The sequence below is a fragment of the Psychrobacter sp. AT9 genome, from assembly GCF_047272965.1.
Lineage (GTDB): Bacteria > Pseudomonadota > Gammaproteobacteria > Pseudomonadales > Moraxellaceae > Psychrobacter > Psychrobacter glaciei.
Window position 1 is genome coordinate 3,056,046 of sequence record NZ_JBKOTW010000001.1, and the last position, 230,686, is coordinate 3,286,731.

Genomic DNA, 230,686 nt, shown 5'->3' on the forward strand with positions numbered 1-230,686 from the left:
GCGTCTATACAAAGATGCCGGTCGAAAAACGCTTTTTTGAGCCGAAAGATTTTGGATTAAGCAGTATCGGTCATATGCGTTATTTTAGTGGTCGAACCAATGCCAAGGCACCTGAGTTATGGCAAATGGCGGTAGATTGGTTAAATCAGCAACAATAACTTCCAAAACTACAGCTTCAAGCATGAATAAAAATAGAACGGCTGATAATGCGCTTTACTCTTTTGCATTTTCTACGTCTGCTGCCTTAATACGCTTCGTCAACGCTGAATAAAGCGACGGTTGCATGTTATGGATGTTACCGAGCATCCATTTCACATAGTTGATGGGCACGTCTTTAATCAGCGCCCCTTTATACTTACCAAAGGGCATCTTGCTCACGGGATTGGCTTTGTTAGAGATAGCATGTGCCGCCGCAAAATCCGTCGGCGCAATCTCTAGACGCTCACAGCAAGCTTGATAAAGTAAGTAGCACATACGCGCGTCACCTAGCGCGTCATGAGCGGCTATCGTCATTCTGCTCGCCTCAGACTTGCCCAATAATTGCTCGATACACTTAGATTGACTGTAGCCGCTCCACTCTGGGAAGGCCACGCGCGCCAGCCTCACGGTACAAATCAGCTTGGCAGAGGGACTGCCAATCACCCGCCAATCAAAACGTACGTTGTGACCAATTAAATATTTGGGCAATTCAAATTGCTCCAAATCAAAACGCTCAAGCCCAGCCACATCTTCATCCGTAATACCATGCACCCTGATGACGATTGGAGATATCGAGCGACCACTGTTGAAATATTTCATCCACTCAAATTCGCTGGCTACATTGATAGTCGCCACCTGAATCGGTCGTGGGTCACGGCCTTGATCGGTTTCGGTATCGATAACCAGCGCCGTATCAGCCATGGTAGAAATGTCCGCAGAATTAAAAGCATCAGTCATAAAAATTTAACCATCAATAGCACCATCGTGGCTGAATAGGAACAATAAATAGATAAAACTCTATCTATTGTACTTGTATTTATGGGGGTAAAAACCATAGATAACAATGCTATACACACCTTGGAAGATAGGGGTTTTATAATACTAACTCAAACTACATCAGATATATAAGAGACATCAATGCTAGCAGATGGCAATAATCGACCACCAAAGCCAACACTATTCAGCCGTTTGCTAAGCCTAATAATAAGGGCTACGGTGTTACTAGCACTGTTATTTATCTTTGATAAATTACTACCTAGCATTAGCCAACAGACACAGTCGTTTGTCGTGGCAAAATGGCAGCAACTGAGTTTATTGCAACAAGCGTTGCCAGTAGAAAACAGCCTACCCAGTCCACTACCAGAGCAGCATCTAACCGATACTTGGGGCGCAGCACGTAGCCAAGGGCGCTCCCATGAGGGCATCGATATTTTTGCAGCGCGGGGCACACCGATACAAGCTACGACGCAAGGCATTGTCAGCAAAGTTGGCGAAAATACATTAGGGGGACGCGTGGTAGTGGTGGTCGGACCGGGCGGCGCAGGACATTATTACGCCCATCTAGAGGATTATGCCGACATCGTACCCAATGACTGGGTCAATGCTGGTGATATCATTGGCTATGTTGGCAACAGCGGTAATGCTAAAGGAACGCCAACCCATGTGCATTATGGTATTTATATCAATGGCAGCGCAGTGAACCCCTACCCACTTTTACAAAAAGATTAAGGCGCATCGGCAGAACGTACATAAGCGCTAGGAAATACTGCACTAAAGGTCGAGCCTTTGCCTTCTACCGACTCTATGGTTAGTTGCGCCTCATGTTGATATAAGACATGTTTTACAATTGCCAACCCTAAGCCTGTACCACCCGTAGCACGACTGCGTCCGCTATCGATGCGATAGAAGCGTTCCGTCAAGCGCTCGATATGTTGGGGCGCAATACCGAGACCATCATCTTCGACGGCAAAGCGGCAGCCTTCCGATGTTTTTGTCCAGCTGATAGCGATGTTGCCACCCTTTGGCGTGTATTTTATAGCATTAATCACCAAATTGGATAAGGCGCTTGTTAAGTACATCTCTGAGCCATACAATCCATCATAAGTGTCTATCTGCAAATGAATAGTATGACCATATTCTTGGTTATACGCCTGCGCATCATCATAGATATGCGTCAGTAACTTGGTCATATCGATATCATTTAGCTCATGCGTCTCTTCTATTTCGATGCGAGACAATAGCAATAAGTCATTTACAATCCTATTCATACGAGCAGTCTGCTGGGTCATTAGCTCAAAGCCACGCCGCCACTGCGGGGGCATATCCTCTTGATCAGAGAAATTTTCTAGATAGCCCATCAGTACGGTCAATGGCGTACGCAGCTCATGCGAGACATTGGCCACAAAGTCACGGCGCATTTGCTCCAAATGCTGCAAGCGGGTCACATCATAAATTATCAGTAGTTTTTCATCGCCGAAAGGCGTCAGTTCACACTTTAGATAACGTTTAGGGTCTCGCCATGACACCATGTGCACACCATCGCTCGGTGGCGTGATAGCCTGATAATACTGGCGAAATTCAGGCACGGTGATAAAGTCAAAAATGCTTTGACCTTTGTTGCTTGACTGCAATAACAATAAATCTTCCGCTGCCTGATTCCACCATTCCAAACCATCATCATCATTGAGCAAAATGACCGCATCCCGTAGTGCTAGTAAGGCACTGCGGATTTTTTTGAGTTGATTTGTTGTATTGTGCTGGGCAACTTGCGCTTGCTCACCCTGTTGCTCATTTTTTATCGGCATTATCGTCATCGTTATCCTTACTACTGTCTTCTGCGTTGTTTTACGCTTGCCACGACTTGTTCTGTCTTGGTCTAATTGGATTCAATCAAGCTGGAAAACCGATACCCAGTACCGCGCACCGTTTGTATCAGCGTAGCACAGTCATAAGGCTGTAGTAATTTACGTAAACGCCGAATATGGACATCAATCGTTCGATCTTCAATATAGACATTGCCGCCCCAAACCTGATCTAGCAGCTGTGTCCGTGTATACGCACGCTCTGGATGACTCATAAAAAATGCTAACAACCGATACTCTGTCGGGCCGATATCAATGAGCTGACCTGCCGCCGTTACGCGCTGGCTTTTGGGATCTAAGCTAAGCTTGCCGATTTCGATAGGCTTGTCGGCGCTCAATGTACTACTACGACGTAGCACTGCCTTGATTCTTGAGATTAATTCCCGTGTCGAAAAAGGCTTGGTCATATAGTCATCAGCACCCGCATCAAGACCATGAACCTTACTGTCTTCCTCACTTTTGGCCGTTAGCATAATAACCGGTATCTCAGCGAGCAAATCGTCGTTCTTGAGCATACGACAAAAATCAATACCACTTTTTTCGCCGGTCAGCATCCAATCCAATAATATGAGCGCCGGACGGTGATCGACCACTTGCTGATGCGCCTCTGATGCGTCGGCAGCCTGTAAACTATCAAATCCAGCCATCTCTAACGTCATCACAATCATTTCACGAATCGCAGGCTCATCCTCGACGATCAAAATTTGCTCATTGTACATACGGCAACCTTATTATTATAGTCAAAATATCAGCGTTCAAAAAGTTAGCATTCAAAAAATCAAGATACAGAAAGAGGCGATAAACACTCGCCCGTTTCTACTTATTAAACGGACTAATTATGACAGCTTGATGACAGATAATTTTTATACTTCTAATAAAAAGTTTAAGGGCCCATCATTGACGCTGGCAACTTGCATATCAGCGCCAAACTGACCAGTGGCAACATTGTGATGCTGAGTGTTGGCATAATCAACCAGTTGTGCAAACAGCACTTGAGCAGCATCAGGTGCCATCGCGCCACCAAAGTCAGGGCGACGACCCTTGTCTGTTTTTGCCATCAAGGTAAACTGCGACACCAACAGTAGTCCGCCACAGACCTGTTGCACATTTTTATCCAGTTTACCGACCTTGGCAGGATCTTCATCGTTTTCAAAAATACGATAGGCCAAGATTTTGTCGATCATGCGTTGGGCAGTTTGCAGGCTATCTTCATGCCCCAAGCCAATATATGCCAATATCCCATGATCGATTTTGCCAATACAATGCTGATCGACGACGACGCTGGCATGGCTCACTCGTTGTATAAGTGCTTTCATTTACTGATTCCTTAACAGATTATGCTCAGACAATAATATGCTGTCCATGATAAAATACAGCCATTAACTTGCCTAATTTTTATTCTTATTTCCAATCCTATTTTGGTAGCCTTATTATGAATGTATTTACCACCTTACAACAGCTTGTCCCGCAGCAGCAGCTGAGTAAAGTCGCTGGGCGTCTAGCCGCCAGCCGTCATCCGTACGTCAAACGTGCCTTTATTCGTGGCTTTGCCAAAGCTTACGGCGTCAGCTTAGGTGAGTATGAACGTCAGAGCTTTAATGCTTATGAGAGCTTTAATGACTTTTTTACCCGTGAGCTCAAAGAAAATGCACGTACTATCGACAGCAGCGCCAACGGTATTGTCAGTCCTGCTGATGGTATCATCTCGCAGCTAGGTCAAATTGAAGACCATAAATTACTGCAGGCAAAAGGTCGTCATTATGATGTTGGCCAATTACTTGCTGACAGCGAAGATGGTAGCTACTTCGCTGATGGTAGCTTTGCGACTGTTTATCTCGCACCCAGTAATTACCACCGTGTGCATATGCCATTTGCGGGTACATTAACTAAGACCCGATATGTGCCAGGTACACTATTCTCTGTCAATAATACCACGGCCGCTAACGTGCCGGATTTATTTGCTCGTAATGAGCGTTTGGTTTGTTTATTTGATACAGAATACGGCAAAGCTGCCGTGGTAATGGTCGGCGCTATGATTGTCGCTGGTATCGAAACCGTCGCCACTGGCAAAATCAGCCGCACTGAGGACATCCAAGAATCAGAGCACAATATGAGCTTTGAAAAAGGCGCTGAGCTTGGACGCTTTTATTTGGGTTCAACGGCGATTGTCGTTTTACCAAAAGCCGCAAAAGCGGATTGGCAGGACAGCATGAAAGCCAATAGCGTGGTAAAAATGGGACAGTTATTGGGTCAAGCAAAAACTCAGCAAGCTTAATTTGTAAGAAGCTCATAATACTGAAAAGCCCAGTTAAACGTAGATAATGACGTTTGACTGGGCTTTTTAATGGCTGTTAGTTTGTACTACTTCCATTTTGTATTGCTTGTTTTTACTACTTTAGGCTCCCTTTTCCAAAAGCCTTTATCAATATCGAAAGTGCTTATGGATAGGATAAGCAAATAGGATGTTTTCCTCCTGCGTACCACTTCCGATATTATGAATAATCAGCGGCGTACCATCAGCAGCTACTTTATCTGAGACGATACCGATGTGCGGCAAGTTACCCTTTGGCAGCCGCCATGACACAACGTCTCCCGCTTGAAAACTGCCTTTATCGGTCGTAGATAACGTCTGTCCATGACGCGCAAAAAACGTTTCAAGGTTGGGCACGCGTCGATGATCGATATTTTTGTCCGTTGACTTTAAGCCCCAAATCTTTGGGTAGTCCGACCAACTTGATTTCATGTCATGGTTGACCAACTGCTGCAAATCCACATTTTGCAAACGATAAGCACGGACAATCACATCGGTACAGACGCCAGTCTCTATTGGTACATCGCCACGCGGAAAGTCCAGCTTACGGTAAGTAGGATCATAACTCACCGTGACACCAATCTGTTTTTTAGCATCGTGCGCCAATTTATCGCCATCACTGATAGGAGCAAGCGCTTGCGCCATTTGCGCTAGTCCCAGCATGCTGACAAAGGCTAGCGATTTGCACCATGTTTTATAGTTCTTAAATAAGTGCATGGAACCTCTCTATTATTATTGACACTATTCAATATAAAGGTTTTAAACAGCGTCAAACGTTGCGAGTCAGTAACAAGGTGATGTTATCAATTTATTTATCAACCAACCACCCTTGCTGGGTCGCGTATTCAATGTGTTGTGATAACCAATCATGGATAATCGGAAAGCTGTCTTTGATAAATTCATGCGCGCCAGCCACTTGCGAGCGTGCAACACCAAGCTCAATCCACGTTTTGCCCTCAGTATTTAAATTAAGCAAAAATGGCAATAAACGATCGACCACTCTAAGTAGATCAGCCTCTTTACTATTACCTGTCTCCTGCTCTTCCCAGATCTCACTTAAATCAGTAATACCGTTACCACGCTCGCGTTGTAATCGAGCAATACCCTCGCGCTCTTCGAGGTGCGCATCACGACGGGTATCAGCATATAAAAAAGTATCGCCCGCATCAATCTCACCCAAATCATGCACCAGTGCCATCTTAAGCAATTTTTCATGATTGACGTCCAACTCAAACAATTCAGCGATTGACCAGCATGCCATTGCTAGATGCCACGAGTGCTCAGCAGAGTTTTCCAAGCGAGTCGTCCCCGTCACATAGCTGCGTCGATTGACACGTTTTAGGGCATCAAGCTCTAATAAGAAATGCGTGACGTCATCTATCTTAATATTTGCGTCGCGCGTTGGATCGGTCAATGTTATAGGTATGTTTGAGGACATATTTCTCTCTGGTTAAATGCAATACAGCGCCTGTCTTATCAAGCGCTGTTTTCACGAAAATAATTTATATTAATTGAAACAATAACGCTAAGAGTTTGTCATTCATTCTCAACCCTTTATCGCATCCGCTACTTAATCAAATTACTAATAGTCTTAAAAGCATGGTCTTGGCTACTGCGGCATAATTCAAACAGAATGGATTCTACTGTCGTAATCACGCCGCCAGCGCGTCGAATACGGCGAATGGCTTGTTTTTTGTCATAAGGAAAGCGCGACCCAACGGCATCACCAATAATAACTGGCTGCATCCCATTATCCAATAAATCCAGCGCCGTTTGCATGACGCACACATGGGCTTCGACACCAAATAATAGGACAATGCTTCGATTTTGCTGCGCTAGATAATGCCATGAATCATTATTATCACAAGCACTAAAGGTAACCTTTTCAAAGCTTTTGGTATTGTCGCCTTCTAATACTTCACGTATCTCAGGTAGCGTATCGCCCAAACCTTTTTTGTACTGCTCGTTGAGCATAATTGGGATGTTCAGGGCTTGTAGACCTTTGATCAAAGTGACTGTCTTTTTGACGATATTTTCATGGTCATAAATATGCGGCGTTAAGCGTTCTTGAACATCGATTATCATCGCTTGGGTATTTTCGCGAGCGATTCGATAGGTACGATCGGTAATCATAGTAGACATGGCACACTCCTTGTACGGCTGACTTTATTGTTAAAGGCTATGTTAGTTTTATCATTGATATTGTCTTTATTAGCCTTATGCTCATTTAGTCATAGTTTGCTGAGTGCGTCAATGGAGATAGTCTCTAATAATGATTAATAACAATTCATCACGTTTGATTCATATTGCTTAGCGTAGGTTTTCGATTATGAATAGCCAATAACTATATATTATGACGCCTAGCATTGCGTAATAAAGACTGTTTTTGAGTCATAACTATGACCACACCGAAAATCATACCAACACATAAGGTCAGAAGATAATACACCATATAGCTGAGCGTGTTTATGAAAGCAACAAACATACTGGATAAGAGGATGGTCAATATGACAGCCACAGTAGCACCATATATTTCTCTATATTTTTTGTTAAAAATCTTATAAATAACTAATGTTATCGCAATACCAAACATGCCTAATATAGCGCCCCAAGCACCCGCCATGTCCATATCATAATAGAGAGCCCCTAAAATATTGGAAAAAATGCCACATATAAAAAAGGTAATCATAAAACGTGCAGGACCTAATACTTTTTCTAAAATATAACCGACTGAAAAAAGCATCGCCAAACTCATTACTAAATGTATAATCCCTGCGTGTACAAAAAGCGATATCACTACTTGCCAATATTGACCAGCTTGCAGCGCGTCCATCGTCAACCCACCTACACTATTTACCTGTCTGGATAAAGGGTTAATAATATCCATACCCATGAATACGGTAAGTATAAATGCACCTATACAGGTCAGTATTAACACCAACGTTGCAGGTCGTTTTTTATTACTTCTAAATAAAGTTACTAGGCTTTTTGATACATCACTCACTGGTGCTCGTTTTTTTACGGGCTTTTGTTTTTTGATAGGTGTACGTTTTCGCGTGCCCTTTTTTTCTTGATTATCAATATCTGCTGCAAGAATAAGCAAAAAGCATAGCCCCATGCCGATAAAAAATGAACCAAATCCCCAGACAAAGTCACGATCTAAACTGTCAACGAATATCTCTGATTCAGGTACTAACACCAAGGGTGGTAAATTAGACTGCTTATTAGTTTTAGAGATAGTATACAAATAGGCGCTTCTGTCATTTGATGACTTCAGCTTTCTAAAATATCTGATATTAGAGAGGTCAGCAGCGGCGTATCTATAGCTCGAGTCATTAATAAACGCTGAGTATTGTCTGTCTTTAATGTTTTGATCTGCACGATTATCGTATTTCGTGTGGTAGCTAGAACCTAGCCAGATATTATCAGCAGCGGTAAACGGTGTAACAATGTAATAATCAATATGCAATGTCGATTCGAAGTATCGTCCATTGACTACTACTTGTGTCTCTATATAAGAAACTCTCTCTGATTTTACTGGCTCAACATTACCAACTTTGAAGTATTTTTGTTTTGGATAGTGACGGATATCGTTCAAGCTGTCTACTTCAATGATCTCGTAAGCCGCTTTGGATAAATAGTTTTGGCTGATCAAAAGCGGTATCGCTAATGCTAAAACCATCGCAACAAAGAAACAGCTCGAACTACTGCGCTTATCCGACGTTAAAGTCAAAAGCTCGTATCTCGGCCACATCCAAATAGTAATGACCAAGACGGATAATAAACAAGGAATGATAAAATCCCAGTAGCCTTCTTTTAAAGGTAGAACATCTAAATAAATATCTAGCAACCAACGCAAAGCACCAAAGAGTAAAATGGTCAGAATACTCAAACCCAAATAAGGTAAAAATACCTGCTTTAATTTTAGTTTAATCGATCCTTTGGGACGTTTGGCTTTCTGTTCTTTGCGCTTAGCAAGTTTACGTCTTTCCTGTTTACCTACTCTGCTTCTGTTTTTATTCTTATATCTATATTGGCTTTGCTTATTGTTATCATCCATGCCCTATCACCATTCATTTACAATGAACCACGTCCTAATTTTGTTAGCCTTTTTCACTCCACCAATAACGATATGATTGAATTCAACATACTTATTTACATTGTTTTATTTTATGCGGGCACAAAAAAGCGCCTCCAACATTAAGTGAGAGGCGCTCATTTTACAAGACATTAATATAAAATTGATCAACAAATATCAGTTTTATTAATATTTACTACTATTTGGAAGTCAGACTAAAATTAAACACGCTCAATAATAGTCGCAATACCTTGGCCAAGACCGATACACATGGTCGCTAGACCGATTTCAGTATCTGATTGCTCCATCGCGTTTAGCAAGGTAACCGTGATACGAGCACCAGAACACCCTAGTGGATGACCTAGCGCAATCGCGCCACCGTTGATGTTGACGATGTCTTGCTTGTCCGTCAAGTTCAAGGCTTTTAATACTGATAAGCCTTGCGCTGCGAACGCTTCGTTTAGCTCGATGGTTTGCATATCATCGATGCTCATACCAGCACGCTTAAGTGCTTTTTGCGTAGCAGGTACAGGACCGTAACCCATGATAGCGGCATCACAACCAGCCACAGCCATGCTGCGAATACGAGCGCGTGGCTTAAGACCTAGCTCTTTGGCTTTTTGGGCGCTCATCACTAGCATTGCAGACGCACCGTCAGATAATGCAGATGATGTTGCAGCAGTTACTGTACCACCTTTAGGATCAAAGGCTGGACGTAGATTTTGCATTTGCTCCATCGTAGCATCAGGGCGAATCACTTCATCAACGGTACATAGTTGCAAGCGACCAGCAGCATCATGACCTTCGATACCGATGATTTCATTGTCAAAACGACCTTCAGTGGTCGCAGCCCATGCACGGCGATGAGACTCAAGACCAAAGGCATCTTGCTCTTCACGGGTGATGCCATTCATACGACCTAGCATTTCAGCAGTTAAGCCCATCATGTTTGAAGCTTTTGCATAATGCTTTGATGCTTCAGGGTTGAGATCAACGCCATGCATCATGCCGACGTGACCCATGTGCTCTACACCACCGATGATGAACACATCACCTTGATTGGTCATGATTTGGGCAGCGGCAGTGTGTAGCGCCTGCATAGAAGAACCACATAGACGGTTAACGGTTTGACCGCCAGCAGTCTTTGGAATACCAGCCAGCAGACCGATGTTACGACCGATGTTTAGACCTTGCTCTAGCGTTTGGTTGACACAACCCCAGATGATGTCTTCAACGTCGCGTGGATCGAAATCGTTACGTTCAACCAATGCACGTACCAATTCAGCAGACATGCTATCAGCGCGAACGTGACGGAACATGCCGTTTTTGGTTTTACCCATTGCTGAGCGTACGCCATCTACGATGACCACGTCTTTTGGACTTAAAATTGTCATACTATCTTCCTTTTCAATTTTTATTGTCAGTGTAGTCAGTCCACTTTAGTGCTATTACCTCGTCAATCTCGCTTAAAGTACAATACGTACATTAGCGCTTGAGTTCCTTGTACTAGCATTAAATGAAACTCACTATAATCGTACGTTCACTATTGGAGACGATTCATGTCTCAATTGCTCTTAGCCTAAATAGCAAACGTACGGCACTTCATCCTAGTAGTGACTGCCTATTACGCTGTGGCGTAAAAGGTCTCGCCTGCTGCTGCCATATCGCGAATTTTTTGCGGCGCTTCATAGGCTTTGCCAAGATGGGCGTATTTTTCACACAATGCCAAGTAGTTATCTAGACCCATTTGGTCGACATAACGGCAAGGACCACCGCGGAATGGCGGGAAACCAACGCCCATAATCATCGCCATATCAGCTTCAGATGGCGTGCTAACGATATTGTCTTCTAGGCAGCGCACGGTCTCATTACAGAAAGCCAGCATGGTACGGTCGATAATCGCTTGATCATCAAAGGTTTGCTTGTCGCTATCTGTCGTGGTTTTGAGTAGCTCATAAGTGGCTTCGTCAGCAACTTTCTTTGGCTTGCCGCGCTTGTCCATTTCGTACTTATAGAAACCAACACCGTTTTTCTGACCTAAGCGTTTGTTTTCATATAAAAGCTCAATCGCGCCTTTATAATCAGGCTTCATACGGTCAGGGAAACCTTCTGCCATGACTTCTGCGCCATGTACACCCGTATCTAGACCAACGACGTCGATTAGGTAAGCAGGACCCATCGGCCAGCCGAATTTTTCCATGACTTTATCAACATGGACGAAATCAGCACCTTGCTTAAGCAGCAAATCAAAGGCGCCAAAGTATGGAAACAATACGCGGTTCACAAGGAAACCTGGGCAGTCATTCACGACGACAGGCACTTTGCCCATTTTTGTGGCCAAAGCAACGGTCGTTGAAATAGCTTCTTCAGAAGATTTTTCACCGCGAATAACTTCTACTAGCGGCATACGGTTTACTGGGTTGAAAAAATGCATACCAACGAAGTTTTCTGGACGCTCTAACGCTTCAGCTAAGAAAGTAATAGAGATAGTCGAAGTGTTTGACGCTAGGATACAATCGTCTTTTACTAGACCTTCTACTTCTTTAAGAACCGCACGTTTGACGTTTGGATTTTCTACCACTGCTTCGATAACGATGTCAGTCTCAGCAAAATCACCATAGTTAAGCGTTGGACGGATACGGCTTAAGGTTTCGCCCATTTTTGCTGGGGTCATTTTGCCGCGATCGACCATTTTGCCAAGTAGCTTGCTGGCTTCGCCCATACCAAGGTCTAATTGCTCAGACTTGATGTCTTTCATGATGATTGGCAAGCCTTTGCTGGCTGCCTGATAAGCGATACCGCCACCCATGATACCAGCGCCTAGTACAGCCGCTTCATTGATTTCGTGTGCTTGCTTGCTGTGCTGCTTCGCTAATTTCTTAACCAATTGATCGTTTAAGAATAGACCAACCAAGCTTTCTGCTTGTGGAGTTTTCGCCGCTTTTGCAAAATAGGTCGCTTCAACGTCGATCGCTTTGTCACGTGATAAATTCACATGCTTTTCGATTGCTTCGATCGCGAGCGCTGGTGCTGGATATTGCTTAGGATTTGCTTTGGCAAAGATCATACCTTTGGCACTGTTGAATGCCATGGCTTGCTCAAGCTGATTTAGCTTAACAGGAACCAGTTTTTCTTCACGTTTTGCTTTCCAATCAAGCTCACCTGAGATACATTTTTTGACCAAGTCAATTGCTGCATCTTGCAAGTCATCAGCAGGAACCGTCGCATCAACCAAGCCTAGCTTTAGTGCTGCTAGTGCTTTTTTAGGAGCGCCAGTCGCGATAAGCTCAAGCGCATTGTCGATACCAATGATACGCGTACTACGAACCGTACCACCAAAACCTGGGAAGATGCCTAGCTGAGTTTCTGGCAAACCAATAATCGCTTTGTCACTCATGACACGGTATTCACAAACCAATGTCATCTCACAACCACCGCCCATTGCAGCGCCATTGATGGCAGCTACTTTTGGAAACGGCAAGTCTTCAAAACGATTGAAAGCGTCATTAACATGAACGACCCAATCTTTGATCTCGCTTTCTGACTTTTTGAAAGAACCGACGAATTCTGTGATGTCAGCACCAGCGATAAACACGCCTTTCGCCGAAGTTACGATAAGACCTTTTACGTCATCAGCTTTTTCTAAAGCGGTGACGGCTTCACCAAACTGTTTGTTGGTTTCGGCATCAAACTTGTTCACGCTCTCATTTTCGGCGTTGTACTGCATATTGGCGATGCCATCCTCTAGCATTGTCACCGTGATGCGATTTCCTTGGTATACCATCTGAAACTCCTTTCTATATAACGAAAGCTACGTTTTAAATTAAAATAAATAGCCAGTTACTGTTAGTAAAATGGGTAATAGCACTGTGCGCCTGTTGTGTCATAAAAACCAACACAGAGTCTACGCACGAGTGAAGATGTCTTTATTATCTAGCGCTCATGATGATGCACTTATTTTGCGTTTCTTACATGACATCATATGACACTTCATTTATATAATTTCTTTCAAGGTGCTGCTGTTGCAAGTGTTGATGTTATAAATATTGACTGAGATATGGTGCGATATGAGGCATCGACGACCAAATAACCTGAGTAAAAACCTATTGCCATCGTCACCAGATCATTTTCACGTCAATTAGTGTAGGGGATTATGCCCCTCACTGTCACAAGCTAATGCCATACTCGCAAGTCACTCTTAAATCGCTTGCAGGCATTTACCTTACGCTAAAAGTTATTTAGTGAACAACTGTATACTGAGTTATCGAATTGAATCACTAACTTAGATAAACAATGAACCTAATATTGAATGAGTACCATCTCAAAGATGGTAGACCGTTGGTGCTATCCAATTAATTGTACCTCGCTTAGCTTGCTCTTTTATCAGAACATATTCAACCAATGAGTGAAATCATCTGTGCGTAACGAAATCTTGTTGTTATCTTTCGGCTGAAGTAAGCCTTGTCCCAAAAAGACCGCAACAGAAAAGTGTCAAAAACAATCGATTGATACTCTGTCTCACACAAGCAATATAATCGTTCATGCTACACTAACGATATTTTTATTACTCCTCTGATAAATGGTTGGATTATGACTGTTTCTTCTACGCCAAGCGTTATGCCTACTAGCTTTAAGTCTTTTAATCGCTCTGACAGCAGAACCGATAGCAATGCCAATAATAGCACCCAGCAATTCCATAGTGCTGTGCGCGAGCAATTGGCGCAAGACATCGACGTGCTGTTTGCTTATGCCCAGTTACCAAGCCCACTGTTGGATGCTTGCCGTTATGTGATGACGGGTCAAGGTAAATTGGTGCGTCCACTACTGGTCGCCAGCGCCTTTGCCAATGTGAATGATCACAGTGATAAGAGTATTGATAATAAGTTTGATACAGATACGGCAGTCAGCGATGAATTAGCCTCGTTATTAGAAAACGACTCAGATTATGATATGGCGCGCCGTGCAGCATTGGCGGTAGAGCTATTGCATACCTATTCGTTGGTGCATGATGACTTGCCCTGTATGGACGATGATGACCTGCGCCGTGGTCAGCCAACGGCTCATATCGTCTTTGAAGAATCGACCGCCCTACTCGCCGGTGACGTATTACAAACGCTAGCTTTTGAAGTATTGACCGCAGAGCTACCTACCTTTGCACCTTATGACTCAAATATTGCAAGCCAGCTACTCGCTATATTTGCGCCACGTGCCAGACGTATGGTCTCGGGTCAAATGCTGGATCTAAATGCAGAAGCCAGTGACAGCATCTCACAAACAGACTTGGAATCCATCCACCGTGACAAAACAGGCGCGTTAATTGAAGCTGCCATGCTTATGGGCGGCATCTGTGCTGGCGCGACGGCTCCTCAGCGCATGGCACTGCAAGAGTGTGCACAGCATATTGGGCTGGCCTTTCAAGTTCAAGACGATATTTTAGATGTGACCACCAGCACCGATACGCTTGGCAAACCTGCTGGTAGCGATGAAAAACTAGACAAGTCTACTTACGTGAAACTAATGGGTGTGGATCAGGCGACCAGCTATGCGCAATCGCTGTTTAATGATGGGCGCGCTGCTATCATTCGTGAAATGAGTAGTGGTGAGTTGAGTAGTAGCACCGACAACATTGACAACGATGCGCTATTGGCACTGATTGAGTGGCTCTGGTCGCGTAAAAAATAGCCCTATAAAGATGGCACTATAAAAGATAAGTTAAATAATTTACCCATCAAAATAGCAATGAGTGGTCAACATGGACAGTATTCCTACTCCGCGTATTTACCTTGGCACTGGCGGCTATAGCGATACCGACTTGCTCGGTACACTGTATCCAACGGGCACAAAGAAAACGGACTTTTTACGTGAGTATGCCAAGCAATATGGGGCGGTGGAGATTAATAGCAGCTTTTACGCACCTATTGGACAAAAAGCCTTTGCTGGGATGGTTAATAAAGCTTATGTACAAGCCGACAGCGAGTTAAAGTTCGCCGTTAAGCTGCATCAAAACTTTACTCATGTACGCAAAGGCACTGCCGAACACGCACAAGCATTTTTAAACGCCCTATCTCCGCTTATCGAAGCAAATGCTTTAGCACCTTTGCTACTCCAGTTCCCTCACGGCTTTGACCGTACTCGCGAGCATCGTCTCTATCTAGCAGAACTTGTCAGTTGGTTTCAAGACTACCCACTCACCATTGAGTTTCGTCATAACGCTTGGCACACACCGCAAGTAGTCGATAGCTTTCGGCAGCAAAGTCTCATTTGGTGCAGCGTTGATTATCCTAAGGTGAATGGCCTACCACCATCACGATTGATATTTACCGAACGCACTGGCTATCTGCGCATGCATGGCAATAATCTGAATTGGTGGGATGCGATGAGCGCGGCTGATCGTCATGATTATCGTTATAGCGAAGCGGAGATGCAGGACTGGGCACAAGCGATTGCTAATCAGCGCCAGCACTTTGATACGTTATATATCTTCTTTCAAAATACTACTAAAGCACATGCGTATTATAATATTGCGATGCTGCGTGAGGCATTATCTGCTCACCATTTTGAGGTTCTCTAAAAAATATACTGATATAAAGCTCAATCCTTACTCGATAATGAACAAGTAGACAACCATGGATTCACTCAGTCAGATTGTTTTAGGCGCTAGTGTACAAGGTGCGGTACTGGGTAAATACCAAGGACGCAAAGCCTATCTATATGGGGCCATGCTAGGTACTTTGCCTGATTTGGATGTCTTAATACATTATCCTGATCCCATCAGCAATATGACGTATCACCGTGGTTTTAGTCATTCGCTAATTGTCTTGACGGCAGTCGGCATCGTAGGCGCATTGGCAATCAGCCGCTATCATCAATGGCGCGATATGCCTTTGCCCTACTCTACTAAACGTTTAGCCCTAGCGATGACTTTGGCGCTGACAACGCATCCACTTTTAGACAGCTTCACGGTCTATGGCACGCAATTACTGTGGCCGCTGCAAGAGTCTCTGTCGCTGACGCCTTTTAGTATTGCGTCGATGTTTATCATCGATCCGCTATATACGTTGCCACTGCTCATCGCCATGATCGTAGGACTGACAAAAGGAAGCAAGCTTGGTATTTTTAAAACTGGCGTATTAGCTCATTGCCAACGGCTTGCCATTTGGATGTTGGTTATCAGTAGTGGTTATTTGATGCTGTCGTTAGGTCTAAAATATTACGCGCAAGACAAAGCTGAGCAAACCTTAGCAGTTGCCAAAATAGACAATATAGTCCGTATCAAAACCATGCCTGTCCTACCTACTATCCTGATGTGGCGTACAGTCGCTAAAGACGATCAAAACAGATTGATTGAAATACGCGGTAGCGTTTTAGACAGTCGCTTGCCTGAGTATCGCTATCTGACGCAGTATGACAACTCGCAGATGCTACGTGCAAACCTGCCAACCGCGAGCCAGCCCTATGCGCACAGGCTGGATTGGTTCTCTGGTGATTGGACAGGCTACCGAACTCAAACAATGCTTGATGACGCTGCCGAGCCAAACAAGCAAGACATCCAGTTGGTCGTTGATGACCTACGTATGATGGCGGGCGACACGGCATTCTTTAGTTTTGTATTGGCTAATAAAACAGGACAAGCGTTGCCGTGGCAATCTGTTACGCCTATAGACGCACCCATTGTCAAAACGGATGGTGAACCTGAAGTATCGCGCATTGAGTTGGTGAAACAAGGGTTTGTGAGAGTGTTCGATGAGTCGGTTGTGGATGGAGATGATGGATGGAAGTTTGTAACTAAGTATTAAGAATATTTTTGATAGAATAAGTTAACATAGGTTTTATCCGAACTTTGGTCTGACCCTAGTTACAGTAGCATTAGTAAAAGAATAATAACGTTTTCAGACACCCACATTATTTTTACAAAAGGATTCAATCATGGATATTCCAATTAATAGAGAATTAATAAAAAGAGAACAGATAAATACTGATGACATAATTGCGAAAATTGCAACAGGTCAGTCTATACTATTTACAGGTGCCGGATTTTCTAGTCTTACCGAGAATGTCAATTCAGAAGAACCTTCAGCAGCGAAAGACTTGGCTCATGAAATATGTATTTTAGGTGGTTTTCCTGAAGATGATGATTTACGCTTTGCAACTGATTATTTTATTGAAAATAACAGCAAATCCAAATTGGTACAACTATTAAAAAATAAATACACTATTAGAAACACTAATAGCGTACATGACACCATATGTACTGCTAATTGGAAACGTTTTTACACAACAAATTATGATAAAAGTATTGAGATAGCATCTGCAAATGTTGGGAAATTAGTTGAATGTATAGACGTAAGCTTCCCTACGAGTACGTATTATAAAAAAGATAGCCTGTGCATACATTTGAATGGATCTATAGATAGTTTGAATGAAGATAGTATTGAAAGCACCTTTAAATTATCGACTTCGTCTTATATATCACCTGAATCATTTATCGATTCTGATTGGAACTATTATTTTAGGAAAGATTTAGAGCGCTGTAGCGCAATTATTTTTGTTGGTTATTCTATGTATGATATTGAAATTCAAAAAATTCTATACGAAAATAGTTTACTGCGAGAAAAGACATACTTTATTACACGCGAAAACCCAGCTCCGAAAACCTTATTCACTTTAGCGAAATTTGGAAATATAGTTCCAATTGGTGTAGATGGTTTTGCAAAATTAATTGAAGATAATAAAGATATTTTAGATGGGTATGATTCAGATTATAATCTTAAATCTTTAGCTTTATACGAGTTATCGCGTGATAGAGTTGAAATTCGAGATGCCGATGTAGAAGCAATGATAATGTATGGTCACACTAATATTACTTCAATTGATGACGCAGTATTAGGTGAGCAAAGAGTTCCTTACATTGTTGTCCGAAAACGTTTGGAATTAGTCAAAGATTTTATTCATTCTGGTAAGAATATAGTTCTATATAGTGATATGGGCAATGGAAAGAGTATTTTTATTGCCCAGATACATGCTTATTTAACAGCTCTATCTATAGAATGCTATTATGTGCATGATGTAGAAGGTGATTTTATGTCAGATATTGATTATCTATCAAAGAAAGGTAATAAAATAGTTGTTACTTTAGATGGTTATGAACGTTATCAAGATTTGATTAAACACTACGCATATTCTCTTCCTGATAATATAAGTATAATAGCAACCTCGCGTACTGGAGATCACGAAAACCTTCGCCCTTATTTAAGAAGTATAAAATTTGATTATAATGAACTGAGTTTAGATACTTTGTATAAAGAAGAAGTTTCTGAACTTGTTGAAATTATTGATAACTTAGGTATGTGGGATGATAAAGCTGGCTTCTCTACAGATAGAAAAATTAAGTTTATACAGAATAAACATAATTCTCAGTTATCATTAACTCTACTGCACCTATTTAATGCACCTCAAATTAAAGAACGTATTTCCAAAGAAATATCTCCTCTTCTCATTACCAACGATATAAAAGATACAATATTTGCTATAGCTTTAGCTGAGATTATTGACACGCCATGCACATTTAGTATGATCTCTGAAATATCTGGTAATGATAAAATATATGACTCTAAACTCAAAACTGATAAAAACTTTAACAATTTATTTCATATAGATGAATATGGAGTAAAAACAAAATCCAGCCTCTTTTGTTTGTCAATAATTAGAAACTACTTTTCTCCTACTTATGTAACTTCTACTCTACAGAAAATTGCAAAACGTTTTAACCACTACAACTCTAAAGATTATGAGCAAAGTAAAGTATTTTACTCAACCTTGAGATTTTCATTTGTAGAAAGGCTTTTATCGGATACGAATAAAAAAGCAAGTCTAAAAACATACTATGAAAATTTAAAGGTCTCAGTGAGTTGGTTAAAAAGCGATCCACATTTTTGGCTACAATATGGAATGGCTCAAATTACATTTAAAGAATATGGTAAAGCTCAACAATTTTTGAATCAATCTTATGCTTTGGCCTTAAAAAAGGATTCTAATTACTATACAAACTATATAGATAAGCAACAATCAAGATTATTTATCTTGGTAGCTATGGAAGAGAATGAGTCACACAAAATATATGATAATTTTTCAAAGGCGCACTTGATACTTGATAAACTAGAAAACGATGTCTATAAATTCAGACAAGTTTCAATGTACAGAGATTTTTACGTAGCATGTTTTTCTAAATTATCTAAAGGTAATCAAGTAGCATTCCAAAGAGCTTGTCAAAAAATGATAAGATCAATTATTCTTTCAGTTGATAAACATGAAATAGACTTATCTCAGCAAATACCTATAAGAAAATCAAAAGAAAACTTAGAATTTATTTTAGAATCAATTTCTAATTTAACTAGCGCCTAGCATTCAGCTTAGTACCTCAAACCGAAAAAGGACACCTCACTGTGTCCTTTTCTCTCATCCAAACCCTCAGCAACTCAAAATTTTTATCTTTCAAATCTACAGAAACCCAGCTCATACATTTATCTAAAAATAAGCCTACAGAACCGCTCTACTCATTGTCTTTGCACACTGGTAATGTCTGTATCGTTAATTAAACATCATCAGTCAAAATGCAATATAAGCACTCTGATATTTATCCACCATAATAGAGAGAATAATAATGACTACACTAAAAAATAAAGTCGCGATTGTAACCGGTTCATCAAAAGGCATCGGTGCACAGATAGCTATATTACTTGCGGCAGCAGGTGCCAAAACAATTATTAACTATGCAAATGATGACGCAGCAGCCAATGATATCGTAGACCAGATTAAAACGGCAGGCGGTGAAGCCATCGCTGTGCAAGCAGATGTCAGTAATGCCAAGCAAGTCGAAGCAATGTTTGATGCAACCATCGATGCGTTTGGCAAGCCAGATATCTTGGTAAATAGCGCAGGCGTGATTATTTGCAAGCCTATCGCAGAGACGACCGATGAAGACTTTGACCGTATATTTGCTATCAATGTAAAAGGCACCTTTAATACATTGCGTGAGGCAGCGACTAAACTTAATGACGGCGGCCGTATCGTCAATCTCTCAAGTACAACTACTCGCATGATGCTGCCCACTTATGGCACCTATTGCGCGACCAAAGGTGCGGTAGATCAGCTGACCAGAATCTTCTCTAAAGAAGTTGGCACGCGAGGAATTACGGTCAATGCAGTGTCACCCGGCCCTACTGATACCGAGCTGTTCCACGAAGGTAAAGCAGATGACACGGTAGAAAGCCTCGCTAGCATGTCACCGTTTAACCGTATCGGTGAACCAGTCGATATCGCCCGTGTGGTGGCATTTTTGGTGAGCGAAGAAGCCGCTTGGGTCACTGGGCAAAATATCGGTGCTAACGGCGGTATTGCGTAATATCGTTGTTCTATTAAGAATTACCAAGCCAAAAAAAGGACACCTCGCGGTGTCCTTTTTTCAATCAAATACTTAGCTGTTGAATATTACTCTTCAACGCCAGCGTCTTGACCTTTATATTTTGCATTTGCGTAGTCCCAGTTCACTAGCTTGTCTAGGAACGTATCTACGTAGTCAGGACGACGGTTACGATAGTCGATATAGTACGCATGTTCCCATACATCACAAGTCAATACAGCGATTTGGTCATGTGCAAGTGGGGTATCAGCGTTAGCAGTTTTAGCGATAGACAGTTTGCCACCGACTTTATCAGCAACTAGCCATGCCCAACCTGAACCGAACTGAGTCAATGCTGCATTTTTGAACTCTTCACGGAACTTGTCATAGCTACCGAAATCTTCTTCGATTTTAGCTTTTAGATCGCCAGTAGGTTCGCCGCCGCCGTTTGTAGGCGTCATGCAGTTCCAATAGAACGTGTGGTTCCATACTTGGGCTGCTTGGTTGAACATACCTTGTTTGCTGTCATCTTTAGCAGTCGCTACAATAATTTCTGGCAATGTTTTGTCTTCTAGACCAGAACCTGGTAACAAGTCTTTTAGCTTGTTTACATAAGCGGCGTGATGCTTGTCATGATGATACTCTAGCGTTTCTGCACTGATATGTGGCTCTAGCGCGTCTTTTGCATATGGTAGGTCTGGCAATGTAATGTTTGACATAATTATTTTATCCTTGCTGTTTAGCCGTTAGTTTATAAAAACGTATTATAGAGACTGAATTTTACGCTATTTTTACACCGCAAAAAACACTATAAAATAACGGACTAAATTGGCTGAGTTTATTGTTAGAAATGAATGTTATCGCTTGATACATGTTACTGCTCAATACAATATCACGTATCATTATGAATCCAAAATTAACCTAGCGGTTACTGCTTGCTATTATTCTTTGCTTAAAAGCCAAGTGTTTGGCTCTATAAACTTTTATTAGCTTAATATTCACAAGCTATAAGATATAACTCACTGTAGCTTGGTGAGGATTATAGCAACAATGACCAATAATATCAGTTACCAAATGTTATGGACCGTACAATAAGTATAGCGATTGGCTATGTATCAGCAGAGAGCCTAACCTATCTTAAAGAGATAAATGATAGGTCAAATATGACTATTGAACAGGTTCATAGCAATGCTAAAAAAATGCCAAAAGGCAAAATTCAGAGTAGCCAAACTTTATATCGACACTTAACGGAAAGACACTATGACCAACACGAGCACCATCGATACTCCCCTACAGACGACACAACCAGCGCCAAGTACCCAATGGGTGCTCGCCAGTAATAACAAAGGCAAGTTGGCTGAGTTTAAACGGTTATTCGCTGAGGCAAATCTAGAGGTGACCATCATCCCGCAAGGACAGCTTGATATCGAAGATGCGATAGAAGATGGGCTAAGCTTCGTCGAAAACGCCATTATTAAAGCCCGTCATGCTAGCCGTATCAGTGGATTGCCTGCTATCGCTGACGACTCAGGACTGTGTGTACCCGCACTCGGTAATGCACCGGGTATCTACTCTGCTCGCTATGCTGGTGAGCATGGTAACGATAGTAAAAATAATGCAAAGCTCATTGCTGACTTGCAGCCTATTCGTACTGAGCACGCTAACGAGCCTATTAAAGGATTATTTGTTTGTGTACTAGCTATGGTGCGCCATACTGATGATCCATTGCCGATTATCGCTCAAGGATTATGGCATGGCGAAATCTTGGATACGCTATATGGTGAAGGCGGTTTTGGGTATGACCCATTGTTTTGGTTACCTGACTTGCAAGCCAGTGCGGCCAGCTTGAGCGCTGCTGATAAAAACAGTATCAGTCATCGTGGTCAGGCTATTCAGCAGCTATTGGCACAACTGCCTTTATAATTGCTCCTATAAAGGTAAGCAACATAAGGAAACATGACACCAAACAGATAATTTTTACTTTAATAATCAGATAGATTATACTGTTCTACTTTTAAAAATTTTGTCGAAAACCGTTATTTGTCTGTATAATTCACCAACAAGCGTTATTATGCGGTGCATTAACGGTTTATTATTGATATTTGATAGCATTTACAACCTCAGCAGTTTTATATTTTGTGCTGGCAGCGATTGCTACTGATACTGATATGGACGTTGCGGGCTATCATTATCCCCTATTTATTCCAACGGCAATCCGTTGTACACGCCCGTATTTTGAGGCTCGGTTTGTCTATTACCATTTAATCCTAAGTACTGCTTAATTTTAAGTACTATCTAATCCTAAAGGTGTAATTAACATGGCTACAGATTTACAAGTCACAACCAACAAGCTATCTAACAAAGAAACCCAATTGACAGTTAAAGTACCTGTCGAAAAAATTCAAAACAAAGTCGAAGGCCGTATTCGCCAAGTTGCGAAAACTGCCAAGATTGACGGTTTCCGTAAAGGTAACGTCCCTATGTCACACATCCGCTCTCAGTACGGTGCTGGCATTCAACAAGAAGTTATCAACGATGTGATCCGTGATACTGTGTTTGAAGCGATCAAATCTGAAGACATCCGCGCTGTTGGCATGCCTAACATCGACGACGTAAAACTTGAAGACGATTTCTTGGTTTATCAAGCGACTGTTGAAATCTTCCCAGAAGTAGACGTACAAGGTATCGATGAAATCGAAGTTGAGCGTCATACTGCCAAGGTTGATGAAGCTGACGTTGACACCATGATCGAAAACCTACAAAAGCAACGTGAAGAATTCGTTGAGAAAAAAGGCATGGCTGCGAAAGACAACCAAGTGACTTTTGACTTTGAAGGTTCTATCGACGGCGAAAAATTCGAAGGCGGCTCTGCTGAAGACTTCAAATTGGTTATCGGTAGCAACCAAATGATTCCTGGCTTTGAAGCGGGTATCAAAGGCATGAAAGCTGGCGAAGAAAAAATCATCGAAGTGACTTTCCCAGAAGATTACCAAGCTGAAAACTTAGCGGGTAAAGAAGCTCAGTTCAAAATCAACGTAAAACTGGTTGAAAAATCTAAGTTACCTGAAATCGACGATGCGTTCCTTGAGCTATTCGGCGTAAAAGAAGGCGGCGTTGAAAAACTAAAAGACGACGTACGCAAAAACATGGAACGCGAAATCAAAAACGCTGCGCGTAGCCAAGTTAAGCAAGCGACTTTTGATGCATTGCTAGAAAAGAACGAGTTTGACGTACCAAACGCGATGCTAGAGCAAGAAATCGAGCGTCAACGCAACATGATGATGCAACGTTTTTCTCAGCAGTTCGGCTCTAACGCTGAAAGCTTCGATAAAGACATGCTACCAAATGAGCTATTTGAAGAGCAAGCGCTACGTGCTGCCCGTCTTGGCATCATCGTTGCTCGTGTTATCGATACCAAAGGCTTAGAAGTAGATCAAGCACGCGTTGAGACGTTCATCAAAGAAGCGGCAGAAAACTACGAAGATCCAAGCGAGGTAATCGAGTACTACACCACTGATAAGCAACAGCGCGCTAACATTGAGTCTGTGGTACTAGAAGACCAAGTGGTTGATTATCTAATCGAGCAAGGTAAAGTAACTGACAAAGAAGTGAGCTACCAAGACTTGCTAGCTGCTCAGCAACAACAGCAGCAAGCGATGTAAGATGGCGCTCTGATTATTCATCAGTGTCGTCACTATCAGCGCTAATCGATAACCATGCTTGAGCGATGCCCTAACACTTTGTTGGGGCATTTTTATTGGTGGCTTATATGCTATCTTTATCCATACTTTATAGCAGCTCCCCTTGATAAATCCATATAGACGCCTTATTAATAGGGAGTCATTTATCGTTTGTCACATTAAAACGTTACTATTGCCCCCATAAAAAAGTTACCATTGGCTCAATTATTTTTAGCGACATCTGGCGCTTATTATTTTAGCCAGTTAGTATTATTAAAAGATGGCAACATTTACAATGATAAGCATTAATAAAAGCTTGGCTGTTCGCTAATCCATATTTCTTTATTCTCTTTATTTTATGTACTTATAAACAGGACATCTCTATGACAGATTATGATCGTATTACTGCTAACCCGCATTTTGATATGCTGATGAGTGCGCACAATACTGCCCAAAGCGCGCAACACACTCAAAGCGCCCCTCAGGCTGCATTAGTGCCTATGGTTGTAGAACAATCAGCGCGCGGTGAACGCTCGTTCGATATTTTCTCACGCCTATTACGTGAGCGCGTTATCTTTTTGACCGGTCAAGTCGAAGACCATATGGCCAACTTGATCGTCGCACAGCTATTGTTTTTAGAAGCTGAAAATCCTGATAAAGATATTCACTTGTATATCAACTCACCAGGCGGCTCAGTAAGTGCTGGTTTGGCTATTTTTGATACCATGAACTTTATCAAGCCTGAAGTATCGACCATTTGCATGGGCGGCGCGTATAGCATGGGTTCATTCCTATTGGCAGCTGGAGAGAAAGGCAAGCGTTATGCCCTAGCCAATGCTCGAGTGATGATTCACCAGCCATCAGGTGGCGCACAAGGTCAAGCAACTGATATCGAAATTAATGCGCGCGAAATTCTAAAAACTCGTGCACGTTTGAATAAGATATTAGCTGAGCGTACGGGTCAGACAGTAGAAAAAATTGAAAAAGACGTCGAGCGTGATTATTGGTTGGATGCCGAAGAAGCCAAAGAATACGGTTTGGTCGATGCAGTATTAGAGCGTCGCCCTGCTTCTTTATAATTACTGCATAAGAGCACAAGCTTTGATGAGCATCAAAAGCCTGAACGTTATGCGTTTTGGCTTTGATGTCAAAAATCAAAATATTTGTAAGTTTTAAATTTTAGGAGCGCCTTTATATGGCAAAAGATAAAACACCGCATTGCTCTTTTTGTGGCAAAGAAAAAAGCGAAGTAAAACAGCTAATCGCCGCTGACGATGCCAATATCTGTAACGAATGCATCGAATTGTGTACCGACCTCATTGCAGATACCGACAATGACGATGCTGATAGCGAGATTGATACCTCTTGGGTCAATAAAAAGCTACCAACGCCAAAAGAATTGCGTGCCAAGCTCGATGAATATGTCATCGGACAAGACGCTGCTAAGAAAGCACTGGCGGTCGCTGTTTATAACCATTATAAGCGTCTAAAAGTCAGCCAGACTTTAGCCAATGACAGCAAAAAATCTAAGATTGGCGCTGATGATGCTATGGTTGAATTGGCTAAGAGTAACATCTTGCTAATTGGCCCGACAGGTTCTGGTAAAACACTACTGGCACAAACCTTGGCTCGTCTACTCGATGTACCTTTTGCGATGGCGGATGCGACTACCTTGACTGAAGCAGGTTATGTGGGTGAAGACGTTGAAAACATCGTACAAAAGCTGCTACAAGCGTCAGATTATGATGTAGCTAAAGCTGAGCAAGGCATCATCTATATTGATGAGATTGATAAAATCAGTAAGAAAGGCGACAACCCTTCTATCACGCGTGATGTATCAGGTGAAGGCGTACAGCAAGCCTTGCTAAAGCTTATCGAAGGTACAGTTGCTGCTATCCCGCCGCACGGTGGTCGTAAGCATCCACAGCAAGAGCTGATTCAAGTCGATACCAGTAACATCCTTATCATCGTTGGTGGTGCTTTTGCCGGTCTTGATGCGGTGATTCAGCAGCGTACAGAAAAAACCGGTATTGGCTTCAATGCTGATGTCAGCTCAAAAGACAATAGTAAACGTAGCTCAGATTTGCTACAGCAAGTCGAGCCAGAAGATTTAATCAAGTTCGGTTTGATTCCTGAGCTGATTGGTCGTTTGCCAGTGCTCGCTGCCCTAAAAGAGCTTGATGAAGAAGCGTTGGTGCAGATATTGACGGAGCCAAAGAACGCCTTGGTTAAGCAATATAAGTACTTGTTCGATATGGAAGGCGCTGATATTAGCTTTACCAAAGAAGCGCTTGATGCGATTGCCAAAAAAGCAATGGCGCGCAAAACGGGTGCTCGCGGTTTACGCTCTATCGTAGAAAATGCTTTGCTTGATACTATGTATGAGCTGCCGTCTATGAAAGATGCGAAGACCGTGCTCGTCGATGAGGAAGTGATTAATGACGGCAAAACCCCTGAAATTGCTTAATTTGAAATGGCTTAATTTATAGTTCAATGATGACAGCTAATTACTTAATTGGCTGTCATCAAAAAAAGCGTCTGGCATCCTGCTAAGACGCTTTTTTTATGTCTGGTCATTTTTAATGATAGAGTCAAAATATCTTAGAAACGTGACGGTATTGCTGATATCAATTTTACTTTTCACTGACTATAAGTGGCTCAAAAAATGACAGCTGCGTTTATCAATCGCAGGCAGCTAACCTTATAAACCATGCTAAGGTAGATGTTCTATTTATGCTTTACTCTCAGAGTTTATGCCCAGTAGAGCTAAGGCCAAATGCACTATCCAGACTCCATCACAGATGATACAAAGGACTGTTTATCATGCTTAACAACGTTACTTCTATAGCAACCTCCCTGCGTCAGCACCTACCTTTTTCTGCCAATAAAAACCATGATATTGCCCCTTATTATCGCAATCATGTTGCCGCCATTACCGGTGCAGGATCTGGTATGGGTCGTGAGCTTGCCGTGCATTTAGCACAAATGGGCTGTCATGTCGCGCTATCCGATATCAATCCCGAGCAGTTAGCCCAAACCAAAGAACTGCTCGTCGGTTATGATGTCAAAGTCACCATGACCGTACTCGATGTCTCAGACAATAAAGCGGTGCAAGCATGGGCAGACAACGTCATGAGCGATCGCGGCAAAGTAAACTTTATCTTTAACAATGCAGGCGTAGCGCTTTATTCAACCGTAGAAGGCAGCAGTATCGATGAGCTGGAATGGGTCATGGATATCAATTTTTGGGGCGTGGTCTATGGCACCAAAGCCTTTTTACCCTTAATCAAAAATAGCGTCAAAGAAAGCGAATCGACTAAAAATGATAAAGACAGCAAAGCACGCCAATTTACTGAGCACGGTCACATTATTAATATCTCAAGTCTCTTTGGTTTGACCGCTCAGCCTTCGCAATCTGCCTATAACTCTAGCAAATTTGCGGTACGTGGCTTTACCGAAAGCCTGCGTCAAGAGCTGAATATTCAGCGCTGCGGCGTCTCAGCCACTTGCATCCATCCAGGTGGCATCAAAACCAATATCGCCAATAGTGCGCGTGGTAATGACAGCATCAGTGACCTCGGCATGCGGGGTGGCAGCAAAGCGATCAGTAGTTTTAATAAATTTTTAAAGTTTGATGCCAGTGAAGCGGCTTGGATTATTCTGCAAGCCGCCGCGACCAATCAACCACGCTGCTTGATCGGTAACGATGCCAAAATAATCGACGCCGTACAGCGCGTGTTTCCATCAAGCTATAGTAAGATACTGAATGACGTCCATAAGCTGTCACGCAAATTTAAAGGCAAGAAACCTGCCAGAACTGGTGCTCGTAAATCGGCCTAGTCGCTATAAGATTCAGATAAAGATAAAGACGGTCAAAAAAGCCCCGCTACACTAGCAGGGCTTTTTTGATTTTTAGCCTTATCGAAATATCAAAAAGGTCAAATAGTCCTTGAGGATTAAGGCAGTTTCATATCACCATCGACTAACCAGCCCAGACGACGCATCATATAAGCGACGACCCCAGAAATGACTGCAGGCAATACGAACATCAATAAAATAATCGCTGTCCACAGTTGAGCGCTACTCATAATCTCTTGTGACGCTTCAATGACCCCAAACACCCCGACCAGTCCAGCAGTGCCCATACCCGCGCCTGTCGCCGTACACGCCAAGCCAAAGCCTACCGTGGCGATAGGACCGACGATGGCACTAGCGACAACAGCAGGCAATAAGACCACAGGTTTTTTTAACACATTGGGAATCTGTAGCATACTCGTGCCTAGACCCTGAGATATCACACCGCTAACCCCATTATCTTTAAAACTGGCAACGGCAAAGCCAATCATATGGGCCGCACAGCCAACCACAGCAGCGCCACCTGCTACACCACCAAGTCCAATCGCGATACAAATGGCAGCGCTTGAAGTGGGCATTGTCAGCAAAATACCGACCACGACTGCGATAACAATGCCCATTAGTAGTGGCTGTAACTCAGTGGCTGCTTGAATACCTTGACCAATAGCAGCGACAGCCGCAACGATAGGCGGATTAAGCAGGGCGCAAACTGCCAATGCAACGGCACAGACCAATAAAGGAATTAACAAAATATCAAGTTTGGTCTTGCCAGCGACCCAAGTGCCAGCGCGATAGGCAAATACTGAGGTCAAATATGCGCCAATAGGATTACCGGGTAAAGCCACGAATGTCGCTGGTCCACCCACTTGCGGGGTAAAAAGCGTGCCCGCCATCAGCGCTTCAGAGTGCGCACCAAGCATCCCTGCGACCAAGCAGCTGAGCATAACCAAAGTCGGTGCTTTGAGATAATACGCAATGCCCACACCGATACCAGCCCCCATTAATATAGAGGCCAATTTCCCGACCGCGATGAGTGCTGGCATGTCTAACCAACCACCGATTTGTGAAATAATCAAACCAGCAATCAATGTGACAAATAGCCCTAAAGCCATACCAGTAAATGCATCGATGAAATACTTTTGGAAAAATGCTTTTATCAAGCCGTTAGGCGGTGTTGCTGAATCAGAGACAGTCATAGCCACGCTCTTTATGAAATTTTTGATGAGAGATGATAAACCAACAGAAAAAATAACTTTGCTAAAAAACAGAGATAAAAAAAACGCCATTGAGACGCTTTTTTTATTAGTAATAAATGAGTATGGCAGCTATTAGGCGCAACTTAGCGGCGCTGCTCAACAATAATAGAATCAATGCCATTATTTTGTAAGCGCTGCTGAGCGGTAGTGACCGCTTGACGGTTATTCATTGGGCGCGAAATAACCTGATAGATAGGCAAGCCATTGCCCGTGGTGTTTTTGACCACTCTCGCATCTACACCTGCCATCAGCACTTGGGCACGGCGACGATCGGCTTCATCAGCATCACCGAAGCTATTAATCTGCAAGATATAAGTCGCTGCAGGTTTCGCAGGTTGAATACTAGCCGTACTCGCCCCTGTGTTATTGGTACGGTTTGCTGTATTGCCGTTAGCCGGCGCACTGTCATAGGTAGCGTCTTCTTCAACGATAACAATATCATCGCTATTATTGCTCGTGCCAGCATTGCTGCCACGGCTCGGCTCGATAGAGGTGCTTTCAGAAATACCGAAGTTACCCGTATCATCGTTGCGACTGGCTGAGTTGCTCTCTGGTTGAGTGACGACGACATCCGGTTCAAAAGCACCGATACTACCCAAGCCATCATTACCTGTCTCACTGATATTTTCATCAGGAATAGTGGCCATCTCTTGATTGGGCAAGATATCGTAGAACTCGTAATCGCTATTATCAGTGTCAGTATCGATGCGAGGCTCTACCTGACGATCAGGATCATTGCCGGCAGTGCTATCAGCGGGGCTGAAATCGAATAATGGCGAAAGGTACAAAAATACCCCAATCATTAAGGTCAATACTGCCCCGACAAACATCCATAATAAACCTGATACGCTACTTGATTTGCGCTTTTCAGTCGCACCTTTAGGTTTTTTGGCTAGCATGGATCTCTTTCTCCCTACTGAATCTATCATTATCGAATTATTGCTATCGGTCGCCTATACTCATTCTACATGTTAGAAAATTACTACATGTTAGAAAGACACTACATGTTAGAAAGTTATTACATGCTAGACGGTGCGGATAGCCCTAATAAACTAAGCCCATTGGCCAATACTTGGCGTACTGCTTTAGACAAACGCAGACGTGCTTGCATCAATTCAATCTCTTCCTGACTTGTTGTTTCGCCTGAAGTTAAGCTCACTGGTAAAATACGATTGGTATCGTACCAGCCATGGAATAGCGCTGCCAACTCTTTTAGATAGTTGGTCAGTACATGCGGCTCATAGCCTGTCGCTGCACGTAACAGTGTCGCTGGGTATCCTGCTAGCAGTTTAATCAGCTCATCTTCATTGGGTGCACTAAGCAGATTTTGATGCGCCAAACCAACGGCATCATCTACTGTCAAATCATAGGTTGCCAGTTTTTCTAATACGCGGCAAACCCGTGCATGTGCATATTGAATGTAGTAAACCAAGTTGTCTTTGCTTTGTGATTTGGCAAGCTCTAAATCAAAGTCAATATGCACTTCAGGCTTACGTGCCACATAATAGAATCTCGCAGCGTCATTACCGACTTCTGCACGCAGCTCACGCAGAGTCACAAACTGACCAGAACGCGATGACATTTGTACTTTTTCACTACCGCGCCATAGCGCCACGAACTGTACCAGTACCACATCAAGACGTTCCGCATCAATCCCCAAAGCCAATAAAGCCGCTTTTACTCGTGGCACATAACCATGGTGATCCGCGCCCCAAACGTTGACGACTTTATCAAAACCACGATCAAACTTATTTTTATGATAAGCAATGTCAGAAGCAAAATAGGTAGATTGACCATTAGCACGGCGTACCACACGGTCTTTTTCATCGCCAAAGTCGGTCGATTTGAACCAAATATTGCCGTCTTTTTCGTACAGATAACCTTTGTCATCTAAAACTTGCAGTACTGGCTCAATCTCGCTATCGATCGATCTTTCGCTAAACCAACACTCGTAACGCACACCAAAGTCATTTAAGTCGGCTTTAATATCAGCCAAAATACTGCTTAATGCGGCATTTAAAAACAGCTCATAGCCATCGCCAAGCAATGCTTTACTATTGGCAATCAAACCATCGATATGGGCTTCTTTATCACCTGATAACAGAACTTTTTCGCCATCGGCATTGATCTCAAACTGAGCATCCTCTGCGACATCTTTGGCAACGTCTGCAAAACTATGCACGTAGCTCGTGCCATGTTGTGCTTTTAGCGTTTCTGCGATATCACTGACATAGTCGCCTTGATAACCATTAACGGGAAACAGTATTTCCTCGCCGTTGGCTTCTAGATAACGTAGATACGTACTGGTCGCCAAGATGTCCATTTGACGGCCAGCGTCATTGACATAATATTCGCGGGTGACGTCATAGCCAATCGCTTCTAGCAGGTTTGACACGCTCATGCCAAATGCAGCACCACGCCCGTGACCGACATGCAAACTAGACGTTGGATTGGCAGAGACAAACTCAACTTGAATTTTTTGCCCTTCAAACTGATCACTTAAGCCAAAACGATCTTGCAAGTTAAAGATATCGTCTAACACTGCAAATTTGGCTTCAGCGTTTAAAAAGACATTGATAAACCCTGGCCCTGCGATTTCTATTTGGCGAATGTCTTGATTTTCAGGCAAGGCATTGACGATTTTTTCGGCAAGCTGGCGTGGATTGGCCTTGGCAGCTTTGGCAGCAGTAAGCGCGATATTACTGGCAAAATCACCATGGCTTAAGTCTTTCGTACGGGTGATTTGGCTGTTGTTTTGCCAGTCAGCAGGTAGTGTGCCATCGGCTTGTAAGGTATGAATAGCATCGTTGAATAGTGATGCAAGTGTATCAATTTGGGCTTGTGACATAAGGATTTGAACTCAGTTAAATAAACAACAAAAACGGTGTAAAAATGTGGCGAATGCGAGCAGTCGATAACTGCCCATTATAATAGCGACCGACATTGCAAGGGATAAAATAGTACAAAAGGATAAGTAACCTGTAAATATAACAATCTTTGCGCTTTATTGCACCATTTGCACCAAAATTAGCACTAAAATCTTACGGTTATAATAGTTAACGCGAGTAATTTATGCAGTTAAAAGGCCTACCTATGCTATCGTTCATTATAAATCCCAAAGAGACGGTATAAATAGGCTGAAATTTAAGATGGGCCATGAACAGTTAGCCCTGCTAATTGTAGCGTTACTGTTGTCGACTCATTAGCATCAGTTTATACCCACTTGCTTCCGCGTTATAATGATGCTTTGTATTTTTCCCTTCTATTTAATTTTCATTTATTGTTTTATTTATTACTGCTCATTATTTGAGGGTGATACGCTTTTCTTAGGGCGATTTCTATCAAAGAAACCATAGAATGATAGCGTTAAATAGACGGTATGTTGCCACTTTATAGGATTATGCCATGTTTGCCATTGCCGCCAGTACCGTCACCAGTTGGGGACTATACGTATTATTACCTATATTCATTGCGTTTTTATTCTTTATTGTTTGGGATATCTCTAAAAAATCTGAAGCTGGGCGAGCAGGTACTTTTTGGATTTTCTTGGCGCTGGGTGCGGGCTTTGTAGGATTTTTACTCAAGATATTATTAGAAGTCGCTTTTAAGAAGTGGCTCATTTAATTCGGGCATATCTTCACCTTCTAATGATGGGTCATAAACACCTAGCTTGTTACTAGGGTTAGCAATGACTTGTGCAAGAGGTCTATTTATTCATGGCAGATACTAATAGCGCTCTACCTCTTGGCAATCAAGGTCGCGCGCATTGGTGCTGGATACCCTTCCATGGTCTTAGTCGAATCATTGGGATCTAAGAAGTCTGCTAGCGAGTGATAGGTCATCCACTCCGTTTTACGCTGCTCTTCCGTCGAAGTCACTGCCACATCCACGCAGCGCACGTCTGAGAATCCTGCTTTTTCTAGCCAACCAATCAATGCTGCAACTGATGGTAAGAAATACACATTATTCATTTGCGCATACCTATCGTGCGGTACGAGTACGGTATTGGCATCGCCTTCGATGACCAACGTCTCAAGCACTAACTCACCGCCTTTGACGAGCTGACCACGTAGCTGCTGCAAATGCTCAAAAGGTGACTGACGATGATAAAGCACGCCCATGCTAAATACGGTATCAAACAATTGGCTGTGCGCAGGCAACGCTTCTAGCGGTACGGGAATATAGTGCGTCCTATAATTATCGGCATTACCCACAAAGTGCCGAATCGCCATAAACTGATGATAAAACAAGCATGACGGATCAACGATAATCACTGTTTCAGCGCCAGCCCCTGCCATACGCCAACCATGATAACCAGAACCGCCACCTACATCTAATACACGACGACCTTCTAACCTACCCAAATGCGGCGCCACTCGTTGCCACTTCCAGTCACTATGCCATTCGGTATCAATTTTTATAGCTGATTCATCATTACCGATCTGACTGCCAATTTGACTGCCAATCTGAAAAGGCCCTTTACGCCACGGCATCAATTGCTTTAGTAGTGCCATTGCTTGTTTACGCTCAGACTCATTGAGACTAGCGTCAATCGTCAATGTATCACTGTTTAGATCGACATTATTGACGGTCAAGTTTGGCAAACGAGCGACTGATGCTTGGTAGGCAGGCGCATGCGCATAGTTAGCTTTGTCTTTGATAGCATTTAGCCAAGTTGGTAATTGCTTGAGCCACTCATAAGCGATCGGCTGCTGTTGCGCCAGCTCTAGTAGGGTTAGATATAATTCACGTTCGGCGTTGATGATAGTGTCGTTGAGCATAAAAGCAGGTTACCGTGTTAATTGAAAAATAACTGTATTAAAGATAAGGATTATTTAAACGCCACAATAGACACAAAGTTCAAAAACTGAAACCATGTCAAATGACGTTTGAAACCAACTTGCGCCAAACGTGCATGATGCTCATCCAAAGTATCAGTAATAAGGACATTTTCTAACGCATTACGCTTGCCGCTGATTTCCATTTCGGTGTAGCCATTGGCACGTTTAAAATCATAATAACGCTCAACCAACCACGCATCATATTGCTCATCAAACGCGTGAGTTTTTTCAGTTAGCACCAATATGCCGCCTTCACTTAATGCCGCATAAATCTTTTCTAATACCGCAACTCTATCTGCTGCTGGTAAAAACTGTAGCGTTAGGTTCAAAATCACCATATCGCATGGCTCAAGCTTGACGTCGCGAATGTCAGCAGTGATGACTTCAATGTCATGCTCAGGATAATTTTCGCTCAGTAGAGTGCTTGCTTCCGTCGTCATCGCCGGTGAGATATCAATCGCCTTAATCTGCAAGTCTTGCGGCTCAAACTCGCCTGCCAAGGTCATGCTCGCCGCGCCAAGGGAGCAACCCAAATCATAGATGCGACTGACACGTTGACCATTATCATCCTGCTGGCGATATTTACAATGACGACGGGCAAAGATAGGAAGCATCGCGAGCACTTGACCATAACCGGGCACACTTCGACGTATCATATCTGGGAAACAAGCCACCACTTGCTCATCGAAAGAAAAGCGCGCTGCTTTATCGAGTGGCGTGGTGAACGGTTTGTCAAATAGGGTGTCATGTTTGATAGCAGACTTGGATTGGCTCATGGTGCGACTCGTTTTTGGATAATAGAACTTAAAATAGAAAATAATTGATAGTCTTGCTTGTCATTATTTAGTTGAAAGCTGCTCAACGTAGCAAAAGCCCATTATAACATTACTGTTTGTTACTTATCGCGGTCAGATGCCCTGCTAAGCTGATTAGGTAGCGCTAAGGGTAATAAATTCTTCAAAGTAATAGGTCATTGAAAAATGACAATATTGCATCCAAATAAAGACCCTAGCCCATCTCTATAACAACATCTATAATAATAGGAAAAATTATGCAAACCATTATATTAGGCGGTGGCTGTTTTTGGTGCACCGAATCAGTATTTTTATCTGTAAAAGGCGTGCAATCTGTCGTGTCAGGCTACATGGGCGGTGACGCGGTATCTGCCAACTATGAGGCAGTCTGTAGTGGTACGACAGGACACGTTGAAGTCATCAAGGTTGAGTTTGATGACTCTATCGTCCCACTAGAGGTCATCCTAGATGTTTTCTTTGCCACTCATGATCCCACCACCATGGATCGTCAAGGTAATGATGTCGGTAGCCAATATCGCAGCGTCGTGTTTTACACCGAAGAAGATCAAAAACCAACCGTCGACCGCACAATCAATAAATTGCGTGATATGGGTGTCAATGTGGTCACAGAAATACATCCTGCTGTTGAGTTTTATCAAGCAGAAGAAACCCATCAAGACTTCTTTAATAGAAATCCGGGACAGGCTTATTGCAACTTCGCCATACCGCCAAAGCTTGCCAAATTGCGTAAAGAGTTCAGTAAATACATGGTGAGCTAAGCAAAACGTTAAATAAGAAACTGCTGAAAAAGCATAGTTCTTAGAGCGATTTTTAATCATAGCCAAACGCTTATTATATAAGTGTTTGGCTTTTTAATACCTTTAGCATCATCACCCAAAAGATTATTATAAAAATAACTAATAATATAAACCTTAACCAATAAAGGCTAACGTATGAACCCTGAATTTTGGCAAACGCGCTGGCAAGAGAAACGCATTGGTTTTAATCAGTCTCAAGTGAATCCGTTATTAATGAAGTGCTTTAGCCATTTAAACGTGCCCGCTGGTGGTCGAGTATTTGTGCCTTTATGTGGTAAGTCGATTGATATGGCATGGCTAGCAGCACAGGGCTATAATGTCGTTGGCGTTGAATTGGTTGAGACAGCCGTACAAGAATTCTTTACTGAGCAAAATATCGTGCCTACTGTATATCAGCATACGGATAATCCAGCTATCAAATATTATCAAGGTCAGTTAACAGGACGAACCATCACGTTATGGGTCGCTGATATTTTTGCGCTATCGGCTGAAGATATTGGCAATGTGGATGCGGTATATGATAAAGCGGCATTGATTGCCTTACCAGCCAATATGCGTGTGAAATATAGCGAGCAAATGCGACAGCTTAGCGATACTGCTGATAAAAAATTTGCACCGCAATTATTAATCACGCTCAATTATGATCAAAGTAAAAAGAATGGACCGCCCTTCTCCATCAGTAGTGAGCAAATACAGCAATACTATGGCGAGCACTATCAAATTAACGAACTGATAAATGAACCTGCTACTATTGGCTCCGCAGCTGAGCTAAAAGTCACTGAGCATGTTTGGCTGTTGAATTAAACATAGGCTTAATTATCGCAGTGATTCAATAGTGATTAAGCGACGATTAAATCATAACGGAGAAACCTAATGAAAGTTCTAGTTAGTCTCGTAAGCTTAATCGCTTTTTTATTGGTGGCCTTACCCGGTCCGCTTTATAAATATGGCATCGTCGATTTGGGTACCGCCTTTACAGGATTTAAATTCGGTGTGTTTGCTGGCATCGCCGCCCTTATCTTGCTCGTTTTACAAATGATATTTAAACGCAAAACAGTGACGCTTGGTAGCACGGTAATAGCGCTGCTACTGTCGGCTATTGCCATAGCTATGCCGCTTAGCATGATGAATAAAGGCAAAAGTGTACCGCCTATTCACGATATATCGACCGACTTGATCAATCCACCTAAGTTTGATGCCATTGCCCCACTACGCGCTGATGCGCCAAATCCCGTTGAGTACGCAGGTGAAGCAACTGCAAAACAACAGCGTGACGCCTATCCGGATCTGAAAACCTTGAGCTATGCGCAATCACAATCTGAATTGGTCAAGGCGACCGAACAAGCCGTCAATAATTTAGGCTGGGATTTGGTAAATAGTGATGTGGATAAAGGCATTGTCGAAGCGACAGATAGTACGATGTGGTTCGGCTTTAAAGACGACGTTGTCGTACGTGTGACGGATAACGGCAATGAGCGTTTGCTTGATATTCGCAGTAAATCACGGGTTGGCGGTAGTGATTTGGGCAAAAATTCTGAGCGCATTCATAACTTTATTAATGAGTTGGATGGGGTTTTGGGGGAGTAGTTGGGTTTGGTTAACTATAAGAATCAGCGATGCTTGCTACATAAAAGGCAGCAAGCATCGGTTTCAAATGGCAGTATTATGCCAATTTATTCACGATATACTCAAGTTCCCTATACTGTGGGAAATCTTTAACCAATGCTAGAAAACTATCTTTGAAAGTGCTATTTTCTTGCAATTGATAGATATCATCACACACATTAAATAATGGTAGATATGTTTGAACCAACTTAATTAAATCAGCTCGGTGATTAATCAACTCATTATGGTTTAATTTTAATATATCTATTGATTCATCGGCATCTTTTTTATGTTTATCACCGAACAACTGAGCGGATAAGGGATTCATTTTAACGCTATCGTCACAGTCAGTATGCAGCGGATGAACTTTTATCTCCTTACTTTGCTTTGCTATGTTGCAATGCTTGTTCGAAACACAGCTTAACAGTAAGTTATCATAACTAAACTGGAGTTTTCGATGTTGATGCTTATCTTGCAAATGTTCTACGCTCGCGCTTTTGGTAGATATTTTTTTGCAACAGTAACAGCACAGTCCATGCTGCTCAGTATGTAAATGCTCTCTTAAAATCTCTTTTTCATTGAAAGGTAAATCGTTCCAATTGAGCGTATTATGTTTCTTAATCCACTTAGCAGTTATATCGGGCATAGAGCCTGTTTTATTAATCTTCTGCATAACTTTCTAGCCCTCTTTTTTTGCTGCAAGTTGGGCTTGAGTGAGATGCAATCGACAGCGCAGTAATTCTAAATTCTCTGGCATCTGTTTTTCTAATTTTATAATGTAATTCTCTGCACTCTCAAAATTTTTCTGATAAATAAGTTCTGCAACATTATCGAAGTCTGCTTGTGCTTCTGGATCTCTAATTGGCACATCAAATACTTTAGTTAGAACCGTATTGACATCTTCACCATAAATATTTGGTACTTGAGTTAGCTCACCATCATCAAGAGAATAAACCAAAATATCAGGCCGATCACTGATAACATGTGGCGAATGTGTAGTTAAAATAAATTGCACATTGGGGAAAGTTTTGACGAATTTATCAATTAAGTCATGCTGCCACTTTGGATGAAGATGCAAATCCACTTCATCAATCATAACCACGCCTTCACCTTCTAGCGGATTATCAAGGCCAGGATTCAGCAAAGCCAGACGGCGTGCAATATCACCGACTAAGGCAAATAAGGATTTTTCACCTTGTGAAAGTTGGTTGACGTCTAACTCTTCACCGTCTTTTTCTACTATCATAGTAGGTGTGCCTTGACGGCGAATTCGAATGTTTTTAAAGTCAGTGAAATACTTTATTGCATCTTTAGCAGATATAAAGGATAAGTTTTGGGTATGTAAATTAAGAGCTAGAGTTATATTTTGAGACTCCAGATTGATTGTATTAATGATTTCTTCATACTTGTGAACTACACTCTCTGATAATTTAACTCTTTCATTTATATCTATTTCTAGCTCGATAGATTTTTTAATTTGAGAGATTTCACTCTCAAGCTGACTTCTTCTTTCTTCACTAGAAGCGTTTAGGTGCTGAATTGTATTTAGATTTCTACTAACATTAACTTCATTTTCAATATCTTCAGCATTCCTAAACCAGCTAATAAAATTAGAAAAATCTATACTAGCACCATCTAAAGATTCATAATATCCTTTAAGTTGGTCATAACCATGAGACACAATATCAGCTTCAACATGTTGTAATATAGTTCTTTCGACTGGGTAAAAGACTACTAAAGGCAGTGATAATTTTTCTACATGAGTTAATTTATTTCTATATCTCTTTGCTAAAGCATTTAGTTGAGAGAAGTTGTTACCAAGTTGTCGAACCCTACCATCTCTTACTTCAGACAATTGCCATTGGACGCAAGATAACTGAGATTTAGAATTATCATGTTCGTTATCTTTTGCACAATCCATTATCACTTTTATTGAAGCTTCGTTTTTTTCGTTTTTTATTGAGTGCAGATCTATTTTAGACCCGATGGTTTCACCCGTTTTTAAAGAACCTACAAACCAACTCAAACTCGTCGCTAGTGACTGCAAAATTTGCGACTTACCCGCGCCATTATTACCCACGATAACAGTGACATTACCCGCCTTTTCAGAAGTTGGCGCAAAGTCTATTTTTAAGTCTTCAAAGCGACCATAGTTTTGTAGGTGTAAGTGTTTGACTTTCATTGTTTACCTTATTTTTATAGGTAGTAAATATTTAGGTATTTTATCAATTTCTGTGGTAATTCTTACCTATCAGTATAACAACTTAAAAGACAAGTAAGGAATGCTATTGTTTTGGGAAAAAAGCCTCAACTTACCCAAAACCCTATCCCAACCTCACGCCAACGTCCATTTATAGTAACTGAGTGCTTCGATACCTTTTCTTTACTATTTAGATTGGTTACTCTAAGTCCATACTGCCTTAACCAGTTCTGCATCCTTTCTTAATGACCACTTTGACGTTTATAGGATATTTTCATGCGTTTGACTCCAGTTTCTACTTTATCGCTACTTAGCCTTGCTGTTGGTCTGAGTTTTGCTAGCACTGCCCAAGCCGCCCGACCAGAAGCACCAAACTTGTCTAATGCCGAGCTACAACAATGTCTAGATGGATTAAAAAACTCTAGCAAGTTTAGCGGAGTTGATGGTTATACCTTTAACAACTATCGCCCGAGCCAGCCTGATCCTAGCGTCATTCAATCGTTGAACTATCAACCAGAGTTTCAAAAAGACGTTTGGGATTACCTCTCATCGCTGGTCGATAGCGAGCGCGTAGAAGACGGTATTCGTGCTAAGCGCCAGTGGGCAGATACTTTGCGTAAAATCGAATCACGCTACGGGGTCAAAGCCGAGCATGTGCTAGGCGTCTGGGGTGTTGAGTCAAACTTCGGTCAGACATTGGGCAAAAAGCCGTTGTTTGAATCGTTAGCGACGCTGTCTTGTTTTGACCGTCGTCAGAGCTACTTCCAAGGTGAATATGCCAATGCGCTAAAAATCGTCCAAAATGGTGATATCGCGCCAAGTGATATGACTGGCTCATGGGCAGGTGCTTTTGGGCAAACGCAGTTTATGCCGAGCACTTTTTTAGAATTGGCCGTTGATTTTGATGGCGATGGTCGTCGCGACTTAGTTAATAGTGTCCCTGATGCGCTAGCCTCTACCGCTAACTTCTTGGACAATCGTGGTTATCGTACTGGCGAGCCGTGGGGTTATGAAGTCAAATTGCCCAGTGGTTATTGGGCCGCGTCTGACCGAAAGAACAAAAAGTCTATCAGCCACTGGCGCGATCAAGGTCTAACGCTCGCCAATGGCAGTCCACTGCCCTACGATTTGAATAGTGCAGGATTACTATTACCTGCAGGCGCTGAAGGTCCTGCTTTCTTAGTGGGTAAAAACTTCGATACGTTTTATTCGTACAATGCGTCAGAGAATTACGCCTTAGCCATTGCGCATTTATCAGACCTAATCACTAAAGAAGACAGCAGCAAAACTGACTTTGTCACTGCTTGGCCTACCGACGATCCGGGTATCAGTCGCCAGCAAGCAAAAGACATTCAGCAAGCGCTGTTAAATGCTGGTTATGATATTGGTGAAGTCGACGGCATTATTGGAGACAATACTCGCACTGCGATTCAGCAGTACCAAACCAGTAAGGGCATCTTCCCCGCTGATGGACGCGCAGGACAGAAATTTTACCGTTCAATCATTGGAAACGCAGGAAACATAGCTCCAAGAAGTACACAATATGGCAATCAATATGGTCAACCAGCGAACAGTCAGCCTTTACAGCCTGCCTCTGCTGATCGCATGGGACAGTTGATTCAACGACAGACGAGCAGTCCCAACACTTATTCACCTCAGTCATCGGCTCGACCATCGAGTTCTGGCAATACGCGTTATCGCCGCGTGACGAGTGCTGATGGTAGCGTGAAGCTCGTACGTGTTGACGAAGGTTCATAGCACGACGGCATGTCCTCATTTTTATTACTATTTTTAAAATGAGGACATTCGCTAAGTTTGTGATAAACCTAATTGTTATGGATTAAAAAAAGCCACGCTAATATGATTAGCGTGGCTTTTTATTGATCAATCGACTATCTATAGATATCGATTAACTATAGTCGGTTCAATTTAAAAGTGCTACAAGGCAACCGAGTGTAGATGTATATTTAATACCTCAAGCGAGGTTAACGCTGTAACGCTTTTATAGTGGATTGACTATATTGAGATCATTTATACGATCGGTGGTGGATTGGGTTTACCATTATCACCATCCCAATTTTCACGGGCTTTATCATCCAGATCCGCAGGCGTCTTCGGCTCCCATTTACCATTTTCTTTCCAAGTATCGTCGCCCCAATCTTCGTCTTCCTGTTTTTTGTCCCAATCTTTATAGGCTTTACTAGGGTCGATGCCACGGCGCTTCATATCTGCCACTTGCTCTTCTAGCGTGTGATACTGTTCAGCATCGTGCATGGTTTTCTCTAGACCATCAATCTCTTTTCTTAACTCGTCATGTTTATCATTACTCATGATAGTGCTCCTTAATCAGTCAATATTATTATACGCTTTTATGTTTGTCGTTTTTACGGTAGATAAGTTTATATAGGCTAGTACACCATTTGAACCGTTTTTATCTCAATAACTATTGTTCCAATAACCAATATCATAAAATATTTTTTACGTTAATGAGCTTTATTATCAAGAGTCTTGGCTAAATTCACAACCGTTACCGCGTATGCTTTGTATTACAAAACGTAGTAGGAAGCACAGGAAATCCGTTGACAATCCTTACCATGCCATTGATTAAAGCTTCTGATGACCATCACTGAGTCCGAATGGCCGGTTGTTTATTTTTTAATAAGTTTTGAGCATAGAAAGTCAATTTCCACAATTCTTGCGAGACCCGAGTACCATAAGTCGTTAACTGTATCCAGTTGGCTGCGACTAGCTGGCGTTGCAAATGGTTCAGGTCCTTTTGGGAGATTTGACAGCGTGCTACGGCGTGGACATTGGGCATCTCTTGTTTGATGTCATGCTCAGCTTTAGAGGCGATGAGACGATTCATGGCACTTTGTAAACCGTAACTTGAGAAAGTCGCAGGTATCTTCATCAGCGTGCACAATACCTCCTGCCAACTTAATGTCATCGATCTAGTGACATCTGTCAAGTTGCCACCGGCATAGGCTTGCGCGCTATACTGAATAGAAAAAGTATCTGTTAAGACGATCGGCTTACTGACACTATCCGCAACACCTCCGTCGACAACACCGCTACTTTGTTTCAGTGGCGTATTCATGGGAGGCCGAGAGATTATCGAATCAGGTGAAGCTTGTTTGATTAATCTTATCGATTCTTCGCTGACCTTTAACCACACGTCTTTTACATTATAGTGAATCACCATATTATGGTAGGCCTGGATAAGCAGTTGCTCGATATCTGTATCCGCATCATAATAATGAACATGCTTGGCTTGCTGGGTGACTGTGTTGATAAACTCTTGCAACTGCCGACTGATATCTGCACCCTGGTGATGCTTTTTGACTAATATTAGTAAGGGCTTGAGTTTGGCTTTGGCATTCAAATAGCTTAAATGCATTTGACTAACACCAGTATTTTGTACTGTGCCGTAGCTATCCCCGACCACCATTAGTGCATAATCGCACGCATCGATACATTGGCGGCCATATAACGAGGCTTTTGGCAATTTGCTGGAGACATCGTAGGTTAGAAATGCGCGCGCCTGAAAAAAAACCGCCAAACTGTCCAGCACTAGCAACTGATCGTTGTCAGCGCATATGACATGAATGTGATAACGACGGTTTGGCAAAATAACCTCTGCGCTTGGGGGATGACAGGAATAAATATGAACGTAAAAATAGCACAAATATCATGTCTTGCACAGCCCAGCATAATCCTATGGAGGTACGCTCAGCTTATTTTATAATCAGGTCTATGCTGTCTAATACAGATATAGCAAGATGGTTACAAACAGTTTTTTCTTCGCCTATCAATGTCAACGCTTACTGAGTATAGTACTGTAAGCACGTCTCTTTACCCAGTAAGCGCTGTATCAGCATAACCAACTTATCATCATATTTGGTCGCATAAAAAGTCAACGGAGGTCGATTTTTTTTACCCGTCTCCCTACCTTCTATACCATCATTTTTCGCACGACTATCAAGTAAGGCAGACAACTGGTTTGCAACCAAGAGTTGCTTGACCCGCTCAGCGATCGCTTGCCCTGAATCCACCACTTGTATCGATAGTTGCTGCTGCGCCATCTCATCCAACAAAAATGCTTTAAAAAATGGATAATGGGTACAGCCTAGTACCAACTGATCCACTCCATCTTGTGCAAATATCTGTAGCTGCTGCCGTAACCGCTTCGCAGTCTCACAATTCTCTGGCATACCTGCCTCTACCCAAGGCACCAGCTGTGGGTCAAAATATTTGGTCACTAGTGTGCGATTAGGACTGGCAATAGCAGTAATGACTTCATTCAGTAACATGCCATTCAAAGTTGCTTTGGTAGCCAATACAGCAACGTGTTTGCTCTTACTGGCCAACACTGCTGGCTTGAGCGCTGGTACCAAACCGACGATAGGCAACTGCGGATAACATCGTCTAGCTGTCTTTAAAGCATAGGCCGAAGCACTGTTGCAGGCAATCACAATGAGCTTGCAGCCCTGCTGATACAACCACTCTACGGCTGTCAGGGTCAATGCTTCGATATCTTCACTATCACGATTGCCATACGGCACATGCAAGGTATCTGCATAATAAATATAACGCTCGGCAGGCAGTTGCTGAGCTAAATGCAGATAGACAGACAGACCGCCTATACCAGAATCAAATAAGCCAATCGGGGCATTGCGCTCTTTATTAGTCATAGCTTGGCTAACCGAAGTGGCATTTTTAGCGGTATCAATAACAGATTTTTTAGGATCTCGCTTTTCAACGGCAATTGATGGCCTCTCAACCACGTTTAACAGATTGGTTGCAGCAATATTCATCGGTACGCTACCGCTGTCTTCATGTCGATACCTTCATTTTGATAGCAATTTTCAAATGTTACTCTTAATATAGAGCTTTACTCTTAATATAAAACTTTACTCTTAATATAGAATATTACTCTTAATATAAGTAGAAAGGCAGCTTATCGCAATAATAAGTAAGACTTAGTAATAATTAGCCAGTTGGCATAGAAAGCTCGTAAGATCGACCACCACTTTGCAAGGTTAGTATCGTCTCACCTTTTTGCTCTGTCAGTTCACCGATTTCGGTCAAATGATAAAAAACATTACGACCAATTAATGCAGTCAAGCCGTTTCTGACTGGCATATAAGGTCTTACTTGCACGTCAGATTGGTCGTCAGTAGTGCCATCAAGGCTATAAGCCCGTAAAGTAATTGGATGCTCGTCATCTAAACGTACCACATCACCAGTCGTTGTGGTAAATTCTAGCCAGCTATTATTAGCTTCATCGACGATACCGACATCATTAATTAATAATGGTGCATCTTCTACCTGAATGCGAAGTTTTTGTACGGGTGTCTTTAAAAAATACTCTGCTACGCCATTATTTTTTTCTTTCCATAAGATAGTGGCAAATAAGCTCACCAATGACTCTCTGGTCATTTGTCCGCCTTCATGCCACCACTCACCGTTGGCTTTAATCACCAAATCCATATCATCCACTTGTTCAGGGTGCCATTTTTCCAGTGGTGGTATCGCTCTTCCCTCGCGTGTGCCTGCGGCGGACTTTAGATATTGGTTAAGTGCTTTCATCGGATTTTGGTTGGATGCCACGTTCTGTGGGCTATTAGCGCTGCTTTTTATATTATTATCTATCTTACTATTCTCATTACTCATCAGTTAATCCTTTACCTAGTAATTAAAGTTTGGCAAATCTGTTATTACTATAAATTTTAGTTTCGGGTATGATGAGACCATATCAACATTATACCTTTACTACATGAATTTCACCTTAACACTGATACTCGTAAATGCGTATCGTGTTTATAGGACTTTTCTTTTATAATGAGTAACGATTTTTTATTGAAACAGTCAAGTGAGCGTTGTATTAACAACACATTTTAGCTGATGTGTTAATAGTTTTTAATTAACTGGGTTTAGTAGTTTAATAGCAACGTTGTCAATTGATGCCGCAAAGACAGTTTCTGTCGAGCAGCCATATGTCTGAGTGAAATTAGCGCCGCAAGCCTTATTATGCAATTGTTAAGCTAATGATGCCCTGAGATAAGCCACTAAAAGTTTAGGAGTAGGTATGCAAGAGCAAGACAATCAAAAGCCAGTAGTCGACGGTGATAGCGTTCACACTGATGCACCAGTCGCGACAGATACGGCAAAGCCAGACACCACAACACCAGAGTCAACGACGCTGACCAAAGAAGCGCCAGCTGAAGAAGTTGCTGTCGAAACCGCCGACCTTGATAAAGCAGAGACTAATGAAACTGCGACAGAAGAAGCAGTCGAAACGGTCGCCGTGGATAAAGAGCCTGCTGAGAAAGTAGCGGTCGAAAAAACGTCTGAGCCAGTAGTAGAACCTGTCGCGGCAGAGCCTGAGATTGAGCGCGAATCCATGGAATTTGACGTTATTATCGTTGGCGGTGGACCTGCTGGTCTATCTGCTGCGATTCGTCTGCGTCAGCTCGCTATTAAAGCTGGCAACGATGAATTTATGGTTTGTGTGGTCGAAAAAGGCTCTGAATTCGGTGCTCATACCTTATCTGGCGCTGTTATCGAGCCGCGTGCTTTAAATGAGCTGATACCAGACTGGAAAGAAAAAGGCGCACCGCTAAACGTGCCAGCCACCGAAGATCGCTTCTACTACTTAAATTCAGCCACACGCTCTACTAAAGTGCCAGATCCGTTGATTCCAGCACCGATGCACAATGACGGTAACTATATTGTCTCGCTAGGTAATGTGGTTCGTTGGTTGGCAGTACAAGCTGAAGAGCTAGAAGTTATGATGTTCCCAGGCTTCCCAGCTGATGATATTTTGTATAACGACGATGGTTCGGTACGCGGTATCTTAACTGGTGATATGGGTGTCGCCGCCAATGGCGAAGCCAAGCCAAGCTTTGAACCCGGTTACGAGCTGCTTGCCAAATACACTATTTTTGCCGAAGGCAGCCGTGGTCATCTAGGCAAACGCTTAATCAGCCGTTTTGATCTTGATAAAGACTCAGATCCTCAGCATTACGGTATTGGTCTAAAAGAATTATGGGAAGTTGTCCCAGAGAAACACGAGCAAGGCGTGATCATGCACGGACTTGGCTGGCCATTGACCGAAACAGGCTCTACTGGCGGTTGGTGGTTATACTTCGATGAAAACAACCAAGTCAGTTTTGGTCTCGTCGCAGATCTGTCCTATCACAACCCGTACATGTCACCATTTGATGAAATGCAGCGCCTAAAGACGCATCCTGTCATTAAGAATGTATTAGAAGGCGGCAAGCGCATCTCTTACGGTGCTCGTGCTTTGACTAAAGGTGGCTTAAACTCACTACCAAAATTTACCTTCCCAGGTGGTGTATTGGTCGGTGATGATGCTGGATTCTTGAACCCAGCAAAAATCAAAGGCACGCATACGTCGATGAAGTCAGGCATGCTGGCAGCCGAAGCTATTTTTGAAGCATTACAAGCAGATCGTCAGCATGATGAAGTGATTGCTTATACCACCATGTATAAAGAGTCATGGTTGTATAAAGATAACTACGAGTCGCGCAACTTCTCACCTGCGATACATCGTATGGGTCTGTTCATGGGTGGAGCGTTTACCTTTATCGAGCACAATTTATTGAAAGGTAAAATGCCATTTACCTTGCACGATAACCTGCCAGATTACGATCAATTAGAGCGTGCCAACCACGCTTATCAGCCAACCTACCTCAAGCCTGATGGCAAGCTGATATTTGACAAGTTGTCGTCGGTATTTATCTCTAACACCAACCATGCCGAAGATCAACCAACGCATTTGAAACTCACCGATCAAACGGTGCCTATTTCAATCAACTTACCCCTATATGCTGAGCCAGCACGTTTGTACTGCCCAGCGGGTGTATACGAAGTGGTCAAAGATGCGGAAGGTGCTAAGTTTGTTATCAATGCGCAAAACTGCGTGCATTGTAAAACCTGTGACATCAAAGATCCCTCGCAGAACATTACTTGGGTAACGCCCGAAGGTGGCGGCGGTCCTAACTATCCAAACATGTAAGTCATGATTGAGATAAATAGAAATCAATAAAAAACCGCTCTTAATAATAAGGGCGGTTTTTTTTGTACTCATACACTTTATTTAACAATCACAACTAATCTGTCAACTTAATCCGTCCAGGCATCACGATTGGCTTCGTCTTTTAACTTCACAAAATCATCAGGATTGAACTTAATTTGATCTCCTGTTTTGCCTTCTTTCACTTGGCGCTCGTAATCACGCAAAATTCTAAGTGCTACTGGAGACAAAAGCAAAATCGCCACTAAGTTGACCAAGGCCATCAGACCCATCGACAAGTCAGCGAAGTTCCAGATGGCAGGCAAACTAGCAATCGCACCGACAAAGACCATACCCAACACCATAAAACGGAAAATCATAATCATCACTTTGGCGTTTTTGGCACCAGAGATAAACTCAAGATTTGATTCACCGTAGCTGTAATTGGCAATAATGGACGTAAATGAGAAAAAGAAAATAGCAATTGCGACGAAGACCACACCCAAATCACCAACATACTGGGACAAGGCCAACTGCGTAAGCTGAATACCTTCTTGCTCAACGTTCGGATCAACCACACCCGATAAGATAATAATCGATGCGGTGGCAGTACAAATAATCAGCGTGTCCATAAAGACACCGAGCATTTGCATAAATCCTTGCACTGCTGGATGGTCAGGATGACTTTTTGCTGTTGCCGCCGCATTCGGGGCTGACCCCATACCTGCTTCGTTAGAAAACAAACCACGCTTGATACCGTTAATCATCGCCTGAGCAATACCATAACCGATGACCCCGCCCGCTGCCTGCTCAAAACCAAAGGCGGATTTTACAATTAACGCAATCGCTGCGGGGAATTGGCTAAAGTTCGTGACGATAATGAATAGCGCCAATAAGATATATAAAATCGCCATCACCGGCACAATTTTACCCGCGATACGAGCCACTGAGCGTAAACCACCAAACACCACTGGCGCCACCAGTACTACTAATATCAAGCCTGTCATCCATGTTGGGATACCAAAGGCTTCATTGGTTGCTTGAGCAATGGTATTTGACTGCACGCCATTGAACGCCAAACCAAAAGCCACCAGCAAACATAACGAGAAAAATATTGCTAGCCAGCGTTTCCCCAGACCTTTTTCAATATAGTAAGCTGGTCCGCCGCGGTAAACGTTATCGTTATGCGGCACCTTGTATGCTTGCGCTAAAGTAGACTCAATAAAGCTGGTCGACATGCCGACTATCGCTGTCATCCACATCCAAAAAACAGCACCCGGACCACCGAGATAAATAGCAATTGCGACCCCTGCCAAGTTACCCGTACCAACGCGCGCCGCGAGTGAGGTCATCAAGGCTTCAAACGAGCTGATACCGCCATCTTTGCGCCCTTGGTTTGAGACACGTAACAGCTGCCACATATGACCAAAGTGGCGAAACTGTATAAAACGTGTGGCCACGGTAAAATAAAGACCTGCGCCAATCAGCACGAACATCAGTAATCCATACCAAGGATTGCTCGCAATTAACCAGTCATTGTTACCCCAGATAATACTGACACCATAATTTACGATGTTATTAAACCAACTTACTATCCCTTCGTTCATATGGGCTCCCTACTCACTCTTTATATACGTTACTTAAATTTTATATTAATATCATATTTCAGCGATTCAAAACCTCACAAGGTTATGGACAAAATGTCTGATACTAAAACATCCTGTGCATGATATAGATATTAAATGACTTGCGAGTATCACGTTTGGTTATCCGTTTTATATATTTATTTCTAAAATAAATAATGCTTGTGTCTCATGTTATATAGAATATATATAAACAATAATTTAGCGGCATACACTGAACATTTTTCGTGCAATTTCAGTAATGTCGCTTTTATAATAGTAACCAAACTAATTATCAGTATATTTCCCATAATCCATGCTCAGTTGTTTGCAATGATATTTATTGAATCGTGCTAAGATGAATTTCATATCTATTTGTGCTGCTTTTATAACTACCAGTCAGTACAAAGAGTTAGAGTGCTCAAAACATTAAAACTCTTGTCAGGAAGACGAGATTGCAAAAAAGACACTGGATAGTCCACCCTTTCTGCCTTCCTCAAGAAATGCTGTTTTTACCATTCGATGGTTTAGATCAATGGTTTCAATCAATGTGATGCCTACAAGAGTAGTTGCTTTTATTTTAAGTAAAAAACCACCAATAAATAAACATACTATTGCGCGTCATCGTTTTCATTATATAAAGCAGTACGTGTCTATTTTTTATATTGATTTTTTTGATAAGAAATAACCACTGTCTTTTTTATATTGTTGGTATTTTTTAGGTAAGACAAAAGGAGTTGTCCTATGGAAAATCATAACGATCCATCCGGATATTGGCGTGCCAATATCCGTCTCATCGTAGGTAGCCTAGTTATTTGGGCACTATGCTCATACGGCTTTGCTATCTTATTACGTCCCCTCTTAGCTGGTATCAAGATCGGTGGTACTGACTTGGGTTTTTGGTTTGCCCAACAAGGATCCATCGGGGTGTTTATTATTCTGATTTTCTTTTACGCATGGCGTATGAATAAGTTAGATAAACAATATGGCGTAGACGAGGAATAGCCCCATGAGTCAATTTGTAGTTAATCTTATATTTGTGGGTCTATCCTTCGCTCTGTATTTCGGTATCGCGATTTGGGCCCGTGCTGGTTCGACCAGTGAATTTTACGTAGCGGGTGGCGGTGTCCATCCAGTCGTCAACGGTATGGCAACCGCTGCTGACTGGATGAGTGCGGCGTCATTTATCTCAATGGCAGGTCTTATTGCTGCTGGTGGTTATGGCGCTTCCACCTATTTAATGGGTTGGACAGGCGGTTATGTTCTACTCGCGATGCTCTTAGCCCCTTACTTACGTAAATTTGGTAAGTTCACCGTTCCTGATTTCATTGGTGATCGCTTTTATTCCAAGACGGCAGCTATGATTGCTGTGGTGTGTTTGATTACCGCATCGACCACTTACGTTATTGGTCAGATGACTGGTGCTGGTGTTGCATTCTCGCGCTTCTTAGAAGTTGAAAGTACCACTGGTCTGATTATCGCGGCAGTCGTTGTATTCTTTTACGCGGTATTGGGCGGTATGAAAGGGATTACTTATACGCAGGTTGCACAGTACGTCGTTCTAATGATTGCTTATACCATTCCTGCTGTTTTTATCTCACTTGAATTAACGGGCAACCCTATTCCAGGTCTTGGTTTGTTCTCAAATCATGTTGAATCAGGTGTTCCTATCTTGACCAAACTGAATCAAGTGGTTACTGACTTAGGTTTTGCATCCTATACGGCTGATGTACCTAACAAGCTAAACATGGTGCTATTTACCTTGACGCTCATGATCGGTACTGCAGGTTTACCACACGTTATCATTCGCTTTTTTACGGTTCCTAAAGTGGCAGATGCGCGTTGGACCGCAGGCTGGACATTGGTATTCATCTCGCTACTGTACTTCACCGCTCCTGCCGTTGGTGCGATGGCACGCTTAAACTTAGTAGATACTATCTATCCACAAGGTGTTGAAAATCAACCTATTCTTAACAATGAGCGTCCTGACTGGATGAAAACATGGGAAGAGACCGGTCTCATTAAGTATAACGATCTAAATAATGATGGTCGTATCCAGCTATATAGCGACAGTGGACTTGGTGCCGCTCAAATAGCTCTCAATACGGCTCAAGCTGACGGTGGCGATGTTGCTACTGCAACTGCAGCGGTAGAAAAAGCTCGCATTGCACATGATGCAGAACTTGATGGTCGTTTTGCTGATGCCGGATGGGCAGGTAACGAGCTTGATGTAAACGCTGATATCTTAGTACTTGCTAACCCAGAAATCGCGAATCTGCCATCATGGGTGATTGGTCTTATCGCGGCAGGTGGTTTGGCAGCAGCCCTATCAACAGCAGCTGGACTACTCCTTGCGATTTCATCAGCGATTAGTCATGACTTAATTAAACGTAACCTAAACCCAAATATCACGGATAAACAAGAGCTTAAATATGCTCGTATTACGATGGGTGTGGCAATCGTAGTAGCTACTTATCTGGGTATCAACCCACCAGGGTTTGCTGCGCAGGTTGTTGCCTTAGCCTTTGGTATTGCGGCATCCTCATTGTTCCCTGTGTTGATGATGGGTATTTTCTCTAAACGCATCAACAATCTTGGTGCTATTGCAGGTATGTTGACTGGTTTAATAGTCGTTCTTGTCTATATCTTTATGTTCAAAGGTTGGTTCTTCATCAGTGGTACTGCTAACTTCCCTGATACTGAAGAGTACTGGTTATTTGGTATCTCACCATTATCATTTGGTGCAGTTGGTGCGCTGCTTAACTTCATCGTAGCATTCGCCGTATCTTATGCTACTGCCCCACCACCAGCACATATCCAAGAGTTGGTCGAGAGCGTACGTTCTCCACGTGGCGCTGGCGGTGCAGTCGACCACTAAGCTTGCAACTGAGGATATATCTTCTGTTAATATATCACTCACAGGCAGTCACTGCTTGTGAGTGATTTTTTTATCTTGGCGCTATAATAATGATATTTTAACTTCTTCCTTTATCCAATAAGTTCAATTAAACATATCTCACGCATTAAGGAATATTTTATGCTTTTTGAGTTTATCGCTACCATCGCTGCCGCATTTGGCATGGCTGGACTAGCACTTATCATAACTCACCTCAGCAAACTGGCAGGCAAACGTGCCCCTAAATGGCTGATTCCCTTATTTGCTGCTATTGGTATGTTTGCATTTCAGATAAATCAGGAGTACAGCTGGTATGGTCAACAAGTGGAGAAGCTACCAAAAGGTGTAGAAGTCGTCAAAACAGCTAAAAGCACTGAGTGGTTCCGCCCATGGTCTTATGCTAAGCCGCAAATATTACGGTTTATCGCTGCCGATATTGGAAATGCGAGTGTGCAAGTAGATAACCCAGATATACATTTATTCAATTTATATCTATTTGAAAGACGAAGAGCCGTAGAGACAGTCCCTCAAGTTATCGATTGTAGTATTCCTGCACGTGCAGACTACGTTATACCTGAAAAAGGCAATACGCTATCAATTGATGAACATGTAAAGCAAACGACTGCATGGCGAGACCTAGCAACAGATGATCCGCTATTCATCAGTATTTGCACTGATAAACAAAGCTAACGAATTAAGAGAGATTTAGAATAGTAAAGTATTAAAAGAGACATATGATGATAAGGCGGTATTTTAAACGAGTAAAAAATCTGAAAATACTGCCTTATTTACTTTGCTTTTCAATGATGAGACGTTGTCGTATAAGTATGCTTAGAATTGGCACCTAGCAGCAGCCCCGCACATAAACCACCAAAATGGGCGGCGAATGAGATGCCCTGCTGCGGCATCAGCCCTTGTTTAATAGTCAACCAGTAGCCCGTGCCCATGACAACACAAGCCAATAGATAGCCCCAACGCCGAGCGAACACGGCTCCCCCTATCATATAACCAAGCATCGCGAAGCATAACCCCGATGCCCCAATATGAATTGATAGCGGCGAGCCAATGACCCAAGTGACCAAACCGGAAGCAATAATGAGCTTAACAATCGTACGGTAAGCATTATTCTCAAAAAGCCCAAATAGAAATAGAATTTGTAATAAAGTTACACTATTGCCAAGCAAATGTGAAAAATTGCCATGCATCGTCCATGAAGCAAACACGCCAATCATGCTACCTATATCAAGAGCACGCGGCACGATGCCAAAAATATTCCACAGTCCAAACAGCGCAAACTTATTAAGAAAAAACATACCCCACATCGGCACTAAGACAAAAGCATATAAGCCGATAACTTGCTTGATTCGTACCAATATCAACGTGAGTAATTGCCGCCACTTCATATAATCTTTTATCCTGTTGATTTCATTTTATTCAATAGACCCTAATGGTTCACTGAAAACAGTGGTTGCTGTATCGGCTTGAATGATAATAATGAAGCATCTTTGTCCACTGTTAAATAACTATTGGCATGCAGTAACGACGTCGAATGATAAGGCACTAAGGCGGTAGGAACAAAACTGCGCGCGGCATCGATATGCTTAATAGAGTCATCAAAAAAGATATGTGGCGCAAACGTTCTAAGTACAGCCGTTTTTTCCAGACCTCCTAAGAAAAACGCCATATCAACATTGACGCCCCACTCTCGCAATGTCTTAATCGCACGCAGGTCAGCGGGTGCATTGCGAGCCGTCACCAACGCAATCTTTATAGGAGAATATTGAAGGCCTGCTGGTAGACGCTCTTGCAAGTTCGATAGCTTAATTAATAATTCAGCATAAGGCCCTTTCTCAATTGGCAAGTCACGCATTTGTGCTTCACGATCATGAAAGGCACGCAATCCTTTTTGCTTATAGAGCAGCTCACCTGAATCATCAAACAGCACGGCATCACCATCAAAAGCAATACGCAGCTGATTGGTATCCAATTTATAAGTATTAACAGGTGTCGCATCGAGTATCGCACAAGCACAGATATTGGCATCAGCAACTTGCTGCGCATCCTCACGATTGGTGGTCAAAAACAGATCGATATTAAAATCTCTGATATAAGGCGAAACAGGACTACCCGATATAAATGCTGATCGAGAAATATTGAGTCCATGTTCACGAATGGCATTGAGTACTTGAATGCCCGTATCTGGACTGCTTTTCGAGACAATCACTACTTCGACCAAAGGCGCTTCAATATCAGGGAGCTGTACAGTATCGTCTTCACAATAATGATTTAAATTTAGCAGTGCTTTGATAAGCGGATAGCCCGCGCCAATATTTAACGGCTCGTTTTCACGCGCTGCCATATAGTCACGAAACTCTTTTATAGCGCTTTCAGGCCGGTGCTCTAATAGCTGTAATAAATAATTTTCTGATTCTGCTAAATCAAACAGCGCGGTTGCAGAAATCGCGACTATGAGCGTGTTACTAAAATCGACAGCCATAAATGTTTACTTCTATTCTAAATATTCAAAATGATAGCGTTTTATTTTACTACATATATAGGCAAGCTGTGTGGCTACTCCTGCCAATCATAACAATCCTCAATATATATTTTTTATGACAAAAAAAAGACTGCAATCGCAGTCTTTTTTAGGTTTCAAGGAACACTTAGCTAATATCAGCACCATCATTAATGACAAAACTTACAATCATAATGACATGATATTTACTGATTCTCCCATCAGTAACCCCTACTTTTTGCTCTTTTATCCAAGCGCCTTCAACATTGTTAACGGTTTTAGAAATCCGCTCAATACCTTGTTGAATAGCATCTTCAAAGCTGGTTTCAGAGGTACTACTGATCTCGATATTCTTGGCAATTGTCATAATATTTCTCGCATCCATGTGATTCTAAAATGAGTGTTTTAAGACAAGCTTATCGTAGAAATGCTACTTAAAAGCGATGTCTCTCATTTATTCTAGCGTTATACATAGTATGCAACAATGCTTCAGTGTTATTTTATGTAGGAATTAACTTAATAGCACTAAAGATATCGCTGGAAACGCGACCAAAATAACCAATCGAATCACATCAGAAACAATGAATGGTGCTACCCCACGGAACATATCGGACAGTTTGATATGCGGAGCCATTGCCTTAATCACGAAAATATTCATTCCCATCGGCGGCGTTATCAATCCAAGCTCTACCGTCAATACGGCAATAATACCAAACCATACTGGATCGAAGCCTAAAGCAACAATGATTGGATACACCACTGGAATGGTAATAACCAGCATCGCTAAAGCATCCATGAACAACCCTAAGAGGAAGTACATGATCAAGATACAGATTAGTACGACCATTGGACTCACTGCTAACGTACCAATCCATGTCGCTAATGTATAAGACAAGCGTGACACTGAGATAAAATAGCCCAGGGCTTCTGCACCCAGTAGCATAAAGAAGACCACTGCTGATAATGCGAGCGTCTCAATCAGCGATTGCTTAAGGCCTTTCATACGCATGCCTTTAACAAAAGCGTAAGCCCAAGAGACAAATGCACCGACTGCTGCGCCTTCTGTGGGAGTAAATAGCCCAAAGAAAATACCCGCAATAATCACGATAAAAATAAAGCTAAACGGTATCAAACCAGTTAACGATATGAGCTTCTCTTTCCAAGTAGTCGACTCGCCACGACGCGCTAAGTGTGGTTTCCAGCGTACCATAATCATGACAGTGATTGAGTACATCACCATCCCTAACATACCAGGCAAAAAGCCTGCAATAAACATGTCACCAACGGACTGCTGAGTTAGGATGGCATAAACCAGTAGCGCAATACTAGGCGGAATCATAATACCTAATGTGCCACCTGCTGCTAAAATACCACAAGCAAAACCAGGTTGATAACCATACTTCTCCATCTGTGGCAACGCAACCTTAGTCATGGTAGAGGCAGTCGCTAATGATGAGCCTGAGATAGAAGCAAAAATACCAGATGATCCGATACCCGCGATACCAAGACTCCCTCGTACTCCACCAAAAATGGTTCGGGTAGCTTCAAACAACTTTCCTGCCATACCTGAATGTGTGGCAAAGACTCCCATTAAAATAAACAACGGAATAGCACTAAAGTCATATTTTGCCAAGACATCTACCGGAATGTCTTTAAGCATTTGCAAAGCACCGCTTGGTGCAGTCACTGCCCCAAAACCAACCAACCCCACACCTAACATGGCAAGTGCCACTGGCACTCGCAGGACAACAAGCAGAATCATGACGACTAAGCCAATGGCTCCAATAATTTCTGGACTCATGCGCCTGTCTCCTCGGCGTCAAAGAACTCGCCCGTTTTAAAGATATTAATGGATTCGATTAGCGAGCGAATAGCGAGTAAAAGACTTAAGAATGCACTAAATGCATAGATGGGCATCATTGATAGTCGAAGATCTTGGGTAACTTTACCGTATTCTATGGCATCAATGGCGCTCTCATAGAGACCCCATGAGAACACAATACCAATGACAAAAAAGCCCATCATAAAGATGCCCATCATGTAGCCTTTAACGGCTTGAGGCATCTTTTGAGTAAAGACATCAACGATGATTTGTGAGCGTTCGACGAAAGCGGCAAAGGCGGCAAGCAAGGAAAACAGCATGAAATAAGACACAATTTCCACGCTACCCTTGACCGTAAATCCAAACTCACCACCAGTGAGCTTGAATATATAACGAGCCGTCACATCCAACATGGTGGTTAGAACAATAATAATAAGACTGACACCACCAAAAAATTGGCATAATCTAGAAATAAAGGTACTGATTTTGACTAAAAATGCCATGTGACACCTCCAATAGGTTATACCTTACAGGCAGCACTGGCAGCTTTGGCCTTTTCATAGACACTATCAGCATCCAAACCTAAAGCATTAACGTCTTTTAGATATTTTTGCGTTCCTCTTTCGAGCGGACCTTTCCAATCTGGATCATTTAGTGGATCAGGAATTTCGATAATTTCGTCACCCTTATCTTTGGCAGCTTGAATTGCCATCTGGTCATGCTTATCAAACACTTCACCGACCTTATTAGCCAATGCCATCCCTGAGTTTTTATCCAAGACTTGTTTTAGATCATCAGGCAAATTATCGTATTTATCTTTGTTCATCGTCACCATAAGCGCTGAACTATAAAAAGGAATATTGGTATGATATTTCGTAATTTCGTCGATTTTGAAAGCAGTAACTGCTTCCCAAGGGAAACTCAAGCCATCCACAACTCCGCGCTGTAAAGAGGTATACATGTCATTAGCAGGTAGACCTACCGGTGAAGCGCCAGCACTTTCGATGATATCACCAGCCACGGCTGAAGGACGACGGATACGCATACCTTTCATATCTTCAGGCGTTCGAATTAGCTTGTCAGTGGTATGAAGTGCACCAGGACCAGCACCGTACATAAACAGGAGATGAGAATCTTCATACTCACTAGCAAGTGTGCCATCATCATAAAGGGTCTGGAGCATACAACCCATTTGAGTGGCTGAATTTGATAGTCCGGGGAGCTCAGTAATTTGAGTTAAAGGGAATCGACCATTAGTGTAGCCATGAGCCTGTGAGCCGATATCGATCGTACCTTTCGCAGCAGATTCATAGGTAACATCTGCTTTAGCAAGACCTGCTGAGGGATACAATTCTACTTTCAAGCGACCATTAGAATCTGTCTCTATTTGTTTAGCCCAAGGTTCAAAAACCTCCGTACTAATAGATGATGTTGCTGGCCAAAAGTGAGAAAAGCGTAAAACGGTGGTTTCTTGAGAAGTTGCTGATGAGCCATCAGTAGTATCAGCGGATTGGTTAGAACAGCCTAAAAGACTAATCGCTGCCAAGGCACCAATTGAAAAAAGAGGAGCTAGCTTCATTATCAATTCCTTTTGATAATTATGAGATGAGGAGTAGAGCTTACGTTTAGCACTCTAAGTCGATGAAATAATTAATCATTTACAAAGTAAAAACGTCTTTCTAATAAATCTGCAATAAATATACTATATAAAATTAGCAGCTATAATGATATAAGTCAAATCATTTTGAGCATATAAGGTAATAATCCATTCAAAAATAAGCATAGATTAACGAAACTCAATGGACAAATCTAATAGTACTCTCAGATACTAAATTTCGACGGATTACCGACTGCAAGCAAAATATTTTAAACAACGAATGTTTATAAAGAAATAAACCGCATCCAAAAGAAAACCCCCTGTGACATAAGTCACAGGGGGTTTAGCTTTTAGAATAGAGAGCTGACGATGACCTACTCTCACATGGACGAATCCACACTACCATTGGCGCTACGATGTTTCACTTCTGAGTTCGGGAAGGGATCAGGTGGGGCCATCGCGCTATTGTCGTCAGCAAAGGGGGTTAGATATGAGTCTGATGTTGTTATCATTGACGTCAAGATATTATCTATTGGTCGACCAACTTGTAACCTAACTGAATCAAGGTTAAAGGTGATATCGAAATATTCTTTCTTTTATTCTATAGCCTAGGCTATACAAGATAGATTAATTAGAGCTTTGATACAAACCACTTGGGTGTTGTATGGTCAAGCCAAACGAGCAATTAGTACAGGTTAGCTACACACATCGCTGTGCTTCCACACCCTGCCTATCAACGTCGTAGTCTTCAACGGCTCTTTAGGGAAATCTAATCTTGAGGTGGGCTTCCCGCTTAGATGCTTTCAGCGGTTATCCCATCCGAACGTAGCTACCGGGCAATGCCACTGGCGTGACAACCCGAACACCAGAGGTTCGTCCACTCTGGTCCTCTCGTACTAGGAGCAGATCCTCTCAAATTTCCAACGCCCACGGTAGATAGGGACCGAACTGTCTCACGACGTTCTAAACCCAGCTCGCGTACCTCTTTAAATGGCGAACAGCCATACCCTTAGGACCTGCTTCAGCCCTAGGATGAGATGAGCCGACATCGAGGTGCCAAACACCGCCGTCGATATGAACTCTTGGGCGGTATCAGCCTGTTATCCCCAGAGTACCTTTTATCCGTTGAGCGATGGCCCTTCCATACAGAACCACCGGATCACTAAGACCTACTTTCGTACCTGCTCGACTTGTGGGTCTCGCAGTTAAGCGCGCTTTTGCCTTTATACTCTACGACCGATTTCCGACCGGTCTGAGCGCACCTTCGTACTCCTCCGTTACTCTTTAGGAGGAGACCGCCCCAGTCAAACTACCCACCATACATTGTCCTCGGTATTGTTATACCTGAGTTAGAACCCCAACATGACCAGGGTGGTATTTCAAGATTGGCTCCACAAACACTAGCGTGTCTGCTTCAAAGCCTCCCACCTATCCTGCACAAGTCAGGTCAAAGTTCAATGTAAAGCTGTAGTAAAGGTTCACGGGGTCTTTCCGTCTAGCCGCGGGTACACAGCATCTTCACTGCGATTTCGATTTCACTGAGTCTCTGCTGGAGACAGCGCTGCCATCATTATGCCATTCGTGCAGGTCGGAACTTACCCGACAAGGAATTTCGCTACCTTAGGACCGTTATAGTTACGGCCGCCGTTTACTGGGGCTTCGATCAAGAGCTTCGCTTACGCTAACCCCATCAATTAACCTTCCAGCACCGGGCAGGCATCACACCCTATACGTCCACTTTCGTGTTTGCAGAGTGCTGTGTTTTTAATAAACAGTTGCAGCAGCCTGGTATCTGCGACTGTCAACAGCTCAAGGAGCAAGTCCTATCACCATCAACAGCGTACCTTCTCCCGAAGTTACGGTACCATTTTGCCTAGTTCCTTCAGCAGAGTTCTCTCAAGCGCCTTGGTATTCTCTACCTGATCACCTGTGTCGGTTTAGGGTACGATTCGTTTATAACTATTGCTTAGAAGCTTTTCCTGGAAGCATGGTATTTGCCACTTCGCTGTACAAGTACAGCTTGCTATCAGATCTCAGCCATGTAGTAGCCCGGATTTACCTAAGCCACAAGCCTACATCCTTTCACCTGGACAACCAACGCCAGGCTGACATAACCTTCTCCGTCCCTCCATCGCATTATAAACAAGTATCAGAATATTAACTGATTTCCCATCGACTACGCCTTTCGGCCTCGCCTTAGGGGTCGACTCACCCAGCCCCGATTAACGTTGGACTGGAACCCTTGATCTTCCGGCGTGCGAGCTTTTCACTCGCATTATCGTTACTCACGTCAGCATTCGCTCTTGTGATACCTCCAGCATGCCTTACGACACACCTTCACAGGCTTACACAACGCTCCCCTACCACTTGAAAACAAATTCAAATCCGCAGCTTCGGCTCCTAGTTTGAGCCCCGTTACATCTTCCGCGCGGGCCGACTCGACTAGTGAGCTATTACGCTTTCTTTAAAGGATGGCTGCTTCTAAGCCAACCTCCTAGCTGTCTATGCCTTCCCACCTCGTTTCCCACTTAACTAGGAATTTGGGGCCTTAGCTGGCGGTCTGGGTTGTTTCCCTCTCCACAATGGACGTTAGCACCCACTGTGTGTCTCCCGGATATCACTCATCGGTATTCGGAGTTTGCATCGGTTTGGTAAGTCGGTATGACCCCCTAGCCGAAACAGTGCTCTACCCCCAATGGTGTTCGTCCGAGGCGCTACCTAAATAGCTTTCGGGGAGAACCAGCTATCACCGAGTTTGATTAGCCTTTCACCCCTATCCACAAGTCATCCCCTGGCTTTTCAACGACAGTGGGTTCGGTCCTCCGGTTGATGTTACTCAACTTTCAACCTGCTCATGGATAGATCACTCGGTTTCGGGTCTATGCCCTGCAACTAAACGCCCTATTAAGACTCGGTTTCCCTACGGCTCCCCTAAACGGTTAACCTTGCTACAGAACATAAGTCGCTGACCCATTATACAAAAGGTACGCGGTCACCCTAATAAATTAAGGCTCCCACTGCTTGTACGCACACGGTTTCAGGTTCTATTTCACTCCCCTCACAGGGGTTCTTTTCGCCTTTCCCTCACGGTACTGGTTCACTATCGGTCAGTCAGGAGTATTTAGCCTTGGAGGATGGTCCCCCCATCTTCAAACAGGATTTCTCGTGCCCCGCTCTACTTAATATGTTAACGCTAATGTTTCGAATACAGGACTATCACCTACTACGGTCAGCTTTCCCACGCTGTTCTTCTACATTAGCACTAATCGGCTTCTCCCCGTTCGCTCGCCGCTACTTGGGGAATCTCATTTGATGTCTATTCCTAAGGGTACTGAGATGTTTCACTTCCCCTCGTTCGCTTCTCGTACAAGTACGAGATACCTACCTTATGGTAAGTGGGTTTCCCCATTCAGAAATCTCCGGATCACAGGATATTGCCGCCTCCCCGAAGCTTATCGCAGGCTGTCACGTCTTTCATCGCCTCTGACTGCCAAGGCATCCACCATGTGCGCTTCATTACTTGACCATACAACCCCAAGTAGTCTTAACTTATAAATAAGTTTTAACTTCAAAGTGTCATAAAGTCTAATTATGATAACGATATCACCTAATTTTATACGCTTGATTCAGTTCTCTTTACTTTTTTAATAACTCACTACTGGGATAACAACTGATGTCGTTAAGTAGTGAGTTATTAAGGTTAGGAACAACGCGTGAACACGTGTTCCTAACCCAGACTCATATCTATGTTTTTAAATAGTTCTTACGCTCTCGTCGAGTCATAAGTTCTGTATAAAACAGAAAGAAATAATCGTATGATGTAATATCTGAATTATTTGTTTCTGTTTATGCTTGTTTAATATATTTACTATCGTATTTATTATGGTGGAGCCAAACGGAGTCGAACCGTTGACCTCCTGCGTGCAAGGCAGGCGCTCTACCAACTGAGCTATGGCCCCGTAAAATAAATGGTAGGCCTGGGCAGACTTGAACTGCCGACCCCCGCGTTATCAACACGGTGCTCTAACCAGCTGAGCTACAGGCCTGTGTCTGCCTGTAAAGGCAAAGCGCTAATAATAAATACTAGCTAAACTAAAGAACAACTTGTTGTGAATTCTTGCTGACCGAATGCCATCTATAAGGAGGTGATCCAGCCGCAGGTTCCCCTACGGCTACCTTGTTACGACTTCACCCCAGTCATCAACCACACCGTGGTGAACGCCTCCCCGAAGGTTAAGCTATCCACTTCTGGTGCAATCAACTCCCATGGTGTGACGGGCGGTGTGTACAAGGCCCGGGAACGTATTCACCGCGGCATTCTGATCCGCGATTACTAGCGATTCCTACTTCATGGAGTCGAGTTGCAGACTCCAATCTGGACTACGATAGGCTTTTTGAGATTCGCATCACATCGCTGTGTAGCTGCCCTCTGTACCTACCATTGTAGCACGTGTGTAGCCCTGGTCGTAAGGGCCATGATGACTTGACGTCGTCCCCGCCTTCCTCCAGTTTGTCACTGGCAGTATCCTTAGAGTTCCCGGCTTAACCCGCTGGTAACTAAGGACAAGGGTTGCGCTCGTTGCGGGACTTAACCCAACATCTCACGACACGAGCTGACGACAGCCATGCAGCACCTGTATTCTAATTCCCGAAGGCACTCCCGCATCTCTGCAGGATTCTAGATATGTCAAGACCAGGTAAGGTTCTTCGCGTTGCATCGAATTAAACCACATGCTCCACCGCTTGTGCGGGCCCCCGTCAATTCATTTGAGTTTTAACCTTGCGGCCGTACTCCCCAGGCGGTCTACTTATTGCGTTAGCTGCGTCACTAAGTCCTCAAGGGACCCAACGACTAGTAGACATCGTTTACGGCGTGGACTACCAGGGTATCTAATCCTGTTTGCTACCCACGCTTTCGAGCCTCAGTGTCAGTATTATGCCAGAAGGCTGCCTTCGCCATCGGTATTCCTCCAGATCTCTACGCATTTCACCGCTACACCTGGAATTCTACCTTCCTCTCACATACTCTAGCTCAACAGTATCAGATGCAGTTCCCAGGTTGAGCCCGGGGATTTCACATCTGACTTATCGAGCCACCTACGCTCCCTTTACGCCCAGTAATTCCGATTAACGCTTGCACCCTCTGTATTACCGCGGCTGCTGGCACAGAGTTAGCCGGTGCTTATTCTGCAGCTAATGTCATCGTCCGTGGGTATTAACCACGGAGTCTTCTTCACTGCTTAAAGTGCTTTACAACCAAAAGGCCTTCTTCACACACGCGGCATGGCTGGATCAGGGTTTCCCCCATTGTCCAATATTCCCCACTGCTGCCTCCCGTAGGAGTCCGGGCCGTGTCTCAGTCCCGGTGTGGCTGATCATCCTCTCAGACCAGCTACAGATCGTCGCCATGGTAGGCCTTTACCCCACCATCTAGCTAATCCGACTTAGGCTCATCTAATAGCGAGAGCAGTAAACTGCCCCCTTTCTCCCGTAGGTCGTATGCGGTATTAATACGAGTTTCCCCGTGCTATCCCCCACTACTAGGTAGATTCCTAAGTATTACTCACCCGTCCGCCGCTCGACGCCTGATAGCAAGCTATCATCGTTTCCGCTCGACTTGCATGTGTTAAGCCTGCCGCCAGCGTTCAATCTGAGCCATGATCAAACTCTTCAGTTTAATCTTGCTATGAAGTCCTTTAAAGAGACTTCTAAACTTGGCTCATCTAATCTGGCAAAATCGCTAAAAATTATGTTCGTAATGAATTAACTTTGAGTTTTTCTGCTGTCTTAAATGATAATTTTTATAGTTAGAATGAACTCCGAAAAGGAGCTAAAACCAACTTTATTTTTTAGCATTCTGAATCAGCAAAAATCCACACAAGTTGTTCTTTAGTTATGCTTTTAAATAGTGCTCAATCACTGTCGTCCAGTAACTGATATATTGGGTATCTCTCTTGCTGTTTAGTCTCAAACCCTTGCGGGTTAAGCTATCTAGCGAGCCGACTATCTTATCATAATGATTGGGATTGTCAAGCTTTTTTATAATTTGTTTCATCAGGTTAACTGGGTTATTAATGTGTAATCTACACACTAGTTACTTCCAGCTCGTCTTGATGAGGGCGTATTATAGACGCTTTAAATTCTGTGTCAAGAGGTAATTTTTAAATTGCTCTAAAAGTTCTAAACTTCTATTCTTAATTTAAAAATATTTGATAAATCAAGTAGCCTTCCCTCTCGGCTGGGTGGCATTATACGTAAGTTTTAATTTGGGTCAAGGGGAAATGTAGGTTTATTTTTATTTAGTTTGAACTTATATTCTAAGAGTGTAGAGTCAGTCATAGTGATTCATTAAATGTATTGAAGGAACTTTTACTAATGAATGATCATAATTTTAGATTTTTAGATCTAAGCGGTATAGATGTTTTCGATTACTACTATCCATATCATCTTGGAAGTCCGGGATGGATGTTTCGTTATATTATGAATAAAAACAAATATCAGTTTACTCTACCACAATTCCATCTATCCTATATTTTGAAATTTCTATATTACTTTGATGTCAAGCCACAATGTCAGGTTTTAGATAAGTACTTAGAAGGTGGTTTTATGTTTATCGATGACAAGATACTTGATGACTCATGGTTAGTTACTGACAGAGAGTTAATGATAGATAATCTTTCACACTTTACTAAAAGCAACCTCGACTATGTAATCTACAAAGCCGATACGAGTAAATTTGCACTTGCTAATCATGATTTATCAGCTGAGTTTTCCGAAGATATTCTACCTGTAGGTAACAATTTGATTTCATATTTAAAAGACAGTAGAAATTACGAACTGAACCTATTTTATATATAGATGGTCAGTCAACTTACTCTATACAGTTGATAGTTCTCTAATTCAGTTTTGATTTATCATATTTTCAAACCCTGACTCTACAGCTTCCCTACCTTCTCAAAGAAATCCTTATAAGCCGTTATCTTTTTATCTAGTGCTAAAGGATAAGCACGCGAAGTAGAAGGCAATCGATATAGCGTTAGTTCATTTACTCTATTAGCTCTTAACACTGCCTCATCGTTTTGCCATTGATAGGGATAATCCATACTCTGATTGGTCTTAGGATATTTGGACTTGGCTGGTGGTTCGGCCAATAAGTTAAGCAATACCTCAGTCGCCTTACCGCCTGTGGTAAATAACGTATGAACCTTTGGCACTTGCGGCAAGATACTATCTAGGTCTACAGTGGTGACGACCGTTAAATTTTTATCTGAGGCATTGCCGGTTTCACGAATCGCTTGTTTTACTGTCGGACAAGAAGCTATGCCACGCTCAAACATAAAGTCGCGGATACGCTCAGGATCAAAGCGCTTCTCATCCCCTACTCTAAAATAATCTGCATCATCAAAAAATACGCGACCATAGATACGCCACATATCATTATAAAAGTTCGGATAGTGAAAACTCATTGCCCATTTATCGGCAGTCGGAGGAAAGGTGCCCATCATCATTACGGTGGCATCTGGTGGTAACACAGGAGCGAACGGATGGGTTTCTACTTCTACAGCCTTCGTTTTGGATAAGGCGCTAGCACTATTGGCATTATTCATTACATCTTCAATGTTCGCTGGTTGATTGTTCATAAGATTCTTCATCAGAAAAGCAGTTTTTTTGGTATCATAGCAGGCCTAAACACTACTTCGTATTTAACCATGGCATATAGTCGGCTTAGATAGGGAAATGATAATTTAATTGGCTTAAACCATCTTTGCTTTGATTGCGATTATGGAAACGCTAAGCTTATGATTACTGTGTTACCTATACGGTTGAAGTGTAGTAAGTGTTTGTATCTTTTATACTAATAGCAAACGCAGTGACTGCGCAAGCATCAGACCAAAAACCAAGAGAGTATTTATGAGCGACTTAAATAGCGGTTTAGAAATTACGGTAATCGATCATCCACTAGTCCGTCATAAACTCAGTTTAATGCGCGAAAAAGACTGTAGTACTTATAAGTTTCGTACGTTGACCAAAGAGCTTGCACGCTTGATGGCGTATGAAGCAAGCCGCGATTTTGAAATTGAAACGTTCCCAATGGAAGGCTGGTGTGGTGAAATCACTGGTGAGCAAATTATCGGTAAAACAGCAACGATTGTACCGATTTTACGTGCAGGTATTGGCATGTTGGACGGGGTGCTCGACCTGATTCCTACTGCAAAAATCTCTGTCGTAGGCTTGCAACGTGACGAAGAAACCTTACAGCCAGTGCCCTTCTTTGAAAAATTCGTCAGCCACATGGACAAACGCCCTGCCCTGATCATTGATCCAATGCTAGCCACTGGTGGCTCAATGGTTGCGACCATCGAGATGCTAAAGAAAAATGGCTGCACCAATATCAAAGCGTTGGTATTGGTTGCCGCACCTGAAGGCGTGCGTGTGGTCAATGAAGCACATCCTGACGTAACCATTTATACCGCTGCATTAGACAGTCATTTGGATGAGCACGGTTATATTATTCCAGGTCTTGGCGATGCGGGTGATAAGATATTTGGTAAACAGTTAGCTAACAAGTAACTGCCTAAATAGTAATTAACTAATAAGTAAGTAACTATCTAACCGTAGTTGCGACAATTGTGATTCATGTAAGCAAATCAAAACATATACGCTAAGACAAACAGTCGTCTTAAAAATCAGGATACAAACACAGCATCAACGATAAGGATAGATAATGAACGTATTGATTACAGGAGCAAGCGCCGGTTTTGGTAAAGCGCTGGCAGAGCGTCTAATCGCTAATGGTCATCGTGTGATTGGTTGTGCTAGACGCCTTGATAAGCTGAACGCTCTAGCAGAGACATTGGGCGAATCATTCTTACCTGTGGTGATGGATGTGAGCGATACGGCTTCTATTCCACAAATCATTGCTGACTTGCCGGATGGTTTTAAGCAAATCGATGTGCTCGTTAATAATGCGGGATTGGCACTCGGTACTGAGCCTGCACAAAGTAGCAGTCTTGATGACTGGATGCGTATGACTGATACCAATATAAAAGGCCTCATGGCGCTGACTCACGCGGTCTTGCCAGCGATGGTCGCGCGCGATAGCGGTTATATTATCAATGTTGGCTCGATTGCTGGCAGTTGGCCGTACTTTGGTGGGAATGTCTATGGCGCGACCAAAGCATTCGTCAAGCAATTCAGTCTAAATCTGCGCGCGGATTTAATCGGTACCCAAGTGCGCGTGACCAATCTCGAACCGGGTAATGTCGCAGGCACTGAGTTTTCAAACGTCCGCTATCATGGCGATGATGATAAAGCCGCCAAGGTTTATGATGGCTTTAAAACCATGACCGGCGATGATATTGGCGATATTTTATTATGGCTAATCGAATCACCGGCTCATATTAATGTCAATCGCTTGGAAGTGATGCCAGTTGCGCAAACTTATAACGGGTTGACGATTGCTAAGAAAGATTCTTAAAAGTTTAGCCGACCGTTCGGCTCATTAACGTAATTCGTAATATCGAAGCAACATAGTCTCATCTATGTTGCTTCTTTTTTTGCTGATGACATTCTCTTCATTGACCAAGCGCAACTCCTGAAAATCTAAAACCAATACTTCATTGCGCGTGCGCTCACTAGTACGCCTATTATGACGTATGGGAAATCCCATCACCTGCCTACCGACGACGGTTATCTGATTAATAACTGCTACTGAACGATTCATAGTAGATTTTTTATGGGCTTGCTGTGCGTTAAAGACCGCCGTGGCAGGATTCACAGTCGTGGTTAATAGCTTATCGAAACGAGCGATTTTGGGCATGTCTCCTGCCAAAAACAATATTTGCGTAAGCGGTAAATACTGAGCATGACGTATGAGCTCTCGGCGAAACAACGCTGGCATATCTGTATTAAAGCTGTCTTCTGTCTGCCGATAAAAAGCCATAAATTGACGCTGCAGATAACCGCCAAATACCGTAAAGTTAATCCACTGTTGATAAGTATCATTGGCCAGTAATTGCCTAGTGAAAGCATCGGAAAAAGCCTTGGCATCTGTCTTAATGTTGCCCGTTAACATCGCTATCAATAAGCTGTGCGCATCATTAAATGTCTGCTGCTCCCAAACTTGTGGGTAAAGGCTGCGATCCAGTGACGCCAGTGACGCCAGTGTCGGTGTACTCATAAGCATCGCCCCTTTATTCTTTTATTTCAAGTTTAGGATAATGGCTGTTAATCACAAGCGTCACTTACTGTCTATACATTTTATGCTATGGTCAGCTTAGTTGTGTTTGATTAATACAAGTTTTATTAGCACAGATTTTACTATAACAAGCTCTCATCGATAAGATAAAAATACTTTATGTTGAATGTTCAACATGCCCTAATTAATTACAATATATATGACGGAAATACGACGCTATGATGACCAATTTAATGACGTTGCCCAGTCGCTACCAGTCGCGTTATCAGTTGCAAACGCTGACGGTTACCGCTGCTGACGGTACGTCTCTGCCAGTTTCAGTTATTGGTCAAGGCACGCCAGTGCTAATGCTGCATGCTTATGGGATGGATGCACGCGAGTTCTTGCCTTTTATCTTGGCATTGACAGGTAAATATACATTTTATTTGCCGCATCTGCGTGGTTTTGGCGCTGCAAAAGCTCTCACGATGGAACAGTTTGATTTTGTCCGTCAATATGCTGATGATGCCAACGCTGTGATTGAGAAAATTTGTGAATGGCGTCAAATAGAGGCTTTGCCAGTGGCGGCTATTTCGATGGGCGCGCAAGTCATGTGGTCTTATTTTGAGCGTTTTGGCGCATCAAGGGTCAGTCGCTATCTTAATATTGATCAAAATCCAGCGATTCATAATCAAGACGACTGGCAAGGGGGTCTGTTTGGCACGCGGCAGCAAGAAGTGTTCGATATTTTTCAAGAAGTAATCGATCTGACCTTACCTTATGCGGACTCTAATAGCTTTGCCCATCTGCCTTTTGCGCTCAAGCGCCGTGCAACCGATGTCGAAAGGCTGTTTTCTTTGCTATCCGTCAATCGCACGCGTTCAAAAGCTTTTATACAAGCGATGACTCATAAAAACGACCACACACTCGCGCTTTACGACCACGGCATTTGGCATCAAAAAATGCGCTGCTTGCAAGCCTATTTGATCTTACCTTACGATTTTCGGGGTGCCATAGATAAAGTCACTATGCCAGTGGTTAATCTCATCGGTGGTCGCTCTAAACTTTATGATCCCAAATGGCAGCAGAAAGTGACCCAAATGCTGCCTAACGCCACTGAAGTTATTTTGCCACGTGCAGGTCATGCCATTCCTTTGGATGAGCCGATTGGATTTTATAGAGCATTAAAAGAGTTTTTGCAAGGTCGCTAGCTCAGTGCAACTTACTGTGATGTCACAGAACCACTCTATAATCGACACTGTTACTGTACAACCCGTCATAGTAATCGCTCTATCCACCTTTTATACTAAAAACCTGACGTTAGCTGCGTAAGCGCATTAACGTTAAAATAAAATACTTTTTAATAATAATTCTAAAAGGAAAGACTTATGCCTTACGTTAACGTTGCACAGCAAGATGAACAATCTGTCGACCTATATTACGAAGTCCAAGGTACTGGCAAGCCTGTGGTATTAATCCATGGCTGGCCGCTGAGTGGACGCGCTTGGGAGGCACAACTTCCTGCACTGGTCGAAGCAGGCTATCAAGTGATTACCTATGATAGACGTGGCTTTGGTCAATCCTCTAAACCATGGAGTGGCTATGATTATGATACTTTGGCACAAGATCTAAAAGCCTTGATGGATGAGCTGGATTTAACAGATGCTACTATCGTTGGCTTCTCTATGGGTGGCGGAGAAGTCGCTCGCTATCTGGGCAACTTTGGTTCAGAGCGTATTAGCAAAGCGGTACTCGCCTCTGCCGTTCCGCCTTATCTGTTTAAAGCTGATGACAATCCTGATGGTGCGTTAGCAGAAGCAGATATCCAAGAATTCTTAGACGGCGTAAGCGGAGATCGTATCGCCTTCTTGAACGACTTTACCAAGAATTTCTTTACGCCAGCAGATGGCAAGCTGTTGGTCAGCAAACCAATGCGTTTATACAATCGCGATATCGCCTCGTTTGCTTCAGCGAAAGCGACTTATGATTGCGTTAAATCCTTTGCTTATACCGACTTCCGTGATGACCTAAAAAAATTCGATGTGCCAACCTTAGTCATTCATGGCAATGCTGATCAAATCGTCCCGATTGAGGCCAGTGGTCAGCGCTCGCACGATATGATTGCCGACAGTCAGTTGCATATTGTCGAAGGTGGTCCACACGGTATCAATGTGACCCATGCTAAAGAATTTAATGACACATTGATTGCGTTTTTGAATAGCTAGTTATTATTTAACAGACATAAAAAAGGCGACCTTAACGGGTCGCCTTTTATTTGGGCAATGGATTTTAACGAAGTTGATTCATTAATCCGCTAATGATTTAATAAGCTCAAAGCGTAGTATTACTTTGCCATCGACTTCAACGGTCTCTGTAAACATTGCTAAAGGTCTTACCCATACGCCATATTCACCGTATAAACAGCGATAAACGACTAACGATTCTTCGGTTTCTGAATGTTGTGCGGTGTGCAAAACTTGGTAAAGGCTGCCTTTATAATGGCGGTAAATGCCTTGGGTGACAATGGATTGATTTTGTTGAGACATAAACAGCTCATTCATATTGATAATTAAAGGACTAATAAACGCTTTGTGATTTTTCTACTAGCTTGGACTTTATCTGTGGCCATTCAGAACTGACAACGCTATACATGACTGTATCTGAAATGATGCCATCACGGCGTACACGATTGCCTCGAATCACCCCATCTTTTTTAGCACCTAAGCGCTCAATGGCTTGCTGTGAGCGATAATTGTCAATATCTGTACGCCAGCCTACGGTTTGATACTTCAAGGTTTCAAATATATAGCTTAGCAGCATAAGCTTACAAGTCGTATTAACATGCGTTCGCCAATACGATTTAGCATACCAAGTATAGCCAATTTCTAAGCGTTTGCTGGTTGGTAAAATATCATGAAAACTCGTTGTACCAATCGCTTTACCATTTGATTCATCAATAACGACAAATGCTTGTCTATCAGGCATTGAATCTGCGGTATTGATATAGTCGATGACCTTGTCTGGCTCAGGTACCGACGTCTCGTTTATTTTCCATAGCTCACCATCTTGGCAAGCCTCCATTAAGTCAGTTGCATGACTGAGCATCAATGGCTTAAGGGTAATACCGTTACTTGATAATGTCGGTAAATCTAGCATTTATTTTTCCTTAAGCCACTATGAGTTTAGGTGGCAGTCTCTTAAGCAACAGTCTCTTAAGCAACAGTCTCTTAAGCAACAGTCTCTTAGGCAACAGTCTCTTAGGCAACCGTCACTTTCGCATAAGCCTTTTTGCCTGCTTGGATAACGACTGTCTGACCAGACGTTAGACTAAATCCACCATCAACCACATCGCCATCTACTTTTACTACGCCACGTTTTACCATGTCTTTGGCAGATGAGCTGTTTTTCGCAAGCCCTGATTGGTTGAGTACTTGAGTGATAAACAGTGCATCCTGACCTTCTAGATCTACCGTTACTTCTGGCAAATCGATTGGCAATTCGCCATCAGCTAAGACATTACCGGCTGACTTGTGCGCATTGGCAGCGGCATCAGCATCATGGAAACGCTCGATTAACTCTTCGGCTAAAATACGTTTGATTTCTTGTGGATTGCGACCATTTTCCATTTCTGCTAGTAAACCTTCGACTTCATCCATTGGTTTAAAGCTTAAAAATTCAAAATAGCGGCGAATTAGCGTATCTGGCATAGATAAGATTTTTTGGTACATCGTACCCGGTGCATCATAAATGGCCACGTAGTTATTTAAAGACTTAGACATTTTATTAACGCCATCTAACCCTTCTAAAATGGGTACGGTGATACATACTTGTTGCTCTTGACCATAACGACCTTGCAACGTGCGACCCATCAATAGGTTAAAGGTCTGATCGGTACCGCCAAGCTCAACATCGGCTTTCAGCGCGATAGAGTCATAGCCTTGCACGAGCGGATACAAAAACTCATGGATAGAGATTGGGGTCTGTGAGGCATAGCGTTTAGAGAAATCATCACGCTCAAGCATACGCGAAACGGTTTGCTGACTGGCAAGCTGAATCATATCAGCGGCGCTCATGTCATTAAACCACTCAGAGTTAAAAACCACACGGGTTTTTTCTTTGTCCAAAATTTTAAATACTTGCTCAGCATAGGTCGTGGCATTGGCTTTGATTTGCTCATCAGTCAATGGTGGGCGCGTGCTGTTTTTGCCAGAAGGATCGCCAATCTTGGCGGTATAATCACCGATTAAGAAATAAATCTCATGACCCAAATCTTGAAAATGCTTAAGCTTATTGATCAGCACGGTATGACCTAAATGTAAGTCAGGTGCGGTAGGATCAAAGCCCGCCTTGATTCGCAATGGACGGTTTAGCTTAAGCTTCGCCACTAAATCCTCTTCAGATAGGATTTCTTGCGTACCGCGTTGGATAAGGGCAAGTTGTTCTTCTAGGGTGTAAGTTTGCGTGGTCATGATGATCTCTTTATTGTCTTTATTAAGGATTAAACGTTTGAGCGATTTAGAATCTCGTCGCTGTCAAAAGATGTTAGAATTTGACGGATATACTAGCGTTTTTTAAGGTAAATTGCCATGACCAACCCCGCATCGACTGCTGATACTCGTCCAGATTTAGAGATGGACAGTGATTTGGATAATAGCTTGGAAAATATTGACGATTTAAATTATGCCACACTTACTGAGGCACTTGAGCAAACAGTGTTTGAAAACTTCGATGATGGCTTATATATCGGTATGATGTCGGGCACCAGTTTGGACGGTATGGATGCCGTTCTTTGTCAATTCGGTACAGATACTGGTAATGAAGACGAGGCTCAGCAGCCCATGCGCTTCTTAGCTTCTTATAGCCAAGACTTCCCACCGCGACTGCGTGAAGTATTATTGGCATTATGTCAGCCCAATGGTGTTCAGACATTGACACCCACGGCTGACGAACCAAACAGTGAGCTGGACTGGTTCGGCTGGGCAAGCCGCGAGTATGGTGAGTTTGCAAGCGAGGTGGTCAATACGTTATTAACACAAGCCGATACCGATGTAGAGTTGGTGCTAGCCATTGGCTGTCATGGACAGACTGTGCGCCATCGTCCGCAGATGGGCTTTAGCTTGCAGTTGCTCGATGCCAATATCATCGCTGAGCGTACAGGTATCAGTGTGGTCAGTGATTTCCGACGCCGTGATATGGCCGTTGGTGGTCAAGGTGCGCCACTGGTTCCAGCCTTTCATCAGGCGCTGTTTGCCACACCTGACAGTACTCGCGTGCTATTGAACTTGGGCGGTATTGCCAATATTACTGTCTTGCCAGCGGCTTCTAATAACTCATCAAATCAACCAGACAATATCATAGGTAATGTTGTAGATAATGGCGTTGTGGGTTACGACACTGGCCCTGCCAATTTACTATTGGATGCATGGACAGCGTTGCATACGGATAAAGATTATGATGCTGGTGGTACGTGGGCGCAGTCTGGTCAAGTCATTGACCCGTTACTCAACCAACTGTTGGAACATCCGTTTTTTGCAAAATCTTATCCCAAAAGTACTGGCCGTGAAGATTTTAATTTGGCATGGCTGCAAGACGAGCTACAAAAATTCGAGCAGGCATCTGCGGTCATTCGTTATTCATCAGCAGATGTACAGGCCACACTCACTGAGCTGACAGCCATCAGTGCGAGTGCGCAAATTAATAAATTTATCGACGCTAATAAAAACACTTCAGTGTACGTCTGCGGTGGTGGTGCCTTAAATGACTACTTGATGACGCGTTTGCAGGCACATCTCCCGCATTGCACGGTAGAAACCACTGCGAGCTTAGGATTAGATCCAACATGGGTAGAAGCTGTTGCTTTTGCATGGCTAGCGAGACAGACATTGATGGGTGAAACAGGTAATTTGCCAGCCGTCACTGGTGCAAGTAAAAACGTAGTATTGGGGCAAGTGTGCTTTGCCTAGTCCATTAATTTTAGTTTACATACGTGCACCTATGTGTTTTATAATGACTTCCGAAATAACATCCTCTTAGGACCGTAAGTACAGGATATATCGCATGAGCCAACACAGCAATTCAACCACCTCACAAGCCGATCAGGTTAGCGCAACCTCGGCGCACAAACCGCGCCATAAACCACCTCACTACGAGCGCTCTGATGAGTTGCGCGTGGTGATCACTGGCATGGGTGCCATTACACCACTGGGTCTAGACGTTGATAGCTCGTGGAAGAAACTGCTCAATGGCGAGAGTGGTATCGCACCGATTACCCATTTTGATGCTGCCGAATATCGTGCAAAAATCGCGGGTGTGGTCAAAGACTTTGATGCCAAACAATATATGAATGCCAAAGACGCACGTCGCTATGATGAATTTATTCATTATGGTATCGCCGCCTCTAGCATGGCACTACAGAACGCGGGCTTTATCGACCAAATAAGCGCGGCTGATGCGCCTGTACAAGGTGTTGACCAAGAGCGTTTTGGTATTATTTTAGGCTCAGGGATTGGCGGTATTCAAACCATTGAAAACAGCCGCGATACCCTGCGTGAAAAAGGCGCGCTGAAAGTCTCACCCTTTATTATTCCAGGCTCTATTATAAATATGGCGGCTGGATTGGTGGCGATTAAGCACACCTTAAAAGGCCCCAACCTCGCAACATCGACTGCCTGTACAACAGCCACTCACGCGATCGGACTTGCAGCACGCCTGATTGCTTATGGTGATGCCGATGTGATGCTGGCCGGTGGTAGTGAAAAAGGCTCAAGCCCGCTTGGCATATCAGGGTTTGGTGCTATGCATGCACTCTCAACCCGCAATGATGAGCCAACCAAAGCCTCGCGTCCATTTGATAAAGCCCGCGATGGTTTTGTACTCGGTGATGGCTCTGGTATGGTCGTGCTCGAAAGCTTGGCTCATGCCAAAGCACGCGGCGCGACCATACTGGCTGAATTGGTCGGTTTCGGTATGAGTGATGATGCAGGTCACATTACTGCACCACCAGAAGATGGCAATGGTGCTGCACGCGCAATGAGAAATGCCTTGCACGATGCTGGTATTGAGCCATCGAGTGTTGGTTATGTCAATGCTCATGGCACCAGCACGCCTGCCGGTGATGTCGCTGAATCAATTGCTATTGAAACCGTATTCGCCCCAGTGAAAGACAGTATTCTAGTCAGCTCGACCAAGTCAATGACTGGTCACTTGCTAGGTGCAGCAGGCGGCGTTGAAGCCATATTTACAGTGCTTTCCCTACAGCATCAGCACGTACCACCGACTATCAATTTGGATAATGTGGAAGACAACTGTAACCTCGACTATGTCGCCAATCAATCTCGCAAAGTTGAGAATTTGCAATACGCTGTCTCAAATAGCTTTGGCTTTGGTGGCACTAATGGCTCGTTAGTCTTTGCACGTTGGCCTAGCAATGACTAGAGCATAAAAGCATACAACACGCGTTGTTGTAACCTTGGTGTCAGATTTGCTACGTTTGTCCACTTGCAGCCCCTTATCGTACTTGCGTATGATAAGGGGTAATTTTTGGAACATTTATGGAAGATACCATGTCAAGCTACTCATTTTCCCATCAGTTTTATCAGCGCTGGACGTGTGCGCCTGAGCCTATACGCGCAGCAATCACCCAAGAACTAAAAGATATCACCACTTTACTGCAAAGCGATACACCCTTTGAGAGCTTTGAATTTCAAACCCATGATTTAGATGCTCATATCGATGAGCTCTATGAAAACCACGAAGCCGAGCAAGCGATTGCCAAAGCGATCACGGAAAAACAAGAACAAGCACGCGCCACTGCTGAAAAAGAACGTCTCGAAGAAGAACAAAAAATAAAAGCAGCAGCGGAGGCCAAGCTCCAAGAAGAAGCTAAATTAAAAGAAGAGGCCAAACTGCGCGAAGAAGCAGAAGCCGCGCAAAAAGAACAAGAAAAGAATGCGATGCTAGCTGCTGATAAGCGCAATGGTGACAAGTCAGTAGCAGCGATCGAGACAAATATTGCGGACAAAGCAAACGTTAATAGTAGTGCCACTGATAACTCTGAGAAAAATAATACCCAAAGTGTGGCTACTGAAAATCCCACGGCAAACCATAAAACCATCAACGAGCATGCAAACACTGCTGAAGATAATACAGTCAATAATAATAGCAGCGTTAAACATGATAACGCTATTAAAGCCATTAATGATAAAGCCAGTACTGCCATCAAACTGGCATTAAAAGACGCAAAATTGAGCGCAACGCATCAAGAGTTAATCCGCGAGTTGGAAATGCAGATTGATGACTACCTAAGCGATCAGATGATGCTCATGTCTGAAAATCTAAAATCTTGGCTACGTGCAGAGGTCACTCAGCATTTAAGTGAACAGGATAAATTAGAGATTAGTAAAAAGTCATAAGAAAACTAAATGCTGCTGTTTAGAAAAAAATCCCCGTAAAATTTACGGGGATTTTTTTATTTTAAATGCGCAGATATAGGCTCTTACTTTAGATAGCCTGAGTACGCTCGGTCAGCCACTCAAGTGCTGCGCCATCGACACGGTCTTTTAGCTCCGCATAAACTTGGCTGTGATAGTCGTTCAGCCAATCAATCTCTACTTGATTCAACAATGACGACTCAATCAAACGCGTATCAATCGGGCAGTAGGTAACGGTTTCAAAGTTTAAGAATTTACCAAACTCTGTCTCGGTAGGGCTTGCCACTGGTGTATTAACCATTAGGTTTTCTATGCGAATGCCCCATTTTCCTTCACGGTATAGACCTGGCTCATTACTTGAGATCATACCTTCTTTCATCGCACGCTCTTTTGGCGTACTGGCACTATAAGCAATGACTTGTGGGCCTTCATGAACGTTTAAGAAGTAACCAACGCCATGACCAGTGCCATGACCATAGTCCATCTGTGCTTGCCATAATGGCGCACGGCAAATGGCATCAATTAATGGTGAGGCAATACCGTCAGGAAAATGCGCTTTTGCCAATGCAATATGGGCTTTGAGCACGGTGGTAAAGTCACTTTTATGCTCAGAGCTTACTTGTCCGATACCGACCACACGAGTGATATCAGTCGTGCCGTTTTGATATTGCGCGCCTGAATCAATCAGTAGTAGCCCGCCCTCGCCCTCGGCCACATCAAGGTAGCTGAACTTCTCAGGAGTTGCACGATAATGTGGCAACGCGCCGTTTTCATTAAAACCTGCAATCGTTGGAAAGCTGGGTGATACATAGTGTGGCTGCTGACTACGTACGTCGATTAGCATGCTATCCACGTCTAGCTCACTTAAACGCTCACCGTTTGCTAGGCGCTGCTCAAATGTCGCAAAAAACTCAGCTAAGGCAGCACCATCCTGACGCATTGCCTCACGCACATGATCGATATCAGCATCAGCTTTAACGGATTTAAGTAACGTACTTGGTGCCATCTGCTCAATAAAGCCAACATCGTCTGCCATCTTCGATAGCGTACCGACTGCAACCTTACTTGGATCTAATAACAATAAATCTTCTGGCGTAAGCGTACTCAATGCTTCTTGTACTGCATCATAATCAGCAATCGTAATACCGCTATCTTTTAGGGCGGTTGCGATATCAGCACTGACTTTATTGCTATCGATAAACAACGTCGCGTCGTTTTCACTGATGAGCATATGTGACAAAAACACAGGGTTATAGTCAACATCAGCACCGCGTAAGTTGGTCAACCATGCGATGTCATCTAAACTTGAAAGTAAATGATGCGTCGCTCCTGCCTCTGCCATACCTGCACGCACGGCGGCAAGTTTTGAGGTGGCAGACTGAGCAAGAAACTGTTCATCGTGAGCATATAACTTGGCGGCTGGCAGCGCTGGACGATCTGTCCAAATCTCTGTCAATACATCGCGCTCAGTGATCAAAGTAATGTCATTGACATCAAATGCATTTAGCAGTCGATCCTGCTCCGCGATAGACAGCACATTGCCATCGACGGCGACACTATCGCCTTCTTGTAAATGCTCAGCTAGCCAATCGATATGATTTGGCTGACCTGGAGCAAGCTTCTCTAAAGTAATACCCGTGCCTTCCAACTGATCGGCGGCGTGTACCCAATAGCGACTATCCGTCCATAATCCGGCGAAATCAGCAGTCACAACGAGCGTACCGACCGAACCGGTAAATCCTGATAGCCATAAACGTGATTGCCAATATTCTGGTAAATATTCAGATAAATGCGGGTCAGCAGAGGGTACGATAATCGCAGTGAGATCCTGCGTCGCTAGGCTTTTACGTAAGCTGTCGATACGGTCATGAATGGTTTGTTTATTCATTGAATGTGTCCTTATTAGAGGTAGAGCAATTGATTTTGGAGAAATTAGAGTTAAAAAAAACACTACTGTGAGGCGACTATGGATAGCCGTCTTATTTGGGTGATTAGAATGGTTTCATGTGTCAGTTAAATATAGAAAACAACTGGTTTAATAGAATAATAAAAACGTGCTACCGATAATGGTAACACGTCTTGTCATACGTCACTTGTGCTGTTGTTATTCACAAATGTATATCAGCTTATTTTATGATTTGGCCAGTTGTTTTTCACGCTCGCTATCTTTAAGCATTTTATTGATAGGTTTTGCTAATACCAATAACAATACAGCGGTAGCCACCAAAAAGATGGTCATGGTTGTAAACAAACCCGGTAACCCTTCAATTTTATCAGCAGATACATGACCACCAAAGAAAGCGGCAACCAAGTTACCCATGGCAATAGAGGCAAAGAAAAGTCCCATCATTTGGCCTTGCATGCCCTCTGGTGCCAGTTTGGTCATTGCAGACAAACCCACTGGGCTTAGTGCCAACTCACCCAACGTCAATAATAATAAACTACCTACCAGCCATAACGGTGATGCTAAGCCAGCACCAGGCGCTAAAATGCTCTTAGAGGCAAAAATCATCAATGAAAAACCTGCTGCCGCAAGTAACATACCAAGTGCAAACTTAGCCATACTGCTCGGCTCAAGACCTCGGTTAGCCATCTTGACCCAGATAATACTGACGATTGGCGCTAAGATAAGAATAAATAAAGGGTTCAATGACTGAAACCAAATACTTGGTACTTCAAACCCTAAGACATTAAGGTCAGTATAGCGATCAGCAAATAAGTTAAAAGACGTTGGCTGCTGCTCAAAACTTGACCAAAATAACGTTGAACCAATAATTAAGATAAAGCAGATCAATAGACGTAACTTATCCGTCTTATCTAAACGCGGTGAGATAAACATAATAGCAAAGTACAGTATCACCACGGCTGCAATGATATAAGTCATGTACTGCGCGACCATCTCAGGATTGAACGGCATAATACCCGTAGACACCAAAATAATAACCGCAACCAACAATGCTAAAAACCCTGCAACCCAGCGACCGATATTTTTATAACGACCGTTGGCATTTTCCCATTCAGCACTGATGCCTTTAGCCTTTGCGTAGCGTGTTAGATTTTTTTGCGCCGCAAATCGGTAGATGAGTAACGACACCAGCATCCCAAGACCACCGACACCAAAGCCGACATGCCACATGCCTTTTTCTTTAAAGATTCCGACGATCAGTGCCGCTAGTAGCGCACCAATATTGATGCCCATATAGAACAAAGTAAAGCCACCATCACGGCGTACGTCACCCTTGGTATATAGAGCACCAACCATCACTGAAATACAGGTCTTAAATAACCCTGAACCCAACACAATGCACATCAGACCGACAAAAAACAGCGTCATGCCAAATAACGCAGAGAGCGCAATGCATAAATGACCGAGCGCAATAATAATACTGCCCCACCAAAGAGCGCGCTCTTGCCCCAACCAGTTATCTGCTAGCCAACCGCCCGGTACTGCCGCTAAATACAATGAACCAGCAAAAATACCATAGATAGCAGATGCAGTGACCTCATCAAAACCAAAGCCACCACTGCCTACCGTTGCTACCATAAACAGGACTAATAAAGGACGGATACTATAATAAGAGAAACGTTCCCACATTTCCGTAAAAAATAGCGAGCGTAATGGCTTGGGATGCCCCATAAAGCCGTTGTCTAGCGCTTCCAATTCAGCCGCGCTAGCCCCTGATTGTGTTTCTATGCCCATAACTTTATTCCTTTAAAGATCATATTAGTAATGACCAAACCCCCAATTACTTAGATGAACGGTCATTATAGGCGGAATATTGTTTCACTTGGTTATGGCCAAGTAAAGAAAAAGTTGGCTATAAATTACACAAATACCCATAAAAAAACTCGTTCTCATCAGATGAGAACGAGTTTTTCTTTTGAGTCTTGACAGTAGTACTATCCTATTGATATCACTGCCGATAAAGACGCCATAATGCCACTCATTTTAGCGTAGAGTGTCACTATTTGGCTATTTAAATGACCATGTTACAGACTACTGTGCTGCTGCCGTATCATCAGCGGCATTGCCCGCATCTAGATCACCATCTGCTTGTTCAGCTGTCAAATCAGCATCAGCAACTGCCACTTGACTTACTGTGCCAGAGGCGGTCGCTGTACCTGCTTCCGCAGTGACGACCGTACTATCCGCATCTGTCGCTGGTGTTACAGTTGCATCTGCAGCAGCAGGTGCGGTCGCTTCTTGTGCGGTTGCGGCGTCTGCCTCAGCTGGCGCGGCATCTTCAGCAGCCACAGTTTCTGCTTCATCAGCAGCGGCTGAGTTTTCTGTCGTGTCAGCCGTAATATGCTCTCCTGCTGGACGCAAGAATGCTGAGACACCAATGAGTAATACAATCGCTAAAAATAAGCCAACGCCGCCTAAAGCATACAACAGCTCTTTTTTTGGATTGTTGTTGACGATATCTTCTGACATACCTTATCCACCTTGCACAGAATATTTGAAATATTTGGCTATTATATCGCAATTTATGCCCATTTGTTAAAACCCTTAACTATTTAAAGGGTTTATTATCGAAAAATTGCGAAACTTAGCATGTATCATTCTAATTAATTAGCTGATCGAACGGCCTCGAGGAGTCTCACGCTTGCCAAGATAGCTCAATAATAACAAGAGCGCAATAATGAGCAAAATCGGATAATTACCAAAGCGCATAAAGGGTGTGTTACCTACCCGTGCCTGAACATCACCGCGTAATACGGTACGTTCAAACTGCGGTGCACGCTCGACGATACGACCTTTATGATCGATAATAGCCGTCACGCCAGTGTTGGTCGCCCGCATAAACCAGCGACCGTTCTCAAGCGCGCGCATTTGTACCATTTGTAGATGTTGCAGTGGACCTGCCGATGTGCCAAACCATGCATCGTTTGAGATAGTTAATAAAAAGTCTGTTCCAATCGCGTTTTTACGGGTGGTATCAGGATAAGCAACTTCATAGCAGATGGCTGCACCCAAATTATGTCCGCGTACACGTAATGGTGACTGCTGATCACTACCACGGCTATAGCTCATGATGTCTTGGCTACCAGCTAAGTTAGGCAGGATATCGAGCAGGCCTTCAAATGGAATATATTCACCGAATGGCACGAGACGTTGCTTTTTATACAACCCTTCTGCCTGTGCACCCAATGCAACCACGCTATTATAAAATGGTGGATATTTATCTGTACTGGCATCAAATGCCGCTTCATCCTTATAAGGGATTCCTGTGACCCATGTGGTATCAGTCTCTTTGGCCATTTTGACCATTTCGTTGATAAAGCCAACGGCTTCGGTCTGAAACATTGGAATCGAGGATTCAGGCCATAAGACAATGTCACGCCCCCACTCGGTACGCGTCAAGGTTGCATAGATTTTTAAGGTTTCTACTTGATATTCGGTCAGCCATTTTAGGTCTTGCGGAATATTGCCTTGGATCAGCGATACCGATAAATTAGGCGTGCCCTTTGGTTTTGTCCATTGTGGATTAATAAGCCATAATGAAACACTCACTACGAGTAATGCGGCAGTCACAACCATATAACCACCACGACGACGCAAGAGCTCAACGGTACTTGCAGCCAACAGGATGGCGACGAAAGAAACCGCAAAAACACCAGCAACAGGTGCTAATGACGACAGCCAATACTGCTCGGTAAAGGCATAACCCACGAACAGCCATGGAAAACCGGTAAATAACCACGTTTTCATCCACTCTTGCAATACCCAAAGCGCCGCAAAAGCCAAGGGCTGCTTACCGACCATGCGATTAAAAACCAACGCCAAAAGTCCGTGGAACAAGCCCATACCAAGACCCATCAAAGCAATCATAATCAGCGCCAGCCATGCGGGCGTCGCACCATAGACATGGATAGAGGTATACAGCCAAAATGCACCCACGCACCACAATCCCGTACCGTACGCTTGACCAATAATAAAGGCACGGCGGCCTGTCATCTCAGGCATCAATAGCGCGTATAAGATAGCGGGCGATACCAGTGCTACTGGCCAAATACCATAAGGCGCGAGCGCAAAGATAAAGATTGCCCCTGCCAACCAAGCAATTAATATGGTCAGCCCCATAGGCAAACCCTTCGGTTTTTCGGGGTTCAGACGTTTTTGCAAATCAACAGTAGACAGACGCATAGCAGTTATCCAAAACCATATTATCTAAAATGTTACATGTTTAGTATTCAGTCGATATTTAACTTGAAGCTGGCTCAATGGTTATAAACGCCCTATCTTTTCAATAGTATTGTCTTATAAATATAGTCAAAATACCCCAAAAACGCGACGATACTGCTGATATCAATTTTTTGTAGCCTCTGTCTGCACAGGCACAGCAAGCAAGAAAAATTGATATCAGCAGTGCGTGATGTATCGATATTACTTTTCACTGACTATATAAGATTGATATAAATACAGCGTCTAAAAATCAAACCCGCCCATGATACCAGTCTGCGCTAATCAATGGGTAAATTTGCGTAGTAAAAAAAATGACTGCTAAAAGTGGCTATTGAAAGTGGCTATTGAAAGTGGCTATTAAAAGTGGCTATTGAAAGTAACTGACAGACAGCAAAAAACACGATCGCAATCGTGTTTTTATAAAAATTATCAGTGCGTTATCAAACTTATGAATGGCACGTATGACAATAACGTCAAAAATACATTAATGACTGCCTATCAATAGGTGCTGCTCAGGATTCGTTTTGGTCAGTTCTAGGTTTTGAATAAAACGACCTTCCACATCGGTGATGGTGATTTGCCAATCGTCTATCATTACACTCTCGCCTTCTAGGTCGCCTACATAACCCAGTGCCTGCATGACCAGACCGCCCATGGTATCGACATCGGTATCATCAAAACGACTGCCAAGCTCATCATTACAGTCTTCAATGACTGTCGATGCTTGCACACGCCAAGTATTTGGTTTGTCGGGATCAGCGATGATATTATTTATATCACTGTCTTCATCGAAGTCATCATGCTCATCGACGATATCACCAACGATTTCTTCCAACAAATCTTCCATGGTGACCACACCGCCAAAGTTACCGAACTCATCGACCACAATCGCCATATGTACTTGGGTACGCTGTAGTGAGCGCAGTAAAGTATCAGAACGCGCAGTCTCACTAATATAAAGTGGCTGACGTACCAAATCTTTTAGACGCTTGCTATCGATTTTATCTTCTTGGTCACGCACCATATGGACGAGAATAGGAATCAAATCCTTGGCCAATAAGATACCAATGACCGCATCATCATCTTGACTGTCAAAGACGGGATAGCGCGAATGGGTGGTTTCAAGGATGATATCCATCACTTCAGCAAGACTGGTGCTTTCGTGAATACCAATCACTTGTGGACGCGGGGTCATGATCTCGCGCACTTGTGTCGCAGGCAGATCGAGCACGCCCTCTAGCATGTCCACAGTATCAGGCTCTAAGAACTGGCGCGAATCCTGTACCAAACGAATCAGTTCATCACGGGTTTCGGGGGCGGTCGATAGCCAGCGTTTTAAGCCGCGCATCGACCAACTACTCGGGCTGGGAGTGTCGTCAGACATGGTGGTGTGATTTAACCTCTTTAGTTAATGGTAATTAATATCGTAAAAACATTAATATCGTAAAAATGTAGATGGGGATTAAAGTACTAAATAAAACCAGTCGTTTATGATTAATAAATACATAGACCAGTTTAAATTAGCTTCACTTTATCGCAAGGCTCAAAGACATTCAACGACAAATTCACTCAAATTGTACTGTCAGTGTGTTATAAACTTTGCTATGGTCAAAGCCTTTACTCATCAAAAAAAATCCTATGTCGCTACGTTCCCTTTTTCCTCGCTTACTCTCGATTGGTTCGCATAGCTCTGCGGCAAACAGTCGTCTTGCAAATCATGACTTAGAGAATGCATCATCAGACAGTAAGCAGCCAAAACATAAGTGGCGACATCGTCTTGTGCGGTTTTTTATCGCCGTCACACTGCTGCTATCAGCAGTCTGGTTACTATTGGCGATTTGGTATCAGTTTGGCGCGCACTCAGCTATAACGTGGCTGGCAACTATCGTCATTGTTGGCGTACTTAGCGCTTTGTTTTTTATGCGTTATTGGACAAATGATGCTAAGCAAGCACCTCAGAATATAACAGCGGACAGACAAGCTAGCGGCAAAAAAACCACGACTCAGCAAACAAAGGTCAAATGGCTAATCGGACTATACGCGACGATTTGGTGCCTAGGTGTTGGTTGGTTTATGTCTATCGAACCCCAGCAACAACGCGACTGGATGCCAGAAGTCAGCCAAAAAATCACTTATGAGCGTGACCCGAACAATCCCGATTTGATTACGCTCACCAATGTCCGCAACTTTGATTGGCATACCGAAGACGACGCGACGGCACGCTGGGAGACACGGACGATTGATATGTCAAAATTGTCTGGCGTCGATGTGGCGAACTCTTATTGGATGGGGCCACTGATTGCCCATACTTTGGTGAGCTTTCGTTTTGAAGATGATAGACCGCTCGCTTTCTCATTTGAGATTCGCAAAGAACAAGGCGAGTCTTTTTCGGCGCTCGCAGGATTTTTTAGACGTTATGAGCTGAGCCTGATTGCGGCCGAAGAGCGCGATATTATCTATACGCGGACGAATAAACGCGGTGAGCAAGTTTATCTATTGCCGGTTAGCCATTTGCAGCAACGCGAGGTCAAATCATTATTTGAGTCTTATCTAACCGCTGCCGATGAGCTAAATGCTCAGCCTGCGTGGTATAACACCTTGACCAGTAACTGTACCAATATTATCTTTTATATGGCGCGTCTGGTCAGCGGCGACCGTCTGCCGTGGGATTACCGAATTTGGGTCTCAGGCTGGCTACCAAACTATCTCTATGACGTCGGCATGCTCGATACCAACTCCCAATTAAATGAAGAACAGCAAGGCGAGCAAAACTGGTCGATGGACACTTGGTACGAGCGCACCCATATTAATCCAAAAGTTCGTGGGTTTGACAATCAATCTAATCTAGAATCAGGTATTAACAGTCGCGAATTTTCTACGCAAATTCGCCAAGGCATTCCTATTCCGCCCTTGGCTGATTCGCAAGCAAGCGCTGAGGCACAAGCCCAATCTGCAGCTCAAGCGTCTAAATAATCATAGATTAAGGCTTAACCCAATTCACCACACGCGTCTCCATCTCTTCATCAGACATGCCAATTTCAGAGACACAGCGACCTGCTACGCCCACATTGACAGCGCGCATTTTCTGCTGAGTCTCTACTGCATTTTGGGTCAGTAACAGATGCCAACTCGGCAGGTTTTGTCCTTTATACAATCGCTTGTAAGCGCAGTGCGATGGTAGCCACATCATCTGCGGCAAATTTTCCATGGTCAGCTGAATACAATCGGGAACATGTTCTTGGCGCGTGTCATAGTGCTGACAATAGCCCGTCGCACAGTCCATCAGCTGGCAGGTGACATCGGTGTATTCGACCAACTCCTCGTCCACATCGCCATTCTCATCTTCATCGATATACTTAATCAAACAGCAACTGCCACAGCCATCACACAACGCTTCCCATTCGCTATGGTTTAATTTATCTAAGCTAAAGCGTTCCCAAAAATGTGGGCGCAATGTTTCAGACGCTTCATCCGATTCGCTGTCAGGAAACAAGCTCACGATTGGGTCTGATTTCAGCGGCTGAACAGCATCAGCGTTTAAATTGGCAGCAGATTGATTTAACAAGTTAATAGTCATAGCATTGTAGTCGATTTTTTATAAAGAGACATTTTGATAAAGAGCGTTACAGTATTATAGCTGTTTTTACTGAGTATGGGCGTTAAGGTAGTACAAGTCAGAAAAACGAACCCTCACAATGACGAATAAATAAAACTTACAACATAAAAAAGGACAATAATATGTCAATTAAGACTTTCGAATTAATCAGTACAACCGAAAATGGTGTTGAGCTTATTAGCTATGTGGCATTGCCAGAAAACGCATCAGACGATAACTCAGTGCCAGGTATTTTAGTCGCACCAGAATGGTGGGGCGTGGTCGAACATCCAAAATCAGTGGTCGAACGCTTGGCAGCAGCAGGTTATGCAGCAGTCGCTATGGATGTCTATGGCGAAGGCAAACTAACCACAGATGCAGCCCAAGCCAACATGTGGATGGAGCAAGTATTAGAAGATCAAGATATGCTAATGGCACGCTGCCGCTTGATTCTCAATGATTTCAGTGATCAGTTGGCAGTCGATGGCGATAATTTAGCGGCAATCGGTTACTGCTTCGGTGGTAAAGTTGTTCTCGATATGGCGCGTGACGGTATGCCATTAAAAGCAGTTGCGACTTTCCATGGCAACCCATCAGCGAAACAGCCAGCAGACAAAAACTTCAAAGCCAAAGTATTAGTCGCTCATGGTCGTGATGACTCGATGGTATCCATGGAGGCAATCGAAGGTCTAAAATCAGAGCTAGATGCAGCAGACGTTGACTACACTATCGACGTTTATGACAATGCTAAGCACGGATTTACCAACCCACATGCCGATGAGCGTGCCGCTAAAAATGAGGTAGATCTTGGCTATAATGAAGCCGCTGCCAAGCAAAGCTGGGAAAACATGCTTGAGTTTATGAAAGCCAATTTAGCATAAAGAATATTTTGGTATAAAGATCATCAAAAAGGGCAGCTTAACTATTAAGCTGCCCTTTTATTTTGAGTCTCGTTTTCTCCACTGTCTCTTAGATGAGTAATCAGACCAGTCTTGTACTTCTGAGCAAATCAGGTCATTATCACTTTACTATAAGCTGGATTGAGTGACGAGGATGTTATATCTATTAGTGACCCAATTGGGGTGGCTGGCTTTTACCATTTTATTGATTGTGGTTGTCGCGTTATATACTAGAATAACTCGAAAAATCGAGCATTTGCGCCGTGATGTGATAAAGCTGCAAGCGGAGCTTGAGCAGCAAAAAGACCATAGTATGGCATCTTCACTGACTCGTTCGGCTGATGAAAGCGTTTATGCGCACGAGACTTCTCATGAAGACAGCACATCTAAAGAGACAAGTTTTGCTGCACAAAATTTGTCTACCGATAGTACGTCACCTCTGTTACCTCCATCGCCGCCCCCACTTCCCATGGTTACTGCAAGTCTCATCACACAGGCAACCCCAAACGTCTCTGATAATAAACCTATAAATAATCACGCCTCAATAACCACAAAAAACAACACACTGGTAGCGAAACCAAGCGCACCGATAGAGCCTGATGAACGCTCACTGCCTATCGTTACTTCATTGATTCATTCAATCAAAAACTGGTTTTTTGGTGGCAATTTGGTCGTGCGCGTTGGCGTCTTGGTATTGCTCGTAGGTGTGGTGCTACTGCTACGCTTGCTGAGCGAGTATATAGAGATTTCGATTACTGCAAAGCTCATGACTATCGGCATCGCAGGACTGGGATTGGCAGCACTGGGGTTAAAGCTAACGGCAAAACGTTTCTCGTATGGGATTACCTTACAAGGTGCAGGCTTAGCCATTGCTTATCTGAGTACCTTTTTTGCTTATAGTGTCTATCAAATTATCCCAAGTTTACCGAGCTTTATCGGGCTTGGGTTATTATCTGCCATTACTATTGCCCTCGCCGTACGCCAAAACGCTTTTCCTTTAGCGTTGTTGGCATTATCGGGCGGTTTTTTTGCGCCTATTTTGACCGGTAACGATACTGGCAGCTTAGTAACATTGTTCAGCTATTATTTACTTTTGAACGTGACGATTGCGATTATCGCGCATTACCGCCCTTGGAAAATACTCAACCTATTCGGTGTGGTCGTGACATTTGGGCTGGCTTACTACTGGGGCATAAGTGAGGATTTGAGTGCTGTCGTTGAAACGCAGCGTTGGTCATTGGTGGTATTGGTTACCTTGCACCTACTGCTTTATCTATTTGTCGTCATTCGCTACGCACAGCAAATCATCGCCTATAACATTCTTAATGAAGAAAATTCCTCTCATACAGATAACGCAAACAACGCAGATAACGTGGGCAAAGTTGATTCAGAAAATAACGGCTATGTATTTCCCATTGATACGGGCTTACTGTTTTCAGTACCGATATTGGCATTTGGCTTATTTGCTGCCTTATTAGATGACATCCCTAACGCTTTAACCATTACTAGCGCAGTTTTAGCAGTCATTTATTTAGGACTCGGCTGGGTGTTTGTCCAGCGCAGTCAGCGTTATGCCTTAATTACCGAGGGCATGTTGGCATTAGGCTTTGGCTTTTTGGCGCTGGTCATTCCGTTGGCATTAGATGCCGAATGGATTGCTTTTGGCTGGTCGGTACAAGGATTGGCACTGGTGTGGTTCGGACGACGCTCGCTACGCGCTTGGTCAGTGTTATTTGGTTTACTATTGCAGCTAATCAGTATAGGCATGTTGATGATAAAAGTGGTCTTTGCCGTTCAAGACTATCAAACATTGGCCTTAACCATTTCGGCGATGGCTTATCTAACCACTGTGTTTATTTTACGCGCTAGCAACTCGCCGGCTAGTTTAAACGTCGGCTTGGATAGCGAATTAAATAGCAACTTAATGTACTCTCAAGAGCAAACCACCACGTCAGATTCGATATTAACCTACGCCAATGCACTGGGTATCAGCGCCCAAGCCGCGCAGCAATGGCTAACCTCAATCAATAGCCAAAGCAACGTATTTAATCTTGTTTGGCGCAGTCCTCTATTAATACGGCTTTTAACTTTTACTGCTATGGCTTGGCTACTACAAGTATTGCTGCTTGATTTTAATCAATGGTTTACCAGTTGGACATTGGCAACGACGACTTTGATTGCAATCTCAGCACTGATCAGCTTGGGTACTTATTGGGTCATCAATCGTTATCGCTCGTGGGCAGAGATCAGACAGTTTAGTCACGGCTTATTAGTGGTGTTTTATCTCATGCTCGTTTTACAGCTACCGCAAAAATTCGAATTCCATTTAGCATGGCAGACAGCAGATTGGTTGTTGTTTACTGGCCTAATCATTGGTGGGTTGGTCATCGGACAGTTGTGGTTAAAGACGTGGTACGACCATGCAGAATTGTCACGCTACGATGGCGCGAGCTGGTTGGGCGCTGGAATTTTAGTCATCGCTGCCGCAGCTCACTATGGACTCGCAGATTCAGCTGGGGTGATGGCTATCTTGATTCCAGCCATTTTGATATTAGCAGGATTATGGTTCAGCTATCGTGATTCCGGTTATCGTCAGCAAAACACGCAAACGCATGAAGTGTTAAATCAAGGTTTTCTGTACTGGTTTGATTGGCAACAAGCGCTATTAAGCTGCGCGGCTATCTTCGCATCTATCGCCTTATTTTGGGTCGTCATTACCAACTGGTCTTACGATGGCATGATCTGGGGACTGCCCTACTTCCCACTGCTAAACTTATACGACATTACCTCATGGCTCGCGCTATTCGTTGGTTGCAGTCTATATTACATGAGCCAACATCGCCGTGACGAGAGGCGCATTGCATCAAATACCGATGTCAAATCCAAGCGTATATTCACCACTGATACTTTACTAATTGTATTGGGGCTTATCAGTTTTTGGTTGATATCTAGCATGTTGGTCAGGACGCTACACGCCTTTATCGCTACACCGCTATGGACTACAGACGCATGGAGTAGCGAGCAAGTACAGACGGGGCTAACCATTTTATGGACGCTCTTGGCTTTAGTCGCCACCATCATCGCCAGTCGCTACTGGCAGCGTGCGCTTTGGTTTATGGGCATCGGGCTACTGGGCATCGTTGTGCTTAAATTGGTGTTGGTCGATTTGTCACAGACTGAGGCGATTTGGCGAGTGATATCCTTCCTTGGTGCAGGCAGCTTGATACTATTGATTGGCTATCTCGCTCCCTTGCCTCCAGCACGCGAAGAAATAGAAAACCAAAATTAGGCGTAATGACAAATCTGGTTAAGTGAAATTGTGCCGTGAGCAATGTGGTTCTGTAGTAAACTGGACACCATTAGAAAGTAAGCGTTGATTGTCTTACTTTTAGCATTTTTTATAAAAGGTTATGAAAGCAGATGGATAAGAGAGTAAGTATTCAGTGGTTCCCTGGGCATATGAACAAAGCCCGTAACGAAATCAAAGAAATCATGCCGCAGATGGATTTGGTCATCGAGGTCATCGATGCGCGTATCCCTTATAGTAGTGAAAACCCAATGGTTGCGGCATTGCGTGGCGAAAAACCTGTCATCAAAATCCTGAACAAAGCCGACCTTGCTGATCCAGAATTAACCCAAGCGTGGATGGAATATCTTGAGCAGCAAAGCGGTGTCAAAGCCATTGCTTGCGATACCGAGAAAGCCAACGATGTAAAACGTATCATCGCCATCTGTAAACAACTGGTGCCCAATAAAGTTGGTACGGGTCGTCAGATTAAAGCCATGATTATGGGCATTCCAAACGTTGGCAAATCCACCTTGATTAACACCTTAGCGGGACGCGCTGTCGCAAAGACAGGTGATGAGCCAGCCGTGACCAAGTCGCAGCAGCTGATTAAGCTGGACGACGATATCATGCTCTATGATACCCCCGGAATGCTATGGCCAAAAGTCGAAAACGAACACTCTGGCTATCGTTTGGCAGCGACTGGTGGTATTCGTGATACGGCTTTTGACTTCGCTGATGTGGCCAGTTACACCGCTGAGTACTTGATGCATGCCTATCCTGAGCTGCTAAAAACTCGCTATAAAATTGAAGAATTACCTAAGACAGATTGGGAGTTTTTTGAAGTCGCTGGACGTAATCGCGGTTGTGTACGTTCGGGCAATAAAGTCGATACGTACCGCATGTCTGAGATTCTCGTGAATGAATTACGTAGCGCTAAAATTGGGCGCATTACGTTAGAAACGCCAGCAATGACCGAGGCTGAAGAACTCGTGGTCGCTGAACAAAGACTCGCTACAGAAGAAAAAAGAATTGCTAAAGAAGAAGAGAAGCGTTTGCGTCGTTTGAAAACGCGAAAGAATCGGAAGTAGGTCCACCAATAATATAAGCGACTATGAATCCATTAATACCATCAGCTAAAACTATTCAAATTTATCTGCCAAAAGGTAATCCTCGCGGGTTGCGCTTGGCAGAGATGACTACGCGTACCGTGCGTCTTATTGAGATTCCACGCATTCACATTGATGACTTTTTTGCGATGCCCGATGCTAATCAAGTGGGCTTATATTTCTTAATTGGTGAAACAGAAAGCACAGAAAAACCTTTGCTTTATGTTGGGCAAACTGGTGACCTTAAAAGGCGTCTCAATCAACACGATGATAAGGATTTTTGGACACGGGCTTTTGTCATGCTATCGACCAACAATTCCATGACCCAAACCCATGCGCTGTATATGGAACATAAGGCTATAGCGACTGCTACTCAAGTTGGACGCTATGAAATTAAAAATGGAAATAGTGGTAATCGACCGCATACGCCTGATCCATTAAAAGCTGACTGCGAAGAACTATTTCACACTCTTGATGTTTTATTATCAACATTAGGGCAACCTGTTTTTGAGTCTTTGAGTATCAATTTTTTTAACAATGAAAACATAACTGCCGATGCCTCTCATGTTAATCAAGTGGCAAAGCAGACTGACAAAATCTCTCATTATCCTGATCCCATATTATTTTATTGCAAAGCAATAGATGCCGAGGCGCAAGGCTATTATAACAATGATGGCTTTGTAGTATTAGCAGGTTCATTGTTACGTAAAAAGCAAATAAATTCAGTAGGGAAATGGGGAGCTCATAAACAAAAAGAGATGATAGTTAGTAATCTTTTAGTTGAGTATGATAGTAAGTCTTATAAACTCAAAGAAGATTATCTCTTTAAAACACCGAGTGGCGCAGCTCAGATAGTTACTGGACGTAATGCTAACGGTTGGTTGGTTGGTATGGAAAAATGAATCAGGTGAAACTTTAGATAGTGTTTATCGCTAACGCCTTTAATCCCAACATGCGACCCTCATATAAACTTCTTACTTTTGAATTGTTCGCCCATTGCCTATGACAGCTATTAATTTTATCCATGCCAATACTAACCTCAATTCCCTCGCCCCGCGCCTGCTCGATTGGTTTGCCGAAAACGGTCGCCATGACTTGCCTTGGCAGCAGCATCAAACCGATACGCCAAATCCTTATATCGTTTGGCTATCAGAAGTCATGCTACAGCAAACACAAGTAACGACAGTGCTACCCTATTTTGCCCGTTTTATGGACAGCTTTCCGACAGTGCAGGATTTAGCAGCAGCGGACTGGGATACTGTGGCGGAGCATTGGGCAGGGCTTGGCTACTATGCACGAGCGCGTAATTTGCATAAAGGCGCGAAGCAATTGGTCGGAGTCATTGATGAGACGGGCGACTTTCCGCAGACACTAGCAGGATGGGAAGCGATATCGGGTGTTGGGCCATCTACCGCTGGTGCCATTATGGCGATGGGCTTGCATCATTATGGCGTTATCTGCGATGGCAACGTTAAACGAGTAATCACACGTTGGGCAGCGATTGACGGAGACATTACTAAGTCTGCAACGACCAAAGAACTGTGGGCATTGGCAGAGCGACTGACACCTACAGAGAACTCAGGACTATTTGCCCAAGCGATGATGGATATGGGCGCAACGTTGTGTACTCGTAGCAAACCCGCTTGCTTATTGTGTCCATTGCAAGAGGATTGTATTGCCCATGCGCAAGGTCGCGAGACGGATTATCCAGTCAAAGCAAAAAAACAGCCTAAACCTAGCAAGTTTAGCAATGCACTGTTAATTAAAAATTCTGATGGCAATATATTGTGGTTACAACGCCCTGATAATGGCATTTGGGGCGGACTGTGGAGTTTGCCATTGCAGTTTGTTGAAAAAATTGACGGTAAAGTAAGTGGCAAAACAACTGCTAAAAAATCAGAAGTCAGCGATGATAAACCATTAAAAGTTGCTAGCAATGAAAAAATTTATGAAACAGAATTTACCACTGCTGAGCAAATTATTAACGAGTGGTTAGATAAGCATAAATTAGCAGCAAAAGCAGTCAGTAAAACTTTATTAGACGACGCTCCTATTAAGCATTCGCTGACCCATTTCCATTGGTATTTGACACCACAGTCGGTGACTTTAAATGCTAAGCAAACTGCCGAAATAACCGAAGCCTTACAAGCAGCAGAGATTAATATTCATTGGTTAAATGCTGATGATGCGCAGGCAACGCTTGGATTGCCACGAGCGATGGTTAAGATTTTAGAATAATCATATAAGCTATATCTCCATACCAATCATGCTTAGACCAACTGATTAAAGAACCACCTCATACACCATAAAAAAAGCGACTCACAATGAATCATGAGTCGCTTTTTTTATTTATGAAGTACTAGAAGCTTAAGACTTTGGCACTCGCAAGCGCATCAATCCTTCCTGCTGCACAGTGGCCACCAGCTTACCATCTTGCCAGAACTGCCCATGGTTTAAGCCTTTGGCATTAGACGTGGTATCACTCCACATGTCGTACAATAGCCAATTATTTAAATCAAAATTGCGATGAAAATGCATCGAATGATCGATACTGGCCGCTTGTAAGCCGCTGGTCATAAAGCTGACACCGTGCGACATCAGGCCGGTTCCCACCAGATAAAAATCAGAAGAGAATGCCAATAGTGCTTGCTGGATAGCAATGGGCTGCTTACCCAGTTCACGAATGCGCAACCAGTTCGCCTGTTTAGGTTTCATCGGCTCTGGATGAATCGGATCGCGCGGTTTGACTGGCTTAATCTCGACATGACGACGGCGCATAAAACGGGCTTTGAGCGCGTCTGGCACTTTACCGACATACTCTTCTTTTAAATCCTGCTCGGCGAGCAAATCTTCAGGCGGCGGATAGACTGGCATATCTTCTTGATACTCCAAGCCCTCTTCCATCGGTGAAAATGAAGCAATCATCGAAAATATCACTTGCTCAACTGGTGGCTTGCCACGCACTTCTTTATATTGAATCGCGGTCACTTCACGCGCAGACAGACTACGACCGTCACGTAGGCGGCGCACTTGATAAATGACGGGCTGAGTGATATCCCCACCGCGCAAAAAATACCCATGCAGTGAGTGACAGGGTTTTTCTTTATCTAGTGTATGCGCCGCTGCCATGATGGCTTGGGCAAGGACTTGTCCACCAAAAATACGACTGCCAACATAATCATGGCTTTTACCCTCAAAGACATCAGGAGTAACCTCGATAAGCGCCACCGTAGTTAGCAGCTCATCAATCAGTTGCGAATAATCGGACATGACGATATGTTTCCTTATTTTTATCAAAAACGCTACGCATCTAAAAATGAGCATCTAAAAACATGCACCCAACGATATCAATATGATATCGCGCAAGATCCTTTGCGGTTGAATGTAAAATAATATGAAATCACTTGCTGAAAATACACAAGAGAGATTTTAGAACAAAAAATACCGATGAAGTATCGCGATGATTAAACATTCATTATTCGGCAAGAAGGTCAACATCTTACCCAAAATTGTGAGCTTTGACTAGATAATGGCGGTGTATCCACCAGTATCCGTCTAATGCACTAACTTAGCGAATAAAGCACATAATATCAATTATGATAAATGAACAAAAAACGAGACGATTAAATACCTCGTTTTTATATCAGACTTTTAACTTATGGTTTTACTGCCACTAACACGCGGATAGAGTCTGGCACTAGCGATAAATTACTCAAGGCTTGCTCGCCTTGGGCTTTTAGTTGCTCAAGACGCTCAATCTCTGCAGGACGGACGTTAGGATTGATGGTTTGTAGGTGCTTTAGGCGTTTGATTTCACGTGACCACTGTTGGCTAAAGCGGGCGCTCGCCTGCTCACCAATCTCTGCAAGCTGCTGACGGGCAATGTCTTCGGCTTCATAATAACGCTGCTCAATCACATCGCCACGTACTTTAATCACTTGGCGGGCACGGTTTTTATCCAGACGTTCAATATGCGGCATGATCATATCGGCACTGATACGGGCGGATAAATCACTGCCTTGCTCACTGATAAACACACGGATATTTTGTGTCGTCAACGTCGCTGGCAAATTGAGCAATCTCGGCGCAATCGCTTCGACGCGGAAATTCACTTCGAGCAGTACCATACCTTGTGGCACAGCAGAACTTTTTAGCATCGCAACCGTGGTATTACCAAAGGTGCTGGTACTCGCCAGCTCATAGATAGCGCGCATCAATGGATGCTCATGAGTGATGAATTCGATATCTTCACGCTGTAGTGCTTGCTCACGCTCAAAGGTCAAGGTCATACCGTCTTCATCACCAAGTGGCAAGCCATCGATATAATCACTAATCTCTGTGCTATCAATCGGGGCAATCACCCACGAGCCATCGCGCTGGATATTGTGATCAATATTGGCTGAGGCAAAAAAGCGCTCGATAAACTGCGGCAATAGATTATGACCATCAAAATCACGCATGGCGTCCGCGATACGACCAGCGACACGGGGACGGCACGAGTTATATTCTAATAGGCGATCACGACCCGCTTGTAGCTGCGCCTCTAGCCCCAATCGCGTCTGTTGTGCTTCTTCGATAATACTTTGCAGAATCGTACGATTAGCATCGGTATCCGCGCCTTCAAGCATCGGCTTAAGCTCTTGGATATACTGCTCTTGCACGCTCTGCGCGGTCGGTGAAATCTGATTAAACATATTCAGCGCATCGTGATACCAATGATACAATCGCTCTTGCGCTGTGCCCTGTACATAAGGCACGTGCAGCATAATTTGTTGTGTTTGCCCGATACGATCTAAGCGACCGATACGCTGCTCCAAAGTATCTGGATTGGCGGGTAAATCCCATAGTATCAGCTGGCTGGCAAACTGGAAATTACGACCTTCCGAGCCAATCTCCGAGCACAATAGTATCTGTGCGCCTTCACTATCGGCAAAGAATGCCGCTGCTTGGTCACGCTCAAGCAATGTCATCTGCTCAGTAAAGATAGCCGTCTTAATGCCTGCATGCAGACGTAATACCGCCTCCAAGCTCTCAACGGTCGCGCCACTACGGGCAATCAGTAATACTTTTTTATGCTTAAGCTCACCGCGCAAAATCTCAATCAACCATGGCACACGTGGATCGTCTTCTAGCCAGCCACCATCAGGTTGATTTTCTTCGCCCCACAGCTGCTCGCGCAATTTGCCATTGGTTTGATAGCTGTCTATCCATGCGGCAGGTAATGCCAGTGGATACGGCTGGCTGCTACGACCATAAAACCCTTTAACACTTTCACGAGTATTACGGAATAAAATACGGCCTGTACCATGACGATCTAATAGCTCATTGAGCGCATGTGTGCGCAATTTTTCATCATCATTAATCGTTGCCAACTCATCCATGCTGATGTCTAGCAAACTGCTTAACGCGGCAATTTGACTGTCACTCAAAGGCTTATCTTCGATTAACACACCAGCGACAGCAGCCGTTTCAGCAAAGGCTTCTTGACCATCGATAAACTCATCCAAATCATCAAAGCGATCTGGATCGAGCAAACGCAATCTAGCAAAGTGACTTTGTGCCCCAAGCTGTTCAGGCGTCGCTGTCAGTAGCATAACCCCTGGTGTCTCTTCGGCAAAGTCAGCAATCAAGTCATATTTATCGTTGCCACCTTGCGCCTCGTCCCAATGCAGATGATGCGCCTCATCGACCACCAATAAATCAAACCCTGCATCCATCGCTTGATCATACAAGTCAGGATGATCGAGCAATAGATCCATACCAGCAATGATACATTGCTCAGTCGCAAAGACATTTTGTTCAGGATCGTGTTCTTTAATGGCTGCCGCACGTACCAAATCAAACAGCGCAAAATTCAAGTTAAAGCGACGACGCAGCTCAATCATCCACTGATATTGTAGACTGTCTGGCACTAGGATAAGCACACGCTCAGCTTTGCCCGTTAACAACTGCTGATGGATAATCAAACCCGCTTCGATGGTTTTACCCAGACCCACTTCGTCAGCGAGCAACACACGCGGTGCAATACGTTTGCCAACTTCATGGGCGATATAGAGCTGATGCTCAATGATATCGACACGTGCGCCCATCATGCCTTTGAGTGGATGACCAGCAAGCGCCGATTGCATACGCAAGATATCTTGACGCAGCTCGTACCAATCACCGCGCTCAATACGACCAGCTAGCAGACGCTCAAGCGGCTTAGCCAAGGTGATATTGGCAGCGAGACGGGTTTCCATAATGCCGCGCTCGTGTTCATCGACACCGTATTTGAGCACGCCCATCACTTCATCAACCGCATTGACCAGATAGCACTTGCCATCTTGGTCATAAATGCTATCGCCAACTTTGAACACCACGCGTGATAATGGCGCGGAGTTTTTCGCATAGACGCGCGTCTCTTCACTTTGCGGAAATAAAATATGTACACATCGGTCGTCTACATCGATGACCACACCTAAGCCCAACTCGGACTCCGTATCAGATAAATAACGTTGACCAACGGCGAATTCGGTGCTGTGCAATGAAGCGATAGAGATAGTCATAAGGCGATGTCTTTTTGTACTCAGATGATAAGAAAATAGGTAGATAGCAATGGTGGCTAGTAATGCTGGCAAAGGTTACTTACTCACGCCGCTACCCGTCAAAAAACGTCAGTGCAAAGCAGCCACATAAATCAAGCCAACGTTTTGGCCGAACCATTATATAACGTTAGCGGCTAGATGAGTGCGTTAAGTTGACTTTTCAAGAGCAGATTGATGCAAGATTATTTCAATGCCAAGCATAAGTTGGTCATATAAAATAATAAGATAACGACTCATCATTAAAAACCATTCAACAACATGCTACATTAAGCCGATAATCATGCAAACCCATTTAAAATAACAATGAGATAAGGAATAGCCATGCAAGCGGTTTTTTTAGATAAAGGTACGTTTTCTGATGGCGTCGACTTGCCAGCACCGACAGGCATCAGTGATTATGTGATTTATGATGACACGCCAAAAGACAATGAGGTCATTTTGGCGCGCTGCAAAGACGCTGATATTATCATCACCAATAAAGTCCAAATTGACGCTGACGTAATAAGCAAACTCCCCAACCTGAAGCTTATCCAGCTGACAGCGACCGGTATGAATAACGTCGACCAAGAGGCTTGTGTTGAGCATAATGTCGCGCTATATAACGTCGCAGGTTACGCGGTTAAAAGCGTGCCTGAGCATACCTTTATGCTCATGCTGACAGCTATGCGTGCCGGTATTTATTATCATCAAAAAGTCGCTGACGGCACATGGCAGGCAAACGGTAATTTTTGCCTGCTGGATATTCCGTTGATAGATTTGGAAGATAAAACGCTAGGGATTATTGGGGTCGGCACTATTGGTAAACGCGTCACCGAGATTGCCCGCGCTTTTGGCATGACGGTATTGTGGGCGGAACATCAGGAGCGTACGCCTCGTAGTGACGACTATACCGCGTTTGATGAGGTGCTTGCCCGCACTGATGTGCTGAGCTTGCATTGTCCATTAAACGAGCAAACCCAGCATCTCATTAATGCAGATACTCTGGCAAAAATGACCAAGCAACCACTTATCGTCAATGTGGCTCGCGGCGGCGTTGTCGATAGCCAAGCACTGACCGATGCCATCAATAATGAGCAAATCATCGGCTATGCCAGCGACGTGTTTGAGCAAGAGCCGATTGTCAAAGACGACCCTTTATTGACCCTTGCTAACCATCCACGCGTCATATTTAGTCCGCACAATGCGTGGGGCAGCAAGAGTGCGCAAGAAACCTTATGGCAAATGCTAAGCAACCAAGTCGCTGACTTTATTGATGACCACCAAAATGCTAACGGCTAAAACGTAACCAGTCGTCTTTTATTTTACGGTGTTTGAGCATAATGCGGTCGCTGACATAATTATTCGTCACATGCCAAGGGTAGCGATCGCCTTGCTTGGGTAACTCGTCCTGAGCTCGCTTAATATAACCCGCCGATAGCGCACCCATCACCGTATCTGACTGAACTTGTACTTTTTCACGCTTGGTCTCAGCTTGTGGCACAGCGACCTGATAACGATGGGTCTGCATATAATCAAGTAGCCGTACGATATACTGAGAAGCTAAGTCTACCTTTAAAGTCCACGAAGCATTGATATAACCAAACATCACGGCCATATTGGGCACATCCTCAACTAGGACTGCTTTGTAGGTCATACGTGCACCCACTTTGACTGGCTGACCATCAATATACAATGACGCGCCGCCGAGCATTTGCAGCTTCAATCCCGTTGCGGTGACAATAATATCAGCATCGAGATGTTTACCCGACTCAAGCATGATGCCCGTTTTAGTAAAGTGGCTGATTTGGTCAGTGACCACCCCTGCTCTTTTGCTGTGCAAGGTATTGAATAAGTCACCATCTGGCACCGCACAGAGTCGCTCATCCCATGGATTGTAAGCAGGAACAAAATGATCAACAGCGACACCACTACCTTTTAACTCTCTTTTCACGCCATAGGTTAATAACGCTTTTAACACTTTCGGTGCATGGGCAGCAAACTGATAAACGCCTTGCTGTCTTAAGACGTTACGCGCCCGCAATAGCGTATAAGCTTGCTGTTTTGATAAAGGCGAAAATTTAGCAGATAGCCACTCAAGCGCATAATCATCGCCAGGTACGCTTGCCACATAAGTCGGCGAACGTTGCAGCATCGTGACGTGCTGCACGCATTGACCATCGTCTTCATTGACCATCGCAGGCAACAACGTCATCGCTGTGGCACCGCTACCAATAATGACCACTTTTTTATCATGATAATCAACGTTGTTCCAATGCTGTGGATGGACGATTTGACCTTGGAAATCTTCTTCCTTTTCAAAATGCGGTTGATAACCCTGCTCATAGTCATAATAGCCGGTTGCCCCGACGACGAAGTTTGCGGTCAACGTAGACACCTCACCACTCACATGATTTTTGATCGTGGCTGACCACTGTTGATCACGACTTGACCACGACAGCTGCTGCACTTCATGCTGATAGCGAATATGTTCAGTAATGCCAAATTCACGCGCCGTATCAGCGATATAACTCTTAATGTCTTCACCTGCTGCCAGCATTCGATGATCCAACCATGGTCTAAAACTATAGCCAAAGGTCAAGGCATCAGAATCAGAGCGAATACCAGGATATGTAAATAAATCCCAAGTACCACCTAGATCCGAGCGCTTTTCTAATACGATAAATGGTGGCGTTTTTGCCTGCTTACTCACTTTCTTTTTTGACTTGCGTTGTTGTAATTGACAGGCCATCCCGATACCGGCAAGCCCTGCACCGACGATAAGCACATCACAATCTACTGGCGGCGCTGCTGGTGATTTTTTGCGTTTAAAGCGCTTCTTGATGGCTTGTCTGGTCGCAGTGATATTAAGCATAATTTTATCCCTATAGTTAGCTTACTTACTTTTTATCCCATAACATAATATTGGTAATAATGTTTAAACAACCTATAACGCAAAGCAGACGCCTTAAAAAGGGCTGGGACTCTCCCAGTCCATCCACGCACCTAGTACCGGATGTTTGAGACGCAGTTGCTGCGCATGCAGATTGAGCCGTGGCGCAATTGTCAATGCATTCCCTTCAGCATAAATGGGGTCGCCTATCATGACGTGACCGACGTGCACCATATGGACGCGCAACTGATGACTGCGCCCAGTGACTGGTTTTAACATCACTCGCGTGACCGTTTGACCGTTGCAGTCTTCATGCGCAAGCACTTCATACAAGGTTAGCGCGTGCTTTGACCAGTCGTGGTCAACGATGTGGCGCGGTTTGGTGCTTGGCTCATAGCGTACTGGCACTGAGATTTTGCCTTTTACACCCACGCTCTCCCATGCGCCAAAAACCCGTGCTTGATACTTTTTTTGCGGCAGACGTTCAATAAACTGCTTACTGATATTGGTTTGCGCAGCGGCATTTTTTGCAAAAATCAATAAACCAGAGGTATCCATATCCAGTCGGTGAATCAACTTAACCGCAGGATTGGCACGCTCTAGTCGCGCCAGCAAACTCACCTTTAGCGTTTTGCCATCGACACTCAGCAGTCCTGCTGGCTTATCGACCACCCAGATATCGTCATCCTCGTAAACGGTAACGTCTTTCGCGAACGCTTTGAAGAACTCAAGCGGATAGGCGCTTTCTTGGGCGTTAAGGGTTAGGATTTTTTCATCAGTAAAAGGCATAAAAGAAGCTACTTATATTGTTGAGCTTGAGAATAAATACTGTCATGCATTAAAAATGCTAAGCCGAAGATTGCATCTAAACGGACCTATCGACATAAGGTTTATTGCTAAAAGTTGAGACTGAACCAAACCATGAGAACCATGTTCGAGCACAGAGCTAAAACGACAATAGATGGCAAAGGTGACAGGTAAAACAGTACTTGTGTCGTTATGTGTTGATTTATTGTGCTAATAGTAATTGTTGAGCAATTTAACCGGCCTGTATCTGTCAAATCTGGGCAAACATGTTAATATAATGGCACATTTTCACCACTTCTTAACGCTTCTTTAGCTACTGACCAATCTATTATTAAACCAATATGCATGTCGATGAGTAGCGATAGAAATAATAAAACAAGAGAGAAAAATTATGTCAGACCTTATTGTTAACACCACCGATGCAAATTTTGACCAAGACGTCTTACAATCAGATGTACCAGTATTGGTAGATTTTTGGGCAACGTGGTGTGGTCCTTGTAAAGCAATTGCCCCTATTCTAGAAGACCTAGCATCTGAGTATCAAGGCAAAATCAAAATCGTCAAAGTTGATGTGGACAACAACCCACAAGCAGCCAGCCGTTTTGGTATTCGTAACATCCCAACGCTATTTGTATTCAAAGATGGCGAAAAAGTTGACTCAGTAATGGGTTTACAACCAAAAGCTGAATTGGCTAAAGTAATAGATAAACATCTATAAGTGATACTGCTAGTTTTAACTAGTTTAAATACTAGCAAATGCACAGAAAGCCAGATTAATCGAAAAAGCCATTATCTTGTATAGGTAATGGCTTTTTTGCTTGTTTTTTATGCAAAAACCGCAATTATATGACTTTTTTAGCAAAAATTATTGACAATGCCATTATGAAAACCGTATAGTCTGCTGACAAGAGAAAACTAACGGTTTTCCTAAGTATCTTGTCGCTATTCTCCTCGTGTTTATCAACAAAAACACAATCGTCATTATAAACACCATTACTGAACGAAATGACTAAACACAATTACTGATACTGAGTTTTTGACGCAGACTCTTATGTGGCCTTCTTTATCTTCATTTCTTATGACCTTGCAGCAAAACCCGCAACGCGTACGTAAGCTGACACATAAAACTTTTACTACATAAATCCAGCTCTGTGCCCACACCCTCTATCGCCCTACAATCGTTGTTTTAATCAATATCGTGATTCGTGCTGCTAATGGCATCTCTCATCTGACCAATTGCTAATGACCTATCTATGAATCTAACTGAATTAAAGAAAAACTCAATCGCCGAGCTATTGGCCATCGCCAAAGAAATGGGTCTTGATAATATGGCGCGTAGCCGTAAACAAGATATCATCTTTGCTATCCTAAAAACCCATGCTCGTAACGGTGAAGCCATCTACGGTGATGGTGTACTTGAGGTTCTCCCTGATGGTTTTGGTTTTTTACGCTCCTCAGAAGGCTCTTATTTAGCAGGCCCTGATGATATCTATGTCAGCCCCAGCCAAATTCGTCGCTTTAGCCTAAAGACTGGCGATAGTATCGCTGGCACCATTCGCCCGCCAAAAGATTCTGAGCGTTATTTTGCGCTATTGAAAGTTGGTGAAATCAACTTTGATACGCCAGATCGTTCACGTCATAAGCTTATCTTCGAGAACTTGACTCCCCTATTCCCAACTGAGCAACTAAAGCTCGAGCTAGGTAACGGTACTACTGAAGATTTGACTGGTCGTATTATCGATCTGATTGCTCCGATTGGTAAAGGTCAGCGCTCTATTATCGTCGCACCGCCAAAAGCCGGTAAAACGATGTTGCTACAGACCATTGCCCAATCCATCACTCGTAACAATCCTGAGTGCTATCTAATCGTGCTACTGATCGATGAACGTCCAGAAGAAGTCACCGAGATGGTACGTACGGTACGCGGTGAAGTGGTTGCTTCGACCTTTGATGAGCCACCTCAGCGCCATGTACAGGTTGCCGAAATGGTCATCGAAAAGGCCAAGCGTCTGGTGGAGCACAAGCAAGACGTTGTCATCTTACTTGATTCTATTACTCGTCTGGCACGTGCTTATAACACTGTCATTCCTTCATCGGGTAAAGTACTGACCGGTGGTCTGGATGCCAATGCGCTGGAACGTCCAAAACGTTTCTTCGGTGCCGCACGTAATGTTGAAGAAGGTGGTAGCTTGACGATTATTGCCAGTGCCCTTATCGATACTGGTAGTAAGATGGATAGTGTTATCTTTGAAGAATTTAAAGGTACCGGTAACCAAGAGATTACGCTTGAGCGTGATTTGGCTGAAAAACGTGTCTTCCCTGCCATTAATATCAAAAAATCTGGTACTCGCCGCGAAGAGCGCCTGCTTGATGAAGATAAATTGCGCAAAGTTTGGATTCTACGCAAATTGCTACAGCCGATGGATGGCGTGCAAGCCACTGAATTCTTATTGGATCGCTTAAAAGAAGCGAAGACCAATGATGAATTCTTTGAGCAAATGAAACGTAAATCGCAAAACTAATCGTCTTATCACTTCTATTATAAAAAAGATCGCTTCTAAGCGGTCTTTTTTTATAACTAAAGAAACTAGGGCACACGAAAACAGTTAGCGTATTATTGAATTAAATACAATAATCCTAAGCAAAGGCGCTACCATCGATACAGTGAGGCAACATACTTTACAGTACATTTGCAAAGATTAGCGTTTTTACCACGACTAGAAAGGTACCAAACGATTACTATAGGAAATAGTAGAACGTCTTCGAAAATATCATGTATATTGTATTTTAAATTTAACGACTCAACAGGTGACATTATGAAATTTGCTAAAACTCTTGCAATGACTGCACTTACTAGCTCGGCTCTTATTATGGGTGGCTGTAACGGATACAACAGTGGTTTGAGTAACACGACTAAAGGTGCTGCTGCTGGCGCTGCTGCTGGTGCACTTATCAAAAGTGGCGGCGATAGCAAAGACATCGCTCGTGGCGCACTTGGTGGTGCTGCAATAGGTGGTGCTGGTGCTTATATTTTAAATAACAGCAGATAATCTCTAATTAGGTTAACTGCTTTTATTCTGTATACGCATAATTCTGCTTAGAATGTTTTAAGACAAAAAAAGCCTGCAATCAATTGCAGGCTTTTTTGTGTTTAGCATTTGGTTTATTGGTCAAAAGCCAGTGAGTCTATAACGCCCCACTAAAAGTATCACAGGTCTGCACATTGCCGCTCTCCAAACCACGAGTGAACCATTGAACACGCTGTTGACTGGTACCATGGGTAAAGTTGTCAGGGACTACCGCGCCTCCACTCGCACGCGCCAAACGATCGTCACCAATTTGGCTGGCTGCATTGATGGCTTCATCTATATCGCCCGCTTCTAAGAACTGGACACGTTCTTGATTACGCTGCGCCCATACACCCGCGAAGCAATCAGCTTGTAGCTCTTGTAATACGGAGAGCTTATTGGCTTCTGCACGCGTCACTTGCTGACGAGCTTCATTAACCTGTTGGCTAATACCCAATAGCGTCTGCACATGATGACCAACTTCATGCGAGATCACATAAGCTTGCGCAAAATCTCCCGCTTTTCCTTGGTTTTCGCTATTACCTGATCCTTGTTGATCACCTGTAATACCAAGGTTTTGCCGCATTTCTACAAAGAAAGAAGTATCTAGATAGACCGTCTGATCTCCTGGACAATAGAATGGACCCGTTGCAGAGCTGGCACTACCGCAAGCCGAGCTAACTTGTCCATTAAAAAGTATCAATGACGGCTCTTGATAAGTACTACCGCCTTCATTGAATATTTGATGCCACACTTCTTCTGTGTCGGCTAGCACTACTTTTACAAACTGCGTATCACGATCGTCACTGGTCGCCGGCTCGGTTGAAGTATTGCTACCGCCACCTGCTACTACTTGGCCCGTCTGTAAAGCGGTCATTGGGTTAACCCCAAATACTAACCACAAAATACCCGCGATAATAATACCGCCGATACCACCGCCAATCATTTTGCCACCACCGCTACTCGTGCGTACGTTAGAGCTACCTCGTCTGCCTTGCCATTTCATATTCTTACTCCCGAAACATACGATACACCCTGCCATGCGCATGGGTAGTTATTTATATTGTTTAGTTGTTGACTCGATTTGCTCTATTAATCATGCTTAATAGATGCCTCACCTACCCGCTGTTTTTCTAGTCTTTGATTATCCTTCCATTCTAATAAGCAATTAACCTGTTACCTGCTTTATTTAGTAAAACTTGTTTAATAGAATCTATTTAAGAGGCAACGCCACACCATAATGTTCGCCAATTGGTTACGAAAATGGCTCGATTTGCATTAATTATACGTCGATTAATTGAGGTTGTTGTATTAAAAATTATATTAGATAAGCTATGTAAAATACTTTTTACAATTTTATTGTTACTCAATTGTACAGGGTCTTTTCATTTGAAAAGAAAACATATAGAATGCGTGGAAGCTGAGTAGCTGTGACTAAGACTAGTTGAATTCTGAGACATCTCGGACATTCAACCTTTGCTGCTGCTACTGCTCATTTCATTTTCCCGGAGAAAACCTTATGAAACTTAAATTACTTGCTCTAGCTGGTATCATGACTGCAACTATGGGCCTAACTGCCTGTGACAGCAACAAAGAAAACGCTGCTGAAGATTTATCTGACGCGCAAGAAGAAGTGCAAGACGCTTCAGAAGAGCTAAACGAAGCTGCTGCTGAAGGCGAAATGACTGCTGATGCTGACGCTGCTGTTGCCGGCGCTGAAGCTGATATCGCTGATGCACAAGCTGCAACTGCTACTGACGAAATGGACGCTGAAGTTCCTGTAGACGGTACTACTACTAGCGTAGATATGGCTAGCGAAACTGATACTGCTGTTGCAGCATCTGACGAAGTTGTTGTTGAAGAACCAGCTCAGTAATTTTATCGTATCCAACGATAGATATACTGTAGTAAAAAAAAGAGAGCCTATGCTCTCTTTTTTTATGCCTATTATTTAATATATTCGATAACGAGCTAGAAGATTTAATGCTTGTTGTCACACTTTGCATTGACAGCTATAGACAACGCACACTGATCCTGAAAAATCATCGCGACATTATAAGATCTTTCACTGGTCAGAATTTTATAGAGATGAGTGACAGCTATTCATCGAATAGACGCTCATCAACCTGTTGACGAAATTTTTGCCCCGTTTTAAAGGTGACCACACGGCGTGCTGATACAGCCACGGGCTCTCCTGTCTTAGGATTGCGTCCTGGACGGCTGCTTTTATCTTTAAGCTCGAAGTTGCCAAAGCCTGAAAGCTTGACCTCGTTGCCATCAATCAAACTCTCTGACAACTCATCAAAAAAATTCTCTACCAAACAGCGGCCTTCTTGGCGTGTCAGGTTAAGATGACTCATCAAATGCTCAATCATGTCAGATTTGGTTAAGGTGCTCACAGTACGACTCCTATGCTATGTCGTGATGTCGAATATCATGGTTTAGCGGTATGAGGGTTAAGCTTAGTTAGTATAAAGGTTTTTTGTTATTCTTTTAATAAAGTCTGAATTAAAATCCTTTGTTAATAACCACTTAACTTTTTTTATAAAATTTTATCTAAGATAACAATCTTTATAAATAGCAATGCTCTATAGCCTCATAACAAGAAAGGCTACAGAGCATAGGCTATTATGAATGTTGTGTGTTAGCTGTCACGCAGTTTTGCAGCATGTTGCTCAGTTAGTGCTTGTACCACCTTGTCAGTCGCTGTTTTCACGGCTTCATCAGACAAGGTCTGCGATCTATCCTGCCATATCAACGCAAATGCCAGTGAACGCTGACCTGCCGGTACTTTATCACCTTGGTAAACATCGAATAACCATAGATCAGTCAATAGCTCACCTGCGGCAGCACGAATCGTCGATTCTAATGCCTGTAAACTGATCTCGCTATCTATTAAGATGGCAATATCGCGGCGTACTTGTGGGAATTTACTTGGCGTGGTAATCGCCTGCTGTTCACGAGCCAGCGTTAGCAAAGGTGCAAGTGATAATTGGGCGACCCAAGTAGCCGGTAAGTCTAGCTGTTTGGCCGTATTAGGATGCAATTGACCAAGCCAACCGACATACGCATCATCGATATATAGTTTGGCGCTTTGACCCGGATGTAAGAAGGCGAGTTCACTACGCTCGTAGCGGATACGCATGCTATCGATTTGCGCTGGTAGCAGTTGCTCGATATCGTGCTTAAGGTCATAAAAGTCTAGCGCACGGTTTTGATAAGCTTGCTCATCCCAAATATCACCGACTGCGACCAAGGCAATACTTGGCGTTTGTACCAAATCGCTAATACTTTGACCAACAAAGCTCAGACCTGTTTCAAAGAAACGTACGCGTGGCTGCTGACGATTGAGATTGTATTGTACACAAGGCAATAAACTTGATAGCAAAGTACGACGCATCACTGCTAAATCACTAGAGATAGGATTGGCTAGTGCTAATACTTCTCCTAATGCTTCATCATCAAGTAATGCTTCTATTTTTGCATCACTAAAGCTAAAGCTGATCGCTTCCATATAGCCATTATCGACCAGTGCTAGCTTCATCTCGTGCGTCAAGTCTGCCGTATCATCATAATCCATGCTTACCTGCAAATGTGGCAGGACGCTTGGAATATTGTCATAACCATAAATGCGAGCGATTTCTTCGATGAGATCTTCTTTAATACTCATATCAAAGCGGTAAGAAGGCGGCTTGCAAATAAGGCTATCCGCTTGCTGCTCTACCTCAAACCCTAATTGGGTTAAGATACGCACCATAACCGCTGGCTCAATCTCAATACCGATGACATCACGAACTTTAGCGATTGGCAAAGTGATTGGTGCACGGGCTGGCAAGTGCTCAGTATTTTCTGCTTTGACTATAAAACCTGCCTGACCACCAGTAACGCTAGTAATCAAATCAACAGCACGCGCCAGTGCCAGCGCTGGTAATTCAAAATCTACCCCACGCTCAAAGCGTTGTGAAGCATCAGTGTGCAAACCAAAACGGCGTGCACGAGCGGCAATAGCAAGCTGACCAAAGAAAGCGCTTTCTACAATAATATTGGTCGTGCTATCAGTCACACTACTACGCTGACCACCCATGATACCAGCAAGAGCAAGAGCGCCTTTATCATCAGCTATCACCAACTCATCGCCCGTTAAGGTAATGGTTTGCTCATTCAGCAAGGTAATGGTCTCAGCAGGATGTGCCAAACGAACCACGATATCACCAACAATGGTATCGGCGTCAAAAGCATGTAGCGGTTGACCCAATTCCATCAATACATAGTTGGTCACATCAACCAAAAAGTTGTGCGAGCGTAGTCCTGATTGAACCAACGCATCTTGCATCCATTTTGGGGTATCAATGCTACGATCAATACTGCTGATTGATTGTAATAAATAACGCGGGCACGCTTCAATTGCACTGACCGTTACCGCTGGCGTAGCAGTATCAGCACCGTTATCAGTAACTACCACATTGGTAGGAATCTCAGGCAGCTGCATTGGCAAGTCGTTAATGACTGATATTTCACGCGCAATACCACGGACACTAAAACAATCACCACGGTTTGGTGTGATAGAGATATCCAGTATTTGGTTATCTAGACCCAGATATTCACGGATATCTGTACCAATCGGCGCATCAGCTGGTAGCTCAAGAAGACCATCAATGCTATCGGTTAAATCAATTTCAGAAGCACCGCAGAGCATACCGTTAGAGTCGACACCGCGTAGGTTACCATTTTTAATTTTAAAGCCTTTCTTGTCATCGCTTGGGAGCACTGCCCCAACGGTCGCAACAGGTGCTTTCATACCAACGGTGACATTAGGCGCACCGCATACGATTTGTAGCAGCTCAGCTTCACCGATATTTACCTGTGTGACGCGTAGCTTATCAGCATCTGGATGTTGCTCGACGCTGACGACTTCACCGACGACCACACCACTAAAGGCACGGGCGACCGCATAGCGATCATCAATCTCTAGCCCTGCCATGGTGAGTTGTTCGGCCAACTGCTCACTGGTATTGTTGGGGTTTACCCATTGACGTAGCCACTGCTCACTAATTTTCATAAATATCTCGGATCAGAATTTTATAATAAAGATTTTAGAATAAAGGATGACGTATTAACCTGTTATATCAACGAGGGAAACGTTAGCCAAACTGTTTTAAGAAGCGTACGTCGTTTTGGAAAAACAGGCGCAAATCATCAATACCATAATAGAGCATCGCAAAGCGCTCAATACCCATACCAAAGGCAAAGCCCGTATATTTTTCGGCATCAATACCGCAGTTGGTCAGCACTTGTGGATGCACCATACCGCAGCCCATGACCTCAAGCCATTTGCCATTGTCATCTAAGATATCAACTTCAGCAGAAGGCTCAGTGAATGGGAAAAATGACGGACGGAAACGAACGGTTAATTCTTTGGCAAAGAAAGCTTCTAAGAACTCACTAATCAAGCCTTTTAGCTCAGCAAAGGTACTCGACTCAGTAACCATAAGCCCTTCTAACTGATGAAACATCGGCGAATGAGTTTGGTCCGAGTCATTACGATAGACGCGACCGGGACAAATAATACGAATCGGTGGCTCATTCTTTTCCATGGTGCGAATTTGCACTGGACTGGTGTGCGTACGCAATAAATAATGCGCATCAAAGTAGAATGTATCGTGCATCGCGCGTGCAGGATGGTGCGATGGGATATTAAGCGCTTCAAAGTTATAGTAATCGCTCTCAACTTCAGGGCCGGTGGCGACGTTAAAACCTGCTTGTATAAAATACTGCTGCATACGCTGGGTAATCATGGTCACTGGATGCAAATGGCCTTTTTGACCACCGCGAGCAGGCAATGTAATATCAATGCTCTCGCTTGCAAGCTTGGCGTTTAATGCCGCGACTTCCAGCTGCTGCTGCTGATTGGTCAACGATTCTTGAATACGGCTCCGCACTTGATGTAACCAGCCGCCGTAAGTTTTTTTATCGTCAGCACTGAGCTTACCCATCTGCTTTGACCAGCCGGTTAATGGGCTCTTTTTGCCAGTCAATTGCACACGCAACTCTTGCAGCACACGCGCATCAGTTACTTGTAAGATTAAAGATTCAGCAGCACTGGCAAATTCAGTTAGCTGAGCTTCATTAAGCTCATTGAGCTCTGAAGACAAGGTCGGTAGCGCCGACAAATCGTTGGTGGCAACAGGGGTAGTCATAAGACGCATCATTCCTGATTTAAACAAACTATTAATTGTAGGGATTTGACCAAATATTGCAAACCATTTACCCAGTTACTTTTAATTAGTTATTCGTATTTAGTTATTCGTATTTAGCTACTTTCAATTAGTTGCTCGTAATTAGTTATTTTTAATTAACTACTTGTGTTTCGCTAATTGTACCTAACTACTTTCGAATAACAAAAAATAAATACCAGTTATGTGAATGGCTTGAATATTTAGACGATTAAATGTGCAATATCACGAAAAGCACAATGAGCTTAAGCATTAATAAAACTAGTCGTAAAATAATTTAATATAAAAAAAGCCACCGACCAGCGGTAGCTTTTATTAATATCGACCTATTAATCAATATTAGTCCTATTCGTTTAGATGCTTAATCAGATAAGCGTTATATCTATTTAATATCTAAAGGATAGTTAATATTTATGCTAGTTCCGCTTTTGCTTTTTCGACCAATGCTGTGAAAGTCGCTGCATCATGCATAGCGATGTCAGCAAGTACGCGACGATCGATTGAGATGTTAGCTTTTTTCATACCATTGATAAAGCGGCTATAGCTTAAGCCGTTTAAGCGTGCACCAGCATTGATACGTGCAATCCAAAGACGACGGAAGGTACGTTTTTTGTTGCGACGGTCACGATAAGCATATTGACCAGCTTTGGTCACTGCTTGTACCGCTACGCGGTAAACACGTGAACGGGCACCGTAGTAGCCTTTTGCGCGCTTTAAGATTTTTTTGTGACGACGATTCGCCTGTACACCACGTTTTACACGGGCCATAAATTACTCCAAGATATTGTTAATCATTATTAAACGAATCACGATGTCATCAAATAGTAGACATCGTTATCAAATTGCAAGGTCAAATATTTTTAACTAAGTAGCTATGAATTAAACAGCTCTTGATTAAATACATATGACGATAGGCTATTAGATGTATGGGCACATACGACGAACTGCTGCTTCGTCAGACTTGTCCACCATCTTAAGACCGCGCAACTGGCGAATACGCTTAGCTGATTTCTTGGTCAAGATATGGCTTTTGTTTGCTTGCTTACGCTTGAAGCCGTTTGCTGTTTTTTTGAAGCGTTTAGCTGCACCGCTTCTGGTTTTCATCTTAACTTTCATGATGATTTGCCTCTTTGTCTTTAATAGAACCTGGTCGTCAAATAGTTAGAATGAATAGTAGCTTTAAAAACAACCACTAAACCTCTATTTGCCTCGAGGTGGGAGGCGCTATTTTAGCAGATAGTGTGCTATTTTGCCAAGTAAAGTTTCAGCCCTCTTCTAATGGGCAATTCATGCTCGTCATTTGTCTTAACAAAAGTACATGTCCTAGCCGTTTTAAACGTCATAAAGGCCTCTCTTTTTTAGCTATCATTAATTTATAAGATATAAATAAGATAAAATAGCGCTAATAACCATGCAGCCACGATTAATTATTTACCATAAACCAGACACAAGGCTTCAGCGCTCCTTGCCTCATTTCATATTTGTCGCTGGATAAAAACTCATGTCAGGTACTATTGAATCATGTTCGATAGCACCATACATTATTGAAATCTCTATAAAGCTTCATAAACCACGAATTTTTTTGTAAATAGATTGAATCTCGGTTTAAGCTGTGCTTAAGTAGAGACTGAGCGTCGCTACATTTTAAGTGCCAATAAACAACGCCAATTACTGCATCTACTGACCGTAGATCATACGATGCATGTTTATTTTTAACTATTCGGCTAGCTTGCCAATTGCTCAACAGAACAACTGATTATGGACAATCACTCTAGGAGAAGACGTTGTCAAACCAAGAACTAAACTTTGATGACGGAATATTTGTGTTTGAAACGGTGATGCGGGTGCGCCATACCGAAATTGATATGGGTCAGCATTTAGCACTGCAATCATTGACTGCCCTACTGACTGAAGCAATGCAGCGCTTTTTATATTCTAAAGGGATTAAAGAGATCAATGCCGATCATCAAGGCTTGATTATTAATAAGCTACAGCTGAGCATTTTTAGCTGTGTACGGGCACGTGAAGAGCTTTTGTTTGAGGTCGGCGTTGAGCCATTATGTGATAATGGTGGCAATATTGTGTTTAAAGCCATGCGTATGCACAATGGCGAAATAGTGGCAAAGGCAAGGCAGCATTTTGTCAATTATGATTTTCGCCTAAATAAAATAACCACGCTGGATAACACGATTAAGAAAGCTTTATACCCGCATTTATTCGAGCTTTAACTTTTCTTACTGACTAATGACCACTTCCTAATTATAAGACGATAGACAGATTATGACTTTACCTGCTTGGCTAACTGCCATAAAGTTTAACGCTGATGGTTTGATTCCTGCGATTGCTCAAGATCACGAGTCAGGGCGCATTTTGATGATGGCCTGGATGAATGCTGAAGCACTTCAATTAACAGCACAAACAAAAACTGCCGTGTATTTTTCACGTTCACGTGCCAAGCTATGGCATAAGGGCGAATCATCAGGGCATACTCAGACTGTCCATGATATTCGCTTAGATTGTGATGCTGATGTGATTGTGTTGAGTGTGACTCAGGCCGGTGGTATCGCCTGTCATACTGGTCGCGAGTCTTGCTTTTACCAGCGTTTGGATTTGTCTGGGCAGACCCCTGAGTGGCAAACCGTCGATAAAGTATTAAAAGATCCAGCAGATATTTATCAATCTTCTGAAACGTCTGGCGCTACTTCTCACAGCCATAACACTGATACAAACGATGCTATGGATGCGGATAGTACGAATAACGCAGTTGAAGATCATAATACCGCAACAGGTAACACATCCATTTTACAGCAGCTTGATAACGTATTGGCAGAGCGCAAACAAGCGGACGCCGACAGCTCTTATGTGGCAAGCTTATATGCAAAAGGGTTGAATAAAATCCTAGAAAAAGTGGGCGAAGAAAGCACAGAAAGCATTATCGCTGCCAAAGACTTTGCCAATTGCGATGAGAAAACTAACAAAGCACAATATGACGAGGCTCGTCATGAGCTCATTTATGAGGTTGCCGATGTCTGGTTTCATACGTTGGTAGGGCTAGCGTGGTTCGATATAGAGTCAGACGCTGTGTTAAACGAGCTGGGACGTCGCTTTGGGCTATCAGGCATCGACGAAAAGGCCTCGCGATAAATTGTGACACTGTAAAGTTAATCCAGTAAAGATAACGGGCGAAGTCGTAAAACAAATCTCTACTTGTTTTGATTATGATTGCTTTCACCTTTTTGTCACAATGGCAGGTTATAATATAGCTCTTTTAGCTTCGCATCTTTTATCTATATTTTTTGTTTAACAGATCAATATTCTATAACATAAAAGCATTCATATATAGATATTACAATCAAGACATTAAGGATATCATTATGGGCAGTTTTTCCATTACACATTGGCTGATATTATTGGTGGTAGTGGTGGTCGTATTTGGCACCTCAAAACTTAGAAATGCGGGCAAGGATTTGGGCGGTGCCGTCAAAGGCTTTAAAGAAGCGGTTAAAGATGAGAATACAGAGCATGCCAAAAAGCATGCAGTTCTCGACCATGATGGCAATGCACACCCAACAGATCACGCGGCAACCAGTAAGGTGCAGGATAGCGATATCAATACTGCACCTGTTGACGATAAGCACCATTGATAATACCAAGTATAGTGCTGGGTATGATACTGCTGGCATCTAGATAGTGATAATCAACCATTATGTTTGATATTGGGTTTTCTGAATTACTCCTCTTTGGCGTCATTGCCTTAATTGTCTTGGGCCCAGAAAAACTGCCACAAGCAGCACGTACTGCTGGGCAGTGGTATGCTAAAATTCGCCGTACAGTCTCTACCCTACAGTCTGAAATAGAGGCTGAGCTAGACCTAGCTGAAACACGGCAACAAATGCAAAAAGAGCTGGCTAAAATTCGTGAAACTGAGGCAGAAATGCGGCGTGAGATGGCAGAAATGCGCGGCAGTATGCAGGAGTTTGAGTCTTCACAAAACCAGACTCTGAAAGCCACGCATGATCTAGACTCTGACCATCGCAATAATAAAACACGCAATAATCAGCAAGATGCTAGCGATCAAAAAAACACGCCACCTGTCACACCAAAGGCATTTGACTACGCCTACGAGCAGGACGAAAAATCAGCAGATTCTGAGCAATTATTGAAACACGGTACTGGCGACGAAACCTCAAAAACTGCCTCTAGTGATAATACTCAACAAATTACTCAACCAACTGCTCAAATCATCACTACTAAACCATGGGAAAATATGTGGTTCCGTCTGGGCGCTTATGATAAAGCGCGTCGTTTGCCGCAGCCTCCCTATTTACCGAATTACAAAGCGGATAGATTATTAAACAGCCGTTTAGATCCTTCTTTAAAAACACAGGCTTCTGTCAATAAGCAGGAGACTGATTGATGAATTTATTTAAGCGCAAAAAAAGTCGTCAAGAAAAAATTGCCGATACAGATTTAGAAAAAACAACTGAGACAGCCAGTAACGAGAAATCTGATGATATATTAAGTTCATTGGCTGATATGCCCATCACTGAGCACCTCATTGAGCTACGCTCGCATCTGATCAAAATATGCGTGGCAGTGTTGGTCATATTTTTAGCCTTGGCTGGATTCTCACGCGAGCTCTATAATTTCTTATCCGATCCATTGGTCGCGCAGCTACCCGCCAATTCGACGATGATTGCCACAGATATCACCTCTAACTTTATGGCACCAATACGCCTGACTGTCTTTGTCGCCGCCTTCTTTGCCATGCCTTATATTTTGTACCAAATTTGGTCTTTTGTCGCACCCGGGTTATATAAAAAAGAGAAAAAAATCGCTATCCCTGTGCTGATGTCCTCTATCTTTTTGTTTTATGCGGGTGTGGCTTTTTCTTACTTTATCGTGCTGAAAGGCGTCTTAAAATTCTTTATCATGTTTGCCCCGCAGAACGTCTTGCCAATGACGGATATCGATAGCTATTTAAGCTTTGCGCTTAAGCTATTTATGGTATTTGGCCTGACTTTTGAGATTCCCGTCGTCACCTTACTATTGATATTGGTGGGGATTGTCTCCATTCAGACTCTAGAAGATAAACGTCGTTATATTATCGTTGGTTGTTTTGCCGTGTCTGCAGTCGTCACACCACCCGATGGCGTGTCGATGTTGTTACTCGCCATCCCTATGTGGCTATTGTTTGAGCTGGGCCTGTTATTAGCAAAAATCTTAATCAAAGAAAAGTCTAGTCCTGATTTAGCAGCCGTAGATAAAGAGTAAAAAACAACCCCTATATTCGCTATGTTTTGACGCATCAATAAATGCTCTTGTTTTATTGGCAATTATTTTTGACTTTCCTCTATCTCATTTATTAGCTTAGGGCGTGTCTTCATTTCAAAAATGGTGATAAAAATGAGATAAATTGCCGTCAAACAAGAAAAATAGTGCAGATAATATCGGGATATTAACCAGCTATTTGACGATGTTTGGCAAGATTTAGCCATTTTTAGCCCATTCAGATGACTATTGAGTGAATTGAAGACACGCCCTAGTATCGTCAGTTCAAAACAAAATGGATACATGACTAGTTAAGTGCGACTGGTATAAATTTTTCTTGCTTGCTGCTATCACAGAGGCTACGAAAAATTCATCCCAGTCGCACTGTATCTGTTTTAAAGTAAATTCACTATAGTTATTAGCCTTACTAAGCGTCATCATTGTTCGCCAGCCATTGCTTATCCAGTGGCTTTTTTTACCCCCATCGTTTTTACTCACTTTTAGTCTTTTAGGTAGCTTTATTATGTCCGCATCTATGCCAGCTTATATGAGCGATCCCACTGATGAGCAGCTGAGCGCGCTTAATATGGCGATGGATCACAAATCATTTAAAGTGGTCGCTTATGCGGGTGCCGGTAAAACCACGACGCTAAAACTAATCGGTGAGCGCCTACGTGGACGCGGCTTATATTTAGCCTTTAACAAAACAATTGCCAATGATGCTCGTTCAAAGTTTCCATCCCATGTGGAATGTCGCACCTTTCATTCGCTTGCTTATCGGCATGTCGCGCGTGATATCACGGCAAAACTATCCTTGCCACGCTTTTCACCCAAGCGTCTTGGTGATGACTTGGGGTTGCAACCGGTACAAGTACGCCGGCAAATGGATGGCATTAATAAATACATTACGCTCACGCCTGCGAGATTAGCTCGATTCGTTAGTGACGCAGTCAGCAACTTTTGTAGCACACATGCCAGCTATCCGGCACCAAGGCACATACTATTCCCAAGCTGGCTCGATGACTCAGATGCAGAGCAATTACGTGAGATGCTCTACCCTGCCGTAGAGCAACGCTGGCTACAGTCGATTGATGCACGTCACCCTGCTGGCATCGGGCACGATATTTATCTCAAACTTTGGGCGCTATCTAAGCCAAGTATCCCTGCGGACTTTATATTATTTGATGAAGCGCAAGATGCTGACCCATTGATGATGGGAATTCTGACGCAGCAACCACGGCAAGTCATTTATGTCGGCGATGCGCACCAGCAGATCTACGAGTGGCGCGGCGCGGTCAATGCAATGAAAAAGCTGCCATTGCCGCAAACCTTATTGACGCAGTCGTTTCGTTTCGGTGAGCCGATTGCTGAGGTTGCCAACACTTTGCTCAAAGCATTGCAAGAAGAGGTACCATTAAAAGGCAATCCTAACAAGCAGTCTTCTACTGAAAAAGGTATGGTTCATAGTAAAAAAGATGCCATTCTATGCCGCACCAATGCTGCTGCGATGTCGCAATTATTGACCGGACTTAAGCTAGGACACCGTGTGGCATTGCAAGCTGATACCGAGCGTATGCTGAAATTCTGTCAGGCCGCCGAAAACTTAAAAAATGGCAAATCGGCGTATGGTGTGCCAGAGCTGGCATATTTCTATAACTGGTCTGATGTACAAGAATATGCTGAAACCAACGAAGGCAGCGATCTCAAAACTCTGGTGAAATTGGTCGATGACCATGGCACCAATGTATTAAGCCAAGCAGTCAATAGCCTAACGAGTATCGAAAATGCCGACTATGTCATCTCTACCGCTCACAAAGCCAAAGGGCTTGAATGGGGAAAGGTACAGTTAGACGATGATTTTTATTATGATGTCACCACCAATGCGGTCAAGATAAGCCCAGAAGAATTGCGTTTGCTCTACGTTGCTTGTACACGTGCGCAGAGTAATTTGGACATCCATAATATCAAAGACTTGATATCAGGATTACAGACAGGCAAAAAAGTGATTTTTGGCAATACTTAATCCCTCTTCGTAGTTGTCAATTTGAATTCCTAGTCTACCTCTATTTATAACGACCTTTTAGCAGTGAATAACAAGCATGAATAATAGTCAGCAACTTCAAGCACGTCAAAACACCATCCGTCAGTTATTTGCCAATCCTGTCCGCTTACTTGCGCCAATGGAAGGGCTAACCGATCCATTAATGCGACAAATTCTAACGCAGATTGCGGCAGATTTAGGTCGTCCCTATGATTGGTCAGTGAGCGAGTTTATCCGCGTGACCCAACACGTCTTGCCAGCGCATGTATTTTATAAATACGTTCCAGAGTTGCGTCATGATGCCAAGACTGCCTGCGGCACACCGATTCATATCCAGTTGCTTGGCAGTGAAGCGCAACTCATGGCAGACAATGCGGCATATGCTGCCGAGCTTGGTGCACCTGCCATTGATATCAATTTTGGTTGCCCTGCTAAAACGGTAAACAGCCATCGTGGTGGTTCAGTATTATTGGATGAACCCGAAACCATGTATCAAATTATCAGTGCGGTGCGTCAAGCGGTTCCTGCCGACATTCCAGTCTCGGCTAAGATACGTTTAGGCTATACCGATACCAGTCGCATGGATGATATTCGCGGCGCGATTAACGACAGTGGTGCTGATTGGCTGACCATTCATGCACGAACCAAAACCCAAGGATATAAGCCGCCAGCCTATTGGGACAAGATTCAAAGCTTTAATGCGCTTGATATTCCCGTCATTGCCAATGGCGAAATATGGAATGCAGAGCATGCACAGAACTGCATGACGCAAGCAGGTACAGAGCATTTGATGTTGGGTCGCGGCGCGGTCACTCGTCCCGATTTGATTGCTCGTGTGGATTGCGGTTCAAATGATGCTATGCTGAGCGCGGCAACATTATCGTGGAAAATGCTGGTCACTCATCAGATAAAATTTTTGGAAGGTCAGGCTAAAACTGAAGTGATATTGGTTGGTCGTTACAAGCAGTGGTTAGCGATGCTCACCAAAGGTTATAGCGAGGCAAAAATATTATGGGACAGTATCAAACGAGAAAAAAATAAAGCAGTTATCATTAGTGCACTACGAATGAGTGTACGATAATCATAACTGCCTCTCTCTCAAACTGGCACCTTAACGAAACAAATAACGCTAAACACTCACTCGAATAGCTAGATAGAATAGCATCAAAGAACAAGCCATCGATAACGCCCAAAGGATAGAACGAAACATTGCCAAATTAGTAATATAAGCCACGCAAAAACCGATACGAATCAACACATATAGCCAAGCCAATACATTGATAATCGATTGCGGTACAAAGAATAGCATCGCTGTTATTACTGCGGCCAAAAATATAGGCAAAGTCTCATAGCTGTTTTGCTGTGCAGCATTAGCTCGTGCTGCAACCCCTGTCGCATGCTGAAAAAAATCACGTGGATGTGCGTTATTTCTGAACTTAAAGCCGCCAGATGCTTTTGCAACTATTGATACCGCCCATGGCAATAAGCTTGCTACCACCATCGCCCAGATCGCTGACGCTGCTGTATCAGGGATTAACCCAAAAAATACATTCATTGTTCTATTTGCCCCTACCCTGAAATCACTTCAAAATCGTGGGTAATATTCACCCCACCTTGTACCAACATTCTACTGGCGGAGCAGTATTTTTCTGCTGATAAATGAATGGCCTTCTCAACCTGTTTGTCTTTGATATCTTGCCCTGTCACAACAAAGTGCATGTGGATATCGGTATATACTGCTGGTACAGTTTCGGCACGTTGCGCGGTCAGTTCACAACGCACGTCTGTCACCTCTTGGCGTGACTTTTGTAAAATCGCTACCACATCGTAGCTTGCACAGCCACCCAGCCCTAGTAAGATCAGCTCCATCGGGCTTGAACCTTTTTCTTTATCAGCATCTATTTGTACATTATGTCCTGATGGTGACACGCCCATAAAGGCTTTGTTCTCTTGCCATGTGACGCTTGCTTTTGACTCTGACATTGTAGATATTCCTTATTTTAATTGACGTATTGCCTATTTTTTATTGTTTGACAGATATGCTGCTTGGCTAGTGTAGCATAAGCCAAAGCGAGATTTTATATAGCCATTGTCTTAGGGTACGCCCTCCATTCGATCGATAATGATCTAAATGAATTCAAAGCGAGAACACGCCCTAGATTATTCATGTGCGATTATTGCCATGAGCACTCGGTGAGTCTGTTTTCGAGGGTACACTTTCGCTAGCCAGACTCGTAGCCTTACACTGAACACAGATTTTTTACTGTGACCTAGGTTTGTCTTCATTATGCCTAAAATCGGCTTACAAAAATCCATTTCTAACTAATTGATTTTAAAGGACTAAACTCGTGAAACATTTTATAGCAAAATACTGTTACACATTTTGCTTGTTTCTTGGTTTAATAACGGTAATGAATCTTATTTTTGCCTGATATCGATAACAGTCACCCTATAATAATTATGATTGCTGTCACGGTGTTATGTGGGAATAAGCTATTTTTAGACATATTAAAAGGTTTAGTCATGATAGATGCAGACGGCTTTCGCGCCAATGTCGGTATCATCTTGGCAAATACACAAGGGCAAGTTCTGTGGGCAAAACGCATTGGTCACAACGCTTGGCAATTTCCGCAGGGCGGCATCGACCGTGGAGAGACGCCGATGGATGCGATGTATCGCGAACTCTGGGAAGAGGTCGGTTTACATCCGCGTCATGTGGACTTATTGGCAGTCACGCAAGATTGGTTGCGCTATCGCCTGCCAAAACGCTATGTCCGTCACGGACAGCACCCTTTATGTATTGGGCAAAAACAAAAGTGGTTTTTGCTGCGCTTAGATGAGCCAAATACTCAACACATCCGCTTTGATGCGGGAAAACCGGAATTTGACCATTGGCAATGGGTCAGCTACTGGTATCCACTCGGACAAGTGATTCACTTTAAACGCGGAGTATATCGTCGCGCCTTACAAGAACTGGCACGCGAACTACCACTTAGACAAGAGCTTATTATTCCTGAGCAAGACAATCACTTGTTAATGGAGTAAGTAGACAGTTTAATACAAAACACATGCTCACATTGATATCTAAAAAACGTAGGTATTAATGTGGGCATTTTTATTTGGGATTTGCAGGATGATTGCATTTATGGCTGATAAGTTCAGCAAAGATTTGTTTGTCTGATGCCCTATTTTGGCGTAAGGTTAAAATACTTTGAGTCCGTGTTCCGTAAGTGGGTTTGCTGGTTTCAGCATTGCCAAAAGCAACAGGCTCGATATAAATGGAAGACAAGGTCTGCTCAATCTCAATGCTCATACCCGTCTCTGGTAGTTGGTCCACTGGTGCTTTCGTATTATCTGACAATACATTAAAGGCAGCCTCTTGCCAGTACTTAGGCGAGCTGTCCTCAGCAATCAAAGGCAGCACCTCTTGCCGCAGCCTGCCACGTAGACGCTCGGTTTTAAACCAACTGTCCTCCGGCTGACCATTAGAGATGACATGAAGTCCTGCATGTAATGGCGTGGGTGCATGACCGCGATTATTCACGATAACGGCTTGTGCCGTATCACCAATAATAAGATTGAACCCAGCATAATCTTGCAAATTAATACTTCGGGCAAAATCCATCGGGCTTAAATCTCCCGTTAAAAACTCAGTCACGAGCGCACCACGTGAGCGCTCATCACTGCTTGCCTGCACACCATCACGAAAGTTCAATACCGCAGCCCAACGTCCATTCTGCTCATGATATTCTGGATTTTGTGCATGTGTTTCTTGCTGATGAATGCCTAGCCATGTACCACCGCTTTGCTTATCACGGCCAGCATAAATAGGCTGGTCAGACCATTGATGTAGCGGCTCAGTTGGACGCTGCAAAAACTCATCACGATTAGACAATAATACCAATGGCAATTCATCAAATAACTGCCAAGCAATAGCGACGATACACATAGCGTTCCTTTTATAATAATTTTCTGTTGTACAAGTACTTGTTAGCAAAGGTAAAAGACGTCGTTTAAGATTTTATTTGCTAATCAGGTCTCATCAGCCATTATTTCTGATTTTTGTCACTCAAAAGCGGTGGCGTTGATAAATGTAGATGCATGATGATTCCTCAGAAATTAATGCGATTTTTTCATCTTATCGGGTTTTTTATCGCTTTGCTATTCATTCAATCATCCATTCACTCATCCATTCACTCATCATAGTATTCGCAAGGGACGAATTTTGCTATTATAGTCAGCACTTTATTATCAATATTATGATGCCCTTATGATGATTCATCCTCAGTACGATCCTGTAGCATTAGCAATTGGACCCGTCGAAGTCCATTGGTATGGGCTGATGTATTTACTGGCATTTGCCGCCGCTTTCGGTCTGGCATGGTATCGCAGCACCAAACGCGATAATTGGACCACTGATATGGTCTCTGACTTAGTATTTTTTGGGGCACTCGGCGTGATTTTGGGCGGCCGTGTCGGCTATGTCTTGTTCTATCAGTTTGGTGAATTGCTACAAAATCCAGCCTATCTCTTCAAAGTCTGGGAAGGCGGTATGTCATTCCATGGCGGCTTGATCGGCGTCATGCTTGGTATGTTATATTTTGCTCGTAAGTATAAAAAGACACCATTCCAAGTACTGGATTTTGTCGTGCCATGCGTACCGACGGGTTTATTGTTTGGCCGCATTGGCAATTATATCAATGGTGAGCTGTGGGGGCGTGTCTCTGATGGCGGCTATAATTGGTTGACGTACTTCCCGCAAGCCGCGTCTTTCGATATGCAGCAGTTACAGACCAATCCTGAGCTGCAAGAGCTAATGACCGAAGTCAATGGTCAGTATCTATTGCCTCGTCATCCTTCACAGCTATATGAAGCGCTTGCTGAAGGTCTATTGCTGTTCTTATTCTTATGGTGGTATTCATCGAAACCCCGCCCTCGTATGGCAGCGACAGGTATTTTCATGTTGGGTTATGGCTTTAGCCGTTTCATTATTGAATTCTTTCGTCAGCCAGACATCGACCAAGGATTCATCTTGTTAGGCTGGATGACCAAAGGGCAAATACTAAGCGCACCGATGATAATCATTGGCTTTGTCTTGCTAATTTATGCCTACAAACGCGGCATCTATGACTGGGGTAAGCAAGCTGCTTATTAAGCAGTATTTTTAGTCGAGTATCGGTTTTGACAATGCATTTTAATAATGCAAAAGAGTATTTTTATGATCAATAACAATAATGAGCAGGGCTATTTAGACTTGCTCAAACACGTTTTGACCACAGGCACTGAAAAAGGCGATCGTACTGGAACTGGTACGCTCAGCCACTTTGGTGCGCAGCTACGCTTTGACTTGGCGTCAGGGTTTCCGCTATTGACCACCAAAAAAGTCCATTTTAAATCCATCGCCTACGAGTTATTTTGGTTTTTAAGTGGTAGTACTCACGTTGACTATTTACAAGCCAATGGCGTACGCATTTGGAATGAATGGGCCACTGCAGAGCAGACGGCACGATTTAATCGTCCTGCTGGTGATTTGGGCCCTGTCTATGGTCATCAATGGCGCAATTATGGCGCAACCAAAGATGAAGACGGCAATTACCATGCTGATGGTGTCGACCAAATCACCCAAGTCATCGAGCAAATAAAAACCAACCCCAATTCACGCCGCTTAATCGTGTCTGGTTGGAACCCTGGCGAAGCAGATCAAGTTGCCTTACCGCCTTGTCATACCATGTTTCAATTCTTTGTCGCGGACAATAAACTGTCATGCCAGCTCTATCAGCGCTCAGCAGATTTATTTTTAGGTGTGCCATTTAATATCGCCAGCTATGCCTTGCTTACCCATATGGTCGCGCAAATTTGTGGTCTAGAATTAGGCGAATTCATCTGGACAGGTGGTGATTGCCATATCTATCAAAACCATCGTGAGCAGGTTGAGTTACAGTTGACGCGTTCACTATATACACTGCCAACGTTAACGCTTAACCCTGAGGTTAATGATATTTTTGCCTTTAATTATGACGATATTAGTGTTGAAGGTTATGAGTCGCATCCTGCTATCAAAGCAAAAGTTGCGGTATAGCATCTGTCTGATTGACTGATTCAAATAAGCTTAAAATTGTAAAAGATAATAAAAAGGATAGATTATGAGTTATGCCCACACCGAAGTTGCCCAGATCGCTGCTATCAGTAGCAACCGTTGTATCGGTAAGGATAATGAGCTGCCGTGGCATATCTCAGCAGACTTACAGCACTTTAAAAAGATGACGACCAAACAAACGGATGGCGGTATACAAGGCATCGTCATTATGGGTCGTAAGACGTTTGAATCGATGGGCAGTAAACCGTTGCCAAATCGAGTAAGCTTTATCATCAGTACTCAGATGGATTATGCTGAACAAAAAGGCCTTGTCGGTAAGACCAATGCTTATGTTACGCATAACCTAGATGATGCTCTCACACAAGCGGCCAGTCTGGCGCATGGCGCACATTTGGATACGATTTGGGTGATTGGCGGTGAACGCGTGTTTAAAGAGGCGATGATGTATACCGATCGTATTGAGCTGACTCATGTAGATACGGAAATTGCTGATGGTGAGGCTTTTTATCCTGAATTGCCAAGTGAGTTTGAAGCAGCAGAAGAGTCTGAGCAGATGCATGATGAAAAGAGTGCACTAGATTTTAAATTTGTGACTTATAAAAGAAACGCCTAATCTCATTTAATTATTATCACGTACTACTTAAAAGGAGAAACCACTTATGGACAATTAAAAAAGCTCAGCAACGTTAATTGCTGAGCTTAAAAAACTTTTAGATAAGACAACTATGGAGCTAGACTCCACTGTTAGCTTGCTAATAGAATTTTTTACCTGTCGAGGGTTTATATATTTTATAGCAAATGCTAATAAGTGTCTATGTCTAGTCTCCATGGTTAAGAATTCCTAATCATAACCATGGAGGTCATCATGGCCATTCAATACGGTTACCCTAAAGCTGTGCATGTTCGTTGGTATTTACGCTATCGATTTAATCGTTGGGAGCATGTTTGCGAACACTGTCGTAGCCATCCAAACCAGCAGTTAAGTTTTGATTTTTAGAGATTAAAGCTTTCTAATGTTAAAAAGACAACAGCCTAACGGTTGTTGTCTTTTTTATGTTCTAAATTTATTTACTCGTGCAATACTTTATATACGGTTTTAGCCAATATTGGCCCAATACCTTGTACGCCACATAGCTCTTGCTGAGACGCACCAAGCAATTGCTGCATACCGCCAAAGTGATTGAGCAAGTCACGGCGGCGCTTTTCACCCAATCCCGGTATCACTTCTAGCACTGACGATGAACGACGTTTATCACGCTTTTTACGGTGCGCCGTAATCGCAAAACGATGTGCCTCATCGCGAATATGCATCAATAAATGCAGCGCTTTACTATCCATTGGTAAATCAAGTGGCTCATGATCGATAAAGTGCAATACTTCAAGCCCAGCCTTGCGCCCTTCCCCTTTTGCCACACTAATGAGCAAAGTATCACCAAGAATACCCAACTCAGTTAATACTTCTTTAGCAATACCAAGCTGACCTTTACCACCATCAATAAGCAACAGATCTGGCAACGGCTGCTTCTTATAACGCCTTGTCAGCACTTGCTTCATCGCTGCATAGTCATCACCGCCTACGATGTCATGGATAGCATACTGACGATAATCACGGCGACGCGAGCCACCTTGGTCGAATACCACACAACTACCAATGGTCGCTTCACCCATCGTATGCGAGATATCAAAACACTCAATCCGATCAATGGTTCGCTCAGTGACATCTGCCAATACATCTTTTAATGCACCAAAGCGCGCATGCAATTCTAAATAATCGCCCAGCTTAGTTTTTAGCGCGTTATTAGTGTTCAGTTTTGCCAAATCCAGCCACTCTGCACGATGTTCACGTACATTGGTTTTGATAACGACCTTGCTACCAAAGTGCGTCGCCAATGCCTCGCTCACTGCCACCTGATCCGGCAGCTCATGAGTTAGCATAATTTCTGCGGGCAAATCATCCGTCACCTGAAAATAGAAAGAGGTAATAAAAGCAGATAAATTATCTGCGAGCGATTCACTGCTGTCGACATCAGGGAAGTAATTTTTACCACCCAGTACGCGCCCGCCACGTACGGTCAGTACGTTGACACACGTCATGCCTGCCTGACTGGCAATCGCAATCACATCGGCCTCGCCTTGTACGGTATAGACAGCTTGCTTGGCCTGCACTTCACGCAGCATAGAGAGCTGATCGCGATAAAATACCGCTTTTTCAAAATCTAATTCTTCAGCTGATGCTTCCATCTTTTCAATCAGCGTGGTGTGAATATCGCTAGAGTCACCCTTCAAAAACCGAATCGTATTGTTGACGTCCTCTGCATACTCTTCGGCTGATACCAAGCCGACACAGGGCGCACGGCAACGTTTGATCTGATACTCAAGACAAGGACGTTTACGCTGCTTGAAGAAAGTATTGGTACATTGACGCATTTGAAACATTTTTTGCATCAGCACCAGTGTCTCTTTTGCCGCATGCGCGGAAGGAAAAGGACCGAAAAAGCGACCTTTTTGATGATTACCTTTACCACGACCATAAGCCAATCTTGGATAGGGCTTATCTGCTGAAATAAACACATAGAGGTAAGATTTATCATCCCGTAGCAGCACGTTATAAGGTGGACGATATTCTTTAATCAGATTTTGCTCAAGTAACAGCGCTTCCGTCTCACTGCGGGTAATGATGGTTTCAATATTATGAATTCGCGCCACTAATGCTCGTGTCTTAGGATGATCGATCGTCTTTGCAAAATAGCTGTTTACGCGGCTTTTCAGTGATTTAGCCTTGCCAACGTATAAGATATCACCGTTTTTCCCCAGCATTTTATACACGCCTGGCAAATTTGGTAGGCGCTGAATTAAATGCTTAAGACGGGCTTTTTTATCATCGATAGGGCTCGATTCTGAGACATTAACCATAGAATTTACTGCTCTCAAGATACTGATATATAGCTAGTTATGGGGCGATAATGCGCATTTTGCAAGAATACTTATATTACCAATTCTCAAAAACATGAATAGTCGTTCCAAACTCGGTTAATCTACTGTAAACCTACTTAGTCTACTAATGATAATGCATGCCTCTCGTCTTACTCGCAACTCAAACTAGAGAAAATATTAGCTTAGCAATAGCCACAAAAAAGCCAGCACTAAGGCTGACTTTTTCATAGGTAAGCAAGATGCTGTTAATGACGGAAGTTTGCCATCAATGCTGGGATGCCTGGCAACATACCAACGATAGCCATCACGCCAGTCAATACCACAAACATAATACCCGGTATGATCCAGCGGCTCATTTTAGTTAAATTGGCACTACGTTCTTTAGAGCCAATCAAGCCCAAGTTATCGAGCAATAGCGTGAGCGACCAACCAAATGCAGGATTCACCAATGCAGAAGCAAACACCACAATCGCAGCAGACTGGGTCGTTTTTCCTTCGCGAGTCATCTCCATGCCAGCTTCAAGCAGTGGGATAAATACCCCAACGATCAATGCCACACACATCACTGGCTGCCAGATGGCCAAATCCATTGGATAGCCCCAAACCCCTGCGATAATACAGAACAATGCCGTCAATAAGGCACCGGCAGGTATCGGACGTTTGGCAATCGCTGCTGGGACAATATAGGTGCCCCACGATGATGCAAAGTTAGCACCGCCCAATACAGAGCCAACTACCTGACGAAACGAAGCGCTAGTCATTGTGTCATCGATATCCATGAGTACCTTTTCAGTACGTTTAGGATAGCTGATTTTTTGGAATACCTGATGGCCTAAAAAATCTGGTGACCACATAGCAACTGCCAAAATAGCAAATGGCAGTACAATAATAAAGCTCTCAACTGTCGGTAATCCTAGCATCCAACCAGTATTTTCACCCCACCAATACATCGGGTTCATATTCGGCAGACCTGGTGCAGTTTTGAACTCAAAGGGTGCGCCCAATGCAAAAGCAAGACCACCACCTAAAACACAGCTTAGCGGAACCGCAAGCCAGCGTTTTTGCCAGTGCTCAAGTAATGCATATAGCAGGATAGTGGCCAAAATAATGAAGAAGGCAATATGTGACATGCCGATACTCTCTGACCATGCAAACAAGTTTTTAACCTGTGAGGTCGTCCCGATAAACCCTAAGTAAATCAAGAGGCCACCGCATACACCTTTACTGGTTAAATTGGCCAGTAAGCTTCCCCCTTTGCTAATAGCAAGCAGTAAGCCAAAAGCACCGATGAGTAGACCAAACGCCATTGGATGGCCACCAGCGGCTACAACAATAGGAATAAGTGGAATAAGAGGGCCGTGAGTACCTGCGAGGTTGGCTGTCGGGAGCAGAAAGCCTGAAAATAAGATAATAAAAAATGAAACAATTAATAGCTCATAACGCACGTTTTCTAAAACAAACGCATCGCCCAAACCAAGTGGACCTGCAAATGTTGCAGCAATCGCACCTACCATAACCACTTTGCCAATCGTCGCAGCCATTGCAGGAATAGTGTCTTCATATTCAAAGCGATAATCACGAAATGGTAAGTTGGGACGCCAGCGTTTGGGCTGCATGATTTGCAATTCATGATTCAGATAATCATCACGACTATCAAAGCTTGAACTTGGCTTGTGCAAATCGACATAGCTACCTGATGACTCTGTGTCGTAATCTGACGGGTTTGACGGCTGTTGATTAGACCCTGGAGAAGGGATCTGAGTGTTACTCATCACATTTCCTTGTGTCGACTGAGGCTTTGGTTAACTGATAATTTAATAGTGAAACTTTATGTGACTAAAGCGTTCATTAAAAATTGCAGGCTATTGTATGACATGAGAACTTGAAATGCGAACTTAGAACCATTTAAAGATACTGTATATCTCATTATAATATATAAATTAAAGTTTCTATTTAGCACGACATTGAACTTAATAGGAAACCATGAGGAAAAAACACGTCTAATATAGGCTTTAAATTAAAATAAATGATCTTTTTCTTAACAATCATCTATATCTGGACATTTTTTATCACATAACTAAATACTAAAGATAATTATACTAAATAGGTTATGGTAACTTTGAAGTAACTATAGAAAATCCATGTCAGTTACGCTTTAAGGCTAGCGGTCTTGGTGTTTTTTACTTATGATAAATACCCCCTAATGATTATGCTCAATACAAATATCTTTCAAATAATCAGCTGTATTAAAGCAAATAGAAAAACTTAGAAGCAATAACAGGATAAGTTCATGCGTTTACTACCATCCAATTTTGAGACATTAAAACGTCGGGCTAAACAAAGCATCATGCCATTACTGACACCACATTTACTTAAGCTACGCATCAATACCTATGCGCCTTATGTCGGTGCAGGTATCAAAATCGATCATATCAATCTGGATCAAGGTCTGTGCGTTGTCAGTATGGGACTTAATGCTTTGAACAAAAATATCGTCGGCACTCAGTTTGGTGGTAGTTTGTATTCGATGGTTGATCCATTTTATATGATTATGCTCATGCACCAGTTAGGTAGCAGCTATGTTGTATGGGACAAAAGCTCACATATCGACTTTGTCGCGCCGGGTAACAGTAAAGTGATCACTCGGATGAAAATCCCCAGTGCTGAAATCATCACTATTCAAGAACTGGCAAAAGATGGTGATGCAGTCTTTCGTGAATATCAGGCCGATATCTTTGATGATCAGCAAAAACTGATCGCCACTGTCACCAAAACTATCTACATCCGACTGCGTAAGTACAGCAAATCTAAAGACCAAAGTAGTCGTATAGATAATTTTGATGATGAAGGTTAAAGCGTACTGAACATGTCATTTTCAATTCAAATTTAAAACCACACATACAAAAACCCCAACCTAGCTTTCGCATAGATTGGGGTTCCGTCTTTTTTGGTATGGCCCGCTTATTTATAAATAAACCTATGAATAAGGGCTTGTATCTACTCTCGCCTTACCTATCATCAACCGTATAATCATACGGCTAAATAGGCATGGCAAACTTGTGCTTAAATACCAGGTGCAGTATCAACTGCATCAGGTACGCCAGCGCTAGTTTTTTTCTTAGCAACTGGACGAGCACCAAGTTTTTCGCGGATACGGGCTGATTTACCAGAGCGTTCACGTAAGTAGTATAATTTCGCACGACGAACCGCACCACGGCGTTTCACTTCAATGCTTTCAATGATTGGTGAATGCAGCTGGAATGCACGCTCAACACCGATACCGCTTGAGATTTTACGAACGGTAAATGCTGAGTTTAGACCGCGGTTACGCTTAGCAATTACAACGCCTTCAAAAGCCTGTAAACGCTCACGCTCACCTTCACGTACTTTTACTTGAACCACAACGGTATCGCCGGGTGCAAAGTTTGGGCGCTCAAGCAATTGAGCGTTTTCGATGACCTGAACCAATGGATGCTTGTTGCTCATGAGAGTTATCTCCTCACATTAGATAATAGAGGCTTAACGCATATCACCTGTTTGTAATAATTAATCGCATCTCTTTATAGTGAGACACAACGTAAATGGGTTATAACCAACGGCCACTATGCGATGACTCGTTTTATTAATGCTCAAAATTCTATTTCTTAACCGTTTATCAAATGTGAAAAAAAACAGATTTCAACAATCTATTTTTTATCTGCTTTTGCCAATGCTTTTAACCACTTCGCTTGCGCTACCGTTGGTGTGAACGCTTGCCATAAGTCTGGACGACGCGCTTGCGTACGACTGACTTGCTGACTAAAGCGCCACTTAGCGATGTTGGCATGGTGACCTGATAGTAATACTTCAGGAACAGCCATACCCGCAAAATCATGCGGTTTCGTATAATGTGGACAATCAAGCAAGCCATCGACGAACGAGTCTTGCTCAGCTGACTTGTCGTCACCCATGATATCTGGCAAACGACGTATCACACTATCCATCATCACCATTGCTGGCAGCTCGCCACCAGTCAACACATAATCACCCAGCGATACTTCCATATCGACATATTGCGCCAGTAAGCGCTCATCAATACCTTCGTAACGACCGCATAATATAATTATGCCATCGTACTCAGTCATACTGACCACACTACTTTCGCTGAGCGTTTGTCCTTGTGGCGACATATAAATCACCGGACAATGCTCACTGTCGACACGGCAGCCATGTTGACTCGCTCGCAGGCGCGCATCCTCGATAGCTTTTGACAATGGCTCAGCCATCATCACCATCCCAGGACCGCCACCATAAGGGCGCTCATCAATACGGCGATAGTTATCAGTGGTATAATCACGTGGATTAATGCATTCAATCGTCACTTGCTCTTGAGTGACTGCTCGCCCCGTGATACCAAACTCACGAATCGTCGCAAACATCTCAGGAAAAATACTAATGACGGCAAAATACATCTGATGTCTACTTGCACAATGGCTAATGAAGGTTAAATGAATCGACGCGACTATCGACAACGCTTAGTGATAAAGCCGAAACTTATATCAGCAAAGCTTGTATCAATAATCGCTCGGCCATGCCACAAGTACGGTTTTTTCAGTCATATTGACCTGCATTACCGTTTGCTTATGCCATGGGATCAGGCGTTCTTCCTTATCTAAACTGTCTGAATTAGGTGCCACGCGCATAATGTCATGGGCACCAGTTTCAAACATTTCAGTAATATTGCCTAGATACTCATCTTGCTCGTTCATCACGCGCAAGCTGACCAAATCCGACCAATAATATTCATTTTCAGCTGTTTCAGGCAAGACGTTTTGCTCGACCCAAATGGTAACACCATTCATAGTCTCTGCAACATTGCGGTCAGGAACTTGCTCAAATTGAGCCACGATTCCTGTCCCTTGCTCACGCCAAGCCTTTACAGTCAAAAGTTTCATGCCGGTGGCAGTTTTCATCCACCATGGCTGCATGTCGAATATCGCCGTCCGATCATCCGTATCGCTGAACACCCAAAGCCAACCTTTGATGCCATAAGGCTTCTTAAGCTGACCAATTTTCATAAGCGCACTAGCGTTTGGAACAGATGACATAACGGCTAACCTAACAATGATTAAAACAGCAATTGTAAAAAAATTTCAATCAAAAGCGATAAACGCAATCAAAAGCGATAAACAGTTAATCGCGCATCCTGGTCAGACCAGTTACGCTATATCTTCTAAAGTCTACTAAGTAATGCATTTAGCATTCAGTAGCAGCAAGGAAAACTTAAGCAGTTGCTTCAGTTTGAGCTGCAGACTTGTTGTAAGCTTTTGCTAATGAAGCAACGCGATCTGAAGGTTGTGCACCTTTTGCGATCCACGCGTTGTACGCTTCCATGTTTAGGCGTACTGCTTCTTCAGACTCTTTAGCGAGTGGGTTAAAAAAGCCGATGTTTTCAATATAGCGACCGTCACGCGCGCGGCGTTGATCAGCAACAACTACTTGATAAAATGGGCGTTTCTTGGCACCGCCCCGTGCTAAACGAATAACAACCATGTGAATTCTCTCTTTCGCAGGTATACCAAAAAGGGCATAATTATAGCACAGTCTTATTTTATTGAAAACATAAACTGTGCTTATTTAATTATTTATTAACAATAGCTTAAATGCACCTATATGTAAATTAAAATTATGAATCGTCAACGATTATGCAGCCCCGTTCTTGTGCGCTTAATTCTATTAAATCGCTAAAACACTGTTAGGTGGCTTTTTTATATTCTATTTAGGGTATGTCATCTTAGAGCATGTCATCAATTAGCACCTTGATACATTTAGCGGTCTTAAAATGGCTAAATGTAATTATGCAAATTTGAGCCATCAGCGTAGTTACTTGATTGTGCTACCCTACCGCCCTCTATAATGGTCTAATAAAAACAGTCTACAATAGACCTTAATACCCAATGTCGGCAATGTGCTTGATTAATTAACGATAAAAAAATATTGAAGTTTCTTAAACACGACTTTATTTTATCACCCTATTATTTATCTACGCCTTGGACTCATATGATCATCCCAAACCCCAAGCCACCTCGCAAAGGTTGGCTACCACGCTCCTATTCGAACAGTTGGTTGACCACTTTGATGGTGGCCTTTATTGTCCTTATCAGTGTCGGCTTATCGATTGTGTTTTTTTGGCGCAGTCTGTATTTGCCAGAGCTAAAAAACCATGCGCGTTATCTGACCAGCGAGCTACGTTTGATGAATAGCGTCAATAGAGACTGGCAGGATAACCCTAAGGTACGGCAGTGGATATATCAACATTCGCACGTGGTGGTGGTCGACAATCCTAGTGACTTCCCACAAGTAGCAGATAAAGCGTTTGTGGGAGTTTTTACCGATGTATTGCAGTACGAAATCGGGGCACAGTTGGGTCGACCGGTTGAGGTATATTTTAAATTCAAACCAACGCCGCAGCTTTGGGTACAAGACAGCCGTGACACCAGTTTTTGGATTCGTGAACCCGTGGTTTATTATTCTCAATATAGCCCAGGATTGTTAGTACTATTCCTCATTGGATTGCCTATATTATCGCTGCTGACCATTATTTTATTAGCACGGCAATTGAATCGTCCACTGCGTTATTTACAGCGTGCGGCGACCAATTATATTCGCCTTGGTCACGCTACTACCTTGCCGACACGCAACGGCCCTACTGAAATTCGCCAAGTAAATATGGCGTTCAATCGTCTATTTACCACACTCAATCAAGCACAAAAAGAGCGCACGATTATGCTTGCGGGTATCTCGCACGATTTGCGCACGCCTTTGACTCGTATGCGCTTGACCGCAGAGATGCTACCGGATGATTTTTTTCGCGAGGGTTTGATTTACGATATTGAGGATATGGATGCGATTTTAGAACAGTTCATCTCATTTATGAAAGATGGCTCGGATGAACCAGTGCGCCTGACCAATTTAGACACCATATTTAATGAAATCATGGTGCAATTTGCGCCAATGAAATTTATTTATCAATCGGAATGTGACAAAGTAGTACCAGTGCGACCTCTCTCGATTAAGCGCTTGGTCATTAATCTGGTCAATAATGCCAATCGGTATGGCAAGCCGCCTATTTATCTTTCAGCGACTGTCGTACCAACGTTCATAGAAACAACTGAAGTAGAAGACAGTGACGTAGTCTCTGAAAATGAAGTCAATAAAGAAGCTCAAGAGCAGCTGATGATATGTGTAAGGGACTGTGGTGATGGCGTAGCAGAAGATCAATTAGAGCGCATCATGCAGCCTTTCGAACGCGGTGAGACAGCACGTACCACCCAAGGTAGTGGCCTAGGTCTGGCGATTGTTGACCGTATTGCACGGTTACATCATGGTACGGTTGAGGCAATCAATCATCCTGAAGGCGGACTACAAGTGTGTGTGCGTATCCCTTTACTGTCCAAGGTAGCAGGAGAGCAAACATTAGCAGCTAATACAGATAAAACGTCAAGAGCAGATACTAGCTTTAATAAAGACGTATAAAAAATTAACAAAAGACGATTTCATAATCGTCTTCAAAAGTTGGGGTGATAACTTAGGGCGTGTTGAACATTCGACCATGGCACTGACAGATACTATTTTTTAGACAGTTCGACGTTAAAAATAGTAAGTTTAGTCATTCTAAGCGTCTGTTTTTAACAATGAAGTGGCAAAAAATAGTCCTGTCTCCCTTTGTTGGTATTAGAGCTGATGTTAAAACTGCTCCATACTGCGTTGTAAACCTAGTTAAGGCTCTAGCATTACCGTCGTTTTACGCTTTGTCTGGAGCAGTTTTAGCGATCAGCAGTGCCTATTTGTCAATGTTCAATACGCCCTAACTGTTTCAATATTTGGGCAACAAAAATTATTCCCGTACGCCGATAATCGGTGGAATATACTCAGCACTATTAGTAAACGCTAGGGGCTGAGTAATTTCATCCTGCGCGGCTTTGAGCGTTTGAGTCGTGGTTGGCTGCTGTAGAAATAAATAATAACCCAGCGTCAACGCATTCAGTAGTACCAAACCACCAAATAAATACGGCATCCTCTGCCCTCCTCTATTTTCCAACTTGTAAAACCTGTTATTACAGGCTTGCTACCAAAGCATCTCAGCCTAGTTCACCATATATTGAGCGCTGAGTCTATTTTTTGCTGGTCAAAATACTTATAATTTTGCAGACATACAATAGCTGTTTGCATTATTTAATCTCAAAATCACGGTCGCTTTTTTCTTGGGTTAATTGATCAGCAGCCAGCACTTGCGTCAAAGGTTTGATAGGCCATGTCATCACAAATCTAGCACCGCCAAGATCACGGCTTTCGTCTACCTTCATACTGCCATTAAACCAAAAGGCAATACGCGACACAATAGACAGTCCTAGACCATAGCCACCAGAGGCTCGTGTACGGCTGTCATCTAAGCGTGAAAATGGAATAAACACTTTTTCGCGGTCAGCCTCTGCAATACCTTGACCATCGTCCTCCACGCTGACAAAAGCATTGCCCTTTTTGACGCCCGCACTAATAATAATGGTCGTTTCTGCATAGCGTAAAGCATTACCCGCAAGGTTTTGAATGACACGGTGCAAATATCGTCTGTCTGCTACTGCTGTTACTTTAGGGTTTGGCAGATTGGCGACGATTTTTATAGGTTTGCCTAAGGCATTGGTTTCGCGCTCAATCTGTTCGAGTAATTCTTTAAGATTCACCGGCTCTAGATCGAGTTTTGGCGAGCCTTCTTCAAGCTTAGCATAGGTCAAAATCTCATCAATGAGGCCATTGAGCGACTCAATATCTTCGTCAATATAATCACGCTGCATAAAACGTGAGTCTTCGTCATCGGTATCTGCTAGCATATCGACAGCAAAGCGAATACGAGCCACAGGCGTACGTAACTCGTGCGATACCGCGCGCGTCAGCTCTCGCTGCGACTCAATCAAACGCTTAATATGGGCGGTCATGGCGTTAAACGTCGCTGACAGACGTGCAATTTCGTCTTGCCCAATGACTTGCACTTGGATATCAAGGTTGCCTTGACTCACCTCATTAACACCGACTTGGATCAATTGTAATTTACGCTCGAGCGGAAAAATAAGCGCATAGACACCCAGACTGATCAAAAACATACTAATTAGAATCATACTGATAATCAGATTAAGCGGGAACCAATTGAACAAAGGAACCGGCCCAATCAGAATCGCCATATCGTTGATTTCAGATGGCACAATAATTTTGATAGATGAGTTACTTTTACTGCTATTGGTGTCTTGCAACAAAATGACCACTTCATCGCGGCGCAGACGCGCCATCTGATCTGTGTCCAACTCAAGCGTATTGACGGCTTTAAATGCCAAAGGAAAAGAGAATTTTTCTTCCAATTCAGCCAAGCGAGCACGCTTATCCGACAGCGTTATATGATAGGACAAATCATCCAGTAGGAACACAGCAATGGCACGTACTTGCTGCTCGGTGACTTGAGTAACTCTAGCGGTCAACACGCTTTTACTATCTGGTAGACGATAATAAACGTCTGCGTAGACGGGCTGACTCACATAACGCACAACGGTATTGCCGTTCTCAAAACGTCGCAATTCGCTGGCATTAAAATCGACTTTTTCAATCGGTACAACACTAAAAGTCGCGCCAAACAAACTACTCGCATCAGACAACCAGTACTCACGCTGCATCTCATTGTCTTGGTGCGCAATTCCTTCGCTGACCAGATGAAAAGCACCCGTTGCCATGCTTTCACGGTAGGATTGCACGCGCTCTTTATTGATGGTATCCATCAATAGTTGAGCAAATAATGCCACACACAAACAGACGATGAGTAGTCCAGCATAAATACGGACAAAAATACTATGTTTTAAAGAAGAGACTAATGACATACGTGCCGTGACCAACTTAGTAAATAATAACGACTGATAACATTTAGCATATAAATGACGCAATATTAATGATATCGAACATCGTTGAATAGAGATAAACCCTGACCGCTATGTTTTGATTTTATGTGCCAGTAATCTGATTACCTATGCGCATCACATCTATTTAGTCAGTATCTATAATAATGGCTTAATTAAACCACATAACACCACATTTAAGTTCAAAAATTAAGATTTCGCCACAAAAAAACCAGCATCGTTGCTGGTTCTTTTATCTAACTTACACTAACAATCAATCTTTGCATAAGCAAGACTGGCTAATTCAGTTAATGAATTAGTTGCCTTCTTTGACAAATAAATAACCTTTACTACGTACGGTTTTGATACGTTTTGGATTTTCTGGATCATCACCGATTTTTGGACGAATGCGCGAGATACGTACGTCAATTGAACGATCTTGACCATCATACTCAATACCACGTAGACGCTCAAAAATATCTTCACGAGAGAGAATACGACCAGCATTAGAAGCCAGCAACCACAAAAGATCATATTCAGCACTGGTAAAATCGACCAACTCATCACCCAAATTCACTGAACGACCACCGTTATCGATGACCAATTCGCCAAATTCTAAGCGTTGTGGCACATCTTCTGATGGTGCATTTTCTGAGCGACGCAATAAAGCACGGATACGGGCAAGCAGTACACGCGGCTGAGCAGGTTTGGCGACATAATCATCGGCACCCATCTCAAGACCCAATACCTGATCCATATCTTCAGTACGAGCGGTCAACATCAAGATAGGGTTCTGGTAGTGCGGACGTACCTCACGGCAGACTGTAAGCCCATCGCTACCAGGAAGCATGACATCAAGCACGACCAAATCTGGTTGTTCGTTGACAATGCGGCGAATGGCACGATTGCCATCAGTCTCAATTGCCACTTCTAAACCGTTTTTCACCAAGTAATCTTGGGTCAACATGGCCAGACGCTCATCATCCTCAACAATCAAAATTCGGGGGGTGTTGTCTTCTTCAGTTGTTGTCATTGTTATATCCTCTAATACATCTAATTTAAAAGCAGTAAAAGTAAGAGCGGTAAATTAATAGCGCCACCGAGTGGCACAATTGATGTTCGTATAGCTGTTACAAACTTGGTAGGACAGTATACTATTAAACATACAGCTTCCTATACTATAGCTTATAGTCGTTAACAAAACCTATAAACTACGACTATTAAAACTTTAGTTTGCGTCCAAGATTATATGATTTGTACTGCCAAAAAACCTAACACACTCTCTATCAAGCAGTTAAGAGGCCAATAGGTATGAACCATCAAACCCTTTAGATAAAATAGCTCTAGTACGTTTTTGATATTCTTGGTAATTGTTGTCCAACAGCTAATATAGCGAGATATATGGATTGCCGCTAGTGACTTTTGCATAAAATTATTAATATTGGCTATCTGTTAATTAAAAGTGCGGACTATATCGTGTATTTATTCAAACCTAACACAGAAACCCCGCATTATAGTGAATAGTTTAATATTCCATAGCGAATAGCTTGATACATCGTACCACGACCTAAATTCACACCAAATAATGAGCAAAAAAAACAGCCCATAATGGACTGTTTTTTGAGATATAAGACTGGATTAAACGTAAAGTTTAACACTGCAAATAATAAGACTAAGCACGGTTTTTGTACTTACGGATAGCTTGTAGCTGTCCTACGGACTCTGCCAATGATGCCAAGGCAGCGTTGGTTTGTACCGTATCTGATTGATTGACCAGCATTTGCTCTGCTTTTTTACGTGCTTCAACAATTTTGCTTTCGTCAAGATTATGGGCGCGCATCGCTGTATCAGCCAATACCGTGACCATTTTTGGTTGTACTTCTAGTACACCACCTGATACGTAAATCACTTCTTCTTCACCGTTTGGTGTTTGCACTCGCATCGCACCCGGTTTTAACAAAGTAATAAGCGGTGTGTGACCTGGCAATACACCAATCTCGCCTTCGGTACCAGTCGCTATTAACATGCTAATTTCGCCTGAATACAACTCTTCACGGGCACTTACGACGCGACATTGTAACGTTGCCATACTTAACTCCTTACTATCAAAACGCGATCAAAAAACAGTAAAAACTGTAATGCGTTACTGATGAGTAGATAAACGTATTATAGCCTATCTACTCGTTAGCCAATGCTTGAGCAACTTACGCTGCAGAAGATTTCATTTTTTCTGCTTTGGCAACTACTTCATCGATGCCACCAGCCATATAGAAGGCCTGCTCTGGTAAGTCATCGTATTCACCAGCGATGATTGCTTTAAAGCTAGCAATGGTATCGCGTAGTGGTACATATTTACCAGGTGCACCAGTAAAGATTTCAGCAACGTGGAATGGCTGTGACAAGAAGCGCTGAATCTTACGAGCACGATAAACGACTAGTTTATCTTCTTCTGACAACTCATCCATACCCAAAATTGCGATGATATCTTTAAGCTCTTTATAGCGCTGTAGAATTTCTTGAACACCGCGAGCAACGTTGTAATGTTCTTCACCGATCACTTGTGGATCTAGCTGACGTGAGGTTGAATCTAATGGATCAACCGCAGGATAGATACCTTGTGATGCGATATCACGGCTTAGTACAACCGTTGCATCCAAGTGAGCAAACGTCGTAGCAGGTGATGGATCCGTCAAATCATCCGCAGGGACATATACGGCTTGAACTGACGTGATTGAACCTGACTGAGTTGACGTAATACGCTCTTGTAGCATACCCATCTCTTCAGCTAGTGTTGGCTGATAACCAACCGCTGATGGCATACGGCCAAGCAGTGCTGATACTTCAGTACCGGCTAGTGTATAACGATAGATATTATCAACGAACAGCAATACGTCACGACCTTTACCAGTAGCAGGATCTTTCGTATCACGGAAGTACTCAGCCATAGTCAAACCAGACAGCGCAACACGTAAACGGTTACCCGGTGGCTCATTCATCTGACCATATACCATGGCTACTTTAGATTTACTAAAGTCTTCAGTGTTTACAACGCCAGCTTCTTGCATTTCGTGATAGAAATCATTACCTTCACGAGTACGTTCGCCGACACCAGCAAATACTGACAAGCCTTCATGCTTAAGCGCGATGTTGTTGATCAATTCCATCATGTTGACTGTTTTACCAACACCAGCACCACCAAATAGACCAACTTTACCACCTTTAGCGAACGGGCAAAGTAGATCGATAACTTTGATGCCTGTTTCTAACAATTCAGTACTGTTTGACTGATCCGCATAGCTTGGCGCTTCACGGTGGATAGACCATTTTTCGTCAGCTTCTACAGGACCTTCTTCATCGATAGGACGACCAAGAACATCCATGATGCGACCTAGGGTACCAATACCGACAGGCACAGAAATAGGTGCACCAGTATTAGTAACAGGTAGGTTACGCTTTAGGCCTTCAGTTGAACCCATGGCAATAGTACGTACGATGCCATCACCTAATTGTTGCTGTACTTCTAGGGTGGTTTCAGTACCATCTACTTGCAAAGCATCATAAATCTGAGGAACTTCACTACGGTTGAACTCAACGTCAAGAACCGCGCCAATAATCTGTACAATACGACCGCTACTCATTGCGTTCTCCTTGAACTTCTATATATAGGTGTAGTCAATTATGAAACAGCAGCAGCACCGCCAACGATTTCCGAGATTTCTCGGGTAATCGCCGCTTGACGCAGCTTGTTATAAACCAACTGTAAATCGTTAATTAGGTCACCAGCATTATCTGTTGCCGCTTTCATCGCAACCATACGTGACGACTGCTCAGAGGCAATGTTTTCCATTACCGCTTGATAAACAATCGACTCAATATAACGGCCAAGCAATTCATCAATCAACGTCTTGATGTCAGGCTCGTAGATATAATCCCAGCTAAGTTCTGTCTGTATACCGCTCTCTTCGTCACCAAATGAGCCCTCTGGTAGAGGTACTAATTGATTGACGGTTGGCTTTTGAGTCATGGCATTAACGAATTTGTTATATACCACATAGATACGGTCTATATTACCGTTACTATAATCCTCAAGCATGGCCTGAACGGGTGCATTTAATTGCTCAAACGTTGGTTTGTCGCCATAGTCGGTCACGGCTGAGGTGACTTTTCCGCCGAAATTTTTGAAGAAACTGACGCCTTTGGCACCGATGACTGCAAACTCAGCTTGAACAGACTGATCTTGATACTCGTGAATGCTTTTGGTGAGCGCTTTGAATAGGTTAATATTCAAACCACCTGCGAGACCACGATCAGAGGTAACGACAATGTAGCCGACCTTGTTGACCGGACGCGATACCATATAAGGATGTTTGTAGTCTGATGAGGCATGCACCAAATGTGAAATAACCCGGCGCATACTATCAGCATACGGGCGACCCACTTCCATGCGCTCTTGGGCACGGCGCATCTTACTTGCTGCTACCATTTGCATAGCGCGAGTAATTTTTTGGGTGCTTTTAATACTGGTGACTTTGGCACGTATCTCTTTTAAGCTTGCCATAATGATTCCAATATAAGAGGGTTAAAAAGCATTGGCGCCTGCAACAATTTTTTAATATAAAACATTGAACTGATCAAATAATATTTTAAATCTTGTGGCAACACGCGATCTAATACCGATGATGGTTAACGCAGTGACGCGCCTGTCTTAGCAAAAAGCTTATCAGACAACGCGTCACTTTGTAAGCTGTCAGCGACAGCCATAACCAGTTCGGCTTAACCCGTTAAATTAATAACTGTGATTTTGTTTAAAGGTCTCTAAAGCTGACTTTAAACGACCTGCGATATCATCATTATAGTTCGCAGTATCATCAATCTCACGCATCAATTCACTTTGCTCATCATGCATGTAACGTAAGTAAGATTCTTCGAAAGCACCAATTTTTTCAACTGGAACGTCTGATAAGAAACCTTCGTTCGACGCATAGATAACCGCTGCTTGCTCAGAGATAGACATTGGCTGATACTGTTTCTGCTTCATCAGTTCAGTCACACGCTCACCATGATCAAGCTGTTCACGAGTCGCGTCATCAAGATCTGAGGCAAACTGGGCAAATGCTGCTAGTTCACGATACTGGGCTAGTGCGGTACGGATACCACCAGACAGCTTCTTAATAATCTTAGTCTGAGCAGCACCACCAACACGAGATACCGAGATACCAGCGTTGACTGCTGGACGGATACCTGAGTTGAATAGGCTAGACTCTAAGAAAATCTGACCATCAGTGATTGAAATCACGTTAGTCGGTACGAATGCAGATACGTCACCAGCTTGGGTTTCAATAATAGGCAATGCGGTTAAAGAACCTGTCTTACCCACTACTTCACCATTAGTGAACTTTTCTACGTACGCAGCATTTACGCGTGATGCACGCTCAAGTAAACGTGAATGTAAATAGAATACATCACCAGGATACGCTTCACGACCTGGCGGACGACGTAGCAATAGTGAAATCTGACGATAAGCAACTGCTTGTTTTGATAAGTCATCAAAAACAATCAGGGCATCTTCGCCGCGGTCACGGAAGTATTCGCCCATCGTACAACCTGAATACGGTGCGATATACTGTAGTGCTGCTGGCTCTGATGCTGAAGCAACTACTACTGTAGTGTATTCAAGCGCACCAGTTTGCTCAAGCTTACGTACGACGTTTGCGATGGTCGAACGTTTCTGACCGATTGCCACGTATACACATTTGATACCAGATGATTTTTGCGCAATGATCGCATCGATAGCCATCGCGGTTTTACCCGTCTGACGATCACCAATAATAAGCTCACGCTGGCCACGACCGATTGGAATCATGGTATCAACGGCTTTATAACCGGTCATTACTGGTTGATCTACTGACTGACGGTCGATCACGCCTGGGGCGATTTTTTCGACTTTGTCAGTCATTTTGGCATCGATAGGACCTTTGCCATCAATAGGATTACCCAAAGCATCAACAACACGGCCTAGCAGCTCAGGACCTACGGGTACTTCAAGAATACGACCAGTACAATAGGCTTTTTGGCCTTCTTGTAGTTTTAGGAAGTCGCCCAGTACTACCGCACCAACAGAATCACGCTCTAAGTTAAGCGCCATCCCATAGATTTCACCTTCAAACTCAATCATTTCGCCGTACATGGCATCTTCAAGACCATGAATCTGCACGATACCGTCAGATACTTTGACAATCGTGCCTTCATTCTTTGCAGTTGCACCCGCATCAAGGTCTTGAATACGCTGCTTAATCAGGTTACTGATTTCCGCTGGATTCAATTGTTGCATTGCCTTGTTTCCTTTAATTTATGATAACCCGCCCACTGACTTAAATGCTCTTACTATCACGCAGTTTTTATATATCTACGTTGATGAATGGCATTAGGCAGTTAGCTGTGTTTTTAACTGTTGTAACTTGCCGCGCATCGAATCATCAATGATTTTGTCACCGACTTTGATCGTAACGCCAGCCAAAAGACTAGGATCAACCGACTCATGAATCACCACACTAGCATTTAGCGAAGCAGCAAGACGTGTTTGGAGCATATCACGCTGTGCATCGGTCAATGGATAGGCGGAGGTCACGTAGGCATCAAGCTGCTTTAAGCTGGTTGCCTTATGACGGCGATAATGCGCATAAACTTCAGGAAGCAGCGCCAGACGCTCTTGTTCTGATAACTGATTAACGAAGTTACTAAGTGCCACTGATACTTTTGGATAGCTGGCGTTGTTGTCTGGGCGAGCCCCTTGGGCCTCACCTAATAACTGCTTAAAAGCAGAATCATCAGCGCTAGCTACTTGTGTATCATAAAGATCGATCAAAGCAGCTGACTTATGCTCAGCAGAAACAGCTGGATTGTCTAGCCAAGTACTGAACGACTTGTCATTGACAATGTTACTGGCAATAAATAAGAAGTTTTCCCACTCATTTACTACCCCGTTTTCATTGGCATAGTCAAACGCGGCTTTAGCGTACGGTCGTGCTAAGGTTGATAAGTCAGCCATTATATCCTCACAATTACAGCTTCGCCGCCAGTTGGTCTAACATACTGGCATGTTTTTGCACATCGACTTTGTCTTGCAAAATCTTTTCTGCACCAAGCACAGCCAGTTCAGCAACTTGGGCACGCAATGATTCACGCGCTTGATTGATTTCTTGGTCGATAGATGCTTGCGCTTGTTGACGAATGCGCTCGCCTTCCGCTTGGGCTTGCGTTTTGGCATCTTCGACAAGCTGGTTGGCGCTCTTGTTCGCTTGCTCGATTAGAGCAGCAGCTTTAGTCTTTGCAAGATTAAGCTCCTGCTGGACATCTTGCTCCGCGGTCGCCAGATCTGCTTTTGCTTTTTCTGCGGCATTCAAGCCTTCAGCAATTTTACGCTGACGCTCATTGATGGCACCGATAAGTGGTGGCCACACGAATTTCATGCAGAACATCACAAAGATTGCAAAAGCAATGGCTTGACCGATGAGGGTAGAATTGATATTCACGTGATCACCTCTTTGTTAATGAAAAATCAGTTTCATTGATCATATTTGATAGCCAAACTTTGGCTATGGTTAAGATACAAACTTTGACTACCAAACATTTACAACTGAGCTTTCTGATTAACCTGCTAGAGGGTTAGCGAATAACAATAGCATAGCAATACCAACACCGATCATCGGAATAGCATCAAGAAGACCTGCTACGATGAACATACGAGTTTGCAATTGTGAGCCAAGTTCTGGCTGACGCGCAACACCTTCTAAGAATTTGCCGCCTAGAATAGCAAAACCAATACCTGTGCCAAGTGCGCCAAGACCGATAAGTAGCGCTACTGCTATAACTGTGTAACCACCTAATACTGGATCCATTGATGTATCCTCATTTACCTATTGAATGTCTAATTAATGTTCAGTTGATGATGCAAGCGACATGTAAACTATCGTTAGCATCATAAATACGAACGCTTGAAGTGTAATAATTAAGATGTGGAAGATCGCCCACGGTACTGATAACGCCCATTGAATCCAAAACGGCATCAGGGCAATCAGTATGAAAATCAATTCCCCAGCATACATGTTACCGAATAGACGCAAGCCAAGTGATACAGGCTTTGCAATCAAGGTAACTGCTTCTAGAATAAAGTTAATGGGAATCAAAATGGCTTGCATGATTGGGTTTTTGGCACTAAACGGATGGAGTGTTAACTCACCGACAAAACCACCCAACCCTTTTTCTTTAATGCTATAAAAGATAATCAGCGCAAAGACAGAAAATGACATGCCAAGCGTGATGTTAGGATCAGTCGTTGGCACAATCTTGAAGAATACGTGATGTGGATCATGACCCATCATGGCGCCAACTTGCCCCGCAAGACTTGGAATAAAGTCGATAGGCAATAAATCCATCAAGTTCATCAAGAAGATCCACACAAAAATAGTCAACGCCAATGGCGCAATCAGTTTTGAGGTACCACTATACGAATCACGAACGTTGTTATCAACAAACTCAACGATCAACTCAACTGCTGCCTGAGTTTTGCTTGGTACGCCTGAAGTGACTTTTTTGGCAACCATCCAAAAGATGGTGCAAAACAAGATACCCAGGCCAACTGACCAAAGCATAGAATCAAGATGGATAGCTTTAAAGCCCATCAGCCCTGCTTCTTCAGCAGTATAGGCAACTTTCCAGCCTTCGCCCGGCAAATAGCCGTACGTCCAATTCGTTAAGTGGTGAGAGATATATTCTGATGATGTTTGTTGCTCGGATGCCATAATGTAAGCTTCTTATTAATCAACGATTTAATCAACTACCAAAAATACGGTTGTCATCTGATGAGGCGATTGGTGGGTCTTTTCCCCACGTGTCTCACGTAAGGAGATAAAACCAACCAAGGCGCTCATGTAACCAACAACATCCAACCCATAGTTCTATTTACTAGTGCTATATACCTAGCTTAGTATAAATTTTAGCTATCAAAAAAGGGCTTATGATTATTCATTAATAGCCCTTTAATGTTTATATCGAATAGGTGTCTGCTCATGCCTGCCCTTTCAGGCAAACGCTTAATATAGCGTCCAAAAACAAAGCAGTTAGCTGCCTATATTAATGCAGCGTTGTATTCGTGTAAAGTCTATTATGACTTTTTTATCCGCTGTATGAACAAGTTAGCGGCTATTAACCTTTAGTGGTATGGGTTTGCATCATTCGTGAAATTGTAAAAATAAAATTATAAGTGATGGCAATTAACCAAACTATATCTTATCTATAAGACTATTTTTACTTTTTACGCTAATTTCAACGACTTATAGCAGTAACTTATAAGTCCATACCTTAACGTCAAATCAGTTATTTGTCATTCTTTTGGCTTTGTGAAGCTAGCCATAGAGAAGTTGGACGGCAGGATGACTTATCTAACGCTAATAGATAGATACTTACTCACTTCAATACTGATCGTAAAGAGTGCTAGCGTATGTGCCACAACATCCAACTGTGACTAATTTGCATTACCATAAAACCGATGAACAACGCAGGCGCTGATAGGGGTTGTACGGTAATAAAAATTAGTGCGAAACCAAACACTGTCAGTAGCCATTTGACCATCTGACCTCGATATAGCTGGCTGACAATGTGTCGGCGCGCGCGATATCCAGTATGCCAAAAGATAAAATTTGCAAAGACGGCTTGTGTGGCGAAACTAAGTAGCGCACCGATCGCGGTACTTTTTGCTACTATCAGCCCACTGTCTAGCCAAGTCACATCTACTACCCAGCCAATAATAATCAGGATAAATAAAATCCATGCTTGGCGTTTCAGGTAGATGCCAATCTCATCTTTTTGCGTGCGTTTGGCAGGCTTGGTCATCAGCAGCTATCCTATAGTATTGGGATAATGTCGCATATTTGCCACGATTTTATCCGTGACCAGTTTATTCATGACCATTTTATCCATGAAAAGTCACTATACAGACGTTGCCTTTTAACCAAAATAAAACGCCACTTATTATAGGGAGCGCGCGCGCGATTAGCAAGTAAAATATGCGTCTTATCAAGCATTTGATTGTTTAGCGCTAACGCTCCCTCTAAAAACTTAGTAAAGCCTAGCTAATATCTTATAAAACAAAGGTCTTGGTGCTCGACAATTTGATAATGCTATCGAGCGCCAAGACCCTTCTAAATAACGCTTTATGCTAGGGCATGCCCTTAATCTCAACAAAAGCGAGTAAATGGGCTAAAAATGGCTATGCGATACATTGGCGGATTTGCTGCGCCATACTCTGCCAACCACTAACGAAATCTTTACTGGTGCTCATGTCTTCAGCTTGCACGGTACTCTTCACAGGTTGAAGCTTAGCGAGCAACCCTTTAGCTGGCGCACTTGGACTAACCAAACACATTTTCTTGGCAGGACGCTTCTCATTTAGCCAGCGCAACTGACTGGCTTTTGGCGCTAAATGGTGATCGGTGCTTAGACTGCCAACGAGCTGTAGCTTTAAGCTGTCCTCCATATACTGATAGGCATCGTGATACGCCCAATAAGGCAATGCCTTTGTCGCTGTGCTCTGCTTTGTGGCAAGCACTCCTTTATCCAGTCGCTGGGCAAATTTTTGTGCATTGGCTTGATAGAGAGCTTTATATTGTGGATTTGCATGGCTATGAATCACGGCAAGCGCACGGGTGATGGCTTTGGCATTTTCAGGATCGAGCCAAATATGCGGATCTAGCGTGCCAGTGATAGCTTCGCCTTTGACATCGCGTAGTGGATGGCGGTTGAACGCATCAAACTTGAATAAAGCAATGGCATTGGGCGCGCTATTGAGACTGGCGGCCAAATTGTTTTCTAATGGCTCGCCAAACCATACCACAAACTTACTGTCTTGAATGGCTTTTATATCGCCCGGACTAATACTACCGTGATGCCCAACCTCCCCTGCTTGCAATAATTGCTTGGCAGGCGGCGCACCTTCAGTCACGGCTTGACTCAACAAGAATAATGGATAATTACTCACGCTAACGGTAGCGGCTTGGGCGCTCAACGTCAGACAGCTTAACGCGACTATCCCAGTAATGAGCAGTCGCTGTAGTACAATGATCGAGCGTAAAGAATGGCTGAAAAATGAATTCATAATAGGCTCTTTAATATTAAGTTGAGGCAGCATACCTGTTTTTCATTTCATTATGTTATACTATAACAATAAAAAACGCCATCATAAAAAGGCGTCATATTTTTTAGGAGTTTGTCCTATGTTCACTACTTCATCGACATGCGAACATTTGCACGATGTGCAACATTTTACCGCGCATGATGTAACCGAGCGCTTGACGGCGGCAAAAGAACAATGCCGCATAAGTGGTGTACGCTTCACGCCATTGCGGCAGCAGATATATCAGTTAGTATTGGCCGCTAATAAGCCCGTTGGTGCCTACGACTTGATCACACAATTGCAGCAAATGCGCTTGTCAGAACCGAATGCACAGGATTCTGCGCCGACCAATCAGCAGACGCCAAAGAATGTCGCGCCGCCAACGGTTTATCGCAGCTTGGAGTTTTTGTTGGGCGAAGGCTTGATACATCAACTAACCTCTATCAATGCTTATGTGCCCTGCTGTCACCCACGCGCCCAGCATACCGCCGCATTTTTAATTTGCGATCAATGCCAGCGAGTGCAAGAATGTAGCAGCTTACCGGTACAAGAAATGATGAGCTTTGCGGAGCAAGATGTTGGCTTTATCGTCGCTCGTAGTGTCATTGAGCTTAGTGGACGTTGCCAAGCATGCCAATAAAGCTTGCTGCATTTTAAATGCTTGCTGCATTTTTTCTTTATTAAGTACTGATCTAGGTACTTATTATTTAGCATTAAGTACTCAGACATTTATCATTTACCAATATATTAGTCACTAGCCTATGAGCCTGCCCATTTCACCATCAGAGCAATCGTCTGCCTCTATCAGTCTGGATAATAAGACCAACCAAGCTAGTCAGCTGCTGAGCTTAAGCGATATCAGCTATGACATTGGTTCGCAACGCTTGTTGTCACATATTAATATCGATATTGCCGTTAACGAGACAGTCAGTCTTATTGGGCCAAATGGCGCTGGTAAATCGACGTTGGTTAAGCTTATTTTAGGGTTGATTGAGCCAACTAAAGGGCAAATGACGCCCCATCATAAGTTACAGCTTGGCTATGTGCCGCAGCGCTTTGCGGTACCGCCAATATTGCCATTACGAGTCTGCGACTTATTGGCGCAAGCAGATAAGAAACGCTTAACGGCTGAGCAACGCCAGTTTATCTTTGATAATTTATCGTTGACGCACCTGCTATCACGGCAAATGCTGCACCTATCAGGTGGTGAGACGCAGCGAGTTTTATTGGCTCGTGCCTTGCTAGATAAGCCCAATTTATTGATTCTAGATGAGCCGATGCAAGGACTTGATCCTGATACCGAGGTTTGGCTTTATCAGTTTATTGATGAACTACCAGACTTCTTACGCTGTGCCATGCTGGTAGTGTCACACGATTTGCATTGGGTGATGAAAGGCAGCCGACGGGTCATTTGTCTGAATAAGCATATTTGCTGCGAGGGACAACCAAGCGAGCTTGCCATTAGTAGTGAGTTTCAAAAGCTGTTTGGTCATCATTATGAGCAGCCTTATGTCCATCAGCCGCATGCCTGTGAACATCACGCGCCAAGCGAGTTGTAATCATCATAACCAAACGACTAAAGCAAAAAGCTGCTTTACGACCTTTATTTTATAAACCGTTTATTGGATACATGATATGAGTGCTTGGTTAGCCATTATTGCGCCTGCTTGGATTGCTGGCAGTATTTTAGCATTGCTATCAGCGCCCCTAGGGTGTTTGGTATTGTGGCGACGCATGGCATTTTTTGCCGATGCCTTGGCGCATGGCACTTTGCTAGGCGTTGCCTTGGCTGTGTGGTGGCAACTGCCTATGGGCATTGGTATTGCATTGGTTAGTGTGATAGTGGTACTAGGACTCGTGCTCATAGATGATGAGCGTTTGCCCGTCGATTCCGTACTGGCGGTGGTTGCAGTGTCGCTGCTATGTTTGGGGCTGTTAGCGCTGACCCAGCTGACCGATCAGCAAGCCAACGTGTTGGGGTTTTTGTTTGGTAATTTGCTCGAGCTTGATTGGGCAGATTTGCCATTAATAGGCGGTAGTGTGCTGGTAGGACTGGTATTGCTCACGTATATTTGGCCTGCACAAATTAAGCTTGCCACTCACGAAGCGTTAGCACGGATTCAAGGCGTCAACCCAACACGGCAGCGGCTGTTTTTTATGGGGTTATTGGCAGGGTTTTGTGCCATTGCCCTGCAAGCAGTGGGTAGCTTATTAATCAGTGGCTTGCTGGTGCTACCGGCTTTAACAGCACGTTTGTGGTCAACATCGCCAAAGCAAATGGTGATTATTGCGCTGCTTATCGCTCAGCTTGGGGTCACCTTAGGTGTTTGGGGCAGTATCTGGCTGGATATTCAGACTGGACTATCTATCGTACTGGTATTGGCTATTTTATTTTTTGCAGCGCTGATTTTATCAAAGGTGCTAACGGCAAAATTTTGGACGATGCGCCGTTAGTTATGCCATCTTTATTGTTACGTAGAGGCCTTTCATTATTCCTTTGTCCAACTTTATTTCATCAATATTGCTAGAGCTTTCATTCACTTTATGATATAAACTTTCCCTAATGCTATCAATGTAATAGTTAGTAGAATGCTGCATATCGCTCGTTTTGTAAGTGTAGGGCTATAAGCGGCAACATCTTCCATCAAGGATGGGAGAAATGCGCCATAAGACCCCGTAACTAAAAGTGATCGATTTATCCATATTCGTTTTAATAGCAATACTTGTTTTGATTCGATAAGGGACTGACCCAATGCTAAGCTATCCTGCCAATAACATCAGCACGCCAGATGAACAGCTAAACGTGTTGCAGATCACTGATTTGCACTTATCAACGCCCACCTCTGCCCTAGCTAATGACGACAGTGACAATAATTCCGATATATCTGTCTGTCAGCATAGCTTTGAAAAAGTCATCGAACAAGCATTGAGTGAAGACATCCGCTGTGACTTGATCGTGGTGACGGGTGACTTGGTGAATAAAGTAAAGCCCGCTATCTACGACCATATTTTTGAGGTATTACAAGCGACTGACATTCCTTTTGCCTGTATTGCTGGCAATCATGACGTCACTGATGAGATTGGTAGCGATTTACCTTTTTTTGAGCGGGAACTCGTCGCCCAGCCGATGGATGCACGCTTGCTAAGTCAACATGTTATTGAGACGGAATATTGGCAGCTGCTATTACTGGATTCCTCTATTTCTGGGCAGGTGGCAGGAGAAGTGACAACGACCGATATTGACTGGTTATGTGTGCAGCTGCAAGAGTGCAGTAAGCCTGCGCTCATTGCCTTGCATCATCACGTTATACCGATAGAGTCTGACTGGATAGATACTCATATGGCAAAGAATACTGAGGCTTTCTGGCAGCATATGGCACCGTTTGAGCAATTAAAAGTAATCATTAGCGGTCATACCCATCAAGCGCAAGTGCGCCATCGTCAAGGGGTCAGCGTTTATAGCACACCCTCAACTTGCTATCAATTTAAGCCTTATAGAGATGACTTTGCTTACGATGAAAACGCGCGCCCCGGTTATCGCTGGTTGCAATTAGCCAACAATGGAGAGGTTGCAAGCTGGGTTAAAAGGTTGGATACTTGATGCCCAGTTTTATCGGCGTCAATAACACTGTGATTGTCTTTGTCCATATGTTTGATTTAATACAAAAAATTTCGTCCATATGGTTGGCAAAATCAAACTTTGCTTTATGATAAGTGAATAACGATACTGATAAAACCAAATCGCGTTAGGATGGTAACGCGTCTAATCGCAAGCAAAATTATAATAGCTAGGATGGCTACATTGACCACAAGCTAAGTTTTCACAGTCAGTCATTTGTCGCATTATTTAGGCCCAGCCATTTAAATAAAAATATGCATAACAATATACCTGACCATTGATATAAATATATCAATATAACCGTACGATGAGTTCAGCTGTGTTACTTGTGTTACCAAGTGGTAAAACGTTTTATAAAGGGACAACTTATCGCGTTTGTTAAACTTATAACGTCTTGTCTTTTGATATGTCGTTTTATTGAATTAATTTGAAAAAGTAGGATACCCATATGAGCACCGTGACCACGAATCCGAGTGATGTTAAGTTTACTCCTTATGTGCCTGCCAAAGACGAAGAGTATATGTCTGATGCGCAGTTAGAGCATTTTAAGGCTATTTTGTTGGATTGGAAGCAGCAACTGATTGGCGAAGCAGATCGCACCAAGACTTATATCCAAGATGAGTCTAGCGCCATGCCGGATATTAATGACCGCGCCACTCAAGAAGAAGAGTTTGCCCTGACGTTGCGTACGCGTGACCGTGAGCGTAAACTCATTCGCAAAATCGATAAGTCTATGGCAGAAATTGACAATGATGATTATGGATTTTGTGAAACTTGCGGGGTAGAGATTGGCTTGCGTCGTCTTGAAGCACGTCCAACAGCAACTCAATGTATCGACTGCAAGACGTTATCTGAGATCAAAGAGCGTCAAAACCAAGGTCATACCTAAACGCTCTCTTATGCTAGCGCATGTAAATGCGTGCTGACAGGCTTTATAATAACGAGCGACCATTTATTGGTCGCTCGTTGCGTTTTATAGATCTCGTTCTATAGTCAGTTCAATATAAAAAAGAGACAGCGTGACTGATATAAATTTTTTGTAGCCTCTGTCTGCGTACACACAGCAAGCAAAAAAAATTGATATCAACAGTGCGTGATGTATCGATATTACTTTTCACTGACTGCGCTATTTTTCTTGTTTGACGGCAATTTATCTCATTTTTATCACCATTTTTAAAATGAAGACACGCCCTAACAAAACAAGCGTATTTAATAAATATCTTTTTACTCCGTTCTTCTTTATTCTAGCTATATCCTCCTACATTGATAGTCATTACTTTGATAACCCCTACTTTGCAAACTGCCCATACTCCTATTCTCCATCAGCAGCCATTATCACCTCCTATCGGTCGCTTTGCGCCTTCACCCACAGGTGAGCTGCATCTTGGCTCCTTGACCACTGCGCTTGCCAGCTTTTGCCATATCAAGTCGCTCGGTGGCAAATGGCTGCTGCGTATCGAAGATACCGACACGGAACGCTGTGACAGACAATTCACTGAGCAGATTCTTATAGATCTAGAAGTGCTCGGGCTACAGTGGGACGGCGATGTCATTTATCAGTCTGAGCGTATTGATATCTACAACGACTACTTATCGTCAGCCCTGCTGCCACTGACTTATGGCTGTCAGTGCTCACGTAAGGACTTAGAGCGCTATTGGTCTCAGCAAGCACAGACATCCTCGACGACTCAAACTTTAGAGCCTTTACCAGCAGGTTTGAATGCTACGGATATTAAGCAACTGCTGCCCAATAGACAACGCTACCCGCGCTGCTGCCTCAATGCCAATCTCGATCGTCAACAACACAAGCTGCGCATACAACTGCCAGACCATAAAATCGGGTTTAGCGATGGTATTCAAGGGTTGCAGTGGGATAATCCACAACAAACCTTAGGGGATATGGTGGTTCGCCGCCAAGACGGCATGATCAATTATATCTTAGCCGCCAGCCTCGATGATGGGCTACAACAAGTCACTCATATTATGCGTGGCTTGGACATTTTACCCATGACCACTGCTCAGATTAGTATCATGCAGGCGGCTAACTTACCAGCTATCGATCACTGGTATCATCTGCCCTTGATATGCAATCCTGATGGGCAAAAGCTCTCCAAGCAGAATCTTGCGCAACCGATTGATACTCGCGATCCAAGTAAGCTTATCGCCGACGCTTTGCAGCTATTACAGCAACCAGCGGTCGATAGAGATACGCCAACCCGTATGTTAATGCAAGCAATTGCACAATGGGATAACACTCCGCTACAAGGCAAGAGCGCGCTTAATCTGCCCAATTATTAAAAAACAAAAAGCGCCGCTGCTGGCGACGCTTTTCTACAGATTAACACCTGCTAATAATAACGGCACTGGCTTTTTTCAATCTCAGGGCTTTCTTTATAAATCTTTAGCAGCAAGGCAACCATCACTAAGCTGATGAGCATCGATGAGCCACCGTAACTAAAGAATGGCATGGTCAAACCTTTGGTCGGAATGGCACCCATATTCATCGCCGCATTGATAATCGTTTGCGCGATAAAGACCACACCGATACCAAAAGCGGTATAGCTCATACGCATCTGGCGACGCTTGAGCGCGTTATAACTGATACGCATGGCACTGCCAATGATGAGCGCCTCGAGCAGCAATACCACTGCGACCCCCACAAAACCCAGCTCTTCACCCGTAATGGCTAATAAAAAATCCGTATGTGCTTCAGGTAAATGTGACAGTTTTTGTACGCTTTCACCATAACCGACACCGGTGAACTGACCACGACCAAAGGCAATCAAACTGCGTGCCAGCTGATAATCAGTATCTTGCACATCGTCAAAGGGATCCAAAAACGACATCACACGTACCAAACGATACTGTACCAAAGTCACTGCCAGTACTGCCAATCCAGCCACCAAGCCGCCCAATGCCAAGAACTGCTTGTAAGGTGCGCCAGCGATATAAAATATCGCAAAAACGGTGCCAACAATGACCACCAAAGAGCCAAAATCTGGCTGTAATAACAATAACAGCGTGATCATACCAACCACTAAAAATATCCGTAAAAAACCATCCCAGCCATTACGAACCTCAAAAGATCGACGCACGACAAAATCAGACACGAACACAATCATGACCAGTTTGGCCAATTCTGCAACCTGAAAGTTCAAAAACCCTAGATTTAACCAGCGCTTAGAGCCATTAATCGGCGTGCCAAACAAAGTTAAAACCAACAAGCCCCCCGTAATGGCTAACAGGAGAAACTGAGTCTCTGTCTTATATAAGGTTCGTAAGGATACTAAGTAATAAGGAAAAGCGGCAGCGATTAGTCCAATTCCCATATAGAGTAGCTGATTTCTAAAAAAATACAGCTCCGTCATGCCGCGACTGAGCGCGAAGGGAATAGAAGCAGAAGCGACCATCAGTAGACTGAGCACCAGCATACAGCCGACACTCGCTAATAAAATTGCACGCGCTGACGGCATAGAAAGAATGCCATCTGAGCCAGAGGCTTGCTGCGATTGGGGAGACGAACGAAAAAGAGAAGAGAGCGCCATAATTTTATATACACTAACAAACGAAAAAACACGGCGTTTATGCAACGCCACCGTATAAAAAATATAAAGTAGATCGTACCACACGGACCATAACAGCCCGTCAATACTAGAAGAATAACGCCTGATTTGGCAGCTATCCTAGGATTATTGTATCCATTATCACTGTTCTAATAATAAAGTCGGCAAACTGCCTGACTGATTATTGACAGTAGCAGTAATCTATAAGCAAAACAATCATTTATCAACAAAATGCGATTGGCTACACACTGCTGTGTTTGTATTGCTGTGTAGTTGCCCAATATTTAGCTAATGCTATTTAAATATCTGTCGCAAGCTGACTGACCAGCTGGCTAAAATGCTCACCACGAGCCGCATAACCACTAAATTGATCAAAGCTGGCACATGCTGGCGATAATAACACGGCTTGCACTTGTGACAAGCTACTTGTGGTGACTTGTTGAATGGTGGCAAATGCACTTTCTAACGTTTGGCATTGATGCAGCGCCACTTCATCACTTAATTTCGTTGCACGTAGATGCTGTTCAATCTGCTTAGCATCCTCACCAATAAACAGTACTTGGCTGACGTATTTATTGATAAAAGGCGTCAATTCACCGAATTGTTGACCTTTACCCTGTCCGCCTAAGATTAACAACAGCTTACCGTCTTTTGGCGCATAGACCGCGCCTAATCCTTCGATAGCCGCCATGGTCGAGCCAATATTGGTGCCTTTTGAATCGTTGAAATAATCAAGGCCTGCCGCAGTGGCGACGTATTGGCAGCGATGCTCGAGACCTGTGAACTGTTGCAGGGTGTTCAGCATGCTATCTAGTGGTAAGCCAGCAAGCTCACCTAGTGCCAAAGCCGCTTGCGCATTGAGCAAATTGTGACGCCCTTTAATCTGTAGTTTGTCCGCTGATAGCAACCGCTCGGTCCCACGTGCAAGATAAATATGTCCTTCTGGATCAGTGATGAGACCATAGTGGCCTTTATCAGGAGCATGGATACCTGTGCTCAGCCGTGGCAAATTATCCGCCACCAACGGTCGAGTCAGCGCATCTTCACGATTGATCACCACCGATTTGGCACCTTGAAAGATACGATGCTTGGCTTGATGATAGCCCAACATATCACCATGGCGATCTAAATGATCGGGTGACATATTAAGAACAGTTGCCACTTGCGCACCTAAATTGGTCACGGTCTCTAACTGGAAGCTTGACAGCTCAAGTACGGCCAATTGCATATCAGGATTGGCAAGTAGATTAAGGGCTGGCACGCCAATATTACCACCGACGCCCACATTGACACCGGCATCCGCCGCCATCTGCCCGACCAAAGTCGTCACCGTGCTTTTGGCATTGGAGCCCGTAATAGCAACGATCGGTACGGTACAGGCTTCGCAGAACAGCTGAATATCACTGACCACAGGAATGTTGGCGCGACGGGCGGCGGCAACCGCGTCGGTATCTAAAGAAATACCTGGGCTGATAATGATCCGTGCCGCTTGTTGCAATAATTCTGCATCTATCGCTCCAAATTGGCGAATATCAACGGCTGCTGGTAGTTGCTCTGCTAAGGCAGGCGTCGGCTGACTGTCAGTGACAGCCACATGGTAGCCTTGCTTGGTAAGATAGTTCGCTACTGAAAGCCCTGACTGTCCCAAACCGACCACGACTTGTAGACCACTGCCCTTATGAAGTAAGGTTTCTGTTGCGGTAAGGGTGGTCATATCTCTTCCTTCTATTGGACGAACAAAATGGCATCAAGCATATACGTGGTTTAGACCGTCTGAATGATACTGTTAAGATGAAGAGCATGATAACGGTATCGTTCAGATTTCGGTACTGGTTTTTTATGACTTTGTGCTATTATGCGGCTGTTTTTATATTGAGTAGCTAATGCTATAATATCGGCCTAAACAGATATTTGGGCTAGATATTTCACCTAAGCATTTTAGTTTAGCATGTTGTCACATTTACCGCGCTATTGTCACGCTGCTTCCGCAACGATTCCTATTGAGGTAATGAGATGGCAGACACTGGCTTCGATCTACTTATGCGCTTTTGTCTGATAGATTATTTATCTCCTTCTACCGCGGTACGTCATGGCGGTTCTTATACTTTATTTTAGACACTGTATTTTAATACACTATATTTTAGGCACTGTCATCATATTGACTATTGGTGAGCGTATTAGCGATACCAGTCAATAAATTGATGGGCGTGCTGCTAGCTAATTATCGATTGGTAATGAAGCAACAGCATAATAAAAGTACGTTTAGTAGCACTGATTATAACGACCTGTAATAACGCGATCATTTTAACACTGAGTAATGATTACTTTTTTTGCCTTTAACTCTATGCAGTTTACTTATGACATCTTTTTTTGATAGCTTACGTGACGACTGGTTTTCCAATGTTCGCGGTGACGTTTTATCAGGGGTGGTGGTTGCACTGGCCTTGATTCCAGAAGCCATTGCTTTTTCTATTATCGCGGGCGTCGATCCAAAAGTTGGTTTGTATGCATCATTCTGTATCGCCGTCGTGATTAGTTTCGTCGGTGGTCGGCCGGGTATGATTTCAGCAGCGACAGGAGCGATGGCGCTAGTGATGGTAGACTTGGTGGCTGATCATGGCTTGCAGTACTTGCTGGCTGCTACCTTATTGTGCGGGGCGATTCAGGTCGTCATGGGTATTCTTAAGCTTGGCAATCTGATGCGTTTTGTCTCGCGCTCGGTGGTCATTGGCTTTGTCAATGCGCTAGCGATTTTAATATTTATGGCTCAATTACCTGAGCTTAACCCTATGACTGAGAAGGTCGGGATGACCGTTTATATCATGACTGCGGCGGGCTTGGCGATTATTTATCTGTTTCCGCTTATTCCTAAAATTGGTCGGGTGATTCCTTCACCGCTGATTTGTATCGTTGGCTTGACCGCGGTAGCGATGTATATGAATCTCGATATTCGTAACGTCGGTAGCATGGGTGATTTGCCCGATTCTCTACCCGTATTTTTGCTGCCAGATATTCCATTAAATTTAACGACGCTCTTAATCATTGCGCCTTATTCTATCGCGCTGGCCATCGTTGGTTTGTTAGAATCTATGATGACAGCGACGATTGTGGATGAATTAACTGATACGCCGAGCGATAAAAACCGCGAGTGTCGTGGTCAAGGTATTGCCAACGTGGTATCAGGATTCTTTGGTGGTATGGCAGGTTGTGCGATGATTGGTCAGTCAATGATCAACGTTAAATCAGGCGGACGTACGCGTCTGTCTACCTTGATGGCAGGTGTGGTACTGCTCATTATGGTGGTGTTTTTGAGTGAATGGGTCAGTCTGATACCGATGGCAGCACTAGTGGCTGTGATGATTATGGTCTCCATTGGTACTTTTAATTGGCAATCTATTCGCGAGTTTAAGACCCATCCGATGTCATTTAACATTGTCATGCTAGCGACCGTTTTGACCACTATCTTTACGCATAATCTAGCATATGGCGTAGGTGTTGGTGTGCTGCTATCTGCGCTAGCGTTTGCCAATAAAATCGGGCAATTCTTAACGATATTTAGCGAGTATGACGACAGTAGTAACACACGTTACTACTACGTCCAGGGCCAAGTGTTCTTTGCCTCAACGACGCAGTTCTTGCATAGCTTTGATACCAAAGAAGCCTTGGATAGCATTCATATCGATGTCAGCCAAGCGCATTTTTGGGACGTCAGTGCCGTAGATACCTTGGACAAGCTGGTCATGCGCTTGCAACGTGAAGGGATTGATGTCAAAGTGGTAGGACTCAACAGTGCAAGCCGTACGTTGATTGACCGTTTCTCTATCCATGATCGCCGAGACATTGGCTTGTTGGATTAAATGGTTAGATAACCAAGCACTATGCCTGCGTTATCGAACGGACGTTGATTCATGGTTTGTAGACAAACCATTATATTGGTATACCAGTTCAAGCTTTAGGGTCATCGCAGATGAGTTGACCCGCTTGACGGTATTTTAATTATTAGATGATGTGGTGGCCTTATGAGTAATTTAAAGCCAGATAGCGTAATTGCCTGCTTAGACTGCCCTGATCACGTACAAGCCGTGCTAGAGGCGAGCATGTGGGCAGCACCTCGTTTACAAGCCCCTATCGGTCTGTTGCATTCAGTACCAAGCTTGCAACAAAAAGCAGCGGTCAATTATTCTGGTTGCCTCAATATAGATGACGAAAGTGCTTTGTTAGATCAATTTACTACCAAAGAACATTTGAGTAATTGTGAACTAAAAGCGCAAGGCAAACTGTTACTCCATCAAGCCACAACTTATTGCGAGCAGCAGCGCCAAAAATTAAAGACGTATACGCTGCATCGTCATGAACATCTTAATCAAAGTATCGATTATGTCGACAATAAGGCGCAATTGATTGTTATTGGTCATCATGTGACCTGCAAAGCAACGTTGAGTCAGCTTATTCGTTTAAGCCACTGCCCCATTTTGGTGACTCATGCACCATTTTTGACCCCTACAACTGCTTTATTTGCTTTTGACAACTGTGCAACTTCTCATAAACTGCTTAATTGGCTATGCAAAACGCCGCTTGTTCGCGCCCTAACCATTCATATTGTTATGGTCGGTAAAGACAACTCGGAAAACTGCGACGCCCTACGTGAAGCTTATGCCCGTCTCAAGCAAGCTGGCATAAAATCCAAAAAGGCATTGCTAGACTGCCGCGATGTGACAGCAGCCTTAACTTACTATCAAAATGAGCACAATATTGGTCTGCTGATAACAGGCGCTTTTGGTCAGTCTCGTTTGCATGAATTTCTCAAAGGCAGCGACACCAAAAAACTACTAGGCAGTACCAAAACCCCATACCTACTCTTCCCTAAAGTATAACGCCAACGTTTAATTTGCGGGCAGAGTATTGTGCTCTGCCCCTCCTGTCTACTTTTACTCAGTACTCATTTGCTATACACTTTTATCAAATCATCACATGAAATAAAGTGATAGCCTCCCCAAGCGCTTTAAAAGTTGGTTATAATAAAGTTTTCGATACTCCAACGTTAAAGGTTGATCTACTCTGCTTGTATGGACAACAATGACGATTATCGTGCCCCTATAAGCCGTATTTTTTGTCAATACCATAAGCATTTTTGAACCAATTGGCTCAATCCTAGCTACCCCCTTGATTAGGTTTGGCACAGTTCTTGAATGACTTACGTTAAGAATGGCAGTCATACGATGAAGCACAATGTCTATATCAACCTGCGACATCACACATATAAGGAATTTTTTATGAAGCTAATCACTGCGATCTTAAAACCGTTTAAGCTCGATGATGTACGTGAAGCGCTTTCTGACATCGGTGTCAAAGGTGTTACCGTCACTGAAGTCAAAGGTTTCGGTCGCCAAAAAGGTCACACGGAGCTCTATCGCGGCGCAGAATACGTGGTGGACTTTTTACCTAAAGTAAAAGTTGAAGTGGCCGTTATCGATGAGATGGTTGAACCTGCTATCGAAGCCATCACTCGCATCGCTAGCACTGGAAAAATCGGTGACGGTAAAATATTTGTGACGGCTCTTGAGCAAGTCATTCGTATTCGTACGGGCGAGACAGGTCCTGACGCTATCTAACGCGTAGACTTACCTATAAACACAGATTTATAGGACATACCGATATCTATATTGCATATATTCAAGGGGGAATTAACATGCAAAATCAAATCTTTGAGCTCCAGTACGCACTTGATACGTTTTACTTTTTGATGTGTGGGGCGCTGGTCATGTGGATGGCAGCGGGCTTCACCATGTTAGAAGCAGGGCTGGTACGCTCAAAAAACACCGTCGAAATCCTAACAAAAAATATCGCACTATTTGCCACCGCTTGTACCATGTACATGATCTGCGGCTATGCCATTATGTATGATGGCAATCTATTCTTAAGCGGTATTGCAGGCGGTGAGGCTTTGGTAGCAGATGCTTTAGCAGCCTCAGCTGAAAATGGCTTTGGTGGTGATTCTGTTTATTCTGCAGCTTCTGACTTTTTCTTCCAAGTGGTATTCGTCGCAACCTGTATGTCAATCGTCTCAGGCGCTGTCGCTGAGCGTATGAAGCTGTGGGCTTTTCTCCTCTTCGCGGTAGTCATGACTGGTGTTATCTATCCTGTTGAAGGCAGCTGGACTTGGGGTGGTAAAGACGTCTTTGGTTTATTTAACTTAGGTGACTTAGGCTTTTCTGATTTTGCTGGTTCCGGTATCGTCCATATGGCAGGTGCTGCGGCTGCATTAGCAGGGGTATTATTGTTAGGAGCTCGTAAAGGTAAATATGGTCCTAATGGTGAAATACGTGCCATTCCTGGTGCCAATCTGCCATTAGCAGCACTTGGTACTCTCATATTGTGGATGGGTTGGTTCGGCTTTAACGGTGGTTCTGTCCTCAAGCTCGGTGATATCGCCAGTGCCAACTCTGTCGCGATGGTATTTTTGAATACCAATGCAGCAGCAGCAGGCGGTGCTATTGGTGCATTGTTAGTAGCGCGTCTTATCTTTGGTAAGGCTGATTTAACCATGCTCCTAAATGGTGCGCTAGCAGGTTTGGTTGCGATTACCGCAGAACCTTCTACTCCTTCTGCGCTGCAGGCCACACTGTTTGGTCTGATAGCAGGTGTTATCGTTGTTTTATCCATTCTCGCTTTAGATAAAATAAAAATCGATGACCCAGTAGGTGCTATCTCGGTACATGGTGTAATTGGTCTCTTCGGTCTACTAATTGTTCCTATTACCAATCCAGCAGCATCGTTCGTAGGTCAAATTGCAGGCGCAGCGACCATCTTTATATGGGTATTTGTTGCCAGTCTAATCGTTTGGTCAATCATTAAAGTGGTGATGGGTCTGCGTATCTCTGAAGAAGATGAATATGAAGGTGGTGATATCGCCGAATGCGGTATGGAAGCTTACCCAGAATTCGTAAGATAATCGGTTAGCATTTAGAGAAATATTGCAGCACAAAGAAATCCCGCACTACCTTTCGGTAATGCGGGATTTTTTATACTGTATAATTTGTACTATATAAATTACTTTCTATAAAGTATCTAATAATCTAGTTTCTTTAGAATTAGATTATTTCTTTTTCCACTCTTGACTGCGTGAGAATGGACCGATATAACCTTTTAGCTTCAATGTACTACCACTTAGTTGTGCCGTCATACGATAATCTTTACCTTTCTCAGGATCAGTAATCGTACCACCACTATATTTACCACTACCATCAGCTTTAAGACCTTTGATGATAGTCGTGCCAACGTGTTTCTTACCTTTGGCTGAATTAGTAGAAATCAGCGTACCTGTCAAAACACCATTTGATTCAGTGATTTTTACCGTACCTTTTGGCTTACCTTCATCATAGGTCTGCCAAGTCGTGTTGGCTAGAGGATCAGCGGCAAATGCCATGCTTGCTAAACTGATACCTGCAACTGCTAAAGTGGTTTTTGTAAATAATTTCATAGACTGACTCCCTTCATACAATGATTATTCGAAACGTTATGTTTCTACTCTCCTAGGCTTATCCTTCGCTAAAACTTCATTCCCAGCTGTGCGATTTCCTACTAGTTAGTAGTGGGTTAGCGCAACAATAAATAAGCTGTTCATTAAAATCCTAAACGACATAAGCGATGTCTTGACCCATTATAAGCAATTTTAAGCTTTTGCCTAGTAATTTTTTTATAGTTTATTATTTCTATAAAATCAGAACTATATCAAACAGTTACAAGAAGGGATTGTCGATATTTTTATCCAGCTGGTCATCTTTTTCTTTTGACTTGTCATCATTATTATTGTATCCACTGTTGTTTTCAAAAGCTTGCAAAATCTTACTTGTTAAATCATGTAACTGTTGTGCTTGCTGATGCCCAGTGGCATCAAAGGTCAAATCAATGTCGCCATATATAATAATTTTATCTTGCTGGTTTTCGATCACGAGCTCACCAATTTGCATACTTTGATGATTATTGGCAAATGGGTCAATCATTTGAGTCTCCTTTCTATTAACAGCATCTTACGTGATTTTTCAATAGTTCGTACTTTCTGTCACATACAGACACTAGAGTGTGTCCTCAATCTGAATAAAAGCGACTAAATGGGCTAATAGTAAAAGCATTACGCCTGCAACTGGGTGATCAGCCAGTCGAGAATCGCCCAAACAAAAAGCATCCAAGTAGGTTCTTCAACAGTCGCCTCAGGCAAATCTGAACTCTCGCCAGCCTTTAGTGGTAGCTCGAACGCTTGCGCTTTGGTTTTGGCATCCAGTACGGGTAATACATCGATGCCAATTTCGGTCGCCAATTCATCGACACTGATAATTTCTATACGCTCTGATTCATCATTTGGTGCGTAATAGACTCCTGCTTGATTAATCGCAGGAATATAAACTGCTTTAAAGAAATGACTGGGAACAAGCACTCGGTCAGCCAATTGCTTGGTTTTTTTGCCAGTAAACGCCACCCCTGTAATGGTATAAACTTCTCCATATTGCTGGGTTAAGTAACGAGTGGCTGACTCGATATTACGCCAAATATAGCGATTATTACGTGGCGATTGCGGAGCGATATTGGCCAAGCTAAAACTATCATATTGTTGACTGCGATTCGCCATATCAGCATTGGGCGCTAAGTGCCCGCGATCATAGCCTGAGCCTGAATAGTCAGACAATGAGGCACGTGCGGATGTGGGTAATCGGCTTTCTTCATGAAAACTGTCTTCACGATCAATTTCTTTGGCTTGCTGTAAACGGTTGCGATCTAAATACTCTGCCGACCACAGCGGCGTGCGTGATACTCCTGAATACATCACGGCAAAACCATCCATACATAGCGCTTGTGTCTTGTTACTGAGCTTAGGATTGGTAAATTCAGGATAGATACTGCCATAAAAGGACTGGCTACACTGGCTAAAGTCATCAGCATGCGCCGAGGTTATGCTTACTACCATCATCACAGTCATTATGATGCTGTTTTTGACACTGTATTTGATCCTGCCGACACTTATCATTCAACTTTCAACCATCTATGCTTGTCATTACGTATACGCTATCGTAGCAGGCGTCTGTGAATAAAGAAAGATAAGGCGTAAGCCGTGACATTTTAAATGCTATCCGCTATACTAGGCGGTCTCAAATATACGGACAACTGATTATTTTTTATTTTAATCAATCAAAACTGTCCGCTATATCAAAAACGGTGAAGTGGGTGAGTGGCTGAAACCGCACGCCTGGAAAGTGTGTATGCGTTAATAGCGTATCGAGGGTTCGAATCCCTCCTTCACCGCCAATCTTATCAATTTTAAGAAAGCCTCCTAGTTTTTCTATCTTGTACTACCCTCTCCTATATACCTCTCAAAACCTTTATAAATAACGCGTCTAGCGTTTTTTTTATGCCTGCTGTTTTCCCAATTCAACCCAACGTCAACCACCTATCCCGTAGCTTGTGCTGGTCTATTCGTTGGTCAACCTATGCTATTAATCCTGTAAATATTCACTTGAGAGACTTTAGTTACGCAGCCTGACGATAATGATCAAACCCAATACGTCCTGATATTTTTTTGAATTATAGATACTGTATATCGCTAGGTAGATAATTAGGGTATGTTGAATCAGTTATGCAAGCACGATAAACTCTTGATATGCACGCATACTAGACAGCCTATAACTAAGGAAATTGCGTATACTGAATTACGTAAGCTATAGTCGGTTCAATTTAAAAATGCTACAAGGCAACCGAGTGTAGATGTATATTTAATACCTCAAGCGAGGTTAATGCTGTAACGCTTTTATAGAGGATTGACTATATCTTACGATTAGTGCTGATTCATATCTAGATGTATCTCTACACAAGGAAGAAAAAATGACAGGGATTGAGTTTTATAGCAATGGTCATATCATCAGCGAAGCTGACAGTATGCGCAAAAAGCTAGGCGCGTTAGCTCAACAATACCGTGCGACGTCGGCTATTATTGTTACCGATGCTGGAATCACTCAGCTGGGCTATGTCGATATCGCACAGCAATCATTACAAGAAGCTGGCATTCAAGTGGTGGTCTTCGATGCTGTCATCGCTGACCCACCCGTTGACGTCGTCAATGACGCTATGAAAATTGCTAGAGACAGTAACTGTGATCTGGTTATTGGTCTAGGCGGTGGCAGCTCTATTGATACTGCCAAAATCGTCGCCTTGCTTCCAAATGACTTTGAGTCAGTAAATGACATTTTAGACAAAGATGTCAGTGGCTTTAATAAGCTGCCTTTATTTGCGATACCAACGACTGCTGGTACGGGTGCAGAGTCTACCTTTGTCTCTGTCATCACGGCAAAAGATGGCAGCAAAAAAGCCATTTATACGCCTAAAATCCTACCTGATGTCGCCATTTTAGATGCCACACTAACACTGAAGCTACCTCGTCACATCACGGCTGCAACCGCCTTGGATGCCATGGTTCACTGCGTTGAAGCGTATACGAGTCGTACCAAGAAAAATCCTATTTCAGATGCATTGGCTGTTAAAGGATTGCAGATGCTCTGGAATAACTTTGAGAAAGTATTGGCTCAAGGCGATGATATCGACGCGCGTGCCGAAATGTTATTGGGCTCTACTTTGGCTGGTATTGCCTTTGTGAACTCATCAGTAGCAGCAGTACATGGACTCTCGTATCCGCTGAGTATCAATTTTCATATCCCTCATGGACATGCCAATGCACTCGTTATGTGTGGTGTTTTCACATTTAACTTATCAGAAGCCGCCCCACTTTATGCTGAGCTGGCTCATGCTGTCATGCCTACTCAGACATCTGGCATGACAGACTTAGACGCAGCGACTTTATTTATTGATGAACTAAAGATGTTTTTAGAAAATAGTGGGCTCAAGTATCGCTTAAGCGAATTGGATATAACAGATCAAGACATCCCCGCATTGGCAGACATAGTAATAAATACCTATGCCCGACTGATTGCAACCAACCCCAAAGACATGACTTTAGATGAGGTGACAACGATATATAAGGAGATACTCTAAAACAGAAACCATTGTTGCTATTCAAAACAGTTTTATTTATCAAGGAAGATAACCACTATTCAAGGGAAACAATTATGTCAGAATATAAATTAGACGTTGTCGTTGATGGCTTTCATTACTTAGAAGGCCCTCGCTGGTATAACGATGCTTTATGGTTTGTTGATTTTTATACTCAAGGCATTTATCGTGTCAACGATGAGGGAGTGGCAGAGGAAATTGCTAATGTTGAGCAGCAACCCTCTGGTTTAGGGTGGTTGCCCGATGGGCGTATGCTGGTTGTATCGATGAAAGACCGCAAAGTATTACGACTAGAAAATGACGGTAACTTGGTCGTTCATGCCGATATTTGGGAGCATTGTGGTGGTCATGCCAATGACATGGTGGTTTCAGACAATGGTAATGCTTACATCGGTAACTTTGGCTTTGACTTGATGGGTGGTGCTGACCATGAAAATACGGGGCTTGTTTTGGTTAAGCCTGATGGAAGCTCACAGATTGTCGCTGAAGGATTGGCATTTCCAAATGGTATGGTTATCTCTGCAGATCAAAAGACCTTGATCGTTAACGAGCTGTTTGGCAATAAAATTACGCAGTTTGCTATCAACGAAGATGGTAGCCTTGGTGAAAAGCGCGACTTTGCTAATTTTGGAGAGTTAGGTGATGAGCCAAACCTTGGTTTGCGTATAGAAAATGCCAGTATATTACCTGATGGTCTCGCGCTAGATGCCGAAGGTGCGGTTTGGATTGCGGATACGTTGAACCAGCGTGCCGTCCGTATAGCAGAAGGTGGTGAGATTTTAGAAACTATCGATACGGCACCTGATGGTATCTTTGCGGTTGCCCTTGGCGGACAAGATGGTAAAACATTATTTATGTGTGCGGCACCTGATTGGGATGAAGCATCACGTAAAGCTGAAACCAAAGGTCGTATGCTGTCCACACAAGTCAAAGTAGGTCATGCAGGTACGCCTTAGTTCAAAACCTTTTTAGACATAAATCTAGAATAATCCACCTGATTTCACAGTATCCAATAATACCAATGCAACGATTAGACAGCTTACACCCGTCTAATCGTCGCTTCATGCCTGCGAGCTATTTTATTAATCCCTAGCCTGCTTCTTATTCTTTTTAGCCTCTTTATCTAGGGCGTGTCCTCAATTCAATTTATCATATTTAAACGGGCTAAAAATAGCTATTAACGAATGTCAGACGCGAGTGGCGTAAAATTCGATTATAGTAGGTATTAGCAACTCAGAAAATTAAAATAATGGGAAGGATGGCCTTATGAAAAATTTAGCGGTGGTAGTAGTAGCAGGACTCAGCTTAAGCGCTTGTGTGACGATCAATGCACCGATGGGCAGCACTGATAATGATAGCAGTAATGGAAATACCATCACTCAATACCCTGTTGAGACCGCCCTACTCAATGTCTATACCAAAGAGCGCAGCGAACAACTACATGCCGTAGTGGACAAGCAAAACATCGTCGCCGATATTAAGGTGACACCCAAAGGTACAGTGGCTTTCAACAATAAATCAGTTAAAGCTGCTGAGATAACTACCATCACTAAACGCTACGATCAAATCACCAATCAATCTATCGCAACCAACTATTTTACGACCAATCCCTTGATGTTCGATGGCTTCACGGATAATAGCGGTAGATACTCGCTATCGAACCAAACGACCGTCATCCCTAAGATGGCTTCAGTTGGCGATTCCAGTGCCTTGATCACCGAAAACGTCTACAGCGACAGCAGTATGCGCAAACAAACTGGCACTTATAAACAAAGCTGGTCGCTAACGAGGGAGAGCAACAACCGCGCTTGGCTATGTATAGAGACCTCAGAGAACCTACTCCTCAGTTTTGATCCTAATGGCACTTCATCAGAATGCTATAAAATCAATGCTCAAGGCGATATTTTGGCGAGCAAAGTCACTATTAGCCAGCCTAGTAAAAATGGCAGTACTGAGGCGGTGACGTTTATCAGTCAGTAGCTCTCTGAATTTTAAAACCTTTAATAGTAAGACTTTCAGTCTATATTTTTAGTACGTTCTTTGGAGTACCTTATGCTTATCAATGCAGATTTTTCACGTCGTGCCGCGCTGACTCCTGAACACCATCAATGGGTAAAATCGCCACAAAATGGTGTGGAGCGTGTGATGCTTGACCGCGTAGGAGAAGAGAAGGCACGCGCGACCAGTTTGGTTCGTTATGCACCGAGCTCTTATTTTCCGCATCACTTGCATCCGGGTGGCGAAGAGATTTTGGTATTGTCAGGGACTTTTTCTGCTGATGACACACACTATCCGGTAGGCTGGTACTTACGCAATCCACCGGCTTCAGGTCATAGACCTTATAGTGAGGAAGGTGCGGTTATTTTTGTTAAACTACGTCAAATGTCATCTGATGAGTCCAATCCTGTGGCTATCGATACTCAAGATAGTGCCAATTGGCAGCGCCAAGACAACCGTGACGTTTGTCCTCTGTTTTTAGATAGTAACGAGCAAGTGAGCTTGCAGCGTATAAATGCAGACGAGTTACTGTTTGATGCTTCAATTGATGGTGGTGCAGAGCTACTGGTGGTGGCAGGTGAGCTGATAGATGATGACCAAGTCTATCAACGAGGTGGGTGGATACGCTTCCCTATCGGTGAACAGCCGCAAGCTAAAGCAGGGCCAGAGGGTGCTACGGTGTATCTGAAAACTGGACATCTCACTCACGTCATTGGTTTAGAAATGAATGAAACCTAAAATATAGCCACTGCCAGTACCACATTTGAATGCTCAACAGACCCTAATGTATTACTGGCGTACCTTGCGTCGTAAAAGCAAAGGCTTTATTGCTAAAGTTGCCTATCATCACCGCCTCAATAACTGGGGTGACGGTATCGTCAATGCCTTCGACCTCAATGATGAAGTTAGCGCCAGAGCCACCTTTGTCCTCTTCTTTTTCGACAATATAATTGAGCGTGCCCATGGCCGGTAGCTCAATAGGTTTATTCAGATACGATTTTAAAAAAGTCCCATGCGTATCGTAGTAATCGATTTTATTGATATACAATGATTTCTTTAGGGTGGTATTACGAACGCTCAAAGTCGCGGACAGTAAGACTTTACGATTGTCTCTATCGGTATAAATGTCAGAGTAAATCGGCACATAAAAGGTTTGCTGATAGCCAAATTTGCTACGATCAATTTTTGAGGTAATTTCCAGCTGTTTGATGGGGTCTTTCTGCCCTTCTGACAGCATAACGTTCGGGTCTTGAGACGATTGATCACAGCCTGACAGCAGTGCCGTCATGGCAATCAGTAGGACGGATATGTGATACTTATTCATAACTTTCCCTTTTATAATGTCATAGCGTTGCTATTCAAATAATAGGTATGTCGTCGTTGGTGTTCAGACAATACATCCTTTATTTAGATTTAGCCTGCTACTGTATTTTTACCCCAACGCTACGTAAAAACTGATTAATATGCTTGTTCGCGCCATAAATAATCAGAACATCTTTATCCTGTAGCACTTGCTCATGTTCGGCTAAACCTTCGATACTCGGCTTACGTTGCGTCCGTCCAAAGCTGTCTTCATAATACTCATAGCGCATGGTACTAAGCAATCGAATATTGAATTTTTGCTTGAGCTGTAAGTCGTCAACGGTCTTTCCAATCAATGTATTTGGAATACTAAGCTCAACGATACTAAAATGATCGGTAAGCTCAAACGAATCTACAAAGTAGCGCAGTGACAGCCGTTTGGCCCAACGATCGGCGGCTTCTTTTTCAGGCAGAATAAGATCGTCCACGCCGATGGCTTGCAGCACTTTTTGGTGCAATGGGTTGATACTGCGGCTAATCAAGCGCCGCGCTTTTAAGGTCTTAAATAGCGCCGTTGCCATGACGTTCGCACCTTGGTCTTCGCCGATTGCGACCACGACGATATCGGTATCGATAATAGGTAAACCAGTGACGGTATACTCATCGGTGGCATCCATACAGACGGTATGCGAGATGACCTCTTTATAGGCCTCAACTTTTTGCATATTGCTGTCAATAGCAATCACTTCATGACCTTGACTGGTCAGCGCCATACCCAGCGACGAGCCAAAGTTGCCTAACCCTACGATGATATATTTCATATTATCCTTTTGATGCCTTAATAATAGTGCCACGCTTGTGTTAACAGAAACTTAATTAATAGAAATTTAATTAACAGCGACTTAATTAACAGAAACTTAGTTAATAGTAATCTCTTCCGTGGGATAGCGGTAGTTACGCTCGCGCATGTTTTTGAATAAAGCAATAAAGAGCGTCAGCATACCCACTCGACCAACGAACATAATCACCGAAATCACCATCTTGCTAAAATCGGACAGCTCGGTCGTCAAATTCAAACTCAAGCCCACAGTGCTATAAGCAGAAAAACACTCAAAAACCACTTTAATCAAGTCCAGCTCGGGCTGATCGTAGCTGATAAGTGTCACGCCCATGCCAATGACCAATAGCGACAGCCACATGATAGAGAACGCGCGACGAACCGATATCTCAGCGATTTCCCGTTTGAATACTTCCACTCTGGTCTGTCCACGCGCCAAACTCAAGGTATTTAATAGCGCGATGGCAAAGGTACTGGTTTTGATACCACCGCCCGTCGAGTTCGGTGACGCCCCAATCCACATCAAAAAAATTGTCAACATAATCGTCGGAAATGCTAGGTCGCCCATATCAATACTATTAAACCCAGCCGTTCGCGGAGTGGCAGCAGTGAAGATTCCCGTCACTAATTTGCCATAAAAACTGCCGTGGTCAGCCAGTACACCATTATATTCAAACAGCATAACCCCAATAAGCCCCACTAGCAGCAAAGCACCCGTCGTAATGAGGGTAATACGGCTGTTAATATTGAGTAACCATGGTAGATATGCGTAGCGCTGATTACGACGATATATCAGGCGCTGGACACGGTAACGCAAATACCGCAGTACATTGACCACGATCACAAAGCCCATACCGCCAAAAATAAAGGTAATGCCAATAATCAGCTGCAAAGGATAATTGAAGCGCAGCGCGTCATCATATAAGCCTGCACTAAAGGTAGAAAATCCAGCATTACAAAAAGCCGAAATCGCATGGAATACAGAAAAAAACAAGCGCTCAGATAAATCCATACCAGGTAAATCATAAATACTGGCGTAAATGAATGCAGCCGCCAACGACTCAACAGCAAAGGTCACATATAAGATAGATTTGAGGGTCGCCACCACATCACCTGTCCCGCGCATATAGGACATCTCACTGATACTTAACTGAGTCTCATAACTGACACCACCCTTGAAGAAATAGCTAAAATACGTCACAAAGGTCAAAATCCCGAGACCACCAATTTGAATCAAGCCCATGATAATGACTTGACCAAAGGTTGTGTAATAGGTCGCGGTGTCCACCACAATAAGCCCAGTAACACACACCGCGCTGGTGGCAGTAAATAACGCATCGATAAAAGACAAAGGCTGGGTGGTCGCGTTGGGCATCATTAATAGCAAAGCGCCAACCAGCACCACCGACAAAAAGCTTAGAATAAAGAATTGGGCTGGATTTAGAAAAGTACGATCAAGATTGAAATCGTGATCAGAGATTTCACGAATGAACGTAACCAGCACCGCAATCTTAATCGCCACAAAACCATCAACGGAAACAGCCAAGCCTGAGCGTATTAAATCCGTGAAATGCGCCACAAGTAAGATAACGATAGCGATACTGGTCAACAAGTCAAAAACGGCCACTTTATTAATCGTTAGCGGTTTTTTGCTATAGATGTAGCGCCCTGTCGTAACGACAAACCCTAAGAAGATAATGACCAAATACAAAATATGAAAAACATGCTGTAGCCAATTCGGTAGCGTAAAACCACTATCGAGGAGAGCCACGGCTACTCCAATGATGCTAATAAAAACAGTAAAATTGTTAAGTAATCGATAGCGAATGGCAGCGTGCATAGCCTTAGTCCATGAAAGGAATAACCACGATACTTATACTCCTTTTTTTGACTATTCACTAAGACTGATTTTAAAAAATCTGTAACCAGTTATGAGTTGATTGTTCAAAGCTATGATGAACAAAGAACAGCGTTGTTTTTACACCAGACAGCTCCTTAACTCATCCCAATAAAGGCTGTTGTCATCAAGGCTATTAATGACAATCTGATGACAAGTTGGCTACGGTCTAAACGAGTTGCCATGGTAAAGTACGGAGTAATAAATAACGATTGCAGCACACTGCATAAAGACAATCACTAAGGACGGCGCTATGGTACTGGATATTTTACTGACCATTCATTTCATATTACTAGTGCTGATATCCTTACGTATACTCTCCCGCCATGATTTGACCTCATCGGCTAGGCTGGCATGGATGGTCGTCCTGTTTATCTTGCCTTATATCGGCGTTGTGGTTTACTGGATGTTTGGTGAGGTACATTTAGGAAGTGACTTCAGCCGCAAGCATGAGCAAATTATAGATAAGCTCCATACGCAAAACCCTGAAGTGCTCGGTAGCGACGAGGCATTAACACACGCCATAAAAACCGAGTATCAAGCGGCGTTTGCTTACTCTGCGAACGTCACAGGCTTTCATACCACGGTGGGCAATCATGCGGAACTCATGGCCGATGCGGCTGAAACGCACAAACGAATGATTGCTGATTTTGATGCAGCAACCGATCACATTCATGTGCTGTATTATATTTGGCTGATTGATGGCACAGGTATCGATATTGCCCAAGCCTTGATGCGTGCAGCACGTCGTGGTGTCACTTGTCGAGCGATGGTGGATGGCATGGGCTCACGGAAGATGGTGAGCTCAAAGATATGGCAACAAATGAAAAATGCTGGCGTGCAAGTCAGCGTGGCACTACCGATTAACAATCTTGTAAAGGTGATGTTATTTAGCCGTATTGATCTGCGTAATCACCGCAAGATTACCGTGATCGATGGCAGCATTGGTTACTCTGGTAGTCAAAACTGCGCGGACCCTGAGTTTCGCGTGAAGCCAAATTTTGCGCCGTGGGTCGATATTATGCTGCGCGTCGAAGGACCTGTCGTGGCACAGAACCAGATGCTTTTTGCCAGTGATTGGCTAATAGAAAACCCTGACACAGAGATTGAGAGCTTTTATTACCCTACCGAGCGGCTAGGCTCGCCAACTTCTACAGGCTTTGCCGCACAAGTCTTTGCTGATGGCCCTACCCAACGCTCAGGCGCAACACCGCAATTCTTGGGGGTGCTCATTAGCCAAGCACAGAAAACCCTAACCATCTCAACCCCTTACTTTGTCCCAGATTACTCCCTCATCAATGTGTTATGCGCCACCGCCTATCGCGGCGTAGAGGTCACGATGATCTTCCCCAAACACAACGACTCATTGGTAGTCGCTGCGACCAGCCGCAGTTATTATTGGCAATTGCTAGAAGCAGGGGTAAAAATCTATGAGTACAAACCGGGATTGCTACATGCTAAGACCTTGACCGTTGACGGTCAGATCAGCTTAATTGGATCGACCAATTTAGATTTGCGTAGCTTTGATTTGAATTACGAAAACAATATCGTCTTTAGCGATACCGCATTAACCGCCGATATTATTGAACGTCAGTATCAGTATATCGCTGATTCAGAAGAAGTCAGCCGTCAACAAGTTGCAGACTGGTCATTGCCATACAGAATTTGGAACAATATTGTCGCGACGATGGGGCCTATTTTATAAATAACGGCTGGGTGCTAGGGCGTGTCCTCATTATTTATCAGCGCTTTTTTGCAAAATATACACCACAAATTTTGCTTCCGTGCTAAATGATTGTTGTTCAACCGCTGCCAGTAACGCTTGTCTTTTTTCGCTACGGGCGCGGTAAGCATACGGGGTCATGGTCAGCAAGTCGGCTAAGTCAGTCGCTGACAATGTCATCTCGGTACTGACACGATGCGTCTCTATCAACGTAAAGTATGGTGCCAACTCCTGCAAAAACTTATCAGAATCATGCTCGCGCACGCTATCAAATAATGCATCACGCATCGTTGCTAAATGTCCGACATCAGGCTTGGCAATAATTAGGTAGCCCTCATCAACCAATACCTTGGCAAAAGCCTTAGGCAAAATAGGGCTAAAAATACTGCTGATACCCGTGACGCTATGAGCACGCAGAGGCAGATGTGCCGCACTGGTGACTAACGGGTAAATCACCGTCGTCTTTTCCGCCTTGTCTTTATGTTGTTGATACCACAGCTGACTGGCGGCTTTGCTCACTTTAGCCAACTCAACCAAAGCGGGCTTGCTGATATCAGCTGCTATCAAGGTAGCGATAATATCTGAGCCCATCTGCGCCATTGCCTGCGTGTAATAACCTTCCCCGCAACCGATGTCTAACCAGTTGACTGGGCTTTTATCAGGCTTAGTTGTTGGCGTAGAGATGCTTGCATCTTGCCCTAATAACTGCTTCATTTTCTGACAAACCAATCTTTGTAACGGCGCATAATGCCCAGCGGCCAAAAATCGCTTGCGCGCTTCGATAGATTGCTGGCTGTCGCCTGGTGTCTTAGATTTTTTTTGCTGTACGGGCAGCAGATTGACATAGCCTTGACGCGCCACATCAAACGGATGCGCAGTTTGCTTAAGGTTTAAACTGCCATCGCAGCGCCACGTATCGGCAGCAGGCTGTAAGGGGGACTGACAAAGGGGACAAACAAATAAGGACACAAGCATCTCTAGGTCATAGCAATATGGCTAGCATTTTAACAAAAATTGCGTGGATTAATAGATAAAAGAAGCCGTTAACATAGAATTTAAGAAAACAAAAAGCCACCTCAGTGATCGCTGAGATGGCTTTTTAATCACGCAAATACTTATTTACTACAGCACCTAGGTTAATACTATTTTAATGCGGCTTAGCGCAGCTTCAACGTCATCAAACCAAGTATGACCAGTAAAATGGCAATAATCCAAAATCTGGCAACCACTTGCGTTTCTTTCCAGCCAATTTCTTCAAAGTGATGATGTAGCGGTGCCATACGAAAGACGCGTTTTTTGCGCAGTTTATAGGAGCCGACTTGCAGCATAACCGATAGCGCCTCGGCGACGAATAAACCACCCATAATAGCAAAAGCGATCTCTTGACGGGTCATAACGGCAATCGTACCTAACATCGCACCGAGGGCAAGCGCGCCCACATCGCCCATAAAGACTTGCGCGGGATGCGCGTTAAACCACAAGAAGCCAAGGCCAGCACCGATCATCGAGCCACAGACAATAATTACTTCAGAGTTGTAGGCAATATAAGGCACATGCAAATAATCCGCAAAGCGTACGTCACCCGAGACGTAGGCCATCGCGCCCAAACCAGCCGCGACTAAAACAACGGGCAAAATTGCCAAGCCATCTAGGCCATCGGTCAAGTTGACAGCATTGGAAGAACCGTTAATCACAAAGTAAGTAAAGATAATAAAACCAATGCCGAAAGGCACGGCTGAGAACGGAATCATCCAGTCTTTAAAAATGGGTATTAATAAATCTTGCATCTCGCGGGTGGTGGCCATATCTGGTTGCAACGTGGCGATATAATACAAGGAGATACCGACGAATAACGCCCCCATAGACAGCCAAAAGTATTTTTTGCGAGCAATCAAACCTTTGGGATTTTTGTATTTAATTTTGAGCCAATCATCCGCCCAACCGACCGCGCCAAATATGATCATTACGATCAGCAAAATCCACACGTAAGGATTGTTGAGGCGTGCCCAAAGTAAGGTCGACACCCCGATGGCGCTCAAAATCAACACCCCACCCATGGTCGGTGTACCAGTCTTAGCCAAATGCGACTGCGGGCCATCATTACGAATGGCCTGACCGTACTTTAGTGATCGCAAATGCCGAATAACCGGTCCGCCAAAGAACATACTAAAGGCGAGTGCCGTAACCACCGCAAGTAGCGCTCGTAGCGTCAACGAAGAAACCGCAGAAAACGGTGAGTAATACTGGCCAAGCCAGCCAAACAACCAAACTAACACCGCCTACTCCTCTACTAGCGCATGAATAAGTGTTTCCATCTGCATGGAACGAGAGCCTTTAAACAACACCGTACAAGGCTGAGCTTGTTGCGCTTGCAAGTAAGACTGTAAATATTGCAGTAAACTATCTTTATCAGCGAACGCATGCGCGCTAATCTCAGAAATCTCTTGTGCCCCAGCCACGGTATAAGGCGCGTACTCGCCAACACACAGCAGTACATTGATACCCGTGGTTGCGATGGTACGACCCAAGCTTTGGTGTTCGCTTACCGCAGCATCGCCAAGCTCACCAATATCTCCTAACACCATCACCTGTGTACCGGTTTGCGCCGCCAATACTTTGGCAGCCGCGCGTACCGAATGTGGGTTGGCATTGTAAGTATCATCAATCAGGCGATGCATACCGAGTAGCTGACTGTTCAAGCGCCCTTTAGCGGGACGTGCGTTCTCAAGCCCGATCACAATATCATTCACGTCGATATTCAGGGCATGAGCACAAGCCGCCGCCGCCAACGCATTATTAACATTATGCTCACCTGCTAGTGGCAAGCTAATATCATGGACTTGGTTGCCAATATGCAGCTTAAATTCACTGCGTTCAGGCTCGACATCTAAGTGACTGGCGCTGACATCGGTATTACCAAAGCCGATGACATGTGAGGTATGCTTTTCAGCAATACGGCGTAATTGATTGGTAAAATCATCTTTATCAGGAACAATCGCAAATTGCGTGTCACCCAAAGTATGATAAATCTCTGCTTTGGTCTGGCAAATGCCTTCGCGGCTACCAAATTCACCCAGATGGGCGGTACCGATGTTCAAAATACAAGCCACGTCCGGACGGACAATTTCAGTAGTATAAGCAATTTCACCAATATGATTGGCACCCAACTCTAAGATGGCATAGCGATGGTGATCGGATAATTCGAGCAGCATCATCGGTACACCCAAGTCGTTATTGAGGTTACCACGAGTGATGAGCGTCGGCGCCAATCTGCCGAAGATACTTCCAAGCATCTCTTTACAAGTGGTCTTACCGCTGGAGCCTGTAATGGCAATCACGGTCAAATCTTGATGCTGCTGACGACGATAGGCGGCTAATTGACCTAGCGCTAAGCGAGTATCCTTGACAACTAACTGCGGAATATTGGTAGAGATAGGCCGTGAGACGATAGCGGCAACTGCGCCCTGTGAGGCAGCCATATTAATATAATCATGACCATCAAAATTATCACCCGTTAAGGCTAAAAATATATCACCGGTTTTTATCGTGCGCGTGTCAGTGGCAATACGGTTGCTAGTAATGCCGTTACTTACCTCTGCTTGCCCTTCATTTAACTGTCCTGCATCTAACTGCCAGTGACCATCAATAGCGGTGGTAGCTGCTAGCAAGTTATCTGCTTGCCAGACATACAGCCCTTGCGACTGTATGGTGTTATCGTTGTCGGCTGTCATAGTAGTGATTACCTTGTATGATGATTACGTATTTCTTATAACTAGGGTCTGTTGAACATTCAAATATTAGGACTGCTGATCGCTAAAATCGCATCAAACCTTTTATCAAATCAGGCGTAAACTGACGATAATGTCCAGACCTTAGCTAGGTTTGCAACAACGTTTGAGGTGATTTTAGCATCAGCCTTTCAGGGCAGGGCTATTTTTTGCCAATACATGGCGAAATTGTCTAACCTAGAATGACTAGGCATCAAAAATTTCACTGCGTATTGTCTAAAAAATAGCCACTGCCAGTGCCACATTTGAATGTTCAACAGACCCTACATGTTAAAACTTATAAATATTATTAAAAAAATTAGTGGTGCTAAAAATTATTGATGCTAAACATTTAGACAGCACTTTTTTATACGCGCCCAGCGTGCTCTAGGGCATGTTGTAAAATAACACTGTCGTCAAAATCATAACGAACGTTATTGATTTCTTGATAAGTCTCATGACCCTTGCCAGCGATGACCACAATATCATCCGCAGCCGCTTGATTGACGGCATATTCAATCGCTTTTTGGCGCGCTGGTTCGATATGGGTACGCTGATATTGCTCCGCACTCATGCCTGCTTGCATATCTTGCAAGATCATCTGTGGGTCTTCGGTGCGTGGGTTATCTGCCGTTAAAATCACTTGATCCGCACCTGCCAGCCCTGCTTGCGCCATCAATGGGCGCTTACCTGCATCACGGTCGCCACCGCAGCCAAACACTGCCCATAGCTGACCTTTGCAGTGGGTTTTGAGACTGGCAAGCACCTGACTTAAGGCATCAGGCGTGTGCGCATAATCAACGATAAAGCAGCCATCATTAGAAGGCACACGTTGCATACGGCCAACAGCACCTTGTAACTGTGCAACAGCAGTCGCAATACGCTCAATACCTACATTTGACTTAGCACCAATTGCCACCGCTGCTGCCATAGCGGCAAGCAAATTCGCCACGTTAAAACGTCCAAGTAATGGACTAACGATATCTAAATTATTAATTTTCCCATCGCCGAAATCTGTATGCAGGCTAATCTCGACACCTTGTAAGCTGGGCTTGATTTTAGCGGCGACAAAAGTAGCCGTTTTTGAAGCATCCAAACTATACGTCCAAACCGTCAATTCGCTGGCATGGGCAGTATCCAACATAACCTGCGCATGCTCATCATCGATATTGATAATAGCGTGGGTCAAATCCGGAAAATGGGCTTTATCAAACAATCTGGCTTTAGCCGCTGCGTACTCTGCCATATCAGCATGATAATCCAAATGATCGCGGCTTAAGTTGGTATAAATCGCCACCGACACAGGCATACCCTGCAAGCGTTGCTGATCTAAACCATGTGAGCTGGCTTCCAATGCCAATAGCTCGGCGTTTTCTGACCCCATTTGATATAAGAACTGCTGGACGGCTAGCGCATCGCCAGTGGTATGACTGGCTTGCACCAAGGCACCTAGTCTACCGTTACCCGCCGTACCCATAACCGCACTGCTCATACCGGTTAACTGGGTTAATTGCGCCACCAATTGACTGATGGTGGTTTTGCCATTGGTACCTGTCACCGCCACCACTGCTGGTAGTGTCACTGGCTGCTGATGCTGCAAATGAGATTGGATTAAATCGCCTAAAAAATCACGGATGTTGGGCACATATAAAACAGGGCAAGGCAAGGAGTCTAATTGCTGCTGCGCTATAGATTGTGAGTCATCCGTACTTAGAGCAATATTGGCATGTGGTGGCACATTAGCCGTGGCAAGCAAAGCAATCGGATCGATTTCTGATAGGATAAAAGCCGCATTTTTAGCGGCTTGATAAAGGTAATCACGACTTTTTTGGCAGTTTGGCGTATGGCTCTTTAGTAGTACAAACACGTCGTTTGGCGCTACCTGACGGCTGTCCAAACGAAACCGCTGAAACGGTACGTTGGCAACTGTATTTAGTTGAGCAGAAGCTACCTGATTTGTTGATGTTTGAGTGGCTAGCGCTTGAGCTGATGCTGCTATCATCGCCGATAATGCCTGCACTAGGCGGTGGTCATTACGGTTGCTAGCATCCATAAGCTGTTGCAAGTTAACCGTAGCACTGGTTGGCGATGAAGTGAGCATAGTCATTGGCAAATCCTAAACAGTTAAAACAAATCAAATCATTAGTAGCTGGATACTCAAAAATCCATATCCATGCCTATTGGGCTTCAGTTTTTAAGGGCTTATCTAATGGCACATTATAGAGGCGTAGCGCTTCTTTCATAACGTTATGAAATACGGGGGCTGCGGTCAGACCAGCATAATGAAGCCCTCGAGGGTCTTCTACTAAGATGACACCGACCAGTCTTGGGTTTGATGCTGGCGCCATGCCAGCAAAGACGTTGCGATATTGGTCAGTATAATAACCGCCTTTTGGGTTAATACGGCGCGACGTACCCGTCTTACCCGCCACTCGGTAACCGTCAATCGCCGCTGCTTTGGCGGTACCACCTTCTTCGGTAACGCTCTCTAACATCTGTACAATCGACATGGCTTGTTCGTGCGCCATGATGCGTTTGCTTGGCTGCACTTTGTCACTCTTAACCAAGGTCAAAGGATGCATGACCCCGCCTGCTGCCAATGCCGAATAAGCCTGCGCCACCTGCGCTACAGTCGCCTCCATACCATAACCATAACTAATCGTTGCACGACGTGAGGTCTCTTTTTCTTCCGGTGTAACCACAAGCCCACTACCTTCCGCTGGGAACTTTAACGGTGTCTTTGAACCAAAGCCAAATTGCTTTTGCATATTGGTAATAGCATCAGCGGGCAAAGATAAGGCAATCTTGGTCGAGGCCACGTTACTTGATTTTTGTAGGAGTGTGGCAAGATTGATGGTGCCCAAATTATTATGGTCACGAATGGTATAACCACGCACACGAATTGAACCCGGATTGGTATCAATTAGAGTAGTCGATGTGTATTTGCCCGAATCTAGCGCGGCAGCAACGGTAAATGGCTTCATGACTGAACCCGGTTCAAATACATCAAGGAGCGCACGGTTACGCTGGTTTTCACCAGTCATCTCATTTAGATTATTTGAGTTAAATGATGGCCATGTCGACAATGCCAATACTTCACCAGTCTGCACATCAACGACCATGCCAGTTGACCAGCGGGCTTGTTGCAAGCGCCCTACTTTCTCTAGCTCTTTATAAAGCAAATACTGTAAACGTGAATCAATCGTCAACGCCACGTCTTTGCCAGGTATCTCTGGCTCAACCTGTTTGATTTCTTTTAGGCTGTTTTGTTTGGCGTCTTTAAGTACCAACACCTTACCATCATCACCCGCCAGATCTTCTTCAAATTGGCGCTCGATACCAGCGCGTCCCTCATAGCCACCTTCAGGATCGTTGGCATTTTGCCCCATAAAACCCAACAGCTGCGAGTTCGGTTGGGGCTGCGGATAATAACGCTGAAAGAAGTTTTTTTCGTACACACCAGGGAAATCAAGCGAGCTGACGCCTTGAGCTATCTCAGGTGTCACTTTATTCAGTAGTGGCAAATAATGCGAGCCTGCGCCCGACGGTAGTGCTGCTTTTACCGCCGCTTCATCGGTCACATCAATACTATCGTCGACAGCGGTGACCTTTTTTAATTCACTGACCGGAATATTTGCTGCCGCTGCCAGTCGAGTCAGATCCATATTATCCAGTCGCTTTTGCATGCGTGCTTGTAGCTGTGGACTATTAGGATTGGTGATTTTAATGCGTTTGAGCTCGTAGTATTCACGCGAATAATCATGCGGACTAAAGGAGACAGTCGCAAGCGGCGCACTAACAGCTAAGGGTAGATTATTGCGATCGGTAATCATACCGCGGTAGGACTTTTGCGTCCGTACGCTGGTGATGAGCTCGTTACCTTTATCTTGATAAAACTGCGCGTTGGCCACTTGGATATAATAGGCACGTCCTATCAGTAGCGCCAGTACGACAAGCGCCATGCCCCAAACAGTACGGAATCGGTTTTTATCGTACTCAAAGCCGCCACGAGATGATGCACCAGTGGCCTTATTAAAAACCATTTTTTTACGGTTTTTGACACTGGTATACGCGCCTTGATCCTCATTTTTTTTGAGGCGACCAAAGAGTTTGGCTTTGCGATTGTCTGAGGACTTGCTGTCAGTTTGTCCTGATTTGGCCGCACTAGCAGGACGCAAAGGCTTGGTCACTTTACCGCTGGCAGGTTTTTTACTGGTATTTTTTGCGGTTGTTTTACCGTGATTGGTATTTGGCTTTTTATCACTCATTGTCCTGCCTCCGCAAGGTTGGCGTCGGTCACAGGAGCATCGGTCATAGGAGCGTCCGTTTCGATTACGTCTGAATCATTGACTCTAATCATCTCTGCGCTAGACGGCTGGGCTGGTGCCAATGCAACGGCAGCACCCGGCTGAATGATGAGCTTATCTGTGAGGGCTGGTGAAAACATGCCAAGCTCAGCAACAGCACGACTGGCTATTTGCGGGGTCGCACTAAAGGTTTGCTGTTCAATTAAGAGGCGCTGATGTTCAATTTTCAGCTTACGTTCTTGTTTTTTCATGTCTTGCAAGGTTCTATAATCCTGATGATATTGCTGCACTTCCTCAGCGGTTTTGATACCGCTCCAGACGATAGCCGCCGCCAATAGCAATAATACGGCGACATAAATACTGACCACATTAAAGCGGCGCACGAATAGCTCGCCAACGTCAGTGGTATTGGCTGTAGCGGCGCGACGGTTTGCTGGTTTGTCAGATATTGCCATGACGATCTCAAAAAAGTAAACTTCAAATATAAAAGAGCAGCAACTGTCTGCAGGTAATAAAAATCTCATCCCTGCTCAGTACCATCAAGAAAAATACAACCAAACATGCTGTGCAATGATAGCCATAAAAACCTGCCATGATTGACGTTTATTCTAAAACCAACTGTCATCTATGCTAAGAACTAATCGTCATCGCCAAATTAGCTCATATATAAACAAAAAAGTAACTGCTGAGCCTAGCAGATAATATTTACAGCTTTTTAACAGTTGCGTAAATATTAAGACATTTAGTCACATTCACTCACCAGAATACTAGGGTATGCCATCGACAGGTTTCATTGCTTTAGCGTTTGCTGATAATCGGTATCCGTACGCGTCGCTAATCGCAACCATGCACTGCGCGAGCGCGGATTATGACTGACCTCAGTTTTACTAGGGCCAACACGTTTGGGCTTGCTAAAATACCGTGGACGATTTGGCGGCATTGGCAGATTTTCGTCTTCTGGATATTGCCCTTTGCTATGACGCTGTAAAAACTGCTTAATGCGGCGATCTTCTAACGAATGAAAGCTGATGACTGCCAACTGTCCACCGGACTTTAATATAGGAATGCTTTGTTCTAAAAAGTCATCGACATCGCCCAGCTCATTGTTAATAAAAATACGCATGGCTTGAAAGCTTTGCGTCGCAGGATGCTTGCCGCGCTGCCAATTTGGATGCGCCACTTTTATCACTTCTGCCAGCTCAAGCGTGGACTTGTAACTTTCCATCTGCTTAATCGCACGCGCAATACGGCGACTGTGACGCTCTTCACCAAACTCATAAAGCACATTCGCCAATGTTTCATCGTCAACTTTTTCTAACCACTCAGCGACCGATTGGCCACGACTGGTATCCATACGCATATCGACCGCACCGTCGCGCATAAAGCTAAAGCCACGGCTACCATCATCAATCTGCGGTGAAGAAATACCCAAATCCGCCATCAACCCATCAACTTGCATGATGCCCATGGCTGCCAAACTGTCCGTCAATGTCGCAAAGCTGTCATGAACCACTTTTACGCGACTGTCGGTAGTTGCCAATTCGCGAGCAACGGCAATGGCGGTCGGGTCTTTATCAAAGACGATCAACGTGGCATCATCAGCAAGTTGACTCAATAATAGCCTGCTATGACCACCGCGACCAAAGGTTGCGTCGACGTAGATGCCACTCATTTGCAAGCTATTTTGACGGTCACTGCTTTGTTCGTCACTGCCTGTCTGCTTGGGCAGCGCATTAACACCAAGCACAGCGGCGACGGCTTCTTGCAGTAGCACAGCATCGTGAACGAAACTTAATTCATCTGACACCTTATCGCCTTGATTAGGGTCTTGAATAGAAATGTCTTCCATAGCAGATGGGCTAAGCGCTGACTCAGGGCTATCAGTAGCAGCAGAAGGACTGGCGTTAATATTTGGCGTTAGCTTAGATTTAGATTTTGATAATGACACAAACAACTCAGTAGATGACGACCATAATGGCCAGTAATAGTAAAAAATCGGATGAAAATAAACAAGTTATGCCTTGTCTAACATTATTATCGCAAGGATACGCTGGTAGTCAAGCGCTAGAAGGGCTTTTCATTAAAAATATCACATCTCTCTGTTATACTAGCGCTATATTTTACGCTATTTTTCAACATTGACGGCTATTGTTTCATCCGTATTTTTTCAAACTTTTGATTCATATTTGTCCTTACTCTCTTTCACTGCCTTATTTTATTAACAACAACATTCTGAGATTCCTATGACGCAAACATCGACCCAAAAACCAACCCAAGCATCAACACGCCCTGTGCGCACTCGTATCGCACCCTCACCAACTGGCTTTCCACACGTAGGCACCGCTTATATTGCGCTATTCAATTTGGCTTTTGCTAAAGCCCATGGCGGCGAATTTATTTTACGTATTGAAGACACCGATCAGACGCGCTCAACCGAGCAATCAGAGCAAATGATTTTGGACGCCTTACGTTGGGTGGGACTTGATTGGGCAGAAGGCCCAGATATTGGTGGCCCACATGCGCCTTATCGTCAGAGCGAGCGTAGCGACATCTATACCAAACACGCCGAGATACTCATAGAAAAAGATCATGCGTTTCGCTGTTTTTGTACCAGTGAAGAGCTAGATGCCATGCGTGCTGAGCAAATGGCCAATGGCGAAACCCCACGTTACGACGGTCGCTGTGCGCATTTAGCCGCAGAAAAAACCGAGCAATTGGTCGCTGAGGGCAAACCGCACGTCATCCGTATGCGCGTGCCTACCGAAGGCGTCTGTCAAGTGCAAGACATGCTACGCGGCACCGTTGAGATTCCTTGGACGCAGGTCGATATGCAAGTGCTGCTAAAAACCGATGGCATGCCAACGTATCATCTAGCCAATGTCGTCGACGACCATTTGATGGATATCAGTCATGTGATGCGTGGTGAAGAATGGTTGAATTCTGCGCCTAAGCATCAGTTGCTTTATGAGTATTTTGGTTGGGAGATGCCTGTTCTTTGCCACATGCCATTACTGCGTAACCCAGACAAATCAAAACTGTCTAAGCGTAAAAATCCAACGTCTATCACCTATTATCGTGATGCGGGTGTGCTACCTGAAGCATTGCTAAACTACCTCGGTCGTATGGGCTACTCGATGCCTGACGAAGCGGAGCAGTTTACCTTAGAAGAAATGATTGCCAGCTTTGATATTCAACGTGTGTCGCTTGGTGGCCCTATTTTCGATGTCGAAAAACTCAACTGGCTCAATGCTGAATGGCTACGCGCACTCACGCCAGAAGAACTCAAAAATAAAATCCTTGAATGGGCAAGCAACAGTGACAAGCTAACCGCTATCGCAGCAGCTATTCAGCCACGTATCGAATTGCTATCTGACGCGGTCAATTGGAGCGGCTTCTATTTCCAAAACTTGCCTGATATTAATGCCGAAAGCTTTACGCATAAGTCGCTCACACCTGAGCAAATCATCGAGATGCTACAGCTGTCATTATGGCAGCTAGAAGTCTTACCTACTTGGTCAGAAGAAAACATCTACGCCACGCTAAAAGGCCTTGCCGCACATCTTGATATTAAAATGCGTGATTTTATGGCACCGTTCTTTATCGCTATCGCTGGTAGTACGTCATCAACGCCCGTCATGAACTCTATGGCAATTATCGGTGCTGACATGACCCTGACACGCTTGCGTCATGCGGTTGACGTGCTAGGCGGCTTAGGTAAAAAGAAACTCAAAAAACTAGAGAAACAAGCAGCAGAGTTGCCAGATTTTTTAGGTGAAAAATAGTTAGAATTTCAAGATAAATCAAATTGTGACGTGGGTTTACGAAAATAAATCCCACGTTATTTTTAGATTAAAAATAATTCCTAAAAATATAGGATGATATTATATGGAAGAAGAATATTGTAGATTTGATAAATACATTGATACCTTTAGAGGTAGGAACTATGGTCTCATTCCAGTAAAAACTAACGGTACACAGTTAAATAACAGGTTCAAAAATTCTGAAAAATGGGAGCTTATCAAAGAAAAAAGAAATATTGATGAGAGAAATGACAATCAATGTGACATTGATAGAGGCTCTAATTTAACTTACCAAAACATCGAAACAAAAAATATTGTTAAGGTTACTCAGGAACGTTCTAGAAGCGGTAAAACATTACATTGGTCATTTTGCTATTTTTTTGAAGAGCAAGCTGATTTCTAGAAAATGTAGAGCAAATAAGTTGTAGGAGATTATTAGCATAGTAGGGTTATCACTGAATAGTCCTGTCTTAGCACTAATATTGACTTAAAATTATCGATTGGAACTAAATATGGCTGCCAAAACCGTTACGATAGAAAGCAAAGATTATGTCTTTAACACGCTCAAAGAAGCGCAGAAATACTATGATGCCATCGTAAAAGAGCTTTATGATGCAAAACTTACCCTGACAAAGGGTCAGGACTTTGATGACTTAAAGTGGATATACACCACTTACTGTGGTTATACCAATCATAATGTCGATCGATTAAAAAAATCTGACATCGTTGGCTTTAAAGGAATCAGCACAGTACAACAAAAAGGTGGACAATATATCCCCACAGAATGCAGTGCAATTATTTTTTCAGATGGCACCGAAGAAGAATTCTTTACCGATAAAGCCATCAAAGAGATCGCTCTCAAGCAAAATCCACGCTAATTTGGGCTTGTTAAGCAGCTAAAATCGCTTTAACCACGTTTTTTCGCATATTTATGCATTATTTTTAAAATAGTGGTTGACAAGAAGGCTGCTGTTACCTAAAATACGCACACTCTTAGCGAGGGGCTATAGCTCAGTTGGTAGAGCACTTGCATGGCATGCAAGGGGTCAACGGTTCGACTCCGTTTAGCTCCACCATACTATTTAAAACAAAGCTCAGTTTACTGACACTTTAGAATAAATACTCGCTAGTAGGACGATATCAGCACCTAGGCAAGGCTTGCTCTATTATTAATAGATAAGCGCTCTGATATTGTGAAGTACCGTTGTAACCACTGGTTATAACACTCTATGCGTCCCCATCGTCTAGAGGCCTAGGACACCGCCCTTTCACGGCGGTAACGGGGGTTCGAATCCCCCTGGGGACGCCACTATACGGCGTCACTTGTTAGCACTTTTGCTTAGCACCTTTAAGCATCAGGTTAGACTAATAAGCGAACAATGAAAAATCCCAGTCATCATACGGTGACTGGGATTTTTTATGTCTGTTATTTTTATAATGGCTTACTGCAACTCACTTCAACGCTCAATCACCGCTTGAGACTCTATCGGACAAACTTCTAGCCTGTCCGATAAAGTCGTTTACGACTTGACCAAGCCTTTTAACGACAAGTTCAATGATAAATAAGTGCCAAACAAAATCACGACTGAGCCAATGATAGCGCCGATATCCAATGCTTCACCAAGCAGGACATAACCAAAAAATATCGCAAAAATGGGAATAACCAGCGTAATACTGGTCGCACGCATCGGGCCAATATTTTTAATCAACTGGTTCATAAAGATAAGCGCAATGGCGGTCGAAAACACCCCAATACAAATTACCGATACCCAAGCTTGCAGGCTAATACTTGCGCCATAAGGGAATTTATATACAGCAATTGGCATCATCACCACGCTTGCGATGATTAGTGAGCCTGCCGTAATAGCAATCGGTGAGATGTCGTACAGATAGTTTCTGGTGATGTTCGCCCCTATCGCATAGCCAACACAGGCAAATAGCGCATAACCCATCGGTAACAACGCTGAGCCTAAATCCGTCCCCAAGCCCTGCCCTTGCGCACCAAACAAGTTCTCACTCATCAAAATAATCACCCCAACAAGGCCAATCACCAACCCTAGCGTTTGGCGCTTAGTCAGTCTTTCTTTAAAAAACGTACTGGCAATAAAACCGCTCATCATTGGCACAGAAGCATTGAGCACTGCCAATACCCCAGCGTTTACGGTCTGCGCTGAAAAGGAAAATAGCACAAAGGGAATCGCAGCGGAGAACAAACCAACGACGGTCAGCATTTTGTAGCTTTCTTTAATACCTTTGCGATTTTTTGCGCTGATTAACACAAAAATAAGCATGGTTAAGCCAGCAAATACCACGCGTAAGCTAGCAAATGCCAACGAGCCAAACTCAGGAACACCCACCCGATAAAATATGAATGAGAGCGACCACATAAAGGAAAGTGCGAAAAAGGTAATAAGGTCGCGTCTGGTCATGGTGTACTCAATTTGGCTGGCTATTTATTTAGCGGTGTTAGATGGGTTGGTTAAGTCATAAAAAATATTGTGATCATAACTTTTTAATGGCTTCAGAGATGCTGTTTTTATGTGTTTTTGCAGGATAGATATCAAGAAATAAGTAAGACTTCTTGAGTTTTGGCAATAAGAAAATTTGAATGTAGCGCGGGTTTGTAATGATTGAGATAACTTGGTTTGAGCGAGGTTGATTTTGCGGATATCGGACATAATAGGATTTGATGGAGGAGCGGTGTTTTTGCTCATTAAACTTACGAAAGCTGAACAGGAACCAGCCTAAAAATATTTCGTATTTTTTATACTGTTTCCTTATAGATCAACACTGCACTAGAACTCTAATAGCCACTAATTTATTGCCTAAGAAGCTTAGGTACAGCAATTCATCGCTAGTCTTTTCGCGAATTAAATACTCAGTGTCATAGAATGTTTTTATATCAGTGGACTCAATGCCAACGATATTATCTGAGACAGTCGCCTTATTTTCATGAATTTCAAATTGTTTAAGGCTTAAGCTTTTGGGATTAAAGTTATTATCGATCAATAGCTCATTATATTTAATGTGAAGGCCGTCAGGAATGCCAATGACTCGCATGATAGCACCCTGATCACCCTTGATATCAACTGTCATATTGCCATACTGATAGACTGCTTCTTCTCCACCATCTTCTACAGTAAAAAAATCGCCACACTCAACGTCATAAAGTTTGTTTAACTCACTGTCGAATAATGAGATGCTTTTAATCTGATCTAGACTAAAAGCTCTACCAATTTCTATCTCTCTTGTATCTGCTGTTTGTACTTGCTGAGTTTGCGTATCACTATATTGAGTATCTGTATTTTGTATGGTGATATCACTACTGCACGAGCAAACTAAAAAGAACATAACAAATATTAAAGCACTTTTATTTATCACTCTATTCTTATCCAAAACTGACAAACCACCCTACTAACGATCGTAGCAAGAAACGAATTCTCTAATCGCCCAGCCCCAGTGTCTGTATTCTCCCTTATAATATCCTTCTAAATATACCCACGGACGGCTTCTATCATCATAAGTCGTTTCTGTGATATAAACTTCGCGCTCATTACGTAGTTTATTAATGACCTTACCATTAGGTTGGTCGCGAATATTTAACGGAGTGCCAGTCGGGTCCGTTACTTTACAGACTCTCTCGGCGTGCGCCGCATTCATTCCAATAATCATCGCAAAAATAGATAAAGCAAGAGTACCAGTTAGTCGGGTCATTTCAAGCTCCTATAGCAAACAAATATCTTATTTAGTTTAGACATATTATCAGAATTTATATTACTGTATGGGCGATTTACATAAGAAATTTACGTTTTATCAATTTTTATGAAGGCTGAAAGCACAACATACCTTATGATTTTTAATATGGGTACTTATTGGGTGATTTACTCTATTGCCAACTCTTACAATGCTCACTACTATCTATCCTATAAAAACTTATAAAATATATAAACACTCTATAACGTAGGGATTTCTAGGGCTATCACAGGAAATATTTGGCTATGTTTGGTATTGAAAATTATCTAGGATTTATCGCTGCTGCCATTTTATTAAACCTAACACCCGGCACCGATAGCATGTACATCATTACCCGTAGTATGGCGCAAGGTCAAACAGCAGGGTTTTATTCGGTGTTGGGCATCACCTCAGGTATTTTGGTACATACGTTATTGGCGGCGCTCGGGTTATCAGTATTGCTTGCCAACTCTCCTACAGCATTTATGCTCGTCAAATATATTGGTGCCAGTTACTTGTGCTATTTGGGTCTAAAGATGCTGCTGAGCAAAAGCTCGAACTCAATAGCGAACAGTTTATCCAACGATCAGCACGTTACTAATCAAAAGGATGTCGACGGCTGGCAAATCTATAAGCAAGGCGTATTAACCAATGTGTTTAATCCAAAGGTCGCCTTGTTCTTCTTGGCATTTTTCCCTCAGTTTATCGACGCTAGTTACGCTTATGGCATGCTGTCATTTTTGATGTTGGGACTGACTTTTGCTGTGACTGGTTTTGTTTGGTGCTTGTGTTTGGCCTTATTAGCTGCACGATTTAGCACACGCCTACGGGAAAACCCCTCTATTGAAACGATGTTAAATAGAATCAGTGGTGTGGTGTTTATCGGGCTGGGAATTAAATTGTTGACTGAGCAGGGTTGAGCAGAATAGGTATTCAGAATATTCAGTCTGTTACCTCGAGTTTTTACAGTATAGACTTATTTATAAATTAGACAGAATAAGTGCGCAAGTCGAAGGCGCACTTTACTGATTGACTAATAAAAAAAACTAGATTTGTGAAATTATTTAGTAAAAACTGAAGGAACGACTGGCATACCGCACCATTCAGCAATCTTATTATATTTTCCTGCTAGTTTCATAAAAGTCTCAATTGCACTTTCTGAGGTTTTAACTGCTTCACTAACATTATCGTTACCTTCATTCACTTTTTCAATAAACTTCCTGAATTTCTCCATTGACTTTGAATTTTTTAGTTTTTCAGGATCTTTTTCATCTATAACTTCTCTTAAGGAAGCTTGTAAACTTTCAAGTTCAGCGTGAGAGTCATTTTTATCAGGAAGTATATACTTTAACTGTTCAACTAGTGGAAGAGCTTCATTAACTACATTGTTAGTAACAACTGATAAGTTATTCCGAAAACTAGGATTTATCTCGATGGTAGTATACTTTTCTTGCTTTAAGGCTTTTTCTAATAATTCTGAGAGGTAGTTCTTATCAGTTTTTAAATAACCAATAATATCCTGTTGTGTTTCAATTCTCACCTGAGACATTCTTAGTTCACTCTTTAGCTCTAAGATTAATCCTTTGTCTTCCGTAAAGTCTTCTGGATTTCCATTACCTGTTACAATCATCTCATACTCAGTAAGCGCCCTCTCAATCACATCTGTATTACCATCTTCTGATATAACTATTAATCTTATGGATTGACCATTTTGTTCGATCTTAACTGTAGCATTTTCATCAGGATAGTTCTTATGTAGATACTGACTAAAATAATTCAATATACCAAGTCCTGCTTGATAATACTGAGGTGGAAACTCTATAAATTTATCTAAGATAATCTTATCTTTCAATATTTCTGTTTGTTCTAGTTCTATTACAGATAACTCATCGTCATCATTACCTGTAACATATAAAACTAAGAAAGGATAATTTTTATTAATTGACTGTAAACTAGTTAAACTTTCTAAATTATTTTTAGAATCTGTAATTAATATAGGAAAAGCTAAATTATTATTTGCTATTATCTTTTCCACGTCATCGAACAACCATTTGTATACATTAGGATTCAAATTAATATCATTAGGGAGACAGATGTAGACATTGCTTTTAGATATTACTAGAAACTCATGCTCCTCACTCTCTGTCCAAGATAATTTTCTTAAACTATCAATGAATCCTTTATACTTTTTACTACTTAAATTACTTAGTCTAGCCTTACTTATCATTCTAGCCTTAACAAGGAAGCTAGATTGCTGATAGTCATCTATTATTTGCTCTATACCCTTCCACCCATCAGTGGATATAGATTGTAAGATTTCTTGATACTCTTTAGGATATGAATCTAAAAACAGTTTCCAAGCATTTTTGTAGCTTACAACAGTTTTAATAGGCATAACTTATGTCACCAAGAAGAATTATAAAACTTACTATAACTCAAAATAATGGGCTTTTGTACAACTTATAATTTAGTTATAAAGGTTAAATCATATAATATATCTAGGGCGTGTCCTCAATTCAATTGATCATATCTAAACGGGCTAAAAATGGCTAAATTTTGCCAAACATCGTTAAATAGCTGGTTAATATCCCGATATTATCTGCGCTATCTTCCTTGTTTGACTGCAATTTATCTCATTTTTATCACCATTTTTAAAATGAGGACACGCCCTAGTTAAAATATAATAAAATCTAACTAGAGATAGTACACATAGTTTCCACTTACAATATTTTATCAATTTTTTGCATATAGCCCACTATAGATCATACTACTTATTTTAAACAACAAATAAAAAAGCCCAATCATTGCGACTGGGCTTTTTTTAATTGCCTTTAACTACCTATTAGCCTGCTTCTTTGCTCTCAGCCGCCAATTGACGCAGTACATAGTGCAGCACGCCGCCATGACGTACATACTCACGCTCTTTTGGCGTTTGTAGACCGACGTTTACCTCAAAGGTTTCTGCTGATCCATCAGCACGAGTAGCGGTGACTTTGGCGGTTTTGCTTTCACCATTATCGAGACCACTAATGCTGATCACTTCTGAACCATCGAGCTTGTAAGTCTCAGCGTTTTCACCTTCTTTAAAGGTCAATGGCAACACGCCCATTCCGACTAGGTTTGAGCGGTGAATACGTTCAAACGAGCTGGTCAGTACCGCTTTTACGCCGAGCAAAATAGTACCTTTGGCTGCCCAGTCACGGCTAGAGCCAGAACCATACTCCGCGCCGCCAAGGACGACTAAGGGACGCTTGTCTTCTTTATACTTCATCGCGGCATCATAGACGGCCATTTCTTCACCGTCTTGTAGCGTGGCGCTGTCGCCTTTGAAGTAATACGTATAGCCGCCTTCTTTACCGCCCATCATCGTGTTCTTGATACGAATATTAGCGAAAGTACCACGGGTCATGACCGCATCATTACCACGGCGTGAGCCATAGCTGTTGAAGTCGGCTTGCATGACGCCACGCTCTTGCAAATATTTGCCTGCAGGCGAGTCAGGATCGATATTACCAGCGGGCGAGATATGATCGGTCGTGATTGAATCACCGAACAGACCTAAGATGCGTGCGCCTTCGATATCACGGATACCGTCTGGTTCCATGGTCATACCATCAAAGAACGGTGGGTTCTTAATATATGTCGAGCCTTCATCCCATGGATACAGCTGGCTATCGGCTGAGCTAATGGCGTTCCAAGCAGCACTACCGTCAAACACTTCGCCATAGTTTTTGCGGAACATTTCAGCGTCGATATTATTGGCAATCAGCTCATTGATCTCTTCTGATGTTGGCCAGATGTCTTTTAGGAACACATCATTGCCATCTTGGTCTTGACCTAGCGGATGGGTGGTCATATCGATATCGACCGTACCAGCGAGTGCATAAGCGACAACTAACGGGGGTGAAGCCAAATAGCTTGCTTTGACATGCGAGTGGATACGACCTTCAAAGTTACGGTTACCAGACAGTACAGCCGCAGCGACTAAGTCATTTTCTTCAATACCTTTCTCGATAGATTCGAGCAGCGGCCCTGAGTTACCGATACAAGTCGTACAACCATAACCGACTAAGTAAAAGCCTGTTTTTTCTAGCTCATCCATTAGCTTGGTTTTTTCTAGGTAATCAGTGACGACTTTAGAACCAGGTGCTAGTGAGGTTTTTACCCAAGGCTTAGCTTTGAGACCTTTGGCAGCGGCTTTTTTGGCAACCAAACCTGCACCAATCATCACCGCAGGGTTTGAGGTGTTGGTACAAGAGGTAATCGCTGCGATAACGACTGAGCCATCACGCAACTTGTGGTCTGTCTCATCAATCTTAACAGTAGAGAAAACCCCATTGGCAGGCTGATACCCATCATTTTGATTATTATTGACCTTTGGCTGCGCTGCCAAGGCCTCGGCTTGCTCTTGCTCACCGCCTTCTTGGTCAAAGCGTACTTTACCATCGACTTCTGACTTGCGATCTTTGGTCATTTTTTCTAAGGTTTCGCCAAATTTTTCATGCATATCAGATAAGTTGATACGCTGTTGTGGCAAGTTAGGACCAGCCAGCGCTGGCTGTACTGAGGATAAATCTAACTGCAAGCTACTTGAATAGGTCGCTGCCGGAGTATCGGCATCGTGCCACATGCCTTGTGCTTTAGCATATTTTTCAACCAACTCGATTTGCTCTTCGTCGCGGCCTGATAGACGCAGATAATCAATCGCCATTTGGTCAATTGGGAAAATACCACAAGTTGCGCCATATTCTGGTGACATATTGGCAATCGTCGCACGATCGGCGAGCGGCATACTGTGTAGGCCTTCACCGTAGAATTCAACGAACTTACCAACCACGCCATGGGCACGTAGCATCTCAACCACACGCAATACCAAATCCGTAGCGGTGACGCCTTCGGTTAACTTGCCCGTCATCTCAAAACCAACGACTTGTGGAATCAGCATCGATGATGGTTGACCAAGCATGGCAGCTTCTGCTTCGATACCGCCCACGCCCCAACCAAGCACACCAATACCATTAATCATCGTAGTATGACTGTCAGTACCAAACACCGTATCAGGATACGCAGTAAGCTCACCATTGACATCAGCAGCCATTACCACACGTGCTAAGTACTCAAGGTTGACTTGATGGACAATACCAGTCGCTGGTGGTACGACAACGAAGTTTTCAAAGGCGTTACGACCCCAATGCAAGAACTCATAGCGCTCATTATTGCGCTTAAATTCGATCTTTTCGTTCAAATCTAGCGCATCTTCGCGACCATAAGCATCGACTTGTACGGAATGATCGACGACCAATTCACTAGGGATAAACGGGTTAATTTGCTCGGCTTTACCGCCCAGCTCAACCACCGCATCACGCATGGCTGCCAAATCGACTACTGAAGGCACACCAGTGAAATCCTGCAAGACGACGCGAGCAGGCATAAAGGCAATTTCTTTTGAAGCTTCAGCACCTGCGTCCCAATTGGCAACCGCTTCGATGTGGTTTTTACCCACAGATTGACCGTCGTCTTCATTACGCAGTAAGTTTTCTAATACGACTTTCATGCAATATGGCAGCTTACTGATATTGCTATAGGTTTTGGTCAGCTCAGGCAGACTGTAGTAGGCATGTTCCTTGCCATCGACCGACAGGGTGTCTTTTACGTCAAAGATATCACTCATGGTAGCTTCCTTATCTACTGGGTAGATTGTTATGAATTTATTGTTATAACTGGTGGCTAGATGGATTTACTATAAAGGTGTTCGTTTGAAAAAGGCTTAAATGAATTTTGTATTTTCATAGTTGGAATTTCGAAGAAAAATCATTAGACCCTGCGTCGTTCATAACGACTCTCCTTTACCATAACAAATCTAGAGCGCTTTGTTAACGCCTAGACGTAGTCAAATCGTGGCACAATCGTAAACGCAACAGCAGCTTAGCGGTTTATAAATAAGGTGTTCAATGATTTTTCACTTTTTGCTTTTGCGGCGACCATGACGGAACACATAAGGGTCGTCATAAAAGCTCATATCGGCATTTTCTGCCCAAAAATGCGGCACGCCCAAAATAGGTAAGGGGGCAAGCTGACGCGGTGTGACGTTATCTTGTGACAACAATTTATCCATATATTGAGCAATTTTGCTGTCCAGATAGACCATGCGCGCAGACAACGATAAACTAAAAAAATCCTGCGAAACATGGATAACGATACTGTGCGCGCATAAAGGTTTGCGCGGTCGTATTAATTGCTCCAGCAGTGCATGACCAAAAACATAAACCGCAGCCTGAGACTGACTATTCAGTTGCTGTGGATTGTCCCAGCTATTACGTGACTCTACTAAACTTGCTTGCCAGTCAAAATCAATCAGCGCCTCGCCAATAAATGGCTCAGACGTCACTAGCACTGCCCCATTTTCATCAAATACGGTGATGGTATCGCGGACGCGTCCTCGGCTAGCGCCAATTCCCTGATGGGCAATCTCCGCCATATGATAATAATTGAGCAGTGCTTTGGTTTTTGGAAAGGTCAGCCAAATACTACCGTTGAATAAATCATGCAAGTTGTCACGCGTCGGGATATTGCCTGTCGTGGCGATAAAGCTTTCGTACGCTTCGCCTTCTGGCAACGCATGCTGTGAGACAAAGTTTAGCGTATGCGCTTGATTATTTTGGGTGGGCTTGATGGTAGGTAATTGGCTTTGTAAATGGTCACATTGCTGGTTTAACGCTTCGTTTAAAACCTTAGCGATCACGTCAGGCCGACTCTTTGGTTTAGCTTCATTAGAGCCTTCAGCCTTATGAGAGCCTTCAGCATTGTCAAAGCATTCAGCATTTGCCCCACTGAGCTGAGCGATGGCGTTACTGATATGGTCCAACTGGTGTAAATGAGCCAACCACGGCGCTTGCCAATCAATCTCAGCAAAGCTTTTATCAAGACTGCCGTCGCGTGTAGACAGGCTTTTAATAGGTACATCAGAATGGAGTGTGGTGGATAAGTCAATGATGGTCATGGGGCGGATCTCTATTAGACGTAGGGCTTGTCTATGGTATCATAGAGCGCTTTTTTGCTGCGAGATAGGCAGCTTTAAGCACCCTTTTTAGCGATATTTTATGGCAAATCTTTATGGCAAATTTTAATACCCACCTAAATGTCGCATTCATGGCCAGTGGCACGCTGAGTTTGACGGTTTACAAAGCGGGATTGATTGATGATTCAGGGTTTTTGATGTGTGTGGCGCTCGGTACCATCGGTGGTCTGCTGCCTGATTTGGATTCTGATAATTCGACACCGATTAAGCTGGGTTTTAATATTACCTCGTTTATCTTTGCCTTTGGTCTGGTGATGCATTGGCGTAGTGATCTGAGCTTATTGGCGCTAATAGCATTATGGCTAGCTGGCTACGGTTTTATGCGTTACGTGGTTTTTCATATCTTTACCACCATGACCGTACATCGCGGCGTCATGCATTCTGTACCCTATATGGCGATACTGGGTCTGGGGCTAACCTACCTAAGCTACAGCGTGCTACAACTTCCACTGACGGCCAGCTGGTTTTACGGTTTGTTTTTATTCAGTGGCGCAATGGTACATTTGGCATTAGATGAGCTATATAGCGTTAATTTATCAAATATGAAAATGAAACGCTCATCGGGTACGGCGATGAAGTTTTATCAGCATAAAGATAAATGGTGGTATCTGCTGCTGTACGTCATCCTTGCACTCTTGATCTACTTTGCGCCACCTTTCGATGAATTTTGGCAGCAACTACGTGACCCAGCACCTTGGGCAAAGCTGAAAATCGGTCTATGGCCAGAATTGATAAAGAACTGGCTAAATTAAAATTTATAAAACTGTTAAAAAATGAATACTAACTCGAGTAAATAATGTCGATTTCCCTACAAACCTGCCCTTGCCAAATTAACCCATCCTCAAACGTTATAAGCTCACCGCTACTTTATAAAGATTGCTGTCAGCCTTATCATGACGGCTTATTGAGTGAAGAAGCTGATAAGACAGATGGCGTAAAAGCGGGCTCTGCTGAGCGTCTCATGCGGTCGCGTTATAGTGCGTTTGTCTTGATTAAACCAGAATATATCGTCAAGACCTCGCTACCCACGCAGCAAAACTTGCTAGATATTCAGGCGATTGAGTCTTGGGCAAAAGAGACAGATTGGGCAGGATTAGAAATCGTAGCGCATACACCAAAGCTCGGTAAACGCCATGCGCAGGTTGAGTTTAAGGCTTATTTCAAGACAAATGAGGATTTGCAAGCACATCATGAGTTGTCTGCCTTTGTGAAGGTGACAGACAAAATCAATAATGATGAGCGTTGGTATTTTTTAGACCCGACGGTCGAGATGACTGTCAGCCAAAAGCAGCCGTGTATTTGCGGCTCTGGAGAGAAGTTTAAGAGGTGTTGCGGGGGTTATTTGGGTTAGTTTTTCATTAGCTTATTATGAAAATATATTTGCTCATTATTTTCATTGTCGTCTTTAAGCCATTCAGATACTTCAATCATTTCGCAATCTGGCATAATTTTGTAATAGTTGTAGTAACTACTAGTATAAATATTTTCAGAGGGCACATAGCAGGTTATAGATTCGGTCTTGCAAAAATATTGGAGTCTTTTCAAAAAAATATCAAGTGGAATTTCAATTCGGTGAATCTGTAATAGCGTACAAGCATCACCTTCTATAAGACTCTTTACTCCGAGACATTCGCAAAATTTTGGAAGTTTTTTTCCTAAATTTTCTATCTCTTGCAAGCTTAATATGACAACCTTATTTTCTGCTAAGCTAAAAACTTGCTGTAGCAATAAACTAGCCTCTTCATCGTTGATAGCTTCCTTTACAAAAAAATCAATCATTAAGATGCCTCATGAAGCATGAAAAGACTTAAATATCGCTTACACTTTCTAATTTATTATAACGGTTGTACTATTCGTCAACGATATCAACATACAAAGCAAATTCTTCAGGATTGCCAAATATCATTTCTAAACACTCGCTCCAACTGCCCGTGCCACCGCAATACCTTCCTCAATCGTCAAAAACTTACGCTGGCTTGGGCTGTCTTTAAACAGAATCTCGCCGTCTTGGAAGATGAGACATTCATTGACCGCCAGCTGTTGCCATTTTTCATTTTCAGTGAGTGGAACGGTCACTAAAATAGTGACTTTATCCTGATCAGTCGTCACATCACCAAAGTTAATTGCCAAGTCATCATCTGACAGTTTGGCTTCCCCAAAAGGTGCTTGGCGCGTGAGATAAAACAATAAGCTACCGGCATAAGCCAATTGCCATCGACCATTCGATATTAGACAATTAAATAGACCGTTGGCGGATAAATAACGACATTGGGTGGTCAAAAAATTAAACAGCGTTTGATCATCGGGACGCGACTTAAAGCTACTTTTTAGACGATTAACTAAATAGCAAAATGCCATTTCAGAGTCAGTATTGCCTACTGGCTGGCAATGTGAGGCGTTACCGTTGTCTTGCAAGCGCTGACAGCGTTTGATAAATTCACTATTCATCTGTCCATTATGCGCAAATACCCACTGCTCGCCCCAGACTTCACGGACGAATGGATGGGTATTCGCCAAGCAATTCTGCCCTTGAGTCGCTTTACGAATATGCGCAATGACGTTCATGGCTTTGATTGGATAGTTATTGACCAGATCGGCGACTGGTGACAGATGGCTTGGGCGATTGTCATGGAACAAGCGCAGTCCCGTTGAGGCATTTGCCGACTCATCACGCTTAGAGCTGTCATCATTGGCACACTCGCTACGCTCAAAAAACGCAATGCCAAAGCCATCTTCATGACTGTCCGTCATGCCGCCGCGCTTGCGAAAGCCAGCAAAGCTAAAACCAATATCCGTCGGGGTATTACAGTTCATTCCTAGGAGTTGACACATTTATGCGTTACCGCCTTTATTAAATTGGTTATCTGCTGCGTCATGATTGACCGGATTACCTGACACAATACCAAGTTCTATATCACTCATACTAGCCAATAAATCCGCTCCAGTATTGTCGTCGCTTTCAACACCATCTAGGATACGCTGGGCTTGTGCCAAATCCGTGTTTTCTACCCACAGGACGACACCAGAATTCATCCCTGGAATGGCACTTAGCGGTTGCAAGGACACGGTGATGCCATTGTTGCGTAGCAGATTGGCATGCAGCTCGCCTTGCATATTGGTGTCGTAGCGTGCCAGTTTGTGCCAGTTATCAACTTGATCGGTCATGGGGTCGCCTCTAAGGTTTCGGTACTAAAATTGGTACTAAAATAAATGCGTAAGCAATGTTTACGATAATTGATCTAGCGTATATTCTTTGATTGCAAACTCACTACTATTGCTCAATTTTTCACGTGCTTGCTCGGCTTGCATGATGTTGCTAAAGACACCGACTACTTGATTGTCTACTTTATTCCCCAAAAGCACAAATACTGTATTATTTTGCGGTTTTTCTACATGAGCCCAATGATAAGCAGCAAGGCGTTTCATCAAGTCAGGGTTTTTGACCATGATATTATCGCCAGTACGACCTTCGGTACGGTTATAATGGATAACATTGAGACGTAACAGCCAAAAAATAACGGCCGCTTTTGCCAGCATAACCGATAACGCACGTTTTTCATCGTTTCCAAGTGGACGTTTTGACTCATAGCCTTGTAAAAATGCCGCCATTTTATTGCGGTCAAAATTCACTGACTCGCCTTGCTCGGCATCGCCCCACGTGGTGCAAAAATCATTAATCGTAATGGCAATATCCATCACATAATGCTCGACGCTGACTTCGGTAAAGTCTAGCAATCCCGTTAAGCGCTCTTCACCTTTTTGGCTATTATTTAACGATAAGTTCCACAAGGTATTATCAGCAAACATGTCTAAATGACACAAGCCTTTTGGCAAAGTGGCAAGCGGCAAATCTGTATAAGATTGCCAAATATCACTCATGAGCTTGGCTTCGTCACCGGGCATAAACTGCATTTCACGGTCGCGAACTTCTGACCATGGATACAAAGGTACGCCATATTCCTCAGCAGGTTGCAACGCCTGCAAGGTCTCATGCAGCATCGCTAAAGCAGCACCGATTTCATGACACATCGCTTGCGTGGTTTGCTGTGGATGCGCGCCCGATAAGCACGGAACTAGGGTAATGGCTTTATCGTCGTAATGGATAACATAGCGTTTATCACCACTATTTTTATCACTGTCTAGTCCTTCATCATCAATCAATGCCAATGGCGCAGCGACCGGCAACTTACCGTCTAATTGGTTTAAGATAACCGCCATTTTTTCGATGTCTTCTGGTGGGCGCTCTTCGAATAAGGTAAATACATAAGAGTGCGCACCATCTACATCATCAGTCGTCTGAATAAACCAGTTAGAGTTTTTTATCCCTTGGGTAATCGGAATGGCGCGTGCAAACAAGACGCCAAAGCGTTGACAAAAGGCGGCAAACTGATCATTGGTTAACTGGGTATAGACGGACATGACATCTCACTTTTGGCAATTAAATAAAAAGTTAAATAGGATAGATTTAAACAGCAATGGCGACAATTGTAACGCGCCTGATCAAACGATAGCGAAAAGCGTAATAATCTTGCGAAAATCTGCCTGATACAGCGGTGATTTTGCTAGACTAGCGCATTGAGAGAATTGATTATAAGGTGAAAGACCCTATGTTAGCAAAGCGTATCATTCCTTGTTTGGACGTTGATAATGGCCGTGTGGTCAAAGGTGTGCAGTTTGTCGATATCAAAGACGCAGGCGATCCTGTTGAAGTCGCCAAACGCTACAACGAACAAGGCGCAGATGAGATTACTTTTTTGGACATTACTGCCACCAACGATGAGCGCGATACCACTTATCATACGGTTGAGCGTATGGCAGAAACGGTATTTGTACCATTAACCGTTGGCGGTGGCGTGCGTAAAATCGCTGATATTCGTAACTTGCTCAATGCTGGCGCGGATAAAGTCGCCATTAACTCAGCAGCCGTGTTTACCCCAGAATTCGTCGGTGAAGCCGCGCAAAAATTTGGCAATCAATGTATCGTTGTCGCTATCGATGCCAAACGTGTCGCGGATATTGAAGTTGATGGCATCATCCTGCCGCGTTGGGAAATATTTACCCATGGTGGTCGCAAGCCAACGGGCATTGATGCGGTTGCTTGGGCGAGCAAAATGGCTGAACTGGGCGCTGGTGAATTACTGGTCACTTCGATGGACGGTGATGGCACCAAAAAAGGCTATGATTTAGCCTTGATGCAACAAATTACCAGCCGCGTTAACGTACCTGTTATTGCTTCAGGTGGCGTCGGCAACCTACAGCATTTAGCAGAAGGCGTGTTAGAGGGCGGCGTCGATGCGGTGCTTGCCGCCAGTATTTTTCACTTCGGTGAGTACACTGTGCAGGAAGCCAAAGAATATATGGCAGCACAAGGGATACAGATGCGCCTGTAATACGTTTGTAAAATGCAAATAAATTAGAAAAAATGTTATCATAGCGCTAACTGCTTATTATCATTTGGTTTTCGTTCATTTAACGGTCAATTCGTTTACGTGATAACCAATCAAATAAGTTATACCATTCACAAAAATTAGAGTAGCAAGGAAAACGAGTGTAAGTACTACACATTGTAGACTAAACAAGTTTGACACAGCTAATCGTACTTTTTGGGTTTGGTATTATTTGAATCTATCATTATATTTAGCTACTCCTACATTTTAATTAAAAGCCCATTAGGCGAAGGATTTTTTATGTCAAATCTACAACAGCAACGCAATGACGTGACTCATATTGATGGTAACTTACATCAGAATGAAGATGCCCGTATTGGTATCGTGGTTGGTCGTTTTAACGGTTTTGTCGTTGAATCATTGGTAGATGGTGCAATCGACGCCCTACTTCGTCATGGTGTATTGGGTAGCAACATTACCGTTATTCGCGTTCCTGGTGCTTTCGAATTGCCATTGGTTGCTCAGCGCGCTGCTGAATCAGACCGTTTTGATGCCATCATTGCGTTAGGCGCGATTATCCGTGGTAGCACGCCGCATTTCGACTTTGTCGCGAGTGAATCAGCCAAAGGCCTAAGCAGCGTTGCGATTGATTATAATATTCCTGTTGCCAACGGTGTATTGACGACCGACAGCATCGAGCAAGCGATTGAGCGTTCTGGCACGAAAGCCGGTAACAAAGGCTCTGAAGCCGCTATGGTCGTATTAGAAATGATTGCAGTGCTATCACAGCTAGACATCGATGACGATAGTGATGATGCTTAATTGAATGCGTTGCTCATTTATCAGCATTTGAATATTTTTGAGTCACGATTCAGCGCCATTCTTTATTGATAAGTAGCATTGTTATTGATAAGTATTATTGTTGATTAAATCTGTTAGGGCTATGGTTACTGCGATAGCCCTAAGTATGTCATTTAAATGTTCAACAGCAGTATCTAAAACTGTCTGGTAAATTTGCCAGCCGACTACTATTTAACATTTTATTTTAAAACTTCTTATCTTAAAACTAGGTATAGACCCCCTATGACTGACCAACTCAAGCGCGCTATTAACGCTGCGAAAACCGCCCAAACCAATGATAGTCAAGCTGAAGCCACGCGTATTGCGAGCAGCAGTGCGGGTGATCAAACCTTCGATATGAGTGAGTCTTCTTACAAGACCAGTCACACCGCTATCCGTAAAGCGCGACGCTTTGCGATGCAAGGTCTATACGAATGGCTCGTCACTGATCGTCGCTTTGATGTAGACGGCAAGCTTGGCTGGAAAGCCAATGCGCCGCATGATATCGCTGCCCGTACGCGCGCGACCAATGCCATGCATACGGTACATATCGGCTACTATCATGAAATGATGCGCGATATTCCTGAGCAGATTGAGGCGTTAGATGCGCTTATCAGTCAGTATCTCGATCGTGAAATTGATAAACTCGATACCGTTGAACACGCTATTCTTTTGATTGGTTCTTATGAGCTGCAAAACCGTTTAGAAATCCCTTATAAAGTCGTGCTTGACGAAGCGATGAAGCTGAATAATCACTTTGGTGCCACTGACGCCCATAAACTGATTAATGCCGTCCTTGATAAAATGGCAGTTGAGCTGCGTGCTACTGAAGTAGAAGCAGATAGTAAAGCCAATCTACGCACCTCACAAAAAGCGGCCGCTAAACCTGTAGTAGAAGCTGATACAGATAACAGTGCCGATACCCATGCTATGGAAGAAACACTCACTGCTTCAAACAAACCACGTATCAGTGCCAATAATGCTACCGTCAAACGTAGTAGCGTTAGTAAAGCCAGTGCAAATATCAGTGACTTTAAGGCGAGTAAGAAAGATGCTGCCGAAAACACGGTTGAAAACGACAGTGTTGAAACAGTTAATGCAGTAGAACCCATTGTTGAAGAAAGCATTGTTGAAGAAAGCATTGTTGAAAAAGATGTCGTCGTTGATGAACAGCCTATTGAAGAAAATGTAGCTGCTGATGCTATCCATGACGACAGCAACGAAGAAAATATCACAGCGGATATTGGTCTAACGGACTCTAATATTCTCAATGTTGACTCAGAAGAGACCACATCAGATACTAATGTGTCAGATGTTACTGCAACAGACGATACTGATACGAAAAGCCAAGACTAACCATGAATGAATTTGAGCTGATCGAGCGCATATTTTCACAGATGCAAGCGGCACATGCACCATTAATCGGTATCGAAAAAGGTATCGGCGATGATGCAGCCGTCATAGCATTGCCTGCAGGCTCGCGCTTGGTTAGCTGTATTGATACGCTAGTTCAAGGTCGTCACTTTCATGCCGACTGGCAACACATTGACGAATTGGCATTTGCGATTGGTTATAAAGCCGTCGCGGTTAACGTCTCAGATATTGCCGCTATGGGCGCAACACCGCATAGTATACTGCTAGCATTAGCATTGCCTGAACGTTTAGCGAACGAGCAATGGCTGACTGAATTTGCCAAAGGCTTGTTTCATGCCTGCCAATTATTCAAGGTTACCCTTATTGGCGGTGATACCACGCGCAGCGAGCGCTTAGTACTCAGCGTCAGCGCGCAAGGATTACTTGCCGCAGACACGCCAGCTGTCTACCGCTCAGGTGCGCAAGTTGGTGATAAAGTCTACGTATCAGGGTCGCTCGGCGATGCCAGCTATGCCCTGCAACATCCTGACAGTGCTCAAGGCGTAGAGCTTGCCCATCGTTTGCATATGCCGACTCCACGTATTGCCTTAGGGGCAGCACTGGCAAAAATTGGTGCAACCGCGATGATAGATATCTCTGATGGTCTTTATCAAGATCTTGGCCATATCTGCCAACAGAGCAGCTTTAGTATGCAGCTTAATCTGGAGCAGCTACCTACTAGCAAACCATTGGCAAGCGTAGATTTTTCTGAGCGCTTATTGTGTCAGCTGGCGGGTGGCGATGATTATGAATTGGCTTTTACTTTACCTGCGCATATTGAACCACCTACTGGCAACACGCTAGTCACCTGTATCGGTGAGGTGACTGCGATGACAAATCATAAAGACACAGACACACTTACCGCTTTACGTCCTGAGTTATTTTATCAAGGACAGCCAGTCACACCGACTCATCCCGCGCCGTTTTCTACATGGCCCACCCTTACCGGCTACCAACACTTCACAGGCTAATCCATGACTGATCACGACCTATCTAAGCCTGACATTAGCAAAGCCAATGACTGCCCTCCATTGCCCGTAAATGCTAGCCTGCTTGATCGTGTGGTTTATTGGCTCGGTATCGGTTTAGGTAGTGGCTTGCCTCGCCGTGCTCCCGGCACTTGGGGGTCAGTTGGTGGCTTAATCGTCGCCATACCTCTAATGAGCTTAGGTTTTGTGCCATTTTTGATTATTACCATCTTGTCCTGCCTCATTGGTATTTGGATATGTGGTCGTACCTCAGAGCTAATGCAAGGTCATGACGATCCGCATATTGTTTGGGATGAATGGGCAGGCATTTGGATTACTTTACTGCCGTTTTCTTACATGGGGGTGTCTACTGCCAGTTTTTGGCAAGACATTTCACAAAATTTATCTATCATTGCGCTTATCATCGCTTTTGTACTTTTTCGCTTTTTTGACATTATTAAGCCACCACCGATCGGTTGGGCAGATAAAAAAGTCGCCGGTGGTCTCGGTATTATGCTTGATGATATTATTGCTGGCGTAATGGCGGCAACGGTATGGATGATTGTCATGCTCGGTATGCTGTTGTAGTCAATACTCTATAGATCAAATACGGTGTCAGGCTCGCTTAGCCCACTATTTTTAGTACTTTCACTCGCCTTTCTGGTATCTAAATTATATTGAACCGACTAGGGTCTGTTGAACATTCAAATGTGGTACTGGCAGTGGCTATTTTTTAGACAATACGCAGTGAAATTTTTGATGCCTAATCATTCTAGGGTAGACAATTTCGCCATGTATTGGCAAAAAATAGCTCTGCCCCTGCTTGTATACTTGGGCTAATACTAAAATCGCCCCAAACGTTGTTGTAAACCTAGCTAAGGTCTCGACATTATCGTCGGTTTACGCCTGATTTGATAAAAGGTTTGGGGCAATTTTAGCGATCAGCAGTCCTAATATTTGAATGTTCAACAGACCCTACATAAACAGATACGCGGTTCGGCTTTTTTGTATGACTGACTATATAACCCTTTGTATAACCTTAAGTTACAAAGCTTGCACGGCATTGCGTTTTTTTGCCTTGGCGTTTGCGCTATAATCATAAATTATATTTTGTTACATTTAACGAGCTACTATGACCTCTCCTCTTTCTGTAATTATCCTAGCTGCTGGTAAAGGCACGCGCATGCAATCGGCCAAGCCAAAAGTGCTACAGACACTGGCCGGTAAGTCTTTATTAAGTCACGTATTAGATACCTGTCACCAGCTGACTGTTGACGCAACTATCATCGTTCATGGTTTTGGTGGCGAGCAAGTAAAATCAGAAATTGCTAACCAATACACCCAATCCTCAATCACGTGGGTTGCCCAGACTGAACAGTTAGGGACAGGACATGCCGTTAAAGTGACCTTGTCTGATTTGCCAAAATCAGGGCAAAGTCTCATTCTCTATGGTGATGTGCCATTGGTCAGCTGCCAGACACTAGCGGCATTAAAGGTGGCCAATACTGACGGTATGTCTATGCTGACACTTACTGTCGACAATCCGTTTGGATTAGGTCGCATCAAGCGTGACCAAGCAGGCAATATCGAAGCCATCGTCGAGCAAAAAGACGCCAGCACCGATGAGCAAAGCATCCAAGAGATTAATAGCGGTATTTATTGCGTCGACAATGCCCTATTGCATAAATATTTACCTGAGCTCTCTAACGATAATGCGCAACAAGAGTATTATCTAACTGATATCGTTAAAATGGCCGTCGCTGATGGTATTACGATTGCCGCGATTGAGCCTGAGCATACGTTTGAGATTGAAGGCGTCAATAACCGTCAACAGCTTGCCAGCTTAGAGCGCACATGGCAGGGTAAACTGGTTGCCGATTTGCAAGAAGCTGGTGTACAGTTTGCTGATCCAAGCCGCGTTGATATTCGTGGCACCTTAACAGCTGGTCAAGACGTATTCGTCGATGTCGGTGTGGTGTTCGAGGGCGACTGTACTTTGGGTGATAATGTTTATATCGAAGCGGGCTGTGTCATCAAAAATGCCCACATTGGTAACGCCTGTCATATCAAACCGTACTGTGTGATTGATCGCGCCGAGGTTGGTGCAGGTGTTGATGTAGGACCTTTTGCCCATTTGCGTCCTGAGACCGTATTGTCTGATAACAGTAAGGTCGGTAATTTTGTAGAAATTAAGAAATCGACCATCGGTCAAGGCAGTAAAGTCAATCACTTAAGCTATGTCGGTGATGCAACGGTCGGTACAGGCGTCAATATCGGCGCTGGTGTCATTACCTGTAATTATGATGGTGTCAATAAATCGCAGACTATCATCGAAGACAATGCCTTTATCGGCTCTAACGCCAGCCTAGTCGCGCCAGTCACCATTGGAGATACCGCAACGGTTGCGGCAGGCTCTGTGATTACTAAAAATGTTGATAAAAGTGCTTTGGCATTTGGTCGCGCACGTCAAGTGCAAAAAAATGACTTTCAACGTCCGACCAAAAAATAACGGACTCGTCGGTATTTAGGTCAATCACAGTCAGGCTTGAGCAAACTGAAGCAGTGCGGCAATCTTTGTGGTGCTGCTTAATAATTTTAAATGGTTAGGGTCTGCTGAACATTCAAATGTGGTACTGGCAGGGGCTAAATAAAGCTATTTTGAGACAGTATAAATTCGCCATGCGAAATTATCACAATATAAAGCATTGAAACATCTAAGCATCGAAACATTGAAATTTAAGGAATACTTATGTGCGGAATAGTTGGGGCAGTCGCTGAGCGTAATATCGCCAATATCTTGCTTGAAGGTCTTAAACGTTTAGAATATCGCGGCTATGACTCAGCTGGTTTGACAGTCATTCGTGATGGTGAGCTACACCGCGAGCGCCAAGTCGGCAAAGTACAAGCATTGGTCGATGCTGTCGCGGTTAATCCAAACGCTTTTGATGGTCATATTGGTATTGCGCATACCCGTTGGGCCACGCATGGCGAACCTGCACAACGTAACGCCCATCCGCACGTATCAGGCAAGATTGCCGTGGTGCATAACGGTATCGTTGAGAACTATGCCGAGCTAAAAGAAGAATTAATGGCTAAGGGCTATGAATTCACCTCGCAAACTGATACCGAAGTCGTTGCGCATCTAATTCATGATATTTATAAAAACACGCCTGATTTATTAGAAGCGGTTCGTGCGGTTATTCCATTACTCCATGGTGCATTTGCGCTTGGTATTGTGCATATCGATTGCCCAGATGAGCTAATTACCGTACGTTTAGGCTCACCTTTGGTCATTGGTGTGGGTATCGGTGAAAACTTTATCGCCTCCGATCAGTTGGCGCTATTACCCGTTACCAACCGCTTTATGTATCTAGAAGAAGGTGACATTGCCAAGCTGACTCGCAATAGCATTAAGGTCTATGCAGAGGGTGTTGAAGTGCAACGCCAGATACATGAGATTGATGCCGCCCAACATAATGCGGATAAAGGTGAGTTTAAGCATTATATGCTCAAAGAAATTTATGAGCAGCCGGATGCAGTGGCACGTACTATCGAGATGGCCATAAATAATAGTGAAACCTCTAAATTACGTGATGACTTTTTGCAGCGTCATGAAGTGCTACTAGCAGATATTCGCCATGTGCAAATCCTCGCTTGTGGTACCAGTTATCATGCAGGTATGGTAGCCAAATACTGGTTTGAAAGTCTGATACGGGTGCCCTGCTCAGTCGAAGTAGCCAGTGAGTTCCGTTATCGTAACCCTGTCGTCGTCGACAACACACTGGTCATTTGTATTTCTCAATCTGGTGAGACGGCTGATACCTTATCAGCGCTACGTGATACTCAGAAACAAACCCCAGCAGGGCTAGTTAGCTTAGCCTTATGTAATGTACCGACCTCATCATTGGTACGTGAAACCGATATTTTCTTACCGACCCTCGCGGGACCTGAGATTGGTGTGGCGTCTACTAAAGCCTTTACCACACAGCTGGTGGCATTAATGCTATTGGTATTAAAGGTTGGGGTGGTTCAGCAACGTATGACTGGCGAGCGATTGAGCACATTGCTCGGTGAGTTACAACAGCTACCTGGTCAGCTGCATGCCAGCTTAAACCTAGATGCGCCTATCAAAACCATGAGTGAAAGCTTTGAAGATAAGAAAAGCTGCCTGTTCCTAGGTCGTGGTCTTCAATTCCCAATCGCCTTGGAAGGCGCGTTAAAACTCAAAGAAATCTCTTATATTCATGCGGAAGGTTATGCCGCTGGTGAGCTTAAACATGGCCCATTAGCTTTGGTTGATAAGGATATGCCTATCGTGGTGCTTGCGCCCAAGGACAGCATGTTTGATAAGCTTAAAGCCAACATGCAAGAAGTTCATGCGCGTCACGGTGAGCTATTCGTATTCGCCAGTGAAGCCAGTCAAATGGTCGCAGAAGATCGTTTGCACGTGGTATATGTACCCGATGTTTGCGAGACGCTTGCCCCTATCGTTTATAGCGTGCCAGTACAGCTGCTGTCGTACCATGTTGCCGTGATGCGTGGTACAGATGTCGATCAGCCGCGTAATCTTGCAAAAAGTGTGACGGTTGAATAATTTTTACGTTTAGATAGTAAAAACTTGTCAGCGAGTAATAGAGTATCATCCTGAGTAATAAAGATTCATCCTAAGTAATAAAGTATCATCCTGTTGACTCAACTATTAACCCCTGCTATTGTTTAATACAATAATAGCAGGGGTTTTTTATGCTCTCCAAAAAGCAACAAAAATGGATTAAAGAAAAACGAGGTCATGGTGAGCTATCCAACTACAAACCGTGGATAAAAATCTCTGACATATCTTCATCTGGCCGTTCTCATAGAGTTTTTGGTCATAAAACGCGGCGAACCCATCATTTGATGTCAGATTTAGAACTAGCTGTTTTTCTGACCCTTGAATGGAGTTCTGATATAACTGACATACGTGAGCAGTTTCCTTTAAATCCTGAAGATACTCAAAAGCTTGCTAGCTCAATCAAAGCTAAACACCCTAGTATTAGAGGCGATATACACGTAATGACTTCGGATTTCTATGTGGTCACCTTAAATCCATCTCATAAGCAATTTGTCCTTCAAGCAAAATACTCAAAAGATCTTAATGACATCAGAGTTATAGAAAAATTAGAAATAGAACGTCGTTATTGGCAGAGTAAAGGTGTTTCTTGGCAAATAATTACAGAAAAAGATATTCCTTTAGAAGTTCAAAACAATATTAAATGGCTGTATCCAGAGTCCAACCTAGACAATTATTTAGACATACACTCTAAGATAGGCTTTTATGCAGAGCAAATACAAAAAAATTCAGACGATACAATAGTAGATTTATGCAAAAAAATTGATAGTGCATATCATCATGAACTTGGTCAGTCTTTAAATGAGCTCAGAAAGCTATTAGCTCAAAGGTTTCTCACTTTCGATATACGTATTGATTTTAGAAAGCTTAGGTGTAGAGATCTGAATTTAGCCGAGTCTGAGAGTTGGAAAGTGATAGCAGAGGATCTCCCGCATGTTTCGAATCAATGATGTTTATCATAACCAAGGTAAGAGATATAGAGTTTTAAAAAAAACTTCTGAAGACACGATAGTTTGGATAGATATTGATGAGGCTAAAGCACTGCCTGAACTAATATCATTACAAGTTTTAGTCGACTTGATAGAAGAAGGAGAATGCTACTTAACAGATGACCCCTATGAATATTTGCTGTTACAGTCGCCATCAGATGCGTCGACTGCACAAGTCAATAGAGATAGTAACTATCAGTTGATACAACCAGTCGTTTTAAATGAATTTTATTATTTACCAGAAGTACGTTCCAAATTGATCAATGATATTGTAGATACTGGGAAATGTACTAACCAAACTCTTTATCGCCTTATTAGAAAATATTGGCAGAGGGGACAAATACCTAATGCACTGCTTCCAGACTACAAAAACTCTGGAGCGAGAGGTAAAAAACGTATTGCTAAAGAAAAAAAGCTTGGCAGACCTAGGATTCACAAACAGGGTGCAACCGCTATAATTAATGAGAATGTTGAAAGGTTGTTCTCAATTGTCATCAATAAATATCTCTTAAATGATAGTAAACATACAGTTGTTTATGCCTACCGACAATTTAAAACTATGTATCGTTCTTTAAACTCAGACGTTAAAGAAGAAGATTTTCCTAGTATCTGGCAGTTTAAGTATTTTTATAATAAGAACTTTACTTCCGTTCAAAAACTTAAAGCCAGATATAATAAAATCAGTTATAACAAAGATGTGAGACAGTTAAGCTCGACTGTTAACACTCAAGTTCTTGGTCCTGGTTCACGGTATGAGATCGACGCTACTATTGCAGATATTTATCTAGTATCTGATTCAGGTAGACAGAGTATTGTAGGTCGTCCAGTTATTTACTTCGTTACAGATGTGTTTAGCCGCATGGTAGCAGGTTTTTATATTGGATTTGAAAACCCTTCCTATGCCACGAGTATTCAAGCCTTAGAGATGGCAGTAGCGGATAAACAAAGTTATTGTAAAAATTATGGTATTAATATCACAGCTGATGATTGGCCATGTATAGGCTTGCCAGATGCAATTCTCGCAGATCGTGGAGAGTTACTAGGTCATCAAATTGAGACCTTGGAAAAAAGCTTTTCAGTTCGAATAGAGAACACCCCTCCTTATCGTGGCGACTTAAAACCTATTGTGGAGCGTTACTTTAAAACCATGCAGGCAAAGTTCAAACCATTTGCACCAGGAGTAGTCACAGGGGTTAAAGAGAAGAAAAAAGGTGGCAAAGACTATCGACTAGATGCTGCTTTGACAATTTCAGATTTCAAAAAAATTATTATTAATTCAATTTTGATGCATAACAATGCTCATCAATTAAGTCACTATGATAGAGATAGTGATATGCCGTCTGACTTACCTTTAGTTCCTATTGAATTATGGAATTGGGGGCTACAACATCGAACAGGTAGGCTGCGTGCTGTCTCAGCGGATGCTTTATACATAGCGCTATTACCTCGAAAAAAAGCCACCATTTCAGATTTAGGTATCAAGCTTTTTGGTAATTACTATATTTGTGCTGAAATAAGAGAAAAAGGCTGGCTTCATCGGAAAAACACAATCAATAGACCTAAGTCGATTAAAGTTGCTTACGATCCTTTAGATGCGAATACAATTTTTATCTTTTATGAACAAGATAGCCTCAATTATTGGAAAGCCCATTTATCCGATAGATCAAGAGAGTTTAAGGGCTGTAGTTTTTGGGAAGTGTGGCAAATACAAGAAGAGCAGAAAAAAACAGCTGCTAATCAGGAGCTTAAAAGTAGTTTCGCATTAGAAACCCTTGAACGAGAAAATGAAAAAATCATAAAAGAAGCTATTAAGGCTAAACCAACAGCATTTAAAAGCAAGTCAGCTCAGTTAGCTAATATTAATGATAACAGAAGATTAGCTAAAGATAAGGAGCGACAGGACAGGCAGAGAAATAAGTTTAAAAAAGGTGAGTTAATTCAACTGCCTACGACCAAAAAAATCACGAAAAGTCAAACTGAATTTGATGATGAAGAGCTAGCGCTTAAGTTCCCAGTTTATCATGATGTTTTATCTGAAGATGACTGATTATAGAATGTTGGAGACAGTAATGATTAATGCAGTTTATAAAGAAAGCTTTGGTTCTTATAAAGGGAATCCATTCATTGAAGCACTGCCTGACATTCTAGAGCCAGAACAAGTGGTCAAAAAACTTAAAGGTAATATAAAGCTCAATCATTCTGACTGTCAGGCTTCCTCTTCTATTCGAGCACATTTGATATCTCAAATGATGGGACTGTTTTTTCAGCCTATCAACCGTCATATTGATCTTGAGAAGAAGTTATCAATAATGATTCGTGAAGGGTATGTTGGACGCAATCCTAAAGACGGCTCTTTAAATACTCATCTTCAAAATGGCTATGAGCGTTTAATGTCTGGTGAGGACGATGTGATTAGGTTTCCTACAGCGACTTCTACAGCTCGTAGCTTGGCATTTATAGGCTGCTCAGGTAGTGGTAAAACGACTACCCTTAATAAAATTCTATCGACCTACCCTCAAGTCATTTATCATTCAGACTTGAACTTTACTCAAATTGTCTACCTAAGAGTAGATTGTCCACATGATGGTTCACTTAAAAGCCTATGTCTTCATTTTTTTAGAGCAATCGACCAAGCTTTAGACTCTAATTATGAAAAAAAGTATGCGCTAAAACGACATAGTATTGAAACTTTATTGAATTTGATGCGTCAGATATCTAATCATCATGCTATAGGACTGTTAGTAATAGACGAAATACAGCATCTCAGTGTTAATAAATCTGGCGGTGCTGAGAAAATGTTAAATTTTTTTGTGACGCTAGTAAATACTGTAGGTCTTCCTGTCGTTATGGTTGGAACACCAAAAGCTAGATTTATATTTGAAGGAGACCTAAGATCAGCTCGACGTGGAGCAGGTTTTGGCTCAGTTTTTTGGGAGCAGATGGCACAAGAACCAAATATAGTTTTAGCAGATGGTAAAATATACAAATCTGAATGGAACAGGTTTACGGATAATTTGTGGAAGTATCAATGGTTGAAAAAAGCAGATGTTGTCTTATCTGATGATGTAAGAAATCGTTGGTATGATCTATCACAAGGCATTTTAGATATCGTAGTTAAGCTTTTTGTACTAGCTCAACTCAGAGCCATAGATTCAGGGATAGAGCGTATTACGGTTAAACTACTGCAGACCACTTATGATGAAGATCTAAGACCCATCCATCCTATGATAGAAGCCTTACAATCTGGTAGATCAGATAAAATTGCCGAGTTTTCAGATCTAGTAGTACCCGACATTGATAAAAAGCTATTGCAGCTTCAAAGTAAGCTACATCAAAAGAAGTCTGAGTTCGATGAGGTATCAGAATATCAGGGGTGCGAACTAAGCATTAGATTACATCGTATGTTAGTCGATATGGGGAAAGACTCCGCTGTACTAGTTCCTACAGTTAAAAAGGCAGTTTCTGAGCTACCTGAAGCCTCTATGCCCGAGTTGATGTCTATTATTTTAGAATGGTCGAAAGAGGTTGAAGTTGGAAACAGCAATTTAAAAGATGACTCTCAAACGATTAATCGTACAAAGAAATCGAATTATATCAAACCAAAGGATTGGCATACGCTTGATTCTGAAGATTTACGTTATCAGTTCACTCAAAAGGAAAAAGATAATTCATTTTATGAGCACTTAAAAGATTCTACATCGCTAATATTTGATATTAACGACTGGCTACCTAAGGTGAGTTAGTATGATTAATCTTCCTATGCCATACCCTCAAGAATTGATCTATAGCACAGTTGCTAGGTATAAGATTAGAGCTGGATTGATTAGTCCAAAGCAGTTATTAGATGATGTTTTTGAAGATAGAGGAGTAGTTGCAACTGTTGATTTGCCATGCCATTTATCTAAAATAGCGAATCACTATCCTCATAACCGTTTTAATCTGAATTATATTGCATATCAGCATACGCTTTTTCCTTTGTATGCTCCTTTTATCCCTGAGTCTAGGCGACAAGAATGTTTGAGATGGATGGCTAATCATTCGCAAGGCGCTATTCACTTAGCAATAGGGAATAATGCATCAAGACTGCCCTCAGTAAAACATATCCGTTACTGCCCACAATGTTTTAATGAGCAGTTTAAAGATTATGGTGAATGGTATTGGTCACGTATGTGGCAAATTCCAGGCATAACTTTTTGTAGCAAGCATGGATCATTAGCGGATTCTTCAGTTGAATATCGTCCTAACTCCCGTCATGATTTTATTGCCCCTACTCCACATAACTGTAATATAAATCCACAAGGAAGTGTCAATGAAGATAATAGGTTCCTCATTTCTAAAATATCTGAGCTTTTATCCTTAGCTGAACAATCTTCTCCGACTTTTGAGCAGTGGACTGCTTTTTACCACGGTTTAGCTCGATCTAGTAACTGTATAAGAGGGTCTAAACATATCGATCATCTTCGTATAATAGAAAAGGTGGAAAATAGATGGTCATTCGAGCTTTTGGAAACGAACAATCTTCATAGACTTAACAGTGAAACAGGTTGGCTTCGCGGTATTTTTCGTAAACATCGTAAATCGTTCAGTTATCTTGAACATATTATCGCTATTAGTTCATTATTGGAGCAAGAATGGACTTTTGAAGAAATAATAATGCAGGTGAAAAGCCAGAAAACCACCCTATCTGGTAAAATTACAAAAGCGAAAAATACCATAAAGCCTGACAGTGAATTGGTAAAGTCAAATCGAAACCTATGGTTAGACTTGATTAAAGAACACCAATCGATTAAAGAAGCTAGAAAAGTTAATAAAGCTCTTTATGCATGGCTATATCGTAACGATAAGACATGGTTTATTAATACAAACAAAAACTACCATCAACGTCACATACCTAAAGGGTTCACTGTAGATTGGCAAAAGCGAGATAGCGAGTTTGTGAGGTCTTTGATCAAAATAAACGATCACACATGTTTCGACTTAACATTACCTCGTAAATCAAAAAAGTGGTGGATGAATCAAACTGATTCAGTCTCAATGATTGAGAAGAATCAAGATAAGCTACCTTTAGTCTCAGCATTTTTGGACAGATATAGTGAAGACGTTAGTAACTATCAAATAAGACGGTTAAGCCAGGTATTAATTGATAGTATATCGAACAATCAAACTTTACAGCGCTGGGAGATATTACGACTGGCTAAATTGAGTGATGAGCGAATTACTCCTGAGTCTAGTAGGTTTCTAGAGCATGCATACAGTATTACAAATATGCGAATAAACAAGGTGAGTATATGATCGCTAAAGGTTTCCCTGAAGACTCGAAAATAATGTACGTTGCTAATATTTTCAAGTTTAAACACTTGAAGACATGGAATCTTGAGCTATACGTAACAAGCACTAGGCAAAATCAAATATTACATACCAGGCTATCAAATCTACCAGCTCTCGCGAAAAGAAGGGTCATAAACCCTTCAGATGGGCAGTCTCGTAAAGGTGGCTACCCATTTGTTTTGAGTAATGTCTCTATTGCTAATTGGCAAGTAGGCATTGATTCAGAAAGCGGCGGTAATACCTTTGTGTTTGACTATATCAGACCAGATGAGTCAACAGTAACGATCCATATACCTCAGATTGAGTTTGCACGAGTGTTATTTTTTCATAATGCCTATCTTGCTCGAAACTGTATTGATCACGGATTACTCAGTAGAGAGTTTTGGATTCAAGACATGCCAGATGATTCAGTATTGGTAAATGTTTTGCCTATAAGCTCTCTACCTTTAAAAACTTTTGATCACGAAGGACAGAGACGCTTACTGGCTTGGATACTAATAGATGAAAATGCGCGTTCTTCTTATGAAAGTATTGCCAAAAATTTTATTGAAGAAGTTCAGGAAACTGAAGACAAGAAAACATGGTGCTTTAAATTTAGTCCGCCACGGCTTGATAACCTCTCACTAGACACTAGAGGTTGGATGCACAAGGATACTGGCAATTACTATGTTCATGAAATTATAGGGATCAGTAATATTTTCTCCTCTTTGCCCAAAAAAGTGCCATTTTATAGTGAGAAATTCAAAGCTGGTACGAGAGGCGGCGGTACAAGTAACGTAGCTAAGCCAAATGGTTCAGTAAGTAGTGATACTATTGATGATCAGCAAGAAGCAGATATTGACACTAAACCGAAAACGATAGAGGTGCCAACAACATCCTTTAGCTTTGCAACTCCAATAGAAACTCGAAAGGTTGTCAAAAAAAGAGTTCCAGGCGCACAAGGAGCAGAAACTGAAGATTATGATGAGTTAGTAGAACTAGATCTTGGTACAGATGAGGCCACAATTGACGGTACTGCATGCCAAGCGGACTTCTCTGGGCTTGATGATGACAGCGATTTTTTAGAACTGTATATGCAACGATTTGAAGCCTTTAAGCTACTAATCAAGATGTTATCAGAACGACATAAGACTGACTGTACTGAAAAACTACATTTTTTACCTGCTGTTGGGCGCTCTAGGCTACATAGAACGATGGACGGCAATAGACGGTCTTTACTTGAAGTAAGAGTCAAAACTGACACTTCTCATTTCGTCATTTTAGAGATAGATACTACTGACAACTATAAGCCAATATCGACCTTAATAATAAAAATCAATGATTTAGATTACTGGGACGATCATATGGATGAGTTTCTGAGCTTAGTTGTTAAGAGATCACTGCGTTGGCCTAAGGCCAGTTATTTAAAAAAGTTTGACGATGTGCATACCTTGAACCATCCTAAAGGTATGCTCGAACTTACTGAAAGTAGTGACGATTTTATACGATGGCAAAAGCGATTGGATACGGTTCTAGGTTTAGCTGAATAATTGCGGATGCTTAATATAAAAAACGAGCATAATTATATAGTTTTCATTGAATGAGTATTTTTGTCACTCTTAAAAAAATCTCATCAGTTTCATCACTCGCTATAGAAGCAACAGCCGTCATACCCCAAAATAATTCACCAAATAGCTCAATAGCTATCAGTAGGTGTTCAGCTGATAAATTAATGCTTATGAAGCTAGAGGGTATATGCAAACCTTCATTAGTTCGACTAAAATACAACGACTTTTCTCTAAGAGCTGAGTATTTCCCTGTCTCATAATTCATTATTATCTCTTCAACTCTCTCTTTACCAATACTGTTATATAAACGTTCAGAAGATAGAAATAAAGGGTCGATAGAGATCCTATGCTTTTTGCCATGATTAAAGAGAGGGTCTTTCGATCGCTTCACTCTCTGCTTCGTTTCTGGCTTTCCTCTTGAGCGCATGTGACCAGCGTGCACTTTGGCAATTTCCTCGAATACAGTAATAGATAAAAATAGCGAAGGTGCTGCACTGTCAGCCATTAATAAGGTATATGAAGCTTTTATCAAATCAAAGATATGCATAATAGCAGCGTTATACTCATCTCTACTATGTAGTCCTATATAACCATCAGAAATTGATAGAGATGCTTCGTATGCTATATGGTGACCTGTACTTTTCACTACGTGACTCCCTGTTAATGAATATCCATAACAATTGCAAAGCCTTCGATAGCTTTCGGTACTTAGCTATAGCAAAATGTATAAGCCGCCTGAGCCTGGGAGTGGTTCTAGACAGCTTATTTCCGAGATGAGAGACTTACCCTAAGGACTTTAAAAGCTTGTTACTATCTAGATCATAACCTGCTTCACTCAGCTCTTTTGATAGTACCTGCTTCCAAGCACCAGCATTATCTAACTGGTTCCAAATAACACCGCTAAAATCTGTCGGAATGTCTAAGTCACCTGATTTGAATGCACATACTTTATGCCGTCCGAGCTTCCCCATAAAATAACCTAACTCTAGAATCACATTTTGACGTGCTCGAGGTTGGTAATTATCTGCATTTTTCGATTTACCCATATCATCTGGAGTCAGTAATATAATTGCAAACCCTACATCTGCATAATGCTCAATTTTTTCAATAATCGTTTTATTACCACTTGCCTGTTCATGAAGAACAATAGCTTCAAAGTCATTTTTTTCTAGAAAACGCGCCATCATTTCTTTTGCATGATCGTCATGCCCATGAACGACAAATACTTTTCTATTAGATTGAGCTACAGCGTTAGCATCATATGTCTTAAGCTCAGGCTCTATTTTGCTATTTGAAGCAACATATTCTTTGTAGTCGCGCACAAATGGAATGATTAATCCTCTAACTAAATTATGAATACAAGAGATTATTTTATTATCGCGGCTACTAAAAAACTCGTATGCAAAATTTGACGCATAACTTGTATCATCACCTAGTTTTTGAACTAATGCATACTTTAGCCCCAGGTCTTTTTTATCATTACCAGTCCACTGTAGCTTGCTAGTGCCAAACATCCCTTGCTGAGTGGCATAGCTTGCCTCTAGAAATTGTTCTAAATCAATATTTTGAGTAAGTGCTTCATTAAAAGGTTGCAAGTCATCATGGCGCAATAGCTGAGCTAGCTTTTCAAGTAAGCCTTCATAAGTTTGGTTCTGTGATGCTTGGAGATCTAACACGGTATTATCGATTTTTTTGAATAGATCAACGGCCATTTTTATTCTCCTCGCTATCAGCCTGTATTCTTGCTTCACTTGCTTTATCTATAATCATTTGTCTATAGGCTGCCTTGATGCCGTCAGCCATGTCAATAGCCACGGGGTTTGAAGCGTAATTTTCGAACTTTTTATCAACCATGTTTTCCATTTCAACGATAGCTAACTCAATGCTTTCAGCACTTTCAGCATCGAACTGTATGCTTCCTAGTTCACCTTCAAGCTCATCGGTCACTTTGCCCAACTCACTTAATGTCTTGTTCAATTGATCCAGCCCTTTTATCTCAAGCATCTTATCTACTCCTATTTCATGACTATCGGTTTTTATAAAGTTATAATAGCAGGTTAGCTGATTAACAATTCACATTAGCCGAGCATATGCGACAATATGTGTCGTTTGAAATATTTGGCTCATTGTTTGGATAGAATGACTTTGTCATAATGCCAAAGCAGTTTTATAAGTGCTCCTTTTACCTTACACCTTAGGAAGTATCATGACCAACCTGTCTACCGAAACCCTCTTTGATGAAACTGAAACGGCAAATAGCAAACAAATTGCTATTTTAAAGAAGCATTTTCCTCAATGTTTTGACAAGGATGGTCACTTTCAGCCTGAAAAGATGATGGAAGTCGTAAAAGCCAACGAAGTAGATATGGTCAAGGAATCATATAGCCTAAATTGGCTTGGTAAAGCCTATGCTAGGCTGTTAACCAACTTACCGCCTCAAAAGCTACTAAAACCTGATACAACGCATAACGAGAGGGCTGAAAACAGTGATAGCGGTAATATACTGATTAAAGGCGATAACCTTGAAGTATTAAAGCATTTGGTCAATGGCTACCGTGAAAAAATCAAGATGATATACATTGACCCTCCTTACAATACAGGGTCAGATGGTTTTGCATATCAGGACAGCTTTAAATTCTCAATTAATGATTTAAGTCGTCTTGCAGATATTGATAAGATAGAAGCGGAGCGTGTTCTTAGCTTTAATGCTAAAGGTTCGAATAGCCATAGTGCTTGGTTAACTTTTATGTACCCAAGACTGTATATTGCACGTGAGTTATTACACGAAGAAGGAGTGATTTTCATTTCAATTGATGATAATGAAGTCAATCAGTTGAAGTTGGTTTGTGACGAAGTCTTTGGTGAGTCTAATCACCTAGGTACAATAATTCATAATAAATTGAATTCTAAAAGTGACACTTTGAATATTCAAAAGAATCACGATTACCTAATATGTTATAGAAAGTCATCAGTTAATGATTTATCTCTTGTTGATCAAGAAATTGTAGAGAAAGAAGTATATCAAGAAGAGAACGAGTTTTACCTCCTCAATGATCCTATTACGACAAGAGGCGAAGGTGGGACATTAAATAAACGTAAAAATTTAGGTTACACAGTCTATTACAACCCGCAATCAGGTGATTTTCTGGGGGTATCTGACTATGATATTGAACTAGCTTTAATCTCTAATGATGAGGACGAGATATACTCAGATAATCTTGACTTGATTTCAAAAGGTTATATTAAAATTAGACCTCCAAAAGTTAGAGGTAAATTAGGAGTATGGACTTGGGATATTACTAAGTTTAATTCCGAAAAAGATAATATTTTGATTAAAGAAACTAAAAATGGTTACACAGTCAGAAAAAGGACATTTGTCAGTAAGAATGATGTTAAATCTCGAGAAGGAAAGTTTTATATTAAAACTACTAAAGATAGTAATACTCGAAGTATTTTAGAGTTTTCGACTAATGATGGAACTACGCAGTTAGCAGATGTACTTGGCAAAACTGATATGTTCAGCAATCCAAAAAATGTTAATTTCCTCAAGTATATTTTTGGTCTTATTCAAGGCAATGATTTCATAGCTGTGGATTTTTTTGCAGGATCAGGTTCATCCCTACAAGCAATCCAAGAACTAAATACTGATGATAATGGTAAAAGGCAATTTATTGCTGTTCAAATAGATGAACCATGTAAGCCTGATTCAACTGCACTAGAAGCAGGCTACAGCACTATTTTCGATATCACTAAAGCCCGCATCATAAAAGCAGCCGAAAAAATTGCTAGCGAGAACGAAAAACACCAAGGTGATTTAGGTTTCAAGATTTATGAGACCACTAATGACTTCCGTCCTAGCGTAGATGACGAATTGCAAGTGAGTAATGAAAGCCTGTTTGACGATATGGTATTAAGTGACGAGCAGTATCAAGCACTGCTGACGACATGGATGCTTTACGATAACAATGAGCTAACTGCAGACATTATAAGTGTAGACTTGCAGGGCTATAACGCCAAGCTGATTAATAAGAACCTATATCTAATCGCCTCTGACTTTGGCACTCAAAATTTGAAGTGCTTGTTAGATAAGTTAGATGAGGATAAAAGTTTTGCGCCAGATAGAATCATAGTCAATGGCTACAACTTCGATACCGCCATGCAAATGGAGTTAAACGAAGCCATCAAAAGCTATCAAAACAAAAAGAAGATCACGATCAATATTATTGTTAGATACTAAATTTTTGATAGCTATTTTCTTTTTTAACTTCATATACGAGAGTGACTATGGCAGGCTTTAACTTTGAACCAAATCTACCTCACCAAGAAAAGGCGATTACTGCGTTAATAAAGTCGTTTTTGAACGTAGAGTTCCATCCTTCAAGCGACTATATCATCAGCCAGTATATCAATCCTAAGATTAGCTTTAACTCTAGCGTACTAGCTAGTGATATCAAGCAAACTCAACAAGAGAACGGTATATTTGGCACAGAAAAGTGCAGTGATGATCTTGTGTTTGATATCTCAATGGAGACAGGGACAGGTAAAACCTATACCTATACCAAAACCATGTATGAGCTTAACAAAATCTATGGACTGTTCAAGTTTATCGTCGTCGTGCCCACTCTTTCTATCAAAGCTGGTACAGTAAACTTCTTAAAAAGTGACGCTTTACGTGAGCACTTTCGCCATGATTTTCAAGGTGAATATCATGATAAGCAAATCGTCACTTATGTGGTTGAGAGCAAAAAAAGTAAGAAAGGCAAAAGATCGTATATGCCAGAGTCTGTGACTCAGTTTGTCAATGCCAGTCACGGTGATAAGAGTAAAATTCACGTCTTGGTGATCAACCAAGGCATGATTAACTCACCCACTATTCAAGAAGAAAGATTTGATCGCGCACTGCTTGGAGAGAAATATGATCGCGCCATCGATGCGCTAGCAGGGGTCAATCCTGTCGTTATCATAGACGAGCCGCATAAGTTTCCACAAACTGGTAAAACTTGGAAAAGTATATCGAACTTAAAAGCACAGTTCACGCTACGCTATGGTGCAACTTTCAACGATGAGTATAAAAACCTCATTTACCATCTAACTGCTGTTGATGCCTTTAACCAAGACCTAGTCAAAGGGGTCACCGCCTATGTTGAAAGTTTATCAGGCAATGACAATGCCAAGCTCACCTTAAAGTCATTAGACGGCAAAGAAGCCGAGTTTGAACTTAGCGAGAATGGTACTAAGACCCCCTATATACTTGGGAATAATGATTCACTTTCGAGTATTCACTCGGCGATACATAGCTTAAATATCGAAAAATTGAATAAAACTACTTTGGTTCTTAGTAACGGTATTGAGCTTAAAAAAGGCGAGAGTATCAACCCATACTCTTATCTTGAGTCTCTTCAAGACAGTATGATTCAAAAGGCTATCAAAGAGCACTTTAAACTGGAGCGAGAGCTGCTTACTCGCAGTCCGCGCATCAAACCGTTAACGCTGTTCTTTATTGATGATATCGAGGGGTATAGAGACGGTAATGAGCTTGCTGGCAGTTTAAAAACACAATTTGAGACTTGGGTACTAGCAATAGCTAAGTCCTATCTTGCTAAAGAAACAGATCCATTCTATAAGCAGTATTTACAGCGGACTATTAAAGATATCAGTCTGACCCATGGTGGCTACTTCTCAAAAGACAACACAGGTAATGACGAAAAAATCGAAGCTGAGATTAACGAAATTTTGCATGATAAAGAAAGTTTATTGTCACTAGATAATCCAAGGCGCTTTATCTTTTCTAAATGGACGTTGCGTGAGGGATGGGATAATCCAAACGTGTTTCAAATCTGTAAGCTTCGATCCAGTGGTAGTACGACCTCTAAACTACAAGAAGTTGGTCGAGGCTTGCGATTGCCTGTCAATGAGCATATGGCAAGAGAGAAGACCGATGACTTCCGTTTAAACTATTATGTCGACTTTACGGAAAAGGATTTTGTAGAGGAGCTAACTCAAGAAATCAATGATACCTCTGCTTCAGAAGTAGTGCCAGAAGAACTGAATAATGAGTTAGTTGAGCAAATCAAAAATCATTATGAAGTGAGTAAAAGAGAGCTCAGTAATCAACTTTATGACCAAAACTTAATTGATGATGACGAGAAATTCTTAGAAGGTGGTTATCAAGCCCTTAAAGACCTCTATCCTGATGCCTTCGGTCAAGCACTTAAAAAGGGCAAGATTGAGAATAAGTCTAAAGAAGATACAAAAGCTAAAACCAAAGTTAGACTTGGTAAGTATGAAGAGCTTAAAGAGTTATGGGAGCTGATTAACCAGCGCGCTATTTTAGAATATCAGTTTGAAGATGAAGGTAATTTTTATGAAAAGCTACTTATGGACTATCTCAAGCAAGAAATTACCGCTAATAACTTTAGTAAGACTGGGCTCGTAACGAAAGTATCGAAGCTTCATATCCACAATAACCAAGCTGGTTATCAGAGTGTATATGACGATGAAGAAGACTTTGCAAAAATAAGCACCATGAGTTATGGTAGTTTCTTACGTCAGTTATCTGAAAAAACATATATAAAACTGCCAACCTTGCATAAAGCGTTTGTTACTCTCAAACATCTAAAAGACGAAGGTGAACAGGGTCTTGATATTAATGACTACTTGAACATCCAAACTATCCGTAAGTTTGCTGATGGGATAAAGCTGTATCTGTTCCAAAATGCTATGCAAAAATTTGAGATAGGCTATAACATCATATCTAATCAGGTTCATCCTACTAGCTATACAGACTCTAAGGGCGTACCTTTAGATGAGTTAAAATCAGGTCAGCTAGGTGTTCATTATGATAATGGTAAGCCCGATGATGCTTATCTTTTTGAGGATGTGTTTTATGACTCACCTTTAGAGATGCAGAACATTAAAGACCAAGTTACACAGGTTACAGTATTCAGTAAAATTCCTAGAAACTCCATTAGAATACCAATATCAGGAGGTGGTACTTACTCACCTGACTTCGCTTATGTGGTTGAAACTGATAAAGGCCAAACGCTCAATTTAATCATTGAAACTAAAGATACCAGTTCATCTGATAGTCTAAGAGCAGAGGAAAACCGCAAGATTAAACATGCTGAGCGGTTGTTTAATCAAATGGAGGCAGATGGGCTTAGCGTGAGCTTTAGTACCCAGTTTCAAGATGATTTGGTAAAGGATATTATTAAGAAGGCGTTGGATTGGGCTAAATAGAGGAAGATGCGTCAATAATGAGAGCAAACTAAATAATAACCGTAACATTTCATTGGGTAATAAGGACGTTAACATGTATCGAGGTTCAGAATGGGGTCGTTGGGATTTACATGTTCATACAAAAGGAACTGCCAAAAACGATCAATTTGGTGATATAACTTTTGAGGATTTTTGTGTCGAACTGTTTAAAAAGGCCCTAGAGAAAGAAATTAAAGTGATAGGAATTACTGATTATTTTAATGTTGAAAATTATAAAAAAGTTAAGCAGTTTCAGAAAGAAGTACATACCAATCAGAGCTTTAGTGATATAGAAAAAGATAGAATCGACAAGATTTTCTTAATACCGAATATTGAATTAAGAATAACACCTAGCACCGATAAGGGAGGGCTGATTAATCTACATCTCCTATTAGATCCAGACCATTGCGCAATTTACGAGTCACAGTTTGCCAGACTATTAAAATTTACATACTCTGATACCAAGACTTATAGCCTTGATAGGAATGATCTAATACGCTTGGGAAAAGATGTAGATAATAATTATCTATTGGATGATGGAGTAGCACTTAAAAAAGGAGTTAGTAATTTTATATTAAACCCATCTGACATAATAAATGCGTTTAAAGAAATGCCAACCTTTAAAGATAGTTGTATTATTACGGTCGCTAATTCCAATAAGGATGGTAATTCATCATATCAAGGTCATGAAAGGTTTTTTCAACAGTCAGAAAATGCTACTTTGAGTAAGCTTCGAGAATCAATCTATAAACTATCTGATGTTATCTTTTCATCAAACCCTAAAGATATAGATTTTTTCCTTGGTAAGGAAAGTGAAGACAAAGATGAGTTTTTAAAAAAACTTGGCTCATTTAAACCTTGTATTCATGGTAGTGATGCACATAATTTTGACAAATTGTTTGAACCTGACAAACAGCGATATTGTTGGATTAAGTCTGAACCATCTTTTGAAGGTCTGAAACAAATATTACATGAACCTGAAACTCGTGTATATATAGGTTTAAATAGACCAGAACCTAAAACAGATTATGAAGTGATTGATAGAATTAAAATTAGTCATGAAAATATAGCTACTAAAGTTCTTTATTTGAACCCAAACCTTAATACTATTATTGGCGGCCGTTCTTCTGGCAAATCTACACTAGTAAAGTGTATCGCTAACAAGGTTGCCCCTAATGCTTTGGAAAATGGTGAACCAGAAAACCATATTAAAGAAATTTCAGATCACATAAGAATATTTTGGCAAGATGGCAATGAAGACGATACAAGGTCAATAGACTATTTTTATCAAGGTCATATGTTCTATAAAACACACGAAGAAGGTATTGAAAGTATAGTTAAAGATATATTATTCCAATTAAATCCTAAAACCTATGAAGATAGTGACAAAAAAATTGCAGGATTAAGACAACAGAATTCTAGTCAGCTTTCGAACTATTTTAGCAATCAAGAGCTTATTAATCAAAAGCTTGAACAATCCAATAATATTGGTAATAAAACTGATGTTTTACAGCAGATTGATAGATTAGATCAATTAATAAACAGGTATAGTGTTGGAAGCTATACTCAGGAAGAGCTTGAGAAACATAGCAGTAAACAAGACACTTTAAAAGAACTAGAACGTCATCTTACCACTCTCGAAAGTACTATAGAGGACATGGATAACCTCTGCGCAAAAGTTGTATTAGAAATTAGCAATCCATTTTTAGATAATCCTTTTTATCAGTATATAAAAGACACTATAGAAGAAAAGCTTACCAATATTGAGACGTTTGCTGAGAATCAAGTGGAAGAGTTAAAGCAAGGAGCTAAACTAGCTCTGGACACTCAGAATGATTATTATGTTAAGAAAATTTCTTTAATAAATGCAGATAGCAAGTTTAACCAAATAGAGCAATACCTAAAAGCTACTGAGTCCATAAAACCGTTAATAATTCAGAAATCTTTCGAAAATCAAAAGCTTGAAAATATTCTACAACTAGAAGGCGAAATTAGTGGAATTAGCAATGAATCTAGTATAATTTTAACTAATGCTCGTGCTAACTGGAAGTTAATCAATAAAGAGCCTCTGCTTCTAACTAAAGAGATTGAAGTGCTTGAGGATAATAGCTTAGAAATATCACCTACACCAAAATTTCAGAGTGATAAATTTAGTGAATTTATAGTTAAGTATATTAATCAGCAACCAGAAAAGGCACAAAATATTGCAAACTCACAATTTTTTGATGTGGAAGGTTTACTATCGGGCTTTGATGAAATTAGTGAGGCACTAAATAGTAGATTAATTAAGCTGAAATCAGGGTTTACAGAAGAAAATTTTTATTCGGAGTTTTTAACTACGACTTGGTTTAAGCTTAGCTATGATGTTCTATACGAAGGTGATAGTTATACTGAGATGTCTCAAGGCAAAAAAGCTTTTGTAGTTTTAAAGCTGAGTCTAGATTGTAGCGAAAGAAAGTGTCCGATAATAATAGATCAACCCGAAGACGATTTAGATAATAGAGCGATTTATACAGAGTTAGTAAAGTATATTAAAGATAAAAAATCCCAAAGACAAATTATCTTAGTAACGCATAATGCAAATGTGGTTGTTAATGCTGATAGCGAGCAAATTATAGTTGCTAATCAGCATGGATCTAAAACACCTAATAAAAGTAATAAAAAATTCGAATATAAGTCTGGAAGTATTGAATCAAGCGTTAAATCAAAATTTGAGGATTCGATTTTAGAATCTAAAACCATAAAAGAGCATATTTGTGAAATTCTTGAAGGGGGGGATATTGCCTTCAAATTAAGAGAAAAAAAATATAATTTTTGATTTATTGAGAGGGTTATGAAACACTAGGTTTGCTATCTGATTATGTATCGATAACTAGCCTAGTTCTTCTGAGAATATGATGTCAAATTAAATCCTTTATATCCACCTCTAGTGCGTCATGAACCGCCCCGGGATTGTCGGAGACTCAACATTCTGAGAGAATACGACAATGAAAACACGAAACTACACTCCTGAGATTAAAGAACGCGCCGTCCGTATGCTGATCGAAGCAGCAAACGACTATCCCTCCATCTGGTCAGCGATTCAAGCCATTGCCCCTAAGATTGGCTGCACACCTGAAACCCTGAGATCGTGACATAAAAAACACATCAATCAAACCATTCCTGCAAATGTGCAAGCTCAAAGTCAAGAGCAGCGTATTAAGGATCTCGAGCGCGAAAATAGAGAGCTTAAGCAAGCCAACGAAATTATACGTAAGGCTGCGGCTTTTTTCGCCCAGGCGGAGCTCGACCGTCCACCCAAGTAAAGATCAGTTTTATTGATGATAACAAAACTAAGTATAGGGTCGAGCGGATCTGTAGAGTCCTACCGATTGCCCCGTCAACTTATTATCGTGCTCAAGACTTAAGCGACAACCCACACAAGCGTTCACTACGCAGTCAGCATGACGACTTTTACATCAGCGAAATCAAACGTATCTGGCAGGACAGCAAATGCCGTTACGGTGCGCGTAAAGTATGGCAGCAGATGAAAGCTGACGGGTTAAAGGTTGCTTGGTGTACCGTCGAGCGTTTAATGAGTCAGCACGGCCTACAAGATATCTGGCGCGGTAAGGGTAAAATAACAACTCACAGCTGTGATGATCAAAAGCGTGCTGATGACTTGGTTAATCGTAACTTTAGCGCTCAGCGCCCTAACCAGCTCTGGGTGGCAGACTTTACTTATATCAAGACATTGAGCGGTTGGGTATATACCGCTTCTCTGCACACGACAAAAAAATCATCCCCACCCGATTTTCATAGGTTTAGGGGTTAAAAAGCTAACTAACTGTCGAAATACAGTCTTATCATTGTTAAAGAACACCAAGTGAAGGCCCTCAATCAACACATCCAGGCCAAGCGCAAACAAACTGGCTTGAGGTCGAGCGTTTGACTTTAACTTGCGCTTTAACGGCTTATCTTTGTCTTTATAAATACCGACATGATAAGCCCAACAAAATGCTAAGGCGTTCACTGCGACTAATTTACTGACCCGATCAAGATGGGTTAAGTGGGTATCTTCAAGATTAAAGCCACGGCCCTTTAGACAAGCAAATAAAGTCTCAATCTCCCAACGCTTAGCTTAGCATAGCTTGTCATCGCATCCACTGTTTCTAGTTGATTGGTGGCCACAATCACTAAACCATAGTCTTTATCACGCTTGGCAAATACTCGAACCAAACAACCATCGACAGTCAGTATTCGTCCATGTCGATATGTTTCTTGATGGCTAACATGGCGTAATAACTCTTTAATCTGTACCAACTTGCCATGATGATTCTTAACTTTACTGTTCTTCTTAATCCGTATGGCAAAGGGTATGTGATTATTGGTGAGCCAGTTAAACCATTTTTCGCCAACAAACTCTCTGTCTGCTACTATCATCTCAAGGTTATCTTTGCCAAATTGTTTGATAAACCGCTCAATAAGTTCACAGCGTTCAAGATGGTTTGTATTACCTCGCTTATCTAGCATTTGCCAGTATAAGGGGATGGCTATCCCTTTATATACCACCCCTAGCATAAAGATGTTGAGGTTACTTTTACCCCATTTCCAGTTGGTGCGGTCAATGGTTAAGGTGAGTTTGCCTAGCCCAAATAGTCGATATATCATTAAAGCCAGTTGATCGTAGTCTATCCTCGCTTCGGCAAAAAATCGCTGTAGTCTGCGATAGTGACTGTCGGTCTTGCCACCCTTAGGAAGGTGTCTTGCTATTTTTTTTAAGATTACTGCTTTGAGCAGTAATCAGGGCTATTATCATTAGGCTCAAACATGTGATTCTTGCCTTGTTCATAC

General features: G+C 42.9%; 192 protein-coding genes, 5 tRNA genes, 3 rRNA genes, 1 pseudogene and 1 other annotated feature (1 of these 202 running past the window's edge). Of the genes and pseudogenes, 95 read left to right on the forward strand and 106 right to left on the reverse strand.

What is annotated here, in order from left to right:
• Positions 1–158, forward strand: partial view of an alpha/beta fold hydrolase gene (locus ACMFL8_RS12770; RefSeq protein WP_413191190.1) — the 3' end only. 796 nt of this gene lie to the left of the window's left edge; only the last 158 of its 954 coding nucleotides appear in the window; its start codon lies beyond the left edge, outside the window; its stop codon occupies positions 156–158.
• Positions 159–213: 55 nt separating this feature from the next.
• Here the strand turns inward: ACMFL8_RS12770 and ACMFL8_RS12775 are convergent, their stop codons facing one another.
• Positions 214–936, reverse strand: coding sequence for a putative quorum-sensing-regulated virulence factor (locus tag ACMFL8_RS12775; protein ID WP_413191191.1), 723 nt, complete (start codon positions 934–936; stop codon positions 214–216).
• A 180-nt stretch (positions 937–1,116) separates the two neighbouring features.
• On the opposite strand from ACMFL8_RS12775, the gene ACMFL8_RS12780 reads away from it, so the two are divergent.
• Positions 1,117–1,707 (forward strand): M23 family metallopeptidase, encoded by a 591-nt coding sequence (locus tag ACMFL8_RS12780; protein ID WP_413191192.1) that lies wholly within the window; start codon positions 1,117–1,119, stop codon positions 1,705–1,707.
• Here the strand turns inward: ACMFL8_RS12780 and phoR are convergent.
• The 3 genes from phoR to dtd all read right to left on the reverse strand — a co-directional run bounded on the left by phoR (position 1,704) and on the right by dtd (position 4,156).
• Positions 1,704–2,792: a phosphate regulon sensor histidine kinase PhoR gene (gene phoR / locus ACMFL8_RS12785; RefSeq protein ID WP_227679659.1), complete on the reverse strand. Its 1,089-nt coding sequence runs from the start codon at positions 2,790–2,792 to the stop codon at positions 1,704–1,706. The genes ACMFL8_RS12780 and phoR overlap by 4 nt on opposite strands.
• 62 nt (positions 2,793–2,854) lie before the next feature.
• A complete protein-coding gene (gene phoB / locus ACMFL8_RS12790) occupies positions 2,855–3,559 on the reverse strand; it encodes a phosphate regulon transcriptional regulator PhoB (RefSeq protein ID WP_010200659.1) in 705 nt (234 codons plus the stop codon).
• Positions 3,560–3,703: 144 nt separating this feature from the next.
• Positions 3,704–4,156: a D-aminoacyl-tRNA deacylase gene (gene dtd, locus ACMFL8_RS12795; RefSeq protein WP_201593198.1), complete on the reverse strand. Its 453-nt coding sequence runs from the start codon at positions 4,154–4,156 to the stop codon at positions 3,704–3,706.
• A gap of 116 nt (positions 4,157–4,272) precedes the next feature.
• On the opposite strand from dtd, the gene asd reads away from it, so the two are divergent.
• Entirely contained in the window at positions 4,273–5,115 is an 843-nt protein-coding gene (asd, locus tag ACMFL8_RS12800; protein ID WP_413191193.1) for an archaetidylserine decarboxylase, read from the forward strand.
• A gap of 147 nt (positions 5,116–5,262) precedes the next feature.
• Here the strand turns inward: asd and ACMFL8_RS12805 are convergent, their stop codons facing one another.
• From ACMFL8_RS12805 to fadB, 6 genes are all read right to left on the reverse strand, one after another.
• On the reverse strand, positions 5,263–5,868 hold the full coding sequence (locus ACMFL8_RS12805; protein ID WP_352309407.1) for a DUF1287 domain-containing protein: 606 nt from the start codon (positions 5,866–5,868) through the stop codon (positions 5,263–5,265).
• Between the two features lie 91 nt (positions 5,869–5,959).
• On the reverse strand, positions 5,960–6,589 hold the full coding sequence (locus ACMFL8_RS12810; RefSeq protein WP_352309406.1) for an HD domain-containing protein: 630 nt from the start codon (positions 6,587–6,589) through the stop codon (positions 5,960–5,962).
• A gap of 128 nt (positions 6,590–6,717) precedes the next feature.
• On the reverse strand, positions 6,718–7,293 hold the full coding sequence (locus tag ACMFL8_RS12815; RefSeq protein WP_413191194.1) for an isochorismatase family protein: 576 nt from the start codon (positions 7,291–7,293) through the stop codon (positions 6,718–6,720).
• A 202-nt stretch (positions 7,294–7,495) separates the two neighbouring features.
• A complete protein-coding gene (locus ACMFL8_RS12820; RefSeq protein ID WP_413191195.1) occupies positions 7,496–9,211 on the reverse strand; it encodes a rhomboid family intramembrane serine protease in 1,716 nt (571 codons plus the stop codon).
• 239 nt (positions 9,212–9,450) lie between these two features.
• Positions 9,451–10,623 carry an acetyl-CoA C-acyltransferase FadA gene (gene fadA / locus ACMFL8_RS12825; protein WP_189586714.1) on the reverse strand — a complete coding sequence of 391 codons (1,173 nt, stop codon included), beginning with the start codon at positions 10,621–10,623 and terminating at the stop codon, positions 9,451–9,453.
• A 230-nt stretch (positions 10,624–10,853) separates the two neighbouring features.
• Complete coding sequence (fadB, locus tag ACMFL8_RS12830; RefSeq protein ID WP_010200671.1) at positions 10,854–13,013, reverse strand: fatty acid oxidation complex subunit alpha FadB; 2,160 nt, start codon at positions 13,011–13,013, stop codon at positions 10,854–10,856.
• A gap of 806 nt (positions 13,014–13,819) precedes the next feature.
• On the opposite strand from fadB, the gene ACMFL8_RS12835 reads away from it, so the two are divergent.
• From ACMFL8_RS12835 to ACMFL8_RS12855, 5 genes are all read left to right on the forward strand, one after another.
• The gene (locus ACMFL8_RS12835) at positions 13,820–14,911 is read left to right on the forward strand and encodes a polyprenyl synthetase family protein (protein WP_413191196.1); all 1,092 of its coding nucleotides are present in this window, start codon (positions 13,820–13,822) and stop codon (positions 14,909–14,911) included.
• A gap of 70 nt (positions 14,912–14,981) precedes the next feature.
• Positions 14,982–15,800: a DUF72 domain-containing protein gene (locus ACMFL8_RS12840; RefSeq protein ID WP_413191197.1), complete on the forward strand. Its 819-nt coding sequence runs from the start codon at positions 14,982–14,984 to the stop codon at positions 15,798–15,800.
• 55 nt (positions 15,801–15,855) lie between these two features.
• On the forward strand, positions 15,856–17,025 hold the full coding sequence (locus tag ACMFL8_RS12845) for a metal-dependent hydrolase (RefSeq protein WP_413191198.1): 1,170 nt from the start codon (positions 15,856–15,858) through the stop codon (positions 17,023–17,025).
• Positions 17,026–17,155: 130 nt separating this feature from the next.
• Positions 17,156–19,630, forward strand: a complete 2,475-nt coding sequence (locus tag ACMFL8_RS12850; protein ID WP_413191199.1) for an SIR2 family protein — start codon at positions 17,156–17,158, stop codon at positions 19,628–19,630.
• A gap of 259 nt (positions 19,631–19,889) precedes the next feature.
• Positions 19,890–20,630, forward strand: coding sequence for an SDR family oxidoreductase (locus tag ACMFL8_RS12855; RefSeq protein WP_413191200.1), 741 nt, complete (start codon positions 19,890–19,892; stop codon positions 20,628–20,630).
• An 86-nt stretch (positions 20,631–20,716) separates the two neighbouring features.
• Here ACMFL8_RS12855 and ACMFL8_RS12860 read toward each other — a convergent pair whose 3' ends face one another.
• Positions 20,717–21,346 (reverse strand): superoxide dismutase, encoded by a 630-nt coding sequence (locus tag ACMFL8_RS12860; protein ID WP_413191201.1) that lies wholly within the window; start codon positions 21,344–21,346, stop codon positions 20,717–20,719.
• Positions 21,347–21,887: 541 nt separating this feature from the next.
• Here ACMFL8_RS12860 and rdgB point away from each other — a divergent pair.
• The 5 genes from rdgB (at position 21,888) to ACMFL8_RS12885 (ending at position 28,147) form a co-directional block, all read left to right on the forward strand.
• Positions 21,888–22,550, forward strand: coding sequence for an RdgB/HAM1 family non-canonical purine NTP pyrophosphatase (gene rdgB, locus ACMFL8_RS12865; RefSeq protein WP_413191202.1), 663 nt, complete (start codon positions 21,888–21,890; stop codon positions 22,548–22,550).
• 395 nt (positions 22,551–22,945) lie between these two features.
• Positions 22,946–24,289, forward strand: coding sequence for a trigger factor (gene tig / locus ACMFL8_RS12870; protein WP_194621088.1), 1,344 nt, complete (start codon positions 22,946–22,948; stop codon positions 24,287–24,289).
• 401 nt (positions 24,290–24,690) lie between these two features.
• Positions 24,691–25,386 (forward strand): ATP-dependent Clp endopeptidase proteolytic subunit ClpP, encoded by a 696-nt coding sequence (clpP, locus tag ACMFL8_RS12875; RefSeq protein WP_413191203.1) that lies wholly within the window; start codon positions 24,691–24,693, stop codon positions 25,384–25,386.
• 116 nt (positions 25,387–25,502) lie between these two features.
• Positions 25,503–26,774 carry an ATP-dependent protease ATP-binding subunit ClpX gene (gene clpX / locus ACMFL8_RS12880; protein WP_413191204.1) on the forward strand — a complete coding sequence of 424 codons (1,272 nt, stop codon included), beginning with the start codon at positions 25,503–25,505 and terminating at the stop codon, positions 26,772–26,774.
• 356 nt (positions 26,775–27,130) lie between these two features.
• Positions 27,131–28,147, forward strand: coding sequence for an SDR family NAD(P)-dependent oxidoreductase (locus ACMFL8_RS12885; protein ID WP_413191205.1), 1,017 nt, complete (start codon positions 27,131–27,133; stop codon positions 28,145–28,147).
• 116 nt (positions 28,148–28,263) lie between these two features.
• Here ACMFL8_RS12885 and ACMFL8_RS12890 read toward each other — a convergent pair whose 3' ends face one another.
• From ACMFL8_RS12890 to argS, 3 genes are all read right to left on the reverse strand, one after another.
• Complete coding sequence (locus ACMFL8_RS12890) at positions 28,264–29,358, reverse strand: PTS transporter subunit IIC (RefSeq protein WP_413191206.1); 1,095 nt, start codon at positions 29,356–29,358, stop codon at positions 28,264–28,266.
• Between the two features lie 143 nt (positions 29,359–29,501).
• Positions 29,502–30,317 carry an SPOR domain-containing protein gene (locus ACMFL8_RS12895; RefSeq protein WP_413191207.1) on the reverse strand — a complete coding sequence of 272 codons (816 nt, stop codon included), beginning with the start codon at positions 30,315–30,317 and terminating at the stop codon, positions 29,502–29,504.
• A 119-nt stretch (positions 30,318–30,436) separates the two neighbouring features.
• Complete coding sequence (gene argS / locus ACMFL8_RS12900; RefSeq protein WP_413191208.1) at positions 30,437–32,266, reverse strand: arginine--tRNA ligase; 1,830 nt, start codon at positions 32,264–32,266, stop codon at positions 30,437–30,439.
• A gap of 557 nt (positions 32,267–32,823) precedes the next feature.
• Between argS and ACMFL8_RS12905 the strand changes: the two genes are divergently transcribed.
• A complete protein-coding gene (locus ACMFL8_RS12905) occupies positions 32,824–33,042 on the forward strand; it encodes a DUF2788 domain-containing protein (RefSeq protein ID WP_010200696.1) in 219 nt (72 codons plus the stop codon).
• 113 nt (positions 33,043–33,155) lie between these two features.
• Here the strand turns inward: ACMFL8_RS12905 and cmoB are convergent, their stop codons facing one another.
• Both cmoB and cmoA read right to left on the reverse strand, forming a co-directional pair.
• On the reverse strand, positions 33,156–34,199 hold the full coding sequence (gene cmoB / locus ACMFL8_RS12910) for a tRNA 5-methoxyuridine(34)/uridine 5-oxyacetic acid(34) synthase CmoB (RefSeq protein ID WP_413191209.1): 1,044 nt from the start codon (positions 34,197–34,199) through the stop codon (positions 33,156–33,158).
• A gap of 50 nt (positions 34,200–34,249) precedes the next feature.
• Positions 34,250–35,035, reverse strand: coding sequence for a carboxy-S-adenosyl-L-methionine synthase CmoA (gene cmoA, locus ACMFL8_RS12915; protein ID WP_413191210.1), 786 nt, complete (start codon positions 35,033–35,035; stop codon positions 34,250–34,252).
• Between the two features lie 275 nt (positions 35,036–35,310).
• On the opposite strand from cmoA, the gene msrA reads away from it, so the two are divergent.
• The 3 genes from msrA to ACMFL8_RS12930 all read left to right on the forward strand — a co-directional run bounded on the left by msrA (position 35,311) and on the right by ACMFL8_RS12930 (position 37,458).
• Complete coding sequence (gene msrA / locus ACMFL8_RS12920; RefSeq protein WP_189586668.1) at positions 35,311–35,832, forward strand: peptide-methionine (S)-S-oxide reductase MsrA; 522 nt, start codon at positions 35,311–35,313, stop codon at positions 35,830–35,832.
• A 174-nt stretch (positions 35,833–36,006) separates the two neighbouring features.
• Positions 36,007–36,675 carry a thiopurine S-methyltransferase gene (gene tmpT, locus ACMFL8_RS12925; protein WP_240216856.1) on the forward strand — a complete coding sequence of 223 codons (669 nt, stop codon included), beginning with the start codon at positions 36,007–36,009 and terminating at the stop codon, positions 36,673–36,675.
• A 69-nt stretch (positions 36,676–36,744) separates the two neighbouring features.
• A complete protein-coding gene (locus ACMFL8_RS12930) occupies positions 36,745–37,458 on the forward strand; it encodes a DUF1499 domain-containing protein (protein WP_413191211.1) in 714 nt (237 codons plus the stop codon).
• A gap of 76 nt (positions 37,459–37,534) precedes the next feature.
• On the opposite strand, the gene ACMFL8_RS12935 is transcribed toward ACMFL8_RS12930, so the two are convergent.
• The gene (locus ACMFL8_RS12935) at positions 37,535–38,149 is read right to left on the reverse strand and encodes a retron system putative HNH endonuclease (protein WP_413191212.1); all 615 of its coding nucleotides are present in this window, start codon (positions 38,147–38,149) and stop codon (positions 37,535–37,537) included.
• 6 nt (positions 38,150–38,155) lie between these two features.
• On the reverse strand, positions 38,156–39,658 hold the full coding sequence (locus ACMFL8_RS12940) for an AAA family ATPase (RefSeq protein WP_413191213.1): 1,503 nt from the start codon (positions 39,656–39,658) through the stop codon (positions 38,156–38,158).
• 294 nt (positions 39,659–39,952) lie between these two features.
• Between ACMFL8_RS12940 and ACMFL8_RS12945 the strand changes: the two genes are divergently transcribed.
• Positions 39,953–41,434, forward strand: coding sequence for a lytic murein transglycosylase (locus tag ACMFL8_RS12945; protein ID WP_413191214.1), 1,482 nt, complete (start codon positions 39,953–39,955; stop codon positions 41,432–41,434).
• 273 nt (positions 41,435–41,707) lie between these two features.
• Here the strand turns inward: ACMFL8_RS12945 and ACMFL8_RS12950 are convergent, their stop codons facing one another.
• The 4 genes from ACMFL8_RS12950 to ACMFL8_RS12965 form a co-directional block, all read right to left on the reverse strand.
• Positions 41,708–42,007, reverse strand: coding sequence for a hypothetical protein (locus ACMFL8_RS12950; RefSeq protein ID WP_010197759.1), 300 nt, complete (start codon positions 42,005–42,007; stop codon positions 41,708–41,710).
• A gap of 292 nt (positions 42,008–42,299) precedes the next feature.
• Entirely contained in the window at positions 42,300–43,304 is a 1,005-nt protein-coding gene (locus tag ACMFL8_RS12955) for a DUF4062 domain-containing protein (RefSeq protein ID WP_413191215.1), read from the reverse strand.
• A gap of 193 nt (positions 43,305–43,497) precedes the next feature.
• Entirely contained in the window at positions 43,498–44,490 is a 993-nt protein-coding gene (gene murI, locus ACMFL8_RS12960) for a glutamate racemase (protein WP_413191216.1), read from the reverse strand.
• 175 nt (positions 44,491–44,665) lie between these two features.
• Entirely contained in the window at positions 44,666–45,349 is a 684-nt protein-coding gene (locus ACMFL8_RS12965) for a DUF1285 domain-containing protein (RefSeq protein WP_413191217.1), read from the reverse strand.
• Between the two features lie 415 nt (positions 45,350–45,764).
• Between ACMFL8_RS12965 and ACMFL8_RS12970 the strand changes: the two genes are divergently transcribed.
• Entirely contained in the window at positions 45,765–47,717 is a 1,953-nt protein-coding gene (locus tag ACMFL8_RS12970) for a 4Fe-4S dicluster domain-containing protein (RefSeq protein WP_413191218.1), read from the forward strand.
• A gap of 107 nt (positions 47,718–47,824) precedes the next feature.
• Here the strand turns inward: ACMFL8_RS12970 and ACMFL8_RS12975 are convergent, their stop codons facing one another.
• Positions 47,825–49,321, reverse strand: a complete 1,497-nt coding sequence (locus tag ACMFL8_RS12975; protein ID WP_194621102.1) for an alanine/glycine:cation symporter family protein — start codon at positions 49,319–49,321, stop codon at positions 47,825–47,827.
• Positions 49,322–50,080: 759 nt separating this feature from the next.
• On the opposite strand from ACMFL8_RS12975, the gene ACMFL8_RS12980 reads away from it, so the two are divergent.
• From ACMFL8_RS12980 to ACMFL8_RS12990, 3 genes are all read left to right on the forward strand, one after another.
• Positions 50,081–50,341, forward strand: coding sequence for a DUF4212 domain-containing protein (locus ACMFL8_RS12980; protein WP_010197775.1), 261 nt, complete (start codon positions 50,081–50,083; stop codon positions 50,339–50,341).
• Between the two features lie 4 nt (positions 50,342–50,345).
• The gene (locus tag ACMFL8_RS12985) at positions 50,346–52,214 is read left to right on the forward strand and encodes a sodium:solute symporter family protein (RefSeq protein WP_210541504.1); all 1,869 of its coding nucleotides are present in this window, start codon (positions 50,346–50,348) and stop codon (positions 52,212–52,214) included.
• 159 nt (positions 52,215–52,373) lie between these two features.
• Entirely contained in the window at positions 52,374–52,922 is a 549-nt protein-coding gene (locus ACMFL8_RS12990; protein WP_194365221.1) for a hypothetical protein, read from the forward strand.
• A gap of 110 nt (positions 52,923–53,032) precedes the next feature.
• Here ACMFL8_RS12990 and ACMFL8_RS12995 read toward each other — a convergent pair whose 3' ends face one another.
• The 11 genes from ACMFL8_RS12995 to ACMFL8_RS13045 form a co-directional block, all read right to left on the reverse strand.
• Complete coding sequence (locus ACMFL8_RS12995) at positions 53,033–53,635, reverse strand: rhomboid family intramembrane serine protease (protein WP_413191219.1); 603 nt, start codon at positions 53,633–53,635, stop codon at positions 53,033–53,035.
• A gap of 41 nt (positions 53,636–53,676) precedes the next feature.
• The gene (locus ACMFL8_RS13000; RefSeq protein WP_413191220.1) at positions 53,677–54,729 is read right to left on the reverse strand and encodes a 5'-nucleotidase; all 1,053 of its coding nucleotides are present in this window, start codon (positions 54,727–54,729) and stop codon (positions 53,677–53,679) included.
• A gap of 166 nt (positions 54,730–54,895) precedes the next feature.
• A complete protein-coding gene (locus tag ACMFL8_RS13005; RefSeq protein ID WP_413191221.1) occupies positions 54,896–55,114 on the reverse strand; it encodes a dodecin family protein in 219 nt (72 codons plus the stop codon).
• A 144-nt stretch (positions 55,115–55,258) separates the two neighbouring features.
• The gene (locus tag ACMFL8_RS13010; RefSeq protein WP_189586629.1) at positions 55,259–56,548 is read right to left on the reverse strand and encodes a TRAP transporter large permease; all 1,290 of its coding nucleotides are present in this window, start codon (positions 56,546–56,548) and stop codon (positions 55,259–55,261) included.
• Positions 56,545–57,072: a TRAP transporter small permease gene (locus ACMFL8_RS13015; protein WP_010197787.1), complete on the reverse strand. Its 528-nt coding sequence runs from the start codon at positions 57,070–57,072 to the stop codon at positions 56,545–56,547. Before ACMFL8_RS13015 ends, ACMFL8_RS13010 begins: the two co-directional genes overlap by 4 nt.
• 17 nt (positions 57,073–57,089) lie before the next feature.
• On the reverse strand, positions 57,090–58,148 hold the full coding sequence (locus tag ACMFL8_RS13020; RefSeq protein ID WP_189586626.1) for a TRAP transporter substrate-binding protein: 1,059 nt from the start codon (positions 58,146–58,148) through the stop codon (positions 57,090–57,092).
• 379 nt (positions 58,149–58,527) lie between these two features.
• Positions 58,528–58,642 (reverse strand): 5S ribosomal RNA (rrf, locus tag ACMFL8_RS13025).
• Positions 58,643–58,830: 188 nt separating this feature from the next.
• A 23S ribosomal RNA gene (locus ACMFL8_RS13030) occupies positions 58,831–61,692 on the reverse strand.
• A 357-nt stretch (positions 61,693–62,049) separates the two neighbouring features.
• Positions 62,050–62,125: transfer RNA gene (locus ACMFL8_RS13035), tRNA-Ala, on the reverse strand.
• 10 nt (positions 62,126–62,135) lie between these two features.
• A tRNA-Ile gene (locus ACMFL8_RS13040) sits at positions 62,136–62,212 on the reverse strand.
• Between the two features lie 92 nt (positions 62,213–62,304).
• A 16S ribosomal RNA gene (locus ACMFL8_RS13045) occupies positions 62,305–63,843 on the reverse strand.
• The 16S, 23S and 5S rRNA genes sit together here with 2 tRNA genes alongside, the layout of an rRNA operon.
• 698 nt (positions 63,844–64,541) lie before the next feature.
• On the opposite strand from ACMFL8_RS13045, the gene ACMFL8_RS13050 reads away from it, so the two are divergent.
• Positions 64,542–65,024: a hypothetical protein gene (locus ACMFL8_RS13050; RefSeq protein WP_413191222.1), complete on the forward strand. Its 483-nt coding sequence runs from the start codon at positions 64,542–64,544 to the stop codon at positions 65,022–65,024.
• 77 nt (positions 65,025–65,101) lie between these two features.
• Here ACMFL8_RS13050 and ACMFL8_RS13055 read toward each other — a convergent pair whose 3' ends face one another.
• Positions 65,102–65,806, reverse strand: coding sequence for a DNA glycosylase (locus tag ACMFL8_RS13055; RefSeq protein WP_413191223.1), 705 nt, complete (start codon positions 65,804–65,806; stop codon positions 65,102–65,104).
• 271 nt (positions 65,807–66,077) lie between these two features.
• On the opposite strand from ACMFL8_RS13055, the gene upp reads away from it, so the two are divergent.
• Together upp and ACMFL8_RS13065 are read left to right on the forward strand one after the other, a co-directional pair.
• Entirely contained in the window at positions 66,078–66,737 is a 660-nt protein-coding gene (upp, locus tag ACMFL8_RS13060; RefSeq protein WP_189586156.1) for a uracil phosphoribosyltransferase, read from the forward strand.
• A 154-nt stretch (positions 66,738–66,891) separates the two neighbouring features.
• Positions 66,892–67,644, forward strand: coding sequence for an SDR family NAD(P)-dependent oxidoreductase (locus tag ACMFL8_RS13065; protein ID WP_194620880.1), 753 nt, complete (start codon positions 66,892–66,894; stop codon positions 67,642–67,644).
• Between the two features lie 24 nt (positions 67,645–67,668).
• On the opposite strand, the gene ACMFL8_RS13070 is transcribed toward ACMFL8_RS13065, so the two are convergent.
• Positions 67,669–68,346, reverse strand: a complete 678-nt coding sequence (locus tag ACMFL8_RS13070; RefSeq protein ID WP_413191224.1) for a hypothetical protein — start codon at positions 68,344–68,346, stop codon at positions 67,669–67,671.
• Between the two features lie 236 nt (positions 68,347–68,582).
• Here ACMFL8_RS13070 and ACMFL8_RS13075 point away from each other — a divergent pair, with 236 nt between their 5' ends.
• The gene (locus tag ACMFL8_RS13075) at positions 68,583–69,554 is read left to right on the forward strand and encodes an alpha/beta fold hydrolase (protein WP_413191225.1); all 972 of its coding nucleotides are present in this window, start codon (positions 68,583–68,585) and stop codon (positions 69,552–69,554) included.
• Positions 69,555–69,731: 177 nt separating this feature from the next.
• Entirely contained in the window at positions 69,732–70,568 is an 837-nt protein-coding gene (locus ACMFL8_RS13080; protein WP_413191226.1) for an alpha/beta fold hydrolase, read from the forward strand.
• An 81-nt stretch (positions 70,569–70,649) separates the two neighbouring features.
• Here ACMFL8_RS13080 and ACMFL8_RS13085 read toward each other — a convergent pair whose 3' ends face one another.
• The 3 genes from ACMFL8_RS13085 to tyrS all read right to left on the reverse strand — a co-directional run bounded on the left by ACMFL8_RS13085 (position 70,650) and on the right by tyrS (position 72,812).
• Positions 70,650–70,889, reverse strand: a complete 240-nt coding sequence (locus ACMFL8_RS13085) for a DUF1653 domain-containing protein (protein WP_189586142.1) — start codon at positions 70,887–70,889, stop codon at positions 70,650–70,652.
• A gap of 31 nt (positions 70,890–70,920) precedes the next feature.
• The gene (locus ACMFL8_RS13090) at positions 70,921–71,499 is read right to left on the reverse strand and encodes a GNAT family N-acetyltransferase (RefSeq protein ID WP_189586139.1); all 579 of its coding nucleotides are present in this window, start codon (positions 71,497–71,499) and stop codon (positions 70,921–70,923) included.
• A gap of 101 nt (positions 71,500–71,600) precedes the next feature.
• Positions 71,601–72,812, reverse strand: coding sequence for a tyrosine--tRNA ligase (gene tyrS / locus ACMFL8_RS13095; protein ID WP_413191227.1), 1,212 nt, complete (start codon positions 72,810–72,812; stop codon positions 71,601–71,603).
• Between the two features lie 117 nt (positions 72,813–72,929).
• On the opposite strand from tyrS, the gene ACMFL8_RS13100 reads away from it, so the two are divergent.
• The 3 genes from ACMFL8_RS13100 to ACMFL8_RS13110 all read left to right on the forward strand — a co-directional run bounded on the left by ACMFL8_RS13100 (position 72,930) and on the right by ACMFL8_RS13110 (position 76,754).
• Positions 72,930–74,306, forward strand: coding sequence for an anhydro-N-acetylmuramic acid kinase (locus ACMFL8_RS13100; RefSeq protein ID WP_413191228.1), 1,377 nt, complete (start codon positions 72,930–72,932; stop codon positions 74,304–74,306).
• 94 nt (positions 74,307–74,400) lie between these two features.
• The gene (gene fabF / locus ACMFL8_RS13105; protein ID WP_010197811.1) at positions 74,401–75,777 is read left to right on the forward strand and encodes a beta-ketoacyl-ACP synthase II; all 1,377 of its coding nucleotides are present in this window, start codon (positions 74,401–74,403) and stop codon (positions 75,775–75,777) included.
• 116 nt (positions 75,778–75,893) lie between these two features.
• Positions 75,894–76,754, forward strand: coding sequence for a hypothetical protein (locus ACMFL8_RS13110; RefSeq protein WP_413191229.1), 861 nt, complete (start codon positions 75,894–75,896; stop codon positions 76,752–76,754).
• A gap of 88 nt (positions 76,755–76,842) precedes the next feature.
• Here ACMFL8_RS13110 and ACMFL8_RS13115 read toward each other — a convergent pair whose 3' ends face one another.
• The 5 genes from ACMFL8_RS13115 to ACMFL8_RS13135 form a co-directional block, all read right to left on the reverse strand.
• Positions 76,843–78,660, reverse strand: coding sequence for an aminopeptidase P family protein (locus ACMFL8_RS13115; RefSeq protein ID WP_413191230.1), 1,818 nt, complete (start codon positions 78,658–78,660; stop codon positions 76,843–76,845).
• A 243-nt stretch (positions 78,661–78,903) separates the two neighbouring features.
• Complete coding sequence (locus ACMFL8_RS13120; RefSeq protein WP_413191231.1) at positions 78,904–80,472, reverse strand: peptide MFS transporter; 1,569 nt, start codon at positions 80,470–80,472, stop codon at positions 78,904–78,906.
• A gap of 297 nt (positions 80,473–80,769) precedes the next feature.
• Positions 80,770–81,207 (reverse strand): hypothetical protein, encoded by a 438-nt coding sequence (locus ACMFL8_RS13125; RefSeq protein ID WP_413191232.1) that lies wholly within the window; start codon positions 81,205–81,207, stop codon positions 80,770–80,772.
• A gap of 138 nt (positions 81,208–81,345) precedes the next feature.
• Entirely contained in the window at positions 81,346–82,920 is a 1,575-nt protein-coding gene (lnt, locus tag ACMFL8_RS13130) for an apolipoprotein N-acyltransferase (RefSeq protein WP_413191233.1), read from the reverse strand.
• A 523-nt stretch (positions 82,921–83,443) separates the two neighbouring features.
• Complete coding sequence (locus ACMFL8_RS13135) at positions 83,444–84,343, reverse strand: CBS domain-containing protein (RefSeq protein ID WP_189586115.1); 900 nt, start codon at positions 84,341–84,343, stop codon at positions 83,444–83,446.
• 254 nt (positions 84,344–84,597) lie between these two features.
• Here ACMFL8_RS13135 and ACMFL8_RS13140 point away from each other — a divergent pair, with 254 nt between their 5' ends.
• A complete protein-coding gene (locus tag ACMFL8_RS13140) occupies positions 84,598–85,932 on the forward strand; it encodes a DUF4105 domain-containing protein (protein WP_413191234.1) in 1,335 nt (444 codons plus the stop codon).
• A 7-nt stretch (positions 85,933–85,939) separates the two neighbouring features.
• On the opposite strand, the gene ACMFL8_RS13145 is transcribed toward ACMFL8_RS13140, so the two are convergent.
• Complete coding sequence (locus ACMFL8_RS13145) at positions 85,940–86,536, reverse strand: YcgN family cysteine cluster protein (protein WP_413191235.1); 597 nt, start codon at positions 86,534–86,536, stop codon at positions 85,940–85,942.
• Between the two features lie 161 nt (positions 86,537–86,697).
• On the opposite strand from ACMFL8_RS13145, the gene ACMFL8_RS13150 reads away from it, so the two are divergent.
• The 5 genes from ACMFL8_RS13150 to mutY all read left to right on the forward strand — a co-directional run bounded on the left by ACMFL8_RS13150 (position 86,698) and on the right by mutY (position 94,086).
• A complete protein-coding gene (locus ACMFL8_RS13150; RefSeq protein ID WP_413191236.1) occupies positions 86,698–87,435 on the forward strand; it encodes a dienelactone hydrolase family protein in 738 nt (245 codons plus the stop codon).
• 172 nt (positions 87,436–87,607) lie between these two features.
• Positions 87,608–90,742, forward strand: coding sequence for a DUF2339 domain-containing protein (locus ACMFL8_RS13155; protein WP_413191237.1), 3,135 nt, complete (start codon positions 87,608–87,610; stop codon positions 90,740–90,742).
• 131 nt (positions 90,743–90,873) lie between these two features.
• Entirely contained in the window at positions 90,874–91,830 is a 957-nt protein-coding gene (ylqF, locus tag ACMFL8_RS13160) for a ribosome biogenesis GTPase YlqF (RefSeq protein ID WP_210541213.1), read from the forward strand.
• Positions 91,831–91,853: 23 nt separating this feature from the next.
• The gene (locus ACMFL8_RS13165; protein ID WP_413191238.1) at positions 91,854–92,750 is read left to right on the forward strand and encodes a GIY-YIG nuclease family protein; all 897 of its coding nucleotides are present in this window, start codon (positions 91,854–91,856) and stop codon (positions 92,748–92,750) included.
• Positions 92,751–92,850: 100 nt separating this feature from the next.
• Complete coding sequence (gene mutY, locus ACMFL8_RS13170; RefSeq protein WP_413191239.1) at positions 92,851–94,086, forward strand: A/G-specific adenine glycosylase; 1,236 nt, start codon at positions 92,851–92,853, stop codon at positions 94,084–94,086.
• Between the two features lie 129 nt (positions 94,087–94,215).
• On the opposite strand, the gene ACMFL8_RS13175 is transcribed toward mutY, so the two are convergent.
• Both ACMFL8_RS13175 and rapA read right to left on the reverse strand, forming a co-directional pair.
• Positions 94,216–95,118: an acyl-CoA thioesterase gene (locus ACMFL8_RS13175; protein ID WP_413191240.1), complete on the reverse strand. Its 903-nt coding sequence runs from the start codon at positions 95,116–95,118 to the stop codon at positions 94,216–94,218.
• 386 nt (positions 95,119–95,504) lie between these two features.
• Entirely contained in the window at positions 95,505–98,393 is a 2,889-nt protein-coding gene (gene rapA / locus ACMFL8_RS13180) for an RNA polymerase-associated protein RapA (protein WP_194620905.1), read from the reverse strand.
• A gap of 360 nt (positions 98,394–98,753) precedes the next feature.
• Here rapA and ACMFL8_RS13185 point away from each other — a divergent pair, with 360 nt between their 5' ends.
• Positions 98,754–99,710, forward strand: a complete 957-nt coding sequence (locus tag ACMFL8_RS13185) for a D-2-hydroxyacid dehydrogenase (RefSeq protein ID WP_413191241.1) — start codon at positions 98,754–98,756, stop codon at positions 99,708–99,710.
• On the opposite strand, the gene ACMFL8_RS13190 is transcribed toward ACMFL8_RS13185, so the two are convergent.
• Together ACMFL8_RS13190 and ACMFL8_RS13195 are read right to left on the reverse strand one after the other, a co-directional pair.
• Positions 99,700–101,283 carry a flavin-containing monooxygenase gene (locus ACMFL8_RS13190; RefSeq protein WP_413191242.1) on the reverse strand — a complete coding sequence of 528 codons (1,584 nt, stop codon included), beginning with the start codon at positions 101,281–101,283 and terminating at the stop codon, positions 99,700–99,702. The genes ACMFL8_RS13185 and ACMFL8_RS13190 overlap by 11 nt on opposite strands.
• A gap of 93 nt (positions 101,284–101,376) precedes the next feature.
• Complete coding sequence (locus tag ACMFL8_RS13195; protein WP_413191243.1) at positions 101,377–102,090, reverse strand: RluA family pseudouridine synthase; 714 nt, start codon at positions 102,088–102,090, stop codon at positions 101,377–101,379.
• 409 nt (positions 102,091–102,499) lie between these two features.
• Here ACMFL8_RS13195 and trxA point away from each other — a divergent pair, with 409 nt between their 5' ends.
• The 3 genes from trxA (at position 102,500) to ACMFL8_RS13210 (ending at position 105,158) form a co-directional block, all read left to right on the forward strand.
• Complete coding sequence (gene trxA / locus ACMFL8_RS13200; RefSeq protein ID WP_010197853.1) at positions 102,500–102,826, forward strand: thioredoxin; 327 nt, start codon at positions 102,500–102,502, stop codon at positions 102,824–102,826.
• A 535-nt stretch (positions 102,827–103,361) separates the two neighbouring features.
• Entirely contained in the window at positions 103,362–104,630 is a 1,269-nt protein-coding gene (gene rho, locus ACMFL8_RS13205) for a transcription termination factor Rho (protein WP_010197854.1), read from the forward strand.
• A gap of 294 nt (positions 104,631–104,924) precedes the next feature.
• Positions 104,925–105,158 (forward strand): hypothetical protein, encoded by a 234-nt coding sequence (locus ACMFL8_RS13210; protein WP_194620912.1) that lies wholly within the window; start codon positions 104,925–104,927, stop codon positions 105,156–105,158.
• Positions 105,159–105,294: 136 nt separating this feature from the next.
• On the opposite strand, the gene ACMFL8_RS13215 is transcribed toward ACMFL8_RS13210, so the two are convergent.
• Positions 105,295–106,182, reverse strand: a complete 888-nt coding sequence (locus tag ACMFL8_RS13215; protein ID WP_194620913.1) for a neutral zinc metallopeptidase — start codon at positions 106,180–106,182, stop codon at positions 105,295–105,297.
• 513 nt (positions 106,183–106,695) lie between these two features.
• On the opposite strand from ACMFL8_RS13215, the gene ACMFL8_RS13220 reads away from it, so the two are divergent.
• Positions 106,696–107,052, forward strand: a complete 357-nt coding sequence (locus ACMFL8_RS13220; protein ID WP_189586073.1) for a hypothetical protein — start codon at positions 106,696–106,698, stop codon at positions 107,050–107,052.
• Positions 107,053–107,275: 223 nt separating this feature from the next.
• Here the strand turns inward: ACMFL8_RS13220 and ACMFL8_RS13225 are convergent, their stop codons facing one another.
• The 5 genes from ACMFL8_RS13225 to rpmI form a co-directional block, all read right to left on the reverse strand.
• Positions 107,276–107,575 carry an integration host factor subunit alpha gene (locus ACMFL8_RS13225; protein WP_010197859.1) on the reverse strand — a complete coding sequence of 100 codons (300 nt, stop codon included), beginning with the start codon at positions 107,573–107,575 and terminating at the stop codon, positions 107,276–107,278.
• Between the two features lie 245 nt (positions 107,576–107,820).
• Positions 107,821–110,235, reverse strand: coding sequence for a phenylalanine--tRNA ligase subunit beta (gene pheT / locus ACMFL8_RS13230; RefSeq protein WP_413191244.1), 2,415 nt, complete (start codon positions 110,233–110,235; stop codon positions 107,821–107,823).
• 82 nt (positions 110,236–110,317) lie between these two features.
• The gene (pheS, locus tag ACMFL8_RS13235) at positions 110,318–111,373 is read right to left on the reverse strand and encodes a phenylalanine--tRNA ligase subunit alpha (RefSeq protein WP_210541222.1); all 1,056 of its coding nucleotides are present in this window, start codon (positions 111,371–111,373) and stop codon (positions 110,318–110,320) included.
• Positions 111,374–111,820: 447 nt separating this feature from the next.
• Positions 111,821–112,177, reverse strand: coding sequence for a 50S ribosomal protein L20 (gene rplT / locus ACMFL8_RS13240; protein WP_010197865.1), 357 nt, complete (start codon positions 112,175–112,177; stop codon positions 111,821–111,823).
• A 150-nt stretch (positions 112,178–112,327) separates the two neighbouring features.
• Positions 112,328–112,525, reverse strand: coding sequence for a 50S ribosomal protein L35 (gene rpmI, locus ACMFL8_RS13245; protein WP_010197866.1), 198 nt, complete (start codon positions 112,523–112,525; stop codon positions 112,328–112,330).
• Positions 112,526–113,193: 668 nt separating this feature from the next.
• Here rpmI and ACMFL8_RS13250 point away from each other — a divergent pair.
• From ACMFL8_RS13250 to ACMFL8_RS13280, 7 genes are all read left to right on the forward strand, one after another.
• Positions 113,194–113,637: a thioesterase gene (locus ACMFL8_RS13250; protein ID WP_413191245.1), complete on the forward strand. Its 444-nt coding sequence runs from the start codon at positions 113,194–113,196 to the stop codon at positions 113,635–113,637.
• Positions 113,638–113,689: 52 nt separating this feature from the next.
• A complete protein-coding gene (hisI, locus tag ACMFL8_RS13255) occupies positions 113,690–114,553 on the forward strand; it encodes a phosphoribosyl-AMP cyclohydrolase (protein WP_413191246.1) in 864 nt (287 codons plus the stop codon).
• 230 nt (positions 114,554–114,783) lie between these two features.
• Positions 114,784–115,053 carry a Sec-independent protein translocase subunit TatA gene (gene tatA, locus ACMFL8_RS13260; RefSeq protein ID WP_189586058.1) on the forward strand — a complete coding sequence of 90 codons (270 nt, stop codon included), beginning with the start codon at positions 114,784–114,786 and terminating at the stop codon, positions 115,051–115,053.
• A gap of 62 nt (positions 115,054–115,115) precedes the next feature.
• Positions 115,116–115,826 carry a Sec-independent protein translocase protein TatB gene (gene tatB / locus ACMFL8_RS13265; RefSeq protein WP_413191247.1) on the forward strand — a complete coding sequence of 237 codons (711 nt, stop codon included), beginning with the start codon at positions 115,116–115,118 and terminating at the stop codon, positions 115,824–115,826.
• Complete coding sequence (gene tatC, locus ACMFL8_RS13270; protein ID WP_413191248.1) at positions 115,826–116,683, forward strand: twin-arginine translocase subunit TatC; 858 nt, start codon at positions 115,826–115,828, stop codon at positions 116,681–116,683. The genes tatB and tatC overlap by 1 nt, the downstream gene beginning before the upstream one ends.
• A gap of 520 nt (positions 116,684–117,203) precedes the next feature.
• A complete protein-coding gene (locus ACMFL8_RS13275) occupies positions 117,204–118,703 on the forward strand; it encodes a UvrD-helicase domain-containing protein (RefSeq protein WP_194620920.1) in 1,500 nt (499 codons plus the stop codon).
• A gap of 76 nt (positions 118,704–118,779) precedes the next feature.
• A complete protein-coding gene (locus ACMFL8_RS13280; RefSeq protein ID WP_413191249.1) occupies positions 118,780–119,802 on the forward strand; it encodes a tRNA dihydrouridine synthase in 1,023 nt (340 codons plus the stop codon).
• A gap of 48 nt (positions 119,803–119,850) precedes the next feature.
• Here the strand turns inward: ACMFL8_RS13280 and ACMFL8_RS13285 are convergent, their stop codons facing one another.
• Together ACMFL8_RS13285 and ACMFL8_RS13290 are read right to left on the reverse strand one after the other, a co-directional pair.
• The gene (locus tag ACMFL8_RS13285) at positions 119,851–120,276 is read right to left on the reverse strand and encodes an MAPEG family protein (RefSeq protein WP_010197893.1); all 426 of its coding nucleotides are present in this window, start codon (positions 120,274–120,276) and stop codon (positions 119,851–119,853) included.
• A 14-nt stretch (positions 120,277–120,290) separates the two neighbouring features.
• On the reverse strand, positions 120,291–120,704 hold the full coding sequence (locus ACMFL8_RS13290) for an OsmC family protein (RefSeq protein ID WP_413191250.1): 414 nt from the start codon (positions 120,702–120,704) through the stop codon (positions 120,291–120,293).
• Between the two features lie 540 nt (positions 120,705–121,244).
• Here ACMFL8_RS13290 and ACMFL8_RS13295 point away from each other — a divergent pair.
• The gene (locus ACMFL8_RS13295; protein WP_026037137.1) at positions 121,245–121,766 is read left to right on the forward strand and encodes an RNA pyrophosphohydrolase; all 522 of its coding nucleotides are present in this window, start codon (positions 121,245–121,247) and stop codon (positions 121,764–121,766) included.
• 70 nt (positions 121,767–121,836) lie between these two features.
• Here the strand turns inward: ACMFL8_RS13295 and ACMFL8_RS13300 are convergent, their stop codons facing one another.
• Complete coding sequence (locus tag ACMFL8_RS13300; protein ID WP_413191251.1) at positions 121,837–122,670, reverse strand: NRDE family protein; 834 nt, start codon at positions 122,668–122,670, stop codon at positions 121,837–121,839.
• A gap of 321 nt (positions 122,671–122,991) precedes the next feature.
• Between ACMFL8_RS13300 and lgt the strand changes: the two genes are divergently transcribed.
• From lgt to ACMFL8_RS13320, 4 genes are all read left to right on the forward strand, one after another.
• The gene (gene lgt / locus ACMFL8_RS13305) at positions 122,992–123,876 is read left to right on the forward strand and encodes a prolipoprotein diacylglyceryl transferase (RefSeq protein ID WP_189586033.1); all 885 of its coding nucleotides are present in this window, start codon (positions 122,992–122,994) and stop codon (positions 123,874–123,876) included.
• A 63-nt stretch (positions 123,877–123,939) separates the two neighbouring features.
• The gene (locus ACMFL8_RS13310) at positions 123,940–124,800 is read left to right on the forward strand and encodes a thymidylate synthase (RefSeq protein WP_413191252.1); all 861 of its coding nucleotides are present in this window, start codon (positions 123,940–123,942) and stop codon (positions 124,798–124,800) included.
• 64 nt (positions 124,801–124,864) lie between these two features.
• Positions 124,865–125,431, forward strand: coding sequence for a dihydrofolate reductase (locus ACMFL8_RS13315; RefSeq protein ID WP_413191253.1), 567 nt, complete (start codon positions 124,865–124,867; stop codon positions 125,429–125,431).
• A gap of 252 nt (positions 125,432–125,683) precedes the next feature.
• Entirely contained in the window at positions 125,684–125,815 is a 132-nt protein-coding gene (locus tag ACMFL8_RS13320; protein ID WP_413191254.1) for a hypothetical protein, read from the forward strand.
• Positions 125,816–125,886: 71 nt separating this feature from the next.
• Here the strand turns inward: ACMFL8_RS13320 and uvrC are convergent, their stop codons facing one another.
• On the reverse strand, positions 125,887–127,731 hold the full coding sequence (uvrC, locus tag ACMFL8_RS13325; RefSeq protein ID WP_413191255.1) for an excinuclease ABC subunit UvrC: 1,845 nt from the start codon (positions 127,729–127,731) through the stop codon (positions 125,887–125,889).
• A 266-nt stretch (positions 127,732–127,997) separates the two neighbouring features.
• Complete coding sequence (locus ACMFL8_RS13330; RefSeq protein ID WP_010197923.1) at positions 127,998–129,524, reverse strand: DUF3360 family protein; 1,527 nt, start codon at positions 129,522–129,524, stop codon at positions 127,998–128,000.
• Positions 129,525–130,042: 518 nt separating this feature from the next.
• Here ACMFL8_RS13330 and ACMFL8_RS13335 point away from each other — a divergent pair.
• Positions 130,043–130,606 carry a DUF4442 domain-containing protein gene (locus ACMFL8_RS13335; RefSeq protein ID WP_194620929.1) on the forward strand — a complete coding sequence of 188 codons (564 nt, stop codon included), beginning with the start codon at positions 130,043–130,045 and terminating at the stop codon, positions 130,604–130,606.
• A 209-nt stretch (positions 130,607–130,815) separates the two neighbouring features.
• Here the strand turns inward: ACMFL8_RS13335 and rplS are convergent, their stop codons facing one another.
• From rplS to rpsP, 4 genes are all read right to left on the reverse strand, one after another.
• Entirely contained in the window at positions 130,816–131,238 is a 423-nt protein-coding gene (gene rplS, locus ACMFL8_RS13340; protein WP_010197927.1) for a 50S ribosomal protein L19, read from the reverse strand.
• A 200-nt stretch (positions 131,239–131,438) separates the two neighbouring features.
• Complete coding sequence (gene trmD / locus ACMFL8_RS13345) at positions 131,439–132,203, reverse strand: tRNA (guanosine(37)-N1)-methyltransferase TrmD (protein WP_413191256.1); 765 nt, start codon at positions 132,201–132,203, stop codon at positions 131,439–131,441.
• Positions 132,204–132,305: 102 nt separating this feature from the next.
• Positions 132,306–132,839, reverse strand: coding sequence for a ribosome maturation factor RimM (gene rimM, locus ACMFL8_RS13350; RefSeq protein WP_413191257.1), 534 nt, complete (start codon positions 132,837–132,839; stop codon positions 132,306–132,308).
• A gap of 175 nt (positions 132,840–133,014) precedes the next feature.
• Positions 133,015–133,284 (reverse strand): 30S ribosomal protein S16, encoded by a 270-nt coding sequence (gene rpsP, locus ACMFL8_RS13355; RefSeq protein ID WP_021812802.1) that lies wholly within the window; start codon positions 133,282–133,284, stop codon positions 133,015–133,017.
• Positions 133,285–133,791: 507 nt separating this feature from the next.
• Here rpsP and ACMFL8_RS13360 point away from each other — a divergent pair.
• Complete coding sequence (locus tag ACMFL8_RS13360; protein ID WP_413191258.1) at positions 133,792–135,267, forward strand: ATP-binding protein; 1,476 nt, start codon at positions 133,792–133,794, stop codon at positions 135,265–135,267.
• A gap of 361 nt (positions 135,268–135,628) precedes the next feature.
• On the opposite strand, the gene ACMFL8_RS13365 is transcribed toward ACMFL8_RS13360, so the two are convergent.
• The 13 genes from ACMFL8_RS13365 to ACMFL8_RS13425 all read right to left on the reverse strand — a co-directional run bounded on the left by ACMFL8_RS13365 (position 135,629) and on the right by ACMFL8_RS13425 (position 148,818).
• On the reverse strand, positions 135,629–135,808 hold the full coding sequence (locus ACMFL8_RS13365) for a hypothetical protein (protein WP_026037138.1): 180 nt from the start codon (positions 135,806–135,808) through the stop codon (positions 135,629–135,631).
• A 154-nt stretch (positions 135,809–135,962) separates the two neighbouring features.
• A complete protein-coding gene (locus ACMFL8_RS13370) occupies positions 135,963–137,651 on the reverse strand; it encodes an ATP-binding protein (RefSeq protein ID WP_010197937.1) in 1,689 nt (562 codons plus the stop codon).
• 331 nt (positions 137,652–137,982) lie between these two features.
• Positions 137,983–138,699, reverse strand: coding sequence for a response regulator (locus tag ACMFL8_RS13375; protein WP_010197939.1), 717 nt, complete (start codon positions 138,697–138,699; stop codon positions 137,983–137,985).
• Positions 138,700–139,338: 639 nt separating this feature from the next.
• Positions 139,339–139,755, reverse strand: a complete 417-nt coding sequence (locus ACMFL8_RS13380) for a F0F1 ATP synthase subunit epsilon (protein ID WP_010197949.1) — start codon at positions 139,753–139,755, stop codon at positions 139,339–139,341.
• A 115-nt stretch (positions 139,756–139,870) separates the two neighbouring features.
• Positions 139,871–141,304, reverse strand: a complete 1,434-nt coding sequence (gene atpD / locus ACMFL8_RS13385) for a F0F1 ATP synthase subunit beta (protein ID WP_010197951.1) — start codon at positions 141,302–141,304, stop codon at positions 139,871–139,873.
• A 38-nt stretch (positions 141,305–141,342) separates the two neighbouring features.
• Complete coding sequence (gene atpG / locus ACMFL8_RS13390; protein WP_194620933.1) at positions 141,343–142,224, reverse strand: F0F1 ATP synthase subunit gamma; 882 nt, start codon at positions 142,222–142,224, stop codon at positions 141,343–141,345.
• 228 nt (positions 142,225–142,452) lie between these two features.
• The gene (gene atpA / locus ACMFL8_RS13395; protein ID WP_010197953.1) at positions 142,453–143,997 is read right to left on the reverse strand and encodes a F0F1 ATP synthase subunit alpha; all 1,545 of its coding nucleotides are present in this window, start codon (positions 143,995–143,997) and stop codon (positions 142,453–142,455) included.
• A 93-nt stretch (positions 143,998–144,090) separates the two neighbouring features.
• On the reverse strand, positions 144,091–144,714 hold the full coding sequence (locus ACMFL8_RS13400) for a F0F1 ATP synthase subunit delta (RefSeq protein WP_413191259.1): 624 nt from the start codon (positions 144,712–144,714) through the stop codon (positions 144,091–144,093).
• Between the two features lie 13 nt (positions 144,715–144,727).
• Positions 144,728–145,198 (reverse strand): F0F1 ATP synthase subunit B, encoded by a 471-nt coding sequence (locus tag ACMFL8_RS13405; protein WP_010197957.1) that lies wholly within the window; start codon positions 145,196–145,198, stop codon positions 144,728–144,730.
• Positions 145,199–145,315: 117 nt separating this feature from the next.
• Entirely contained in the window at positions 145,316–145,564 is a 249-nt protein-coding gene (gene atpE / locus ACMFL8_RS13410; protein ID WP_010197960.1) for a F0F1 ATP synthase subunit C, read from the reverse strand.
• A gap of 33 nt (positions 145,565–145,597) precedes the next feature.
• Positions 145,598–146,467 carry a F0F1 ATP synthase subunit A gene (gene atpB, locus ACMFL8_RS13415; RefSeq protein WP_010197962.1) on the reverse strand — a complete coding sequence of 290 codons (870 nt, stop codon included), beginning with the start codon at positions 146,465–146,467 and terminating at the stop codon, positions 145,598–145,600.
• A gap of 691 nt (positions 146,468–147,158) precedes the next feature.
• A complete protein-coding gene (locus tag ACMFL8_RS13420) occupies positions 147,159–147,557 on the reverse strand; it encodes an ATP synthase subunit I (RefSeq protein ID WP_194620934.1) in 399 nt (132 codons plus the stop codon).
• A gap of 376 nt (positions 147,558–147,933) precedes the next feature.
• Entirely contained in the window at positions 147,934–148,818 is an 885-nt protein-coding gene (locus ACMFL8_RS13425) for a metal ABC transporter solute-binding protein, Zn/Mn family (RefSeq protein ID WP_201590007.1), read from the reverse strand.
• Positions 148,819–148,936: 118 nt separating this feature from the next.
• Here ACMFL8_RS13425 and ACMFL8_RS13430 point away from each other — a divergent pair, with 118 nt between their 5' ends.
• The 6 genes from ACMFL8_RS13430 to gluQRS all read left to right on the forward strand — a co-directional run bounded on the left by ACMFL8_RS13430 (position 148,937) and on the right by gluQRS (position 154,753).
• The gene (locus ACMFL8_RS13430; protein ID WP_413191260.1) at positions 148,937–149,476 is read left to right on the forward strand and encodes a transcriptional repressor; all 540 of its coding nucleotides are present in this window, start codon (positions 148,937–148,939) and stop codon (positions 149,474–149,476) included.
• A 121-nt stretch (positions 149,477–149,597) separates the two neighbouring features.
• The gene (locus ACMFL8_RS13435) at positions 149,598–150,395 is read left to right on the forward strand and encodes a metal ABC transporter ATP-binding protein (protein ID WP_227676210.1); all 798 of its coding nucleotides are present in this window, start codon (positions 149,598–149,600) and stop codon (positions 150,393–150,395) included.
• Positions 150,396–150,471: 76 nt separating this feature from the next.
• Positions 150,472–151,290 (forward strand): metal ABC transporter permease, encoded by an 819-nt coding sequence (locus tag ACMFL8_RS13440; protein WP_413191261.1) that lies wholly within the window; start codon positions 150,472–150,474, stop codon positions 151,288–151,290.
• Between the two features lie 298 nt (positions 151,291–151,588).
• A complete protein-coding gene (locus tag ACMFL8_RS13445; RefSeq protein ID WP_413191262.1) occupies positions 151,589–152,437 on the forward strand; it encodes a metallophosphoesterase in 849 nt (282 codons plus the stop codon).
• Positions 152,438–152,903: 466 nt separating this feature from the next.
• Positions 152,904–153,344, forward strand: coding sequence for an RNA polymerase-binding protein DksA (gene dksA, locus ACMFL8_RS13450; RefSeq protein WP_010197974.1), 441 nt, complete (start codon positions 152,904–152,906; stop codon positions 153,342–153,344).
• A 404-nt stretch (positions 153,345–153,748) separates the two neighbouring features.
• Positions 153,749–154,753: a tRNA glutamyl-Q(34) synthetase GluQRS gene (gene gluQRS, locus ACMFL8_RS13455; protein WP_413191402.1), complete on the forward strand. Its 1,005-nt coding sequence runs from the start codon at positions 153,749–153,751 to the stop codon at positions 154,751–154,753.
• A 50-nt stretch (positions 154,754–154,803) separates the two neighbouring features.
• On the opposite strand, the gene ftsW is transcribed toward gluQRS, so the two are convergent.
• Both ftsW and murD read right to left on the reverse strand, forming a co-directional pair.
• A complete protein-coding gene (gene ftsW / locus ACMFL8_RS13460) occupies positions 154,804–156,000 on the reverse strand; it encodes a putative lipid II flippase FtsW (protein WP_189585987.1) in 1,197 nt (398 codons plus the stop codon).
• Between the two features lie 316 nt (positions 156,001–156,316).
• A complete protein-coding gene (gene murD / locus ACMFL8_RS13465) occupies positions 156,317–157,732 on the reverse strand; it encodes a UDP-N-acetylmuramoyl-L-alanine--D-glutamate ligase (RefSeq protein WP_413191263.1) in 1,416 nt (471 codons plus the stop codon).
• Positions 157,733–158,375: 643 nt separating this feature from the next.
• On the opposite strand from murD, the gene ACMFL8_RS13470 reads away from it, so the two are divergent.
• From ACMFL8_RS13470 to ACMFL8_RS13485, 4 genes are all read left to right on the forward strand, one after another.
• Positions 158,376–159,875 carry a SulP family inorganic anion transporter gene (locus ACMFL8_RS13470; protein WP_189585982.1) on the forward strand — a complete coding sequence of 500 codons (1,500 nt, stop codon included), beginning with the start codon at positions 158,376–158,378 and terminating at the stop codon, positions 159,873–159,875.
• Between the two features lie 162 nt (positions 159,876–160,037).
• Entirely contained in the window at positions 160,038–160,892 is an 855-nt protein-coding gene (locus tag ACMFL8_RS13475) for a universal stress protein (protein ID WP_189585979.1), read from the forward strand.
• Positions 160,893–161,291: 399 nt separating this feature from the next.
• Positions 161,292–161,630, forward strand: a complete 339-nt coding sequence (locus ACMFL8_RS13480; RefSeq protein ID WP_010197981.1) for a P-II family nitrogen regulator — start codon at positions 161,292–161,294, stop codon at positions 161,628–161,630.
• Between the two features lie 77 nt (positions 161,631–161,707).
• On the forward strand, positions 161,708–162,970 hold the full coding sequence (locus tag ACMFL8_RS13485) for an ammonium transporter (protein WP_010197982.1): 1,263 nt from the start codon (positions 161,708–161,710) through the stop codon (positions 162,968–162,970).
• A gap of 144 nt (positions 162,971–163,114) precedes the next feature.
• Here the strand turns inward: ACMFL8_RS13485 and ACMFL8_RS13490 are convergent, their stop codons facing one another.
• From ACMFL8_RS13490 to ACMFL8_RS13500, 3 genes are all read right to left on the reverse strand, one after another.
• Positions 163,115–163,498 (reverse strand): DUF2147 domain-containing protein, encoded by a 384-nt coding sequence (locus ACMFL8_RS13490; protein ID WP_189585975.1) that lies wholly within the window; start codon positions 163,496–163,498, stop codon positions 163,115–163,117.
• 259 nt (positions 163,499–163,757) lie between these two features.
• A complete protein-coding gene (locus ACMFL8_RS13495) occupies positions 163,758–164,021 on the reverse strand; it encodes a hypothetical protein (RefSeq protein ID WP_413191264.1) in 264 nt (87 codons plus the stop codon).
• Positions 164,022–164,149: 128 nt separating this feature from the next.
• On the reverse strand, positions 164,150–164,980 hold the full coding sequence (locus ACMFL8_RS13500) for a DNA/RNA non-specific endonuclease (RefSeq protein ID WP_413191265.1): 831 nt from the start codon (positions 164,978–164,980) through the stop codon (positions 164,150–164,152).
• Between the two features lie 247 nt (positions 164,981–165,227).
• Here ACMFL8_RS13500 and ACMFL8_RS13505 point away from each other — a divergent pair.
• The 5 genes from ACMFL8_RS13505 to ACMFL8_RS13525 all read left to right on the forward strand — a co-directional run bounded on the left by ACMFL8_RS13505 (position 165,228) and on the right by ACMFL8_RS13525 (position 169,809).
• Positions 165,228–165,318, forward strand: a tRNA-Ser gene (locus tag ACMFL8_RS13505).
• Positions 165,319–165,891: 573 nt separating this feature from the next.
• Positions 165,892–167,055, forward strand: coding sequence for an iron-containing alcohol dehydrogenase (locus ACMFL8_RS13510; RefSeq protein WP_413191266.1), 1,164 nt, complete (start codon positions 165,892–165,894; stop codon positions 167,053–167,055).
• Between the two features lie 74 nt (positions 167,056–167,129).
• Complete coding sequence (locus ACMFL8_RS13515) at positions 167,130–168,029, forward strand: SMP-30/gluconolactonase/LRE family protein (RefSeq protein ID WP_189585892.1); 900 nt, start codon at positions 167,130–167,132, stop codon at positions 168,027–168,029.
• A 310-nt stretch (positions 168,030–168,339) separates the two neighbouring features.
• Positions 168,340–169,053, forward strand: a complete 714-nt coding sequence (locus ACMFL8_RS13520) for a hypothetical protein (RefSeq protein WP_413191267.1) — start codon at positions 168,340–168,342, stop codon at positions 169,051–169,053.
• A gap of 72 nt (positions 169,054–169,125) precedes the next feature.
• Entirely contained in the window at positions 169,126–169,809 is a 684-nt protein-coding gene (locus ACMFL8_RS13525) for a cupin domain-containing protein (RefSeq protein WP_413191268.1), read from the forward strand.
• A gap of 43 nt (positions 169,810–169,852) precedes the next feature.
• Here ACMFL8_RS13525 and ACMFL8_RS13530 read toward each other — a convergent pair whose 3' ends face one another.
• The 3 genes from ACMFL8_RS13530 to ACMFL8_RS13540 form a co-directional block, all read right to left on the reverse strand.
• A complete protein-coding gene (locus ACMFL8_RS13530) occupies positions 169,853–170,395 on the reverse strand; it encodes a DUF3124 domain-containing protein (RefSeq protein WP_352310732.1) in 543 nt (180 codons plus the stop codon).
• Positions 170,396–170,492: 97 nt separating this feature from the next.
• Positions 170,493–171,194: an NAD-binding protein gene (locus ACMFL8_RS13535; protein ID WP_413191269.1), complete on the reverse strand. Its 702-nt coding sequence runs from the start codon at positions 171,192–171,194 to the stop codon at positions 170,493–170,495.
• Between the two features lie 96 nt (positions 171,195–171,290).
• A complete protein-coding gene (locus ACMFL8_RS13540) occupies positions 171,291–173,051 on the reverse strand; it encodes a TrkH family potassium uptake protein (protein ID WP_194620947.1) in 1,761 nt (586 codons plus the stop codon).
• Positions 173,052–173,361: 310 nt separating this feature from the next.
• Here ACMFL8_RS13540 and cls point away from each other — a divergent pair, with 310 nt between their 5' ends.
• On the forward strand, positions 173,362–174,813 hold the full coding sequence (gene cls, locus ACMFL8_RS13545; protein WP_413191270.1) for a cardiolipin synthase: 1,452 nt from the start codon (positions 173,362–173,364) through the stop codon (positions 174,811–174,813).
• A 30-nt stretch (positions 174,814–174,843) separates the two neighbouring features.
• Here cls and ACMFL8_RS13550 read toward each other — a convergent pair whose 3' ends face one another.
• From ACMFL8_RS13550 to rsmH, 7 genes are all read right to left on the reverse strand, one after another.
• Positions 174,844–175,806 carry a putative RNA methyltransferase gene (locus ACMFL8_RS13550; protein WP_413191271.1) on the reverse strand — a complete coding sequence of 321 codons (963 nt, stop codon included), beginning with the start codon at positions 175,804–175,806 and terminating at the stop codon, positions 174,844–174,846.
• A 182-nt stretch (positions 175,807–175,988) separates the two neighbouring features.
• A complete protein-coding gene (mraY, locus tag ACMFL8_RS13555) occupies positions 175,989–177,107 on the reverse strand; it encodes a phospho-N-acetylmuramoyl-pentapeptide-transferase (protein WP_010198007.1) in 1,119 nt (372 codons plus the stop codon).
• Positions 177,108–177,110: 3 nt separating this feature from the next.
• The gene (locus tag ACMFL8_RS13560) at positions 177,111–178,562 is read right to left on the reverse strand and encodes a UDP-N-acetylmuramoyl-tripeptide--D-alanyl-D-alanine ligase (RefSeq protein ID WP_413191272.1); all 1,452 of its coding nucleotides are present in this window, start codon (positions 178,560–178,562) and stop codon (positions 177,111–177,113) included.
• A gap of 403 nt (positions 178,563–178,965) precedes the next feature.
• Positions 178,966–180,705 carry a UDP-N-acetylmuramoyl-L-alanyl-D-glutamate--2,6-diaminopimelate ligase gene (locus tag ACMFL8_RS13565; RefSeq protein WP_413191273.1) on the reverse strand — a complete coding sequence of 580 codons (1,740 nt, stop codon included), beginning with the start codon at positions 180,703–180,705 and terminating at the stop codon, positions 178,966–178,968.
• A 70-nt stretch (positions 180,706–180,775) separates the two neighbouring features.
• Positions 180,776–182,866: a peptidoglycan D,D-transpeptidase FtsI family protein gene (locus ACMFL8_RS13570; protein WP_413191274.1), complete on the reverse strand. Its 2,091-nt coding sequence runs from the start codon at positions 182,864–182,866 to the stop codon at positions 180,776–180,778.
• A complete protein-coding gene (locus tag ACMFL8_RS13575; RefSeq protein ID WP_413191275.1) occupies positions 182,863–183,360 on the reverse strand; it encodes a cell division protein FtsL in 498 nt (165 codons plus the stop codon). Before ACMFL8_RS13575 ends, ACMFL8_RS13570 begins: the two co-directional genes overlap by 4 nt.
• Positions 183,361–183,695: 335 nt before the next feature.
• Positions 183,696–184,853, reverse strand: a complete 1,158-nt coding sequence (gene rsmH, locus ACMFL8_RS13580) for a 16S rRNA (cytosine(1402)-N(4))-methyltransferase RsmH (RefSeq protein ID WP_413191276.1) — start codon at positions 184,851–184,853, stop codon at positions 183,696–183,698.
• 295 nt (positions 184,854–185,148) lie between these two features.
• Here rsmH and gltX point away from each other — a divergent pair, with 295 nt between their 5' ends.
• The 5 genes from gltX (at position 185,149) to ACMFL8_RS13605 (ending at position 188,014) form a co-directional block, all read left to right on the forward strand.
• A complete protein-coding gene (gltX, locus tag ACMFL8_RS13585) occupies positions 185,149–186,687 on the forward strand; it encodes a glutamate--tRNA ligase (RefSeq protein ID WP_413191277.1) in 1,539 nt (512 codons plus the stop codon).
• Positions 186,688–186,790: 103 nt separating this feature from the next.
• Positions 186,791–187,108, forward strand: coding sequence for a hypothetical protein (locus ACMFL8_RS13590; protein WP_413191278.1), 318 nt, complete (start codon positions 186,791–186,793; stop codon positions 187,106–187,108).
• A 109-nt stretch (positions 187,109–187,217) separates the two neighbouring features.
• Positions 187,218–187,583, forward strand: coding sequence for a hypothetical protein (locus ACMFL8_RS13595; protein ID WP_010200541.1), 366 nt, complete (start codon positions 187,218–187,220; stop codon positions 187,581–187,583).
• A gap of 122 nt (positions 187,584–187,705) precedes the next feature.
• A tRNA-Ala gene (locus ACMFL8_RS13600) sits at positions 187,706–187,781 on the forward strand.
• Between the two features lie 157 nt (positions 187,782–187,938).
• Positions 187,939–188,014 (forward strand) — tRNA-Glu (locus ACMFL8_RS13605).
• Positions 188,015–188,225: 211 nt separating this feature from the next.
• Here the strand turns inward: ACMFL8_RS13605 and ACMFL8_RS13610 are convergent.
• The 3 genes from ACMFL8_RS13610 to ACMFL8_RS13620 all read right to left on the reverse strand — a co-directional run bounded on the left by ACMFL8_RS13610 (position 188,226) and on the right by ACMFL8_RS13620 (position 190,419).
• The gene (locus ACMFL8_RS13610; RefSeq protein WP_194620957.1) at positions 188,226–189,134 is read right to left on the reverse strand and encodes a DMT family transporter; all 909 of its coding nucleotides are present in this window, start codon (positions 189,132–189,134) and stop codon (positions 188,226–188,228) included.
• Positions 189,135–189,489: 355 nt separating this feature from the next.
• The gene (locus ACMFL8_RS13615; RefSeq protein WP_413191279.1) at positions 189,490–190,110 is read right to left on the reverse strand and encodes a hypothetical protein; all 621 of its coding nucleotides are present in this window, start codon (positions 190,108–190,110) and stop codon (positions 189,490–189,492) included.
• A gap of 9 nt (positions 190,111–190,119) precedes the next feature.
• Positions 190,120–190,419, reverse strand: a complete 300-nt coding sequence (locus tag ACMFL8_RS13620) for a hypothetical protein (RefSeq protein WP_413191280.1) — start codon at positions 190,417–190,419, stop codon at positions 190,120–190,122.
• A 284-nt stretch (positions 190,420–190,703) separates the two neighbouring features.
• Here ACMFL8_RS13620 and ACMFL8_RS13625 point away from each other — a divergent pair, with 284 nt between their 5' ends.
• The gene (locus tag ACMFL8_RS13625) at positions 190,704–191,357 is read left to right on the forward strand and encodes a LysE family translocator (protein ID WP_413191281.1); all 654 of its coding nucleotides are present in this window, start codon (positions 190,704–190,706) and stop codon (positions 191,355–191,357) included.
• A gap of 140 nt (positions 191,358–191,497) precedes the next feature.
• On the opposite strand, the gene ACMFL8_RS13630 is transcribed toward ACMFL8_RS13625, so the two are convergent.
• The 3 genes from ACMFL8_RS13630 to ACMFL8_RS13640 all read right to left on the reverse strand — a co-directional run bounded on the left by ACMFL8_RS13630 (position 191,498) and on the right by ACMFL8_RS13640 (position 197,437).
• Positions 191,498–192,832: a hypothetical protein gene (locus tag ACMFL8_RS13630; protein WP_413191282.1), complete on the reverse strand. Its 1,335-nt coding sequence runs from the start codon at positions 192,830–192,832 to the stop codon at positions 191,498–191,500.
• A 447-nt stretch (positions 192,833–193,279) separates the two neighbouring features.
• Positions 193,280–196,108, reverse strand: a complete 2,829-nt coding sequence (acnA, locus tag ACMFL8_RS13635) for an aconitate hydratase AcnA (protein WP_413191283.1) — start codon at positions 196,106–196,108, stop codon at positions 193,280–193,282.
• Between the two features lie 288 nt (positions 196,109–196,396).
• Positions 196,397–197,437, reverse strand: a complete 1,041-nt coding sequence (locus tag ACMFL8_RS13640) for a DUF3025 domain-containing protein (protein ID WP_413191284.1) — start codon at positions 197,435–197,437, stop codon at positions 196,397–196,399.
• A 113-nt stretch (positions 197,438–197,550) separates the two neighbouring features.
• Here ACMFL8_RS13640 and ACMFL8_RS13645 point away from each other — a divergent pair, with 113 nt between their 5' ends.
• The gene (locus ACMFL8_RS13645; RefSeq protein WP_189585836.1) at positions 197,551–198,267 is read left to right on the forward strand and encodes a metal-dependent hydrolase; all 717 of its coding nucleotides are present in this window, start codon (positions 197,551–197,553) and stop codon (positions 198,265–198,267) included.
• Positions 198,268–198,311: 44 nt separating this feature from the next.
• Complete coding sequence (locus tag ACMFL8_RS13650) at positions 198,312–198,866, forward strand: YchJ family protein (protein WP_413191285.1); 555 nt, start codon at positions 198,312–198,314, stop codon at positions 198,864–198,866.
• Here ACMFL8_RS13650 and ACMFL8_RS13655 read toward each other — a convergent pair.
• The 4 genes from ACMFL8_RS13655 to ACMFL8_RS13670 form a co-directional block, all read right to left on the reverse strand.
• The gene (locus tag ACMFL8_RS13655; RefSeq protein WP_413191286.1) at positions 198,863–199,294 is read right to left on the reverse strand and encodes a hypothetical protein; all 432 of its coding nucleotides are present in this window, start codon (positions 199,292–199,294) and stop codon (positions 198,863–198,865) included. The genes ACMFL8_RS13650 and ACMFL8_RS13655 overlap by 4 nt on opposite strands.
• 129 nt (positions 199,295–199,423) lie before the next feature.
• A complete protein-coding gene (locus ACMFL8_RS13660; protein ID WP_189586999.1) occupies positions 199,424–200,347 on the reverse strand; it encodes a class II glutamine amidotransferase in 924 nt (307 codons plus the stop codon).
• Entirely contained in the window at positions 200,348–200,680 is a 333-nt protein-coding gene (locus ACMFL8_RS13665) for a hypothetical protein (protein ID WP_227676228.1), read from the reverse strand.
• 60 nt (positions 200,681–200,740) lie between these two features.
• Positions 200,741–201,934: a homoserine kinase gene (locus ACMFL8_RS13670; RefSeq protein ID WP_413191287.1), complete on the reverse strand. Its 1,194-nt coding sequence runs from the start codon at positions 201,932–201,934 to the stop codon at positions 200,741–200,743.
• Between the two features lie 188 nt (positions 201,935–202,122).
• Between ACMFL8_RS13670 and hisF the strand changes: the two genes are divergently transcribed.
• The 12 genes from hisF to ACMFL8_RS13730 all read left to right on the forward strand — a co-directional run bounded on the left by hisF (position 202,123) and on the right by ACMFL8_RS13730 (position 218,578).
• Positions 202,123–202,905, forward strand: coding sequence for an imidazole glycerol phosphate synthase subunit HisF (gene hisF / locus ACMFL8_RS13675; protein WP_189586995.1), 783 nt, complete (start codon positions 202,123–202,125; stop codon positions 202,903–202,905).
• 297 nt (positions 202,906–203,202) lie between these two features.
• The gene (ribE, locus tag ACMFL8_RS13680; RefSeq protein WP_010200525.1) at positions 203,203–203,724 is read left to right on the forward strand and encodes a 6,7-dimethyl-8-ribityllumazine synthase; all 522 of its coding nucleotides are present in this window, start codon (positions 203,203–203,205) and stop codon (positions 203,722–203,724) included.
• Positions 203,725–203,985: 261 nt separating this feature from the next.
• On the forward strand, positions 203,986–205,098 hold the full coding sequence (gene nusB / locus ACMFL8_RS13685; RefSeq protein WP_413191288.1) for a transcription antitermination factor NusB: 1,113 nt from the start codon (positions 203,986–203,988) through the stop codon (positions 205,096–205,098).
• Positions 205,099–205,100: 2 nt separating this feature from the next.
• Positions 205,101–206,126, forward strand: a complete 1,026-nt coding sequence (gene thiL, locus ACMFL8_RS13690; RefSeq protein ID WP_413191289.1) for a thiamine-phosphate kinase — start codon at positions 205,101–205,103, stop codon at positions 206,124–206,126.
• Between the two features lie 3 nt (positions 206,127–206,129).
• Positions 206,130–206,711 carry a phosphatidylglycerophosphatase A gene (locus ACMFL8_RS13695; RefSeq protein ID WP_413191290.1) on the forward strand — a complete coding sequence of 194 codons (582 nt, stop codon included), beginning with the start codon at positions 206,130–206,132 and terminating at the stop codon, positions 206,709–206,711.
• A gap of 544 nt (positions 206,712–207,255) precedes the next feature.
• Positions 207,256–208,632, forward strand: coding sequence for a bifunctional UDP-N-acetylglucosamine diphosphorylase/glucosamine-1-phosphate N-acetyltransferase GlmU (glmU, locus tag ACMFL8_RS13700; protein WP_413191291.1), 1,377 nt, complete (start codon positions 207,256–207,258; stop codon positions 208,630–208,632).
• A 240-nt stretch (positions 208,633–208,872) separates the two neighbouring features.
• Positions 208,873–210,717, forward strand: coding sequence for a glutamine--fructose-6-phosphate transaminase (isomerizing) (gene glmS, locus ACMFL8_RS13705; protein WP_201589757.1), 1,845 nt, complete (start codon positions 208,873–208,875; stop codon positions 210,715–210,717).
• A 149-nt stretch (positions 210,718–210,866) separates the two neighbouring features.
• Complete coding sequence (locus ACMFL8_RS13710) at positions 210,867–211,682, forward strand: TnsA endonuclease N-terminal domain-containing protein (RefSeq protein ID WP_413190404.1); 816 nt, start codon at positions 210,867–210,869, stop codon at positions 211,680–211,682.
• Positions 211,666–213,768, forward strand: coding sequence for a Mu transposase C-terminal domain-containing protein (locus ACMFL8_RS13715; protein WP_413190405.1), 2,103 nt, complete (start codon positions 211,666–211,668; stop codon positions 213,766–213,768). Before ACMFL8_RS13710 ends, ACMFL8_RS13715 begins: the two co-directional genes overlap by 17 nt.
• A 22-nt stretch (positions 213,769–213,790) precedes the next feature.
• Complete coding sequence (locus tag ACMFL8_RS13720) at positions 213,791–215,464, forward strand: AAA family ATPase (protein WP_413190406.1); 1,674 nt, start codon at positions 213,791–213,793, stop codon at positions 215,462–215,464.
• Position 215,465: 1 nt separating this feature from the next.
• The gene (locus ACMFL8_RS13725) at positions 215,466–217,013 is read left to right on the forward strand and encodes a TnsD family Tn7-like transposition protein (protein ID WP_413190407.1); all 1,548 of its coding nucleotides are present in this window, start codon (positions 215,466–215,468) and stop codon (positions 217,011–217,013) included.
• Positions 217,010–218,578: a Tn7-like element transposition protein TnsE gene (locus ACMFL8_RS13730; RefSeq protein WP_413190408.1), complete on the forward strand. Its 1,569-nt coding sequence runs from the start codon at positions 217,010–217,012 to the stop codon at positions 218,576–218,578. Before ACMFL8_RS13725 ends, ACMFL8_RS13730 begins: the two co-directional genes overlap by 4 nt.
• 43 nt (positions 218,579–218,621) lie before the next feature.
• On the opposite strand, the gene ACMFL8_RS13735 is transcribed toward ACMFL8_RS13730, so the two are convergent.
• The 3 genes from ACMFL8_RS13735 to ACMFL8_RS13745 form a co-directional block, all read right to left on the reverse strand.
• Entirely contained in the window at positions 218,622–219,242 is a 621-nt protein-coding gene (locus ACMFL8_RS13735) for an AbiV family abortive infection protein (protein WP_413190409.1), read from the reverse strand.
• A 136-nt stretch (positions 219,243–219,378) separates the two neighbouring features.
• Positions 219,379–220,308 (reverse strand): TIR domain-containing protein, encoded by a 930-nt coding sequence (locus ACMFL8_RS13740; RefSeq protein WP_413190410.1) that lies wholly within the window; start codon positions 220,306–220,308, stop codon positions 219,379–219,381.
• Entirely contained in the window at positions 220,298–220,600 is a 303-nt protein-coding gene (locus ACMFL8_RS13745) for a hypothetical protein (RefSeq protein WP_413190411.1), read from the reverse strand. Before ACMFL8_RS13745 ends, ACMFL8_RS13740 begins: the two co-directional genes overlap by 11 nt.
• A gap of 202 nt (positions 220,601–220,802) precedes the next feature.
• Here ACMFL8_RS13745 and ACMFL8_RS13750 point away from each other — a divergent pair, with 202 nt between their 5' ends.
• From ACMFL8_RS13750 to ACMFL8_RS13765, 4 genes and pseudogenes are all read left to right on the forward strand, one after another.
• Positions 220,803–222,833 carry a site-specific DNA-methyltransferase gene (locus ACMFL8_RS13750; protein WP_413190412.1) on the forward strand — a complete coding sequence of 677 codons (2,031 nt, stop codon included), beginning with the start codon at positions 220,803–220,805 and terminating at the stop codon, positions 222,831–222,833.
• Positions 222,834–222,880: 47 nt separating this feature from the next.
• Positions 222,881–225,835 carry a type III restriction-modification system endonuclease gene (locus ACMFL8_RS13755; protein WP_413190413.1) on the forward strand — a complete coding sequence of 985 codons (2,955 nt, stop codon included), beginning with the start codon at positions 222,881–222,883 and terminating at the stop codon, positions 225,833–225,835.
• Between the two features lie 73 nt (positions 225,836–225,908).
• Positions 225,909–228,671, forward strand: a complete 2,763-nt coding sequence (locus tag ACMFL8_RS13760) for a TrlF family AAA-like ATPase (RefSeq protein ID WP_413190414.1) — start codon at positions 225,909–225,911, stop codon at positions 228,669–228,671.
• Between the two features lie 169 nt (positions 228,672–228,840).
• Positions 228,841–229,610, forward strand: a pseudogene (locus tag ACMFL8_RS13765) (IS3 family transposase); the annotation flags it as partial.
• Positions 229,116–229,232: a sequence feature (AL1L pseudoknot), on the forward strand. (Overlaps the previous pseudogene by 117 nt.)
• 323 nt (positions 229,611–229,933) lie before the next feature.
• Here ACMFL8_RS13765 and ACMFL8_RS13770 read toward each other — a convergent pair.
• Positions 229,934–230,503, reverse strand: coding sequence for a transposase (locus tag ACMFL8_RS13770; protein WP_413190415.1), 570 nt, complete (start codon positions 230,501–230,503; stop codon positions 229,934–229,936).
• Between the last annotated feature and the right edge of the window lie 183 nt (positions 230,504–230,686).

Coding starts and splice junctions, on each gene's coding strand:
- ACMFL8_RS12780 (WP_413191192.1), top strand. CDS start 1,117: ATGCTAGCAGATGGCAATAATCGACCACCAAAGCCAACACTATTCAGC.
- atpB (WP_010197962.1), bottom strand. CDS start 146,467: ATGGCATCCGAGCAACAAACATCATCAGAATATATCTCTCACCACTTA.
- ACMFL8_RS13500 (WP_413191265.1), bottom strand. CDS start 164,980: ATGGTAGTAAGCATAACCTCGGCGCATGCTGATGACTTTAGCCAGTGT.
- tatA (WP_189586058.1), top strand. CDS start 114,784: ATGGGCAGTTTTTCCATTACACATTGGCTGATATTATTGGTGGTAGTG.
- ACMFL8_RS13430 (WP_413191260.1), top strand. CDS start 148,937: ATGTTCACTACTTCATCGACATGCGAACATTTGCACGATGTGCAACAT.
- atpA (WP_010197953.1), bottom strand. CDS start 143,997: ATGCAACAATTGAATCCAGCGGAAATCAGTAACCTGATTAAGCAGCGT.
- ACMFL8_RS12930 (WP_413191211.1), top strand. CDS start 36,745: ATGAAAGTTCTAGTTAGTCTCGTAAGCTTAATCGCTTTTTTATTGGTG.
- ACMFL8_RS13490 (WP_189585975.1), bottom strand. CDS start 163,498: ATGAAATTATTTACAAAAACCACTTTAGCAGTTGCAGGTATCAGTTTA.
- ACMFL8_RS13000 (WP_413191220.1), bottom strand. CDS start 54,729: ATGGCTGTCGATTTTAGTAACACGCTCATAGTCGCGATTTCTGCAACC.
- ACMFL8_RS13655 (WP_413191286.1), bottom strand. CDS start 199,294: ATGATTGATTTTTTTGTAAAGGAAGCTATCAACGATGAAGAGGCTAGT.
- ACMFL8_RS13420 (WP_194620934.1), bottom strand. CDS start 147,557: ATGACCAAGCCTGCCAAACGCACGCAAAAAGATGAGATTGGCATCTAC.
- ACMFL8_RS13010 (WP_189586629.1), bottom strand. CDS start 56,548: ATGAGTCCAGAAATTATTGGAGCCATTGGCTTAGTCGTCATGATTCTG.
- ACMFL8_RS13365 (WP_026037138.1), bottom strand. CDS start 135,808: ATGCCGTATTTATTTGGTGGTTTGGTACTACTGAATGCGTTGACGCTG.
- rplT (WP_010197865.1), bottom strand. CDS start 112,177: ATGGCCCGTGTAAAACGTGGTGTACAGGCGAATCGTCGTCACAAAAAA.
- atpG (WP_194620933.1), bottom strand. CDS start 142,224: ATGGCAAGCTTAAAAGAGATACGTGCCAAAGTCACCAGTATTAAAAGC.
- ACMFL8_RS13275 (WP_194620920.1), top strand. CDS start 117,204: ATGTCCGCATCTATGCCAGCTTATATGAGCGATCCCACTGATGAGCAG.
- ACMFL8_RS13080 (WP_413191226.1), top strand. CDS start 69,732: ATGCCTTACGTTAACGTTGCACAGCAAGATGAACAATCTGTCGACCTA.
- hisF (WP_189586995.1), top strand. CDS start 202,123: ATGTTAGCAAAGCGTATCATTCCTTGTTTGGACGTTGATAATGGCCGT.
- pheT (WP_413191244.1), bottom strand. CDS start 110,235: ATGAAAATTAGTGAGCAGTGGCTACGTCAATGGGTAAACCCCAACAAT.
- ACMFL8_RS13620 (WP_413191280.1), bottom strand. CDS start 190,419: ATGACCCGACTAACTGGTACTCTTGCTTTATCTATTTTTGCGATGATT.
- atpD (WP_010197951.1), bottom strand. CDS start 141,304: ATGAGTAGCGGTCGTATTGTACAGATTATTGGCGCGGTTCTTGACGTT.
- ACMFL8_RS12950 (WP_010197759.1), bottom strand. CDS start 42,007: ATGAGTAATGATAAACATGACGAGTTAAGAAAAGAGATTGATGGTCTA.
- ACMFL8_RS12895 (WP_413191207.1), bottom strand. CDS start 30,317: ATGCTAGCCAAAAAACCTAAAGGTGCGACTGAAAAGCGCAAATCAAGT.
- ACMFL8_RS13290 (WP_413191250.1), bottom strand. CDS start 120,704: ATGTCAGAGTCAAAAGCAAGCGTCACATGGCAAGAGAACAAAGCCTTT.
- phoB (WP_010200659.1), bottom strand. CDS start 3,559: ATGTACAATGAGCAAATTTTGATCGTCGAGGATGAGCCTGCGATTCGT.
- ACMFL8_RS13285 (WP_010197893.1), bottom strand. CDS start 120,276: ATGAATGTATTTTTTGGGTTAATCCCTGATACAGCAGCGTCAGCGATC.
- ACMFL8_RS12905 (WP_010200696.1), top strand. CDS start 32,824: ATGTTTGCCATTGCCGCCAGTACCGTCACCAGTTGGGGACTATACGTA.
- ACMFL8_RS13140 (WP_413191234.1), top strand. CDS start 84,598: ATGTCGCTACGTTCCCTTTTTCCTCGCTTACTCTCGATTGGTTCGCAT.
- ACMFL8_RS12945 (WP_413191214.1), top strand. CDS start 39,953: ATGCGTTTGACTCCAGTTTCTACTTTATCGCTACTTAGCCTTGCTGTT.
- ACMFL8_RS13220 (WP_189586073.1), top strand. CDS start 106,696: ATGAAACTTAAATTACTTGCTCTAGCTGGTATCATGACTGCAACTATG.
- glmS (WP_201589757.1), top strand. CDS start 208,873: ATGTGCGGAATAGTTGGGGCAGTCGCTGAGCGTAATATCGCCAATATC.
- fabF (WP_010197811.1), top strand. CDS start 74,401: ATGAGCCAACACAGCAATTCAACCACCTCACAAGCCGATCAGGTTAGC.
- ylqF (WP_210541213.1), top strand. CDS start 90,874: ATGGATAAGAGAGTAAGTATTCAGTGGTTCCCTGGGCATATGAACAAA.
- ACMFL8_RS13650 (WP_413191285.1), top strand. CDS start 198,312: ATGTCGATTTCCCTACAAACCTGCCCTTGCCAAATTAACCCATCCTCA.
- ACMFL8_RS13720 (WP_413190406.1), top strand. CDS start 213,791: ATGATTAATGCAGTTTATAAAGAAAGCTTTGGTTCTTATAAAGGGAAT.
- dtd (WP_201593198.1), bottom strand. CDS start 4,156: ATGAAAGCACTTATACAACGAGTGAGCCATGCCAGCGTCGTCGTCGAT.
- ACMFL8_RS13515 (WP_189585892.1), top strand. CDS start 167,130: ATGTCAGAATATAAATTAGACGTTGTCGTTGATGGCTTTCATTACTTA.
- ACMFL8_RS13550 (WP_413191271.1), bottom strand. CDS start 175,806: ATGCTTGTGTCCTTATTTGTTTGTCCCCTTTGTCAGTCCCCCTTACAG.
- nusB (WP_413191288.1), top strand. CDS start 203,986: ATGACTGACCAACTCAAGCGCGCTATTAACGCTGCGAAAACCGCCCAA.
- fadB (WP_010200671.1), bottom strand. CDS start 13,013: ATGGTATACCAAGGAAATCGCATCACGGTGACAATGCTAGAGGATGGC.
- ACMFL8_RS12940 (WP_413191213.1), bottom strand. CDS start 39,658: ATGAAAGTCAAACACTTACACCTACAAAACTATGGTCGCTTTGAAGAC.
- ACMFL8_RS13630 (WP_413191282.1), bottom strand. CDS start 192,832: ATGCCTATTAAAACTGTTGTAAGCTACAAAAATGCTTGGAAACTGTTT.
- lnt (WP_413191233.1), bottom strand. CDS start 82,920: ATGCGTCTGTCTACTGTTGATTTGCAAAAACGTCTGAACCCCGAAAAA.
- ACMFL8_RS13640 (WP_413191284.1), bottom strand. CDS start 197,437: ATGACCATCATTGACTTATCCACCACACTCCATTCTGATGTACCTATT.
- lgt (WP_189586033.1), top strand. CDS start 122,992: ATGATGATTCATCCTCAGTACGATCCTGTAGCATTAGCAATTGGACCC.
- ACMFL8_RS13435 (WP_227676210.1), top strand. CDS start 149,598: ATGAGCCTGCCCATTTCACCATCAGAGCAATCGTCTGCCTCTATCAGT.
- ACMFL8_RS12835 (WP_413191196.1), top strand. CDS start 13,820: ATGACTGTTTCTTCTACGCCAAGCGTTATGCCTACTAGCTTTAAGTCT.
- ACMFL8_RS13195 (WP_413191243.1), bottom strand. CDS start 102,090: ATGCCTTTTACTGATGAAAAAATCCTAACCCTTAACGCCCAAGAAAGC.
- ACMFL8_RS12890 (WP_413191206.1), bottom strand. CDS start 29,358: ATGACTGTCTCTGATTCAGCAACACCGCCTAACGGCTTGATAAAAGCA.
- ACMFL8_RS12850 (WP_413191199.1), top strand. CDS start 17,156: ATGGATATTCCAATTAATAGAGAATTAATAAAAAGAGAACAGATAAAT.
- ACMFL8_RS13520 (WP_413191267.1), top strand. CDS start 168,340: ATGAAAAATTTAGCGGTGGTAGTAGTAGCAGGACTCAGCTTAAGCGCT.
- ACMFL8_RS13190 (WP_413191242.1), bottom strand. CDS start 101,283: ATGCTTAATATCACTGCGACCAGACAAGCCATCAAGAAGCGCTTTAAA.
- asd (WP_413191193.1), top strand. CDS start 4,273: ATGAATGTATTTACCACCTTACAACAGCTTGTCCCGCAGCAGCAGCTG.
- ACMFL8_RS13475 (WP_189585979.1), top strand. CDS start 160,038: ATGAGTAATTTAAAGCCAGATAGCGTAATTGCCTGCTTAGACTGCCCT.
- murD (WP_413191263.1), bottom strand. CDS start 157,732: ATGACCACCCTTACCGCAACAGAAACCTTACTTCATAAGGGCAGTGGT.
- rimM (WP_413191257.1), bottom strand. CDS start 132,839: ATGTCATCTGTTCCAAACGCTAGTGCGCTTATGAAAATTGGTCAGCTT.
- ACMFL8_RS12815 (WP_413191194.1), bottom strand. CDS start 7,293: ATGTCTACTATGATTACCGATCGTACCTATCGAATCGCTCGCGAAAAT.
- ACMFL8_RS12855 (WP_413191200.1), top strand. CDS start 19,890: ATGACTACACTAAAAAATAAAGTCGCGATTGTAACCGGTTCATCAAAA.
- hisI (WP_413191246.1), top strand. CDS start 113,690: ATGACTTTACCTGCTTGGCTAACTGCCATAAAGTTTAACGCTGATGGT.
- ACMFL8_RS13445 (WP_413191262.1), top strand. CDS start 151,589: ATGCTAAGCTATCCTGCCAATAACATCAGCACGCCAGATGAACAGCTA.
- ACMFL8_RS12990 (WP_194365221.1), top strand. CDS start 52,374: ATGCTTTTTGAGTTTATCGCTACCATCGCTGCCGCATTTGGCATGGCT.
- ACMFL8_RS12775 (WP_413191191.1), bottom strand. CDS start 936: ATGACTGATGCTTTTAATTCTGCGGACATTTCTACCATGGCTGATACG.
- ACMFL8_RS13660 (WP_189586999.1), bottom strand. CDS start 200,347: ATGTGTCAACTCCTAGGAATGAACTGTAATACCCCGACGGATATTGGT.
- ACMFL8_RS12810 (WP_352309406.1), bottom strand. CDS start 6,589: ATGTCCTCAAACATACCTATAACATTGACCGATCCAACGCGCGACGCA.
- mutY (WP_413191239.1), top strand. CDS start 92,851: ATGACAGCTATTAATTTTATCCATGCCAATACTAACCTCAATTCCCTC.
- ACMFL8_RS13070 (WP_413191224.1), bottom strand. CDS start 68,346: ATGAGTACACCGACACTGGCGTCACTGGCGTCACTGGATCGCAGCCTT.
- ACMFL8_RS13085 (WP_189586142.1), bottom strand. CDS start 70,889: ATGTCTCAACAAAATCAATCCATTGTCACCCAAGGCATTTACCGCCAT.
- ftsW (WP_189585987.1), bottom strand. CDS start 156,000: ATGGCGCTCTCTTCTCTTTTTCGTTCGTCTCCCCAATCGCAGCAAGCC.
- tatB (WP_413191247.1), top strand. CDS start 115,116: ATGTTTGATATTGGGTTTTCTGAATTACTCCTCTTTGGCGTCATTGCC.
- uvrC (WP_413191255.1), bottom strand. CDS start 127,731: ATGGTTAATGTCTCAGAATCGAGCCCTATCGATGATAAAAAAGCCCGT.
- dksA (WP_010197974.1), top strand. CDS start 152,904: ATGAGCACCGTGACCACGAATCCGAGTGATGTTAAGTTTACTCCTTAT.
- murI (WP_413191216.1), bottom strand. CDS start 44,490: ATGAATATTGCTGCAACCAATCTGTTAAACGTGGTTGAGAGGCCATCA.
- rpmI (WP_010197866.1), bottom strand. CDS start 112,525: ATGAAAGTTAAGATGAAAACCAGAAGCGGTGCAGCTAAACGCTTCAAA.
- atpE (WP_010197960.1), bottom strand. CDS start 145,564: ATGGATCCAGTATTAGGTGGTTACACAGTTATAGCAGTAGCGCTACTT.
- ACMFL8_RS13425 (WP_201590007.1), bottom strand. CDS start 148,818: ATGAATTCATTTTTCAGCCATTCTTTACGCTCGATCATTGTACTACAG.
- ACMFL8_RS13375 (WP_010197939.1), bottom strand. CDS start 138,699: ATGACAACAACTGAAGAAGACAACACCCCCCGAATTTTGATTGTTGAG.
- ACMFL8_RS13485 (WP_010197982.1), top strand. CDS start 161,708: ATGCAAAATCAAATCTTTGAGCTCCAGTACGCACTTGATACGTTTTAC.
- upp (WP_189586156.1), top strand. CDS start 66,078: ATGAGCGACTTAAATAGCGGTTTAGAAATTACGGTAATCGATCATCCA.
- ACMFL8_RS13440 (WP_413191261.1), top strand. CDS start 150,472: ATGAGTGCTTGGTTAGCCATTATTGCGCCTGCTTGGATTGCTGGCAGT.
- ACMFL8_RS13575 (WP_413191275.1), bottom strand. CDS start 183,360: ATGGCAATATCTGACAAACCAGCAAACCGTCGCGCCGCTACAGCCAAT.
- ACMFL8_RS13370 (WP_010197937.1), bottom strand. CDS start 137,651: ATGTCATTAGTCTCTTCTTTAAAACATAGTATTTTTGTCCGTATTTAT.
- ACMFL8_RS13480 (WP_010197981.1), top strand. CDS start 161,292: ATGAAGCTAATCACTGCGATCTTAAAACCGTTTAAGCTCGATGATGTA.
- ACMFL8_RS13185 (WP_413191241.1), top strand. CDS start 98,754: ATGCAAGCGGTTTTTTTAGATAAAGGTACGTTTTCTGATGGCGTCGAC.
- acnA (WP_413191283.1), bottom strand. CDS start 196,108: ATGAGTGATATCTTTGACGTAAAAGACACCCTGTCGGTCGATGGCAAG.
- ACMFL8_RS13590 (WP_413191278.1), top strand. CDS start 186,791: ATGGAAGAAGAATATTGTAGATTTGATAAATACATTGATACCTTTAGA.
- ACMFL8_RS13335 (WP_194620929.1), top strand. CDS start 130,043: ATGCGTTTACTACCATCCAATTTTGAGACATTAAAACGTCGGGCTAAA.
- cls (WP_413191270.1), top strand. CDS start 173,362: ATGGTACTGGATATTTTACTGACCATTCATTTCATATTACTAGTGCTG.
- glmU (WP_413191291.1), top strand. CDS start 207,256: ATGACCTCTCCTCTTTCTGTAATTATCCTAGCTGCTGGTAAAGGCACG.
- ACMFL8_RS13075 (WP_413191225.1), top strand. CDS start 68,583: ATGATGACCAATTTAATGACGTTGCCCAGTCGCTACCAGTCGCGTTAT.
- ACMFL8_RS12985 (WP_210541504.1), top strand. CDS start 50,346: ATGAGTCAATTTGTAGTTAATCTTATATTTGTGGGTCTATCCTTCGCT.
- ACMFL8_RS13535 (WP_413191269.1), bottom strand. CDS start 171,194: ATGAAATATATCATCGTAGGGTTAGGCAACTTTGGCTCGTCGCTGGGT.
- ACMFL8_RS13715 (WP_413190405.1), top strand. CDS start 211,666: ATGTTTCGAATCAATGATGTTTATCATAACCAAGGTAAGAGATATAGA.
- ACMFL8_RS13145 (WP_413191235.1), bottom strand. CDS start 86,536: ATGACTATTAACTTGTTAAATCAATCTGCTGCCAATTTAAACGCTGAT.
- ACMFL8_RS12860 (WP_413191201.1), bottom strand. CDS start 21,346: ATGTCAAACATTACATTGCCAGACCTACCATATGCAAAAGACGCGCTA.
- ACMFL8_RS13110 (WP_413191229.1), top strand. CDS start 75,894: ATGGAAGATACCATGTCAAGCTACTCATTTTCCCATCAGTTTTATCAG.
- rho (WP_010197854.1), top strand. CDS start 103,362: ATGAATCTAACTGAATTAAAGAAAAACTCAATCGCCGAGCTATTGGCC.
- ACMFL8_RS13050 (WP_413191222.1), top strand. CDS start 64,542: ATGAATGATCATAATTTTAGATTTTTAGATCTAAGCGGTATAGATGTT.
- ACMFL8_RS13135 (WP_189586115.1), bottom strand. CDS start 84,343: ATGTCTGACGACACTCCCAGCCCGAGTAGTTGGTCGATGCGCGGCTTA.
- ACMFL8_RS13380 (WP_010197949.1), bottom strand. CDS start 139,755: ATGGCAACGTTACAATGTCGCGTCGTAAGTGCCCGTGAAGAGTTGTAT.
- ACMFL8_RS13280 (WP_413191249.1), top strand. CDS start 118,780: ATGAATAATAGTCAGCAACTTCAAGCACGTCAAAACACCATCCGTCAG.
- ACMFL8_RS13125 (WP_413191232.1), bottom strand. CDS start 81,207: ATGTCAGAAGATATCGTCAACAACAATCCAAAAAAAGAGCTGTTGTAT.
- ACMFL8_RS13175 (WP_413191240.1), bottom strand. CDS start 95,118: ATGTCCGATTATTCGCAACTGATTGATGAGCTGCTAACTACGGTGGCG.
- ACMFL8_RS13055 (WP_413191223.1), bottom strand. CDS start 65,806: ATGAACAATCAACCAGCGAACATTGAAGATGTAATGAATAATGCCAAT.
- ACMFL8_RS13300 (WP_413191251.1), bottom strand. CDS start 122,670: ATGTGTATCGTCGCTATTGCTTGGCAGTTATTTGATGAATTGCCATTG.
- ACMFL8_RS12820 (WP_413191195.1), bottom strand. CDS start 9,211: ATGGATGATAACAATAAGCAAAGCCAATATAGATATAAGAATAAAAAC.
- ACMFL8_RS13115 (WP_413191230.1), bottom strand. CDS start 78,660: ATGAATAAACAAACCATTCATGACCGTATCGACAGCTTACGTAAAAGC.
- ACMFL8_RS12980 (WP_010197775.1), top strand. CDS start 50,081: ATGGAAAATCATAACGATCCATCCGGATATTGGCGTGCCAATATCCGT.
- ACMFL8_RS13295 (WP_026037137.1), top strand. CDS start 121,245: ATGATAGATGCAGACGGCTTTCGCGCCAATGTCGGTATCATCTTGGCA.
- ACMFL8_RS13695 (WP_413191290.1), top strand. CDS start 206,130: ATGACTGATCACGACCTATCTAAGCCTGACATTAGCAAAGCCAATGAC.
- msrA (WP_189586668.1), top strand. CDS start 35,311: ATGCAAACCATTATATTAGGCGGTGGCTGTTTTTGGTGCACCGAATCA.
- ACMFL8_RS12935 (WP_413191212.1), bottom strand. CDS start 38,149: ATGCAGAAGATTAATAAAACAGGCTCTATGCCCGATATAACTGCTAAG.
- ACMFL8_RS13730 (WP_413190408.1), top strand. CDS start 217,010: ATGATCGCTAAAGGTTTCCCTGAAGACTCGAAAATAATGTACGTTGCT.
- ACMFL8_RS12840 (WP_413191197.1), top strand. CDS start 14,982: ATGGACAGTATTCCTACTCCGCGTATTTACCTTGGCACTGGCGGCTAT.
- ACMFL8_RS12845 (WP_413191198.1), top strand. CDS start 15,856: ATGGATTCACTCAGTCAGATTGTTTTAGGCGCTAGTGTACAAGGTGCG.
- ACMFL8_RS13065 (WP_194620880.1), top strand. CDS start 66,892: ATGAACGTATTGATTACAGGAGCAAGCGCCGGTTTTGGTAAAGCGCTG.
- cmoA (WP_413191210.1), bottom strand. CDS start 35,035: ATGAGCCAATCCAAGTCTGCTATCAAACATGACACCCTATTTGACAAA.
- ACMFL8_RS12965 (WP_413191217.1), bottom strand. CDS start 45,349: ATGAGTAATGAGAATAGTAAGATAGATAATAATATAAAAAGCAGCGCT.
- clpP (WP_413191203.1), top strand. CDS start 24,691: ATGACAGATTATGATCGTATTACTGCTAACCCGCATTTTGATATGCTG.
- clpX (WP_413191204.1), top strand. CDS start 25,503: ATGGCAAAAGATAAAACACCGCATTGCTCTTTTTGTGGCAAAGAAAAA.
- ACMFL8_RS13725 (WP_413190407.1), top strand. CDS start 215,466: ATGATTAATCTTCCTATGCCATACCCTCAAGAATTGATCTATAGCACA.
- ACMFL8_RS13510 (WP_413191266.1), top strand. CDS start 165,892: ATGACAGGGATTGAGTTTTATAGCAATGGTCATATCATCAGCGAAGCT.
- ribE (WP_010200525.1), top strand. CDS start 203,203: ATGTCAAATCTACAACAGCAACGCAATGACGTGACTCATATTGATGGT.
- ACMFL8_RS12975 (WP_194621102.1), bottom strand. CDS start 49,321: ATGAACGAAGGGATAGTAAGTTGGTTTAATAACATCGTAAATTATGGT.
- ACMFL8_RS13595 (WP_010200541.1), top strand. CDS start 187,218: ATGGCTGCCAAAACCGTTACGATAGAAAGCAAAGATTATGTCTTTAAC.
- tmpT (WP_240216856.1), top strand. CDS start 36,007: ATGAACCCTGAATTTTGGCAAACGCGCTGGCAAGAGAAACGCATTGGT.
- ACMFL8_RS13400 (WP_413191259.1), bottom strand. CDS start 144,714: ATGGCTGACTTATCAACCTTAGCACGACCGTACGCTAAAGCCGCGTTT.
- rpsP (WP_021812802.1), bottom strand. CDS start 133,284: ATGGTTGTTATTCGTTTAGCACGGGGCGGTGCCAAGAAACGCCCATTT.
- ACMFL8_RS13215 (WP_194620913.1), bottom strand. CDS start 106,182: ATGAAATGGCAAGGCAGACGAGGTAGCTCTAACGTACGCACGAGTAGC.
- ACMFL8_RS13560 (WP_413191272.1), bottom strand. CDS start 178,562: ATGACAGCCGACAACGATAACACCATACAGTCGCAAGGGCTGTATGTC.
- pheS (WP_210541222.1), bottom strand. CDS start 111,373: ATGACTACCCCTGTTGCCACCAACGATTTGTCGGCGCTACCGACCTTG.
- ACMFL8_RS13470 (WP_189585982.1), top strand. CDS start 158,376: ATGACATCTTTTTTTGATAGCTTACGTGACGACTGGTTTTCCAATGTT.
- ACMFL8_RS13315 (WP_413191253.1), top strand. CDS start 124,865: ATGAGTTATGCCCACACCGAAGTTGCCCAGATCGCTGCTATCAGTAGC.
- ACMFL8_RS13495 (WP_413191264.1), bottom strand. CDS start 164,021: ATGATTGACCCATTTGCCAATAATCATCAAAGTATGCAAATTGGTGAG.
- rdgB (WP_413191202.1), top strand. CDS start 21,888: ATGACCAACACGAGCACCATCGATACTCCCCTACAGACGACACAACCA.
- trxA (WP_010197853.1), top strand. CDS start 102,500: ATGTCAGACCTTATTGTTAACACCACCGATGCAAATTTTGACCAAGAC.
- ACMFL8_RS13745 (WP_413190411.1), bottom strand. CDS start 220,600: ATGCTTGAGATAAAAGGGCTGGATCAATTGAACAAGACATTAAGTGAG.
- gltX (WP_413191277.1), top strand. CDS start 185,149: ATGACGCAAACATCGACCCAAAAACCAACCCAAGCATCAACACGCCCT.
- ACMFL8_RS13645 (WP_189585836.1), top strand. CDS start 197,551: ATGGCAAATTTTAATACCCACCTAAATGTCGCATTCATGGCCAGTGGC.
- rapA (WP_194620905.1), bottom strand. CDS start 98,393: ATGACTATCTCTATCGCTTCATTGCACAGCACCGAATTCGCCGTTGGT.
- fadA (WP_189586714.1), bottom strand. CDS start 10,623: ATGACAATTTTAAGTCCAAAAGACGTGGTCATCGTAGATGGCGTACGC.
- ACMFL8_RS13015 (WP_010197787.1), bottom strand. CDS start 57,072: ATGGCATTTTTAGTCAAAATCAGTACCTTTATTTCTAGATTATGCCAA.
- ACMFL8_RS13755 (WP_413190413.1), top strand. CDS start 222,881: ATGGCAGGCTTTAACTTTGAACCAAATCTACCTCACCAAGAAAAGGCG.
- ACMFL8_RS13310 (WP_413191252.1), top strand. CDS start 123,940: ATGATCAATAACAATAATGAGCAGGGCTATTTAGACTTGCTCAAACAC.
- ACMFL8_RS13610 (WP_194620957.1), bottom strand. CDS start 189,134: ATGACCAGACGCGACCTTATTACCTTTTTCGCACTTTCCTTTATGTGG.
- thiL (WP_413191289.1), top strand. CDS start 205,101: ATGAATGAATTTGAGCTGATCGAGCGCATATTTTCACAGATGCAAGCG.
- ACMFL8_RS13020 (WP_189586626.1), bottom strand. CDS start 58,148: ATGAAGCTAGCTCCTCTTTTTTCAATTGGTGCCTTGGCAGCGATTAGT.
- ACMFL8_RS13100 (WP_413191228.1), top strand. CDS start 72,930: ATGACCAACCCCGCATCGACTGCTGATACTCGTCCAGATTTAGAGATG.
- ACMFL8_RS13090 (WP_189586139.1), bottom strand. CDS start 71,499: ATGCTAGATTTACCGACATTATCAAGTAACGGTATTACCCTTAAGCCA.
- ACMFL8_RS13540 (WP_194620947.1), bottom strand. CDS start 173,051: ATGCACGCTGCCATTCGCTATCGATTACTTAACAATTTTACTGTTTTT.
- ACMFL8_RS13570 (WP_413191274.1), bottom strand. CDS start 182,866: ATGAGTGATAAAAAGCCAAATACCAATCACGGTAAAACAACCGCAAAA.
- tyrS (WP_413191227.1), bottom strand. CDS start 72,812: ATGACCACGCAAACTTACACCCTAGAAGAACAACTTGCCCTTATCCAA.
- ACMFL8_RS13150 (WP_413191236.1), top strand. CDS start 86,698: ATGTCAATTAAGACTTTCGAATTAATCAGTACAACCGAAAATGGTGTT.
- trmD (WP_413191256.1), bottom strand. CDS start 132,203: ATGTATTTTGCCGTCATTAGTATTTTTCCTGAGATGTTTGCGACGATT.
- ACMFL8_RS13210 (WP_194620912.1), top strand. CDS start 104,925: ATGAAATTTGCTAAAACTCTTGCAATGACTGCACTTACTAGCTCGGCT.
- ACMFL8_RS13670 (WP_413191287.1), bottom strand. CDS start 201,934: ATGTCCGTCTATACCCAGTTAACCAATGATCAGTTTGCCGCCTTTTGT.
- ACMFL8_RS12805 (WP_352309407.1), bottom strand. CDS start 5,868: ATGCACTTATTTAAGAACTATAAAACATGGTGCAAATCGCTAGCCTTT.
- ACMFL8_RS13120 (WP_413191231.1), bottom strand. CDS start 80,472: ATGGGCATAGAAACACAATCAGGGGCTAGCGCGGCTGAATTGGAAGCG.
- ACMFL8_RS13665 (WP_227676228.1), bottom strand. CDS start 200,680: ATGACCGATCAAGTTGATAACTGGCACAAACTGGCACGCTACGACACC.
- ACMFL8_RS13165 (WP_413191238.1), top strand. CDS start 91,854: ATGAATCCATTAATACCATCAGCTAAAACTATTCAAATTTATCTGCCA.
- ACMFL8_RS13360 (WP_413191258.1), top strand. CDS start 133,792: ATGATCATCCCAAACCCCAAGCCACCTCGCAAAGGTTGGCTACCACGC.
- rplS (WP_010197927.1), bottom strand. CDS start 131,238: ATGAGCAACAAGCATCCATTGGTTCAGGTCATCGAAAACGCTCAATTG.
- ACMFL8_RS13005 (WP_413191221.1), bottom strand. CDS start 55,114: ATGACAATTGCCAAGAATATCGAGATCAGTAGTACCTCTGAAACCAGC.
- ACMFL8_RS13750 (WP_413190412.1), top strand. CDS start 220,803: ATGACCAACCTGTCTACCGAAACCCTCTTTGATGAAACTGAAACGGCA.
- ACMFL8_RS13760 (WP_413190414.1), top strand. CDS start 225,909: ATGTATCGAGGTTCAGAATGGGGTCGTTGGGATTTACATGTTCATACA.
- cmoB (WP_413191209.1), bottom strand. CDS start 34,199: ATGCTCAACGACACTATCATCAACGCCGAACGTGAATTATATCTAACC.
- tig (WP_194621088.1), top strand. CDS start 22,946: ATGGCTACAGATTTACAAGTCACAACCAACAAGCTATCTAACAAAGAA.
- phoR (WP_227679659.1), bottom strand. CDS start 2,792: ATGACGATAATGCCGATAAAAAATGAGCAACAGGGTGAGCAAGCGCAA.
- ACMFL8_RS12995 (WP_413191219.1), bottom strand. CDS start 53,635: ATGAAGTGGCGGCAATTACTCACGTTGATATTGGTACGAATCAAGCAA.
- ACMFL8_RS13525 (WP_413191268.1), top strand. CDS start 169,126: ATGCTTATCAATGCAGATTTTTCACGTCGTGCCGCGCTGACTCCTGAA.
- ACMFL8_RS13155 (WP_413191237.1), top strand. CDS start 87,608: ATGTTATATCTATTAGTGACCCAATTGGGGTGGCTGGCTTTTACCATT.
- ACMFL8_RS13320 (WP_413191254.1), top strand. CDS start 125,684: ATGGCCATTCAATACGGTTACCCTAAAGCTGTGCATGTTCGTTGGTAT.
- ACMFL8_RS13740 (WP_413190410.1), bottom strand. CDS start 220,308: ATGGCCGTTGATCTATTCAAAAAAATCGATAATACCGTGTTAGATCTC.
- ACMFL8_RS12970 (WP_413191218.1), top strand. CDS start 45,765: ATGCAAGAGCAAGACAATCAAAAGCCAGTAGTCGACGGTGATAGCGTT.
- ACMFL8_RS12885 (WP_413191205.1), top strand. CDS start 27,131: ATGCTTAACAACGTTACTTCTATAGCAACCTCCCTGCGTCAGCACCTA.
- ACMFL8_RS13330 (WP_010197923.1), bottom strand. CDS start 129,524: ATGAGTAACACTCAGATCCCTTCTCCAGGGTCTAATCAACAGCCGTCA.
- argS (WP_413191208.1), bottom strand. CDS start 32,266: ATGTCACAAGCCCAAATTGATACACTTGCATCACTATTCAACGATGCT.
- tatC (WP_413191248.1), top strand. CDS start 115,826: ATGAATTTATTTAAGCGCAAAAAAAGTCGTCAAGAAAAAATTGCCGAT.
- ACMFL8_RS13565 (WP_413191273.1), bottom strand. CDS start 180,705: ATGACTATGCTCACTTCATCGCCAACCAGTGCTACGGTTAACTTGCAA.
- ACMFL8_RS13530 (WP_352310732.1), bottom strand. CDS start 170,395: ATGAATAAGTATCACATATCCGTCCTACTGATTGCCATGACGGCACTG.
- ACMFL8_RS13770 (WP_413190415.1), bottom strand. CDS start 230,503: ATGATATATCGACTATTTGGGCTAGGCAAACTCACCTTAACCATTGAC.
- ACMFL8_RS13710 (WP_413190404.1), top strand. CDS start 210,867: ATGCTCTCCAAAAAGCAACAAAAATGGATTAAAGAAAAACGAGGTCAT.
- ACMFL8_RS13625 (WP_413191281.1), top strand. CDS start 190,704: ATGTTTGGTATTGAAAATTATCTAGGATTTATCGCTGCTGCCATTTTA.